The sequence below is a fragment of the Olsenella intestinalis genome, assembly GCF_023276655.1.
Taxonomy (GTDB): Bacteria; Actinomycetota; Coriobacteriia; order Coriobacteriales; family Atopobiaceae; genus Olsenella_J; species Olsenella_J intestinalis.
Genome location: NZ_JALGRK010000001.1, coordinates 267,501 through 498,186, shown reverse-complemented (window position 1 = coordinate 498,186; position 230,686 = coordinate 267,501). Strand labels below are relative to the sequence as shown.

Sequence of the window (230,686 nt, the reverse complement as noted above, 5' to 3'; positions counted from 1 at the left end):
AAGCAGCCCTAGCGGTTGCCCGCCGCGCGCCTCTCCTGGTACTGCTCCGCGAGCTTCTGCTGCACGTCGTGAGGCACCTGCTCGTAGCCGCCCAGCTCGAGCTCGAACTCGCCCGTGCCACGGGACAGCGAGCGCAGCCGCGTCGCGTAGTCGGTGACCTCCGCGTAGGGCACGGTCGCCTCGATCTCCGTCATGCCGAGCCCTGCCATGCCCTGGGCCGCGACCATGCCGTCGACGCGCCCGCGACTCGCCGAGACGTCGCCCATGATCGAGCCCGCGTAGCTGTCAGGCACCACGATCTTGAGGTGCGCCATCGGCTCCAAGAGCACCGGCTCCGCTCCCGCGGCCGCCTTCTGGAACGCGATGCGCGCGGCCGTCTTGAACGCCATCTCGTTGGAGTCCACGGGGTGGTGCGAGCCGTCGTACACGGCGACTCGCACGTCAATCATCGGATAGCCCGCAAGCACGCCGTCGGCCATGGTCTCCTGCACGCCCTTGTCGATCGCAGGGATGTAGTTCTTCGGCACGTGCCCGCCCACAACCTCGTCCACGAACTCGTAGCCGCCGCCTGGGTTGGGCTCGAGCCGCAGCCAGCAGTCACCGTACTGCCCGGCGCCGCCCGTCTGCTTCTTGTGACGCCCCTGCGCGCTCGACGTGCGCCGGATCGTCTCGCGATACGGGATGCGCAGCGCCACCGTGTGCGCCGGCGCGCCCACGGCCGCCTCCAGGCGGTCGAGAAGAACCGACACCTGGGCCTCGCCGATCGCGCAGATGACGGTCTGCCCCGTGTCCTCGTCGCGCGTGACCGAGACCGTGGGGTCGGCCGCGGCCGCGCGCTCCAGGAACTCGAACACTTTGCCCTCGCTCCCGCGCTTCTCCGGCTCGACGGCCACGCGATAGAGCGAGTTGGGGAACCTAAACGCCGCGGCCTCCACCTTGCCCGTGACCGAGAGCGTGTCGCCCGTGAGCGCGTCGAGCTTCGGCACCACGCAGATGTCGCCCGCCGCGACGGACTTCAGCTCGCTCGACTCGCGGCCGCACATCCGGTTGAGGTGCCCCAGCCGCTCGCCCTTGCGCGTCCTCGCGCACGTGAGCTCGAGGCCCGGCTCGAGCGTGCCGGCAAGCACCTTCACGAACGAGAGCTTGCCCATCTGCGCGTCCTGCAGCGACTTGAAGACGAACGCCACGGGGCGGTCGTCGTCGGGCGAGATGTCCAGCTCCTCGCCGTTGACCAGCGGCACGCGGCCAAAGTCGGCCATCGTCGGGAACCACTCCGCCACGGCATTCATGAACGAGATGACGCCCTCCTCACGCACGCACGACCCCGCAAACACCGGAACGAACGAGCGCCCACGAATCGCCTCGGACAGCAGCCCCTCAAGCTCGGCCTGCGTCACCTCCTCGCCCTCGAGGTACTTCATCATGAGCTCGTCGTCGCACTCGACCACCAGCTCCACGAGCTGCGAGCGCGCCTGCACGGCGGCGGCCACGAACTCGTCGGGGATATCGCCCTCCACGGGCGACCCGCCCTCGAGGTGCCGCGCACGCATGTGCACGACGTCGATGATCCCCGCAAACTCCGAGCCCGACCCCATCGGCAGCGTCACGGGCACGAGCCGCGACCCATAGCGCTCGCGGGCGGCGGCCAGCGCCGTCTCCCAGTCGGCGTCCGGACGGTCCAGCCTGTTCACGAACAGCGCGCGGGCAAGGCTCAGCTCCTCGGCCGCGTACCACAGCCGCGTCGTGATCGCGCCGGGCCCCGACGCCGCGTCAACCACGAACAGCGCCGTCTCCGCCGCGGCCAGCGCACCGTACGCGTCGCCCACAAAGTCCGGGTAGCACGGCGCATCGAGCACGTTGATCCGAACGCCGCCCCACTCCACGGGCGCCATAGTCGTCGAGATCGAGAACCCGCGCGCACCCTCCTCGCTGTCATAGTCCAGCGTCGGCTTCGTGCCGGCATGCCCGCCCAGGCGCGTCGTGCGCCCGCTCAGGTGCAGCATCGCCTCGGCAAGCATCGTCTTTCCCACGCCACCCTGCCCAACGAGGGCAACGTTCTTGACCGAACCGCAAGCTCCTGCCATGTGACCTCCTCGAGCCGGGCCGAACCACGTCCGGCGAGGCCGGGCATGGCGGCGCATCACACTGTCCGCGCGGTCGAGAAGAGCCTGCCCCTCACCCCGCGCATGCCCCCACCATGACAGTCTCTGCCCGACCGTCGCCCTCGCTTCGGGAAGCGTCACGCCCTCGCCCGCAGACGCATGAACGCGCACGCCCCGCACGTCGCCGCGCACCCCAGGCGCGCACGAGAAATCGGCGCACCACTTCGTTTCACTAGAAAACGCTCCTTTCGGAAGCTTTCTTCCGTGAATTCTTCCGTGCAAGCGCGGGAATCTCTATCGTGCGCGGCATGCTGAGGCTCGGTGTATCGAGCGTGAGTTATGAGTAATGTGATGCAGAAGTATGTACATCTGCGTTATACTCTCTTACGAGGTGATCATCATGCAGAAGTCAGCAACGCTCAGCCTGCGGGTCGACCCCGCGGTAAAGCAGTCGGCCGAGTCCGTCCTGTCGCAGCTCGGCCTCTCCATGTCCACCGCCGTCGACATGTTCCTACGCCAGGTCTCGCTCACGGGCAGCATACCGTTCAGGGTGGCACTTCCCGAGGCACCGCGGTCTCTCGACGTGGACGCGATGACCAACGAACAGCTCCTCGAGGCGTTGTCGCGCGGCCTTGAGGAGGCGGACGAGGGCAGGGGGGTGGAGGCTGCCGCCGCGTTCACCCGCCTGAGGGAGGAGCTCGTCGGTGCGTAGGTACGAGGTCCGCATGACGCCCTCGGCCATGTCCCAGATCTCGGATGCCGTCAGCTTCGTGCGCGACGACCTCGACATGCCACAGGCCGCCGCCAGGCTGCTCGAGGAGTTCGAGGGGGCAGTGATGGGCCTCGCGAGCATGCCCAGCAGGTTCCATACGGTCGACGCCGAGCCGCTCCTCTCGGCGGGGGTCCGCCGCATGAACGTCCGCAGGTACTCGGTCTTCTACCGGGTGGACGAGGCGAGCCTGGTGGTGGACGTGTTCGCTGTGTTCTACGGGACGCCCTCGGACGAGAGGATCAGGAGGGTCTTTGCCGGCAGCGTGAGGGAAGGCCGATAAACAAGATCACGTGCATACGCCTGGGCGTGAGGGACATGGGGCGCTCGGTCGCCTTCTACCGTGACGGGCTGGGCTTTGGCACCGACTACGCGGAGGAGAGCCCGCGCGTGCGCTTCTTCGACATGCCGGGGACCAAGTTCGAGCTCTACCCGCTGGAAAGGCTGGCGGAGGACATCTGCCCAAGCGACCCGCCCGCCATCGGCGAGGGGTTCGGCGGCATCACGCTGACGTTTGCGTTTCGATGAACTTGAAACTCTACGGACCCACCAACCCAAACAGTCGCCCCATCAATTTTCAGCCATAGCCTGCTTTAGTGCGATAGACTATAGGGAATATGTGCGCACAGACGCCGCGGGCGACACGGGCCCCACGACACCCGCGGCATAGGAAGGACCACCCGCCCCATGCTCGACCCCCACTTCATCAGCGTTTACAACGAGCTGAACATCTTCTGCCTGATCATCCTCGCGATCATCGGACTCGGAACCCGCATCGAGAGCTCCGACAACGCCACAGCGCGCAGCCACACACGCGCGATCCTCGCCACCTGCGCCTTCATCGTGACGGACGCCCTCTGGTTCACCATGAACTCGGGCTACCTCCCCGGTTCAGCCTTCTCGCTCATGACGCTCAAGTCGCTCTACTTCCTCTCGACCACGTTCATGTGCTACTGCTGGTTTATCTGCTTCGAGCGCCGCCAGGGCATCACCGACGAGAAGATCGGGAGCAGCAAGCTCTACGTCCCGTCCCTCGTGGCCATCCACCTCGTGCTGCTCGTCGCCAACGCCTTCTTCGGGTTCTTCTTCCGCTACGACGGCCTCACCTACGTCCGCGGGCCCCTCTTCCTCGGCCAGTACATCCTCTCGTACGGCTACGTCCTGCTCTGCAGCGCCATGGCGCTCAAGCGCGCCATCGCCGACGAGCACTTCTCCGAGCGCGAGCGCCACATAGCCCTCGCGCTCTTCCCCGTGCCGCCCGCCATCTGCGGCGTGATCCAGTACTTCGCGCCCTTCCTGCCGTGCGCGTGCTGCGGCATGACCATCTCCGCCCTGGTCATGTACCTGAACTCGCTCACCCAGCTCGTCTCGCGCGACGCCCTCACCGGCCTCAACAACCGCAGGCAGATGGTGCGCGACATCGAGAACGCACTCTCCCCGCGCCTCGAGCCGGGCACGCTCTGGGTCATCATGGGCGACCTCGACCGCTTCAAGCAGATCAACGACAGGCACGGCCACACCGTCGGCGACCGCGCGCTCGAGATCTGCGGTCGCGCCCTCAAGCGCGCCGTGCGCTGCGCCCCCGGTCGCGCCAGCATCTACCGCTACGGCGGCGACGAGTTCGTCATGCTCGTCCCCAACGCCACCGAGTCCGACATCGAGAACCTCTGCACCGCCATCCGCTCCTGCCTCGACGCCGAGTGCGCGCAGGACGACGGCGACCTCGTGCTCGGCATGAGCCTCGGCTACGCGTGCAACACCCCTGCGTCCACGGCCCGCTCGCTGCTCAAGAGCGCCGACGCGGCAATGTACGTCAACAAGCAGTCCCGCCACGCGCAGGCCTAGCGCGGGCGCGGCGCCAGCAGGCACCCCGAAAGGACGCCATGGGATTCAAGACCTACACCTGCCCGATCGCGCGCGACTGCGGCGGTTGCGAGTGGCTCGCCGTCCCCTACCCCATCCAGCTGCGCCGCAAGCGCGAGTACGTCGACGGGCTCTTCGCCGACATGGCGAGAAGAGACAACGCCACGATCGACGACGTCATCGGGATGGACGAGCCCTGCCGCTATCGACACAAGGCGGCGACGCCCTTCGCGCCCGGCAAGCCCTCGCACTCCCGCAACTCCCGTGGCGCCGGCCACGGCCGCGCCACCATCCGCTCCGGCTTCTATGCCCCGCATAGCCACCGCATCGTGCCCGCCGACGCATGCCTCGTCGAGTGCGACGCCGCCCGACCCATCCTGAACGACGTCGCCCGCGTGGCCGAGCGCCTGGGCATCCGTGCCTACCAGGAGGACCGCGGCCGCGGGACCCTGCGCCACGCCGTCGTGCGCGTCGGCCGCGCCACCGGCGAGGTCCTGCTCACCGTCGTCACCAACGGCCAGCAGCTCCCGCGCGAGGCCGACTTCGTCTCCGAGCTCTGCCGCCTTCACCCCGAGATCACGACCATCGTCCAGAACGTCAACCAGCGTCGCACCAACGCCATCCTCGGCCGCGAGTGCCGCACGCTCTTCGGCCCCGGCCACATCACCGACGAGCTCCTGGGCTGCTCCTTCCAGATCGGCCCCACGAGCTTCTACCAGACCAACCCAACCCAGACCGAGGTCCTCTACCGCCTCGCCATCGAGGGCGCGCGCCTCGCCGACGGCTCCCGCGTGCTCGACGCCTACTGCGGCTGCGGCACCATCGGCATCTGCTGCGCCGCCGCCGCGCGCGACAAGGGCCTCTCCATCAGCGTCCTCGGCGTCGAGCAGGTCCCGGGCGCAGTCCACTCCGCACGCAAGAACGCCCAGGCCAACGGCCTCTCCGACGTCTGCCGCTTCGAGGCCGCGGACGCCACCGAATACATGACAACGCGTGGCCGAGAAGAGCACTTCGACGTCGTGATCATGGACCCGCCGCGCGCGGGCTCCACCCCGCAGTTCCTCTCCGGAGTCCTCGCCCTCGCGCCACGCCGCGTCGTCTACGTGAGCTGCAACGCCACCACCCAGGCCCGCGACCTCGAGCAGCTCCGCGACGGCGGCTACCGCCTCGAGCGCCTCACCCCGGTCGACATGTTCCCCCACACGAAGCACGTCGAGACCGTGGCCACGCTCGTGCGCGACTAGCCGCGACCAGGCTGGACGCCCCCCGCCAACTCGAACAAACCCCGTCCGTTACCCAAACGCTCGGGTTAAGGTTTGCCAATGTCAGGAAGTCTATTCATCTGATAATGCGTTACAAATCGTTTATGCGATTCTCGAGCACGTCCATGAACGCAACGATTTCCTCGAAAGCAGTAACGTCGCCGAAGACCATAGGGCGCATGGATTCATAGTCTGCCTCAAGTTCCGCAAGCCTTTCTGGTTGCGGGGAGAGCTTCAACGTGCCTGGCTTCGCATCAGGAAGCTCCGACCACGGTGTGCGGTAGAACTTTTCCTTGAACGCAACCACCTTGGCCAAAAGCTCAGGTTGCGCAATCGCTCTCTCGACGACGTTGGAATGTCCAAGCTTATACATGTCGAAGTAGTGGCGGGCGTAACGTTTGGGCATTGCTTTGCCCTCAGGCCGGTTCGCCTCCTGGTGCAGGATCGTCGCCTTCTCCCAGAACGTGCGCTCCGGCGCTGCGGTTGCGACCACCGTCGATGGAGAGGCGAACAGTTGCGGATGCAGCTCGGCAAGGTACGACATTATCGAAGCTGGTTGCGAAGGCGTCCAGGCGGCGAGGGGGCCTATCTCGAGCTTTACCACATCGAGGGTCGCCTCACTCGAGAAAAGCCTGGGGTAAGCGAACAGCACCGTCTCCTCGGCATCGCCCATGCGCACATCCGCGTCAATGCCAAGTTCTGCGGACAAGCCGGCTTTCAATGATGGGATGAATGCGTTCGCCAGGTAGTCGTTCGTGCGCTCGATAGTCTCGAGCTTGAACTTGTCCTGCTTGGTGTTCGAGCGCTCCTCCCACGGCTCATTCAAGCCGTAGCCGATGAGGCGCCAGTCCAGAATCAAATCGACATCTTCGGAGAAGCGCTCTATGAGTCCGAAAGCCTTGGACAAGCTTGTGCCGCCCTTGAAGATGATGGAGTCCTTGAATTCGCTGCGGTGGAACAGGTAGTCAAGCAGGTAGCACACCCAGAGGTCCTTTTCCAAGATGGCTTCCGACAACCCGGTCTCAGAGACTCCGAGCTCGATGATGGCGGCTCGCTCCGAGCTTTCCTTGGTCACAACGCTTAGCATCTCTTGGCCTCCTTCACCTTCTTTGCAAATCCAAATACCCAGGCCGTAGAATTGCGGGTCTCATCATAGAGCGCCTCGACCTCCTCATCGCTCAAGCGGGCGGCGATTCTTGCGGCGACATTTTCGTCGGCCGCATCCTTGCCGATTGCCTTGAGGGCCTGTATCACCAGGCACGTGATCGGTGAGCAGTCGAGGAGGTCCCTGTTCGCCCGGTGCTTCATGGCTATCGCGAACTTGCCGTACTGGTAGGTCTTGTACGGCCCGCTGCTCACGTACTCGTAGATCGCGGGCACCTGCGTATCGAGCCCGAGACGGTTGAGGGCAGTGTCACCGGAGGGTGCAATTACCCACTTGTTGTTGCGCGCGATGGCATGCGCGATCGCATCGGGCGTGGGCGGCACATCGACATCGAGCTCCTCGACGCGCTTCGGTTTCGCGTACACCCCGCGCATGGCGCGCATGATGTCTCCGCGCTTCGCCATGCGGGACAGCACGGTGTTCGCGTTGTCCACGCTCGCTATATCATGGAAATCTGACGGCACGAATACCGAACCAGGTTCCGCCTCGGTTATCCGATCTTCGATTTCTGTTGCGATGGACATGGCCATTCCCTTCGATTAATGAGTGTCAGAAAAAGTATATACTATATCTGACATTCTGCAACAGACCTGGTGGACCCGTAATGCAAATAGTGGTTGCCGGTGCCGTTGAAGCACCAATCTAGCGTGAAAGCAACAGAAGATCTTTTTCTGGCGAATTGTATCTATTCTCCGCGGCACTCATACGCTCAACCTCCCATGAGCACGCACGGCCGATTTGACCTCGCGCAACGGCATGCCCCGCGCCGTCAGGCCCATATACTTCTGGCAAGTATGCGACCACCGCAACCACGAGGGCGCAGGTTCAACATGAAACGTACCAGTCGCGCATCCAAGGCGCTTTCCGTCTTCTTCTCGTTCGTCCTTGCAGTCGGGCTCCTACCGACCGGCACGACCACGGCCCAGTCCCTCCCAGAGCGCCCCTCGGTCTCCGACGCGACGGACGAACAAGCCGAGGAGTCCGCCGTCCCCGCGCAGCCCGACGATGACGCCGAGGCCTCCGATACCTCGGCCCCGACCTCGGCGCCCGATCCCGAGCAGCCGACCGACACCGAGGCGAACGCCGAAGCCGGGGCCAACGCCACCCCCTCATCGCTCGACGCCGACGTCCCCTCCCTCACTGACGTCCTCGACGAGCCCGGCATCCAGCCCGCGGCTGCCACGGGCGCCCTCGCCTCCGCGCTCGACCCCACAGCGACCCCCGCACCAATCGCCCCACAGGCCCTTGGAGCAACGCCGGCCGAGGCAGACGCCGACCATCCGGAGGACACCGGCGCCCTCAGCGTCCAGGCAACGGCCCCGATCACAGAGGGCGTGACCGTCACGATCTCGCGCGCGGGCACCGACTCCTGGTCGGCAGCCCCTGGCACCCAGAACACCATCATCCTCGCCGACAACGCCATCTATCGCTTCACGGTCATAGGCGGCCGGGGCGGCGGTAGCGCGGCCGGCGCCGTCTCGGGCGGCTTCGGCGGGACGGCCAAGGCCGTCTCCCCCATGAGCCCCCGCACGCTCTATGGCGTCGCCGGCGGCCAGGGCCAGACCGGCACGGGCGGCGACGGCGCGGTCACGCCCACCGTCGGAGGCGCCAACGGAGGCGGTAGCGGCGGCACGGGCAACTGGCGCAGGGGCCGCCTCTGCACCTCGGGCGGCGCCGGTGGCGGCGCAAGCCACCTCGCCGCGGCCGAGGGATCCACCGCAGACCTCACCGACTCCCAGCTCGCGCTCGTCGCGGGCGGCGGTGGCGGCGCCTGCTGGAACTACAGCGGCGGCGCGGGCGGCGGCGCGTCCGGAGGCAACGGCGCCGCAAACAGCGGCACGGCCCCAGCGGGCGGCACCCAGACCTCCGGCTACAAGCGCGGCGTGGGCATGGACGGCATCGCCGGCACCAACGGCGCGACCAATGGCGCCGAGGGCAAGGGCGGGGGCGGGGGCGGCTACTGGGGCGGCTTCGCGCGCGACTGGGGAGGCGGCCACTCCGACGCATCCGCCGGGGCGGGCTCGGGCTTCCTCGGCGAGGGCTTCTTCCAGGGGCAGAAGGCCGACGCCGGCTCCATCGTCCGCGACGGCATCACCGTGGCCACGACCACGGCCGGCGGCGGGACCGGCGAGGGCCAGGTCACGGTCGAGTACCTCGCCAGCATCATCGCCCTCGACGACCAGGGCGCCGACACCCCGGCAGGCAACTCCACCATCTACGCCGCGCCCAAGACCGACCTCTACTACGACGACTACTACTCCGTCGACGGCCTCGGCATGACAATCGACTCCATCGACGTTCCCACCAAGGCCGGCTGGACCTTCACGGGCTACTTCACCGAGCCCAACGGCCGGGGCACGAAGTGCATCGATCGCGACGGCTCCTTCGTCCCTGGCGCCTACCAGGTCGGCACCACCACCCTCTACGCCTCCTGGAAGCTTGCCGTCACCTTCGACGACAACGGTACCGGCGTCGCCATGCCCGAGACGCAGGAGCTCGACTCGGGCGACCTTGCCGCAAGGCCCGCCGACCCCGTCTCCTCCATCGGCGACTTCCTCGGCTGGTCCACCGACCACTACTCCTTCCGGGCCTTCGACTTCTCGACCCCCATCACGGCCGAGACCACCCTCTACGCCTTCTGGGAGCCCAGCGTCACCTTCGCCATGCAGGGCCACGGAGACCCGGTCGCACCCCAGTTCGTGACCCGCGGCACCCCGGCCACGCGCCCCGAGGACCCCTCCGCCACGGGCTATACCTTCGAGGGATGGTTCGTCTCGGACGACCCCGGCGAGACGCGCCAGTTCGACTTCTCGACCCCCATCGACGCCTCGACGCGCGTCTTCGCGCGCTGGGCCGCCAACCGCTACAACGTCAGGTTCCTCAACGGAGACGAGCAGGTCGGCACCCAGGACTTCGTCTACGGCGACCCCGAGACGCCGCTCACCACTGCGGCGGAGCTCTCCCTCGAGCGCCCCGGCTGGCGCTTCGCCGGATGGCGCGCGCACGATTCGCTCCAGGTCGACTACACCGACGGCCAGGCCGTGCGCAACCTCTCCACCGAGACCGGCTTCGTCGACTTCCACGCCGTTTGGGTTCGCGACCTCACGTTCGTCAGCGGAGAAGAGCCTGCCGCCGACCCCCTTGCCGCCTCTCAGGACCAACCCGCTTCCGGCCGCAGCGTTCAGACCGTGCCGCAGCTCTCCGACGTCATCTCATACGCGTCCGTGACCGCCCCCGACCTCGCCCCTGTCGACGGGTGGGCCGCACTCGGCTGGACGCAGGGTGGCGACGCCGCTGCCGCACCCGAGTTCTCCGCCGGTGACGTCATCGCCCCACAGACCGACGTCACCTTCTACGGCCTCTATGACCGCGACGTCACCCTCTCCTTCGACGGCAACGGCGCGGACGATGGCTTCGTCGACGAGCTCGTGGCCACCCAGCACATGAACGCCTACGGCTCTCTCGAATCCGCGTCGTTCGTCCTGCCCGAAAACGGCTTCTCCCGCATAGGCTGGCGCTTTGCGGGCTGGGATCTCGGTCGCCCGGGCGACACCGTGACCCTCGCCCTCAAGCCGTCCGACTCCGCCAGCCTCACCTGCATGGCGCAATGGTCCGGGCCCTACGAGTACGTGATCGCCTACGATGCGAACGGCGGGTCAGGCGCCATGGGCGTGCAGGTTGTCCCCGAGCACGTCCAGACCCAGCTCTCGCCCAACGGCTTCGCGCGCGACGGTTTCGAGTTCGCCGGCTGGAACACAAAGGCAGATGGCACGGGCACCTCCTTCCAGGACGGCGAGCTTCTCGTCGACCTTGCGGACCCCAACGAAACCGTGACGCTCTTCGCGCAGTGGAGCGCACTCCCGCCCCGTGAGGCACCCGCCGGCAACGATCCCTCTGGGGCGTCGACCACGCCCACGCCCGGAACAGGCGACCCGCTTGCTAGGACGGCGGGAGCATGCACCCTCCTGCTTGCCGCCGCCACAGCGACGCTCGCGTTGGCCGATCGTCGCAAGCGGGCGGGGCGCTAGCGACAGGCCAAGCCAACCAGACAAGACAAGTCCCCCACTACAGACCGAGATGGTCCCCCGGCCGCGTGGATGCGGGGGGCAAATACTGGAATTGCTTGCTGAACAGGGCGCCGAGGCGTCTCCTACGACGCAGGAGCGATGGCGACCGTGCCGTCGTCGCGCACGGAGACGCGGCCCTCGGCAAGGAGCTGGATGGTGTCGGGATAGAGCTCGTGCTCGATGGCGTGGATGTGCTCCTCGAGCTCGTCGACGGACCAGGACTCGTCGATCGCGAGCGCGCGCTGGGCGATGATCGGGCCGCAGTCGTACTTGTCGTCGGCGAAGTGCACCGTGACGCCCGTGACCTTGACGCCGTAGTCGTAGGCGTCCTGGATGGCGTGGGCGCCCTTGAAGCTGGGCAGCAGCGCCGGGTGCAGGTTGACCACGCGGTTCTCGAAGGTACGCAGGATGGGCGCGTGGACCATGCGCATGTAGCCGGCCATGATGACGTAGTCGACGTCGGCGGACCTGAGCGTAGAGGCGATGACCTCGTCGGCCGTGATGGGGTCGGCGTAGATGTCCTTGGAGAGCGTCATTGTCTGGATGCCGGCGGCCTCCGCTCGCTTGAGGCCCAGGGCGCTCGGGCGCGAGGAGATGACGATCGCGACCTCGGCGTCGAGGGTGCCGGCGGCGATGCGGTCGATGATGGCCTGGAGGTTGGTGCCGGAGCCGGAGATCAAGACGCCGAGGCGAAGCGGCCTGTGGTCCTGGTGGCCGCCCTGGGCCGCGGCCGCGCTCTGGGCTGCGCTCATCGGTAGACCACCTTGCCCTCGCCCTCGACGCACTCGCCCATGACGAAGGGCGCGAAGCCCTGGTCGGAGAGCTTCTCGCAGACCTCGTCGAGGTCGTCGGGAGCGCAGATGACGCTCATGCCGACGCCCATGTTGAAGGTCTTGTAGGCCTCGTCGGGCGTGAGGTTCGCGGCGCGGACGCAGTAGTCGATGATGGGCGGCACGTCCCAGGCGGGGCCGTCGGCGCCGCCGCGGTCGACCACGGCGTCGACGTTGGCGGGTAGCGCGCGGTTGAGGTTCTCGGTGATGCCGCCGCCGGTGATGTGGGCCATGGCGTGGATGGGGGCGCCGGCCTTGAGTGCGGCGACGAGGCCGCCGGCGTAGATGGTGGTGGGACGAAGCACGGCGTCGGCGATGGACTCGCCGCCGAGCTCCTCGAGCGGCTCGTTGAGCTCTGCGACGGACTTGCCCTCGATGGCGACCTTGCGCACGAGCGAGTAGCCGTTGGAGTGGATGCCGGAGCTGGGCAGGCCGACGATGACGTCGCCGGGGCGGACCTTGTCGGGACCGATCATCTTGGGGCGGTCGACGACGCCCACGACGAAGCCGGCGAGGTCGTAGTCGTCGGGCGCCATCACGCCAGGATGCTCGGCCATCTCGCCGCCCACGAGCGCGCAGCCGCTCTTCTCGCAACCGCGGGCAATGCCGCCCACGACCTCGGCGACATGCTCGGCGCGGAGCTTGCCGATGGCGACGTAGTCGAGGAAGAAGAGGGGCTCGGCGCCCACGGGGACGACGTCGTCGACGCACATGGCGACGAGGTCCTCGCCCACGGTGTCGTGGCGGTCGAGCAGCTGGGCGATCGCGAGCTTGGTGCCCACGCCGTCGGTGCCGGAGACCAGCACGGGGTCCTCCATGTCCTTGAAGGACTTCATGGAGAAGCAGGAGCCGAAGCCGCCCAGGCCGCCGATCACCTCGGGGCGACTCGTGGCCTTGACGGCGCCCTTGATCGCCTCGACGGCGCGGGCGCCCTCGTCCACGTCGACGCCCGCGTCGGCGTAGGTTACGTGCCTGGCTTGGTCCTTCTGCATGTGCTGCTCTCCTTTGGGTTCGCGCGTCTCGTGTCAGCTGGCCGGCGCGTGCCGGCGTAGATGGTGGTCCTTGTGGGGCGGTAGGCTCTTCTCGCTACTGTGCCTCCTGCGCCGAGGCATCCGCGACGACGTCGGCCGCGGCTGCCGCGGCCTCTGCCGGGGCGGCCTGCTGCTGCGTGGCAGCCGTGCCCGCGGCCTCGTCCTTGGGGATGGCGATGAGCTCAGAGCGGCCGTAGCCGTCGTAGTAGTTGCAGGTCGACATCGTGAGGACGTGCTTGGCGTTGTTGATCGCCTGGTCGACGTCGGCGCGCTTGGAGACGGCGTGCGTCAGGCGCTCGCGGAGGTAGTCGTGGAACTCCTCCTCGGAGGTGAACTGGAAGCGGCGGACCTCCTGGTCCTCGGGGTGCGTGAAGTAGGCCATCAGGGGCTCGAGCTCGTACTCGTGCTCCTCTGTCACGTACCAGATGGTCTTCGTGGCGTCGAACACCTCCTGATCCTTGAGGAGGAACAGCGGGTAGAACATCGAGCCGTCCTTGAGGTGGTGCCCGTAGAGGATGGACTGCTGGTCGACCATGCCGGGCTTGGTGTTCTCGCAGTCGAGGAAGATCTGGCCGCCGACGATCCACTCGCCCGTAGCGCTGTGGCGCAGGTACCACTCGTTGTCGCTACCCTGGTAGACGGGGTAGTTGATGACGGTGCCGGGGACGTAGAGCCAGCCGACGATGTCGGGGTTGATCGCCTTGAGCGCGGCCCAGTCGATCTTGGGGGCGCCGTCGCCGAGCGTGGCGTAGGCGGCGAGCTTCTTGTTCTGGACGTCCTGCTCGTGGTAGCGCCACATGGAGAAGCCCCAGATGCCCGCCGCGACGAGCAGCAGGATGACGCCGACGGCGATCAGGATGTTGGAGACGAGGTTGCCCTTCTTGCGCTTCTTCTTCCCGCCGGGGGCGCCGGAGGCGGGGTCGGCGGCGTGCGCCGCGCCGGACGCGGCGGCCGCGGCCGGGTCGAGCGAGGGCGAGTCGGGAGAGATGACGTCGAAGGGAGACGCGTCCGTTCCCGCGGCGCGGGAAGGCTGGCCTGCGGGAGCGCCGGGCGCAGCGGAGTCGTCGCGCATGTGGCGGTGGTTGGAATTCTCAGCCATTAGAACCCCTCCTTACGAAGAGGCGCGCCTAGGCCTCGGCCATGGCGCGCTTGAACTCGACGACCTTCTCTCGATACTCGGGCATGGTGGCGCCGAGGATCTGCGTTGCGTAGATTGCGGCGTTCTTGGAGCCGCCGATGGCCACGCAGGCCACCGGGACGCCGGAGGGCATCTGGACCATGGAGAGCAGCGAGTCCATCCCGCCGAGGTCCGACGTCTTCATGGGAACGCCGACGATGGGCAGCGGCGTGAACGCAGCGACCACGCCACCGAGGTGCGCGGCCTTGCCGGCGGCAGCGATGATGACCTTGATCCCGCGGTCGGCGGCGCTCGACGCCCACTCGTGCACGCGCTCGGGCGCGCGGTGCGCCGAGGCGATGGTGAGCTCGTAGGGAACGCCGAACTCCTCGAGCTGCTTGGTGCACGCCTCCATGGCGGGGAGGTCTGACTTGGACCCCATGATGATTCCTACCAGTGGTGCGTCTGCCATGCTCGCCCTCCATAGAAGTCATGTCACGTGCGGCGAGAGGGGCGTGGGCTCTTCTCGCCCGCTCCCGCAGCGAGACGTGTCGCGGCGGGAAGGTGCGTCCAGTATAACGTGCCTTACCGGCGAGGCGCCCCTTGCACCCAAGACGTAACGAATCGGGGGCGCGCCGTCTGCCGCGCAGGCCGAAAGGCACGCCGCGCACCGCATTTCGCGCGGTCGGGACGGCGGCGATTGATACGCTGGCCTCAACTGCCTCGTGCCTCGGCGCCCAGGGCTCGCCGAGGCGTGCGCCAAGGAGCATGCCATGGCGTTTGAGAGTCGACACAGGGTGAGCCCTCACGCGAGCGGGTGTGGCGGTGCGCTGCGACGTCGCGCGAGGCGCTTGCGTAGGGTCTGCATGGCCGTCGGCGTCGTGTGCGCCGCGGTGCTCACCCTTGGCTGCGGCTCGTCGGGCGAGACCGTCTCGGGTGCCGCGTTCGCCGCGGCGGGGCGCGTGAGCGAGAGCGCCTTCGATGCGGCGTCGGCCGAGGGCGGGCAGGGCGGCTCGATCGACACGTCCCACGTGAGCGAGGGCTACGTCTCGGCGAGCGCGACGAGCCCGGTGCGCCTCAAGTTCCAGGTGATCATGGGCGAGCAGAGCTACAACTACGACCTGCCGTCCGACGGGACACCCATCGCGTGCCCGCTCAACATGGGCGACGGCGCGTACACCTTCCGCGTCATGCGCAACACCGAAGGCACAAGCTACGTCGAGGTGGCGTCGGCGAGCGCCCAAGTCCAGCTGGCGAGCGAGTTCGAGCCGTTCCTGCACCCCAACGTCTTCTGCGACTACACGGAGGACAGCGCGTGCGTGGCGCGGGCGCGGGAGCTCGTGGCGAGCGCGTCCAACCAGGGCGAGGCGGTCAAGAGCATCTGCACCTTCGTGGTCGACAACGTCACCTATGACACCGACAAGGCCGCGCGGCTCAAGGACGCCACGGGCTACGTGCCCGACCCCGACGACACCCTCGCCTCCCGAACGGGCATCTGCTTTGACTATGCTTCTCTCGGCTGCGCCATGCTCCGCAGCGTCGGGATCCCCTGCAGGCTCGCCTGCGGCTACGTGTCGCCGGGCGACATCTACCACTCCTGGATCCTCGTCTACATCGACGGGACCTGGAAGACCGTCAAGTTCACCGTCGACCCCAACACCTGGAGTCGCGTTGACCTCACGTTTGCCGCGGCGGGCGATGCCGAGCAGTACGTGGGAGACGGCAAGACATATACTGTGCGGTACGTGTACTAGGACGACATGGCGTGTTGTGCGGGGGCGGACGTTGACGGATGGCCCCGCGTGGATGGAAGGACGACCACGATGGCAGAGACCTTGCTTGAGAGCAGCGCCATCAGCGCATTCTGCGGAAGCATGGCGAGCATGCTCTCGGCCGGCATCCAGATGGACGAGGCCGTCCACATGCTGTCGGACAACCAGAGCGACTCGCGCTTCAGGAGCGTCTGCGGCGAGCTCTACGCGACGATCGTCGAGGGCAGCGGCCTGGCGGACGCCATGGCCGAAACGAGCGCCTTCCCCGAGTACGCGGTCGAGATGGTCCGCGCCGGCGAGCGCTCGGGCCGCGTCGAGGGCGTGCTGCGCAGCCTCGAGACCTACTACGACGAGGAGGGCTCGGCCTTCGCCAAGCTGCGCGCGGCCGTGAGCTACCCCGCCGCGCTCCTGTGCATCATGGCGGTCATCCTCGCGTTCACGGTGATCATCATCCTGCCGGTCTTCATCAGCGCGTACGAGCGCATCTCCGGGTCGCTCACGAGCAGCTCGTTCGGGGCCGTGGGCGCCTCTATCGCGATCGGCTGGGTCGCGCTCGTCGTGACCATCGTGCTGGCGATTGCGGTCCTCGCGCTCGCCCTCATGTGCGCGTCCGAGTCCGGCCGCCTGCGCGCGATCAGCTTCTTCGAGAACTTCGGGCCCACGCGTGACGCCCTCTACGAGCTGGCGGTCGCGCGCTTCACCTCGGCGCTCTCCACCTACATCTCCTCCGGCCTCGACACCGAGGCGGCGCTCGAGAGCTCCATGGGGCTCGTGACCAACGCCACGCTGCACGAGCGCCTCGAGGGGGTCCTCGCCGACATGCGCAGCGTGCAGGAGCCGCTCAGCCTTGCGCAGGCGATCGCCAAGCACGACATCTTCGAGCCCGTCTACGCGCGCATGCTGCAGGTGGGCTCCACCACCGGCAGCATCGACCAGATCCTGAGCCGTCTCTCGCACCTCTTCTTCGACGACGCGCTCGAGCAGGTCGACGCCCTCATCTCCCGCGTCGAGCCCCTGCTTGCGGCCTTCCTCACGCTGGCCGTCGGAACGACGCTCGTCTCGGTGATGCTGCCCCTCATCGGCATCATGCACTCGATCGCCTAGGAATGTGAGTCGACCATGTACCACGAGCAGACAACACGGCAGATCAGGGCGCGCCGGCGCAGCCGCATCATCGCGGCCGTCGTCGTTGTCGTGCTTGCCGCGGCGGTCTTCGTCGGCTACGGGATCTTCCAGGCGCGCACGCGCGAGCAGGGCGCGATGGCGCTGAGGGCGACGATCATCGAGACCGCCAACCGATGCTGTGCCGTCGAGGGGTCCTACCCCGCCTCGCTCTCCTACCTCGAGAAGAACTACGGCCTCGTGGTGAACCATCGCGACTACGTGGTGGGCTACGAGTCGTTCGCAGGAAACGTCGTTCCGACCGTGACGGTGGTGGCACGATGAGCGACTGGACGCGCATCGCTGACGACGGCCGCGCAGCCGAGCGCGGCAGCAGGGACGAGCAGGTCCTCGAGGCCCTCGCCTCGAGCGCGCGCATGCGCACGCCCCAAAGGGGCGGCTCCATGGGGGTCTTCCTCATGATCCTCTTCGCGGTCTTCGTGGCCATCGAGCTTCTGGCCGTCGGCATGGCCACCATCAGCTATCGCTCCCTGCATGAGATGCAAGAGAAGAGCGAGCGCTCGTCGCTCGAGCTCGGGCCCGTGGTGAGCGCCCTTCGGGCAGGCGACCAGCGCTCCGCGATCGCGCGGGGGACGGGGCCCGAGGGCGAGTCCCTCGTGATCGTCGACGCGCTCGACCACGGGACCTACGAGAACCGCATCTACCTCTACCAGGGAAAGCTCGTCGAGGAGTACTCCGTGCAGGGCACGCCCTACACGCCCTCCAAGGCGACGTCCCTGGGAGCCACCTCGTCCTTCTCGTTCGCCTACGACGAGGGCCTGCTCACCATCAAGACCGATGACTGCGTCGCCAAGGTGGCGCTGCGCAACGCCCTTGGGGGTGCATAGCATGGCCTCGACGAGACGCGGCACGAACCAGCACGGCGTGGCCTTCCTCGTGGAGGCGCTCGTCCTCATCGTCGTCCTCACCTCGACGCTCGCGGTGTTCGCCAAGCTTGTGGCGACCTCGCAGCGCGACGCCCGCACGAGCGCGCGCACGGCGAGCGCGATCGTGCTCGCCACCAACGTGGCCGAGGACTTCTCGGCGCGCCCGTTCGAGGGCACCCACACCGAGTCCGGCCAGGATGTTGTCGCCACGTGCACGGCGACCTCCGAGCCCACCGGCCCCGGCACCATGTTCCGTGCGACCATCACCGTGGCCGACGCCGAGAGCGAAGCGACGCTCTACACGCTCGAGACCGCCCGCTACGTGGGAGGTGAAGCGTGATGTCCAAGCCGTCCGGAACCGGCAACATGCGCATCGGCCTACTCACCATCCTCACGGTGGTCATCGTCATCGTGCTGGCGGTCCTCTCGGTCCTCGAGGTCACCACCGCCGGCGCCATGCGCGCGCTCACCGCGCGCCAGGCCACCATGACCACCGAGGCGTACCGCGCCGAGACCTGCGGGCAGCAGCTCGTCGCGCGCGTCGACGCCCAGCTCGCACAGAGTAAGGCCAGCGGCGCAGACCGCGCGGCGGCGCTTGACGCCCTCTCGGGCAAGCTCTCCGGCATCTCGAGCGTCGTCTCCACGAGCGACGTGACCGCGATCGCGCGCGTGGACGGCAGCAAGGTGGAGGCCACCATCACGACAACCGGCGGGCGCACGCTCACCGTCACCATCAACGTGACCGACGACCTCGCCTGTGACGTCAGCGCATGGAGGCTCGCGGCCGTGTCGGCCGACGAGAAGGACGCGACGACGCTCTGGGGCGGCCCGGGCACAAACTAGTTTGGAGAAGAACATGGAGCTCGAAGCGACTCTGAGGGACATGATCGACCGCAAGGCGTCCGACATCTTCGTCGTCGCCGGCCTGCCGCTCTCCTACAAGGTCGGCGGGAAGCAGATCCGCTGCGACATGGACAGGCTCATGCCCGCCGACACGGAGTCCTTCGTCCGTGAGATCTACCGCCTCGCCGGCCGCGACTTCTCCCATTTCGAGGACAACTACAACCACGACGAGGACTTTTCGTTCTCCATCGCCGGCCTCGGGCGCTTCCGAGCGAACGCCTTCCGCCAGCGCGGCTCCTTCGGCATGGTCATCCGTGTGATCCCCTTCGGCCTTCCCGACCCCAAGGAGTTCGGCATCCCCGAGGAGGTCCTCTCCCTCGTCAACTTCAAGCGCGGCCTCGTGCTCGTCACGGGCACGGCCGGCGCCGGCAAGTCCACCACGCTCGCCTGCATGGTCGACCGCCTCAACAACGAGCGCGACGGCCACATCGTCACGATGGAGGACCCCATCGAGTACGTGCACCAGCACCGCAGGTGCATCGTCACGCAGCGCGAGGTCCCCACCGACGTCGCGACCTACTCCGAGGCTCTGCGCTCTGCCCTGCGCGAGGCGCCGGACGTCGTCCTTCTCGGCGAGATGCGCGACCGCGACACCATGGCGACCGCCGTCACGGCAGCTGAGATGAGCCAGCTCATCCTCTCGACCATGCACACCTCGAGCGCGTCGACCACGGTCGACCGCATCGTCGACACCTTCCCTGCCACGCAGCAGCGCCAGATCCGCCTGCAGCTCTCGATGGTCCTCCAGGCCGTCGTCAGCGAGCAGCTCGTGCCCACCGTCGACGGCAAGATCGTGCCCGCGTTCGAGATCATGGTCTGCAACCCCGCCATCCGCAACCTCATCCGCGAGGAGAAGACCTACCAGATGGACTCCATCATGGCCTCCGCCTCCAGCGTCGGCATGATCACCATGGACCAGAGCCTGTTCGGCCTTGCCAAGGACGGCATCATCTCCCGTGACACGGCCATCCAGCACGCCATCCACCAGGAGGCGCTCGAGAACCGCTTCGCCGCCGCCGGCATGTAGGCCACGTCCCTCGCCTGCAGCGCAACCCCGTCGAGGGCGCGATTTATTGGGCGGGGCCCTAGTCGTCTGGGTGCAAAAACTTGGTCCCGTGCGAAGATTCGCGACCCGGCCGAGCAAAAACGTGCCTCCGTGCACAACTGCCCCTCCCCCGGCCAAGGGTCCTCACGCGAGCATGCTGCATAGAAGCCGACATTCGCGCAGGTAGGCCGTGAAAGTATTCACGACACCACCGTGAGATAACGCGCGAGCGGCGTACAAGCTTGCCACGGAGGAGCAAAACTGCGCACGCACACTTGAAATCTTTCCACGGAGGATGGGTTTTGCATCAGTGAACGCCCTGCAGCGCAAAAGCGGGTTGGAGGCGCGACCGCCAGAGGGCGTACGCACAAGACCCCGCCCTGGGCGCGAGGTCTTGTGCACCTTCCGCATGAGTCGATTGTTTCCAACGTCGCACAATCGCGCGGCGCCGAGCATGTACGGCGCGAAACGGCTACCCTAGTTCGCACGCATCGGTCCATTAGTCCATGTGAAAGGAAGCAACCATGACTCTTGCGAAGGATCTGTACCTCTACCAGAGGCAGGGGACCTACATTCCCCGCATCGCCGCCGTCCATGACCTGTGCGGGTACGGCAAGTGCTCGCTCGGCGTCGCGATCCCCGTCCTCTCTGCCGCCGGCTGCGACGTGTGCCCCGTGCCCACGTCCCTCTTCTCGGCGCACACCCTCTTCGAGACCTTCTACATGCACGACACCACCTCCATGCTCGAGGGCTACCTCGACGCCTGGGACAAGGAGGGCATCGTGCTCGACGCGGTGTACTCTGGCTTCCTGGGCTCGGCCGAGCAGGTCGCGGCCATCAAGCGCATCTACGACACCCATCCGCGCGCGCTGCGCGTCGTCGATCCCGTCATGGGCGACGGCGGCAGCATGTACCCCACCTACACCGAGGAGATGTGCCGCGCGACGGCCGACCTCGTCGACGGCGCCGACGTCCTTCTGCCCAACCTCACCGAGGCGTCCCTGCTGACCGGCATCGACTATCTCGGTCAGGACGTGGACGAGAAGTACGTGCGTCGCATGCTGGACGCCCTCCTGGAGATGGGCGCCAAGACCGTGGTCCTCAAGGGCATCAACCACGGCGACGGCATGATTCGCAACTACGTGGGTGGCCGCGACGTCGAGACCGTCGAGATCTCGGCTGAGGTCCTGCCGTTCATGCTGCACGGCACCGGCGACCTCTACGCCTCCTCCGTGCTCGCCGCCATCATGGCCGGCAAGTCGCTTTACGACAGCGTCGCCTTCGCCGGCGAGCTCGTGCGCCACGCCATGCTGGTCACGCGCGACCAGCCCGACTACGAGGTTCGCGGCGTGAGCTTCGAGAGCGTCCTGGGCGAGGTCACAAGCCTGATCGCCTAGGCTGGAACACGGCGTTCTCGGCGCCATCAAACCATGAGACGGATGCGTGCGGGGTTCTGCAGGAGCAGGACCCCGCGTCTCGTTTCACGTGGCACAATGGTGCGTGGAGTGAAACGCGCGGCGAGTCCGCGCCGACGAGGGCGGAGGCACCATGGCCACGAGCGACGACGGGCTGTTCAAGAGGTCCAGGGACGACGAGCAGGCGCTCCGCCTGGCGGCCCTCGCGATCGGCTTCTCCAACACCGAGGCGCCCCTCAGCTCTCAGGAGGTGCGCCGCCGCTGGTACCCCGACGCCTCGCTCGACACCTTCACCAAATCGTTCAGCCGCGACCGCGCCCGCCTCGAGCAGTGCGGCATCGTGCTTCGCAGCTCCGGCAAGTCTGGCGACTGGCAGCTCTGGGAGGTCGACCGCGCCGCGAGCTTCGCGAGCGCACCGGCCACGGGTACGCCCCAGGCTCCCGGCGAACTCAGCACCGAGGATGCCATGGCCCTCGAGGTGACGCTCGGACCCCTCGCCTCCGACCCCTCCTTCGCGCAGCGCACCGACCTCATCCTCGCGCTCGCAAAGATCAATCGAAGCTTCGAGATGCTCGTCGTCGAGCGCGAGGGTGACGCGCCCCGCAACGCCCGCCTCGAGACCCTCGGCTCCGCCCTCGCCTCTCGCACGCCCGTGCGCACGACCTACCAGACGGCCTCCGGCGACAAGGGAGAGCGCACGCTCGCGCTGCTCGGCCAGTTCGGCCTGCGCGGCCACACCTACTTCGTGGCGGATCACTTCGACGAGAAGAGCCACGCCCTCGCTGGCACCCCGCACACCTACCGCGACGACCGCTTCCTCAAGGTCAAGCCCCTCGCGGGCGCCAAGTCAGCGGGCGCCTACCAGGTGGACGCCGACTTCGACGCGCGCGACTGGCGCGTGCTCCCCTTCCAGATCGGCGACGCTTCCCTCGAGGCCACCTTCGCCGTCCGCGAGCACCCCACCTCCGAGGCAGCCCGCGCCCTCGCGACGCGCGGCGCGCTCTCAGAGGACGGCCGCACCTGGACGGTCACGGTCGCCGACGAGGACGCCGCGGCGCGCTGGGCCGTCGACGTCGACATGGATCCCCTCTCCCCCGCCAGCCTCGTGCGCACCTGGCACCAGGTCCTCGACGCGGCTCGCTCGTGCACGGCCACAGCGCCCACGCGCGACGTCGCGAGCGCCCTCGAGCGCGCCAGCAAGCCCGCCTCCGCAACTCACGTGACGGGCGCCGGGCGTCCCGGCGGCACCACCAAGGCCCGCCGCCTCGTCGCGCTCATCGGCGCCCTCTCCGAGCAGGGTGACCTCGTCGACGCCGAGGTCGTCGCCGCACGCCTCGACTGCTCCCTCGACGAGGCCCGGGAGATGCTCTCCATGCTCTCGGACGCCTCCGACACCGAGGGCGCGCTGCGTCTCCCGCTCGTCGCGGACGACTCCTTCGAGCACGCCCGCCTCGGCTTCGCCACGACCAAGGGCCGCCCCGTCCGCCTCACGCGCGACGAGACCCTCGCCGTCCTCGCCGCGCTCTCACGCGTCGGCGCCACCCCCGATGACGAGATCGTCAGCCGCCTCATCACCACGCTCGCCGCCCCGAGCGTCAGCGCGGACGAGGTCACCGCCGCCCTCGCGGCCTCGCGCACCAAGCCCACGCCCGGGGAGCGCGCGACCCTCGCCACCTGCTCGCAGGCCCTCGCCGATGCGGCGGACCTTCGCTTCGCCTACACGGATGCGCATGGCGAGAAGAGACTGCGCACGATCACCCCCGACCACCTCTACACCGAGGACGGCTACTGGTACCTGCGCGGGTTCGACCACACCCGCGGCGCGGGACGCACCTTCAGGCTCGATCGCATGGGCGCGGCGGAGAGCGTCTCCCCCGAGCTCTGGCCAGCCGACGACCGCACCGACACACAGCCCACGAACGCCACGCCCGCAGACGCCGCGAACGCGGACGCCTGCATCAGGATCGACGACGACGGTCTCCTTGACCTCTTTGCCTGGCCCCAGGCGCACGTCGTACGCACGCGCACGTCGACATACGTGGTCGCGCACGACTTCGGCGGCGTCTGGCTGCCGCGTCGCCTCGCGGCCTGCGCGGGCAAGGTGACGGTCTTCGATGACGCCCTGGCCGCACGCATCCGCGAGCATGCGGAGTCCCACTTCACGATGGACACGGCGCAGACGAACCAGTAACCCAGGCGAGATCGCCGAGAACCAGGGCACTGGACGCGTAGGGCGATCATCGACGCGCGCGGCGCATCACGAGGCAGTGAAGAGCGCAACGGCGAGCGGGGACGCACGTGCCTCGACCCGGCGACGCACCCGTGGCATCAGGCAGGAACGCACGCCCCTCGATAGGGCGACACGCTCGTGGCGTCAGGCGAGTTCGCGGCGTAGCCGCGCTGTTCGAGCCTGGCGTCACGAGCTGGCGCCGACGCGAAGCCGCGCTGTTCGAGCCCTGACGTCACGAGCTGGCGCCGATTTGAAGCCACGAGCGTTCGTCAGCGAGGGATGTGCTCTTCTCGGCTACTCGTGGGTGCGGCGCCACGACTCGATGTAGCGCCCGACGTGCTCGGCCTCGAGGGCGTCGGCGGTCCCGCGCGGGAGCGAGTTGACGAACTGGCGGCCGTAGCGCTTGGTCGCGAGGCGCGAGTCGGCGAGCACGAGTACGCCGGTGTCGGTCGCGCTGCGGATGAGGCGGCCGGCGGCCTGCTTGACCTCGATGACGGCCTCAGGCAGCGAGTAGCGCCACCACGCGCGGTCCTCGCGCAGCTCGCGCTCGCGCACGAGCGGGTCGTGGGGCGAGGCGAACGGCAGCTTGGGGATCACGACGCAGCGCAGCGTCTCGCCGGTCGCGTCGAAGCCCTCCCAGAACGACTTGAGGGCCAGAAGCGACCCTGTCGTGTTCGACAGGAACTGCTGGCGCAGGCGGCGCGGAGAAGAGCCTCGCTCCTGCTGGGCGAGGTCGAGCCCGATGGAGGCCAGGCGCGGCTGCAGCTCCTCGAAGACGCGCTCCATGTCGCGACGGTTGGTGAAGAGCGTGAGGGTGGAGCCGCCCATGGCCTTGTGCACGTCGAACAGCAGGTCGACAAGGGCCGGCAGGTAGCGCGGGTCGTTGGGCTGGGGCAGGTCGCGCACGACGATGCTCGCCATGTTGGCCTCGTAGTCGAAGCTCGAGCTCAGGCGCACGTCCTTGTGCATCGACTCGTCCAGGCGGTCGAGGCCGACGGCGTGGTCGAAGTGGTCGAAGCTCTTCCCCACCGCCATGGTCGCCGACGCGAACGTGACGCTCATCATCTCGGGCAGCCAGCTGGCGCCAAGGTCGGCGCCGATGTCGAGCTTCTCCGCGACGAGGCGCTCGCTCGCGATGTCGCGGGTGCGGCGCGTGAGCTGTGCCGAGTAGACGTAGGTGGTGTCCTCCCCCAGCACGATGAGCTCCAGGTCGTCGTGGAGCCCCTGCAGGAACATGCCAGCCTCGGACAAGTCGGAGGCAACGTTGGGGTCAGCTTGCGCGAGGCTCTCAACGCACGCGCGCTGGTCCTTGGCGGCCTCGTCGAGCCGCTCGAGCGCGACGTGGGCGACCTCCGAGAGCTGCGCCCACTCCGGCGTCTGACGGACCTCCTCGTCGATCCAGAGCGTCACGCTGTCGTACCCGCCGCCCGCGCGGCTCACGCGCGAGAGGTCGTGCAGCGCCACGAACAGGTCGGCCGTCGAGACCGACGCGCGGGCGCAGGCCGCGGCGAGCTTCGTGAGCAGGCGCGTGTGCAGGGTCGCGTCCTCCATGCGGCTCGCGGCCGCCATCGCGACGCGGATCGCGCCCGTCTTGGTGCCGCCCAGAACCTCGAACCCGTCGCGCACGCGCTGGCCCGAGACCTCGCGCGCCCACTGCCGGCGCGCCTCGCTCTCGAAGCCGTGCGCCTCGTCCACCACCCAGTGGCGGATGGGCGGCAGGATCTTGCCGTCGACGGCGATGTTGCGCAGCAGCAGCGAGTGGTTGGTCACCACCACGTCGCTCTGCGCGGCACGGCGGCGCGCCCCGTGGACCAGGCACTCGCCCGGGTAGTAGGGGCACTTGCTGCGCAGACACTCGGCTGGCGTGGTCGTGAGGAGGCTGCGCGGCACGTAGCGCCAGCGGATGCCGAGCGCGTCCAGGTCGCCCTCGGGCGACTGGCAGCAGAACGCGTAGGTGACGGCGAGCGCGGTGAGCACGTCCGCCTCCACGGCGCCCAGCGAGCGCCCCGGAAAGCGCAGCAGCGCCTCGGGAAGCTCGCCGGCGGCCGCGCGGTCCACGCGGTGCAGGCAGGGGTAGTGGTCGTAGCCCTTGAGGCTCGTGAAGCTCACGCCGCCCTCGAGCGCGCCGTCAAGCGCGGGCAGCTCGTGCGAGACGAGCTGGTCGGTCAGGGCGTTCGTCTTCGTGGCGATGCCCACGGTCACGTTGTTGCGCTTCGCGAAGCGAATCATGGGCAGCAGGTACGCCATCGACTTGCCCACGCCCGTGCCCGCCTCGATCGCGCGGTGGGTCGACGTCTCCAGCGCGTCGCGCACCTCGAGCGCCATCTCCACCTGGTCAGGACGGCTCTCGTACTGCTCGTACATCTGGCCCACGAGCCCCTCCGCCGAGAAGAGCTCGCGCGTCTGCTCGCGACCCTCGACCTCGAGCGGCCCCACCTCGGCCGCGTCCGAGCGGGCGTGGCCCGCGGCCTCGTGCGTGAGGTCGTGTCGCACGGCCTTGAGCGAGAAGCCGGCGCCTGCCGAGGCGGCCTCAAGCGGGTCTTCGCTCTTCTCCTCCACCTCCGCGAGGTGCGCGAATATCGGCCTGAACGCCCAGTCGACCTCCTCGTGCATGGCGGCGAGCTGCGCGAGCAGCCCCGCCGGCAGGTCGGTGAGCCCCAGCAGGATGATGCGCCACATGCCGCAGAGCGCGTCGACGTCGTCCATCGCGCGGTGCGTGACGGAGTCGCACCCAAACGCCCGGGCCATGTCGCCCAGGCGGTGCGTGGAGAGCCGCGGCAGCGCGATCCTGGAGAGCGACAGGGTGTCGATCCACGTGTCGCTCACGTCCCGGCCGCCCGGGACCTTCTCGACGAACGTCCTGTCGAACGTGGCGTTGTGCGCGAGTATGGGCATGCCGCCCACGAAGTCGGCGAGAAGAGCCACGGCCTCGGTCGCGTCCGGTGCGTCGGCCACGTCGAGCTCGCTGATGTTCGTGAGCTCCTGGATCTCCTTCGGGATGGGTCGCGTGGGCCTCACGAAGGTCTGGAAGCGCTCGGTCACCTCGCGCCCGGAGATGCGCGCGGCCGCGATCTCGATCAGCTCGCAGTCGCGAAACGAGAGGCCCGTCGTCTCGGTGTCGAGCACGACGACGTCCTCCTCGAGCACGTCGAACGAGCGGGTCTTTGCCCGCTCGGCAAGGGTGAGGTATCGCTCGGCGACGGAGTCGGGCGTGCCGGGCAGCAGCAGGTCTCGCACGTCCGAGGCGTCCATCTAGTCTTCCGCCCTGTAGTTGTCCTCGAGCGCCCACTCGACGAACTTGCGGCAGAGCTCGGGGAACTCGATGCCCTCGTGGCGGGCCGAGTCGGGCAGCAGGCTGTTGGCGGTCATGCCCGGGATCGTGTTGGTCTCCAGGATGACCGGGGTGCCGTCCGCGCGAACGATGAAGTCGCTGCGGGAGGCGCCGCGGCAGCCGAGCGCGTGGTGCGCACGGACCGCGAGCTCCTGCGCGCGGGCGTAGACGTCCTCGGGCAGGCGCGCGGGAATGACGTGGTGCAGCTCGGAGGGCTCGTACTTCACGGTGCTGTCGTAGAAGTCGGCGCCAGTGACGATCTCGATGATCGGGGTCGCGTGGGCGTCGTCGTTGCCGATGACGGGAACGGAAATCTCGGTGCCCTCGACGCACGACTCGACGAGCACGCGGCAGCCGCCCTCGGCGGCCTTCGCGACGGCGGCGGGCAGCTGGTCGGCCGACTCGACGCGCGAGACGCCGTAGCTGGAGCCGTTGGACGCGGGCTTCACGAAGATGGGCAGCCCGAGGCGCTCCACGAGCTCCGCCGCGCTCTTCTCGTCCAGCTCCGCGTCCGGAGCGAGGTCGACGCCGTCGGGCGTCGGGATGCCCGCGGCGCGGTAGATGGTCTTGGCGACCTCCTTCTCGGTGCCGGCCGCGCTGGCGAGCACGCCGGAGAAGGTGTACGGGATGCGCATGAGCTCGAGCATGCCCTGGACGCAGCCGTCCTCGCCGTAGCGGCCGTGCATCGCGACGAACGCGACGTCGTAGTTGCCGCCCGCCATGCGCGCGAAGAAGTCGGGGTCGGCGACGTCGAGGACGTCCACGCGCGCGAAACCGGCCTCCCTGAGGGCCTCCGCACACGACGAGCCCGACTGCAGCGAGATCTCGCGCTCGTCGGACCATCCACCCGCAAGGACGACGACACTATATTGTGTAACGTCGGTCTTCTCCATCACCGCACTCCTTCTGGCACCCCGAGGGGCGTTAGACTTTTCCTCATACACGTTGAGTTTGACGACGCCCTGCGCAGACGGCGAGCTTCGCCGAATAACGAGCATAACGCACGGCGCGACCCACACAGACGAGGAATGCAATCATGCAAGATGCCAACATTAAGACCACCTCATCCGAGGGCGACGACGCCGAGAAGAGCGCGTCCTCGGCCAAGGCCCAGGCAAGACGCGAGCTTCGCGACCTCTCGCACGGCGAGCTCGTCGAAATCCTCGAGCAACTCGGCCAGCCGAAGTTTCGCGCCAAGCAGATCGAGGACTGGATCTGGGTCAAGAACGCCCAGTCCTTCGACGACATGACCAACCTCCCCAAGTCGCTTCGTGCCTCGCTCGCCGAGCGCTGCGTCCTGGGCGGCACCACGGTCGCCGCGCAGCAGGTCTCGACCGACGGCAGCCGCAAGTACCTGCTCCGCTTCGACGACGGCGTCGCGGTGGAGTGCGTCGGCATGCCCAGCGGCAACAGGCTCGCCGTGTGCGCCTCGACCCAGGCCGGCTGCGGCATGAAGTGCGCCTTCTGCGCCACCGGCGCCAGCGGCCTCACGCGCAACCTCACCGCGAGCGAGATCTACGAGCAGGTCATGCACGTGCGCGACGACTTCAACACGCGCGTCACGAGCGTCGTCCTCATGGGCCAGGGCGAGCCGTTCATGAACTACGACGCCACCCTCGAGGCCTTGCGCCGCCTCAACTCCCCCGAGGGCGCGGGCATTGGCGCCCGTCACCTCACGGTCTCCACGAGCGGCGTCATCCCCATGATCAAGCGATTCGCCAACGAACCCGAGCAGTTCACTCTCGCCGTGTCCCTGCACTCCGCCGTCCAGCGCACGCGCGACATGCTCATGCCGGGCGTCAAGAAGTGGTCGCTGCTCCACCTCTACGACATCATGGGCGAGTACGTCGACAAGACCGGCCGCCGCCCGACCTACGAGTACGCCCTCATCAAGGGCGTCAACGACACCGAGGACGAGCTTGCGGCCCTCTGCGACTTCTGTCGCGACAACCTCGCGCACGTCAACATCATCAAGCTCAACGACGTCAAGGGCTCTCGCTTCCAGCCCTCCTCCGACGCGCGTGCCGGCGAGTTCGTCCGCAGGCTCGCCTCCGTCGGCGTCGAGGCAACCATCAGGAACTCGCGCGGCTCCGACATCGATGCCGCCTGCGGTCAGCTCCGCCAGATCGTCGAGAGGAACCTGAAGGAATAATCAACCTTACCCTATGTTACTAAATTAGTATCATTTAATCCCCCTTCGAGTCCTCGGAGGGGGATTTCTTTGTCTCAAGACACGCATCACTTCGATTGTTTCAAGTGCGCACAAACAATATTGCATTATTTCGACTCACCCTGACCTCAGGCTCCATGAGTCTCTGACCCTCACCCCTCCCCTGCCCCAACCGTCAGCAGTGAAGGTCGACCGATAGCAAAGGGGTGGAGAAGAGACTGGCCCTTCTCCACCCCCATGGCGGATGCGATCTATGTCATGGTCTGGATCAGTATCCGATACGAGCCCAGTCAGCCTCGACGTCACGTCTGTTCTGCTCTGCATCCTCGTCGACGTATGTACCGATGTGATCGTCGGCCATGTCCTTGACCTGGTTGATGGTCGAGCCAACACGCTTCGCAGCTGTGCCAAGCGATGCCCTCGCCTCAGGAGTCAGGAGGATTCTATAAGCGGCGAACCCGGCACCGGCCAGCGCCAGGGCGACAACGAGCTTGTTCCTGAGAGACCTCACGCTACTCCCCCAATTCAACGTTCGTGTTGCTCAGCTGCTCCACGAGCCTCACGAGGTCATCCTCATCCTTGAACTCGATCTCGATCTTGTTCTTGTTGCGAACCGTCTTCACCTTGACGTTGGTGTCAAGCGCAAGGCGAAGCTGACGCTGCGCGCGCTTGAAGCTCTGGGGAGCAGGCATGCGCTTTGGCTTGACCTCGGCGTCGCCTCTGTCAGAAAACAGTGGAGCAAGGTTTTCTGTCTGGCGCACGGTCAGATTCTCATCAACGACCTTGCGCGCCAGCCTGATGCGCCCGTCCTCTCCTGCGACAGCCAGGATAGCTCGTGCGTGGCCAGCGGTGAGCTTCCCCTCCGCCATCATCTCTTGGACCTCGTCCGGGAGGTCGAGGAGGCGAAGCGTGTTGGCAATCGCAGAGCGAGACTTCGAGAGGACCTTTCCAAGTTCCTCCTGTGTGAAGTCATTCTCCTTGATCAGCTTTTGATATCCCTGCGCCTCTTCGATTGGGTTGAGGTCAGACCTCTGGAGGTTCTCGATGAGGGCAAGCTTGAACACGTCCTCATCCGAGATCTCCTTGATGTTGACCGGAATCTCCTTCAGGCCAGCAAGCTTTGCTGCCTGATACCTTCGCTCTCCGGCAACGATCTCGTAGCTAGCGCCCTTCTTGCGAACCAGAATAGGCTGTAGGATTCCGTTCTGCTTGATCGAATCGGCAAGCTCGTCAAGAAGGTCCGGGTCGAAGTTCTTGCGGGGCTGGTTCTTATTGACCTTTATCTTCGAGATGGGGAGTGAGGACTCCGGGGTAATCGCACTAACCTCGGCATCAGCGCCGCCCATAAGCGACTCTAGGCCTTTGCCGAGACCTGCCTTCTTAGCCACGACGCACCACTTCCTTCGCTAGTTTGATATACGCAAGCGAACCCTTATTTGTACGCGAATACATCGTAATCGGAAGACCATGGCTCGGCGCCTCCGAAAGCTTCACGCTTCGGGGAATGACAGTTTTGAAGACTGCTTTCCCGAAATATCCCTCGACTTCCTCGACAACCTGCTTGGAAAGAGTCGTCCTGGAATCGTACATGGTCATCAGAACACCGAAGACTTCGAGCTTCGGGTTTAGACGACCCTTGACCATCTTCATGGATTCGAGCAGCTTTGTAACGCCCTCGAGTGCGTAGAACTCGCACTGAATCGGAATTAGCAGCGAGTCAGCTGCGACGAGTGCGTTAATCGTAAGTAGTCCAAGCGAGGGAGGGCAGTCAATAAAGACGTAATCGAACTCATCCTTAACGGAATCGATGATCCCCTTGAGAATGCTTTCGCGAGCCATCGCAGAAACGAGCTCGATTTCCGCACCTGCAAGCTGGATAGTCGCCGGTACGACGAAAACCTTAGGTTCACAAGTCGGAAGAATCAGGTCCTCAATAGGGTAATTGTTGAGAAGAGCATCGTAGATGTCGTTCTCAAGCCCCTCTTTCTCGATTCCGTACCCGCTGGAGCTGTTTCCCTGGGGGTCGAAGTCGATAACGAGCACCTTCTTGTTGCTCTCTCCGAGTGCAGCAGAGAGATTTACCGAGGTCGTCGACTTTCCGACGCCACCTTTCTGATTGATAATCGCGATAACGCGAGTATCTCGATCGGGAAGGCCGCGCTTTACATCCTTATAACTCAATGTTCCTCCCTGAGTTTGGTCTGTTTTAGCATCATTTCGATAGAGATTGATTTGATGATACACATTATCTGAGACCGGCACGACATGAATTGATGAAACGTATCAATCTCATCGACAAACGCAGGTCTATATGTGTGAACGACACTGTTTCACATGAAACAACGTACAAGATTGGTGTGCCTTTGCCAGCACATATCGTCTCAGTAAGACGCTATCCACCGTTTCACGTGAAACATCAAGGCTCTCGTGTTCTCTCGTCGAAGATGAATGATGCTCAAACACGCACACTGTTTCACGTGGAACACTGCCTGCGATCAAAATACTGCTGACACAGGCCAATGAGTCCAATGCATGGTGCATTCCTTACTGTTTCACGTGAAACAGTGTTCACTTTTCTCGTTCAAACGTTCATCCATAAAGGCTTCCTCGCGTCCCAATTTCGCATCAAGCGAGTTCAAAATAAACAGTTTCCCGAGATATATGGCCTACGTTTTGGGAAACTGTTCAAGCAGCATTGCTCTCTGCAATTTGACTATCAGACAAAGAGTTCTTCTGTCTAAGGCAACGCCCACTGTTTCACGTGAAACAGTGAGCGTCTTAAAAAGTAACCTTATGTTACGGAAGTCCTCTTGTTTGATAGAACCCTAAAGCGGCTTATGCTTAGCCATTCCAGTATTTCGTGGCAGCTTGATCGTGGGCTTACGAACTTTCGCGTAGACATATACCTCTCGGTGGCCGTTTTCGCCGGGAAGCTCAAACTCATCCTTTCTGACGAGTTCGAGTCCGCAGATTTTTGCGGCTCGCTTAGACTCGTCACGCTCCTGGTCACTGATCGAGCCCTTGGAAGCAATTAGTAGCCCGTTCTTCGCGAGAAGCGGCGATGCGTATTCAATAAGAACCCGAAGCTCTGAAACAGCTCGAGCAACAACGATATTGAATGCACCGGCGTTATCGCGAGCAAACTCCTCAGCACGAGCAGATACGGCATTGACGTTATTGAGTGAAAGATCATCAATGAACTCAGAGACGGCCTTGATCTTCTTTCCGACAGAATCAAGAAGGGTCGTGTCGAGACCGGTATAGACAGCAAGAGGTATGCCAGGGAACCCTGCACCGGTTCCGATGTCAATTAGCCGCAAAGAATCGACCTCTTGAGAGCCAAAATAAGCAGGGTTTATCATAGTACTTGGGTCTGAAGTCGACTTTGGGGGCACCATGCCCTTAAAACGGCTCTCAGAGCCTCTCACGATGGATGGTAGAAAAAGGAGCGAATCAAGGATGTGCCTGACGATTGCCTCATCATGTGAGACGATTCTCGTGAGATTCAGAACCTTGTTCTTCTCGATGACCAACTCCAGATGCCTCAGCAACGTCTCGGCATAGCTCTCCGGAAGGTCTATTCCATACTCGAGACAATAGTTTCGAAGGACTTCGACATCCTCTTTGGTTGAATGCATGAAATGACTCCTCAACTGGGGTTTGACAAAACCTTGTGTCTCAAAGGTTTTTGTCAACGTAAAGGTAGATGCGCAGTTAACTAATTCGAGTGATACGAGCTCGCATCACCTCTATGACGTTAGCACGAGAGACAATCGCAGTAGATGAAGCTTCCTCCAGAACACCAAAGAAGGCCATGGAAAGCATCATCCTCAGCCATCCCGGTGCTACAGAAGCGTTCGATATCAGAATCCAAGAGAGCACAGGGGGCGTTTCACAGCCACCAGAATGTAGTTGTGAAAGTAGAAATCAGGGTGAGTTGAGAGGTAAGCCAGGGGCCTTCCAACTCTGTAGAAAGAACTCGATCAGCCCTACATAAGAGAAGGCGACCTAGACTTTCTAGGCCGCCTTTTGCGTGAAACAGTATGTGCGGGCGTTGAAACGCCCGAGAAACTAGCTTCGAACGTAGGTAATGACGACGCGACGATCGGGATCCTCGCCCTCGGAGTGAGTGGTCACCTCGACGTCATCGACGAGTGCGAGGTGCACGAGACGACGCTCGTAGGCGTTCATGGGAGCCAGGGAGACCTGACCCTCCTGACGCTTCGCACGGGCGGCAGCAGAACGCGCGATGCCCATGACCTTCTCCTTGCGACGGCTCTTGTAGCCCTCGATGTCGACCACGATCGGATAGTGGAACTTGAGGGTGTTCGACATAAAAGACGAAAGTATCGTCTGGAGAGCCTCGAGGGTACGGCCGTGACGGCCGATAAGAACTGCAAGGTCGCCACCGGAGACGTCGAGGATCAGCTCGCCCTCGTCTCCGTCGTACTCGTCGACCGAGACCTGGTTCTCGCCGAAGCAGGCAAGGATCGCGCGAATGTAGCCGATGGCGGTGTCGGCAATCTTGTCGACCTCGTCGTCGGAGAGCTCGACGCCCTGCTCGAAGTGCTCGCGAATGGCAGCGAACTCGTCAGCGGAAGCCTCTCCCTCGACAATGGGGGAGCTCTTCTCGGCCACGGCCTCGCCGACCTCCTCGCGAATCTCGTCGTCCACCATCTCTACCTCCTAAAAAAGATGCGCGACACAATACGTGCCGCGCAGAAATAGTATCAGAGTTAGCTCTAGCCCTTCTTGTGGGGGCGGGGCTTCTTCTCCTTGCGGACGACGTCGACCTTGACGGGCTGGTTCGCCAGGCTGGCCTCGGTCTCGCGCTTGACCTTGTCCATCACGCGCTGGGTGACGATCTTCTGCTGGATGACCTGCCAGACGGCGGACGTATCGTAGTAGAGCAGGACAGCGCCGGGCACGGACCAGCCGAACCAGAGCATCATGACCGCCATGACCGCGCCCATGGTGAGGGTGGTCTTCCTCTGGTCCTCGGCGGTGTTGTTGAGGTTCATCATCATGGGGATGAACGTGAGGACGCCGAAGAGCAGGTCGAGGAGGATGTAGACCCAGGAGCCGGCGATGCCGTGCTGGGCGAACATGTCGGCCGCGGAGGTCGAGAGCGACGGGAGGATGCCGAGGAAGTGGGCGTCCGCCGGGACCTGCTTGGCGACCGTGAACAGCGCGAAGAAGACCGGCATCTGGATGATGATCGGCAGGCAGCCGCCGAGGGGGTTGAACTTGTTCTCGGCGTAGAACTTGCGAAGCTCCTCGCTCTGGCGCTCGGGATCGTCGGCGTAACGCTCCTGGATCTCCTTCATCTTGGGCTGAAGCGCCTGCATGCGGGCGCTCGAGGCCGTCGACTTGGTCATGAGCGGCATGACCAGCAGTCGAATGATGACGGTCAGGATGATGATGGCCAGACCCCAGTCGCCCGAGAACTGGGCAAGCGACTGGAGAACGGTCCTGAGCAGATCAACAAACCAATCCCACATGGTTCCTCCGAGCTGTGTGTATGTACAGGCAGCACGCGCTGCCCCTTATGGCGCTAGGGTACGGGGTCGAACCCGCCCTTGTGAAAGGGATGACACCGCAGGATGCGACGGAAGGCAAGCCACGAGCCCTTGGCCGCCCCGTACTTCTCCAATGCCTGGAGGGCATATTCGGAGCACGTGGGCTCGTAGATGCACGAGGGAGGGAATAGGGGAGAGAGGTATTTCTTGTAGGCCCTGACCAGGGCTATAAGAAACGCCTTCATGTCCTGCTACCTCAGGCCCGCCCGAGCTGCGATCGACTCGATGGCCGACGACACCTCGGCGGGGGAGCTCTCATGCGTCAAGCGCGTTGCGAACAGGATGATCTTCGTCCCCGGGAGGGGCAGGCCACACGAGCGCGCGGCCTCACGCAGGATCCTCTTGCAACGGTTGCGATAGACCGCGTTGCCCAAACGCTTAGGCGCAACGAAGGCGACGCTTGCGCAGTCGCCTTCGTCATCACTCAAAACTGTTGCGCGCACGAGTCTATGGTTGACTCTCCTGCCGCTGGAGAAGACCTCCTCAAATTCCTTTTTGGATTTGATGGTCTTCATGGCTCTCCTAGACAGTGAGCCTCTTGCGACCCTTTGCACGGCGACGAGCGAGAACGGCACGGCCACCCTTGGTCGCCATGCGGGCACGGAAGCCGTGGGTCTTGGCACGCTTCCTCTTGTTGGGCTGATACGTACGCTTCATGCTTGTTCCTCCATGAATAGTGAGCGTTGAACTAATAGCGTCAAGCTCCAAGATTGTAGAGGGCATCGCGGCGCGATGTCAATTAAATCCTAGCTAGACCCCACAATCCACGTTTCGTTCGCTTTTCGCCAGGCGAGAAGAGCGTGCCTCCGGGGCAGGAATGAAAGCTCTTCTCGGATGGTGAAATCTGAATGCATCGTGAATGAATTTGCGAAAGATTTCTTTCTAGCTGCGGTTTCATGATGCTGTGATGCTAGTATCATTCATCTCGCGATAGATGCGTCACGGCAGTTATCGACAATGTTTAATCCGTTGTTGAAATCTTTCTTTTGCAATTCATTCGTTTTGAAAGGTTTTCTTCATCCGTTGAACGTTTGTCGAAAAGTAGAGAGATTGGAGGTCCCTCATGTCGCATGTCTTCTATCCGTTCGTAGAAAATGAAGGGGCAGAGCCGACCCCAGCTTCTCCACAAGGAGGCCACGCGAAGCCTATGGCAGACATGAGCGACCAGCCACTCGAGGCGCGCTACCCGGCGCGCATTGCCGTGTATGACGACGCGGCCGCAGCCCCGCGCGTGGTCGTCGTCGAGGCGTCGGACGTGAGGTCGTACCTCGAGGAGGTGACGGCGACGGTCGTGCGCCTCGAGAAGGAGCAGGGCGGGAGCATCCCGTTCACGGTCATCCGCGAGGTCGTCGAGAACTACATCCACGCGTACTTCATCGAGCCGACGATCAGCATCCTGGACGGCGGCCAGACGATCCGCTTCTCCGACCAGGGGCCGGGAATTCCCGAGAAGGACCGCGCCCTGGAGTACGGGACCTCTTCGGCAACCGAGGAGATGAAGCGGTACATCCGCGGCGTCGGGTCGGGTCTGCCGTATGCACAGCAGTTCATGGAGGACCACGGCGGCTCACTCACGATCGAGGACAACATCGGCGGCGGGAGCATCATCACGATCTCGATGCTCGCCCCCGAGGACGAGGGCTATGCGGGCGAGGCCATGCAGGCCTTCCCGCAGGGTGCGTACCCGCAGGCGGGCTACGCGCAGCCGCAGATGGGTGCGGTGCAGATGGCTCCGGCGCAGGGATACCCCGCGCCCCTGCCGGGCTACGCCCCGCAGGGATACCCGCAGCAGCCGGCCTGGCCGGGTGCCTGGCAGGGCGCCCCCATGGGTGCGCCCACGATGGGGCAGGGCTACAGCCAGCCGTGGCCGCAGCAGCAGATGGCCCCCGGCATGCCCGCCGGGATGCCCGGCGCTCAGCAGGCGCCGGTGGCGAACCCGGGCGCGCCGTTCGAGATGGCGCTCTCCCAGCGCGGATGGCAGATCCTGACATACCTGATGACCCACGAGTCCGTTGGCGGCGCCGACCTGGCACGCACCTTCGGCAGCTCGCAGCCCACGTGGTCGCGCGAGCTCAAGGCACTGGAGGACAAGGGTCTCGTCAAGAAGCAGGCGGGCGGACAGCGCCGAGAATTGACGGCGTCCGGCAGGTCGTTCATCCAGCAACACCCACAGGGGTAGGGGCCCAGAGGCTTCTACCTCGGCAGGCATCTCTCGAGCCTGAGACTTTAATCGCAGCAGTATGTAGACATGTCGCGCATGGGGCGGAGTTTTCTCCATTCGCGACGAGCGTCGGCCTGTTTTCATCATATAATGGGTCGACTTTTCAACAATTTCGAGGTTATTGGTGATTATGGACCCCACGACGGACTCAGACGCGAGCATCCTCTGGCAGGATGTTCAGACCCTCTTGGCCGAGCGATCCATCCCCGCGGCCAACCTGGCGATGATCAAGAGCTGCAACGCCGTCTCCTTTGACGGTGACGTGCTCACAATCTCGACCAACATGGGATTTGCCCAGAAGAAGATCAAGCAGCAGGCGCCACTCATCGAGGAGTGCCTCGAGCAGGCGGCGTTCCAGCCGGTCAGGCTCGAGGTCGTGCTTGCCCACGACAAGGCCCCGAGTGCCATCGACACCAACACGGAGATGACGCGCGAGGAGATCAGGCGCATCAACCAGGCCGAGCGCGAGCGCGCACACGCCCGAGCCGCCGAGGCGCGCCCTGCCCCGGAGGCACGCTCCTCTCGCCCTGAGGAGAAGAGCTCCTTCGAGAACGAGGAGGTCTCGACCGCCGACTCGAAGCTCACCTTTGACCGCTTTGTCGCCGGCGACGAGAACATGCTGGCCTACGAGGCGGCCAAGCAGGTCGCCAACGGCGAGAACAAAAGCTATAACCCGCTGTTCATCTACGGCAAGAGCGGCCTGGGCAAGACGCACCTGCTGCGCGCCATCCAGAACTACATCGTCGAGAACGACCCGTCGCGCCTGTGCGTCTACCGCACGTCGACCGAATTCATCAACGACTACGTCGAGGCCATGAAGAACGACCAGGCCTCGGCCGGCGCCGTCCTCGCGCGCGACTACCAGAACGTGGACGTCCTGATCATCGACGACATCCAGAACATGAGCCGCGCGGCGCGAACGATCGAGTTCTTCTTCGACACGTTCAACGCGCTCGCGAGCAAGGACAAGCAGATCGTGCTCGCCGCCGACCGCGCCCCGTCGCAGCTCGGCATGGGCGACAGCAAGTTCGACGAGCGCGAGACGAGCCGCATGGACTCGGGCGTCACCGTGAGCGTCCAGGTTCCCGACTACGAGCTCAAGCTCAAGCTCATCAACAACTTCTACGAGCGCATGAAGCTCGACGCAGAGGCCGAGCACATCAAGGGCCTCTCGGCGAACATCTCCGACGAGATGCGCCGCCTCATGGCGGAGCGCGCGGGCACCAACATCCGCGTGATCGAGGGATTCGTCCAGACCTGCCTCATGACCGCGCACGGCAAGGAGAGCTCCGGCGAGGAGCTCTCGCGCGAGGACGTCATCCGCATCTCACAGGCGAAATGGCCCTCTGGGCAGAAGATCATGACGATCGAGCAGATTCAGAAGGCCGTCGAGACCTACTATGACGTGGCGCACAGCGACCTCGTGGGCTCCAAGCGCAACAAGGAGCTCATGGAGCCGCGCCACGTGGGCATCTGGCTCACGCGCGAGCTTACCGACAACACCCTTGCCGACATCGGCAAGAAGTTTGGCGGCCGCAGCCACGCGACGGTCAAGCACAGCATCTATTGGGTTGAGAAGACCATGAAGGAGGACAGAATCTTCCAGGACAAGGTCCAGACGCTCAAGGACAACATCACCGATTCAAGCTAAAGCCGCAGCTAGGAGGCTTGCTCTTCTCGTCATGTCGAAGGCTGTAAGAAAACGTGTAGCAACGTGTCGAAAAAGGCGCCCTTCGTGTTGACGAAACTTTTCAACAGAACGTTCAGTTGAAAAACCACCCTCCCAAAGAAGACGCGAGCCGGTTGCGGTCGGGTAGGGCTACCAGCAACGATGCGATGTTCTCGACATTTCGACAACGCTTATTATCCCTACTACTAAGTATTTAAATTTAAAGAACTAATAATGAGGAGAGAGACATGAAGTTCACCGTAAGCCAGTCGGCACTTTCCGAAGCCCTCGCCGTCGTCTCCAAGGGCATGGCGTCCAACTCCACCCTCGCCGTCCTCACGGGCATCTACATCAAGGCCTCCGAGGGCACCCTCGAGTTCCAGACGACCAACCTCACGATCTCGATCCGCCACAAGATCGCGGCCAACGTCGAGGAGGAGGGCGAGACCGTGGTCTCCGGCAAGATCCTCTCCAACATCGTCAAGACCCTGCCCGACGCCGCCGTCGAGTTCGAGGGTGGCGACCGTGGTGTGTCCATCCTCTGCGACAAGTCGTCGTTCCGCCTGAACACGCTCGACGCGCGCGACTTCCCGGAGTTCCCGCAGTTCGACCTCGAGCAGACCGTCGAGCTCCCGAGCGCGCTGCTGAGCGACATGGTCGACAAGGTCTACAAGGTCACGAGCAAGGACTCCTCGCGTCCTGTGCTCTCCGGCGTCCTGCTGACCGTCGCCGACAATACCATCCGCCTCGTCGCGACCGACTCGTTCCGCATGGCCGTCGCCGACTCCAACGTTGAGACCTCCTCTCTCGAGGGCACGTTCGAGACGATCGTGGGTGGCAACACCTTCCACGACGCGCTGACGCTCCCCTCGATGACCGAGAACGTCCTGATCGGCACCACCGACAGCCAGGTCGTCTTCGTCTTCGGCAACACCACCTACATCTCGCGCAAGATCGACGGCCAGTTCCCCAACTACAAGCAGCTGCTGCCCGACTCCTGCGCGACCACCGTCGAGATCGACCTGCCGCAGTTCGCCGCCGCGCTCAAGCGCGTGTCGGTCATCGCGCTGTCGAACCCGTCGGTCCGCTTCGACATCGACGCCGAGGGCAAGGTCATGCGCCTGTCCGCGTCCTCTCCCGACCAGGGCGAGTCGACCGAGTCGATCCCCGTCGAGGTCACCGGCGACAGCATGTCGATCGCCCTCAACTACCACTACATCTTCGACTGCGTGAACGCCGCCTCGGGCGAGGGAAAGATCTCGCTCGAGCTCCAGAGCACCATGCAGCCGGGTATCTTCAAGTCCTACTCCAAGGTCAACTACCTGTACCTGCTCATGCCGGTCAGGATGTAGCGTGGGCCTGGTCGTCGAGACGCTCTCGATGCGCAACTGGCGCAACTTCGGGGAGAGGAGCATCGACCTCTCCCCGGGCATGACCGTGCTCTGCGGCCACAACGCGGTGGGCAAGACCAACACCGTGGAGGCGTTGCAGATGCTCACGGCCGGCGCGTCGTTCAGGAAGCCCAAGCCGGCGCAGCTCGTGCGCGAGGAGTGCGACCACGCACGCATCGAGGCGCGCCTCACGGGTGACGGGCGCGTGGTGGACGTGGCGTGCGACGTCGAGAACCAGCGCAAACGTTTCACGAGAAACGGAAAGCGCTGCGTGGCGGCCGACCTCTCCGACTCGCTCATGTCCGTCCTCTTCAACCCGGACGACCTCTCGTTCGTGAAGAGGGGTGCGAGCTACCGCCGAGAGGAGCTTGACGACTTCGGCAGGCAGGCGAACCGTGGGTTCGCCAAGGTGCTTGCCGCCTACGGCCGCTCCATCGAGCAGCGAAACCGCCTGCTCAAGTCCGAGCACGTGGACTTCGCCCTGCTCGACGCCTGGGACGCGTCGGTGGCGCTCGGGGGAGCGACGCTGCTCGTAGCGCGCGTGCGGCTCTTCGAGCGCCTGCGCGCGCACATCAGCCGCATCTACGAGGAGATCTCGGAGGGGGAGCGTCTCGACTGCACCTACGAGTCGAGCCTGGGACAGGACCTCTCGGGCATGTCGCGCGACGAGGTGTGCGACCTGTTCGCGGCAAGGCTCGCCGAGGGCCGCGACGACGACCTGCGTCGACAGCAGACGCTCGTGGGCCCGCACCGCGACGACCTCACGTTCACGATCGACGGGCGCGACGCCCGCGCCTTCGGCTCGCAGGGCCAGCAGCGCGCGGTCGTGCTCGCCTGGAAGATGGCCGAGGTCGAGCTCGCCCAGGAGATCGTGGGGGAGAGGCCGCTGCTCCTTCTCGACGACGTCATGAGCGAGCTGGACGAGAGACGTCGCTCCGCGATGTGCCGCTTTGTGCAGAACGGGATCCAGACGGTCATCACGACGACCAACCTCGGGTACTTCCCGCAGGAGCTGCTGGACGACGCCAAGGTGGTGGAGATTGATGGGTAGGGCCGGATTCGACGGGCGCTTCTCGCGCCGAGCCCACGACCGTCGCGGCGAGGACCCCATCCAGGAGCTCGAGGGCAACCGCGAGAGGAACCAGGAGTCAATAGGCGAGGTGCTCTCACGCGTCGTCGGCGGCGAGATGCGCGGCCGCATGAGCGCGGCCCAGCGCGCGGCCGCCGCCTGGTACGGCGCGAACGGCGACATCGAGCGCGCCCACACCACGGGCGTCTTCCTCAAGAAGCCCAAGCGCGAGGGCGCGGCGCCAATCCTCGGCGTCTACGTCGACTCGCACGCGCGCCTGACCGACTTCACCGTGAACCGCGAGATCTACCTCGCCCGCCTGCACAACGCCGGGCTCGAGCTCTCGGGCATCGAGTTCCGCCTGACGAGAAGAGACCGCGCCGAGGCCCAGGGCCAGGCGGGGGCTGGCACGGCTGCCGGCACGCGTGTCGGCGGGGGAGAGGGGCGCTCCGCGCTTCCCGAGAGGCCACGCCCGCTCGACCTGCCGCAGCTCGACGAGGGCAAGCGCGCGACGATCGAGGTGGCCGTTGCCGACCTCGAGGAGCCGCTGCGCTCGAAGGTCGCGCACGCCATGGAGATGTCAATGAGGCGCCAGGAGTTCGAAGAGGGCGAAGCCCCGGAGAAGTGACGGCTCAGGCGCCAGGCTCCTCTCGGCAATGACAAAAACCCCTCATTTCAGGAAACGCCGCGAATAGCGACCTCTGAGAGCCTCAGGCAAGATTTGGGCAAGACGTTCGGGGCATTTTTCGTTCAGGACGGGGATGTACGTGGCCGCATGAAGTAGAATGGTTTGGGCTCTTTGATTTTGAGATAGAGAGGAAATCCGAGTGGCTGAAAACGATAGCAACTACGGCGGAAACGACATCAAGGTCCTCAAGGGCCTCGAGGCCGTCCGCATGCGACCGGGCATGTACATCGGTACCACCTCGGCCGCGGGTCTTCACCACCTCGTGTGGGAGATCGTCGACAACTCGGTTGACGAGGCCATGGCCGGCTACTGCACCAAGATCTCCGTCACGGTGCACGCCGACAACTCGATCACCGTCGTCGACAACGGTCGTGGCATCCCCATCGACATCAACAAGACCGAGAAGAAGCCGGCCCTCGAGGTCGTCCTCACCATCCTGCACGCGGGCGGCAAGTTCGACAACAACGCCTACAAGGTGTCCGGCGGCCTGCACGGCGTCGGCATCTCCGTCGTCAACGCACTCTCGAAGAGGCTCGTCGCGCAGGTCAAGCGTGACGGCAAGATCGTCGAGATGGAGTTCGCGCGCGGCAAGACCACCAAGAAGATGACCGAGGTCGGCAAGTCGAAGACCACAGGCACCTCCGTCACCTTCTGGCCGGACGACACCATCTTCGAGACCACGGTCTACAACTTCGACACCCTGCACGACCACCTGCAGGAGACCGCGTTCCTCAACAAGAACCTCAAGATCGTCCTCACCGACGAGCGCGAGCTCACCCCGCGCGTGGAGGAGTTCTGCTACGCCGGCGGCATCAACGACTTCGTCAAGTACCTCAACGCCGAGAAGACCATCCTGCCCGGCCTCTCGCGCCCGATCTACATCGAGGGCAAGACCTCGGACGACACCCCGCTCGAGAAGCGCGGCGAGGTCGAGGTCTCCATCCAGTGGAACAGCGGCTACTCGGAGAGGGTCATGTCGTTCGCCAACGACATCTACACCGAGGAGGGCGGCATGCACCTCGAGGGCTTCCGCACGGCCCTCACCAAGGTGGTCAACGAGTACGCCCGCAGCCACAAGCTGCTGAAGGAGAAGGACTCCAACCTCACGGGAGACGACATCCGCGAGGGCCTGACGGCCGTCATCTCCGTCAAGCTGCCCGACCCGCAGTTCGAGGGCCAGACGAAGGCCAAGCTCGGCAGCTCCTACATGCGCACGCTCACCAACAAGGTCGTGACGCAGGGCCTCTCCGAGTACTTCGAGGAGCACCCCAACCAGGCCAAGGAGGTCTTCAAGAAGGCCTCGCAGGCGGCCAAGGGTCGCCTCGCCGCGCAGAAGGCGCGCCAGGCCACGCGCCGCAAGGGCCTGCTCGAGAGCGCGGCGCTGCCCGGCAAGCTCGCCGACTGCTCGGTGAAGGACGCCGAGATGACCGAGCTCTTCATCGTAGAGGGTGACTCCGCAGGCGGCTCCGCCAAGATGGCACGCGACCGTTCCATCCAGGCGGTCCTTCCGCTTCGCGGAAAGATCCTCAACGTCGAGCGCGTCCAGGAGCACCGCGCGCTGTCCTCCGACACCATCACGTCGCTCATCACCGCGATCGGCACCGGCGTCGGCCCCGAGTTCAACATCGAGAAGGCGCGCTACCACAAGATCGTCATCATGACCGATGCCGACGTCGACGGCGCGCACATCCGCATCCTGCTGCTCACGTTCTTCTACCGCTTCATGCGCCCGATGATCGAGGCGGGCTACATCTACGTTGCGCAGCCGCCCCTGTACCAGCTCAAGCCCAAGGGCAAGAAGCGCGGCAAGTACCTCTACACCGACGAGGAGCTCGCGCTCGAGGCGAAGAAGTACGAGGATCCCTCCCGCTACACCGTCCAGCGCTACAAGGGTCTCGGCGAGATGGACCCCGAGCAGCTCTGGGCCACGACCATGGAGCCGAAGAACCGCATCATGCTGAGGGTCACCATCGAGGACGCGATGAGCGCCGAGCGCGCGGTCGCAGACCTGATGGGCACGCAGGTGGAGAAGCGCAAGGACTTCATCCAGACCCACGCCAAGGACGTCCGCTTCCTGGACATCTAAGGACCAAGGACGAAGCTCTTCTCCACGACTAACGAAAGGCTAGCAAGTGGCAGACGATAACAACTTCAACGACGGGCTCGACGAAGAGAACGACGAGCTCGACCTCACCGGCGACGACGCCGAGGAGACTGAGAACGAGGAGGACGTCGACGACCTCGGTGACGACGGCGACGGCGACGACTTCGACGAGGAGTACGGCGACGAGGACGCACCAGCGATGAACCTTGCCGGCGCCGGCCTCTCGCACACGATCTCCGACGAGGCGGGCACCCGTCTCGACCTGACCGACATCCATGGCGGCGCGCTCAAGCCGACGGACCTCTCGACCGAGATGAAGACCTCGTTCCTCGAGTACTCGATGTCGGTCATCGTGGCCCGAGCGCTCCCTGACGTGCGCGACGGCCTCAAGCCGGTCCACAGGCGCATCCTCTACGCCATGAACGAGGCCCACATCGTCCCGTCCCGTCCGCACAAGAAGAGTGCGTGGACGGTCGGCGAGGTCATGGGCAAGTACCACCCGCACGGTGACTCCGCCATCTACGACTCGATGGTCCGCATGGCGCAGGACTTCTCCATGCGCCTGCCCCTGGTCGACGGCCACGGCAACTTCGGCTCCATCGACGGCGATCCCCCTGCGGCCATGCGTTACACCGAGTCGCGCCTGACCTACGCCGCAATGGCGATGCTGCAGGACCTCGACAAGGAGACGGTCGACCTTCAGCCGAACTACGACGAGTCGCTCCAGGAGCCGGCGGTCCTGCCGTCGCGCTTCCCGAACCTGCTCGTCAACGGTTCGTCGGGCATCGCCGTCGGCATGGCCACCAACGTGCCGCCCCACAACCTCAAGGAGGTCGTGGACGCGGTCTGCCTCATGATCGACAACCCCGACGCGACGACCGACGAGCTCATGGGCGTCCTGCCCGGCCCGGACTTCCCGACCGGCGGCATCATCATGGGCACCTCGGGCATCAAGGAGGCCTACGAGACCGGACGCGGCACCATCACGGTCCGCTCGAAGGTACACGTCGAGAACATCGGCAAGGGCGGCCGCCAGCGCCTGGTCGTCACCGAGATCCCCTACGCGGTCAACAAGGGCACCCTGCAGGAGCGCATCGCGCAGCAGGTCAACGAGAAGCACATCGAGGGCATCTCCGACATGCGCGACGAGTCCAACCGCAAGGGCATGCGCATCGTCATCGACCTCAAGAGCGGTGCCGTCCCCCAGGTCGTTCTCAACAACCTCTACAAGCGCACCCAGCTGCAGAGCAACTTCAACGTGATCGACATCGCGCTCGTCGACGGCGTGCCCCGCACGCTCACCCTGCGCGAGATGCTGCGCTACTACATCGACCACCAGGTCGACGTCGTGACCCGCCGCACCAAGTTCGACCTCGACAAGGCACTCAAGCGCGTCCACATCCTCGAAGGCCTGCTCATCGCCGTCGACAACATCGACGAGATCGTCCACATCATCCGCTCCTCGCGCGACGACGCCGAGGCCAAGGGCCGCATGCACGAGCGCTTTGGCATCGACGACGTCCAGGGCGAGGCAATCCTGCAGATGCGCCTGCGTCGCCTCACCGGCCTGGCCCGCGACGAGCTCGTCGCCCAGATCGCCGACCTGCACGAGAAGATCGCCTACTACCGCGACCTGCTCGAGCACCCGGACAAGATGATGCAGGTCATCAAGGAGGAGCTCCAGCAGATCTCCGAGCGCTTCTCGAACAAGCGTCGCACCACGATCTCCGAGCACGCGGTCGAGAACCTCGACGTCGAGGATCTCATCGCCGAGGAGGACATGGTCGTCACCGTCACGCACTCGGGCTACGTCAAGCGCCTCCCGGTCGCGACGTACCGCTCGCAGAAGCGCGGCGGCAAGGGCATCCAGGGCCTCTCGCTCAAGGACAACGACTTCGTCGAGGACCTCTTCGTCGCGTCCACGCACGACTACGTCATGTTCTTCACGAACAAGGGCCGCGTCTACCGCGTCAAGGTGCACGAGCTGCCCATCGGCAGCCGCCACGCCCGCGGCTCGGCGCTCATCAACGTGCTGCCGCTCGACGAGGGCGAGAAGCCCACGGCCGTCATCACGACGCGCGAGTTCCCGTCTGACGAGTACCTCATGTTCGCGACCAAGCGCGGCATGGTGAAGAAGACCGCCATGAGCGACTACGACAAGAGCCGCCGCGACGGCATCATCGCCATCAACCTCAAGGACGACGACGAGCTCGTCAACGTGCGCCGCGTCAAGGCGTCCGAGAAGGTCATCCTCTGCTCCACCGCGGGCAAGGCGATCCTGTTCGACGAGTCTGAGATCCGCCCGACCGGCCGCGCCACCTCGGGCGTCCGTGGCATCACCCTCAAGAACGACGCCGAGATGCTCGGCATGGAGATCACCAACGGCAACGGCGACCTTCTCGTCATGACCGAGAAGGGCTACGGCAAGCGCACGCCGGTCTCTGAGTATCCGGAGCACAAGCGCGGCGGCCAGGGCGTCGCGACGATCGCGATGACCGCCAAGAAGGGCAACCTCGTGGTCTGCCGCGTCGTCGGCCCGCAGCACGAGCTGATGGTCGTCTCCGAGGAGGGCGTCATGATCCGCGTCAAGACCGCGGACATCTCGCGCCTCGGCCGCTCGACCCAGGGCGTCAAGATCATGAACATCGGCGCCAGCGACAAGGTCAGCGCCGCCGCCCGCATGGTCGCGCACAAGAAGAAGGCCGCCAAGGCCGACCCGATGCAGGCCGCCCTTGACCTCTCCGCCGCCGGCGAGGTCGAGCAGAACGACGAGGAGTCGGTCGACATCGGAGGCGACGAGGCCTTCGACGAGTCCATGATCGAGGACGAGTAGCGCCTCGGCCGCATAGGCTCACAAGCAAGGGCTCCACCCTCGGGTGGAGCCCTTTTGCGTTGCATGGTGTTGCGTGGGGGAGGGGGCTACGCTCTTCTCGCCCGCGAGGGTTTGATGGGCGAGAGGGGCGTTGTCTAGAGGTTGGGCTAGACCTGCGTGAAGTCGTCGGGGGAGAGGGACTCCACGAAGTCGTGGAACTCCTCGATCTTGTGGAGCTTCTCGCTGTCCTCGACCTGGCGGAAGTCGGGCATCGAGGCCGCGTCGAGGACGCTCTCCTCGGCGAAGATGGGCGCGTCGCAGCGAAGCGCGAGGGCGAGCGCGTCGGAGGGGCGCGCGTCGAGCAGGCAGCGGGTGCCGTCGGCGCGCTTGAGCTCGAGGCGCGCGAAGAAGGTCTTCTCCTCCACCGAGACGATGGAGACGGCCGTGACCTCGGCGCCGAGCTGGGTGATGACGTCTGCGAGCAGGTCCTGGGTGATGGGTCGGTCGAGCGTGATGCCCTCGGCGCTCAGCGAGATGCCGTGCGCCTCGACCGAGCCGATGCGGATGGGGAGCTGCACGACCGAGCCGCCCTTGTAGGGTGCCTTGGTCTTGAGGATCACGAGGGACGTCAGCGGACCCCCGCTTACGAGAACGCTCTGTATCGTCATTCTGATCATGTGGCACCTCCCTCATGTGATGGTGACATGGTACCCAAGACGCGCCGTCTCGCGCGAACTTGCGTGGAGATTCTTGCAAAAGCGCAGGTTGGATAGTGTATCGCCAAACGGGCGAGCGGCGGGCCGCACGGACGGAAACGCAAAATGGGGAGAAAATGAGAACGAATTTCAATTCTCGGTTGACCCGAGGGGGTGCGTTGCCTAATATTATTCCTCGCGTTGGGCCCGTAGCTCAGTTGGTCAGAGCGTCCGGCTGATAACCGGGAGGTCACAAGTTCGAACCTTGTCGGGCCCACCACTTCTTTTGCGAATAGTCGCCCCAGCGCTAGCCGAGTCGCCGCTGGGGCGATTATTACTCTGGGGCGGCCTTGCCGCACTTGGGGACGTAGCTCAGCTGGGAGAGCGCGGGCTTTGCAAGCCTGAGGTCGTGGGTTCGATCCCCATCGTCTCCACCATGAACGCACGAGGGCCAGGGGCTGATGTCTCTGGCCCTTTTTTCGTTCTGTATCGAGGGATTGCGGTCGTGCCTTTTGCAAGTTTAGGCATTTTTTGCAAGTTTAGGCAATTTTTGCAAGTTTAGGCACTGCAGGTAGATGGGCAAATCTTGCGAGTGAGCATCTGGCGGCGCGAGAGGACACGCGCTCGAGCCTGGCGTGCGGTCGCGGTATCATCGCAGGAAGAAACCAGCGAAGGAGTGACACATGACATCGGCTACCGACAACCGCAGGGACGGCGTGACGCGCGAGCTCGACGAGCTCTCGAGCACGCTCATGGGCGACGCACTGGACATGCTTGCCGAGGGTGCTGACGTCAATGTGCTTCTCGTGGTGGAGGACGCGTTCGGTACCGTGGCGTCCTTCGAGTTTGCAGACGACGGCCCCGAGGCCTGCCTCGAGGGCGCCCGCGCCCGCGTGCGCTCGCTGCACCGCGACGGGGGAGACGAGAAGAGCGGCCTGGCGGCCCCCGAGCGCTACGCGATCTGCTACGAGGCCGCGGTGGCCGACGAGGACGGTGCCTACCGGGACGCCCTCCTGCTCGAGTTCGGCGAGAGGGGCTACAAGTCCTACTCCGCGTACTCGCTCTTCGAGGGCAAGGGCGCCGGCGACGACTTCGCCTGGAGTGAGCCCGCGCCTGCCGGTGAGCTCGAGAGCCTGCTGTAGAGCGTGCCACTGTAGGGCGTGCCACGACGCAGGCCGACGTTGCGCTCGCGGCCGTGTGGCGGCCGAGGGGCAGGCTCTTCTCGGCGTCGTCACATACAAGCAGTTTACGTGGAAGGTTGCTGCGCTCACGCACGTAGGCGCGCCCCTGGTATACAGTTCTGACGTTTAGCGTGAGACACACGAGGGCCTCGGCCCGCAACGTCATGAAGAGGTTTCCATGCTCCAGGAGCACATCCGCAACATCGCAATCATCGCGCACGTCGACCACGGCAAGACCACGCTGGTCGACCAGATGCTGAAGGCCACCAACGCCTTCCGCGAGAACCAGCAGGTCGAGGAGAGGGTCCTCGACTCCAACGACCAGGAGCGCGAGCGCGGCATCACGATCCTCGCGAAGAACATCTCCATCGAGTACCAGGGCATCAAGATCAACGTTATCGACACCCCGGGCCACGCCGACTTTGGCGGCGAGGTCGAGCGCGTGCTCAAGATGGCCGACGGCGCCGTGCTGCTCGTCGACGCCGCCGAGGGCCCCATGCCCCAGACGCGCTTCGTCCTCTCGCACGCCATCGAGGCGAACCTGCAGATCATGATCTGCATCAACAAGATCGACCGCGAGGGCGCCAACCACGAGAAGGCCCTCAACGACTGCCTCGACCTCATGATGGACCTCGGTGCGGACGACGCGCAGCTCGAGTTCGCCATGGAGCACGTCGTGTACGCCTCGGCGGTCAACGGCTTCGCGCGCCTCGACCCCGAGGACGGCAACGACAACATGCTCCCGCTGATGGACATGATCGTGAACGCCCTGCCCGCCCCCGACGTGGACGTCGACGGCGCCCTCGCCATGCAGTGCGTCACCGTCGACCACTCCGACTACGTCGGTCGCATCGGCATCGGCCGCATCTACTCCGGCACCATCCACGCCGGCGACAAGATCCTCGTCGTCAAGAACGACGGCAGCCGCGCCATGAGCCAGGTCAAGCAGCTCTTCACCTTCGACTACCTCGGCCGCAAGGAGTGCACCGAGGCGCAGGCCGGCGACATCGCGGCCGTCGTGGGCGTCGACTCGACCGACATCGGCGACGTCTACACCGACCCCGAGAACCCCGTCGAGCTCGACCCCATCGAGATCGACCCGCCCACCCTGTCGATCATCTTCGAGCCCTCCACGTCGCCGCTCGTCGGCCGCGAGGGCGACATCGTGGGTGGTCGCCAGCTCAAGGAGCGCCTCATGCAGGAGCGCGAGAACAACGTGACCATGCGCATCGAGGAGCTTCCCGACAAGACCGGCACCGAGGTCTCCGGACGTGGCATCCTGCACCTCTCGGTCCTCATGGAGCAGATGCGCCGCGAGGGCTATGAGTTCCAGGTCGGCCGCCCGCGCGTCCTGTTCAAGAAGGACGAGAACGGCCAGGTTGTCGAGCCGATCGAGCAGGCCGTCGTCGAGTGCCCCAACGACTACTCCGGCAAGGTCATCGAGGTCTTCGGCAACGTCGGCGGCACCATGAGCAACATGAGCTCCGGCGTCCAGCAGACCCACCTCGAGTTCCGCATCCCCACCCGCGGCATCATGGGCCTCAAGACCCGCATCCTCAACGTCACCCATGGCGAGGCTGTCTTCTACCACAACTTCCTGGAGTACGGCCCCTACGCCGGTGACATCACCGGACGCCAGAACGGCGCCATGATCTCGATGTCCACCGAGAAGGCCGTGGCCTACGCCCTTGGCACCCTGCAGGAGCGCGGCCAGCTCTTCGTCGGCCCCGGCGACGAGTGCTACGAGGGCATGCTCGTCGGCGAGCGCTCCAAGCCCGGCGACATGGTCGTCAACATCGCCCGCACCAAGTCCCTCGGCAACCAGCGCAGCTCGACCGCCGACATCTCGGTCCAGCTCACGCCGCCCAGGACCTACACCCTCGAGGAGGCCCTCGAGTACATCATGGACGACGAGCTCGTCGAGATCACGCCGCAGAGCATCCGCATGCGCAAGCGCATCCTCAACGAGACCGAGCGCCGCAAGTGGCGCGTCAAGAACGGCCTCGTCAACAAGTAGGCTCGCCCGCACCCAGCGGACGCAGGCAAGGGGCGCACCGACGATCGTCGATGCGCCCCTTTCCCTTACCGAGACATCGAGATGAGCACTTGGTCCAAGCGGCCGGCAGCTACTCCTTCTTGTCGGGGTCGCGCGGGCCGTCCTCCGTGGAGGGCGTGCTCTTCTCGTCGTCCTCCTTCGGGTGCACCTTCTTTGCGTCGTCGTGCACGAGCACGAGCCGGTGGTCGTGCGTGGGACGCTTGGAGCGGCGCTCGATGGCCTTCGACTGGCGCTTGCCCTGCTCCAGCGCCTGGTTGTACATCTGTTGCGCGCCCTCGACTACCTTGGGCGTGAGGTCCATGTCGGCGGGGGAGAGCACGTTGAACCTGAGGGAGATGCGCCTCAGCAGCACCGTTACGAGCACGCAGAGCGCGACGGCCCACGGCCGGTTGATGCACAGCTTGAAGATCGCCACGTAATAGACGACCGAGCCGGCCACCGCGCAGATCGCGTAGAGGTTGCTCCGCTGGAAGATGCGCGGCGTGTCTCCCAGGAAGATGTCGCGCATCATGCCGCCGCCGACGCCCGTCGCCGTGCCCATGAGCACGGCCGCCCACGGGCTCAGGCTGTAGATGACCGCCTTGTCGGTTCCGGCGGCGACGAACAGCCCGACCGAGATGATGTCGACCCACTCCAAGAGGTTCGGCACCTTGCGGAAGATGCCGGGGAACAGGAATCCCACGAGGCCCGCGAGCACCGTGACGGGAATCGCCATCTCGCTCGAGATCATGTAGACGCCGCCACGCTGCATGATGATGTCGCGGATGAGACCGCCGCCCAGGCCGCCGAGCATCGCCAGGACGATGTGGCCCACCAGGTCGAGCTTTCGGTCCTGCGCAACGAGCAGGCCGGAGGCGGAGCCGACCACCACGGCGGCGAGGTCGAGCCAGACGGGTATGGAGACCGCGGACATGTCAGGTCCGGCGGACGAGAAGAGCTCAGGAATCACGCGTCACTCCCACGGCATCGGATGCATTGCCTTGCACGGGGCCTATCTGCGAATCCCGTACGTAGAAGAAGGATAGCAGCGCCTGCGAGCTACGAAGCCACGATCTTCTCGAAGGACTCGACGTCCATGGGCTTGTAGAAGTGGAAGCCCTGCATGCACGAGCAGCCGTGCTCCTGGAGGAAGAGCGCCTGCTGCTCGGTCTCCACGCCCTCGGCGATCAGGTCCATCCGCAGCGACGCGATCATCTGGATGACGTGGCTCACGATGACGTGACCGCGCTGCATGTCGCCCTCGCCCGAAAGGAACCTCAGGTCGAGCTTGATGCGGTCGACGGGCACCTCCTTGAGCATGTTCAGCGAGGAGTAGCCGCTGCCGAAGTCGTCCATCTCGACGCGGAAGCCCAGCTCGCGCAGCTTCGCGGTGGTGCGGATGAGCTCTTCCGCCTTCTCGACGAAGGCGCTCTCCGTGATCTCGATGTGGAGCTGGTCGACGTCAAGGCCATAGGTATCGATGAGATTCGAGAAGAACGACGGGATGTCGACGCCCTCGCGAACGTCGCTGCGCGAAAGGTTGACCGAGATGGCGCGGCGCTGTCCCTGCTCGTTCCAGCGGCGTAGGTCCTGGCAGGCCCTCTCCCAGACGTGGTAGTCGAGCTTGTGGATGAGGTCGTGCCTCTCGAGCGTGGGGATGAACTCGGCGGGGCTCAGCATGCCGAGGCTGGCGTGCTCCCAGCGGCAGAGCGCCTCGGCGCCGACGATCTGCCCGGTGCTGAAGTCGACCTGCGGCTGGTACCAGACCTTGATCTCCCCGCCCTCGAGCGCGGCCGGCAGGTGGGCGACGATCTCGGCGTTGCGCCTGCCGGCGTTCCACTGCTCGGCGTTGTAGAACTCGTAGCCGTCCGCAAAGGTCTCACGCACGCGCTTCTCGGCAACGCGGGCATAGTCGAGCATCTGGTCGACGTTGGGGTTCTCGTAGTCCTCGGGGGACAGCGCGTAGATGCCGCCCGAGATGCGAACGCGGTACTCCTCTCCCTGCGCGACAAAGTAGTTGCGAACGTGCTCGTGAACCGAGCTGTCGATCTTGTACAGGTCGTCATCGTCCGTGGCGACGCGCAGCACGCTCAGGCGGTCGCCGCCCATTCTGCCCAGTGCCTCCTTGTCCGTGAGGTATGCCGCGGTGCGCGTGAACCAGTAGCGCAGGAGGTCGTCGCCGGCCTTCCTGCCAAGGCTGTCGTTGATGTACTTGAAGTCCTTGATGTTCGCGTACGTGAGGAAGTACTGGGTATCGGGGTTCTCCCGAAGGAGCTCGGCGACGCGCGCCTTGAAGCCCATGCTGCTCAGCGCCCCCGTGAGTGTGTCGTTCTCCATGAGGTCGCGGACCTTCTCCTCCTGCTCCCTGCGCTCCTCCCTGCGCTTCTGGACGCCATATGCGACAAGCGAGGCGAACAGCACGACGCACACGACGACCGCCGGCATGTACTGGTAGAGGTAGTCGAAGAAGTCATACTTATAGAGACGCCTCGTCGTGTGGTCGAGCACGACCGCCTGCCTGTTGGTGTCCTGAAGGGTGGCGATGCCCTTGTTCAGCCGCTCGATGGCCGCCCTGCCCTCGGGGGTGTCCACGGCGCCGGCCTTGAAGTCCATGGACAGCATGTTCTGCGGCACCACCACGAGGTCGGAGTATGCCGGCTTCTGCAGCGTGTAGCTCCACACGTAGGAGTTGTTCAGCAGCGCGTCCACGCCGCCCGCGCGCATCGCCCTCACGCCCTCGTCCGTGGTGCCGAAGAACGTAATCTCAATGCCCGGGTAGATCTGCTTGATCGTCTCGCCTACGCCGGCTTGCGAGGAGAGCATGCCCACGCGCAGGCTGCCGAGTTCGGGCATCGAGGACCTTCTGTCGGTGGTGACGAGGGTAAACGGCGTCTGGATGAGGTTATCGGAGATGACGGTCGGAGTTCCTGCCGCGCTCTTGATGGCGCTGCCGAGGGGCATGACGACGTCGTAGGCGTCGCTGTCGAGGGCTTCCTTGAGCGTGGGCTCGCTCAGCGCCTTGACGTCTACCGAGTAGCCCGCCGCCTCGCCGGCCATGCGAACCAGGTCGACCCCTATGCCGTCGATCTCGCCCGTCTGGTCGTTGCGATAGAACATCGGAGGCCTGTCGACGGGAACGCCCACGGCGAGCGTCTCGCCTTCGGCCCATGCCGGTGCGGGAGCGGAGAGGCAGCACATCGCGAGGCAGACCCCCATGAGAATGGGGCCGATACGCCTCATTGATCGCGCTAAGCCGGCCATGCCGCACCGCCCTCGAAAGCGAAGGGTACCTAGGCCGCTATTATCAGCTATGACGACTGCGGCCATGCCGAGAAGAGCCTGTCTGCTGGGCGAAAGGCATCCGCGTGCCCCCAGCCGCGCGACCCCGCAACGCCGGGGCCCTGCGAGCCTTTGCCCCAGGCTGACGTTCGATCTTAGCGTGAGCCCCTGACCCGATTCGCCGATTCCGCAGCCATCGCTACGCCCCGCGCGCCCTCGGATTGGTCCGCGTGGGCGTTTTCCCTGTTGTAGGCTGTATGGAGAGGCGCCGCGATGGCTCCGGGACGCATGCTCCGCCAGCCCGTCGCGGCTCCATCCCAGACTCAACCTGACATGTTTCGATGGGTGCGGGATGTGTTTCGATGAACTTGAAATTCTAGGCGCCTTTGCCCCACGAAATTGTAGAAATAGTGACTGTCGCACGGAGCGGCCAAGTATTGTATACTGGCGCATGCGCTTTTACGGAGAGTTGTCCGAGTGGCCGAAGGAGCACGATTGGAAATCGTGTATACGCCTAAAGCGTATCCTGGGTTCAAATCCCAGACTCTCCGCCAGAACTTCCAGGTGGCGCCCGGCAGGGCGCCACTTTCTATCACCCTTGGAGGGGTGGCAGAGCGGTTGAATGCGGCGGTCTCGAAAACCGTTTACCCCTTCTGGGGGTACGAGGGTTCGAATCCCTCCCCCTCCGCCATGTGAGATCACGGGTCGTCGAGAGACGGCCCGTTTATTTTGCCCAAGTTCTTGGTCTCCCGCACGACACTGGTCTCTCGTGCCTGCGCCATCTCCGCGGCGTCGCCTTCGTGTTACAAAGGGCGCTCGCCCTCGACAAGTCATCTAAACTGATGTGCGTCATCGTGGAGCGCCGCCCGCCGCGCGCTCAAGGTATCGAGAGGATTTTGGACATGGCATCTAACTCTGAGAAGTACTTCTCGCGCTCCTGGGCGCTGCTCACGCGCGACAAGGGCTGGTTCAAGCCCGTCATCCTGCTGGCCCTCGCGCACCTCGTGCCCATCGTGGGTCCGCTGGGCGTTTATGGCTACATTCTCGAGTGGGCGCGCCTCACGGCCTGGGGCGTCGACTCCGCCCCCAAGCAGAAGGGCGTCAACATCGGCGAGTGCATCTCGAGCGGCTGGCGTGGCTTCGTCGCCGTCCTCGGCTGGGGCATCATCTACTACATCATCGCGGGTATCCTGTCCGCCATCAGCCTCTTCGGCCTGCTGAACCTCGCCGTCTTCGTGGCGGGCATCTTCGTGAACGCCATCCTGTCGGTCTGCGCGCTGCGCGCCACCATCTACCAGAAGATCGGCGCCGGCTACCAGGCCAACCGCATCTTCGAAATGGTCAAGTCCGACTTTGCCGGCATCGCCCGCATCTCGGGCCTCAACGTCGTGATCAACCTGATCATCGGCGCCTTCGTCTGCATCATCTCGATGATCATGATGCTCCCCGCGTTCACGCAGATCGCGGCCCTCGCCGCCACCACGAGCGGCACCACCCGCTCGCTGACCGCCGCGCAGGCGGCGCAGGTCCTCGGGATCATCGGCTCGCTGGCGGTCCCGTTCTGCATCATCTTGATTGTCGTGCTCGTGCTCGCGACGATCTCGAACCTCGTCATCACGACTGCCGTCGGTCTCTGGATGAGGAACTTCGACGTTCCGTCCTGGGGCGACAGCGCCGACGAGGTCCCCGGCGTCTCCGCCGCCGCGGCAACGACTTCGGTCCAGCCGCCTGCCGTGCCCGCCGAGACTGCTGCATCTGAGACCGCCGCTCCCGTGGCCGTGCCCGTTCCCAGCGCAGACGAGAAGAGCGAGCAGACCACGATCGTCGAGGAGGTCTCGCTGACGGAGCCCGCCTCCGAGTCCGAGCCTGCTTCCACATCCGACGCCTCCGTCGAGAACATGCAGGATGTCGAGAATTCTGCGCCAGCCGAGGCCCAGCCCGAGGCTAGTGTCGCCGAGGAGGCCGTAACTCCCGCCGAGTCCGACGAAACTGCAGGTGAGGAGAAGTCCGAGTAGACCAATCGTGTAGGTTCTGAGGTGGCGAATCTCACCTCCGGCAACCTTCTCTCGTGACCACATATATATACCTGCGTCTGAACTCTCCCCGTGCAGCCACGTGCCAGCACGGGGAGAGTTTTATGCAAGTCGACCCTGCTACGCTGCGCTCACGAGATGTGGGAGATGTGTGGGAGAGGTCGGGCCGAACCTGGAAATTGCCGAGACCGCTGGTTGGTGTGCTAGTATGCTAGGTCGACCTTTCCTGCTCCGGATGCAACCTTCACTAACCGGAGCCGTTAGCCCAGAGGAGGTGACCACATGAAGGCTTATGAACTGCTGTACTTTGTCGATCCGCAGGCCACTGAGGAGGCTCGCGCCGGCGCCACCAAGCGCATCGACGTCGCCATCACCGAGAACGGTGGCACGATCGACAACGTCGAGGACTGGGGCAAGCACAAGCTCGCCTTTGAGATCGACAAGCTCACCGAGGGTGACTACACCCTGATCGACTTCCACGCTGATCCCACTCAGATCGCCGAGCTCGACCGCGTTCTCCGCATCAACGATGCCGTGAAGCGCCACATGGTCGTGCGTCGTAGCGACAGGGACTAGTTTTGGAAGAGTGGACGTGCGCGTCCATGGATGAGAGGCTGTGAGCAACGTGAGCATCAACAGGGTGAACATTTCCGGTAACCTCACTCGCGATCCCGAGCTGCGCGCGACGAGCGGCGGCACCCAGGTCCTGACCTTCGGTGTCGCGGTCAACGATCGTCGTCGCAACCAGCAGACCGGCGAGTGGGAGGACGTTCCCAACTTCGTGGACTGCGTGGTTTTTGGTAACCGTGCAGATGCGCTTTCGCGCTTCCTCTCCAAGGGCATGAAGGTTGCCATCGAGGGCAAGCTTCGCTGGAGCCAGTGGGAGAAGGACGGCCAGAAGCGCAGCAAGCTCGAGGTTATCGTTGACGAGGTCGAGTTCTTCTCCCAGAGGGGTGGCTCCGACCAGCAGGGCGGCGGCCGCCAGAGCTACTCTGGGTCTGCCTCCGCTACCGCGCCCGCGCAGCAGTCGTCCCGTCCCCCCGTCCAGGCCCCGCCCCAGGCGGAGACCTACGACGAGGACATCCCGTTCTAGCTTAAAGGCGGCCTCGGCCGCCGGTAGAAAGGCAATAAGACATGGCTAAGCAGAGGAAAGTTGAACAGCGCCAGCCGCGTCGCAAGTACTGCCAGTTCTGCAAGGAGGGTGTCGAGTTCATCGACTACAAGGACACCCAGCTCCTCCGCAAGTACATGACCGACCGCGGCAAGATCAAGCCGCGCCGCGTCACTGGCGCCTGCACGCAGCATCAGCACGACATCGCGATCGCCATCAAGCGCGCTCGCGAGATGGCACTCCTGCCGTACACCGTCGCCGTGGTTTCCAGCCGCGGTGGCCGCAACCGCGGCTAGCGGCGTACGCTTCGAGGACTGAGCGCCGTTGGGTAAGGCAGTCGACAGCAAGCGGCCCGTGGCACCTGAGGGCTTCGAGAGAGGCTCGATCGTCCACGCGCCAGTCGATGGCCAGGCGGACGGACGCGAGACGTGGGAGGGAGAGGTCAAGCGCGGCCTCTTCTGGGCGGCATTTGGCGGCATGATCGCCTTCGCCGCCCCCAACATCGGCTCCGTCATTGCCGCGTATGGCATCTGCCTCGCCTGCTTCGAGCGGGAGGGGAGCCTTCTCTGGAAGGCGCTCCTTGCCTGCCTGGGAGCAGGTGCTCTGACGGCGGCCCTTGTGGACCTGACCCAGGTCCCCCTCGTCATCCTGACGTGCGTGGCGACCATCGCCGTCGCACTTCTCGTGATGAGGAACAAGGCCACGAGCGGCTGCCTGTGCGCGCTTGCGCTCGCACTCGCGGCGGCGACCGGCGGGGTGGAGGCGCTGTACGCCTGGATAGGCGGCACGACGCTTCCGCAGGCAATCACGGACCTTCTCACCGTCTCAGGCGAGATGCTGTCCAAGGGAGCCAACATCTCGGCCCAGGTCGGGGTGGATCGCGCGGTCGCACTGGCAAGGACCTACTGGCCGATGGCGTACCTTTCGGGCGCCGCCGTCCGGGTGGCCCTCGCTCTCTTCGGGGCGCGACTCGCTCTTCGCAAGAGGGGCGTCGTCTTCGAGAAGAGCGCGCTCATGGAGTTCGACGCACCGCTCTGGGTGTGCGCGGCCTTCGTCGTCGGCATGGCGGCGAGCATGTCCGCGCCGCTCTTCCCCGAGTGGTCGTACTGGATCAAGTTCTTCGGCGAGAACGTGCTCACCGCAGCGCGCATCGCCCTCTCGATCCAGGGCATCGCAGTCGGACTCTGGTACGCGCGCCAGCGGGGCGTGGGTCCCTTCATGCGAGGGATGCTCGTCGCGCTCATGGTCTGGATCGAAGTGTCATTTGTCGTTATGAGCGTTTTGGGCCTGGTCGACGCCCTTCTCGCCAACTTCCGCTCGCTCGAGCGGAGGCGGTGGGGCTTCGCGACGAGGTCGCACGAATAAGCAAGGAGTCGGCCCAGCCGACCAACAAAAGGAGTTCCCATGAAAGTCATTCTTCTGGGTGAGCTCAGGGGCAAGGGTGGCGAAGGCGACATCGTAGAGGTCGCCCAGGGCTACGCGGAGAACTTCCTGTTCCCGCAGCGCATCGCCCAGCCCGCTACCCCGGGCAACATCAAGCAGCTCGAGGAGCGTCGTCACGTCATCGCGAAGCGCGAGGAGAAGCGCATCGCCGACGCCAACGCCGCCAAGGAGCAGCTCGATGGCAAGAACGTCAAGATCGAGGCCAAGGTCGGCGAGAACAACCAGCTCTTCGGTTCCGTCACCCCCGCCCAGATCGCTGACGCGATCAAGGAGCAGCTCGGCGTCGAGGTCGATCGCAAGCGCATCGTGCGCGGCAACGCGATCAAGACCGCCGGCACCCACAACATCGAGGTCAACTTCTACCGCGACATCAACGCCGTGGTGAGCGTCCTCGTTGGCTCCGACGAGCAGGAGGCCGAGGAGGCCGAGACCGCCGAGGTTTCCGAGGAGACCGCGGAGGAGACCGCCGAGGTCGCCGAGGCTTCCGAGACCGAGGAGGCCGCCGAGTAGTTTCGTTTGTTTACAAGTGCTCTCTACTGAACTGCGGATATCTACAAAACGCGCAGCTTGGTAGAAACGGGCACGCGTAATCACGAGCAATTGGCACCCGTGCTCCCCCAAACCTTCATCGGTTTGGGGGAGCATTTAAATGACCACTGATGTATGAACATGGCAATTTACCTGCGGTTTTACAAGCAGTGACTGGTAAAGTGCCGAATATATCGCCGCGATGCGGCGGTCGTTAATGCATAAGCCGAGAGACACGGGCGATTGTTGAAAACCTCTCGCCAAAAATCTCAAAAAGTTGTTGAAAACGTCGAAAAGTAGAGAAGTACCCGCTCAGCACAAATAGCTATCAACAATGGCCTGTTGATTGGGGATATGGGCAAAAATCGCCCTTGCATTTTGCGCTACCATTCCCACGCACCGTTTTATCTCGAAAGAACCAGGAGCTTCTTCCCATGTCCGATCGCATCTACGAGAACTATTCGCAGGCGCCCTCCGCAAGCGAGGGGACGATGCCCCAGGACATCCAGGCGGAGAAGTCGATCCTGTCTGCCATGATCTTCTCGCCGGAGGTGCTCGAGGAGTGCGTCGTCGCCCTCGACGAGTCCGACTTCTACCTGTACTCTCACAAGGCGATCTTCAGGGCCATCAACGACCTGTTCGACAAGGGCAAGCCCATCGACCCGATCTCCCTTGCCGACCACCTGCGCAGCGAGGGCAACCTCGACAAGGTCGGCGGACCCTCGTACCTCCTCGACCTCGGCTCGGCGAACTTCTCGCTCGCAAGCTGGCAGAACCACGTCGAGATCCTGCACCGCGACGCGACCCTGCGCGCGATCATCGAGGCCTCCTCGAAGATCTGCGCCCTTGCCTTCGACGCACCCGAGGACACCAAGGAGGTCGTCGACTCCGCCGAGAACCTCCTGCACAAGGTCACCAACCGCGAGATCGGCGACAGCTTCTCCGACCTCTCGACCGTCATGGGCGACCTCTTCACCGAGCTCGGCGAGGCCTGCCAGAACCCCGAGAGCAACCTCGGCGTCGCCACCGGCTACAAGATGATCGACACGAGCCTCCAGGGCATGCGCCCCGGCCAGATGATCGTCATCGGTGCCCGACCCGGCGTCGGCAAGACCTCGTTCGCACTCAACCTCGCGACCAACGCGGCCGCCCACGGCGCGTCCGTCGCGTTCTTCTCGCTCGAGATGTCCAAGACCGAGATCGCCCAGCGACTGCTGTCCGCCCAGGCGAGGATCCCCCTCTCCGCGATCCGTGGCGCCAGCATCAAGGACGACCAGTGGAACACGATCATCGACGCGATCAACGACCTCTCCAACCTCGACATCATGATCGACGACACCCCGGGCACGACGGTGACCGAGATCCGCGCGAAGGCGCGCCGCATGCTGAAGGACAAGGAGAACGCCCTCGTCATGGTCGACTACCTCCAGCTCCTCTCGCCTCCCTCGGGCGGCCACCGCGCCGACAGCCGCGCCACCGAGGTCTCCGAGATGTCCCGTGGCATCAAGATCATGGCGAAGGACCTCGAGTGCCCGGTCATCGCGCTGTCTCAGCTGAACCGTAACGTCACTGACCGCAAGGGCCAGCGCCCGCAGCTCTCCGACCTTCGCGAGTCGGGCTCCATCGAGCAGGACGCCGACGTCGTCATCCTGCTTGACCGCTCGATGACCGAGGAGGAGGCCGACCGCCCGGACCGCCCGGACATGAACGTGACGGACTTCATCATCGCCAAGAACCGTTCCGGCCCGCTGAACATCGTTCCGCTGGTCTTCCTGCCCGGATCGACAAAGTTTGTCGAGATGTCACGGGAGAGTGTCTAGCGGACATTCTGCCTGTGGGGCGTCGTATACTGGTGCGCGTGCGAGTCGCGCCGCCGGGCGCGCTCCAAGAGACAACTTCCTTCGAGAGGGGACGCAATGCCGGCATCAGTGCTTGTTGGTACACAGTGGGGCGACGAGGGAAAGGGCAAGGTCACCGATCTCATCTCCGGCGACTTCGACGTCGTCTGTCGCTACGCGGGCGGAGCTAACGCGGGCCACACGGTCATCGCGAACGGCCACAAGCTCGGACTTCACCAGGTTCCCTCCGGCGTCATGTACGAGGGCACCTACCCCGTGATTGGCAACGGCTGCATCGTCGACCCCGAGATCCTCCTCGGTGAGATCGACATGCTCGAGGAGCAGGGCATCTCATGCGACGCGCTCAAGATCTCGGGCAACGCGCACATCGTCATGCCCTACCACAAGGACCTCGACGGCGCGCACGAGAAGCGCCTCGGCAAGAACCTCATCGGCACGACCAAGCGCGGCGTCGGGCCCACCTACATGGACAAGATGAACCGCACGGGCCTTCGCATCCAGGACATGCTCGACGAGAAGATCTTCCGCGAGAAGCTCGAGAGCGCCCTTGCCTACACCAACCCCATCCTCGAGAAGGTCTACGAGATGGAGACCTACACGGTCGACCAGATCTGCGAGACCTACCTGCCGATGGCCGAGCGCATCCGTCCCTACATCGTCGAGAGCTCGCTGTTCCTCAACGAGCAGCTCGAGCAGGGCAAGAACATCCTGCTCGAGGGCGCCCAGGCGACCATGCTCGACATCGACCACGGCACCTACCCGTTCGTCACCTCCTCCAACTGCACCGCCGGCGGCGCCATCACCGGCTCCGGCGTCGGCCCGACCCACGTCGACCGCGTCCTCGGCATCGCCAAGGCCTACCTCACCCGCGTCGGCTCCGGCCCCTTCCCGACCGAGCTCGACGACGAGATCGGCGACCGCCTCGGCGAGGTCGGCCACGAGTACGGCGTCACCACGGGTCGCAAGCGCCGCTGCGGCTGGTACGACGCCGTCGTCGTGAACTACGCCGCCCGCGTTAACGGCCTGACCGACCTCGCGATCACCAAGCTCGACGTCCTCGGCTGCCTCGACGAGATCAAGGTCTGCGTCGCCTACGAGTGCGACGGCAAGACCTACCGCACGGTCCCCGAGCATCAGAGCGTCTTCTACCACGCCAAGCCGGTCTACGAGACCCTGCCCGGCTGGGGCTGCGACATCTCCGGCATCCGCAACTTCTACCAGCTGCCGCGCGAGGCCAAGGACTACATCGACTTCCTCGAGCAGCTCGCCGGGGTGCGCGTGTCGATCATCACCGTCGGCCCCGACCGCGACCAGACCATCGACCGCTACTGGCACTAGGGACGCGCATGGGACCCGAGCCGCGCCCTAACTTCGCGATCGTCTGCGACAGCGCCTGCGACCTTTCCCTCTCGCTGCTCGAGAGGGCGGGCGTGGCGCTGGTCCCGCTCGTCGTGAGGATCGGCGACCGCGCCTACCGCGACTGCATCGACCTCAACGCCGCCGACTACTTCGTCTCGTACTCGACGGCCAAGGGCCAGATCAACACCTTCTCGCCCACGGAGCAGGACTTCGTCAACGTCTACGAGGCGCTCGTCATGCAGGGCTACACCGAGATCGTCTCGGTGCACGTCTCATCGCAGATGCGCGACGCCTACCAGATCGCGGTCAGCGCCGCGCGCAAGGTGGGCGGAGCGCGCATCCAGGTTATGGACACCAAGGGCACGTCGGCCAAGTGCGCGCTCGTGCTGGCCCGCCTCGTGTGCGACCGCGACTTCGGCCGCGACGTCGACGAGGCCGTCGCGCGCGCGGTCAAGGTCGCCGAGTCGGCCCGCATGCTGCTCGTGCCTGCCCACGACGCGAAGCCCGCCCGCGGGGTGGGCCACAACCGCGGCGGCATCCTGGGCTATGCCGGCCAGCTCCAGCGCCGCGCCCTCGGCGTCCGCAGCGTCCTCGAGGTCGGCGCCGACGGCCGGGCCATCGAGCTCTTCCGCTCGCCCGACCTCTCTCGCCTCGCCGGTGGCATGGCCCGCAAGATGAGCGCCTACGCCCACGAGGTCGGCCCGCTCACCTACGTCGAGATCAACGCGGGCGTCCCGCGCTCGCTCGCCATCGTCGAGAAGCCGCTCGTCACCAACGAGTTCGAGTCCACGCGCGCGGCCATCCTCGACACCAACCCCAGCACGACCAACCAGCTCGGCCTCGGCGCCGTGGGCATCGCCTTCGTGGCGAGCAGCCTGCTCTCGCCCGGCGAGGCCGCGGCACACCTCAAGCTCTAGCAAGGCGCCGGCCCCGTCCTGCGCATGCGGGGCGGGAGGCGCGTCCAAACGCATCGCACGGAGGGAACATGGCAGACAACAAGATCGACATCCTTCTTTTGGGGGCCGGCGGCCGCGAGCACGCCATCCTCTGCAAGCTCGCCGCCTCGCCGCGCGCCGGCCGCCTCTACGTGGCCCCGGGCAACGGCGGCATGCTCGCCCTCGCCGAGCGCGCCGACGCCGACCCCGAGTCTCCCGAGGACGTCGCCCGCTTCGCAGCCGAGAAGAGCATCGGTCTCGTCGTGATCGGTCCGGAGGCCCCGCTCGTCGCGGGCGTCGCAGACGCCGTGCGTGCCGCGGGCATTCCCGTCTTCGGCCCCAGCGGCAAGGCGGCCCAGATGGAGGGCTCCAAGCGCTTCGCCAAGGAGGTCATGTCCCGAGCCGGCGTCCCCACGGCCGCCTACGAGGCCTTCACCGACGAGCAGGCCTGCTGTGACTACGTCCGCAAGTTCGGCGGCCCCGTGGTCGTCAAGGCCGACGGCCTCGCCGCGGGCAAGGGCGTCATCGTCGCCTCCACGACCGTGGAGGCCCTCGCCGGCGTGCACGAGTGCTTCACCGCCTTCGGCGACGCCGGCAGCGTGGTCGTCGTCGAGGAGATGCTCGAGGGCCCCGAGTGCTCCCTTCTCGCCCTGACCGACGGCAAGACCGTCGTGCCGCTGGCCACCTCGCAGGACCACAAGCGCGCCCTCGACGGCGACCGCGGCCCCAACACGGGCGGCATGGGCGTCTACAGCCCCGTGCCCATCCTCCTTCCCGGCGAGCTCGAGCAGATGGTCGAGATCGAGGAGAAGGTCGTGGCGCAGCTGGCCGCGGAGGGCAACCCCTACAGCGGCTGCCTCTACGGCGGCTTCATGCTCACCAAGGACGGCCCCAAGGTCCTCGAGTTCAACGCCCGCTTCGGCGACCCCGAGACCCAGGTCGTGCTGCCCCGCATGAAGGCCGACCTCGTGGAGTGCTTCCTCGCGTGCGACGCCGGAACCCTCGACCCCGCCATGGTCTCCTGGGACGACGACTGGGCCGTCTCGGTCGTGCTCGCGAGCGCCGGCTACCCCGGCCCCTACGAGAAGGGCAAGCGCATCGAGGGCATCGCCGACGCAGAGGCCCTCGACGGCGTCACCGTCTACCACGCCGGCACCCGCCTCGACGACAACGGTGATACGCTCACCAACGGCGGCCGCGTCCTCAACGTGACCGCCGTGGCCGACACCTTCGAGGACGCCCGCAACAAGGCCTACCAGGCCTGCGATTGCATCGCCTTCGAGGGCAAGACCTACCGCCACGACATTGGCATCAAGGCAATCAAGGGGCGCGCGAACCTCTAGCGCGGCGAGTGAGGACTACAAATGAGCGACGCGACTGATACCAACCTCCCGACCGATCCCGCCGCCGAGAAGAGCGAGGCCCTTCTCGCCGGCGCCCTGGACAGCATGCGCGACAGCGCCCGGGCGTTCACCTTCGACGGCGACCGCGCCACGCAGGACCACGTCTCCGGCATGCCCGAGAGGCGCGGCCTCGTGCTGGGCGACGACGACCCGCGAGACGCCGCCCTCGCCGAGCACGTGGCGTCAGAGGACGTCGCCTGGAGCGGCCGCATCTTCAACGTCGACCGCCTGGGCGTGAGGCTGCCCGACGGGCGCGAGGCCGTCCGCGACGTGGTGCGCCACCCCGGCGCCGTGGCGATCGTGGCGCTCACCGACGACGGGCGCATCTGCCTCGTGAGGCAGTACCGCACGGCGCTCGGCCGCGTGACGGTGGAGGTCCCCGCCGGCAAGCTCGACCCCGGCGAGGACCCGCTCGACTGCGCCCGCCGCGAGCTGCTCGAGGAGACGGGCATGCGCGCCGAGCGCATGGCCTTCCTCACCACGATCGCGACCTCGGCCGGGTTTGCCGACGAGCTCATCCACATCTACATGGCCACGGGCCTGACCTTCGACGCGTCGAGCCCCGACGCCGACGAGTTCATCAACGTGGACCTCGTGGACCTCTCCGAGCTCGTCGACGGCGTGCTCGACGGCAAGATCGAGGACGCCAAGACCGTGGTCGGGGCACTCATCTGCGACGCGGTCTCGCACCGGCTCGCGCCGGGGGAGGGCGAGCAGCCAAGGCAGTAGCTCTTCTCGGCCGGGCGCTGCCTCTGCCGCCCGTGGCCGACAGAGCCGCCCGCGAACGCTGGCTATGCAAAAGGCGTGCATATGGGCGCAGATTTCGCCGTGGCGTGACAGCCGCGGCGCGCCTTGCCTATACTGAGGAATGCGAAACTATCGTCGCTTCGCCGCGCAGGCCGGCGGCGTCCCCACCATGAGCCAGTAGGGAAGAGACCATATGGCACAGAGGAAAGAGCGCGCCCGCATCCAGAGGGGCGCCCTTACGGCAGAGGAAGCGGAGAAGCTCTTCGCGACCGTCGACGAGACGGGCCACACCAACGAGGAGACCGCGCGCATGCAGCGCAAGCGGCGCAAGGAGGTCGGCCAGGCCGTCGACGTCGACCCGCTCTCCGACGCCGATCCCTCGGGCTCCAACGTCGAGAAGGTCATCACCAAGACCGCCGTCAGCTTCGTTGTCATCTTCCTGGCGATCGTCGTGGTCTCGCAGGTCTCCTGCGGCTTGGCGCGCCGCGCGAGCACGGCCAACCTCGCCGCCGCCACCAACGTCACCAACGTCGCGTCCGCGCTGCGCGGCGGCGTCGAGTGGGGCAACGGCTTCACGCAGTTCCCCGAGGACTTCACGGTCCAGGAGGCCGACGAGAACACCCACCGCGTCGAGGTCACGGTGACCGACACGTCCTCCAAGGACGCGCTCGAGGCCTTCGCCGGCTCGCAGATCCAGGCGACGGCGCTCGCGGTCAACTCGCTGCTCAACCCCAACATCAACACGGTCATCTACCACGTCAACGTGCACGTCGCCAACGACGGCACCTATGAGAACGCCAAGCTCTTCGGCTTCCTCAAGCCCACGAGCGAGGTCAAGACGATCATGACCTTCATCTGGACCAAGACGACCAGCGACCAGGGCGTGCGCTTCAACTGCACGATCACGGGCGTCGACGAGGACATGCAGGAGCGCCTGCGCGAGAACATCACCTCGTCCTTCACCCCCAACGCGATCCTCTCGGCGCTGAGCGGTGACGAGAAGAGCAAGGACTCCAAGGACGGAGCCGCTGCGGGCAGCACCGCCACCGGCGCCGCGACTGCGACCAACGGGACCACGACCGCGTCCGGCGACGCTGCGGCCACCACCGACGCCAACGCGAACGCGAATGGCGATGCGAACGCGAATGGTTCCAACAACGCGAACGGAGCCTCGGGACAGCAGTAATCCCACCTCGCCCAGAACCGAACCAAGAGACGGAAACCCAGCCTCCCACTGAACGTGGGAGGCTGGGTCTTTTGTGCGACTGGGAAGGCGCGGTGCGGGTGGAGGGGCAGGCCCTTCTCGGCAAGCGACCGGAGGTCCTTTGGATTGAGGTGACCGATTACTTAGATTTCGGAAAAGTCACCGCCGATTACTCAGATTTCGGAAAAGTCACCCGAAATTACTGAGATTTCGGATTTGTCACGGTGCGCCGTGGGGTGCGATTTGCAAACGTGCAGGTGAGCTGCTTGCAGCGCGATTCAGAGGTGCGTCGATTCCGTAATCTCGCGAATCGGCGGTGTCAAAACCGAAATCTGAGTAATTAAATGCGTCCTTTCTGAAATCTGAGTAATTTTCTGCGTCGATTCCGTAATCTCGCGAATCGGCGGCGCCGAACGAGCAGTGCGCTCTTCTCGGCAAGCGACAGAGGGCATTGCAGGGTGCACCCACGGCAGCGTCGTGGGTGCATCTTTTTATGACGCGGGTTGGGACTGCCGTCTGCGAGAAATGCAGGACCGCCGCGCGATGGCTCAGGGGAAGGGCACCGCGGACGTAACATAATTAACTTGTATGTTTAGCTCGTTATGGCAGGAGAACGCTATGTCCGACCCCACGAGAGAGCATGCAGGGCAGAACCACAATCGCAGCCCGAAACACACCCCAAAGCACATCAAGCGACCCATGCACCTGCGCGCCCATGACCCCGCGGAGCCCTTGGGCAGACCAGACATCCGCCCCTGGCACGTTGCGCTGAGCGTCGTGCTGACCGCCTCCCTCGTGGTGGCGGGGCTGCACACCGACGCGATCGCCGACGTGCTGGGCCTCTCCGCCACGGCCGAGCCCGAGCAGGTCACCGAGACCGCGCAGCCCGCTGCCGGCGATGCCGGCGCCGCCGCGTCCGAGGCTGCGCCCGCAGCCGGCTCGAGCGAGGAGCTCGCCTCGGCCGAGCGCGAGACCGAGGAGACGGGACGCGCTGCCGCCGAGGAGATCGAGCGCGAGCAGGACGAGGCCGCGGCCCGCGAGGCCGAGCAGTCCGCCGCTGCCGCAGCCGCCGCAAGCGCGAGCGTCGCCGCGGAGCCCACGACGTCCACCCCTGCCACGGACGCCCAGGCTACCGCCGACGCAGAGGCGAAGGCTCAGGCTGAGCTTGAGGCTCAGGCCAAGGCCGAGGAGCAGGCCAAGCGCGACTCCTTCGAGCTCGCCCCCGAGGGCGTCGACGAGGGCATCGCCGCCGACAAGGACTTCTCGAGCCAGCGACTCCTGATCGCCGGCGTCTCCCGCCAGCAGCTGACTCCCGCCACCCGCGTCCTGTCGGAGCACGCGGGCATGTTCCTCACACAGTTCGACTCCGTCGAGAAGGCCAAGAACGCCTACCTCTTCTACAAGGGGAAGCTGGGCGCGGCGATGGTCGAGCCCGACACCACGATCTCGGCCGCCGAGGGGGAGGGCGCCACTGACGCCGTGGCCCCCGGCCAGATGAGCGAGACCGAGAACCCGCTCGCTGAGCTCAACGCCGAGCTGCCCGGCGCGGCCCCCTCGGCCGCTTACACCGTGGCGCTCATCGACACCGGTTACACGGGCGCAGGCGTCGTCGACTCCGCGACCGTGCTCGGCGCGTCCGCGGCCGACGACAACGGCCACGGCACGGCCATGGCCGAGCGCATCCTGCAGGCGCACCAGGGCGCGCGCATCGTCTCGATCAAGGCGCTCGGCGCCGACGGCCGCGGCACGGTGTCGTCGGTCTACGCCGCCATCGAGTACGCGCGCGCCGCCGGCGCGGACGTTATCAACCTCTCGCTCTCCGCATGGCGTCGCGCCGACAACGAGGTCGTCGCCGACGCCATCGACGAGGCCGTGCGCGCCGGCGTGATAGTGGTCGGCGCCGCCGGCAACTCCGGCACCGACGCCTCCTACACGATCCCCGGCGGGGTCGCGTCCGTGCTCGTTATGGGCGCCTGCGACGACTCCGGCGCGCGCATCGCGAGCTCCAACTTCGGCGCGACGGTCGACGCGTATGCCAAGGCGTCCTCCACCTCCGAGGCTGCCGCGGCAATGACCGGCTGGCTCTCGGCTGGCAACGTCCGCGCGTCCGGCCTCTCGGAGGCGCTCGCCTCCGCCCTCGTCGACGGCAGCTTCTCTGACGGCGAGGCCTTTGCCAAGCCGGGCGAGACGCCCGCGCCCGTGCCCGCGCAGACCGAGCCTGCCGCTCAGCCTCAGGAGCAGAAGAAGGCCGTCGCCCCCAAGACCGTCGGCCACAACGTGATCTTCGACGCCAACGGCGGCGAGGGCCACGCCACCGAGCAGTTCGCCGCTGCGACGGCGACCACAACGGTGGCCATGCCCGCCGCCGGCTTCGCGCGCACGGGCTACATCCTCGCGGGCTGGTCCCGCGTGCCGACGGCCACGGTTCCCACCTGGAAGCCCGGTGAGGCCGCGACCATGTCCGACGTCGCGGGCAACGCCCTCGCCTCGATCGCGGACCCCACGGCCGCGGCCGACACCGCGGACGCGCCCAAGGCCACGGCGGGGGAGAAGAGCCTCGATCCGCTCGCCACCTCTCCGCTTTCCGCAGCGGTGACGGACAAGGACGCGCTCTTCTCGGCTGCGTCCGACACGGGCGGAACCACGGCCTCGGCCGAGGGCGAGGAGGACACGACCCTTTTTGCGGTGTGGACCGCGAGCACGGTTACCGTCACGTTCAAGAACGGCTCGGCCACCTTCGACACCAAGACCGAGACCTACGGCAGCAACTGGGTCCTGCCAAGCGGCACGCCCTCGCGCAGCGGATATACCTTCGCCGGTTGGTACACGCAGGACGAGTCCGGCGGCATCGCGATCACGAGCAACGTCAAGGTCAACCTGACCTCCGACGCCACGATCTACGCGCAGTACTCCAAGAACGACACGTACTACGGCATCCGTGAGGACCGCGACGACAACGGCAGCCTCGAGACCCTGCACATCACCAGAGAGAAGCCCGGCGCCAACACGACGTACTACACCATGAGCACCACGACCGACGGCCCCACCTGGAACGTGGCCGAGGTCAAGTCGCAGACGACCAAGATCGTGATCGACCCCACCATGAACGGCGTCCAGCCGCGCTCGATGAACTCCTACTTTGCGGACTTCTCGGCCGCGAAGAGCATCGAGGGCCTCGAGTACCTCGACACCTCGCGCGCCACCGTCTTTAACTACATGTTCGCGAACTGCAGCTCGCTCCCGAACATCGACGTCAAGAGCATCGACGTCACCTGCGCAACCGTCTGCCAGGACATGTTCAAGGGCTGCACCACGCTCAAGAGCGCCGACCTCTCCACGTGGTACGCGCCGAGCCTCACCTCGATTCGCGCGATGTTCTACAAGTGCTCCAACCTCGAGACCTGCAACATGAGCGGCCTGCAGCTGCCGAACGTGAACGCCACCTGCTACACGTTCAGGGAGTGCCGCAAGCTCAAGACGGTCGACATTTCGGGCATCTCGCTCGCGACGGTTACCTCGTCCGCCACGATGTTCCAGGAGGCCAACGCGCTCACGACCGTCTATTGCGCCGCGGGTGCCACGCTGAACACCTCCAAGAACACTGACAACGCGAACACCTTCGGGAACAACACCGCGCTCGTGGGCAAGGGCGGCGGCAAGTCGTATTCCTGGAACTCCACCAAGGTCAACGACAAGACCAACGCCCGCGCGGCGACCTCGAGCCAGACCGGCTACTTCACGCCGATCGACTCCAGCAACTCGTTCAAGGTCACCTATCACTACAACGTGGGCGACACTGACGTGAGCAAGTCCGTCAGCTATATGAAGCACGCCAACTCCGGCGAGTGGACCTCGCTCAGCCTCGCCCCGTGGAACCGCGAGGGCTACACGCCCCTCAGCTGGAACACGGCCGCGGACGGCTCGGGCACCACCTACGGCCTCGGCCAGGTGCTCAGCTCCGACGCACAGGAGAGCACGCTGAACGGCGTCGATCTCTACCTCCAGTGGAGCCAGAACACGTACAGCGTCGCGTATGACGTCAACGGCGGCACCGGCTCGGTCGCGACGCAGACGGGCATCGGCTTCGACTCCGACGTGACGCTCGACTCGGGCTCCGGCCTCAGCCGCGTGGGCTACACCTTCCAGGGTTGGGCCACCACGTCGTCCGCGACGAGCGCGGCCTACTCCGCGGCCCAGGGCAACCTGACCCAGCGCGGCCTGACCACGATCGACGGCCAGACCATCACGCTCTACGCCGTCTGGAAGGCCAACGCGTATCCGGTAACTTTTGATGCCAACACGGCCCACGGCGGCAAGGTGTACACCGCTGCTCCCTCAGGATTTGTTCTTAACGGCGACGGAACGCTCACCAAGGACCAGACCTACAACGGCACCTGGTCTTTCCCGACCGACCCTGGTGCGGTCAACGGTGCGTTTGCCGGTTGGTACACGGCGCCCGAGGGCGGAAAGCGTGTAAGCAACCTCGTGAACGTCGACGTCACAGGGCCGACGACGCTCTATGCCCAGTATGCCAACAAGACTACCTTCTTCGCGTACATGACCGACACCAACGGCGACGGCAGCTACAACAAGCTCACCTTCACGACCGATGCGGCCGCTGCCAAGGCGTCGCCCAAGTACTACGAGTATGACAACCTCTATGGCTTCAGCGAGTCGAACAAGCCGGGCTGGTACGAGCAGCGCGGAACGGTGACCACCATCGAGTTCGACGCTAGCTTCAAGGACGTCCAGATCAGGACCGCACATTCGTTCTTCCGCGAGTTCACCAAGCTCACGACCTTCATCAACCTCGAGTACTTTGATGTGAGCCGCATCACGTCCTTCGACCAAATGTTCTACAACGACGACGCCCTCACGAGCCTCGACCTCTCGTTCTGGGACACCTCCTGCGCGACTTCGGTTTACCGCACCTTTGGCTACATGGACTCGCTCACCAGTCTGAACATCTCGGGCTGGAACATGAACAACGTCACGTCCTTCTCCTATTTTGTGGGCTACTGCCCTAAGCTTGCCGACCTCAACATGACGGGCTGCGTGTGCATTAAGCCGTGGCGTGCCCAGTACATGTTCGACTCGGACAACTCGCTTCCCTACGTCGACCTCTCGGGATTCAACCTGCATGAGATGGACGGCACCGTGCTCTCGATGTTCGGCTCCTGCCGCTCGCTCAAGACGATCCTCTGCCAGCCGAACGACAACTTCGACAAGGTCAGCGACAGCACCAACATGTTCTACGCGAACAACGCGCTCGTGGGCACCTACTATTCCAACTCGGGCACCAAGTACACCACGACCTTCGCGTCCAAGAACTCCGTCGACAACACCTATGGCCGTGCGCGCATGGCGGGCACCGAGGGTTACCTCACGCCCCTTAACGATAACGCTTCATACACTGTCATCTATCACGATGGCTTTGAGGGCGAGCAGCAGAGCGTGATCACCCCGCTCAAGAGCGTCTCGGGTGCATATCCGTCTTTGGCTTCTGCCCTCTGGCAGCGCGAGGGCTACACGGCCACTCAGTGGGTGGACGGCAGCGGCAAGACCTATCAGTTGGGTGAGAAAATTTCTGCCGAGACCGAGCCCGCGGCGGGTGCCACGCTCGACCTCACGCTCCAGTGGAAGAAGAACAGCTACACCCTCGCCTACGACGCGAATGGCGGAACCGGCGAGATCAACGCCCGCACCCTCTCCTACGATGAGAACATCGACAAGCTCGCCGACGCCGAGAGCGGCATGACGCGCACGGGCTACACCCTCGCCGGCTGGGCCCTCACGCCCACGGCGACCTCCGCCAAGTACGCGCCCGGCCAGGAGAACCTCTCCAAGCTCACCGCGATCGACGGTGACACGGTGACGCTCTACGCCGTCTGGTCGCCCATCTCCTACAAGATCACGTTCGACCCGCGCCCGGCCGACGGCGGCGTCGAGTACGGCAACCCCGGCTCCGGCTTCGAGGTCAAGGACGGTAAGGCGACCGCCACGATGGCGTACGACTCCAACTACAAGCTGCCGAGCAATCCCAGCACGCAGAGCGGCTACACCTTCTGCGGCTGGTACACCCAGCCCACCGACGGCGGCGTGCGCATCAATGACACCGATACGGTAAGCGTGACGAAGGACACCACCTACTACGCCCAGTACGTGAAGCCGCAGACCTACTACGTCATCGCCACGGACGAGGACGGTGACGGCAAGAAGGACATGCTGACCTTCTCGGCGACCAAGCCCGTGACTGGCACGCTGGGAACCGATTACTATGCGCCCAGGACAACGGATGTGTGGCCGACGGAGGCTAACGTCCCTTGGACTTCGATCCGCACGAACATCACGAAGGTGGTGTTTGACCCCACATTCCAGAGCATTCGCCCCACCTGCATGGACAATTGGTTCTGTAACTTCGTGAACCTTGCCTCCTTCGAGGGCCTCGGCTACCTCAACACGAGCCGTGTCACGTCGATGATCAACTCGTTCCGCTTCCTGTATAAGTTGACTGATCTCGATCTCTCGACTTTCGATACGTCGAACCTGGTGACCATCCAGGACACCTTCGCAAACTGCACGGGCCTGAAGAACGTCAGCATCTCCGGCTGGGATTGCTCCCAGGTCGTCTCGTTCCGTGCGATCTTCAATGGCTGCACCAACCTCGAGAAGGCCAACCTCTCGGGCGTCAAGGCGCCCAACGTGAAGTGGATGTACTACTTCTTCCAGAACTGCGGAAAGCTGAAGGTCGCCGACTTCACCGGCTTCGACATGACGAAGGTGACGCTTGGCTGCACGATGTTCAGCAACTGCTCGAGCCTCCAGACCATTCTGGTCCGCGACGGCACCGACACGACCGTCCTGGAGGAGTCCAACGACGGCATCCGCGACACCTTCATGAACTGCACGAGCCTTAAGGGCAAGTACTATGCTGCGGGAAGCACCACGCCCCTCAAGACCTTCTCGTTCCAGGGCAACTCCGCTTCGGGCAGCGTGGCAGACCGGGTGGCTGCATATAAGCGCTATGCGGTGGCCTGCACGCCCAAGACGAACGGATACTACACGCCCGTCACGAAGCACAACTCTTACAGGATTTGCTATCACTACAACGCGCCCGACGGAAGCGACATGACCAACGAGGTGCAGTCCCTTCCGAACGCCCTTCTCGGCAGCTACGGATCGATTGCGAAGGCCCTGTGGAGCTTCCCGGGCTACACGCCCACCGAATGGAACACGCAGGCGGATGGTGGCGGCACGAAGTACGAGCCCAACGGGACGCTCTCGGCGCAGACGGAGCCTGCCATGGGTGAGACCTTGGACCTCTACCTGCAGTGGAAGCCCAACTCGTACAACGTGAAGTTTGATGCCAACGGCGGCAAGGGAGAGATCGCTGATAAGACGAACGTCGGTTACCGCGAGGAGTTTGCGGTTCCGGGCGCATCTGACGGCGTCACTCGTGACGGTTACGATCTCGTGGGCTGGGCCCTCTCGCCCAACGCGACCGCGGCCGATGCCGGCAGCTACTATCAGCTCGGAAGCACCGCGACGCAGCTGACTTCCGTCGACGGTGACTCCGTGACGCTGTACGCCGTCTGGAACGGACCAAAGTCCTACAAGGTCACCTTCGATGCAGGCGAGCACGGCACGTTCGCGACGACTCCTTCTGGATTCACCAAGGAGAGCAATGCCGTCGTGTACTCCAGCCAGGCGTATGGGTCTCAATTCAACGTTCCTGCTGACAACGCAGTAACGTGTGCCAACGGGTATACGTTTGCGGGCTGGTATACGGCGAAGGAAGGTGGCTCGCTCATCTCTGGCGCGGACACCATGACCATCGCAGACGACTCGATGAAGCTGTATGCCCAGTATGCTCACGAGGACACGTTCTATGTCGTGTGGGGTGACACGAGCGGCACGAAGAAGAAGGGCAACCTGTTTACCTTCACGGCCGACCCCGCCGCGGTGGCCGGGCTGAACAAGAGCAACAACGAGTACTGGGAGTGCAAGACCACAACCATCTACTCGGATACGAACATGCCCGAGTGGTACATCAAGAATGTGACGGTGGACGCCACCGATGGAAGGACGTCGTCCTTCAACTCGCCCATCACTACGGTGACGTTTGACGTGAGCTTCAAGGACCTCACCCCTCTGAGCCTCGGCTCGTGGTTCCGTCACTTCAAGAACCTGAGCACTATCAACAACCTCAAATACCTCAATACGTCGTACGTCACGAACATCGACCGCATCTTTAGTGACTGCCACTCGCTTACGTCACTCGACCTGTCCACGTTCAACCTCGCCCGCGCTGTCGAGTCGCGTGACACCTTCTCGCGCATGTATGGCCTGAAGAACCTCAACCTCTCCGGCCTCGACCTCACCAATTGCACGAGGATTCAGGCGCTGTGCTACCAGTGCGAGAACCTGGAAACGTGCAACATGACGGGCCTGCGTACCTACGGCACCACCATGTTCAAAAACAACTTCTTCCAGTGCGGGAAGCTGAAGAGCCTCGACCTGTCGGGCGTTGACTTCAGCCGCGTCGGCGAGATGAGGAACTGCTTTTCGGGCTGCACCTCTCTTCAGACGATCATCGTGTCGGACGGCGTTGACGTGTCGAAGAACACTCCGACCGGCGATGGGTTTAACCCGATGTTCAGTGAGTGTACGAGCCTCGTCGGCAAGCGCTACGGTGCGGCCGGCATCGTCAAGTCGAAGGGCTTCGACAGTAATTTCGTTAATAATCAGCTCGCCCGTGCCTGTGGTGTGACGGAGGAGACGCTCGGTTACTTCACTCCGGCCAACCGTTTCAACGCCTTCACGATCAACTATCACTACAACGTTCCGAGCGAGCCCGACCTCACTGAGAGCATCGATACCACCATCAAGGCGGTAACGGGAACCTACTCATATACTTCCAAGTCGCTGTGGGGCCGCATTGGCTATACCGCGCACGACTGGAACACCAAGCCTGACGGCACGGGTACGAACTATGGTGCCGTAGCGCAGTTCACGGCTGCAAACGAGCCCAAGGCTGGCAGCACGCTTGACCTCTACATGCAGTGGACGCAGAACTCCTACCGCGTGCGCTACGACGCAAATGGCGGCACCGGCGGCATCTACGCCGACGACGTCCCGCGCTACTACGACGACAACTTCAGCCTCCCCGTCGAGGACCAGGCAGGCATTTACCGCGCGGGCTACTCGCTCGTGGGGTGGGCGTATTCGCCCACGGGCAGCAAGGCCTTCGAGCCCGGTGCGACGGCGAGTCAGCTCTCCTCCGTCGACAACGACGTCATCACCCTCTACGCGATGTGGCAGAAGGACAGCTTCAACGTCACGGTCGACGGCAACGGGGGCACGCTCTCCTCGTCCGACTTCAACGCGCAGGGCGACGGGACCTACGTGAGCAAGTCCAAGGTCGAGTACCAGAAGACCCTGGGTATCCCGAACCCCACGCGCGAGGGCTACGACTTCGCGGGCTGGCAGCTCGCCCCGACCGACCCGACGAAGAGCGTGGAGGAGGCGTGCACGATCGCCGCCGACGCGAGCGGCACCTCGAGCACGCTCACGCAGGGCTCCGAGGCCTACACGCTCAAGGCGACCTGGACGGTCAAGGCGCCCGAGGCCGTCAGCGGGCTCGTGTTCACCAACAGCGCGCAGGTCGGCGTCACCACCAACTCGGGCGGCGCCTACGTGCTGTCCGACGTGACGCCCACGGGAGCCACGACGGCGACCGACGGCTACGGCGTCTATGCGGATGGTGCCGACGCGGGCAAGGTCTACGTGACGCACGCGGGCACCTACACCGCCAAGGCGACGCTCGCGCACCCCGAGAACTCCACCTGGGCCGACGGGACGACGGCGCCCAAGCTCGTCACCGTCACCGTGAGCCAGCTCAAGATCGCAGACACCACGATCGAGGTCGCGACCGGCTCGACCTACACCGGGTTTGCGCAGGAGCCCGTCGTCACGGTCAGCTACAGCTCGGGTGGTACCAGCTTCACGCTGCGTCCCAACATCGACTACACCGTGGCGTACAGCAACAACGTCGACGCCGCGACGGCCACGGACGCCAACGCGCCGACGGTGAGCGTGAACGCAGTCGTCACCGGCGACTTCTACGATGACACGACCGGCACGGCCACCAAGACCTTCGACATCGCGAAGCGCGACCTCTCTCAGGTGAGCGTGGCCGACATCGCCGACCAGACCTACACCGCAGAGGAGATCAAGCCCGAGCCGACCGTGACGCTCACCACCGACGCCGGCACCTTCACGCTCGCGTCCGGACGCGACTTCGACGTGGCCTACGCCTCCAACACCAACGTGGCGGCCGCGACCGCGACGAGCGGCGCCCCCACGATGACGCTCACCGCCACCGACAAGAAGAACTTCACGGGCACGAAGGCCAAGACCTTCTCGATCGTGGCGGCCACGCTCGAGAACGCGACGGTGACGCTCGACAGCGCCACGAAGACCTATGACTTCGAGGGCACGAGCGTCACGCCGAGCGTGACCAAGGTCGAGCTCGACACCAACGGCGACTCCGCCCTGGACGTGGTGCCTGTCGACTCCTACATCGTCTCGCTCGCCAGGAAGGTGGGCGACGCGTACGAGCCGGTGAGCTCCTTCGACAACGTTGACGGCCCGTGGTACGTCGTCGTCGCGGCCAAGGCGGGCACGAACTACTCGGGCGTCGCCTACGTGCCCGTGACCCTCTCCAACAAGGTGTACGACGTCTCGTTCGACCCGAACAAGGGCGCCATCGCGGGCTCGGCCGCGCCGGCCGGCGTCAAGGAGACCTACTCCGAGGCGCACGTGCTTCCCACGGCGCCGACGCTCGACGGCTTCGAGTTCGCCGGCTGGTTCACGGCAAACGGCGCGACCGAGGCCGACCCCTACGGCGAGGCCGCGGGCGCCAACTGGGGCACCCAGGTGAGCGCCGCCACCACGGTCGGCGCGCTTGCCGCGAACACCACCTACTACGCACGCTGGACGCGCAAGAGCTACACCGTCACGTTCCAGCCGGCCGACCACGGCTCCCAGATCGCGGGCGGAGGCGTGCTCGACGGCCAGGGCAAGGTGAGCGTCGCCTACGACGCCACGGTGCCCGCCGGCGTCAGCGTCACCCTGAGCGACAACGTCACGCTGCAGGGCTGGTCCTACGCGATGGCGATGCCCGACGGCACGACCGCGACGGGCACGGTGGAGGACTACACCACGGTCAAGATCTGTGGCGACACCACGTTCACGGCTCTTCTCGTCGAGCCGGTCTTCATCGCGGCCGCGGCCACCGACGGCTTCGTGGGCGTCAACGAGGTCGCGTCCGACAAGGCGACGGCCTACCGCGAGAAGCTCACGAGCAACGTGGGCCAGAACGTGGCCTTCAAGCCCAAGAACGAGAACTATGAGATCGACTCCGTCACGGTGAGCGACCTTGCCGAAGTCGAGCAGAGCGCGCACACCGCGACGCTGACCAAGACCGGCACCAGCTTCACGCTGGGCGAGAAGAGCTACGGATACGTGTGGACGGCGGGTGCGGCCGACCCGGACGTGGGCGTGATCGAGATCACGAGCTCCGACGACGACCGGATGTCGCTCACGTTCTCCGTCGCGTACAAGCTGAAGAAGGTCAGCTACAAGGTCGAGACCTACGTCCAGCCCGTCAACGGCTCGACTGACCTCGCCACCTACGAGCTCTTTGGCACGCCTGCGACGGTGAGCGACGTGGAGGCGGGCAGCGCCATCGTGCTCAACCCCGCCACCATCGACGGCTTCACCTATTCGAGCGCCGCCTACGACAGCACCTCGCCCGTGCCGGGCGCCGGTGCGACCGCGGTCGCCGCTAACGGCTCGACCGTCGCCAAGCTCTACTACACGCGCAACCCCTACGCCTACACGGTGCACCACATCGACCAGAAGGGCCGCACCGTGGCAGGCGACACGCAGGCCGAGGCGCTCTTCGGCGCCACGGTGGGCCTGACCGGCACCGACGTCACGCTCACGCCGCCCGAGGTGGCCGGCTACAGCACCGCCTCGTGCACGGCCACGCCGATCACGGTCGCCTCCGACGCGTCCGCCAACCAGATCACCATCAAGTACGGTGCGGCGAGCTACCCGCTGACGGTCAACGCCAACGGCGGCACCTGGTCGCACGCGGGCGCCACCGACAAGGGCGACGGCATCTACGAGATCGCCTCCGTCAACTACGAGGAGAACGTCACCCTCGAGACGCCCACGCGCGAAGGCTACGACTTCGACCGCTGGGTCGTCACCGGCGCGAAGAGCACGGTCTCGGGCAGCACCTTCACGCAGGGCACCGAGCCCGCGACCCTGACCGCCGCCTGGAAGGTGGCCGTGCCAAGCGCCGCCAGGCTGACCTATGACGGCTCGGCCCAGACGCTCGTGGCGGCCGGCACCGGCTACACGCTCGCGATCGCGCCCGACGGCTCGTCCACGGCCAAGGCCGACGGCATGTCCGTCGACGGCGGAAGCGCGAAGGCGACCCACGCGGGTACCTACCTCGTGACCGCCACGCTCGACAGCACCGACAACGTGGCCTGGGCCGACGGCACCACCGCGCCCAAGACCATCCCCGCGACCATCGCGCAGGCGACCAACGTGTGGGAGAGCGACCCGACCGTGCCCGACGTCACCTTCGGCGAGGCGCTCGTGCCCGCCGGCCAGGCGAAGTTCTCGGCCACCGGCGAGCCCACCGTCACGTACGCCACGAGCCCCACGGGCGGCTACGCGGCCACGGCGCCCACCGATGCGGGCACGTACTATGCGCGCTTTGCCGTGGCGGGCACCGACGACTACACCGAGCTCCTCTCGACCTGCTCGTTCTCGATCAGGCAGAAGCTCGTCACCGAGGACATGATCGACGCCATCGCCGACCAGGTCTACACGGGTAGCCCCATCGAGCCGGCAGTCACCGTGCGCAACGGCGACGCGACGCTCGCCAAGGGCACCGACTTTACCCTGGCCTTCGAGTCGAACACCTCCAAGGGCACGGCCTACGCGGTCGTGACCGGCACGGGCAACTACGCGGGCACGGCGCGCAAGGCCTTCACCATCGACTACGCCACCGTCGCCGTGCCGGCCAACATGTCGCTCACCTACAACGGTGGCGCGCAGTACTTCGCCGGCCCGACGGCCGCCTACACCTACGAGGTCACCACGACCGCCGCGGTCGACGGCTACGGCGTGAGCGAGAGCCGCGACACCTACGGCTACGCGTACGCGACCCACGCGGCGACCTACACGGTCAAGGTCACGCTCAACGGCAACTACAAGTGGAAGGACGTCGAGGGCGACGCGGCGCTCGCGCCCAAGACGTTCACGGTCACGGTGAGCCCGCTCTCCGTCGCCGACGCGACCTTCAGTGACATCGCCGACCAGACCTACACCGGAGCGGCCATAGAGCCCGCGTTCTCGGTCAGCCTCGACATCGACGGCGACCTCAAGCCCGATCCGCTCTACGAGACGCGCAACTACACCTACGCCTACGCCGACAACGTCAACGCCGGCCAGGCGCGCGTCACCATCACGGGCGTGGGCGACTTCACGGGCACGGCCACCAAGGCGTTCACCATCAAGCCGGCCGACGTCACCATCAGCGTCGCGGTGGCCTCCGGCGCAACCGACACGATAAACTACGGCGACACCTACAACCGCGACAACTACACCTACACGGTGAGCGGCCTGGGCTCGGGCAGCCTCGGCACCATCGCGATCCAGACCGCCCAGCAGCTCGCCGGCTACGCAGCCTCGGGCGGCCGCATCGTCGCGGGCGAGTACCCCGTGGGCGTCACCTACACGGAGAGCCCCAACTACAACGTCACGGTCAGCCCCGCCAAGCTGCTCGTGAAGCCCAAGGAGCTCGCGGCCACGGTGCAGCCCGCGCAGAAGACCTTCGGCGAGGCCGACCCGACCTTCACGGGCGTCACCTGGACCTCGGGCTCGGTCTACTCGGGCGACGAGCTCGGCCTCACGATCTCGCGCACGGGCACCGACGAGAACGCCGGCACCTACGCGGGCGTGCTGACGGCGACCTATGACAACCCCAACTACGCCGTCACGTTCACGCCGGGCACCTTCACGATCAATGCCCGCACCATCGCCGACGCGACGGTGACCATGCCCACCGAGAAGAGCGACGGCGCCTACGTCTACTCGTTCAACGGGGCCGCACTCACCCCGACCCCGAACTCGGCGACCGTGGCCCTGGCCAACCCGGCCGTCCGCGGCGACCTGTTCCAGGACACGGACTTCACGCTGACGTACCTGAACTCCTCCGGCGCGACCGTCTCCAACCTCGCCGCCTCGGGCATCTACACGATGCGCCTCACGGGCATGGGCAACTATCGCAGCAACACCTACGTGGACGTGCCCATCCGCCTCACTCCCGCCGAGCACGCCGTGACCTTCGCGGCCAACGGCGGCTCCTGGGAGGACACCGCCACGAGCAAGCCGACCACGCAGGGCTATGGCGAGACGTACAAGCTTCCCACCGTCAACATGGGCGGCACGCCCACCGTGGCTGATCCCAAGAGGCCCGGCTACACCTTCCAGGGCTGGTACAGCAAGAGCGGCGACGGCGGCGACTGGGGCGACTGCGTCATCGGCGTCGATGGCTCGGGCAAGAGCCTCACGAATGTGACCTGCGTCCTCACCGCCGACGCGACGCTCTTCGCCAAGTGGCAGATCAACCAGTACACCGCGACCTTCGACGCGGGCACGGGCGGAGATCTCGTTGGCGGCGGCGTGCTCGACGCCAACAACAAGGTCAAGGTCGACTTCGCGACCACGGTCCCGGCGGGCGTGAGCGCCAGCCACGTTGGCCTCACCTTCCAGGGCTGGAGCTACGACTACGTGGCCGCCGACGGAGTCCGCCGCGCGGGCGTCGCGGCCGATTACGCCACCCTGCCCATCGAGGGCGACGTCACGCTGACGGCCACCTACGTCGAGCCTACGTTCTTCTCGGCTGCCGCCCAGAACGGAAAGGTCACCCTGGGCTACGACACCGACCCGGCAGCGGCCGCGACCGTCACCGTAGCGTCCGACGCGACCGGCTCGGCGTCCTACACCCGCATGCAGGACGACATGGCGACCTACCCGCACGGCGTGGTGGGAGCCTCGCTCGCCTACGCGCCTGCCAACGAGAACTTCGGCCTCGTGTCCATTGGCGTGCGCGACCTGGCGGGCGATGCCGCCACGCTCGACGCCTCCGCGATCAGCGACACGGGCGCCGGCACGGTCACGCTCAGCGGCGTCACCTACGGCATCACCTGGGTGCGCACGAACGCCAACGCCGGCACGATCAAGGTCAACTCCGCCGCCGGCGCGGCCTCTTCGCTCGCGTTCTCGCTCGTCTACACCACGATCCAGAGCGGCTACGAGGTCGAGCACTGGAAGCAGTCGCCCGACGGCGCGCCGACCTACAACCTGGCCGAGTCCTACAGCTTCGAGGCCGAGTCCGGCGACCCGATCGACTACGAGGCGAAGAGCTATCCCGGCTACCAGGACCCCGAGGTCCGCATCTACTCGAGCGTGGCCGACCCCGACGCCTCGGGTGCGGTGCGCAACGACCGCTCCACGGTGGTCGAGCTCAAGTACGAGCTCGAGAAGTACGACGCCACGTGGCAGTGGCTCGACGTGGCCGGCACCACGCGCACGGGCAGCGTCTACTTTGGCACGACACCCGCCTACCCCGAGGAGGCCGCGCCCACCAAGGCGACCGACCTCAAGTACAGCTACACCTTCGACCACTGGGAGGACGAGAGCGGCAACCGCCTCACGCCCGACTACAAGGCCTACGACGGCGTCACGATGCACGCCCTCTACACCGAGACCCCGGTGCCCTATGACGTCACGCTGCGCCCCAACGGCGGCACCCAGGCCGACGGCCAGGCCGACCACGTGAGCGTGGGCTACTCCACCACGGCCACGCTCAAGGATCCCACGAGCGACAACGGCTGGACCTTCGCCGGCTGGCACGCCGAGAAGAGCAACTCCGCCGCCCCTGGCGAGGTCGGTAGCGTGGTGCGCAACGCCGACGGCACGAGCACCTACACGGGCGGCACGGCCGCCGCGACCCTGAGCGCCACCTGGCGCGTGCCCGTGCCTGCGGGCGCCGCGGGCCTGGCCTACACCGGCGAGGCCGTGCACGGCATCGCCGCCGCGGCCGGCTTCACGCTCTCCGGCGTCACGCCCAAGGCCGGCACCACGGCCAAGGCCGACGGCGCGGGCGTGTCCCAGGGCGACGCGGTCGCCCTGCACGCGGGCACCTACACCGCGACGGCCACCCTCTCCGACGCGGGCGCGCCGGGCACGGACGTGGCTCTTCTCGCCTGGGCGGACGGCACGACCGACGAGCGCACCGTGGAGTTCGAGATCGCCCGCGCCCAGAACAGCTGGAAGGTCGACCCCGCGATGCCCGAGCTGATCGTCTACGGCAGCCCGTACGAGCCGGCGGCCGGCGAGGCCACCTACCAGGCCGCGAGCGGCGAGCCCGTGTTCACGTACGCGAGCTCGGCCGACGGTCCCTTCGGCGCGACCAAGCCGCAGCAGAAGGGCACCTGGTACATGCGGGCGGCCGTGGCGCAGGCGGACGACTACGAGGCGCTCGTGAGCGCGCCCGTGGCCTTCGAGATCAAGCCCGCCACGCTCGACAACGCGAACGTCACGCTGGGCGAGGCGACCTACACGGGCGCCGCGCAGGAGCCCGCCGCCACGGTCCAGATCGGCAGCCAGGCGCCGCTCAACGAGGGCGTCGACTACGTGCGCGAGTACTACCGCGACGAGTCGTGCTCTGAGGCCTCCAAGGTCGAGGCGAGCGACCTCGTGAACGCGGGCACCTACTACGTGAAGGTCATCGGCAAGGGCAACTACGCCGGCTCCTTCACGACCAAGCCCTACACCATCGAGCACGCGCCGCTCACGCTGCGCGCGGGCAGCATCCAGCTTACGGGCCGCGACTACGACGGCACCACCGTGCTCGACCGGTCGCTCGTCGGCACCTCCGGCGTCCAGTTCGACGGCGCCCAGGCAGGCGAGACGCCCACGATCGACGCGAGCGCCCTTGTGGCGACCCTGGCCTCGGCCGACGCGGCGGACGGCGTCGCGGTGGGCGTCACGGGCATCACGCTCGCCAACGACGCGGCCGGCGCCAACGTGAACCGCAACTACACGATCGCCACCGTGGACGGCGGGGCGCTCGGCCAGGTGCAGTACGCGGGCACGGTCGACGTCGCCAAGAGGCCGCTCACCATCTCCGGCGTGCCCGCGGCCGACAAGGTCTACGACGGCACCACCGCCGCGACGCTCGACGTCTCGACACCGAGCATCGCCAACGCCGCGGCGGGCGAGACGCCGACGATCGACGTGAGCGGCGCCGTCGGCACCTTCGCCGACGCCAACGTGGGCGCCGGCAAGGCCGTGAGCGTCACCGGCATCGCGCTCGGGACCGACGCGGTGAACCGCAACTACGTGATCGCCGAGAAGGACGGCGCGCAGATCTCCGTCACCGCGAGCATCACCAAGCGCCCCGTGACCATCGCGTGCACGGCCGCCGAGAAGACCTACGGCGACGCCGACCCGACGCTCACCGGCACGGTCGAGGGCGTGGTTACGGGCGAGAGCCTGAACGTGACCTACGCGCGCACCACCGGCGACGCGGCCGGGACCTACCAGATCAGCGCGAGCTGGGACACCGCCAACGGCAACTACGAGGTGACGCACACGCCGGCCACCTTCACCATCAAGAAGAAGGCCGCCACGGTCACCTGCGACGCCGCGTCGAAGACCTACGGCGAGGCTGACCCGGTGCTGGGCGGCACGGTCACGGGTCTCGCGAACGGCGACACGGCCGACACGATGACGTACGCGCGCACGGCCGGCGAGGACGCGGGCACCTACCAGATCAGCGCAAACTGGACAGCCGGCGACAACTACGACTGGACGATGACGCCCGCGACGTTCACGATCAACAGGCGCGACCTCGCGGTGCTCGCCGACGCCAAGAGCGCCATCTACGGCAAGCTGCCTGAGCTCTCGACGCTCACCTACACGCTGGGCGCGGGGACCTCGGTTGCTTCCGGTGACTCCCTGGCGGTGGCCTTTGCCTATCAGGGCGTGAGCGACACGAGTGACGTGGGCACCTATGCCGACGCCATCACGGCGAGCGCGACGGTCACGCGCGGCGGCACGGACGTGACGGCCGCGAACTACAACGTGACCTGCACGAGTGCCGACTACACCGTGACCAAGGCGGCCATGACCGTGACCGGCAAGAGCTACAGCGGCACCTACGACGCCGAGGCGCACGGCATCACGGTCGAGGTCGTGCCCGACGTGAAGCCGACGATCTACTACTCCGAGACGCTCTCGACCGAGGACGCCTTCCGCGCGGCCATCGAGTCGCACTCCGCGGAGGCGAGCACGACCGCGCCCACGTACAAGGACGCGGGCGAGTACACGGTCCACTACTACGTGGTCCCGTCCGGCAACTACGAGGCGACCGGGGCGCTTGGCTCGGCCACGGTCAGCGTGGCGAAGGCTCCTCTCGCCATCAAGGCGAACGACGCCACGGTCACCTTTGGCGACGCGCCCGTCGATGCCGGCGCGACCTACGACGGCTTCGTGGGCGGCGAGGGCAACGCGAGCGGCCCCGCGCGCGACGGCGTGCTGACGGGCGAGCTGGCGTTCGCGCACGAGTACGCGCGCTACGGCAACGTGGGCAGCTACGCGATCGAGCCCTCCGGCCTCGACGCGGCCAACTACGCCATCAGCTTCGAGCGCGGCACGCTCACGGTCGGCGCCCGCGCGCTGACGCAGGACATGCTCACGGTCGAGCCGACGACGTTCGGCTACGACAGTTCGGCGCACACGCCGGGCGTCAAGGTCGTGATGGCCGCGGGCACGGGCGAGGGTGCGCGCGAGTACGAGCTCACGAATGGCGTGGACTTCAGCCTGGCCGGCGAGACGACCTCGTCGGGCTTCGGCACGCACTTCATCGTCGTGAACGGCTCCGGCAACTTCTCCGGCACGCTGGCGACGAGCTGGCGCAACCTCGGTGACGTCATCACGATCGACAACTACGACATCGGCAAGGGCTCCGGCACGCTGCAGGTCGTGACCGACCTGGGCGGCGTGGACATCGAGGTCGAGGGCCTCACGCGCGAGCTGCTGCGCAAGCTCATGACGGCCGACGAGCTGGCCGAGGTCACCGACGGCGCCGACGGCTTCCTGTACCTGCAGGTGCAGCGCGTGAACGCCTTCGCGCCGGTGGACGAGGACCCGACGGCCTCGCTCCTTGGCGAGCTGGGTGCCACCGCCGCGCTCAAGATGGAGATCACCCTCTGGAAGCAGGTCGGCAGCCACGCGGCGAGCCAGATCACCGACACCGGCGGGGACCAGGTGGGCCTGACCGTCAGTCTCTCTGACGACATGGTCAACAAGAACCCCGAGCTCGCTCGTAGCTTCTGGGGCATCCGCGCACACGAGGGCGATGCGTCGGTGCTCTCCGGCCCGAGCGGCGACTCGAACGTGATCCTCTCGTCGAGCCTCTTCAGCGGGTTCACCGTGGGCTACCGCGACGACGCGGTGCCCGTGGCAGAGGGCGGCCAGGGCGACGGCGCACTGCCGACGCCTACGGCAGACGAGCCGGCCGCGCCGCGCCCGGCGCCCGGCGCGCCCGCGCGCACGGGCGACCCGACGACGGTCATCCCGGTGCTCGCGATCGCGGTGATCGGTGCCGCGGCCGCGGTCTGGGGCCTGCGCCGCCGCCGCGACGCGGAGATGGAGGAGCCGCGCGACCGCGACCCGCACGAGGGCGCGTAGCGAAAGGCGAATCGCACAGGGCGCGAGGGCCTGCCTCCCGATTCTGGGAGGCAGGCCCTTTGCTGTGCGTGGCGCAGGGGAGGAGGGTGGTCGCGCGCCGGTCGTGCGGCGGTTGCTGGTTTGAGTTGCTCGCACGGGTGCGGATGGGGGAGTGAGCCGCGGCGTAAGACGTGCCTGAGAGGCGCTGAGAGGCCGCAGAAGCGCCCGTTGAGCACTCGTGCGAGCAAGAGCCCGAAGATGCGGTTGGCAGGCGTCTGTGGCGCTCTGAGCCGCCGAGGCGGGCGCTGCGGCGCATGGCTTGGGCGGCGGCGAGGGGTGAGCTCTTCTCGGCGTGAAAAAAGCGCGCCCCCGTGGGAGCGCGCCTTGGGCGATGCGATGCCGCGTGCGACTAGAACTTGACCTGCGGGGCCTGGCGCGCGGCGGCGTCGGTGACCTCGAAGCCCTGGCGCGTGCGGAACTTGGAGCCGGCGACGATGTTGCCGGGGAAGGTCTCGATCGCGTTGTTGTAGTCGAGGACGCAGTCGTTGAAGCTCTGGCGGGCGTAGCTGATCTTGTTCTCGGTGTCGGACAGCTCAGCCTGCAGCTCCTGGAAGTTGGTGTTCGCCTTGAGGTCGGGGTAGGACTCGGCGACGGCGAAGAGGGTCTTGAGCGTGCCGGAGAGCTGGTTGGACGCCTCCATCTTCTCCTCGGGGGTGCCCGCCTGGGTGACGGCGGCGCGGGCCTCGGTCACGGCCTGCAGGGTGCCGGACTCGTGCGCCGCGTAGCCCTTGACGGTCTCGACGAGGTTGGGGATGAGGTCGTTGCGGCGCTGCAGCTGGGCGTCGATGGTCTGCCAGGCGTTGTCGCAGCGGTTGTCGCGCGTGACGATGCCGTTGTAGATGGACACGAACCAGATGCCGATGACGACGACAACGGCGACGATCGCGATGATTACCGGAAGCATGGTTCCCCCTTGCGTGATCTGCGCCAGCGCGGCGGGCGCCAGCGAAAGCTGTTTCGGACCGTGCAAATCGATAGGAACAGTATACCCAGCCATGCAATCGTGTGCTATTCGATGCTGCGGCCGTGTTGCGGCCGGGACCACCGCCAGAAATAACGTCGAAACCAGTCAGTGCATTCGAGTGGGAATAGGACCGCTACAACTATCGCCGACTACGGCATCGACGACGTTGACGAGGGCATCCACTTTCTGTCCGCCCGGGGGAGGACTGGAAGCTCCACCCGTCGAGGTCGTAGACGGGCACTATTTCCTCGAGCGCATGACCAGGACATCTTCAACGCAGTCAAGGCGTGGGGCGAGATGCGCAAGAGGCTTGAGGCGGGCGAGATTCCCGAGCTCGAGAACATCACCTGGCGGGACGGCTATACGGCGAAGAGGTTTGTCGAATAGTCATTCTGTTTGGACTACCTCGACATTCTGAATTTGGGGTACCCCCCGTACACACCCTTGACGTAGTTTGCCAGCAAGTCGGAGTCATGACGTGCCTTGTCCTGCTTGCCGAGGCTGATGATTGCCGAGCCCTCCTTGGCGTCCTTCTGACAGATCCACATCTCGTCCCGGCGAAGGGTGTCCTGCTGCATCAGGGCGAGGTCGTGGGTCGTGAAGATGAGCTGGTGACGGCTCGCTTCGCCGCATGACTCGATGAAGCTCTTTACAAGATCGTTCGTCAGGGCGGTGTGGAAGCTCCTACTCATCTCGTCGATTATGTAGACCCGCTCGGCATCATCGGGAGAGGAGGGTTCTGCAGCAAGGTCGAAGAAGAGGGGAAGGAGCTCGATAAGACGCTGCGTGCCACTAGACTCGCTAGAGAGCTCGAAGGTCTCGAACTGCCCGTCGATTCGCTTGTGAAGAAGGCGCACCTTCTGGAACTGGAGGTCGACGCCTGGAGTCATCTCTGAGATGTAAATCTCAGGTCCGCTTGCTCCGGGGTTATCGATGCGTAGCTGGAAGGTGCCGGGATCTCTCAAGGGGGCGCCTCGGAGCAGTCCGTCGAGCACCTGCGGAGGGATGGGGATGGCGTCCCTGCTCACGGGTGTGAGGGAGAGCTCGTCGGCACCCGTGTTGTAGCGATAGAGCCTTTCATTGATGAACTCCTGGAAGTCTTTCCTGAGCAGCATGCCTGAGTATTGCTCGCCGTGAGCATTGATGCCCTCAATACGGAGGCACTTGTCGAACCAGTCGAAGGCTGGCCTGAACTCGTTGGCATTTTGGGCTACGGCATTGTAGAGGAAGAGTTGGTTGGGCCGTGTTCCTTGGGCGATGAAGTTGAAGCGTTCGTCCGTGTATCCCTTTCCGAAGGTTACGCCCGTGGCGTTGCGGTCGAAGATGACGTCATACGTGCGAGTCCTCCTGACAGAGAGCACCTCCCTCTCGACGAACGCTCCTGAGAGGGTGACATCGTAGCGATAGATGAGGTCGCTGCGCAGGAACTCGACAGTGAAGCGAGATGGTTTCCTGAAGAGGGCGGGGTCGAGGCGGTAGCCCTCGACAGGAATCACTTGGTCAACCTGGAGACCAAAGACAACAAGCCTCTTGAGGAGGCTGAGGGCCTCCATGATGGTTGTCTTGCCGGACGCGTTCGCGCCATAGACCGCTGCAACGGGCAGGACCTTGCGCGAGTTGTACATCGGCGGAAGCTTGGCGAGGGTGCCTGAGTCCTTGCGCTCCTTGGTGCTCATCATGGTGAAGAGCGTTTCGTTCTTAAATGACTTCCAGTTCTGGACCGTAAGCGAGACGAGCATGGTGACCTCCGAATGTTTAAAGGCGGGAGGATGAGTTTTGCTTGGATATCATCATCATCAGATGACAGAGTATCGCAAGTCGATATTTATTGGCAGCAATTTGGAGAAAAGTTCACAGAATCACAAACAGTGACCTTGACTCTGTCTGAATCTCTAGGTATGGTGTTCTACGGCTAATGCTCCTGCCGATAGGGATTGGAGGGTAACTGGTTGGGGCGCGTTAAAAAGAAAGATGGCCGCTTCCTGCTGGCACAGGAAGCGGCCTCGGCCATGGATCCGGCAGGGATCATTTCCGTAGGCCTATTCTATGCGGGAGGGCTTCCTCCCGCAAGGGTCGACCTGCTGGCTCCTGGGCCGAAGGACCCGATTCCCTCGCTGCGAGGGGAGAGAGGAGCCATCATGGCCCCACATATTCTTGAGCCGCCACCAGGGGGGCCTGGGGACGGCAGCGCCGGGATATCCCGGCGACGTAAGTCGATGTCAGGCGTCATTGACGATGGGTTCCATCCGGAGCTCGTAGAGGGTGCCGAGTTTGACGGTGCCCTAAAGATCCCTGTAGTTCCCGCGCCGAAGCGCATCATCGTCCCCACTGGTCTCGTGCCGTGGAGCAAGGTACCTTACGCGAAAGACCCGGGCGACTTCGGCTGTTTCTACGAGAAGGACCTGGAGTTCCGCGAGGTGCTTCTCGACATCGACGGCCAGAGGGAGGTTCTGGACTCGCGTCCTGGATGGATCACGCCTGACGCGTCGCTCTACAGGAACATGCCACCTGTTCTTCAGGCGGTGAACGTGTACATGAACCGCGCGGTGGGTTACCGCATGAGCCGCCTTGGTTACTACGTCGTCGTCAATGTCAGATGGGGCGACGAGAGCACGTACACTGATGCGGTCTTTCCTGAGCCTGTCGCCTTCCTTGGCGCTCCAAAGGATAGCATCGTCTCCATTGGCACCTACGGCTGCTCAAAGACCCGCAGGGACAAGTGTTATCTGCGCGAGGGTCTCGAGGCAATGCTCGACTATCTGACACCACAGGTTGTGCTCGTGTACGGTGCCATGCCTGGCTACGTGTTCGATGGCCTCAGGTCACGGACCGAGTTTGTGGGCTACCCCGATTGGACGAAACGCATGAGGGGGAGGGGGTAGCCATGGGCAGCGGAGACTACGGGCCTCGCTCCTATGACCCACCGCGTTCCTTCAAGCAGAACGAGGAGAGGCTCATCAATGAGTTCAAGGTGAACCGCAGGGGTCTCTTCGGCCATGTGGGGGAGAGCAAGAGGGTGCGCCAGATCGACAGCGCAGATCCTCTTGCGACAGCTGAGAGGTTCGCAGAGATTGCGGGCGACGGTGGGCGTATCATTCATGTATTCGCCAATGGCGGCTATGTCAAGGAACTCGCCGATGGCTCTTACGTGACGTTCCGTCCCACGTCGAGAAGCGTCAGCCCCGCCGTGGACCTGCGAATCGTGGACAGCGTCCACGTCGCCTCTCAAAAGATTCACTTTGAGGAGGAGAAGCGATGACTATCGACAAGTCACTCACGGTCGCAGAGATGTCCGATCTGCGCTCGCTGGTCGGGCAAACCATCATTGCGTTCGAGGCAAGCCCTCTTGGTCGCAATACCTACTACGAGAAGGTCAAGATCGAGGCAAGCGATGGGAGTATCGTAATCTCGAACTCGTTTGACATCACTGACGTCGGCTACGAGCGGGGGCGTGGTGAGGAGGAGGTCGGCACGATGCGCGTGAGCCATGGCGGTGGACCTCTTGTACTCAGCGATGTCGTTGCTGGACCTGAGAACGCCGTCGTCCCTGTCGGTTCGAGGGTTATCGGAGTCGAGGTGGCAAACGATACCATCGAGATGCGGCGAGATGGGGTGGTGACCAATTCCTTCAAGTTCACGCAGGCGGTCATCTTCCATCTGGAGGATTGTGACCTCGTCATCGACCGCAACATCTGGTTCGAGGTCTTCGTTGACGCGTTCCTGACTGCCGATGGACGGCGCTCCCTTCGCGATACTGGGGAGGACTGGAGCATTGGGGACGGTGAGGATGGCTACGATGGCGTGGTCATGAGGGAGTTTATTACTATCTAATAGCCATCGCTACCAGCGCAAACGTAGTTGGATGACGTCACGGGTGCGGGAACTGCGCCCGTGACGTCGCTTTGACGTCCGCAGGGGAGGATTGTCAGAACCACGGTGGAGACAGGGGATGCGATGGAGCGTCTCGAACCAACACAATCTGCCGCATCCACGTCTCTCTCTGATTGAGTGGGAATAATAGAAGCCCAGCAAAATACTCGATTCTCCCAGCGCTCTGGAGGTGGTTCCGGGGCGCTTGCGCTGAAGCAACCCGCCAGCAGCTTCGAACAAAAAAGAGCGAGCCGGTTTTGCCGGCCCGCTCGTCTCGTCCAGGTGGAGGGAGAGAGATTCGAACTCTCGGAACGTTATTCACGCTCGACGGTTTTCAAGACCGCTGCAATCAACCACTCTGCCATCCCTCCGTGAGGAGGATACGTGCCGTCGAGATGGAGATGGATGAAGCCTTGGCAGCATCGTCGGGCGACATGCCCCCCTCAACCCTGATTGCGTACTGTTTTGCGCGAGACCTCATCACCCGTCGTCGGTTCATGTAGTTAGAGTGGCCTCGAGTTTTCCTGATTGTTAGTAGTGGAATTTGTAGCATCGTCAGCCGCTCCCGAATGCTCGCTCGAAGCGAATAGCTCCTGTTGTAGAGCAGTTATACAGCCGTTCATTAAAATGATAATATACTGATAGAATTTGCCAGAAGGAGGTCGCCATGCAGATCATGCCAGTGTCGGAACTGCGCAACCACTACGCCGCGGTGGAGGAGGCCGTCGCCACGGGCGGTCCGGTCTTCCTCACCAAGAACGGGTACGGCTCAATGGTCGTGATGAACATGGAGCAGTACGAGAGCCTTACCGGCAACGTCGAGGCGATGCTCGACGCCGCTGACCGCCAGGCGGCGGCGACCACGATGCGCTACTCTCACGACGATGTGTTCGGCGGACTGAGGGAGGAGCTGCGGCGTGGCGAAGCAGTATAGGCTCCAGTACCTGCCGCTCTTCTGGGACGACCTCGAGCGGGCGGTGTTCTACGTTCGTGACGTGCTCAAGAACCCCGCTGCGGCGAAGCGCCTGCTCGACCGCACCGAGGCGGCGATACTCGAGCATGCGAAGACGCCAACCATGGCTCAAGTGTACAGGACGACGCGCACGCGGCCGCAACCCTACTACTGGTTCGCGGTTGGCAACTACATGGTTTTCTATGTGGTCTTCGAAGACGTCATGGAGGTCCGACGCTTCATATACGGCGCTCGTGACCTCACCAAGATGCTTCCCTGACGCTTCCCGCCGTGGCGGTTCCGGGGCGCTTGCGCTGAAGCAACCCGCCAGCAGCTTCGAACAAAAAAGAGCGGGTCGGCGCTGCCGACCCGCTCGGGCTCTCGGGCGGAGGGAGAGAGATTCGAACTCTCGGAACGTTATTCACGCTCGACGGTTTTCAAGACCGCTGCAATCAACCACTCTGCCATCCCTCCGTGAGTGCGTATATCCTAACGCATATGCCAGCCAAGCGAGTGGAAGAGGAGCCATGGCCGACACCTGCCCGGACGCCGAGGCGGACGAGAAGTACATGCGCGTCGCGCTTGAGGAGGCCGCCTTGGCCGCGAGCGAGGACGAGGTGCCCATCGGCGCCGTCGTGGTGTGCGACGGGCGCATCGTGGCGCGCGCCCACAACCGTCGCGAGCTGGACCGCGACCCGTCCGCGCACGCCGAGTTTCGCGCCATGCTCGACGCGGCGCGCGAGCTCGACCAGTGGCGCCTCTCGGGCTGCACGGTCTACGTGACGCTCGAGCCCTGCCTCATGTGCGCCGGGCTCATGGTCAACGCCCGCGTCGACCGCTGCGTGTTCGGGGCGGCAGACCCCAAGGGCGGGGCGCTCGGGACCCTCTTCGACGTCAGCCACGACCCGCGCCTCAACCACGAGTTCGAGGTCACGTCCGGCGTGCTTGAGGACGAGTGCGCCGACGTCCTCAGGCGCTTCTTCAGGGCCAAGCGGGCCGCGCGAAAGGGCCGGCCGGCGCAGAGCGCCTAACAGCAGGAATACGTCGTTTGACCACAACAATTCATCCCGCATGGGTTACATTAGTCTGAACGAAATTCAGGCTGGTCGGTCGCCGTGGTGCGGAGGGGTGCGAATGAAGAAGTGGTTTGATGCCGAGGACGTCCTGGCGGCGCGCGAGCGCATAGCCGGCCACATTCGCCAGACCCCGCTCGAGGAGTCCATCTACCTGAGCGACGACGACCACAAGTACTTCTTCAAGCTCGAGAGCCAGCAGCTCGGCAAGAGCTTCAAGATCCGCGGCGCCCTCAACACGATCTCGCAGCTCTCCGAGTTCGAGATGCAGAACGGCGTCGGCACGGTCTCCACCGGAAACCACGGCGTCGCCGTCGCCATGGCCGCGCACGCCCTCGGCATCCGCGACTGCGCGGTGGTCGTGCCCATGGGCACGCCGCAGGCCAAGACCGACCGCATCCGCTACTACGGCGCGCGCAGCATGAACCTGGGCGCCGACTACGACGAGGCCCTCACCCTCGGCATCAACTACATCGACTGCGCGGGCATGTTCTACCTCGACCCCTTCGAGCACGACCCCCGCGTCTACGCCGGCCAGGGCACGATCGGCCTCGAGGTGATGGAGCAGCTGCCCGAATGCGACACGATCGTCGTGCCCATCGGCGGCGGCGGCCTCGTGACCGGCATCGCGGTCGCGGCCAAGTCCGTCAACCCCGACGTGCGCATCGTGGGCGTGCAGACCGCGGCCTGCCCCGCCATGGTCGCCTCGCTTCGCGACCACACCTGCTACAGCCGCTACCCGACCAAGGGCGAGACCGTCTGCGAGGCGGTCGTCGGCGGCGTCGGCGAGATTGCCGTCGACATGCTGCCCGACCTCATCGACGACATCATCGTCGTCTCCGAGGAGAGCATCCGCTCGGCCTTCAAGTTCATGATCGAGCGCGAGCAGCTCTCGGTCGAGGCCGGCAGCGCCATGGTCGTCGCGGCCGTGCGCGACTTCCCCGAGCAGGTGGGCGGCAGCAACGTCGCGCTCGTGATCAGCGGCGGCAACCTCGACCGCAACCTCCTCTGCGACATCCTGACCTCCGACGAGGAGTAGCCTCGCGGCAGGCACGCGGAAGCTGTTCAAGACGGCGGCCGAGAAGAGCGATCGCTCTTCTCGGCCGCTTTTTCATGGTGCGAGGTGTTGCCGCGGGTGCGGGTGGCGCAGGCGCGGGCTAGATCACCTGGAAGATGAAGAAGTCCAGGTAGTGGGTTTCGGGCACGCCCCAGAGGATGGGGTGGTCGGGGGCCTGCTGGCGCTCCTCGACCTGGCGGAGCTGGACGTTCGCGTCGTGGGCGGCCTCGGCGATGGCGCGGGCCAGCAGGTCGCGCGTCATGAAGTGGCTGCAGCTGCAGGTCGCGAGGTAGCCGCCGCGGGGCAGCAGGCGCAGGGCGTCGCGGTTGATTTCCTTGTAGCCGCGACTGGCGTTGCGCACGGTCTGGCGGCTCTTGGTGAAGGCCGGCGGGTCGAGCACGATGAAGTCGAAGGGGCCGCCCTCGTCGTGCAGGCGCTGGCGGTCGCGGGAGAGCTCGGGGAGGTAGTCGAGGACGTTCGCGCAGGTGAAGCCCATGCGCGGCGTGCCGTCGGGCGCGGCGTCGAGGGCGTTGGCGCGGGCGTTTTCGCGCGCGAGGTCGATGGCCGTCTGGCTCACGTCGACGCAGCGCACGAAGTCGGCGCCGCCGGCCGCGGCGTTCAGGCCGAAGGGTCCGACGTGGCAGAAGCAGTCGAGCACGCGACGACCCGCGGCGAGGTCGCGGACCGCGCGGCGGTTGTACTTCTGGTCGAGGAAGAAGCCGGTCTTCTGGCTGTTCTCGATGTCGAGGTCGAAGAGGATGCCGTTCTCGCGCACGACGACGCGGGGGTCGGCGCCGTGGCTCTTCTCGACCTGCGCGAGGGCGTCGGCGCCGGCCGGCGCGTGGTCGGCTATCCAGGCGCGGGCGGCGGGGTCGATGGCGCCTGGCGCGGAGAAGTCGTAGAAGCCCTTCTCGAGGGGGAGGCCGTCCTTGGCGCGGGCGGGGGAGTCGTTGCGCTCGTAGATCGCGCGGACGGCCTGGCCGTCGGCGGCGAGGATCGCGAGGAGGAGCGGGTAGACGGTCGGGCGCAGGCGCTGCATGCCGACGGTGCCGACCTGGGCGACGAGCACGTCCTCGTAGCGGTCGACGATGAGGCCGCCGAAGGCGTCGGCCTCGGAGAAGAGCAGGCGGCAGCAGTTGGTGTCGGGCTCGCAGCCGGGCAGGGCGCGCGTGCCCATGCAGGCCTTGCGGTGCGCCCAGGCCCACTCGAGCTTGCGGGCCCAGAAGGCCGCGTCGAAGCGGTCGTTGGCGTTGCGGCTGATGACGCGGACGCGAATCTTGCTCTTCTCGGAGATGAGGCCCGTGCCCTGGTAGGTGCCGTTCTCCTCGAGGACGTCGACGACGTCGCCGTTTGCGGGCATGCGGCCGCCCTCGGGCGCGGGCTCGACGGAGCGGACCTCGCCCTCGAAGACCCAGGGGTGGCCGCCCTTGAGGGCGCGCGCCGCCTTCTTGCTGACGACGACCTGCGGATAGGGGCGAAGCTGCTTCATGTGTGTCTCCCGCGGCGCAGGGCGCCGGATCGTGCTGGTAGTGCCTGATGGGTGCGACGGCGTCGCGCGCCGCTAGTAGTGCCTGCCGTAGCGCCCGCCGCTGATGCCGCGGCCGCGCGAGCGCGAGCCGCTGAAGAGGCTGCGCGTGGGCTTGGTCGTGGAGCGCGTCGGGTTGGGCACGATGCGGCCGGAGTCGTAGTCGAAGCCCTCGAGGTCCCAGACGGGGACGAGCTTCTTGGTGAAGTACTCGATCTCGCGCAGGGGGCTGATCTCGTCGGGGGCGACGAAGGTGTAGGCGTGGCCGGTCTGGCCGGCGCGGCCCGTGCGGCCGATGCGGTGGACGTAGTCCTCGGGGTCCATGGGGACGTCGAAGTTGATGACGGCGTCGATGCCGGAGACGTCAATGCCGCGGCTCATGACGTCGGTCGCCACGAGGACCTGGACCTTGCCGTCGCGGAACTTCTCGAGCGCGCGCTCGCGGGCCTTCTGCGGGCGGTCGGCGTGCATGACGTCGACGGCGATGCCGGCGCCCTTGAGGTAGCGGTCGAGGTCGTCCACGCGGTGCTTGGTGCGGCAGAAGACCAGGACGCGCTCGCCCTTCTCGCCCGCGGCGCCGCCACCGCGCAGCAGCTCCTCGAGAAGCTGCGTCTTCTGGCCCTGGGTGACGGGGCAGAGGTGCTCCTCGACGGTGTCGGCCGTCTCGCCCACGCGGGCGATCTCGACCGAGACCGGGTCGTGGAGCATGGCGTCGACGGTGCCCTTAATCGAGGGCGGGATGGTCGCCGAGAAGAGCAGGGTCTGGCGCTCGCGGGGAAGCTCGGAGACGATGCGGCGGACGCTGGGCCAGAAGCCCATGTCGAGCATGCGGTCGGCCTCGTCGAGGACGAAGACCTTGACGTGCTCGAGGGTCACATGGCCGTGCTCCATGAGGTCGAGCAGGCGGCCGGGCGTGGCGACGAGCAGGTCGCAGCCGTCCTCGAGCTCGCGGATCTGGCGCTCGAGCTTGGTGCCGCCCATGACGACGACGGCCTTCTGGTTGGTCTTCTCGCAGACGGCGGAGACGACGTCCTCGATCTGCTGGGCGAGCTCGCGCGTGGGCGTGACCACGAGCGCGAACGGGCCGAACGGGTTCGCGTTGGGGTTGGGCTTGAGCTCCTCGGCGCGATGTCCGCCGTTGCGGGAGCGACCGCCACGGCCGCGACCGCGACCGCCGCGACCACCGTGACCGCCGCGGGAGCCTCGGCCGGAGCCGGACCTGCCGGAGGGCTTGGGGGCGGAGCCGGAGCGCTCGCCGGAGCCGTCGGCTGCGGGAGCCTTCTTGTGGCGGCGACGCCTGCGGCGCTTGGGGCGGGACGCCCCGTCGCCGGCGTCCTGGGAGACCGAGGCGCTGCCGTCGTCTGCGAGGTCCGCGAGGACGTCGGGGCCGCCTGCAGCCTCGTCGGTCGGCTCGGCATCGGCCTCGGCGCCCGTTGCGGCCTCGGCCTCACGCCGCGCGCTCTTCTCGGCCTGCTCGATGCGGGCTGCGCGGGACTCCTCCTCGATGATCTGGAGGATGGGCAGCGCGAAGGCCGCGGTCTTGCCCGTGCCGGTCTGCGCGGACGCGATCACGTCGCGCCCGGCGAGGACGTGTGGGATGGCCTGCGCCTGGACGGGGGTCGGCGTGGTGAAACCGAGGGCGCGGACGCCCTCGAGGATGTGCTCGTTTAGCCCGAGCTCGGCAAATGTCATATCCATGTGCTCCAGTATGGCCTAACGTGGGGATTTGCAAAACGTCCGCAGCTAATGATAGCCGTCTCTCCATAATGTGGGTATCCGGTCGGCGGGCGTCGCGCCTTGCAGCTCAGGCCGTGCGCGACCCCGCGACCCCAGCGGCCATCCGCGCGCCGGCGCGCCCCGCGGTCGCGGGGTCTCGGGCCATTGCGTGTACAATGGTTCACCCAGCGAGTTCATCGCGGCAGCCGCCTGAGGCCGCCGCTTGCGAGCGGCGCGTCGCGCCGAGAGGGGGAGGGGCATGCGGGTCATGCGCGCCATCAAGCGAATGCGGTAGCGCCGCACCGCCGCGTCTGTCGGTGTGGCAAAGGCCCTGCGTCCCGACGCCGGCCCATCAGGCGCACCCCCGCTCACGTTCGATTTGGAGTCACCATGCCCATCAACATCCCCGACGGCCTGCCAGCCAAGAAGGTCCTGCGACAGGAGCGCATCTTCGCGCTCGAGGAGGAGGTCGCGACCCAGCAGCAGATCCGCCCGCTGAACCTCGCCATCCTCAACCTCATGCCCACCAAGATCGAGACCGAGACCCAGATCCTGCGCCTCATCTCCAAGTCGCCGCTCCAGGTCAACTGCGACTTCATGCGCGTCTCGAGCCACGAGTCGACCCACGTCTCGGCCGACCACCTCGTCAAGTTCTACGAGACCTTCGACACCCTCAAGGCCAACAACTACGACGGCCTCATCATCACCGGCGCGCCCGTCGAGCACCTCGCCTTCGCCGACGTCGACTACTGGGACGAGTTCTGTCGCATCGTCGACTGGAGCCAGGAGCACGTCTTCTCGACCATGTACCTGTGCTGGGGCGCGCTGGCCGGCCTCTACCACCTCTACGGCATCCCCAAGCGCCAGCTCGGCGCCAAGCTCTTCGGCGTCTTCCCGCAGCGCCTCTGCGACGAGTACAACTTCCTCACGAACGGCTTCGACGAGGTCCACAACATGCCGCACTCGCGCCACGCCGCGATCGACACCACCGAGCTCGCCAAGCACCCGGAGCTCCACGTCCTCTCCGAGGGCTTCAACTCCGGCCCCGCCCTCATCGCCACGCGCGACTTCCACGAGATCTACGTCACCGGGCACTTCGAGTACGGCCGCGACACCCTCGCCGACGAGTACTGGCGCGACTTCAAGCGCGGCCTGCCGATCCGCGTGCCCGAGAACTACTTCCCCGACGACGACCCCGAGCGCCAGCCGCTCTTCACCTGGCGCGCCCACGCCAACCTGCTCTACCGCAACTGGCTCAACTGGGTCTACCAGATGACGCCCTACGAGCTCGACCAGATACCGCAGACCATCTCGAGCCTGCGCGCCGACTCCGACGGGCGCGTCGACAAGTTCGAGGCCTAGCCGAGAAGAGCCTACCCGCCGCCGCGACGTTTGGAGGGACCCAGCGTGACCATCGTCGACATGCTCAGGCACAACGCAGCCGCCTACCCCACCGAGATCGCCCTCGTCGAGGACAACCCCGAGGTGCGCGAGAGGCGCCACGTCACCTGGCGCGAGTACGACCTCGTCGAGGACACCGCCGACGAGGCCTACCGCCGCGAGATCTCCTGGGTCGTCTTCGACGAGCAGGCCAACCGCTTCGCCAACCTCCTGCTCTCGCGCGGCGTCCACAAGGGCGACAAGGTCGCCATCCTGCTCTACAACAGCATCGCGTGGCTGCCGCTCTACTTCGGCGCGCTCAAGACCGGCGCCACGGTCGTGCCCCTCAACTTCCGCTACTCCTCAGAGGAGATCGAGTACTGCCTCGACAAGTCCGACGCCAACATCCTCGTCTTCGGCCCCGAGTTCATCGGTCGCGTCGAGGCCATCGTCGGCCGCGTCCGGAAGGGCCGCCTGCTCTTCTACGTCGGCGACGACTGCCCCACCTGGGCCGAGAGCTACCGCGAGCTCGCCATGCTCTGCTCGAGCGCCGACCCCCAGATCCCGCTCTCCGAGCACGACGACGCCGCGATCTACTACAGCTCCGGCACCACCGGCTTCCCCAAGGCCATCCTGCACGACCACGAGAGCCTCACCCAGGCCGCCGAGATGGAGGCCAAACACCACCTGACGACCCACGATGACGTCTTCCTCTGCATCCCGCCGCTCTACCACACCGGCGCGATGATGCACTGGCTCGGCTCGCTCTTCGTCGGCGGCCGCGGCGTGCTGCTGCGCGGCGTCAGCCCCAAGACCATCCTCTCCACGGTCTCGAGCGAGGGCTGCACCATCGTGTGGCTGCTCGTCCCCTGGGCGCAGGACATCCTCACCGCAATCGAGCGCGGCGACGTCTCCCTCGCCGACTACGAGCTCGACCAGTGGCGCCTCATGCACATCGGCGCCCAGCCCGTGCCCAAGAGCCTCGTCCGCCGCTGGCGCGAGACCTTCCCCAACCACGACTACGACACCAACTACGGCCTCTCCGAGTCCACGGGCCCCGGCTGCGTGCACCTCGGCATCGAGAACGTCGACCACGTCGGCGCGATCGGCGTCCCCGGCTATCGCTGGGAGTGCAAGATCGTGGACGAGAAGGGCGACCCCGCCGCCCCCGGCGAGGTAGGGGAGCTCTGCGTCAAGGGCCCGGGCCTCATGACCTGCTACTACAAGGACCCCGAGGCCACGGCCGAGACCCTCGTTGACGGCTGGCTCCACACCGGCGACATGGCCCGCCAGGACGACGAGGGCTTCTACTGGCTCGTCGACCGCAAGAAGGACGTCATCATCAGCGGCGGCGAGAACCTCTACCCGGTGCAGATCGAGGACTTCATCTCCGGCCTCGACGCCGTCCAGGACGTCGCCGTGATTGGCCTGCCCGACGAGCGCCTCGGCGAGATCGCGGCCGCCATCGTCGAGCTCAAGCCCGGCCACGAGTCCACCACGGAGGCCGACGTCATGGACTTCTGCCTCGGCCTGCCGCGCTACAAGCGCCCCCGCAAGGTCATCTTCGCCGACGTCCCGCGCAACCCCACCGGCAAGATCGAGAAGCCGCTCCTGCGCGAGCGCTATGGCGCCACGGCCCTCGTCGACAGGGAGAACCGCTCCTAGCCGCGCACGCCCGCGCCACCACTCTGCCGCGCCACCGCCCCGCCACGCAAAACGGCCGCCCCCGAACCCGTCGGAGGCGGCCGCTCGCTTCGCTATGCCCGCGTCGCTACTTCCTGTCCATGAGCCTCAGGATCAGCAGGAACAGGTTGATGATGTCGACGTAGATGTCGGCCGCCGAGCAGATCGCGTTGTTCGCGGTCTTCGGGAACGCCTGCGCCCGCGCCCAGTCGTATCCGATATACAGCGTGAAAATAACCACGCCGCCCCACGTCAGGAGTCCCAGGCTCGTGTGGAAGATGAACGTCGTCACGGCCATCAGGACGATGTCGGCGAGAAGAGCCACGGCCAGTGCCCCGCCCATCTTCAGGAACGTGGCGGGGAACAGGCTCGAGACGATCATCATCGCCACGGTCACCATGCCCGTGATGAGGACGGCCGTCTGGATGTCCTTGACGCTGTAGGTGATCGTCACGAACGAGAGCATGGCGCCCATCGCGGCCGAGAGCACGAGGAAGCCCACCGCGCTTAGGGCCGGCGTCTTCGACTTCGAGATGACGACGCTCGAGCCGATGATCAGCACCAGCCAGATGATGAAGAGGATGCCCGGGTGCATGTTGATGCTCAGGAGCACCGGCGCCATCGTCGAGGTGAGCACCGCCGTCAGCGCGAGCCCGAGCACGAGGGTTACGCCGAGCGTGAGGTTGTAGGCGTTGGCGCTCAGCTGCGTGCCCTCGGTCGCCTGCATGCGCGCCTCGCGGCGCTCCCGTGCGCTGAAGGGGTCGATGGACTTGGCCTTGGCTTCTGCCATGGTGGCCTCCTTTCGTCCGCGCGGGTCGGCTCCGCGCGCCGCGCTGCTCCCGCCAGATGGGTTTCCGTATGGGTACGGGAAATCATATAGTGCGCCCCCGCCGCCGCCCACCGACGAGTCCGCCGACGGATGGTGGGAGCAAATGAACAGCCACAAGTGGTCAACGCCTACACCAAAATGAATACCAGGTAGTGGTCAACAGCCAAAAAATCGGTAAAAAGGCGAATTTATGACAACAATCTAGGTGGCGGAGCCCCCTCGCGCTAATACAATTGAGCAAGTTGCGCCAAGCCCCATGCCGGCCGGACACGCCGGGCGGCACGGTAAGACAAAGGAGAGAACATGTCCGAAGCCCCAAAGACGAAGGCGGAGGCCACCACGGCGAAGAACGCCAACTCCGCCGCCGCCGACGCGCCCGCGATCATCGTCCACAGTGACGAAGAGCTTTCCGACAAGCTCGTTCAGATGCGCGAGGCCCAGAAGAAGTTCGCGACCTACACCCAGGAGCAGGTCGACAAGATCTTCTACGCGGCCGCACTCGCTGCCAACGCGCAGCGCATCCCCCTTGCCAAGATGGCCGTCGAGGAGACGGGCATGGGCATCATGGAGGACAAGGTCATCAAGAACCACTACGCCGCCGAGTTCGTGTACAACAAGTACAAGGACACCCAGACCTGCGGCGTCCTCGAGCAGGACCTCGCCGGCGGCATGACCAAGGTCGCCGAGCCGATCGGCGTCGTGGCCGCCGTCATCCCGACCACCAACCCCACCTCCACCGCCATCTTCAAGGCGCTGCTCTGCCTCAAGACCCGCAACGCCATGATGATCTCGCCGCACCCGCGCGCGAAGGAGTCCACCACCACCGCGGCCCGCATCGTGCTCGAGGCCGCCGTCGCGGCCGGCGCACCCGAGGGCATCATCGGCTGGATCGAGAACCCCTCGCTCGTCGCCACCCAGACCCTCATGGCCGAGGCTGACATCATCCTCGCCACGGGTGGCCCCGGCATGGTCACCGCCGCCTACAGCTCCGGCACCCCCGCCCTCGGCGTCGGCCCGGGCAACAACCCCGCGATCATCGACGACTCCGCCGACATCGTGAACTCCGTCAACTCGATCATGCACTCCAAGACCTTCGACAACGGCATGATCTGCGCGACCGAGCAGAACGTCATCGTCCTCGACGGCGTCTACGACGCGGTCAAGGCTGAGTTCGAGAAGCGCGGCGCCTTCTTCCTCAAGGGCGACGACATCGACAAGGTCGGCAACACCGTCATCGTCAACGGCGGCGTGAACGCCAAGATGGTCGGACAGCCCGCCCCGAAGATCGCCCAGGCCGCCGGCGTCAAGGTTCCCGCCTGGACCAAGGTCCTCATCGGCGAGACCGAGTCCGTCGAGGTCTCCAACCCCTGGGCCCACGAGAAGCTCACCACCATCCTCGGCATGTACCGCGCCAAGGACTTCGACGACGCCCTCGCCAAGGCGACCAAGCTCGTCGCCGACGGCGGCTACGGCCACACCTCCTCGCTGTTCATCGACACGCGCGAGAGCGAGAAGATGCAGGCGCACCGCGACGCGATGAAGACCTGCCGCATCCTCATCAACACCCCCGCCGCGCAGGGTGGCATCGGTGACATCTACAACTTCCAGCTCGCGCCCTCGCTGACGCTGGGCTGCGGTTCCTGGGGAGGCAACTCCTTCGCAGGCAACCTCGACGTTCACCAGCTCCTCAACGTCAAGTCGGTCGCAGAGAGGCGAGAGAATATGCTGTGGTTCCGCACCCCCGAGAAGGTCTACTTCAAGAAGGGCTGCATGCCCGTCGCCCTCCGCGAGCTCGGCGAGGTCTACGGCTGCAAGCGCGCCTTCATCGTCACCGACTCCTTCCTCTACAAGAACGGCAACACCCAGCCGATCGAGCGTGCCCTCGACGAGATGGGCATCGTCCACAGCTCCTTCTGGAATGTCCAGCCGGACCCCACGATCCAGTCCGCGCGTGAGGGCGTCCAGCAGATCCGCAACTTCGAGCCTGACGTGATCATCGCCATGGGCGGCGGCTCCGCCATGGACGCCGGCAAGATCATGTGGACCATGTACGAGCACCCCGAGGAGAAGTTCGACGACATGGCCGTCGACTTCATGGACATCCGCAAGCGCGTCTACCGCTTCAAGAAGATGGGCGACAAGTGCAAGTTCGTCGCCATCCCGACCTCCTCGGGCACCGGCTCCGAGGTGACGCCGTTCGCGATCATCACCGACGCCGACACGGGCATCAAGTGGCCGATCACCGACTACGAGCTCATGCCGACCATGGCCATCGTCGACACCGACAACATGATGACGCAGCCCAAGGGCCTCACCTCCGCCTCCGGCATCGACGTCCTCACCCACGCCATGGAGGCCTACGTCTCGATCATGGCGTCCGACTACACCGACGGCATCGCCCTGCGCGCCGCCAAGCTGGTCTTCGACTACCTGCCGACGGCCTACGACGAGCCGACCAACGTCGAGGCGCGTGACCACATGGCCAACGCCTCCTGCCTCGCCGGCATGGCCTTCTCCAACGCCTTCCTCGGCGTGAACCACTCCATGGCCCACAAGCTCGGCGCCTACCACCACATCCCGCACGGCTGGGCCAACGCCGTCATCCTGACGCGCGTCGCCCGCTACAACGCGGCCGAGCGCCCGACCAAGATGGGCACCTTCTCGCAGTACCAGTACCCGCACGCCAAGGCGCGCTACGCCGAGATGGGTCGCTTCTGCGGCTTCACCGGCAAGGACGACGACGAGGTGTTCGAGAACTTCATGGCCGGCATCGAGAAGCTCAAGGAGCACATCGGCGTCAAGAAGACCATCGCCGACTACGGTGTCGACGAGAAGTACTTCCTCGAGACGCTCGACGAGATGAGCGAGAACGCCTTCAACGACCAGCGCACCGGTGCCAACCCGCGCTACCCGCTGATCGACGAGATCAAGGAGATCTACAAGGACGCGTTCTACGATCGTCCCGCCTCTTCCTACGAGGCCTAGTTTTGACCGTTGGCCCGGTGCGCGGATTCGCGTGCCGGGCCAACGTTTAGTGTTGCTAGCGAGACAAGGGAATCGGTCACGAGAGATTGGGTTCACCATGGATCTACCTAAGAGCAAGAAGGTCATTCGCGAGCGCAACAACAAGGTCGTCTACGACTGCGGCGACACCGTCGTCAAGGTCTTCAACGGCACCAAGCCCGCGGCGGACATCTTCAACGAGGTGCTGAACCTCGCCCGCGCGGAGCAGGCTGGCATCGACGTCCCCGAGCTGGTCGAGGCCAGCAAGTACGAGGGCTCCTGGGCCATCGCGACCAAGAAGGTCGTCGGCAAGACCATGCGCGAGATCGGCGACGAGGACGCGAGCAAGCGCGGCGAGCTCACCGGGCGCTTCGTCGACCTCCAGCTGGACATCCACAAGCACACCAACCCCCTGATCGTCCACCAGAAGGACAAGTACACGCGCATGATCAACGCGGCAGGGGAGATCCTCGACGAGAACGCCCGCTACGACCTCCTCATGCGCCTCGACGGCATGCCCAACAAGCACGAGATCTGCCACGGCGACTTCGTGCCCTCCAATGTCATCGTGCGCGAGGACGGCACCTGCTGCGTCTGCGACTGGACCCACACCACCCAGGGCGACGGTGTGGCCGACTGCGCGGCGTCCTACCTCCACTTCAAGATGCGTGGCGCCGACGAGTTCGCCGAGAACTACGTCAACACCTACTGCGACAAGGCCGGCATCGCGCGCGAGCGCGTGAACCTGTGGCTCCCGATCATCGCCGCCGCCGAGCTCTCGCGCGGCCGCGCGGTCGAGAAGGACTTCCTCCTGGCCCACGTGGACGTCACGGATATCGATTAGGCGAGAAGAGCCCGCGCCTCGCCCCGCGCGCGCATCGGGGGACGGAGGCGCAGCTCGCATGCCACATATGCACGACGCCGCCGGGCGGGTCGACTTCGGTCGCCCCGCCCGGCCTTTGCATACGCAGATGCCTGACCCGCCGCCTGAGGGTTTGCGCAAGGCATTTCCGCCACGGCCCTCCGTGTCGCAAAACCCTCAACCAACGCGCGTGGGGGAGGGTGAACAATCTGCCAAAAGTGTGCAAACGCGCAGGAAAACACTAACCCTCAAGCTATGGTTGAGGCTCTTCTCGGCGACATCACCGGCTACCTCCGGCGCCATGTCACGTATGCAAAATCGTTGTTCCTTCTGAAACACGCTTCGGTGAAAATTGTGATGTGCCGCGCCGAGAGGGGCTCGCGCGCGGGAGAGGAGTTCACATGACCAAGCAGCTGCTTTCGGGCAACGAGGCCATCGCGCAGGGCGCGTGGGAGGCCGGCGTCGCCGTGGGCACGGGATACCCCGGCACCCCCTCGACCGAGACGCTCGAGAACCTGGTGAAGAAGGACGGCGTCTACTGCGAGTGGTCGCCCAACGAGAAGGTCGCCCTCGAGGTGGCCATCGGCGCCGCCATGGGCGGCGTGCGCACGCTTGCCACGATGAAGCACGTGGGCGTCAACGTCGCGGCCGACGCGCTCATGAGCGTGGCCAACACGGGCGTCAACGCCGGCCTCGTGCTGCTGGCCGCCGACGACCCCTCCTGCTACAGCTCGCAGAACGAGCAGGACTCGCGCAACTACGCGGCCTTCGCGCGCATCCCGTGCCTCGACCCGTCCGACTCGCAGGAGGCCTACGACTTCGCCCGCCGCGCGTTCGAGATCTCGGAGCGCTTCGACACCCCGGTCATGCTGCACGAGACCATGCGCATCGCCCACACCAAGGCGATGGCCGACGTCGCCGGCCAGCGCGCCGACGTGGCCCCGCGCGCCTACGAGACCAACATCGGCAAGTACGTCATGATGCCGGCCAACGCCGTGCGCCGCACCGAGGCGACCAACCAGCGCGAGGACGCCCTCGTCGACTTCGCCGAGAAGAGCGACCTCAACCGGGTCGAGATGCGTGACACCCACGTGGGCGTCATCGTGGCCGGCGCGCTCTACAACCACGTGCGCGAGGCGCTGCCCGAGGCGTCGACCCTCAAGCTGGGGCTCACCTGGCCGCTGCCGCCGGCAAAGATCGCCGACTTCGCCGCCGCCGTGGACAAGCTGTATGTCGTCGAGGAGGCCTGCACCTACTTCGAGACGCGCGTGCGCGCGATGGGCGTCGACGTCGCCGAGCCTCCCGCCGGGCGCCTGCCGCGCTCGGGCGAGGTCATGCCCGCCCACATCCGCGCGGCCTTCGGCCTGGCCGAGCCCGCGCACCTCGACGCCGCGACCGACCTGCCGCCGCGCCCGCCCGCGTTCTGCGCGGGTTGCCCGCACCGCCTGGTCTACTGCGAGCTGCGCCGCATGAAGGCGATCGTGACCGGCGACATCGGCTGCTACACGCTCGGCGCCGTCGCGCCGCTCAGCTCGGTCGACTCCGTGATCGACATGGGCGCTTCGCTCTCGATGGCCCACGGCATGGAGCTCGCCGGCGCCCCCGAGCGCTCAGGCCGCCCCGTGGTCGGCGTCATCGGCGACTCGACCTTCGCGCACTCCGGCATCACGAGCCTGCTCGGGACCGTCTACAACGGCGGCACGGGCACCCTGTGCATCCTGGACAACCGCACGACGGCCATGACCGGCACGCAGGGCAACCCCGTCAACGGCGTGCGCCTGGCCGAGCAGATGGCAGGCGTCAGCCCTCTCGACGCGCCCGCCGGCAAGCAGCTCGACCTCGTGCGCCTCTGCGAGGCGCTCGGCGTCGACGAGGTGGAGCAGGTCGACGCCCAGAACCTCAAGGAGGTGCGCCGCGCCCTCAAGGAGGCGACCTCACACGCCGACAGGCTCTCGGTCATCATCTTCAAGTCGCCGTGCCGCCTGATCGACCGCACGCGCCGCCCGACGCCGACCATCAGCGACTGCCGCGCCTGCGGCACCTGCATCAAGATCGGCTGCCCCGCGCTCGGCAAGGACGCCGACGGCCGCGCCGTGATCGACACCAACCAGTGCATCGGCTGCGACCAGTGCGCGCAGTCCTGCCCGTTCGACTGCATCAAGAGGGAGGCCTAGCCATGGCACACGCAACCGCATCCGAGGCGGCGTCCACCGTCACCACGTCGGGCGCCCAGACGACGGTCGAGGGCACCAAGACCATCCTGCTCGTGGGCGTCGGCGGCCAGGGCACGATCCTGGCCGGCAACATCCTGGCGATGTGCGCCGCCGAGGCGGGCCTCGACGTCAAGGTCTCCGAGATCCACGGCATGTCGCAGCGCGGCGGCTCGGTCTCGACCATCATCCGCGTGGGCGAGAAGGTCGACTCCATGGTCTGCGACCCGGGTTGTGCCGACGTCGTGGTGGCCTTCGAGGCCGTGGAGGCCCTGCGCGCCCAGCAGTACCTGGCCGAGGGCGGCCGCATGTTCGTGAACGACGAGCAGATCGTGCCCGTGTCGGTCCACATCGGCGCCTTCGACATGCCCGCCGACGCGGCCGAGCGCCTCGACGCCATGGGCGCCGTGCGCATCCCCGCGGGCCAGATCGCGCGCGAGGCGGGAAGCCCGCGCTCGACCAACGTCGTGCTCGTCGGCGCGCTCTCGACGGCGCTGCCGTTCTCGGTCGAGCAGTGGCGCGACGCCATCGCGCGCCGCGTTCCGCCCAAGACCGTCGAGGCGAACCTCGAGGCCTTCGAGCGCGGCCGCGCGGCCGCGGAGGCCTAGCGCCATGGCTGCGGAGACGGAGCGGACCATGACCTCGATCGAGGACCAGCCGCTGACCGAGGAGCTGCTCGAGCGCCTGCTGGCAAGCTCTTCTCCCGATCAGTACCTGAGCCAGGAGGAGCCGGGCGACTGCGACCTGTCCGAGATGCTGCTGACGCTCGCGCGCGAGAAGGGAATCTCGCGCACGGAGGCGATCAGGGCGACGGGGCTGAGCGCGCCGTACGGCTACCAGATCTTCGCGGGGACGCGCCACCCCAACCGCGACGCGGCGATCATGATGGCGTTCGGGCTCAGGTGCAACCTGATCGAGTGCCAGCGGCTGCTGAAGGCCGCGGGCGTCTCGGAGCTGTGGGTGAAGCGGCGGCGCGACGCGATCATCATCTTCTGCGTGGACCACGGCTACACGCGCGAGCGCTGCGACGACGAGCTGTTCAGGCTGGGGGAGGAGACCCTCCTCAAGGTCGACGCGGGCGAATAGGCATGGAGGACGAGGAGGTCTTCCGGGCACTCGACGCCGACGACGCGTACGAGGTCGTGCGTGAGCTCGGGCGCGGCGCGGGCGGCGTGACGCAGCTCGTGAGACGCGCGGGTGATGGAGGTGGCGGCGACCGCGAGGGCGCTCTTCTTGTCAGGAAGTACCTCCCGGCCGAGGTCGCGAACCGCGACGTGTGGGAGCGCGTGCGCGAGATCGATGACGCGCGCCTGCCGCGGGTGCGCGAGGTCTACGAGCTGCCCGACCGGCTTGCTGTGGTCTGCGACTACGTGGCCGGCACGACCGTGCGTGAGCGGGTGCGCGAGTCGGGGCCCATGGGCGTAGGCGAGGCCGCCGACGTGGCGGCCGAGGTGTGTGCCGCGGCGGGGCTCCTGCACGAGCGCGGGCTGGTGCACCGGGACATCTCGCCGGGAAACGTCGTGCTGGCGGACGACGGCGTGCACCTGCTGGACCTGGGCATCGCGCGCGAGCGAACCGAGGGTGCCTCGCGCGATACAACGCGGCTGGGGACCTGGGGCTACGCGGCTCCCGAGCAGTTTGGGTTCGCGCAGACGGACGCCCGCTCGGACGTGTACTCGATCGGTCGGCTCCTGGGCTTCATGCTGTGCGGCGTTGAGGCCTCCGAGGACTCCTTCGACGCGGCGGTTCGCGGGCTGGACGATGCGCCGCGGCTCGTGGTCGAGCGGGCATGCGCCTTCGAGCCGAGCGCACGCTACCAGAGCGCCGACGAGCTTGCCCGGGCGCTTGGCGAGCTGGGCGAGGACGGCGGTTCGAAGACGGGGCGCAAGCGTGCGCGACGTGGGGCGTGGCGACGCGTCGTCTGCGGCCTTCTCGCGCTGTTTGGCGCACTTTCGACGCTTCTGTTCGTGTGGGTTGCCTTCAGGCTCTGGACGCGGCCAGAGAGGCCCACAGACCCCTATTCGGCCCTGCTTGGGATCGACCTTGTGGTCTTCATCGACGTGGCGGTCGTGTTGCTGCCGGCGCGCTTCCTGCTGCGCCCCGAGGACGACGCGACGACGGGGCGGACCCTCCTCGCCCGGCAGGGCCTCGTGCTGCTGTTCTGCCTCATGGTGTTCGCCGTACTCGCGGTCGCGGCGACCGTCGAGGTGGGCTGAGGGGCCTCTCGGCGCATCGGCGGCCGGACTATGCTCGGAGCATAGGACTTTTCACATGGCGGTTCCTACCATCGGGGCACCGAGGCCGCGCGGCGTGCGCGGCGAGCACCGTGAGAAAGGGAGTCGCCATGAAACTCGCATCGGTCGTTGTCCCCTCTGTCGTTGCCGGCGCGCTTGTGCTGACGCTCGGCGCCTGCGGATCGAAGGCGGCGAGCAGCTCCGGCGACGCCGGGGCGAACTCCAACCAGAGCGCCACTACCGAGACGAAGAAGGCTGAGCCGGCCTCGGACTCGAAGATCGCCGTCACGATCGACGGCATGTCACAGACGACCGACTACAGCGGCAAGCCGTGCATCGTCATCGACTACACGTTCACCAATGTGTCCGCCGAGGATGCGCAGGCCTTCTCGACGTCGACGCGCAGGGACGTTTACCAGGGTGGCGTTGAGTTGGAGACGGCATTCGTGAGCGGCGTCGATTCGTCGGCAAACCTTAACAAGGTCAAGGCCGGCAGCTCGATCGCCGTGCATGACGCGTATGTCCTGAAGGACAGCTCTGACGTCGAGGTGAACGTGTATCCGCTCATCAGCTTCGACGATAAGAAGCCGCTCGCGCAGCAGACGTTCTCGCTCTCGTAGCGTAGGTAGTTGTATAAGGGCGAGAGGGCGCCGGCCGCGTTGGAGCGACCGGCGCCCTCCTTGCGTGCAAAAACACGCTTCCGTGCGTAGTTTTCGAACCGCCACTTGCAAAACCGTGCCTCCGTGGCAAGCTCCGCGAGGCCCCGGGCGGTAGTTGCAGGATTTATCTGAATAGCAAACAACCTAATCGCACGAAAGCGACTATGCATATTCAATAATTTGAAGGCAAACGATTCCCGAGCTCCGTACCGCTTGCCACGGGACCCTACTTCTGCGCACGGCCATCCGAAACCTTTCCACGGAAGGCCGTTTTTGCTCACGAGTCACCCCGGCGAGCCCGTCCGCGCCGCCGGACGCTAGCTCAGCTTCACGCCCAGCAGGCCGATGAGGTCGGGCGCCTGGTCGATGCCCACCTTGGCGCCCCGCAGCTCGCGGAAGGTGTCCGACACGCGCAGCGCAGCGATCTCGCAGCTGGAGAGGTCCACGCCGGCGAGCTTCGTCCCGAAGAGCTCCGCCCTTGTGAGATCGCATCCCTCGAGCCGCAGGCGCTTCGCCCGCACGTTCGAGAGCGTCGCCTCGTGCATGTCGCAGTCACGCAGCGTGACCTGATCGAGCTTGGCGTCTGTCAGGTTCGCGTAGGGCAGGGCACAGCCCTCAAACGTGCTCTGCCGCATGATCGCCTCATGCAGGTCGCACCCCGTGAGGCGGCAGTCGCTCACGGTGCTCATCCGCCAGAAGCTCGTCGAGAGCGTTGCGTTGCTCAGGTCGCACGCGCGCAGCTCGCAGCCCTCGAAGCTCGCTCGGTCGAGCGTGCACCCCGACAGGTCGCAGTCCTCGAAGGTGCACCCCTCGAAGTCGACGTGCCCGAGCCACTCGCCAGCGACCTCCTCGTCCGCGAACGCAAGCCCGCGAACCTCCCCGTCGCCCGCCTCGATGGCGTCCAGGAGCCGCGCCACTAGCCCAGCCTCCTGTGCTCGAAGCGTCCGTCCTCGTACACGCCGAAGCTCGCGGAGCCGTCCTTCGGGATGCCCACGCTGCCGGGGTTGAACACGGTTACGCCCTCGTGCCCGACGACGGCGTCTTCGCCTTCGAGCAGCACCTTCTTATGCGTGTGCCCGTACACGAGCGCGTCGCCCTCGCCCAGCGCCGGCCATGCGTCGACGCTGTTGTGGATCCCCGGCCCGTATACGTGCCCGTGCGTGAGGAAGATGCTGCGCCCGCGCCCGCCGCGTGCGTCCGCGTCAAGCAGCACGTTGTATGTCGCCATGCACGGGAAGTCGAGCACCATCTGGTCGACCTCCGCCTCGCAGTTTCCGCGCACGGCCACGATGCTCTCGGCGATCGAGTTCAGCATCTGGATGACCCGCTTGGGCGCGTAGTCCGCGGGCAGATCGTTGCGTGGCCCGTGGTAGAGCAGGTCGCCGAGAAGAGCGACCCTGTCGGGCTGGATCTCCTCTATGGCTTCCATCAGCTTGGCGCAGCGGTCCGCGGCGCCGTGGATGTCCGAAGCGATGACGAGCCTCATGGCACTCCTTTCGTCCCGTCCATGGTAGCCGACCGTCCGCGCGCATGCCCGCACGCAAAAGAGGGGACGCCGGCCAAGCCGACGTCCCCTCCCTGAGTCCCTTGCGGGTCTTCGAGTCGCTCGGACTAGTCCTCGGCGATCTCGGTGATGGCGCCCACGGGGCAGGCGTCCTGGCAGGCGCCGCAGCCCACGCAGTCGTCGCCGTTGGCGACGGTGGCGACGTCCTCGACCTCGATGACGTCGGCAGGGCAGGCGGAGGCGCAAGCGCCGCAGGCGACGCAGGCGTCGGTGTCAATCACGGGATGAGACATGGTGATTCCTCTCCTAGTGGTCCGTTACGCGGGCGGCCCCCAGCCGCCCGTACTTCCTATGAAGTAGAGACTACCCAACGCCGCGAAAATGGCAAGCCGAATGCGCCATCAAATTCAAGTAATTGTCCAATGGCGGCTCCTATCGGACGCACGCGCCGGCGCACCTCCCGAGCTGCTATCAAACGGAATAAAAAATCTAATGTGAAGAGACTTAGATAATGTATAGAATCAAAACGCATGGGAACAATCACAGTCGTACAGCGACAAGCAATTGCTCCAGTGGGTCAGTCAGCTCTGTCCTCACGAAGGCAGACAGGAAAGGAAACGCACCATGGGTAAGATTCTTGGCATCGACCTTGGCACCACCAACTCGGCCATGGCCGTCCTCGAGGGCGGAGAGCCCACGATCATCGTCAACGCCGAGGGTGACCGCACCACCCCGTCCGTCGTCGGCTTCCGCTCCGACGGCGACCGCATCGTCGGCAAGGCCGCGAAGAACCAGGCGGTCACCAACCCGCAGAACACCGTCTTCTCGATCAAGCGCTTCATGGGCCGTCGCTACGACGAGGTCAGCTCCGAGCTCAAGACCGTCCCCTACACCGTCAAGAGCGGCACCGGATCGCGCGCCGTCGTCGAGATCGAGGGCGAGGACTTCACGCCCGAGCAGGTCTCCGCGATGATCCTCTCCAAGATGAAGGCTGACGCCGAGAAGTACCTCGGCGAGCCCGTCACCGATGCGGTCATCACGGTCCCCGCGTACTTCAACGACGCCCAGCGCCAGGCCACCAAGGACGCCGGCAAGATCGCTGGCCTCAACGTCCAGCGCATCGTCAACGAGCCGACGGCCGCCGCTCTCGCCTACGGCCTCGACAAGAAGGACATCGACCAGAAGGTCCTCGTCTTCGACCTCGGTGGCGGCACCTTCGACGTCTCCCTGCTCGACCTCGCCGACGGCGTCGTCGAGGTCCTTGCGACCAACGGTGACAACCACCTCGGCGGCGACGACTGGGATCAGAAGGTCATCGACTGGCTCGCCGACAAGTTCCAGGCCGACAACGGCATCGACCTCCGCAAGGACCCCATGGCCCTGCAGCGCCTCAAGGAGGCCGCCGAGAACGCCAAGAAGGAGCTCTCCAGCGCCCAGCAGGCCCAGGTCAACCTGCCGTTCATCACGGCTGACGCCACCGGCCCCAAGCACCTCGACTACACGCTGACGCGCGCCGAGTTCGAGAGGATCACGCGTGACCTGCTCGACCGCTGCAAGGAGCCCGTCACCAAGGCCCTGCGCGACGCCAACATCCAGATCTCCGATGTCAACGAGGTCATCCTCGTCGGCGGCTCCTCTCGTATGCCCGCCGTTCAGGAGCTCGTCAAGACCATGACCGGCAAGCAGCCGAACATGTCCGTGAACCCCGACGAGGTCGTTGCCGACGGCGCTGCCGTCCAGGGCGGCGTCCTCACCGGCGACGTCTCCGGCATCCTCCTGCTCGACGTCACGCCCCTCTCGCTCGGCGTCGAGACCATGGGCGGCGTCATGACCAAGATGATCGACCGCAACACCACCATCCCGACGTCCAAGACCGAGATCTACTCCACGGCCGCCGACAACCAGACGTCCGTCGAGATCAACGTCCTCCAGGGCGAGCGCGAGATGGCCGCCAACAACAAGTCGCTCGGCAAGTTCAACCTGACCGGCATCCCCGCCGCCCGCCGCGGCGTGCCCCAGATCGAGGTCACCTTCGACATCGACGCCAACGGCATCGTCAAGGTCACGGCCAAGGACAAGGGCACCGGCAAGCAGCAGCAGATCACCATCTCCGGCTCGACCGCGCTCTCCGACGAGGAAGTCGACCGCATGGTGAAGGACGCCGAGTCCCACGCCGAGGAGGACAAGAAGCAGAAGGACGAGATCGAGATCCGCAACCAGGCCGACTCGCTCTGCTACTCCACCGAGCAGACCCTCAAGGACCTCGGCGACAAGGTTCCCGCGGACATGAAGTCCGAGGTCGAGACCGCCGTTGCCGACGCCAAGAAGGCCCTCGACGGCAACGACATCGAGGCCGTCAAGGCTGCCTCCGACAAGCTCCAGGAGGTCGGCCACAAGCTCGCCGAGATCGTCTACACCGACACGCAGGCGCAGACCGCCGAGGGCGCCCAGCCCACCGGTGACACCGACGACGTGGTCGACGCCGACTATGAGGTCGTCGACGACGACAAGCAGGAGTAGCCGAGGGCGACTCCCGCAACAGACGCGAACCATGAGGGGCGGCCCGCGTGGCCGCCCCGTCAGAATCGAAGGAGGGTGATGTGAAGGTGCCAATCGAAGACGCGGAGAAGAAGGACGCCGCCGCCGAGGTCGAGGACCAGGACGTCGCCATGGACGAGATGGATCCCGAGGAGGAGGCCGCGCGCGTCGAGGCCGCCAAGCGTGCCGGCGAGGCAGCCGCCGAGGAGGACTTCAAGGCCCAGGCCGAGAAGGCCGAGAGCGAGATGGCTGGGCTCGCCGAGCAGGTCGAGGCCGCCCAGCAGGAGGCCGAGGCCGCCAAGAAGCGCGCCGACGAGGCGAGCGAGCGACTCGTGCGCCTGCAGGCCGACTGGGAGAACTACCGCCGCCGCACGGCGCAGGAGCGACTCGACGAGCGCCAGCGTGCCGCCGAGAAGCTTGTGCTCAACCTGCTGCCGGTCCTCGACGACATGGAGCGCGCCGCGGAGCACGCGAGCAAGAACCATGCCGACGACGAGAACGTCATGCAGTTCGTCGACGGCGTCAACGCCGTGCACGACAAGATGCTCTCCGTCCTCGAGAAGGAGGGCGTCGAGGTCATCGACCCGGCCGGCGAGGCCTTTGACCCGCTGAACCACCAGGCCGTCGGTCGCGTCGAGAACAAGGACGTCTTCGACGAGACGGTCGACCAGGTCTACCAGAAGGGCTACTCCATGGGCGGTAAGACGATCCGCGCCGCCATGGTGACGGTCGCCTTCGGCGGACCCAAGCGCCCCGCGCCCGAGGAGGGCGCAGACGCGTCCGACGAGAAGGACGCGCCCGAGGGCGAGCAGGCAGAGTAGCAAACTGCGCCCGGGCATCGACCCGGGCGCATCCATCATCGGAAGGAGGCGTTGGCTTCAATGGCAGACAAGAGGAACTACTACGACATCCTGGGCGTGAAGCGTAACGCCACGGACGACGAGATCAAGCGCTCCTTCCGCAAGCTCGCGGCGAAGTACCATCCCGACGCCGGCGGAGACGAGCAGAAGTTCAAGGAGGTCTCCGAGGCCTACACCGTGCTGTCCGACGCACAGAAGCGCAAGGAGTACGACCAGATGCTCATGTTCGGCGGCATCCCCGGTGCGGACTTCGGCGGCTCGGGCGGGCGCAACCGGACCTACACCTACACCGGTGGATCCGACTGGTCCGAGATCTTTGACAACATCCGCTCGGGCGAGGGTGCCTTCGGCGGCTTCGACTTCTCGTCGATCTTCGGCGGCCAGCCCGGCGGCCGCGGCGGCTCGCGACCCGCAAAGGGAAGCGACCTCACGCTCTCGATCGACATCACGGCCGAGGAGGCCTTCACCGGCGCGCAGCGCAAGGTGAGCTACACGATCCCCTCCACGGGCGAGAAGCAGACCCTCAACGTGAAGGTGCCCGCGGGCGCGGTCGACGGCGGCAAGCTGCGCTACCGCAACCGCGGCGAGTACGGCGCCAACGGCGGTGCCCGCGGCGACCTCGTGGTCACCACCAAGGTGAAGGAGCACCCGCTCTTCAAGCGCGACGGCGCCGACGTCCGCATGGAGCTCCCGATCAGCGTCTTCGAGGCCGCCCTCGGCGCGACGGTCGACGTTCCCACGCCCGACGGGACCGAGGTCCGCCTCAAGGTCCCCGCCGGCACGCAGGACGGCAAGACCTTCCGCTTCCGCGAGCTCGGCGCTCCCGACGTCAAGCACAAGGGCGCGCGCGGCGCACTGTACGTGAGCGTCAAGGTCCAGGTGCCCACGCGCCTCTCCGCAAAGGAGCGCGAGTCGCTCGAGGCCCTGAAGGCAGGCGACAAGCGAAACTATAGGAAGGATGTTGAGCGCTATGGCTCGTAGCGAGGACGACCCCAAGGACAAGCCGCTCTACATGATCAGCGTCGCGGCCGAGCTGACGGGCATGCACCCGCAGACCCTTCGCGTCTACGAGCAGAAGGGCCTCGTCACCCCCGGCCGCTCGCGCGGCAACACGCGCCTCTACTCGCAGGGCGACATCGAGCGCCTCAACCTCGTCAGCAAGCTGACCGACGAGGGCATCAACCTCGCCGGCGTCGTGCGCATCCTCGACATGCGCGAGCGCCAGCTCGAGAAGGACCGCGAGATCGACAAGCTTCGCGAGCGCGTCCGCGAACTCGAGGATGAGGTGCACGAGTTCAAGATGCGCGAGCGCATCACGGCCCTGGCGCGCTACGACGGCGCCGGCCCCGAGCAGGTGATGCGCGGGCTGCTCGCATCCGGCCCCGTCGACGAAGAGAAGTAGCGACCCCACACACCCAAGCAGCCGAGAAGAGCGTGGCGCCATCGCCGCGCTCTTCTCTTATATAGAGAAGCCGCCTCCCTATATAGAGGCCATCTATATATAGGAAGAAGCCTTCTATATAGAGAGCGGCGGAGGGGTGTATGGAGAGGCGGAGGGGACGGCTTCGAGCGCCCTGCCGTAACGCCCACGCGCCTGTATCGACCGCTCGCCGACCGCCGCGCCCTTCACGCCGTGCGTACCTGCGGTGCGTCGTCGTCACGCGAGCGTCTCGCTACGCAAATGGACTGGGTGAGAGTATCATTACAAGACCATTAGTCTGAGTCGCGCTGTCCCCAGCGCGTGTGGGAAGAGGAACTCGAGCATGCGGGCAACCACGAACAACGGTCGCTTCTCGGTGCGCCGCGCGGTCGCACTGGTGCTCGCTACCGTTGTCGCGTGCAACCTCTTCTTCCCCTCGTTCGCGCAGGCCATGGTCCGCGTGGATGACGTCGAGCTCAACCAGGGCGTCAACGAGGTCGGCGGCGGCACCGCCACCCTGACCGACTCCAACCTCGAGATGGAGGGCGTCACCGCCGCGGAGTTCTACACCGACGAGGACCTCACCATTGACTACGCGGGCGGCAACGCCATCGACGAGACAACCGTCGCGGGCGACGCCGAGGTCGAGATGAACTTCTCCGGCGAGAACGACGTCACGAACGTCGCCGTCACGGATGACGCAAGCCTGACCATCAACGCCAACGAGCACAACACCTTCGATGAGGTGCTCGCCACGGACAACTCCAACCTCAACCTCAACGTCGACGGCACGGCCAAGATCGGTTCCGTCGATGCGTCGGGTGCTGCCAACGTGGCCGTGCGCGGGGCGCAGCAGGGCGCGACCATTGACCTTGGTGCGGGGAGGGACATCTCGTTCCTCGACACCGAGAGCGGCAACCTCTCCGTCGAGAACGTCCGCGTCAACCTGAACGCGAAGGAGGCGATCCTCGGCTCCGCCCTCGGCGGCATGGTCACGATCGACTCTTCGTCTCTCGTCGCGGGCGAGGACAACGGATTCGTGTTCCTCGGCACCTGCGGCACGATGCTCATCAAGGACTCCTCCATGGAGTTCGGCGGCATGGTCTACTCGACCGGCCAGATGACGATCGACAACTCCAACATGAGGATCACGAAGCCCACCGCCTTCGGCACGGACTCGTGGCCGCACCGCGTCAGTTCGCGCACGGGCATCGACCTTCGCAACGAGCTGAACGGGATCGTGATGTCGGGCATGCAGGAGGGCAAGCCCATCTTCTTCCTCGACACGAACGAGAACTTCGGCCGCGTGGTCGAGCTCTGGGCTGGCGCCCGTCCCGCGGACCCCACGCCCGCTGCCGACGAGACGCCCGCTCAGTCTGCCCCCATCGCGCACGTCGCATCCAAGGCGCTGCCGCGCACGGCCGACCCCTCGGTCGCACTGCTGCCGCTCCTCGCTGCCGGCGTCCTTCTCGTCATTGGCGCCTTCCTTGCGGGAAGGCTCGAGCTCGCACCCGTTCGCGCGAATGGGTGGGTCGCGCATGCCCATGACTCCCGCCGCGCGCCGCGTCGCGCACAGCGCGTCTTTGATGCGCTCGGCTCCCGACGGCGGAGATGATTCCACAGGCCTCTTTGTTCCCCGATAGAAGGACTCTCGGGTCCGCGTGATGCGGATGCGAGAGGTGTCCGAGGGCGGCCTGCGGGCCGCCCTCGTCGTTTGTGCCAAGGCTCGTCGCGCATGCCGTTGGCCGAGCGCAAGCCGCACGAGCGCGTCGCGGCGCGCATTACACGGTTGAATATGACCATGTGTAATGAGACGTAGCACAACCGTGAGAACCAAAGGAGGAACCATGAAGAAGACGAAGCTGGTCGCACTCGCATGCACCCTTGCCGTCCCGATGGCCCTGTTCCTTGCCGGCTGCGGCGCCAAGCCTGCGCAGAGCACCGACGCCAACGCGAACAAGGAGTCGACGCAGCAGACGCAGACGACCGACAACAAGTCGCAGACCAACACGCAGTCCACCACGCAGACCCAGATGCAGACGCCGGCCCAGACGACGCCTGCCCAGCCGACCTACATCGGCGAGGAGGCCGCCAAGAAGGCCGCCCTCGGCCACGCCGGCTTCGACGAGTCCGCCGTCACCGACCTCAAGGTCGAGCTCGACACCGACGACGGCACGGTCCACTACGACGTCGACTTCAAGCAGGGCGGCATGGAGTACGACTACGACATCAACGCGACGACGGGCGAGATCATGAAGTCCAAGTCCGAAGTGGATGACTAGCGATGCGCGCGCCTAATATCACGTTCGCTAAGCCCCGTCGCATCGGCGCGCTTGCGCTCGCCGCAGCCCTTGCCGGCAACCTCCTCTTCCCCTCGCTCGCGCTCGCGGTCGTCCGCGTGGACGAGACCGAGCTTGCGCAGGGGGCCAACGAGGTCGGCGGTGGCACCGCGACGCTCTCTGGCTCCTCGCTCGAGATGACGGGCGTCACCGCCGGCGACTTCTACACCGACGAGGACCTCGACATCAGCTTCGCCGGAGGCAACGACATATCGACGGCCTACGTCGAGGACGCGACGGTGGGCATGAGCTTCACGGGCGAGAACGACGTGGAGGACATCTATGCCCTCGGCGACGCGAACGTGACCGTCAACGCCGACGGCCACAACGAGTTCGAGGAGATCAACGCCTACGACTCCTCCTCGGTGACGGTCAAGGTCACGGGTGAGAACGACTTCGAGTCCATGTCGGCGTCCGACGACGCGACGATCGCCGTCCGCGGCACCAGCTGCCAGAAGAAGGACATCATCAACCTCGGCGACGGCGAGTCGCTCTCCTACATCGCCAGCGACCGTGGAGACATCACCCTCGACCACGTGACCGTCAACGTCAAGGCCGACGAGGCCATCATCGGCTCGATCGACGGCGGCGCGCTCACGGTCGACACCTCAAAGGTCGCCTGTGACGACGACGGCTATGTCCTTCTCGCCGGCGGCAAGACGTCGCGCATCCGCGAGTCGGTCATCGACATCGCGGGCACGATCGTGGGCTACGGCAAGCTCGTCATCGACCGCTCCGACGTCAAGGTCGTCGAGCCCGCGCCCGAGCACTTCGACGCCTTCGACTACCGCATCATCGGCAAGGATGGCATCGAGCTCCTGAACCAGAAGAACGGCACGGTGCTTGCCGGCTCCTCCGAGGGCGAGGACCTCTTCTTCGTCGACACCGACGGCAACCAGGGTCGCTCGGTCGACCTCAAGGCCGACGGCAAGCCCGCTTATTACAAGTGCGGCGACAAGGACGAGTCTGACGAGAAGAGCACGGACGTGCCCGCGACCAGTCCGGCCGCCAAGGCGCTACCGCGCACGGGCGACGCCACCGCGCCGCTCGCCCCGGTGGCCGCGGCCGCGGTGCTCGTCGGCATCGCCGGCTTCGCCGCTCGCAGGCGCCAGCAGGACTAGCGCCCTCGGCCCGAATCCGCGCGCGAGAGCGCGCGCCCATATGAGTGACGCACCCCGCGTCGTCGGAGCACCCTCTCCGGCGGCGCGGGGTCATCTTGTGGCGCGATGCCGGCGTGATGCCTGCCGAGGGCGTGTGCTCCTCTCGGCGGAAATCTAATATGGACAGACTTAGATTTGTATATGCGGACGCCCGAGCGGGAATAACTACCTCGATACACGACGAGGGCGGCGGTTTGTGGTCGTGACCTGTGGTTTCGACGCGCCTGCCGCGAGGAGAGGTGATTCGCATGAGATTCGACAAGTGGGCAACCACGGCGCAGGAGGCGCTGCAGACGGCCGTCACGATCGCGGCTGACGCGCAGGCCGGGCAGGTTCAGCCGATTCACCTGCTGAAGGCGCTGCTGGAGAGCGGCGAGCAGAACCTGAGCGCGATCATCGAGCGCGTGGGGGCGGACCCGGCGCGCATCGCCGCGCAGGTCGAGGACGCGCTGTCGCGTGCGCCGCGCACGACGGGCGACATGAGCCAGATGGGCGTCTCGAGCGAGCTTACGCGCGTGGGCGACGCCGCCGAGAAGCTCGCCTCGAAGCTGGGCGACAGCTACGTGACGACCGAGCACCTGCTGTGCGCGCTGGCCGACGAGAAGGGCGAGGCCGGAAGCGCGCTGCGCGCGGAGGGCGTCACGGGCAAGCGCGTGCAGGAGGCCTACGCCGACCTGCGCGGGGACGAGCGCGTCACGTCGCAGGAGTCGAAGGCGCAGTTCAAGGCGCTCGAGCAGTACGGTCGCAACGTGACCGACCTCGCGCGCCAGGGCAAGCTCGACCCCGTCATCGGCCGCGTGGAGGAGATCCGCCGCACGATCCAGGTGCTGAGCCGCCGCACCAAGAACAACCCCGTGCTCATCGGCGAGCCCGGCGTGGGCAAGACCGCCATCGTCGAGGGGCTGGCCGAGCGCATCGTGGCCGGCGACGTGCCCTCCACGATCCGCGACAAGGACCTCGTCGAGCTTGACATGAGCGCGCTCGTCGCGGGCGCGAAGTACCGCGGCGAGTTCGAGGAGCGCCTGAAGAGCGTGCTCAAGGAGGTCGAGAAGAGCGACGGCCGGATCATCCTGTTCATCGACGAGCTGCACACCGTGGTGGGCGCCGGCGCGACCGAGGGCTCGATGGACGCGGGCAACATCCTGAAGCCCGCGCTCGCCCGCGGCCAGCTGCACGCCATCGGCGCGACCACGCTCGACGAGTACCGCAAGTACATCGAGAAGGACCAGGCGCTGGCCCGCCGCTTCCAGACGGTGCTCGTCTCGGAGCCGACCGTGGAGGACACCATCTCGATCCTGCGCGGGCTCAAGGAGAAGTACGAGCAGCACCATAGGGTGCGGATCACGGACGCCGCGCTCGTCTCGGCTGCCGACCTGTCGAACCGCTACATCTCGGAGCGCTTCCTGCCCGACAAGGCGATCGACCTCGTGGACGAGGCGGCGAGCCGCCTGCGCATGGAGCTCGACTCGATGCCGGCCGAGATCGACGCCGTCGACCGCCAGCTCACGCAGATGCAGATCGAGGAGCAGGCCCTCATGAAGGAGGAGGACGACGCGAGCCGCGAGCGCCTGGAGGCGCTGCGCAAGGAGATCGCGACCGTCCGCGAGAAGCTCGATGGCATGAAGGCGAGCTGGGAGAACGAGAAGGGCGCGATCGACCGCGTGCAGGACCTCAAGGGCAAGATCGAGGAGACGCGCGGCCAAATCGAGCTGGCGACGCGTGCCGGCGACCTCGCGCGCGCGTCCGAGCTGAGCTACGGCACGATGCCCGAGCTCGAGCGCGAGTTCAAGGAGGCCGAGGCTGCGCTCGCCGCCAAGCAGGACGCGGGCGGCGTGCTCAAGGAGGAGGTCACGACCGAGGAGATCGCCGAGGTCGTGTCCGCGTGGACCGGCGTGCCCGTGAGCAAGATGATGCAGGGCGAGATCGAGAAGCTCAAGAACCTCGAGGGCGAGCTCCACGAGCGCGTGGTGGGGCAGAACGAGGCCGTGAGCGCCGTGGCCGCCGCCGTGCGCCGCAGCCGCGCCGGGCTCTCGGACCCCAACCGCCCGCTGGGCAGCTTCTTCTTCCTGGGGCCCACCGGCGTCGGCAAGACCGAGCTCGCCAAGGCCCTGGCCGTGAGCCTCTTCGACGACGAGCGCGCGCTCGTGCGCATCGACATGAGCGAGTACATGGAGAAGTTCAGCGTACAGCGGCTGATCGGCGCGCCCCCGGGATACGTGGGCTACGACGAGGGCGGCCAGCTGACCGAGGCCGTGCGGCGCCATCCCTACTGCGTGATCCTGCTCGACGAGATGGAGAAGGCACACCCTGACGTCTTTAACATCCTGCTGCAGGTGCTCGACGACGGTCGGCTCACCGACGGACAGGGTCGCGTCGTCAGCTTCAAGAACGCGATCGTGATCATGACGAGCAACGTGGGCAGCCAGTTTATCGCGGGCGCCACGGCCACGAGCGACCCCGACACGGTGCAGCAGCAGGTCAACGACGCCCTGCGCGCGACGTTCAAGCCGGAGTTCCTCAACCGCATCGACGACGTGGTGGTCTTCCACGCGCTGGGTCTCGACGACATCGAGAAGATCGTGGACATCCAGCTGAGGGACGTCCGCGAGCGGCTGGCGCGCGAGCGCATCACGCTCGAGCTCACGCCGGCGGCCATCCAGTCGCTGTCGCTCGACGGGCTCGACCCCGTCTTCGGCGCGCGTCCGCTGAAGCGCCTCATCCAGCGGCAGGTGGTCGACAACGTGGCGACCCTGATCATCGACGGGCAGCTGCACGAGGGCGACACCGTGCGGATCGACGTGGGTGCGGACGACCGCATGGTTGCCGAGCGCGTGGCGTAGCTCTTCTCGGCGGCGTCGTCGTGCAACATATATATAGAGTGCGATACGGGCCTGCGTCCTGCGATTGCGGGGCGCGGGCCCCAGGGCATAATGGGTCCGAGAGAAAGGGGTGTGACGCGATGAAGTCACCAGAGAAATCGGACGCCCGCGCGAAGGGCGCTGCGCGCGAGGACGGACGCTCGCCGGAGCCGGGAGTGGACAGCGCGTTTTTGCGTGCGGAGAACGAGGACGACGACGGCTACGACCCGTACTCGGACCGCCGACCCGAGCCCGAGCCACTCTTCGAGCGAGACCCTTGGTCGTAGGGGGCTGCGGCCGAGAGGTACCTATCGCACAAGAAAGAGGGACGTCCCTGTGGGGGCGTCCCTCTTGCGTTTGCGTTTGCGTGTGGGTCGGGCCTAGCGCGTCATCAGGCTTACGATGAAGATCACGATCAGCGCGAGCACGAGTACGATCGCGCCGAGCGCGAGGATCGACTTGCGCCTGCGGGCGCGCTCGCGCGACTCGAAGAGGGAGCGGCGGCCCTTGGGCACCTCGAGGTACTGGCCGTATTGGCCGCCCTGGATGGTGGACTTGTTGTTGCGCGCCTTGCGGTAGGCGCGACCGCCGGAGAACGCGCCGCCGCTCACGGCGACGTTGGAGTCATGTGCGTAGCGGCCGCCGGCGCCTGCCTCGTTGGCGAGGTCGTCGATCGCCTCGACAGTCTTGCGTGGCGCGCGCTGGCGCACGTAGGGCGGACGGTCGCTGGGGCCGCCGTAGATGCCAGCGTCGGCAACCTCGCCCGAGGGGCGCGTGGCCCACGGCAGGTCTGTGTCAGCGTGCGGAGGAGCGGCCTGGGGCATCGGGGCACCCTGGTCGAGGTCGTTGGGGGAGGGGGTGTGCTGCGGCGCGCCGGCGCCGGCATCAAAGTTTTCGTTACCCGTCATGCGTTCCTCCGCGGTGCACGTTAATCGGTCCTTACAATGATAAAACACTCCGTCGCACGCGCCTGCAAGAAACAGGCGGAGGCTGTGAGAGGCAGCAAATCTGATATCGTCACGCTTAGATTTAATGAGTATGTGAAGCGCAGAAAAAGTTCGTGAGTCGCGAATACATCTCGCCAGCACGGGAATAGATATCACAACCAATCAAGGGCGCCCACAAGCCGGCGTCCGAACGAGGGAGTGATCATCATGACGAGCATCATGCCGTACGGAAACCTTGACAGGGCTCTGCGCAGGACCTGGCCGCTCGACGCGTTCGACGACTTCTTCTCTCCGCTTGCCTCCGTCTCGCCCGAGAACGTCTTCAAGATGGACGTCGAGGACGCAGGCGAGAAGTACGTGATCTCGGCCGAGCTGGCCGGCGTGTCGCGTGACGAGATCGACGTCGAGCTCAACGAGGGTCGCCTCTCCATCTCCGTCAACAAGCAGGAGAGCGAGGAGGACAAGTCGAAGACCTACCTCCACAAGGAGACGAGCTCCTGGAGCGCCACGCGTGGCATCTACCTGAAGGACGCCTCGACCTCCGGCCTCACCGCCAAGCTCGAGGGCGGCATCCTCACCGTCAAGGTCCCCAAGCAGACGGAGAAGGAGAACGTCACCAAGATCCAGATCGACTAGGGTGGCGGCACGCCTGTCTCGGCAAGCCTAGCGTTGAGCCCCGACCGCAGTTCCAAGAGCGGCCGGGGCTCTTCTCGTCTGGCGTACATGACGTGGCTTTTTGATGGTAGTTGCGCCGCAGTTGGCGCGTTTGAGGTCGGTGCGCTAGAGTTAGAGTCCGTAAGTGCGCTCGGTGGGTTCGGGCGACGTCACACCTCGAACCTGGTCAGGGCCGGGAGGCAGCAGCCATAAGGGGTCACTGGCGGGCGCCCGTTCCCACCGAACGCACTTCTCGCCCCGTCCATGCGAAAGCTGGCATGGGGCTTTTTTGTGAGCCGGGCTGTGCCATGGCCCCGAAAAGAATGGATGTGCCGTGCCGTTCATCAACGCCATCGCGGAGCTGCTCCGCGACCCCCGTACCGCCATCGCCGGCTGGATCGCCGCCGGTCCCCTCGTTGCCTACGGGTTCATCTTCCTCATCATCTTCGTGGAGACGGGCGTGGTGTTCTTCCCGTTCCTCCCCGGCGACTCGCTGCTGTTCGCGTCCGGCTTCTTCGCATCGACCGGCGAGTTCAACATCTTCGCCCTTCTCGGCGTGGCGTGGGCCGCTGCCATCCTGGGCGACCAGTGCAACTTCATGATCGGCCACTTCTTTGGCAGCAAGATCATCGCGTCCGGCAAGGTCAAGGCGATGACGCCCGAGCGCATGGCCAAGAGCGAGGCGTTCTTGGACAAGTGGGGCAAGCTGGCGATCTTCCTGGGTCGCTTCTTCCCGTTCATCCGCACCTTCGTCCCGTTCATCGCGGGCATGGGCGGAATGAAGTGGCACCACTTCGTAGCGTTTAACATCTTGGGTGGTATCACCTGGTCCACGATCTTCACGCTGCTGGGCTACTTCTTCGGCGGGATACCCGCCGTGCAGGAGCACTTCGAGCTCGTGATCGTGGGCATCATTCTCGTCTCGGTCATTCCGGCCGCCGTGGGTGCCATCAAGGCCAAGTTCGGCAAGAAGGAGCAGGCGGCCGAGTAGGGAGGGCGCCGTGCGACATGAGGGCATCGTCTCCAAGCTGAGTCTCTGGCAGAAGTGTGCCCTGCTGTCCGGCGGCACCGCGTTCGGCACGAGGGCCGTCGCGTCCGTGGGGCTGCCCGCGCTGCAGTTCGCCGACGGGCCGCACGGCCTGCGCCATCAGGACGAGGGATCCAACCACATGGGGCTGGGCGAGAGTCTGCCCGCCACCTGCTTTCCCACCGCCGTCACCCTTGCTGACACCTGGGACAAGGAGCTCGTGAGGCGCGTGGGCGCAGCCCTTGGGCGCGAGGCCGCCTCGCAGCGCGTGGGGGTCCTGCTGGGGCCCGGGATCAACATCAAGAGGAACCCGCTGTGCGGGCGGAACTTCGAGTACTTCTCGGAGGACCCGTGCCTTGCCGGCGAGATGGCCGCGGCCTACGTTTCCGGCGTGCAGTCGGCGGGCGTGGGCGCGTGCGTGAAGCACTTTGCCGTGAACAGCCAGGAGACGCGCCGACAGGCGTCGGACTCGGAGCTGGACGAGCGGACGCTGCGCGAGATCTACCTTGCCGCGTTTGAGCGCTGCGTGCGAAAGGCGCGGCCCGCGGCGATCATGAGCAGCTACAACCGCGTGAACGGCACCTACGCCAATGAGAACGAGCACCTGCTTGCCGAGATCCTGCGCGGCGAGTGGGGCTTCGAGGGTGCCGTGGTGACCGACTGGGGCGCGTCGAACGACCACGTTGCCGGCGTGCGCGCGGGGTCGACCCTGGAGATGCCCGCGTGCGGGCTGGACTCGGCACGTGAGCTGGAGCGTGCCGTGGAGGCCGGGGTGCTCGACGAGGCCGTGGTTGATGAGCGGGTGGACGAGCTCGTGGAGCTGGTGCTGTCGACGCGCGAGGCCGTGGAGGAGGCGCCCGGTTATGACGAGCTGGAGCACCACCAGCTTGCGCGCGAGGCCGCGGCCGCCGGCATCGTGCTGCTGAAGAACGAGGCGCCCGCCGGCGGCGAGCCGCTGCTGCCGCTTGCGCCAGGCACGAGCGTGGCGCTCGTGGGAGACTTTGCGGCGAACCCGCGCTACCAGGGCGCGGGGTCGTCGCTGGTCAACTGCACGCAGCTCGACACGCTCGAGGGCGCCATCTCGATGTCGGGGCTGCGGCTCGTCGGGTTCGAGCCGGGCTTCGACCGCGCGGGCGCGACGAGCGACGACTCGCTCGCGGCCGCGGAGGTGCTGGCGTCGAGGGCGGACGTGGTGTTGTGCTGCCTCGGGCTCTCGGAGGCCGCGGAGAGCGAGGGGCTCGACCGAGGGAGCCTCGCCCTCGACGAGGGGCAGCTCGCTCTTCTCGCCTGCGTGGCGAAGGCGAATGCGAACGTGGTGGTGCTCTTGAGCTCCGGCGGCGTGGTCGAGTGCGACTGGGAGGACCAGGCGCGCGCGATCCTGTACCAAGGGCTGGGCGGCCAGGCCGGCGCGATGGCCGCGCTCGACGTGCTGCTGGGGCGGACCAACCCCTCGGGGCGCCTGGCGGAGACGTGGCCGCGGCGGCTGGAGGACGTGCCGTGCGCCGACGACTTCCCGGCCGACGGCGCGGTTGCGGCGTATCGCGAGGGCGTCTACGTCGGGTATCGCTACTACCAGACGGCCGGCGTCGAGGTGGCATGGCCGTTTGGGTTCGGGCTCAGCTATACGGAGTTTGACTACGAGGGGCTTGAGGTCGCGTTGGACGCGACGTCGGTGACGCTCACGGTCACTAACGTGGGGCCGCGTGATGGTGCCGAGGTCGTGCAGGTCTACGTGCACAAGGAGGGCGGCGAGGTGTTCGCGCCCGCGCGCGAGCTCAGGGGGTTCGCGAAGGTCGCCCTTGCCGCCGGCGAGTCGCGGCGCGTGACGATTGATTTGGGCGAGCGTCCGCTTGCGTACTACAACGTGCGGGCCGGCGGCTGGGAGGTCGAGGGCGGCGCGTACGAGGTCGGCGTCGGCCCCTCGAGCGCGGAGGTGCTCCTCTCGGCGACGGTCGAGGTCGAGGGGACGGATGCGCCGAACCCGTACGAGGGCCTCGAGATCGAGAGCTACCGCACGGGGCAGGTGCGCCACGTGGGGGACGACGAGTTCGAGCGGCTGCTGGGGCGTTCGCTTCCCGACGGGAGCGTGCGCCTGGACCGCAACCTCTGCCTGCGCGATGCGCGACGTGGGCTGAGCCCGCTGTTCTGGGTCGTGTCTGCCGCGTTGGGGCGCGCGTCGAGGAGGCTCGGCGCGGACGGACGCCCCAGCCTGGGGCCGCTGTTCATCTACAACATGCCGCTCAGGGCGATCGCCAAGAGCGCGGGCGGGCTCGTCTCGATGGGGATGGTGGACGCGCTCGTGCGCGAGGTGCGCGGTTGGGGCCTTGCCGGCGTCGCCGCGGCCGTCGCGGTGTGGCTGGCGATGGGGCGCGCACCGGGGCTTGCCGGCGTGCTCGCGCTCGCGTGGCTTGCGTGGTTCCTGCTGCCGCTTTTGGGCGCGTTCGCGGTCAACGCGGTGCGGAACGCCCGCGGTGAGGCGCGGCTTGCCCGCGATGGCGGGGAGACGCGCTCGGCCTTCGCGCTGTGGTGTGAGCGTCACCAGGGGCTCTGGGAGTTCATCAAGTTCAACGTGCTCAGCAACATCTCGACGGCGACGCGCTTCGTGTGCACGTGGGCGGGCACCGCCGTCTTCGTGGGCGCGCTCGGCATGACGCAGCCGTTCTCGTTCTTGTTCTTCGACTACACGGCCGCGAGCTCCGGTGGGCTCGGGGCCTTCGTCACGTTCCTGATCGCCGAGGTCGCTGCGCAGGTGGTGAACTTCTTCGTGCAGATGAAGTGGGTCTTCAAGTCCACGGCCGACTTCGGTCGTGCGGCGCCGAAGTTCGCCCTGCTCGCCGTGCTGATCGTCGTGGTGAACCTCGTGCTTCCGGGGCACGTCTCCAACTTCTGCCAGACGACCTTCGGCATGGAGGCCGGCCTCTCGAACACGATCGCCTCGGCCGTCAACACGCTGCTCGCCGTCATCGTGAGCTTCCCGGTGCTGAAGTTCTGGATCACGCCCGACACGCCGTCCGATGGCGGCGGTGCGGACACGGGTGGCGACGGCGAGGCGTAGCGCCCCGACGCGCGACCGCACAACGCCCCGAGGCGGCTTTTCGCCGCGCGAATTCCTGGAGTTTACAAGGGGCCGCCGGGCGACGGGGGCTGTTTCCTGCGGGTATGTGCAGTTGATTTCGGCTCGCAAAATATGGTGGAAATAGACGAGCGCGGGCACTACATTTTGTATTACTGTGTCTCTGTGCGTGTCTGCCGCGCCGCCCTCCGAAGGGAAGGCGAAGCGTCCGGCGCGCATCCGCGCTCTTCTCGCAGGGCGGGGCACAAAAAGACAGTGGCGCGTTTCGGCTTCATCGGATGTTGAGGAGTGTGCGGCATGCAACAGGCTTGGGACGGTTTTGTCGGCGGCAACTGGGAGCGCGAGATCGACGTTCGCGACTTCATTCAGCGCAACTACACCCCCTACGAGGGCGACGAGTCGTTCCTCGCTGGCCCGACCGAGGCGACCAACAAGCTGTGGGGCGAGGTGATGGACCTCTTCGCGCAGGAGGCGGCCGCCGGCGGCGTGCTGGACATGGATACCAAGGTCGTCTCGACGATCACGTCGCACGGGGCGGGCTACATCGACAAGCCCCTCGAGAAGATCGTGGGCCTGCAGACCGAGCGCCCCCTCAAGCGCGCGCTGATGCCCAACGGCGGCATCCGCATGGCCGTGCAGGCGTGCCGCGACAACGGCTACGAGGTCGACCCCGAGGTCGTCGACTTCTACACCAACTACCGCAAGACCCACAACGCCGGCGTGTTCGACGCCTACACCGACGAGATGCGCGCCTGCCGCCACTCGCACATCATCACGGGCCTGCCCGACGCCTACGGCCGCGGCCGCATCATCGGCGACTACCGCCGCGTCGCGCTCTACGGCGTCGACCACCTCATCGAGCAGAAGCTCCACGAGAAGGACGACACGCACAAGATCATGGACGAGGCGACGATCCGTCACCGCGAGGAGCTGGCCGAGCAGGCCCGTGCCCTTGCGGAGCTGAGGAAGCTCGGCGAGATCTACGGGCTCGAGCTGAACCGTCCCGCGAGCAACTTCCAGGAGGCCGTGCAGTGGCTCTACATGGGCTACCTGGCCGCCGTGAAGGAGCAGAACGGCGCCGCCATGTCCATCGGGCGCAACACCACGTTCCTCGACATCTATGCCGAGCGCGACCTCGCGCGCGGCACGTTCACCGAGAGCGAGATCCAGGAGATCGTCGACCATCTGGTGATGAAGCTCCGCATGGTGAAGTTCGCGCGCACGCCCGAGTACAACTCGATCTTCGCCGGCGACCCGCAGTGGGTCACCGAGTCGATCGGCGGCATGGGCGTCGACGGCCGCACCATGGTCACCAAGTCGAGCTTCCGCTGGCTGCACACCCTCGAGAACATGGGCACGAGCCCCGAGCCGAACCTGACGGTCCTGTGGTCGACGCGCCTGCCCGAGGCATTCAAGCGCTACTGCGCCAAGATCTCGATCGCCACGAGCTCGATTCAGTACGAGAACGACGACCTCATGCGCGTCTACCACGGCGACGACTACGGCATCGCGTGCTGCGTGAGCTCCATGCGCATCGGTAAGGAGATGCAGTTCTTCGGTGCCCGCGCCAACCTCGCCAAGTGCCTGCTCTACGCCATCAACGGCGGCCGCGACGAGGTCACGGGCGCACAGGTCGCCCCGCGCTTCCGTCCCGTCGAGGGCGAGTACCTCGACTACGACGACGTCATCGTCAAGTACCGCGACATGATGGAGTGGCTCGCCGGCGTCTACGTGAACGCGCTCAACATCATCCACTACATGCACGACAAGTACTGCTACGAGCGCATCGAGATGGCCCTGCACGACGAGCACGTGCACCGCTGGTTCGCCACGGGCATCGCCGGGCTCTCGGTCGTGGCCGACTCGCTCTCCGCCATCAAGTACGCCAAGGTCAAGGTCGTTCGCGACGAGACCGGCCTCGTGACCGACTATGTGGTTGAGGGCGACTTCCCCAAGTACGGAAACGACGACGACCGCGTCGACGCGATCGCCCACGACGTCGTCGAGCGCTTCATGAAGTACGTCCGCGAGGTCCCCACCTACCGCGGTGCGGTCCCCACGACGTCGATCCTGACCATCACCTCCAACGTCGTCTACGGCAAGAAGACCGGCAACACCCCCGACGGCCGCCGCGCCGGCGAGCCCTTCGCCCCGGGCGCGAACCCCATGCACCGTCGCGACACCCACGGCGCCGTGGCGTCGCTCGCCTCGGTCGCGAAGCTTCCGTTCAAGGACGCGCAGGACGGCATCTCCAACACGTTCTCGATCGTGCCCAACGCCCTCGGCAAGGGGGAGGACGTCATGTTCTCCGGCGCCGAGCTCGACCTCGGCTCGGTCGACTTCAAGGTCGCCGACTTCACCCTCGAGAACGCCGTCGACTGCGCGTGCGAGGCCGACGCCTCCGCGCGCGAGGACGCCCTGGACCGTCGATAACGAGCGCCCCGTGGCGCGGAAAGGAACTCACATGACCACAGCAGACGTCGCCCCCTCCCAGGTTGACAACCTCGTGAGCCTCATCGACGGGTACGCCGAGAAGGGCGGCCACCACCTGAACGTCAACGTCTTCACCAAGGAGACGCTCCTCGACGCCCAGGAGCACCCCGAGAAGTACCCGCAGCTCACGATCCGCGTCTCCGGCTACGCGGTCAAGTTCAACTCGCTCACGCGCGAGCAGCAGAACGACGTCATCTCGCGCACCTTCCACGAGTCGATGTAGAAGCGCGCGTGACCGCCGAGAAGAGCATGGCACCTGGCAGCGACCCTCTCGCAATTTGCGGGAGGGTCCATTCCGTCGAGACCTTCGGCACGGTCGACGGCCCCGGCACGCGCCTGGTCGTCTTCCTCCAGGGCTGCCCGATGCGCTGCGCCTTCTGCCACAACCCCGACACGTGGGGGTTCGGGCGTGCGGGCGCCGGCGACGCCGGCGGGCCCGGCCGCGACATGAGCGTGGCCGAGGTGCTCGAGGCCTTCGAGCGTAACCGCCCCTTCTACCGCACGGGCGGCATCACGCTCACGGGCGGTGAGCCGTTGGCCCAGCCCGACTTCGTCGGCGCCCTGTTCGAGGCCGCGCACGCCTCACCCGCGGGCCGCATCCACACCTGCCTCGACACCTCCGGCGCGACCTTCGACCCCGCGCGGCCCGAGCGCTTCGAGCGCGCCCTTGCGAACACGGACCTGGCTCTTCTCGACATCAAGCATTCCGACCCGGCGGGCCACGTCGAGCTCTGCGGCATGGAAGGCGAGCGCACCCTCGCGCTCGCAGTCGAGCTCTGCCGCAGGCGCATTCCCGTGATCGTCCGCCACGTCGTCGTGCCCGGCATCACCGACGCGCGCGAGGAGCTCGAGGGCGTCGGTCGCCTCATTGCGCGCTGGGACAACGTGGTCGGCCTCGACGTGCTGCCGTACCACACGATGGGCGTCGCCAAGTACGAGCGCCTGGGCATCCCGTACCCCCTGGCCGGCGTCGAGCCCATGGACGCCTCCCGCGCCCGCGAGCTCCGTTCGACGATCCTCGCCGCGCGCGAGCGTGCGCGTGCCGCCCGCGGCTAGCCTGCCCTCCCGTGCTCGGTCCGGGCTGCTATATCGCAGGACACGAAGAGCGAAGGTCGCCTGCTGACATGCGGGTGGCCTTCGCTACTCCTGAAAGCATGATGGGGAAATCCGAAAATACTGATGGGGAAATCTGAAATACACGCTGGGAACTTTTGAAAAATGAGGCAAGCTCCGGTTCGGTTGCCTGAATGGCCCTGCCCCCTTTCTCATCACCCAAAAGGGTAAAGCGACGGTATCCCAGTTGTCCTATTCGACTGAATAGTATAGTATTTTCAGTAAATTCGTACCCTAAAGATGCGAGGTGACATGCAAGCCATCATAGACCTGGCCAAGGCAAACGGCGGGCTGGTGACGACTTCCCAGGTGGTCGGCGCCGGCATTCCCCGCGCCCGCATCTCGGACATGGTAAGGGCGGGCGAGCTCGAGCGCGTCCAGCGCGGCGTCTACTGCCTGGCGGACGCCTGGGAGGACGAGTTCCTCGCAACGCAGCTGCGCTTCCCCAAGGGCATCTTCTCAGACGGCACGGCGCTCTTCCTGCACGGCTACACCGACCGCACACCCTTATACCTCACGATGACCTTTCCGCGCTCGTACCGTGCGACCAAGGTACGCGAGAGCGGCGTCGAGGTGAGGACGTGCGCCGACGAGGTGCTCGACCTCGGCCTCGCCACCGTCAGGACGAGCTACGGCAACGAGGTGCGCGCATACGACCTGGAGCGCACCCTCTGCGACGTCGTGCGCGGGCGGCGCGTCGTGGACGTGCAGGTGGTAAACCCGGCCATGCGGCAATACGTCCGCAACAGCGCCCGGGACGTCCAGAAGCTGCTCGGCTACGCACGGGCGCTCGGGGTGGAGAAGAAGATACGCAACTACCTGGAGGTGCTGCTGTGAGGACGAGGAACGCCATGCAGCTCAAGGCCTACATACGCAACCGGGCGAGAGCCGAGGGCGTCCCGCCCCAGCTTTTGATGCAGCATTACCTTATCGAGCGATTGCTGGAGCGCATCTCGCTCTCACGCTGGCGCGACGATGTCGTCGTCAAGGGCGGCATGCTCATCAGCTCGCTGGTAGGCGTGGACAGGCGCAGCACGAAGGACTTGGACACGACCGTACGAGGCTTCCCGCTCACCCACGAGAATGCCGAGCGGGCCTTCCGGGAGATCGCGGCAGTGGAGGCCGACGACGACTTCTCCTTCGAGTTCGTCCGCACCGAGGACATACGCGAGACCGACGACTACCAGGGCATCCGCGTGCACCTGCTCGCCAACTACGAGAAGATGAGCTCTCCCGTCACCGTGGACGTGACCACGGGCGACAGGATCACACCAGAGGCAATCGAATTCCGCTACCCGCTGCTGTTCGACGACCGCACCATCACCATAATGTCGTACCCGCTCGCCACCACGCTGGCGGAGAAGCTGGAGACCGTCATAAGCCGCAGCGTGGCCAACACGCGCCCGCGCGACTACTACGACCTGCGCATGCTGTGGCTCACGAGGGGCGACGAGGTTGACCTGGGAGTACTCAGAGAGGCCCTTACGGCCACCGCCGAGAAGCGTGGGTCGCTCGCTGCGATGGGCAACTACCGCACGGTGATGGTCCAGGTGGCTACCGATGCCGGGATGCTCGGACACTGGGCCGCCTACGTACGCGGGCACCCATACGTCGGAGACATGACGCTTGAGGAGACGTGCGACACGATCGTGGAGATCATGGAAGCCATCGGCTGGTAGGGTGTCTTGCGGCGCGACTGGCGCCTTTTGCCTTGCCGTCCCCGTTAGCCAGCCGTCCTGGCGAGCTCGACCTCGTCGTCGTAGACGGCCCCCGTGACCGCGAACCCCTTCTTCTCGTAGAGGCTCAGCGCAACGGCGTTGTCCTTGTGGCAGGTGAGGGCGACGCGGGGCGAGTCTCCGAACGGCCTGGTCCGTATGTAGGCGATAACCTGGTCGAGGGCATCGCTTCCGTACCCGCGCCCCTGCTCCGCCTCGTCTATCACCATGTGCCAGATGTCATACTCGGGGATGTCCCAGTCGTAGACGACCATGACGTAGCCGACCATCCTCCCGTCGGCGTAGATCCCGAACGGCTGGCACTGGTCTCGGTAGACGTAGGCCTGCGCGAGGCTGCGTATGGGGTGGGAGACCCACTCCTCCTGCCCCGGCGCGAGGTTGAGGTTGAACGCGTCGACGAAGTTGTCCTCGGTTATGGGCTTGAGTTCGACCAATGGGTTCCTCCGCAAGCGTCTTCGACGTCCGATGCTCGACGTCAGGGCCTTCAGGGCTATGCCGCCACAAATGGTGCCACAGACGGTCCCCGAAAAGGAGCGCTGTTTTCTGTGAAAGAGTAGTGTGCCGAAAACCTCGACACACCACTATTTACCTGCGGAGACGATGCGTTTCGAGTCAAATAGTGAGAGACTGTCTTGCCCTTCGTTTTAATCCCACACGATTGTGCATGAGCGATTTACCCAAACGAATTTCACCGAAATCTATTTCGGTGAAATTGATTTAGGTAATCGCAACACCAGCAGACGACCCATGTTGCTGCGAACTGCACCTGTTCGGGCCGTGGCGCCCGCATTCCTCGCGCACCCCGCCGAGCCGCCCTGCGCACCCCCGCCGCCGCGGGTATACTTGTCAGTCATACGACCAGTTACCACGGGGGCAAGATGGAATCGCTTTACAGGAAGTACCGTCCGCAGACGTTTTCCGACGTCGTGGGCCAGCAGCACGTCGTCTCGACGCTCGAGCACGCCGTCCTCGAGGGGCGCACGAGCCACGCCTACCTCTTCTGCGGGCCGCGCGGCACGGGCAAGACCACGATGGCGCGCATCCTCGCGAAGGCGCTCATGTGCGAGAAGGCCCCCGGCCAGCTGCCCGACGGCACGTGCGAGCAGTGCAAGCTGATCGCCGCCGGCGAGCACCCCGACGTCTACGAGCTCGACGCCGCGTCGCGCACCGGCGTCGACAACGTGCGCGAGGAGATCATCAACCGCGTCAGCTACGCCCCCGTGCGCGGCAGCTACAAGTTCTACATCATCGACGAGGTCCACATGCTCACGACGCAGGCGTTCAACGCGCTGCTCAAGACCCTCGAGGAGCCGCCCGAGCACGTCGTCTTCGTCCTCTGCACCACCGACCCGCAGAAGATCCCCGAGACCATCCTCTCGCGCGTCCAGCGCTTCGACTTCCGCGCGATCGGCAACGCCGACATCGAGGCGCACCTCGAGGACGTCTGCATGCAGGAGGGCTTCACCTTCGACAAGGCCGCGCTCGACCTCGTCGTCCGCCACGCCCGCGGCGGCATGCGCGACGCCCTCTCCACCCTCGAGAAGCTCTCCGTCTTCGGCGACGGCACCATCTCGATCGACTCCGCCCAGGACCTCCTCGGCGAGGTCTCCGGCTCCATGCTCGTGAGCGTTGCCTGCGCAATTGCCGAGAGGAACGTGGCCTCGCTTTTCGGCGCAGTCGGGGAGCTCGTCTCCTCTGGCCGCGACCTGCTCCAGTTCACGCACGAGCTCTCGGGTCACCTGCGCGATGTCTACGTCGTGTCTGCCGTGGGCCCCAAGCCCGGCGTCGTGGACGTCTCCGAGGAGGAGCTCCAGAACCTGAAGGACGAGGCGCTCGCCTTCGGCTCCGTTGACCGCATCTCCCGCGCGCTCGCCGTCCTGGGCGACGCCGCCAACGAGATGCGCACGGCCACCAACCAGCGCCTCGTGCTCGAGATCGCGCTCACGCGCCTCGCGCGCCCCAAGAGCGACCTCACGATCGACTCGCTCGCCGACCGCGTGAGCCAGCTCGAGCGCCGCATCTCCGAGCTCGCCGCCAACGGCGTGCCCGCAGCCCCCGCGGCTGCTCCCGCTCCCGCCGCCGCCCCCGCCGCCGCCCCTGCGCCCGCACCGGCCCCGGCTCCCGCGCCTGCTCCCGCTCCCGCTGCGGCACCTGCGCCCGCACCGGCCCCCGCGCCCAAGCCGGCACCCACTCCGGCCCCGGCTCCCGCTCCGGCACCCAAGCCCGCTCCGGCTCCGAAGCCCTCGCCCGCGCCCAAGGCGGCTCCTGCCCCGGAGGCGGCCGCCCCTGCGCCGAGCACCCCTGCCGTGACCGACGGTGGAGAGCTCCAACGCAAGTGGAAGCAGGTCATTGATGGCCTCATGCGCAAGGACCGCGCGCGTGGCGCTCTCATCACGAACTCCACGGCCATGTCTGACGACGGCGAGTCGCTCACCATCAACCTCCCCAACGGGTCGCTCTTCTCCGTTAAGATGCTCGAGCGCGCGGACGTCCGTGCGATCATCGACCCGGTCGTCGCGTCCGTCTTCGGTCGCAGGGGACTGACCTTTGTCGAGTCGAGCCTGCAGGCGGCGAACATCGCACACAGGCCGGCGGCACCTGCCCCGGCTCCGGCACCCGCACCCGCGCCTGCCCCGGCACCTGCGCCGGCTCCCGCGCCCGCGCCTGCCCCTGCGGCCGCGCCGAGCGGCGAGGCCATGCCGTGGGACGACGTGCCTCCCTACGAGGAGGTCCCGTATGACGACGCGGCGGCTGCGCCCTATGCGGAGGAGGAGCCCTCGGCTCCCGCGCCTGAGCCCGCACCTGCCCCTGCTCCCAAGCCGGAGCCCACGCCCGAGCCTGCGCCTGCTCCGGCTCCCAAGCCCGAGGCGGCCCCGGCACCCAAGCCCGAGGCGGCCCCGGCACCCAAGCCCGAGGCGGCCCCGAAGCCCGCGCCCGCTGCGAAGCCGGCCGCGCCGGCCCCGTCGACCCCGGCTCCCGCCGAGGCCCAGGAGATCCTGGACATGCTCTCCAACGTCTTCGGCGGAGAGGTCACCATGAGCGTCGAGCACAAGGGGGACGCAGAGTAGCGAGCCCGTCCGACGGCGCCTTGGCAGGTTTGCTGGTTTGTCGCCGACGGCCGCGATTCGGCACGTAAGAGCCGTATCATGAGATGTTGTACGTGGCCGCCCCGGCGGCCTGGAACGTAAGGAATCACTCCCGTAAGGAGCGCCCGCATGAACATGCAGCAGATGATGAAGCAGGCCCAGAAGATGCAGAAGCAGCTTGCCGAGGCCCAGGACAAGCTCGGCGACATCGAGGTCTCCGCCTCCGCCGGCGGCGGCATGGTCAAGGTCACCGGCACCGCCGACATGAACATCACCTCGATCACCATCGACCCCGAGGCCCTTGACCCCGAGGACGTCGACATCCTCCAGGACACCATCCTCGCGGCCGTCAACGAGTGCCTCTCGAGCGCCCAGGAGGCTGCCAACCAGCAGCTCGGTGCCGTCACCGGCGGCATGAACATCCCGGGCCTCTTCTAGGAAGGGCCATCTCGATGGGGGAGTTCAGGGACGGACGGGCGCTCCAGCGCCTTCTCGACGAGCTGGGCAGGCTTCCGGGCATCGGCCCGAAGTCCGCTCAGCGCATCGCTTACTACCTCCTGGCCGCCGACGTCGAGACGGCGCGTCGCCTCGCCGACGCGATCCTCGACGTCAAGCAGCAGGTTCACTTCTGCCCCATCTGCTTCAACTACGCCACGCGCGAGCACTGCGACGTGTGCGACGACGCATCCCGCGACCGCAGCTCGATCTGCGTCGTGTCGGAGCCGAGGGACGTCACCGCGATCGAGAGGACGGGCTCCTATCACGGCCTGTACCACGTGCTCGGAGGCGTCATTTCTCCGATGGACAAGATCGGCCCCGAGCAGCTCCACGTCAAGGAGCTGCTCGGCAGGCTTTCGGACGATTCCATCAAGGAAGTTATACTTGCAACGAACCCAGACGTGGAGGGCGAGACGACGGCGACGTACCTGTCTCGCACCATCCGCCCCCTGGGCGTCGAGGTGACGAGGCTGGCGAGCGGTTTGCCTGTCGGTGGCGACCTCGAGTATGCTGACGAGGTGACGCTCGGTCGCGCGATAGAGGCGCGACGGGCGCTGTAGCCTAAACGCACCAGCTGCCAGACGAGGAGGTCTGACATGAGTCAGAACACGAGAGGCGACGATCTCACACCGCGTCACGGCCGCCATGCCGCGCACGACGGCAGCCCTCGTGCCCCCAGGCGCGCCGCGGGCGCGCGGCCGGGTTCGCACTTCGCAGGCGCGACCACGTCGAACTACCAGCACTACGCTCGCACCAACACCTTCGAGTCTGACGAGATAGGGGAGCAGGACGCGCCCCGCCCCGTCCTCGACCCGGCAGCCACCGGCTCGTTCCAGCGCATCGAGGCGGGCATGGGCGCGACGGTCGAGAACCGCAGCAACGTCAGCAGGATCTCGCCGAGCTCGACCGCCTCGTGGTCGAACATGGGCGGCGCGGCCGGCAACCGCCTGCAGGGACGAAACCGCCCCCAGGTCGAGAGCAGGGCCCCCAAGGCCAAGACCAACGTCAAGGTGTTCGCCGTCATCGGCGTGGGTGCCGCGATCGTGGTGGCCGTCGTCCTTCTCGTCGCGGGAACCCTCCTGAAGCCGAGTGACAAGTCGCAGGGCTCGACCGTCGTCGAGCAGACCCAGACCGACGCGAGCCAGGCCATCAGCTACCGCGGCATCTCCTACAAGCTCGAGGCGCAGCAGGACGGCAAGTACGCGCTCGTGGGCTACGCCGACGGCGCGAAGGACGGCACCGTCTACTTCACCTTCGAGGGCACGCCGGTGCAGCTCGTGCTCTACAACGGCGCGCTGATCATCCCCGAGAACCTGAGCGACTCCTGGGACGTCCTGGGCTACACCATGGGCGCAGGCGCCCTGCCCACGCAGGTCGTCAACGCCGAGGGCGAGGCGATCACGGGCAAGGGCAAGATCGCCCACGTGGAGCTGGCCAGCCCGAACCTCATCATCACCGACGAGGCAGGCGCCAAGGTCACGGTGCCTTTGAGCTAGCTTGTGGGAGAGCGGCCTCGCGCGAAGTTGTGCGCAACTAGTGGAGACGGAAATTCTTCCGATTTCGCTAGACAAGAGAGGCCTCGGGCGTGTATATTAACTCCCGCACTGATGCACGGGGTATTAGCTCAGCTGGTTAGAGCGCCGGCCTGTCACGTCGGAGGTCGCGGGTTCAAGTCCCGCATATCCCGCCATGAATGCTCAGCCACGGCTTCGGCCGTGGCTTTTTTTGTGCCGTGATTCTGCCTTCCAACAGGGTGGTTTCGCGTCTATTACGAAGCGCTAACGCGAGACGCTTAGTCACCTTGATATGTGACCGCTGCTGTATAATTCATCGCGGCCGACCGAGCGGTCGGCGCATCACTTGGAAGTCCCGGATGCGAGTCCGGCGAAGGCGGAAGGGGGCCCATGAACCTGGCTGACGAGTACAGCGAGCAGAATCGCGCTCGCCTTGCCGTGTTCGACTTTGACGGCACCCTCATCTCGGGACAGTCGGGCTTCCTGCTCTTCCGCTACCTGCTCTCCCGCGGCTTCCTGACGGCCACGCAGGCCTCGCGCCTGAGCTGGTGGGGCATCCGCTATGCGACGCACCTGCCCAAGCGCCAGGAGGAGCCGCGCGAGATCATCTTCTCCGCGCTGGCGGGACGCACCCCCGAGGAGGTCGGCCGGATCATGGACGACTTCTACGAGACCGTGCTCAAGGAGCGCTACCGCGCCCTGGGCAAGGCGGAGGTGGAGCGCAGGCGCCGCGAGGGTTGCGTCACGCTGCTCGTCTCGGCGACGTTCGCGGACATCGCGCAGCGCGCGGCGCGCGACATGCACTTCGACGGCGTTGTCGCCACCGACATGCGCCGCGACGAGAGTGGCCTCTACACCGGCGAGGTCGAGGGCGAGGTCGTCGCGGGTCCGCAGAAGCGCGTGGTCGTGGAGAAGTGGGCCGACGAGCACATCGGCGAGGGCAAGTGGACGATCGCGTACGCGTATGGCGATCACTATACGGACCTCGCTCTTCTCGGCAAGGCCGAGAAGCCCTTCGCGGTGAGCCCGGGCCGCACCCTGAGGAGGGCCGCCCGCAGGCTGGACTGGCCTATCGTGGACTGGCGGTAGCTGCTGGCCGCACGACTGTCGTTTGATCGTTTGAGTTTGGAGAAAGGTTTTAGCAGTGGATATCTCGCGCAAGACAGACTACTCGCTGAGGATGCTTTCCGAGCTCGTCAAGAGCGACGGTGGCATCGTTTCCGTTCGCACCGCCGCCGAGAAGAACGGCATTCCCTACTCGTTCGCGCGCTCGATCCAGCATGACCTGGTTCGCGCCGGGATCGTCGAGAGCATGCGCGGCTCGCACGGCGGCATGCGCCTGGCTGTGGACCCCAAGAAGGTCACCATCAAGACGATCATCGAGGCCGTTCAGGGCCCCGTGTACGTGGCGACGTGCTCGGAGTGCGGCGAGGACGGCGGCCCGTGCCCGTTCCGCCCCGAGTGCCACTTCAACCCGATCTGGTGCGAGGCCGAGCGCATCCTCGAGGTGTACTTCAACTCGGCGACCCTGTACGACGTCGTGGTGGACTTCAAGCACCCGGTGCTCGAGCGCGGCAACGAGTTCGTGCTCGTGGGGCCGGAGTCGAAGCGCCCCGACGTGCCGAGCGCCCGCTAGGGGAGCCGTGGCCAAGAACGTGATGTGCCCGCCCGACGGGGCGGACCTGGAGCGCCTGCGTGCGACGGTTCTCGCGCGCGGGCGCGAGCTCTATCGCGACCTGCCGTGGCGGCGAACGCGCGACCCGTACGCGATCTGGGTCTCCGAGGTCATGCTGCAGCAGACGCAGGTGGCGCGCGTGGACGGGCGCTGGCAGCGCTGGCTCGAGCGGTTCCCGACCGTGGACGCGCTGGCCGCGGCCGACGCGGCCGACGTGCTGGAGGAGTGGCAGGGCATGGGCTACAACCGCCGTGCGCTCGCGCTGAGGTCGGCGGCCGAGGCGGTCTCGGCCGCGGGCGGCGTGATGCCGCGTGACGCCGAGGGCCTCGTGGCGCTGCCGGGGATAGGTCCCGCGACGGCCGCGGGCATCCGGGCGTTCGCCTACAACGAGCATGCCGTATACCTCGAGACCAACGTGCGCTCCGTGCTGATCCACGAGCTGTTCCCCGGTGTCGACGGGGTCTCTGACAAGGAGCTCGTGCCCATCGTGGACGCCACCTGCCCCGCAGACGACTCAGACCCCACGGACGACCCGCGAACGTGGTACTACGCTCTTCTCGACTACGGGAGCCACCTGAAGCGGACGGTGGGCAACCCCTCCAGGCGCTCGAAGTCGCACGTGCGGCAGTCGCGCTTCGAGGGGTCGCACCGCCAGAAGCGCGCGGAGCTCGTGAGGATCCTGCTCGACCGGCGGGCGATGGGCGACGCGACCGTGGCAGAGCTGGCGCGCGACCTGAGCGACGTGGAGCGCTCGGCGGGGCGCGACGCGCTTTCCGAGGGCGACGTCGCCGCGATTCTGGAGGAGCTCGAGCGCGAGGGGTTCTGTCGCCGAAATAATGGTGCCTGGCGCGCCTAGGGCGGGTACCATGGTGACATGTATCCGCGCGGCGAGAAGGCGCCGCGCCATGAGAGAGGGGTTAGCATGGCAGTTGACTTTGAGAGCTCCCAGACGAAGAAGAACCTCGAGGCCGCGTTCGCGGGCGAGAGCCAGGCGACCAACAAGTACGCCTACTACGCCAGCAAGGCCAAGAAGGAGGGCTACGTCCAGATCTCCAACATCTTCAGCGAGACCTCGGGCAACGAGCGCGAGCACGCCAAGATGTGGTTCAAGTACCTCCACGACGGCGCCGTGCCCGACACCCTGACCAACCTCAAGGACGCCGCCTCCGGCGAGAACGACGAGTGGACCGACATGTACCCCGGCTTCGCCGCCACCGCCGAGGAGGAGGGCTTCACCGAGATCGCCGCCAAGTTCCGCATGGTCGGCGAGGTCGAGAAGCACCACGAGGAGCGCTACCTCAAGCTCGTCGAGCGCGTCGAGAAGGGCGAGGTCTTCGAGCGCGAGGGCGTCAAGGTCTGGAAGTGCCTGAACTGCGGCCACCTGCACGTCGGCCCCAAGGCGCCGGAGCTGTGCCCGGTCTGCCTGCACCCCAAGTCCTACTTCGAGCAGCAGGCGGTCAACTACTAAGGGCGACCGCGACAGAGATCGCATGTGGGGCGGGTCCGGAGAGTCCGGGCCCGCCCCTCTCATGTCGCGCGCATGCGAACGCTCGCGCACCCGCCGGCCGCACAGACCGAGTGCAACCTAGGCGTCGGCCTTCCTGTTCAGGTTCACGAAGCGGGCGAAGCCCTCGACCGACCAGTCGTTCCAACCCTCGGTGTCGCCCACGTTCTTGAAGATGCAGGTGGGCACCTCGCCGAGGGCAAGGTTCTTGCGGATGCAGCCGTCGCAGCCGAAGCCGGGCTTGTCGGCGTTCTTCGGGTTGTTGGGGTTGTGCGGGCACGCAAGGTCCCCGCAGGTGCAGAAGTGGCTCTTCTCGTCAGCCATGCTCTTCTCCCATTCTCATCGCTTGGCCTTGGGCTTGAACCATCGGTTGGGACGTCCGGCCGACGGGCAGATGTCGGCCAGCGGGCAGGCGTCACACGTGGGCCTCTGCGCGGTGCAGGTCTCGCGGCCGAAGTGGATCCACTCCTCGTTGACGTTCTCCCACAGGTTGCGGTCGATCACGTCCAGCAGGTCGCGCTCGGCGGCGTGCGGCGTGGGCGCGCTCGTGAGGCGCAGCCGCGTCGCGATCCGGTAGACGTGCGTGTCCACGGCGATACCGTCGACGATCCCGAATGCCTTGTTGAGCACGATGTTCGCCGTCTTGCGCCCGACGCCGGGCAGCCTCGTGAGCTCCTCCATCGTGCGCGGGACCTCGCCGCCATAGTCGGCGACGATCATCTGTGCGGTCTCGACGCAGTGCTGGGCCTTGGCGCGCCAGAACCCGATCGTGCGAATGACCTCGCCGACTTCCGCAACGTCGGCCGCGGCCATCGCCTCGGGCGTCGGCCAGCGCCGGAAGAGCTCGGGCGTGACCTTGTTCACCGCGGCGTCGGTCGTCTGCGCCGACAGCAGCACGCAGATCACGAGCGAGAACGCGTCGGTATAGTCCAGCGCGCTCTGGGCGCCGCCGTAGAGCTCGCCCATGCGCCGGCAGACCTCGCGGGCCCGCTCGCGCTTCGCGCGCTTCGACTCCCTGGCCATGGCGACCTCCCTCAGGACGCGGGGGAGAAGAGCCTGCCCCCATGCTCGATGCCGCTAAGGATAGCGCACGCGCCCGCTCGCCCGATGCGTCCGCGACCTTCTGTCGGCGGCCGCGAGGCACGTCCCTCGCGCCTGACGTGTCCGCTTGCGCGTGCACCGCGAGCCGCACGCGCAATTGGTCGAACCTGTAACCAAACATGAGTCTCCACGGCACGACGGATGCAATAGAATGGAGACTACGTGGTGATGCATGCCACAAATTTCATTACCAACGGGCCACAGATGTCGGGGGAAGATCTATGGGCAATCGCATTGCTGATCTGACGCTAACCAATGAAGACCTTTATATGTTCGCGGGCGGCAACTGGTACCGCAGCTACGAGAAGATGGGTGCCCACCCGGCCGTCGATGGTGGCACCAAGGGATACGAGTTCGCGGTCTGGGCTCCCGACGTCAAGAGCGTCCGCGTCATCGGCGAGTTCAACGGCTGGGACTCCGAGGCCAACTACCTCACGTGCACCAAGGACGGTGGCGTCTGGCACGGCTTCATCCCCGGCGTCGTCGAGGGTCAGCTCTACAAGTACCTCATCGAGACCAAGATGGGCGACCTCCTCTACAAGGCCGACCCCTACGCCTTCTACGCGGAGTGCCCGCCGGGCACCGCGTCGCGCACGGCCGACATCTCCGGCTACAAGTGGAGCGACAAGAAGTACATGACGCAGCGCTCCAAGACCGACTTCATGAAGCAGCCGCTCAACATCTTCGAGGTGCACCTCGGCAGCTGGAAGCGCCACGACGACGGCCTGGCCGGCAACGGCGACCCTGACTCCGACGAGCACAGCGGCTCCTACCTCACCTACGACGAGCTCTCCGAGGAGCTCGTGAGCTACGTCAAGCGCATGGGCTACTCCCACATCGAGCTGATGCCCGTCATGGAGCACCCCTTCGACGGCTCCTGGGGCTACCAGGTGACGGGCTACTTCGCCCCCACCTCGCGCTACGGCAACCCCAAGCAGTTCAAGCACTTCGTCGACGCCTGCCACAAGGAGGGCATCGGCGTCATCCTCGACTGGGTCCCCGGCGGCTTCTGCCGTGACGAGCACGGCCTCGTCCACTTCAACGGCGAGAAGCTCTTCGAGAAGGAGGAGCACCCCAACTGGGGCACCTTCAAGTTCGACCTCGGCCGCGGCGAGGTCCAGAGCTTCCTGATCTCCAACCTCCTCTACTGGATTGACGAGTACCACGCAGACGGCATCCGCGTCGACGGCGTCACCTCGATGCTCTACCTCAACTTCGGCATCGATGACCCCCGCCTCAAGAAGTTCAACGAGAAGGGCGGCGAGGAGGACTTCGTCTCGATCAAGTTCGTCCAGCGCTGCAACGAGATCGTCGGCACCTACAACCACGACGTCATGATGATCGCCGAGGAGTCCACGGCATGGCCGCTGGTCACCTATCCCATCGACGACGGCGGCCTCGGCTTCCACTTCAAGTGGGACATGGGCTGGATGAACGACACCCTCCACTACATGCAGACGGACTTCCCGTACCGTCCCGGCAACCACAAGCTGCTGACGTTCTCGACCATGTACCAGTTCAACGAGAACTTCGTGCTGCCGCTCTCGCATGACGAGGTCGTGCACGGCAAGTGCTCGCTCATCACACGCCAGCCGGGCGACTACTGGCGCCAGTTCGCGGGCATGCGCTCGCTCGCGCTCTACCAGATGACCCACGCCGGCGCGAAGCTCAACTTCATGGGCAACGAGATCGCCCAGTTCATCGAGTGGCGCTACTACGAGGGCATCCAGTACTTCCTCGCCAACGACTACGAGAACCACCGCTACCAGCAGGCCTTCGTCGCGGCGCTCAACAAGTTCTACAACGAGAACCCCGCGCTCTGGCAGAGGGCCTACACCTCCGACGGCTTCGAGTGGATCGACGCCGACAACGAGGACCAGTGCATCATCTCGTTCGTCCGTCACGGCGACGATCCCGCCGACGACGTGGCGGTCATCCTCAACTTCGAGGTCAACCCCCACGAGGAGTTCCGCATCGGCCTGCCCAAGGCCGGCCGCTGGGTCGAGGGCTTCAACTCCGACGCCATCGAGTTCGGCGGCTCCGGAGTCACCAACGAGGGCGTCACCTTCGAGACTGAGGACGTGCCCTGGAACATGCGCGACCAGTCCTTCAAGCTGAGGGTCCCGCCCCTTGGCGGCGTCGTCCTGAAGTACGCCGGCCCGCTGCCCAAGAAGGCCGCCAAGAAGACGACCGCCAAGAAGACGACGACCAAGAAGGCCGCCACCAAGAAGACGACCACGAAGAAGGTCGCCGCCAAGACGACCACCAAGGCATCGACCAAGAAGGCGACGACCAAGGCGACGACCAAGGCAGCCGAGAAGAGCACGGCCTCGGCGAAGAAGACGGCCACCAAGAAGACGGCCGCCAAGGCTGCGGCAAAGCCAGCCGCCAAGCCGGCCGCCAAGAAGGCGACCACCAAGGCAGCCGCCAAGCCGGCTGCCAAGAAGACGGCGACCAAGACGACCGCCAAGGCTGCGACCAAGAAGGGCAAGGCATCCCAGAAGTAGCGTCCGCGTAATCTCGGCCGCGGGCCACGCTCGGGCCACTACACGAAGGAACAGCATGCAGAAGAAAGCTCAGCTCTTTACCAGCAAGGAAGACTTCATCAACCAGTACCGCGAGGAGTGCGAGAGCCTTCTCTCCAAGAAGTACGACGAGCTTCAGCCCCAGGAGCGCTACTACGTCCTGGCCAGCCTCATCGCAAGCAAGGCCAAGAACTTCAAGGTCGACGCCAAGAAGGGCGACAAGTCCGTCTACTACTTCTCGCTCGAGTTCCTCATCGGGCCCCTGCTCGACAACTACCTGCTGAACTTCGGCATCCGCGACATCGTCAAGGAGGGCTGCGCGGAGCTGGGCACCACGCTTGACGACCTGATCGCCTGCGAGGCCGACCCTGGCCTCGGCAACGGCGGCCTCGGTCGTCTCGCCGCCTGCTTCCTCGACTCGATGGCGGCTCTCGGCATCAGCGGCCACGGCAACGGCATGCGCTATCGCTACGGCCTCTTCAAGCAGGAGATCGAGGGCGGCCGCCAGGTCGAGAAGATGGACAACTGGCTCGAGCACGGCTTCCCCTGGGAGACGCGCAAGAACGAGAGCTCCGTCCTCGTCACCTTCGGCGGCCAGGTCGTCCGTCACCAGGACGGCGAGCGCTTCTGGTTCACCCAGGAGGGCGGCGAGGTTATCAAGGCCGTCCCCTACGACGTGCCCATCATCGGCTACGAAGGCAAGACCGTGAACAACCTGCGCCTGTGGAGCGCCGAGCCCGCCGAGGAGAACTTCGACCTCGACGCCTTCAACGCCGGCGACTACGCCAAGGCCATGAAGTTCCGCTCCGACGTCGAGGCCATCTCTCAGATCCTCTATCCCAACGACGCCGGCGAGCACGGCAGGATCCTGCGACTCAAGCAGGAGTACCTGTTCGTCTCCGCGGGCCTTCAGACGATCCTGCGCTCGTTCGAGAAGAACTACGGCGAGAAGTACGGCGACAAGCTCTGGGAGCATCTCTCTGACCACGTGTGCATCCACACGAACGACACCCACCCCGCGATGTGCGGCCCCGAGCTCATGCGCATCCTCGTTGACGAGAAGGACGTCGACTTCGACCTCGCATTCAAGATCGCCCGCGCGACCATCTCCTATACGAACCACACCGTCATGCCCGAGGCGCTCGAGAAGTGGCCGATCAACACCTTCCGCGAGCTGCTCCCCCGCCTCTACATGTTCATCGAGGAGATCGACCGCCGCTACCGCGACACCTTCCCGCACGACCGCGACAACTGGCAGGAGGAGCTCTCTCAGACCGCCATCCTCTGGGACGGCCAGGTCCGCATGGCGAACCTCTCGGTCATCTTCTCGCACTCGGTCAACGGCGTCTCCGCGCTGCACACCGGCATCCTCGAGGCGAGCACGCTGCGCAGCTTCTACGAGCTCAGCCCCGAGCTGTTCAACAACAAGACGAACGGCATCTCGCACCGCCGCTTCCTCGGCAACGCGAACCCCAAGTACGCTCGCCTGATCTGCGACACCATTGGCGACGGCTGGCTCTCCGATGCCACGCAGCTCGAGAAGCTCGAGAAGTACGAGGAGGACCCCTCCTTCGTCGAGGAGTTCCACAAGGCCAAGGCCTGGGACAAGCAGCGCCTCGCCGACTACATCAAGGAGACGACCGGCACCGCGCTCGATACCAACATGGTGTTCGACGTCCAGGTCAAGCGCTTCCACGCCTACAAGCGCCAGCTGCTCAACGTCTTCAAGATCCTCGACCTCTACAACAGGATGCTTGCCGACTCCTCCTTCCAGCCCCGTCCCACGGCGTTCATCTTCTCCGGCAAGGCCGCCCAGAGCTATGACTTCGCCAAGGAGGTCATCCGCCTCATCAACTCCGTCGCGGATGTCGTGAACAACGACGCCCGCGTCAACCAGACGCTCCGCGTCGCCTTCGTGCCCAACTTCGCGGTCTCGAGCGCTCAGCTCGTCTACCCCGCGGCCGAGATCTCCGAGCAGATCTCCTGGGCCGGCTCCGAGGCGTCCGGCACCTCCAACATGAAGCTCATGATGAATGGCGCAATCACGCTCGGCACCTACGATGGCGCCAACGTCGAGATCTGCGACCTCGTGGGCGAGGAGAACATCAAGATCTTCGGCCTGCGCACCGAGGAGGTCGACGCCCTCAGGGCCGGCGGCAACTACTGGGCGCGCGACCTCTATGATCGCGACCGCCAGCGCCTGGGCCGCATCGTCGACGAGCTCGTCGACGGTACGCTCGCGCACCTTTCAGGCAACTTCAACAGCATCATGGACGAGCTCCACGTCAACAACGACCACGACCTCGTCCTCAAGGACTTCTACTCCTACGTCGACGCGTGGGAGGAGCTCACTGAGTTCTACGGCGACCGCGACGCATGGGCGAAGGCCGCAATCCATAACACGGCATGTTCGGGTTACTTCTCCAGTGACCGAACCATCCGCGAGTACGCTCGTGATATTTGGCATATTGATGCCTAGGGGATAAGAGAAGCTAAGGGGGATTTTCATGGGCAAGAAAGAATGCATCGCGATGCTTCTTGCCGGCGGCCAGGGCAGCAGGCTCGGCGTTCTGACGAAGAACGTCGCCAAGCCCGCAGTCTCGTTCGGCGGCAAGTACCGCATCATCGACTTTGCGCTTTCCAACTGCGCAAACTCGGGAATCAACACGGTGGGCGTGCTCACCCAGTATCGCCCGTACCTGCTTCACTCGTATCTGGGCACCGGTGGTGCCTGGAACCTCGACGAGACCGATGGCGGCGGCGTCGCCATCCTCCCGCCGTACGCCACGCAGACCGGCGGCGCCTGGTACGCCGGAACGGCTGACGCCGTGACGCAGAACATCGGCTTCATCGAGACGCATGATCCCGACTACGTCCTCATCCTCTCCGGCGACCAGCTCTACAGCATGGACTACCAGAAGATGCTCGAGAGCCACAAGCGCCACAACGCCGACCTCACGGTCGCCGTCATGCCCGTCCCCTGGGAGGAGGCCTCCCGCTTCGGCATCATCACGCAGGACGAGGACGAGCGCATCGTCAAGTTCACCGAGAAGCCGGACAAGCCCGACTCCAACCTCGCCTCGATGGGCATCTACATCTTCAGCACCAAGCTGCTCGTGGAGACCCTCAAGGAGGACGCCATCGACCAGCAGTCGGAGCACGACTTCGGCAACGACATCATCCCGAAGCTCCTCGCCGACGGCAAGCGCCTCTACACCTACGAGTACAACGGCTTCTGGCGTGACGTCGGCACCATCTCCAGCTATCACGAGACGAGCATGGACCTGCTCGGCTCCAACCCTGACTTCGACCTCTACGCGACCGACGACGCCCCCATCATGAGCAACGCCGGCACCAAGCCGCCCGCCTACATCGGCCCCAACGGCGAGATCGACGACTGCCTGGTCGGCAACGGCTCAAGCATCTACGGCCGCGCCACGCACTCCATCATCTCGACCTCGGCCTACATCGGCGAGCGCGCCGTCGTGGAGGACTCCGTCCTTCTGCCCGGCGCCGTCGTCAAGGACGGGGCCCACATCGTCCGCGCCATCCTCGGCGAGCGCTCGGTCATCGAGGAGGACGTCGTCCTCGGCAGCGTCGACGAGACGAAGGACACCGTGGTCATTGGTAATGACGTTGTTGTTGGAAAGGGGGAGGAGTAGGAATGGAGAAGTACCTCGGCTTCATTACGGCAAATTACTCCACCAAGTATCCGAGTGCCATCACCGAGTCGCGTCCGGTCGCTTCCGCGCCGTTCCTCGGCCGCTATCGCGTGGTCGACTTCGCCCTCTCCAACATGGTGAACTGCGGCATTCGCACCGTGGGCATGGTCATGCCCTACAACTACCGCTCGCTCATCGACCACGTCGGGTCCGGTCGTGACTGGGGCCTCAACCTCAAGAAGGGCGGCCTCTTCATCCTGCCCGGCTCCGCGTTCGGCACCTCTCGCACCGGTTCGCGCTTCCTGCTTCGCGACCTCGAGCACAACAAGGTGTTTCTCGAGCGCGGCAACTCAGAGCTCGTGATCCTGTCGTCGGCGAGCTTCGTCTACAACATGGACTACAACGACCTCGCCGACGCGCACCTCGCCTCCGGGGCCGACATCACCGTCCTCACCAAGACGGCCACCAGGAAGGACGCCGACGTCACCGCCTTCAAGCTCGAGGACGGCCGCGTCAAGGGCGTGCACCACGGCGTCGAGCCCGGCGACACCGCCTTCCTCGACTGCTTCGTGATGAGCCGCACGTTCCTGCTGCAGCTCCTCGACTGGTACGAGCAGACCGACTACCTCGACCTCTTCGAGGCCATGGCAGCCGACTTCGAGCGCGTGAACGTCCGCACGTTCGACTTTGCGGGCTACGCCGCGCCGATCTTCAACAAGGACGTCTACTTCAAGGCCAACATGGACCTTCTCGACCCCAAGATCTCGGCGGAGCTCTTCCCCGAGGGTCGCGAGATCAAGACCAAGGCCCACGACAACGCGCCCGCCAAGCTCGAGCTCGGCTCGCACGTGCGCAACTCGCGCATCTCCGGCAGCTGCCGCATCTATGGCACGGTCACCAACTCCATCCTCGGCCGCAACGTCCTGGTCGAGCCTGGCGCCGTGGTGAACAACGCCATCGTCATGCAGTCCTGCATCGTGCGAAGCGGCGCCCACATCGAGTACGCCGTCGTCGACCGCAACAACGAGGTGCCCGCCGACATCGAGGTCAAGGGCACTCCCGAGGCGCTGTTCATCAAGGAGAAGGCCGCAGAGTAGGGAAGAGCTATGGCTAACCAAGGCAGAAAGATCAAGGTACTCTTCGCGTCGTCAGAGGCCGTGCCCTTCGTCAAGACGGGCGGCCTGGCGGACGTCGCCGGATCGCTTCCGCGCGCGCTCAACCAGAAGGGCGCCGAGGTGTCGGTCATCATGCCCAAGTACTCCGCCATCCCCCAGGAGTACCAAGACCAGATGAAGCACATCGCCGAGTTCTACGTCCCCCTGGCGTGGCGCAGCGTCTACTGCGGCATCGAGAAGCTCACCTATCAGGGCGTGAACTTCTACTTCGTCGACAACGAGGCGTACTTCAAGCGCGACGGCATCTACGGCTACTTCGACGACGGCGAGCGCTTCGCCTTCTTCTCGAAGGCCATCTGCGAGGCCATCCAGTACCTGCCCGAGCTGCAGGTCGACGTGCTCCAGTGCAACGACTGGCAGTGCGCCATGGCCTCGGTCTTCCTGCGCGAGTTCTACCAGTCCATCGAGGCCTGCCGCCACGTGAAGACGATCTTCACCGTCCACAACGTGAAGTTCCAGGGCCAGTTCGGCGACGACGTCCTGTCGGACATCCTCGGTCTCGCCGACAACCCCACCGCGGCAGGCCAGCTCTACTGCGACCGCGTGTCGGTCAACTACATGCAGGGCGCGCTCCTCTACTCTGACATGATCACCACGGTCAGTCCGAGCTACGCCAACGAGCTGCAGATGCCCTTCTACGGCGAGGGGATGGACGGCATCTTCCGCCGTCGCTCCGACTCGCTGCGCGGCATCCTCAACGGTATCGACGTCGACCTCTGGAACCCCAAGACCGACAAGATGATCGAGTACAACTACTCGGCCGGCAAGATGGCCAACAAGGCCAAGTGCAAGGCGGCGCTCCAGCGCGAGTTCGGCCTGGCCGAGGACCCCGAGCGCCCGCTCGTGGTCATGATCGGCCGCCTGACCACGCAGAAGGGCCTGGGACTCGTCCGCTACGCCATGAACCGCCTGATGGAGCGTGGCGTCCAGGTGGCCGTGCTCGGCACCGGCGACAAGGACCAGGAGGACGCGTTCAAGTACTTCGACTGGACCTACGGCGACCAGATGTGCGCGCGCATCGCCTTCGACAACGCGCTGTCGCACCGCATGTACGCCGGCGGCGACATCCTGCTCATGCCGTCGGAGTTCGAGCCGTGTGGCCTGTCGCAGATGATCGCCATGCGCTACGGCACGCTTCCCGTCGTGCGCGAGACCGGCGGCCTGCAGGACAGCGTCGTGGCGTACAACAAGTACACCGGCGAGGGCACGGGCTTCCGCTTCGCGAACATGAACGCCGACGAGATGGCCAACACGCTGCTCGAGGCCTGCGAGGTCTTCTGGACCGAGAAGGACGTCTGGAAGCAACTGCGCAAGCAGGCCATGGAGACCGACTTCAGCTGGGGTCGCGCCGCCGACGAGTACCTGGACATCTACTATGGTCTCCACCCGGAGATCGAGCGCTAGACCTAAGGATCGGAGAGGGATTACGTGAGGGCAAAACACGTTACCTCGGACCGTCAGTACAGAGATCCCTTCGGCGCCGTCCCTGTGGGCGGCGTCGTCGTACTGTGCATCGACGTCTGGGACGAGCCCGAGGCCCAGGCCAAGCTTCGCCTGTGGGTCGACGAGGGCGGCGAGAAGATCGTCGACATGGAGCCGGTCGAGGACTTCGACTGGGACGAGACGCAGGGGCCGCGGCCGCTGCGCTTCTCGGCCACCTTCGAGCCGGCCGAGCCCGAGGTCGTCTGGTACAGCTTCCAGGTGATCGCAGCCGACGGCGCCGTGTGGCGCTACGGCGCCGACTCGTCGCACGCCTGCGGCGAGGGAGCCTTCGCCTACGGCGACCCGCCGTCGTTCCAGATCACGGTGTACGAGCAGCGGCGCGAGGTCATGCCCGACTGGTACAAGGAGGGCATCGTCTACCAGATCTTCCCGGACCGCTTCGCGCGCGGCGCGGACTGGAGGGAGCGCACCGAGGCCGCCCTCGCCGAGAAGAGAAACGGCCCCGGCCGCCGCCTCGTCGAGGACTGGGACACCTATCCCCACTACGACCGCACCCCCGAGGGCAGAATCGCCAACTGGGACTTCTACGGCGGCACCCTCGAGGGCATCCGCGAGAAGCTGCCGTACCTCAAGTCGCTCGGCGTGACGGCCATCTACCTCAACCCGATCTTCGAGGCGGCCTCCAACCACCGCTACGACACGGGCGACTACCTCAAGATCGACGCCATGCTCGGTGATGAGAAGAGCTTCCGCGCCCTCTGCGACGACGCGCGCGACCACGGCATCTCGATCATCCTCGACGGCGTCTTCAACCACGTGGGCGTCGACTCCCTCTACTTCAACAAGTACGGCAACTACGGCGAGGGCGGCGCCGCCCGCGACGAGCACTCGCCGTACCGCGGCTGGTTCGGCTTCCGCGACGACGGCACCTACGCAAGCTGGTGGGGCATCGACGACCTCCCCGAGATCGACGACGCCAGCCCCGACTTCCGCGACCTCGTCTGCGGCCACCGCGGCGTCGTGCGCAAGTGGCTCGCCCTGGGCGCGCGCGGCTGGCGCCTCGACGTCGCCGACGAGCTCTCCGACGACTTCATCGCCGACATCAAGAGCGCCGCCCTCGCCGAGCGCGAGGACGCCCTTCTCATTGGCGAGGTCTGGGAGGACGCGTCGAACAAGCGCGCCTACGGCAAGCTCCGCAAGTACTTCTGGGGAGAAGAGCTTGACGCCACGATGAACTATCCCATGCGCCATGCGCTCCAGTTCTACCTGACGGGGCGCATCACGGCGGCCGACCTCGCGGCCGAGCTCGAGTCGCTGCACGAGAACTACCCGCGCGAGAACTTCTACAGCGCGCTCAACCTCCTGGGCAGCCACGACCGCATGCGCCTGTTCACGGTGCTCGGCGGCGCGCCCATGCCTGACGACATGACCGACGAGCAGTGCTACAACTACCGCCTCGACGAGTCGCACCGCGGGCTTGCCATCAGCAGGCTGTGGGTGGCCGCGCTCGTGCAGATGACGCTGCCGGGCGTGCCGTGCATTTACTACGGCGACGAGGTCGGGCTCGAGGGCTACTCCGACCCGTACTGCCGCGGCACCTACCCCTGGGGCCACGAGAGCCGCGACTGCTTCGACACGTACCGCAACGCCATCGCGGTCCGCAAGTCGCTGCCGGTCTTCGTCGACGGCGACTTCGAGCCCTTCGCCGTCAACGACGACGTCTTCGGCTTCTGGCGCCGCAACGACGAGTGCAGCGTCTGCGTGCTCGTGAACGCGAGCCTCGCGAACTCCCACACCGTGCGCATCCCCTGCGAAGGGGCGGCCGTCGACGACATCGTGACCGGCCGCGTGCCGAACGTGGCCGAGCGCGACGACGGCTCGCGCGAGGCCGAGGTCTTCATGTGGCCGCTCGGCACGTCGATCCTCTACTTCCACGAGCAGCAGCGCCTGCAGGCCCCCATGGAGCGCGGCATGGGCGTGCTCGCCCACATCACGTCGCTTCCCAACCTGACGCGCCCCGGCAAGCCCGGCACCCTGGGCGAGCCCTGCCGCCGCTTCATCGACTACCTTCACGACGCCGGCCAGAGCTACTGGCAGGTGCTTCCCGTGAACCCCACCGACGGCTTCGGCTCCCCGTATGCGGGCCTCTCGGCCTTCGCCGGGAACACGAGCCTCATGTGGGGCCTCGACGAGGAGGGCGCGATCCTCTCGGCTGACTTCGAGAGCACCCCTGAGTACCGCCGCTTCGTCGAGAAGAACGAGGACTGGCTGCTGCCGTATGCCACCTTCCGCACGATCAAGACGCGCGTCGACGACGAGCCGTGGCAGGAGTGGCCCGAGAAGTACCGCCGCTACACTCCCGCGCTCGTCCATGCGCGCGAGCTCGCCACGGGCGTCAAGCGCGAGTGCGAGCGCCAGTTCATGTTCATGCAGCAGTGGGAGGCGCTGCTCGACTACGCGCACGAGCGCGGCGTCAAGATCATCGGCGACATGCCCATGTACGTCTCGGCGGACTCGTCCGACGTGTGGGCGAACCCCGAGATGTTCTGCCTGAACGAGGACGGCTACCCGGCCCAGCAGGCGGGCACCCCGCCCGACGCCTTCGCCGTGGACGGCCAGCTCTGGGGCAACCCCACCTACGACTGGGCGCGCATGCGCGCGGACGGCTACGACTGGTGGCTGCGCCGCCTCGAGCGCTCCTTCGAGCTCTACGACTACGTCCGCCTCGACCACTTCCTGGGATTCTCGTCCTACTACACCGTGCCCGAGGGCAAGGGTGCCAAGGACGGCTCCTGGAACTTCGCGCCCGGCCTCGAGCTGTTCTGCCGCGCGTACGAGAAGTTCGGCCCGCTGCCCGTGGTCGCCGAGGACCTCGGCACGGTCACGCCCGCGGTGCGCGCGCTCGTCTCGGCGACGGGGTTCGCCGGCATGGACGTCGTGCAGTTCTATGACGGCGACGTGCGCGAGGGCTACGCGCCCGCGCCCGGCAAGCTGGTCTACACGTCGACGCACGACACGCAGACGCTTTTGGGCTGGACGCGCGAGCGCTTTGGCCTGCGCGCCGATGACGACGACACGTGCGCCCGCGCCGCCCAGCAGGCCGCCGACATCATGGACGCGTGCCTCGCGACCCCGGCCGACGTGGTCATGGTCCCCCTGCAGGACGTGCTCATGCTCGACGACACCGCGCGCATGAACGTGCCGGGCGTCGCCGCGGGCAACTGGACGTGGCAGGCCGAGCACGACCAGGTCGTGGCGTCCGTCGACACGCTCAAGGACCTCGCCGAGAAGAGCGACCGCGCGCGGTAGGGGCCCGTCCGCGCTGCCGGACGCCGTCCGTGTGCTGCGCGTGGTGCGCCCCGCGCCCCGCGCGGCACCGTATGACGTCTGGGTACAATGTGCTCATGTTCATCAACAGGGTCTCAAAGCAGCTCCTCTCCGCCCCGGAGCTGGCGCCTCTGCTCTCGAGCCTGAGGCAGGGCGAGGACGCGACGCTCGGCATCGCCCAGAGCGCTCGTCCGCTCATGGTCGCCGCCCTCTGGGCCGAGGATCCGCGCCCGTGCCTTCTGGTCGTCTCCGGGGAGGAGGCCGCCGACCGCACGGCGCGGGCGCTTTCCGCATGGCTTGGCGCCGACGTCGTCTGCCGCTACCCCGAGCGCCGCGACTGGCCGTGGGCCGCCACCGCGCCGGACGACGCCGTCGTCGGCGCGCGCGTGCGGGCCATCGCGCGGCTCGCGGCCGGCGAGCGCTGCCTCGTCGTCGCGAGCGCCCGGTCGCTCCTGCGCCGCGTGCCGCCCGTGGGGAGCGGCTACTGGGACAGCGCGACCTTCTCGGTGGGCGACGAGGTCGAGTTCGCCGACGTGGGGCGCATCCTCGTGGGCATGGGCTACACCGACCGCGGCGACGTGGGCGAGGTGGACGAGCCCGGCGCCTTCTGCCTGCACGGCGACGCCGTGGACGTCTTCCCCGCACAGGCGACCTCGCCCGTGCGCATCGAGTTCTTCGGCGACGAGGTCGACCGCGTCCGCCGCATGCTGCCCTCGACCGGACAGACCATCGGCGAGCTCGAGAGCGTCACGGTCGCGCCGTGCCGCGAGATCGCCCTGACCGACGAGACCGTCGCCCGCGCGAGCCGCGCCCTCTACAAGCGCGCGCAGGACTCGACCAAGGTCGCCGCCGACCTCGAGCTCATCGAGGCGCGCGCCGCCGACCCCACGCTCGACCGCTACCTCGTCGAGCTCTACGGCTCGAGCGCGAGCCCCATCGAGCACATCAGCCAGGACACGCTCGTCGTCCTGTCCGAGCCGCGCGCCCTCTTCGACGACTGCCTGCGCGCCGGCGACGACATCGCCCAGATGTCGAGAAACGCGGGCGTGCCGAGCGACGGCCTCTTCACGTCGGCGCGCACGCTCGACTTCGGCAGCCAGCAGCGCCTGCAGCTCTCGTCGATCCAGCGTGCGGGCTCGGGCGCGACCTGCCAGCTCGAGGTCCGCCAGCCTGGCATCGCCGGCTCCGACTCGAAGCTGCTCGGCCGCATGCGCCAGCTCACGCGCGACCGCGACGTGGTGCTGTTCGCCGTGCCCGACCGCGCCGCCCGCGAGGCCCTCGAGCTCAACTTCTCCGACGAGAACATCCCCTTCGTCGAGTCGCTCGCCTCCGCCGCCGAGAATAGCGTGCCTGTGTGCCCGCCGGCTGCTGCGGGGACCGCGGCCGCAGGCGGGACCGCGGCCGCGACGAAGGACGTGGCTCCTCTCGCCCGCGGCATGGTGACCTTCTTCGACGCGCCCGTGCCCGCCGGCATCGTGGTGCCCTCGGCGCGCCTCGCGGTCTTCTCGGTGTCCGACCTCACCGCGCGCATGGCGAAGAGCCGCCACCGCGCGCGACGGATCGACCCGACCACGGTGACGTTCCCGTTCAAGCCCGGCGACTACGTGGTCCACGCCACGCACGGCATCGCGCTCTTCTCGCAGATCGTGCGCCAGGAGGTCGGCGGGCGCGAGCGTGACTACTTCCTTCTGGAGTACGCCGGCTCCGACAAGCTGTTCGTGCCGCTCGAGCAGGTCGACCGCCTCACGCGCTACGTGGGTCCGGACGGCTCGAGCCCGCGCCTGACGCGGCTCAACACGGCCGACTGGTCGCGCGCGACGGGCAAGGCCCGCAAGAGCGCCAAGAAGCTCGCGTTCGACCTCGTGGACCTCTACACGAGGCGCTCGGCCGTGCACGGGTTTTCGTTCTCGCCGGACACGCCCGCGCAGCTCGACATGGAGTCGAGCTTCTCGTTCGACCTGACGCCCGACCAGGCGAGCGCCACGCAGGACATCAAGGGCGACATGGAGGCCCCGCGCCCGATGGACCGCCTGCTCTGCGGCGACGTCGGCTTCGGCAAGACCGAGGTCGCCCTGCGCGCGGCCTTCAAGTGCTGCCAGGACGCCAAGCAGGTCATGGTGCTCTGCCCCACGACGATCCTCGCGCAGCAGCACTTCGAGACGTTCTTCGCGCGCTTCGCACCGTTCGACCTGACGGTTCGCGTGCTGTCCCGCTTCGTGACGCCCGCCCAGCAGAGGCGCGCGCTCGAGGGCTTTGCGGCCGGCGACGTGGACGTACTTATCGGCACCCATCGCCTGCTGTCCGCCGACGTCAACCCGCACGACCTCGGGCTCGTGATCATCGACGAGGAGCAGCGCTTCGGCGTGCAGCACAAGGAGCAGCTCAAGAACATGCGCGAGCAGGTCGACGTGCTGACGCTGTCGGCCACGCCCATCCCGCGCACCATGCAGATGGCCATGAGCGGCGTGCGCGACATGAGCCTCATCCTCACGCCGCCGCCCGGGCGCCTGCCGGTCAAGGTCACGGTCTGCGAGTGGGACCCCGACGTGGTGAGCGACGCGATCCGCACGGAGCTCGCGCGCGAGGGTCAGGTCTACTACGTGAGCAACCGCGTGACGACCATCGAGGACGCCGTCGAGCGCGTGCGCGAGGCCGCGCCCGAGGCGCGTGTGGGCATCGCGCACGGCAAGATGACCGCCGCGCAGGTCGAGGATGTCATGCTGCAGTTCCAGGAGGGCGAGATCGACGTGCTCGTGGCGACCACCATCGTCGAGAGCGGCATCGACAACCCGCACTCCAACACGCTGATCATCGAGGACTCGCAGCGCCTCGGCCTGGCCCAGCTCTACCAGCTCAAGGGTCGCGTGGGCCGCGGTCGCCTGCAGGCCTATGCCTACTTCATGTTCCCGCCCGAGCTGCCGCTCACCCAGGAGGCGACCGACCGCCTGACGGCGATCAACGAGTACCAGGACCTCGGCAGCGGCATGCGCATCGCGATGCGCGACCTCGAGATCCGCGGCGCTGGTTCGCTCGTCGGCGCCGAGCAGCACGGCAACCTCTCGGGCGTCGGCTTCGACCTCTTCACGCAGATGCTCGGCCAGGCCGTGGCCGAGGCGCGCGGCGAGGCGGGGGAGACCGAGCCCAGTGAGGTCACCATCAACCTGCCGGCCGACTTCTACCTGGCCGAGGAGTACCTGCCCGACGTGGACCGTCGCGTGCTCGCGTACCGCCGCCTCGCGGTGGCCGCAGAGCTCGCCGACATCGACGCGCTCCAGCGCGAGCTGGAGGACTCCTACGGCGCACTGCCGCTTGCCGGGCGCAACCTCTTCGACCGTGCGCGCATCCGCATCCGCGCGCAGCGCCTGGGCGTGACGTCGGTCTCGCTCGCGAACGGCCGTCTGCACTATGCCAACATCGAGGTCCCGCGCGCCGTCGCCCTCAAGCTCAAGGAGCGCCGCGCGATCGTGTACCCGAAGACTAGGAAGATGAACTACCCGTTCCACACGGGTAAGGAGGAGGTGCTGCCCGCCGCCCTCGGCGTGCTCGAGGAGGTCGGCGGCGACGACGAGGAGGACTAGCGCCCGGACTCGCGGCCGCCGAGCGGCCAAGGACAAGGCTCTTCTCGCTCGGCTATGATTGCACCTACGTCTAGGTGAGGGGTTAACTCATGAGTCAGGACAAGCACAGGCTGCGGGAGATCTTCTCGGCGCGCAACCGCGACGACGGGCACGTGGACATGGCGCCCTACATCCGCGGCGCCGTGAGGCTGGTCCGTCTGAGCGACGGGCTCGTGCAGCCGCAGCGCTTCTACGAGAAGCAGCTCGAGACGCTTGCACAGAAGGGGCGCGGGCGGCGCGCGATGTCGACGGCGGGCGTGGCGATCGACTTCGTCACGACCGGCGACCACATTGCCTTCGACTGCAAGATCACGCGTCACCTCGATGCGGGACACAGGATCTACCGCGCCGTCGTGGAGCGCACGGGCGCGCTCGGCACCGCCGAGGACGGCGTGGTCGACGGCATCGACATCGTGGTGGCGGGGCAGAAGTCGTTCACCACGATGGTTCGCGACGGCCGCATCGAGCATGACTTCCCCAACCCCGACCACGTGCCCCTCGAGGTCATGATCTACCTGCCGACGATCATGAGCGTCGCGGTGGGCAACCTCGAGACCAACGGCACGCTCGCGCCGGCGGACGGCAGGCCATACCTGCTGGCGCTCGGCGACTCGATCACGCAGGGCTTCGTCGTGGGCAGCCCGTCTCTGGCCTGGCCGGCCGTCGTTGCGGCGCGCATGGGCCTCGACGTCGTGAACCAGGGCGTCGCCGGCTACACCTTTGACCGCGCGTCGCTGCGCGGGCTCTCGGCCATGCGCGGGGCGCCCCCGGCGGCGATCACGGTCGCCTACGGCACCAACGACTGGTCGCGCAAGCCCACGGCGCGCGCGATCCGCCAGGACGCCCAGCGCTACCTCGACAAGCTGGCGTGGTACTTCCCGAGCACGCCCATCTACGTGGTGTCGCCGCTGTGGCGCGCCGACGTCGAGTCGGGGGCGCCGAGTGGCGTGGAGCTGACCTGGGTCGGCTCGATGCTGCGCTCGTGCTGCGACGCTCACACCAACATGTACTACGTCGAGGGCTACGACGCCATTCCCGAGAACCCCGTCATGCTCGCCGACGGCTACCTGCACCCCGGCCCCGTTGCGGCCGGCCTCGTTGCCGAGCGCGTGATGTCGGTCGTCTCGCAGACGTTCGTCCCGCTGTCGGCCGCGGCCGCGGGGCTTTTGGGCGACGCGGCTGCCGGCGATGAGGCCGCGCCTGGTGCGGCCGCGGACGGCTCGGCGGACGCGACCGCGCCGATCGCGGGGACGGCGCTCGCGCGGGTCCCGTCGGGCGTGCCGCGATCGGGACGCGCCGTGGCCGAACCTGCCGGCGAGATCGTGCTCGCCTCTGACGACGTGCTCGACGCGGACGAGTCGCCGCTCGAGATCGAGCTCGGGCCCATCGAGCGCGTGGACGACGAGACGCGCGCCCGCGTCGGAGCGCCGCGCACCCACACGGAGTTCGACCGTCTCGTTCGCACGATCTGGAGGCTGCGCCAGCCCGACGGCTGCGCGTGGGACCAGGCGCAGACGCACGAGTCGATCACGCGCAACATGATCGAGGAGGCCTACGAGGCCGTCGACACCATTGCCGAGGGCGACGCCGACCACTTGCGAGAAGAGCTTGGCGACGTGCTCGAGCAGGTCCTGCTGCACTCCCAGATCGCCTCTGACGAGGGCGAGTTCGACGTCGACGACGTGTGCCGCGAGCTCAACGAGAAGCTCGTGCGCCGCCACCCCCACGTGTTCGGCGACCTCTTCGGTGAGGGCGAGTCTTCGGACAAGTCCGCCAAGAGCGAGGGAGACGTGCTTGAGATCTGGGACGAGGTGAAGCGCCGCGAGCGCGCGGGCCGCGAGGCCGCGGGAGCGCAGGAGGGACTTCTCGACTCGGTTCCGCGCTCGCTGCCGGCGCTCCTGCAGTGCCAGAAGATCTCGAAGCGCGCCGCCAAGGCCGGCTTCGAGTGGTCGAGCGTCGACGAGGTCTGGGACCAGGTCGTCTCGGAGCGCAGGGAGTTCGAGGACGAGGAGCGCGGGAGCCAGGAGGCGCTCGAGGAGTTCGGCGACATCCTGTTCGCGCTCGTGAACGTCGCGCGCCACGAGGGGATCGACGCCGAGGAGGCGCTCGCTGCCAGCAACCGCAAGTTCCGCCGGCGCTGGGCGCGCATGGAGGCGCTCGCGCGCGAGATGGACGCGGACCTCTCGAGCCTCGACACGGGTGCCCTCAACGAGCTGTGGGGCTACGTGAAGGACGAGGAGCGAGGCATCCTCGACGAGTCCGACGACTAGCCGCCCGACAAAAGATGTGAAGTGAAGGGCCTGTGCCGAGAGCGGCGCAGGCTCTTCTCGCAAGCCGTCTACCAGCGTAAGCTGTCCGCCCGCGCTTGATTCGTGGATGTCGGGCGCTTCTGGGCGCCGCGCGTGGCGCGCTTTGGTATAAATAAGGAAGCGTTTTATAGCCGGCAAACAAACCTAAATCGAAGCGACGGCATGGGATACGACTACTCCGCACAACCTGGCATTGCCATCGACCCGCGCGCTGCGCGCTGGGGCGAGCGTGAGCGCGCGACGCGTTCGCGCACGGCCACGCGTACCACGGGCAGGCGCCCCTCCGAGGGGAGGGCGGCCGCTCGCTCTGCCGCCGGCCGTCGCGGTGACGTGCGCTCTGCCGATGCGCGCCGTCGCGCCTCGCGTGAGGCCGCCGCGCCCGAGGGCGTCGTCGATCGCGCCCGCGCCGCGGGTGGCGCCGCCGCAGGTGCCGGTCAGTCCGTCGTCGCGTTCTTCGCACGCCATCGCATCCTGACGGCGACCCTCGTTGTGGGCGTGGCCGTCGTCGTCATGCTGTTCGGGCCGATCCGCGACTGCTACGTCGCTACGCGCACCAATGAGGACCTGCGCACGCGCTACGAGGCGCTGCAGGGCCAGAACAGCGAGTTCACCAACGACATCTCCAGGCTGCAGACCCGCGAGGGCATCGAGGACCTGGCGCGCGAGCGCGGGTTCGTCGGCGCGGACGAGACGAGCGTCACCGTGCAGGGTCTGCCTGAGGAGAAGAAGAGCGGCGCGGCGGGCAAGCCGACCTACGTCGACAACCGCGACTTCACGCAGCGCACGCTCGACGGGATCTTCGGCTACGACCCGGCCGAGGCCTACGAGTGACGCGAGCCGCCTGCATAGACATCGGGACGGTCACCGCGCGCCTGGCCGTGGCGGACGTCGCGCAGGGGCGCGTGGAGCGCATGCTCAAGCAATCGACCATCTGCAACCTCGGCGAGGGGCTCGAGGCGACGGGGCGCATCTGCGACGGTGCGCTCGAGCGCGTGACGACGTGCGTCGACGGCTACCTCGCGATGGCGCGGCAGGCCGGCGTGCGCCTTGCGTGCTGCACGCTGACGTCAGCCGCGCGCGACGCCTCCAACTCCGACGAGCTGCTCGCCGCCCTCGCGCGACGCGGGCTTTCCCCCGAGGTCATCTCCGGCGTGACGGAGGGTTCGCTCACGTTCCTCGGCGTGGCCCAGGGCTTCGGCGGCCGCCGCGTCCTCGTGGCGGACAGTGGCGGCGGTTCGACCGAGCTCGCGGTGGGGCGCATCTCCTCTGGCGAGCTCTCGCTCGAGCGCGTGCACTCCGTCGACGTCGGCGCCCGTCGCGCGACCGAGCGCTTTGGCCTCTCGGGGGAGGGCGGGCCCACCGATCCCTCCCGCGTCGCCGACGCCCGCACGTGGGCGCGTGAGCTCATCGGCGAGGCGCTTGCGGCGGAGAGGATCATGGAGCTCGCGCCGGAGCTTCTCGTGGCCTGCGGCGGCACTGTGACGACGCTCGTCGCCATGGAGGCCGAGCTTGATCCCTATGACTCGCGCTTCGTCCACCTGCACGAGCTCTCGCGAGACGCCGTCGAGCGTCAGGTCGAGCGCCTGTGCGCCCTCGACGTGGAGGGGCGTGCCGCCCTCAAGGGGCTGCAGCCCAAGCGCGCCGGCGTGATCCTCGGCGGCGCAGCCGTGATCGCGTCGCTTCTGGAGGCGACAGGGCTCGACTCCCTGACGGTGAGCGAGAGCGATTTGCTCTTCGGCCTTACCATCTGCGCGGGCGCGGCCGCGGACGGAGCCATCGCCCCGTTCGGCTGGAGGCCCCAGCTCGCCGTGATACAGTAGGAACTCCGGCGGCCGTGACCTCGCGACCGACCCTTTGGGGGTATGGCGGAACTGGCAGACGCAGCGGACTTAAAATCCGTCGACTTCGGTCGTGTGGGTTCGAGCCCCACTACCCCTACCATCGACTGCGCGCGACTCGCACCCGACGGGTGCGGGTCGCTTTTGCATGGCGCATCCGAACGCGCGTCCCCGGGGAGCCGTGATGCTCTGGCCGCACGGAGTCAACGCGCGCAAAAGCACCCCTCCGTGCAAAGATTTTCGATGAGCTCATGCAGTTTCACGGAGCGATTCGCGAGATTACGAAACGGACGCAGAAAATTACTCGAATTTCAGAATGGACGCAGAAAATTACTCGGATTACGGATTTGTCACGCCGGATTACTCGAATTACGGAAAAGTCACCTGAAATTACCGAGATTACGGATTTGACACCGGAGCGCCGAGGGCCTTGTCAAGATACGCGCAGCTAGGCGAACTGTCACAAAATCGTACGCGGCGCCGAAGTGCGTCGAATCTGAAATCTGGGTAATTGGCCGTGTCGATTCTGAAATCTCGGTAATTATCTGCGTCCATTCTGAAATCCGAGTAATCGACGACCCTGGCATCCCCGCCCTCTCGCGCAAACGGTGTAGATTGCCTCACTCATGGTCCCGGCGCCCTCGCGTGTCACCTTGCCGCGCTATAGTATCGCCTGTACACAATCTGTCCTGTATGCGAGTTGTACACGTCGAGCGCTTGGTTCGCCTGTGCCGCGTGTGCTCGCCGTCATATCCGATGGGATGAGACATGCCCCCCATACCCCATGAGTTTCCCACGCCGCATGAGCCCGTGGCGTCCCCTGACGAATCGACCCGCAGCGTCTCGCGGCTCTCAGCCGATTCGCCCACGCCGCTGCACGTGCAGCTCGCCGACGCCATGCGCGCCAAGATCTCCACGCTCGAGTGGCGCCGCGGCGGCTACATTCCCTCCGAGGCCGACCTCATGGCCGAGTTCGGCGTGAGTCGCGGCACCGTGCGACGCGCCATTGGCACGCTCGCGAGCGAGGGGTTGCTCGTATCCCGCAAGGGGAGCGGCACCATGGTTGCGTCTGGCGGCATCGTGCGCCCCGACGGCGCGCGCTCGTTCTCGTTCGCGGCGTCGCTGCGCGAGAGCGGCGTGCGCTACGTCACGCGCGTGCTCCAGAAGGAGGTGCTCGAGGCCCCCGAGAGCGTGGCCGCGGCGCTGCACGTCGATGCCGGCTCGCCCGTCCTGTTCATGCGTCGCGTGCGCAGCGTGAGCGACCACCCGGTCGTCTGCCAGGAGAGCTGGTCCAACCTGCGCGCGTGTCCGGGGCTCGACGAGGCCGACTTCGAGCAGGAGTCGCTCTTCGACGCCGTCGAGCGCTGCTCGGGCGGACGCATCGCGCTCTCGCACATGCACTACCTCCCGCGCCTCGCGGGGGAGGAGCACGGCGGCTACCTCGGCTGCTCGCCGAGTGAGCCGGTCATCGTGCTCGAGCAGACCATCGAGCTCGAGGGCGCCACGCCCATCGAGTGGAGCCACACCTGGATCGGCCCCAATCAGTCCATCGTCGGCGTCTCGCGCCAGGCCGACGGCCTGCCCGGCCCGCTCGACCTCGAGGGCTTCGCCGCGCCCGCGGCAGTCGGCGCCCGCGAGGGCGACGCCGAGCGCGCGCTGCGCCGTCGCCTCGAGCTCGCGGCCCTCGACGTCCGCCGCGGCGTGGTCGAGTGGGGCCACCGCTACGAGGGCAGCGCCTTCCACTTCGGCGGCGCGCTCTCCATGGCCGAGATCGTCGCCGTGCTGTTCGGCGAGGTCATGTGCTGCGGCCGCGACGCCGGCCGCGCCGTCAGCTGGGAGGAGCGCGACCGCCTCGTCGTGAGCAAGGCCCACGCGTCGATCGCCCTCTACCCGGCCATGCTCTCCCGCGGCCTCATCTCGCAGGACGACGTCGACCGCGGCCTCTTCGGCCCGGACGCCACGATCTTCAAGCACCCGAGGCGCGACCCTGCGCGCGGCCTCGAGACCGCCGGAGGCAGCCTCGGCATGGGGCTCGGCTACGCGGCCGGCCTCGCGCTCGCGCTGCGCCGCAAGCAGCTGCCGTCGCGCGTCTTCTGCATCGTGGGCGACGGCGAGTGCGACGAGGGCAACGTGTGGGAGAGCGCGGCCTTCGCGGGCCACGCGCGCCTTTCGAACCTGACCGTGATCGTCGACGCCAACGGCATGCAGCTCGACGGCCCCACGTCCGACATCCTCGACAATGGCCCCATCAACCGCAAGTTCGCCGCGTTCGGCTTCGACGTCGTCGAGGTCGACGGCCACGACGTGCTCGCGCTCGCCCGTGCCCTCGCGCGCACCGGCGACCGCCCGCGCGCGGTGGTGGCCCGCACCGTCAAGGGCCGCGGCCTCTCCTTCGCCGAGATGTGCGCCGAGTGGCACGACAAGGCCCTGACCGAGGAGCTCTACCAGCAGGCCGTGCGCGAGCTCGACGCCCGAGAGGAGGCGATCGCCGGTGAGTAGCACCAAGGTGAGCCCCGCACTCGTCTCCGCGGACGAGGCCACGCTCTTCTCCGCCATGAACCACAAGCAGACCTTCGGCCACGTCATGGGCGAGCTGGCCGAGAAGAGCGACGACCTCGCCGTCGTCGTGTCCGACTACGGGCGGCGCCTCTCGCTCGACGGCCTGCGCGCGTCGCGCCCGGAGGCCTACGTGCAGTGCGGCATCGCGGAGCAGAACCAGATCGAGGTCGCATCCGCGCTGGCCAACGAGGGGTTCCATACGTTCGCGCCGTGCTACGCCACGTTCATTACGTCGCGCGTGCTCGACCAGGTGCGCGTCAACCTCGGCATGATGCGCTCGCCGGTGGCGCTCGTGGGCGTGAGCTGCGGCTGCGAGGCCGCCATGCTCGGCGCGAGCCACATGTCGCTCGAGGACCTCGCCATCATGCGCATGATCCCGAACCTCGAGGTCATCGCGCCGGCCGACACCGTGGAGCTCGCGAGCGTCCTGCGCGACCTCGCGGCGCGGCCGCGCCCGGCCTACGTGCGCGCCAACGAGCTCGACGGCGCCTGCCTGCACGCGTCCGGCGCGAGCTACGCGCCCGGCGCGGCGCAGCACCTCTATGTCCCGGCGGGTGTCGCGCCCGAGGTCGCCATCGTCTCCACGGGAACCATCTCGTCGCGCGCCGTCGACGCGGCCCGCATCCTCGGCGAGCGCGGCATCGCGGCCGAGGCGATCGAGCTCGCGAGCGTCAAGCCGCTCGACACCGCCGCGCTCGACGCGCTCTGCGCCGCAGGGGTCCGGCTCGTCGTGACCCTCGAGGAGCACTCGCGCGTGGGCGGCCTTGGCGGCGCCGTGGCCGAGCACCTCGCCGAGCGCGCCTCGACGCCCGACGCGCCCACGCCTCGGCTCCTGCGCCTCGGCATGCCCGACGCCTACCTCGAGGCCGACTCGCAGCAGGCCCTGCTCGAGCGCGCGGGGCTCTCGACCGAGGCCATCGCGCGCGTCGTCGCCGAGCGCCTGTAGCGCCGCCCGGCCCGCGCGCCCGGCCCCGGGCGCCTAGCCCGAGATGTAGACGATGGCTGCCGCCGCGTAGATCGCGGCAATCACGAGGTAGACCTGCAGGATCATGCGCCACTGCGCGACCAGCAGCCCGGCGAACTCGCGCAGGAACGCGTTCGGCCAGAAGTACGCGCGCGTGCGGCTGCCCACGCCCTCGACGCGCATGCCGGCCTCGTGGGCGCAGACGTAGCCGCGGAACACGTGGTAGTTCGTGGTCGAGAAGAGCACGCTCCTCTCCTCCACGCTCACGCCCGCGTGCGCCTCGATGGCCTCGCGCGAGAAGGCCATGTTCTCGCGGGTCGTGGTCGAGCGGCCCTCGAGCACGATGCGTTCGTCGGGGATGCCGTGCTCGCGCAGGTAGGCCGCCATGCTCTCCGCCTCGCTCATGGGCTCGTCGGGGCCCTGGCCGCCGCTCGGCACGAACGTCACGGGCGCGTCGCCGGCCTTTTGGCGCTCGGCGTCGAGGGCCAGTGCCGCGTCGATGCGCCCGGCCAGCAGGGGGCAGGGGGTGCCGTCGGCGCGCAGGCCGCAGCCCAAGATCACGAGGTAGTCGCCGCCGCGCCTGGGCCTGTGCCGCGCGGCGAGCCACGCGCAGACCACGGTCGCGAAGAGCAGGCACTCGCCGTAGGCCACGGCCACGGCCTCGCAGGTGCGGAACACCCAGATGAACTCGAAGGACGCGCGCAGCTCGTACAGGGCGTCATGTGCGAAGGTCAGCACGAGCAGTGTTAGGCCCCAGACCACGCTCACGGCCACGCCCAGCATGTTGACCGGGCGCAGTCCCTCGCGCGCGATCAGCCAGACGTTGCTCAGCGACACGAGCAGCGCCAGCACGGTCACCGGCATGATGGTCGCCGCCACGAACCAGTCGGCCGTCTGCGTGAGCGTCGCCACGAGGTCCGCCAGGCTCGTGATGCCGCCGTCGAACGCGAGGAACACGAAGAACGCGAGCTGGAACGAGAAGAACAGCAGGCCGCCTGCGCACGAGACCATGGTGTAGCCGAACCACGCCTCGCGCCTCAGACGCACGAGCGCCGACAGGAACAGCGCCGCCACGGCCCCCATGAAGACGCAGAGGCTCACGTGCAGCGACTCCCACCCGGCGAACCCGTGGCCCTCGCAGGTGATGACGCCGTCGATGACGCGCACCCGCCGCGGCGCAGGCCCCAGGGTCGTGTCGCCCTCCCGACGCGTCACGTTGACGGTCGCCTCGCCGTCGCCCAGCGCGCGCAGCTCGATGCGCGCGTGGTCCCCGTCAGGCGTGAGCCGCGCCGAGGTCACCTCGATGACCCCCGTGCGGTCGAGCGTCACGTTCGCAGGCGAGAAGGACGCGGCGTCCGTGGTCGACTCGCCCCCGGCAAGATCGGGCAGCGTGCCCCTGATCGAGTAGGTCGACCCGTTCGCGTGCACGTAGACCCAGCATGTGACGGCCAGCGCGACCACGAGGGGCACCAGCAGCAGGAACCGCTTCCAGATGCCCCTGCTCGGGTCGTCCTTGATGCGCGCGGTCCTCGCTGCTGCGGCCATGCTCTTCTCCCCAATGTCGTCAGATGCGCCCGCCCCATCGCGCGACGGGGCGGGCAACGTGTCATATGTCACCACGCGCGCCGCGCAAGCCGCGAGCATGCCGCGCAACGCCGCGCTACGCCTGGCTCCTGATGTTGTTCGCGACCCAGAACATGAGCGCCGACGCGATCATGCCGATCGCCGCCATGAGCAGGTCGCCCTGCTGCGACGCGGTGATGGCCAGGTTGGCGATGCCAAGCACGAGCCCCGCGAACGAGACGGCCCAGACGGGCATGATCCGCGTGGCGTCGCGTGCCGCGCGAAGCCCCAGCGCGCCCTCGACGAGCGCGAACAGCCCGGCGAGAAGAGCCAGCACCCCCAGTATGGAGTACGCCTGTCCTGCGATGCTGACCTCGAGCGCGGCCGCCGCCTCCGTGGCGATGCGTCCCGAGCCGACGCCCAGGAACGTGCCGCCCGAGAGCGCCACGACGCCGGCCACGATGGACAGGACGCCGAGCGCGACGTCAAGCACTGAGAGGACCCTCAGGTACTTCTGGGAGGCGGGACGATCCATGGCGCGACCTGCCAATCCGTCATGAAAACGATGGCTGAATCGTAGCATGGGCAACGTCGCGCGCCGTCGCCGCGTCGACGAGCGGGCGCAGGTCAGCGGCCAGGCCACGCGCCCGTCGGCGTGTCCCGCCCCTAGCCGGCCTGCCGCGTCGCATAGATCTCGTTCATCACCTGCGACAGGTTGTCCAGGTCGTAGAAGCTCGAGTAGTCGTGCAGCTCGGTCTCGACGCGCTTGCCGCCGAACTCCGCCACGCGCCGCTCCTTCCTGGAGCCGGCACGCTCGAGCAGGTCGACGTCGACCGGCACGCCGTCGTCGATCTCCTCTCCCGCGTCGTTCACGAGCCTGGAGATCCACGACGAGTGGCTGTAGACGAGCCCCTCCCCGGTCAGGTCCCTCTGCACGCTGCAGCTGCCGCCGCCAGAGCGCTCGCCGATGATCGGGACGCCGGCGTCTTTCATGAGGCAGGGCAGCTGGTTGCCGCACGAGTAGCTGTAGCCGCTCGTGAGCACCGCGAAGTTGAGGTCGGAGTAGTCCACCGCGTCGTCCGCCTCGTCGAAGCGCCCGTCCAGGTTGCGGTCGACGTCGAAGCGCTCGGTTATGGTCTGCCCCGTGATCGTGTTCTGGAAGCGCTCGCGCTCGCGGCGTGCGACCAGGCTCGTGATGAACATGACGACGTCGTCCGACCCTCCGTCGTTCTTCGAGACGTCGAGCACCACGTTCCTGACCTCGGGGTCTGCCTTCGCCTTGTCGAGGGCGTCGAGAAAGAGCGCGATCGAGTCCACGTTGCCCTTGGAGGTGGATGACTCGTCGGCGATCGGCTCGCTGCCCGATGGGCGCGGCCCCGTGCCCGCAAGGAAGGCCCTCCAGCCCTTGATGTCCACGTCGTCGACCGAGTCGAGCACAATCACGGCCGTGTCGCCCTTCTTGACGTAGGTCTGGTCGCCAAACGCCTTGTGCGCGAGCTCCTTGCACGTCAGCTGGATGGTGTCGATCGGCGCCATCTCCTCGGCATGCGCCTTGATGAGCCTGTTGATCGGGTCACTCTCGTCCCTCCCGAGCTTCTGGTAGCGCTCGTACAGCCCCTTGTGCGCCTCGCTCTCGCTGAGTCCGGAGGTCTGGACGACGTCGATCATCGTGTGCCCGTCCTTGTTGAGCGTGCTGCTCAGCCCGTCGCACCCATGCAGGTACATGGCATAGTCCTTGGCGAGAAGAGCCTCCCTCACGGCCCTGCCTCCCTCGCCCAGGGCGTCGAGGTGCGCCTCGAGCCCCTGCGTCTTGAGCGCCTCGCTCGCGCAGGCGGGCCTGCCGTAGAAGACGTCGAACGCGAGGCGCAGCTGGGCGTAGTCGAAGGCGACCATGTCGTCCGGACGCTCTTCTCCGTAGTAGAAGCCCGTGGCAAAGTCCTCGTCGCGCTCGGTGAGCGGCCGCAGGTCGTTCTCGTCGTTCACGTAGAGCTTCTTCCCGTTGAACAGGACGTAGTCGTAGTGCAGGTTCGTGAAGAAGGTCGACAGCGTGTGCACGGGCATCCACAGGCCGTCGTCGCCGTCGCGCACGGCGATCCCGTAGGTCGAAAGGTCGATCACCGCGGGCGCGGCCTCGCGGTCGTAGTCGGCGCCCGCCACGCGCACGAGCCCCATGCCGTCGAGGTAGAGGTTGTCCATGCCGAGCTGCCTGCGCGACATCGTGTTCGCGAAGGCGGAGAAGTCCGCCGAGAAGAGCGTGCCCCTGGCGGGGTCCACCACGGCCGTCCCGCCAAGCCCGTGCTCCATCGCGGCGTCAGGGCTCGCGCCCGTGTGGGTCTCGACGCGCCAGGTGCCGTCGTCCTGCCTGGTCGCGTCCATCTGGCCCTGCGGCATCAGGAGCCGGTAGTAGTCGCAGACGTTGATGTAGGCGACGTTGGGCATGTCGTCGTAGAACCGAAGCGTCGCGTGCTCGTCGGTGGGCCCCTCGCGGAACACCTCGACCTGCCTGGTCGTGTGGTCGCCCTCGTGCGTGCCGCCTGCCCGCGGGTCGACGGCCTGTGCCGCCCCCGGCGCGGCCGCCTCCTTCGGTGCGGTCGCGCAGCCGCAGCCCAAAAGGCAGGCGAGCACGAGCGCGGCCGTCGCCGCGCGCCAGGGGTGACGTCTCGTCGTGGTGCTCATGCGGTGTCCCTTCGGGCTCGCCGGCACAGTCGCCGCAGTCGCCGCCGGGCGGCCCTCCGCTGCGGTCGGCGCGCCTGCGCGGGCGCGCCCTCGTGATGCCACGTTACTAGGAGCGGCCCGCCTTGTCATGCGTCGGCCGCGGCAAATCCGCGAGTCGCCCTCCCCGCGCACTCGTGTGCCATGCTCTTCTCGCACGAAAATGGGCGGGCCGACGCCGCCTGCGCCAGCCCGCCCGTCATGTCAGTGGTGCCCCCAGCGGGAATCGAACCCGCCTCTGCACCTTGAAAGGGTGCCGTCCTAGCCGATAGACGATGGGGACCTGTGCCGCGCGCCGCCATGTGCGCGCAGACAAGCAGTATATCAGAGGGACCCGCAGCTACGTGTCACTACCAGTCAAAGCCCGATTTCTGCGCAAACGCCTGCGCCGACTCGAGCATGCCCGGCTGGGCCTCGGCCCACGCCGGCAGGTCCGGCGTGTCGACCACGATGGGGTCGGCCTCGTGCACGGCGAGCACGGCCTCCTTGAAGCTATACGGGCTGCACTGCGGGCGGTCGGGGGCGTAGGGCTCCACGAGGACGGGCCTCAGCAGCGCGTACATGCCGCCCTCGCACAGGCTGTCGAACCCCTTCAGCGCGCGCCTCGCCGCGCTCATGCGGTCGAGCTTGAACAGCAGGATCACGCGGGCAAGGTGGCTCCACGAGTCGCCGTGGCGTCCGTGCATCGCGTCGAGCTTGTCGAACCCGGCCTCGTCCTCGAGCCTCGCGAGCGCCAGCGCGCACGTGTGTCGCGCGCCCAGGACGTCGCTCGCCGAGATGGCAAGCAGGCGCTGTCCCGTCGAGCACGCCAGCCCGTAGCGTGCGGTCTCCAGGCAGGTGCGCGCAATCGCGTCCTGGACGCGAAGGTACGGCCTGCTGAACACGTCATCCCACGCGTCGATGGCCTCCGGGCGACCCTCGCTCGCGTAGCCCACGCCCTCGCGCTCGATGTCGTGCCCCAGGTTGATCAGGCGGTCGAGAAGAGCGTCCGGTTCGTCGTCCTTGGCAATCTCAAGCAGGAGTCGTGCATCCTCGCAGGTGGGGTCCTTCGCGAGCGCGGCCGTGCAGTCGCTCGCGAGCTTCGCGAGCCTGCGCGCACGCTCGGCCATGAACTCGTCGTCGCCGAGCATCTCGTCGCCGCGCTGCGACTCCTCGTAGCGGTCGAGCGCCTTGGCGACGCAGAGGAAGGCCTCCTCGTGCTCGTCGTCGACGAACTTCTCGGGGTCCTTGCGCACGGCGAGCACGAGCTCGGCGTAGCCGTTCTTGGAGAGGCCGAGCTTCTTGCTGCGCTTCTCGGCGAGGCGGAGGACGAGCTCCTCATGGGCGTCCATCAGTCGTTCCTCCTTCCGCTGCCGCGGGTGTAGAAGTCCGCGGCGGAGGGGTCGAGCTCGCGCGCGCACCGGATCGCCCAGGCTCCCAGCGAGCCGTGGCCCTCGCGGTCAACGCCCTCCTGGAAGAGGACCGTGCACTCCGAGACCGCCATGATGAGCTCGTCCTCGCTGAACGGCTCGACGTACAGGCGTGCGAACACGCCGTCGGGCAGCTCGTGCATCGCTATGAGCGTCAGCGCCGCGTTCGGGTAGACCTTGATGATGTGCTTGAGGACGGTGCGCGCGGCCGTGAGGTCGCGCTGCTTGTAGGCGATCGCCATGCGGGAGATGAGCACCCATGCGTCGTCCTCGTCGTGGGGTCGGCCGACGCCGAGCGCGCGGGAGTCGCGCGCCAGCTGCTCGAGACCCTCCTCGTCCTCGAGCTTGGAGTAGGCGATGGCCGCCGTGAAGCGGATGTCGCCCTCGTCGAGGGGGTCGAGCTCGAGCGCACGCTTGTACCACTTGATCGCCTCGCGGTTGTGCCCGCAGATGACGGCCTTGCTCGCGAGCGTGGCGAGCAGCCTGACGGCGGGGCGCAGCGCGATCCTGGCAACGAGGTTGCCGATCTCGCCGCCCATCTCCTTGACGGCCGTCTTTGCCTCTGCGAGGCAGGCGTCGCAGGTGGCGTCACAGGCCTGCTTCAGGAGGACGTAGTGCGCCTCGAAGGTGGGCGCCGTGGCGGCGGCCTTCATGCGGCGCGCGTCGAAGCAGTTGGGGTCGAGGGCAAGGGCCTCGTCCAGCAGATTGCTTGCCTGCTTGACGAGCTGGTCGGCCGTGTCGTCGTCGGCGAAGGGCAGCTCGTAGTCGATGATGCTCGTCGCGGTTGCGACGAGGTGGAAGGCGCGCTCCACGTCGGTCTGGGGCAGCGAGTCGCGCTCCTGGGCATATCGCCTGCCGAAGCTCGCGACCTCCTGCTCGATATCGAGGTCGTCGACGTTGCGGTCCCTGAGGTCCTCCATGAATCGGACGACCATCCTGTCGTAGTCCTCGCGGTCGGGGTTGAACGCCATCGCCACACCTCCTTTCGTGGTCGCGTTGGGGTCGTTGCGATTAGCGTGACCTAGTGTCGCACAAATGCGCGCCAGCGGCCGCCCCGACATGACCAGACACCTCTGGTCATTCATTCGAGTCAACTAAAAAGGGCCCATGAATGTGCGAGTGGGAAGATAAATAGGTATGCGGAAAGTGGGGTCCCGAGGCGTCGCCCGAGAGTATGCTTTGCCTTGGTGTGACGCGACATTTACACCTTCTGAGCTGGTAATAGAGGGTCATACCCTCTTGTCATGGCCGCCCGAGCTGGCGGCCCGAAGGGAAGTGTTTTTGCATGGGACGTTTTACCAATCCGCGTGACCTGTACTTCGGAGAGGGCGCTCGCCACGAGGTGAAGAACTTCGAGGGCAAGCGTGCCGTCATCGTCTGTGGCGGCGGCTCCATGAAGCGTGGCGGCTTCCTCCAGGATGTCCAGGCCGACCTCGAGTCCGCCGGCATGGAGGTCAAGCTCATCGAGGGCGTCGAGTCCGACCCCTCCGTCGAGACCGTCATGAAGGGCGCCGCGGTCATGCAGGAGTTCCAGCCTGACTGGATCGTCGCCATCGGCGGCGGCTCGCCCATCGACGCGGCAAAGGCCATGTGGATCAAGTACGAGTACCCCGAGACGACCTTCGAGGACATGTGCAAGGTCTTCGGCCTGCCGAAGCTTCGCACCAAGGCGCACTTCTGCGCCATCTCCTCCACCTCCGGCACCGCGACCGAGGTGACGGCCTTCTCGATCATCACCGACTACTCCAAGGGCATCAAGTTCCCGATCGCCGACTTCGAGATCACCCCGGACGTCGCCATCGTCGACCCCGAGCTGACCTACACCATGCCCGCCAAGCTCTGCGCCCACACCGGCATGGACGCCCTGACCCACGCCATCGAGGCCTACGTCTCCACCGCCGCCTCCATGTACACCGACGCCAACGCCCTCCACGCCATCCGCGAGATCGTCGAGTGGCTGCCCAAGTCCTACAAGGGCGACAAGGAGGCCCGCAAGCACATGCACGACGCCCAGTGCATCGCCGGCATCGCCTTCTCCTCGGGCCTGCTCGGCATCGTGCACTCCATGGCACACAAGACCGGCGCCGCCTTCACCGGCGACCACATCATCCACGGCTGCGCCAACGCCATGTACCTCGGCAAGGTCATCCAGTTCAACGCCAAGGACGCCCGTGCCAAGAGCCGCTACGCCTACATCGCCAAGGAGGTCCTGCACCTCGCCGGCTCCACCGAGGACGAGCTCGTCGAGGCCCTCGTCCAGAAGATCCGCGACATCAACGACGAGATCGACATCCCGCAGGGCATCAAGAACTACGGCGCCAAGGGCGTGAAGGCCGACACCTCGATCATCGACCACGACGAGTTCGAGGCCAAGAAGCACGACGTCGCGGCCAACGCTCTTCTCGACGCCTGCACCGGCTCCAACCCGCGCCAGCCGACGCAGGAGGAGATGGAGAAGCTGCTCGACTGCGTCTACAACGACACGCCGGTCAACTTCTAGTCCGAGCGCATCGCGGAAGCGACGGGGCCTGCCGACTTCGGTCGGCAGGCCCCGTTCTCGCGCGAATTGAGCGGCGCTCGAGGCGCCTCGCGTGCGACTCGGCTACGCCTTGAGCGAGAGCAGCGTGCGCATCGCCTGGCAGAAGCCGTCGGTGGAGTCGGACGCAGAGACGAAGGCGTTACCCGCCCCCGCGAGCGCCGCCTGCGTCTTGGGGTTGTTCGCGCCGTTGCGCATGAGCAGGAAGGTGCCCACGTGCGGCGCCATGGCACAGTCGGCCGGCGAGTCGCCGCAGGCGATGACCTCGTCGGGATTCCAGCCCATGAGCTCGATGTAGCGCTTGGTGGCCGAGCCCTTGTCGAGTCCGCGCGGCGTGATGTGGTAGGTGTGGACGTCGGTGACCTTGCCGTCCTCGAAGGTCGGCAGGATCGTGGGGCCGGTGATGCGACTCACGAAGCCGTTGTCCGCGAGGTAGAGGGGCAGTCCCGTCTCGTCGAGCATGGCCTGGGCCTCGTCCTCGATCACGGCGCCGCGCAGCGCCACCGTGACCTCGCGGTACTGGTAGCCGATGTTGTTGTCGTTGTAGGTCTCGAGGCAGTCGTACCAGCGCTCGAGCAGGCGGTCGACCACGCCCGTCTCCCAGATGACGTCGTGCGGGGTCTTGCCGCACGACTCGTCGAAGGGCATGTCCGCGGTGAAGTAGCGCCAGTCGGAGTCGGCGCCCTCGTGCAGGCACAGCACGCCGCCCATCTCGCCGATCCACCCCGAGAGCCCCAGCAGGCGCACGTCCTCGCGGATCATGGCGCGGTTGCGGCCCGTGCACGGCACGACGTCGACGCCGGCGCGCGTCAGGTCGATGAGTGTCTGGGCGAGCTCGACGGAGGGCGTGCCATCGGTCGAGCAGAGCGCGCGGCCGTGGCTGACCATCGTGTTGTCGGTGTCGGTGATGACGTGCCTGACGCGCGAGAGCCTCTCGGCCATGTCGGCGGGAAGGCGGTCGGCGTCGAGCGGGAAGGTCGGGAGCGAGAGCGCGGGCATGTGGGTCCTTTCGTCGTTGCGCGGGCGATCGCGCCCGCAGGACCGGGGCCGCGTGCGGCTAGCCCCGGGAGACGTCCTTGTCGTAGCGTGCGATCGACGTGGTCAGAAGGTCGATGTCGAGCGGGTAGGGGACGAGCTTGCCGCCCTCGTGCATGAGGCCCTGGGTGGCGCGGCCCACCAGGCAGATGACGCACTCGCCGTCGTGCTCGTAGGCCAGGTCGACGGCGCGGTCGATTGCCTCGACGCGGTCGAGCACGACCTCGGTGGCGCAGCCCTCGGGCGTGGCGGCGACCATGGCGGCGCAGATGTCCTCCGTGCGCTCGAAGCCGGGGTCGTCCTTGGTGAAGATCATCAGGTCCGAGAAGGGCGCGGCCTCCGCGGGAAGCTCTTCTCGGCGCTCGAGGCCCTTGTCGCCCGTGGCTCCGAACACGGAGATGACGTGCGCGCTCGGGAACTCGCGGCGCACCGCGGGGAAGAAGTTCGCGAACGACATCTTGTTGTGTGCGAAGTCGACGATGCCGGTGACCTTGTGGTCTGGCGTCGTGACGAGCTCCATGCGACCCGGCACCGCGGCGCGTGCGAGGCCTGCCGCGACCTGCTCGTGGCCCAGGCCCAGCGCACACGCGACCGCGATCGCGACGAGCGCGTTGTCCACGTTGAAGCGGCCGGGCATCGGCAGCGTGACGGGGCCCTCCCAGTCGGGGGTGCGCACGCGGAAGGTCTGCCTGCCGTGGGCGCTCGCGAGGTCGGTCGCCCACACGTCGGCGCGCTGCTCGTCGGCCGCCTCCGACGAGCACGTGAGCAGGCGCTCGCAGCGCCCGGCTCGAGCGAGGACCTCGTCGAGGTGGTCGCTCCTCAGGTTCACCACGGCGACGCGCGCCTGGTCGAAGATGCGCAGCTTGCTCTCGAAGTAGTCCTCCCACGTGGGGTGCTCGAGCGGCGAGATGTGGTCGGTCCCGATGTTGAGGAAGGCGGCCACGTCGAGGCCGAGCCCCAGCACGCGGTCGTACTTGAGCGCCTGGCTCGAGACCTCCATCACCATGCGCGTAAGGCCGCTTCCGGCTGCGTTGGCGAGGTGACGCCAGAGGTCTGGCGACTCGGGCGTGGTGTTGACGCTCTCCATGCGCTCGACGCCGTCGAACGTCTCGATGGAGCCGAGAAGAGCGGTCTTCGAGGCGGGCAGCGCGCCGCCATCTGCGGCCGCGTCCAGGATCGAGCGCAGCATGTATGCCGTGGACGACTTGCCCTTGGTGCCCGTGAGGCCGATGACCTCGAGTCGCTCGTCGGGGTGGCCCCACGCCGCGGCCGAGACGTACGCCATGGCGCGGCGCACGTCGCTGCAGGCGAGGCACGGCACCTGCGGATGGGCGGGCGCCAGCTCGTCGGCCAGGCTCTTCTCGGCGAGGTACGCCACGCACCCGGCCTCGAGCGCGAGGTCGAGGTAGTCGGCCTTGAACGCGGCGCCCTTGCACACGAAGACGTGGCCGGGCGCGGCCTTGCGCGAGTCGCAGTCGCAGCCGCAGACGGCCGCGTCGCCCGCGCCGTCGAGGCCCGTCGCGCGCACGAGGAGCCCCTCGCCCTCAAGCAGGGCGCAGATCTGGTTCAGTGTGATATCCATGTCGCCCAGTATACAGGTCCCGCACGCCGCCGAGCGCCCGGCGCTGTCCCGCCACGGTACGAACAGGCGCCGTCCAGGTGTCGCGGCGCCGCGCGCGCCCCGCCTCGCGGGTACGATGTGGGGACGGTCAGCCCCATCCCACGGAGGCCCTCATGGCGAGAAGAGCATGGTTTCGCGTCCTGACGCTTGCGGCGGCGCTCGGCGTCGCCTCGCTGGCGCTCTGGGGCTGCACGTCGTTCCCTTGGGCGTCCGGCGCCACGCCGGGGCAGGGGAGTTCGCCCGCGCCCGGCTCCGCCGCGGGCCCGGCCGGCGCCGCGACGTCGACGACGTCTGGCGCGACGACCTCGGCCGACGCCCTCGACTTCTTCGACCCCGCGGGCGACTACCGGCTCGAGCAGGTCGTCGTGCTGAGCCGTCACAACATCCGCGCGCCGCTCTCCACCAACGGCTCGGCGCTCGCCAAGGCCACGCCGCACCGTTGGATCGACTGGACCGCGCAGGGCAGCGAGCTCACCTCGCGCGGCGCCGCCCTCGAGACCATGAGCGGCGCGTACTTCCGCGCGTGGCTCGAGCACGAGGGGCTGGCCGACCACAACTGGCGCCCCGACCCCGGCGCCGTGCGCGTCTACGCCAACGCCAAGGAGCGCACGATCGCCACGGCGCGGGCGTTTGCGGCCGGCGCCCTGCCCGCCGCGCCGGTCGAGGTCGAGACCCACGTCGCGTTCGACACGATGGACCCCACCTTCACGCCCCAGACGACCTACCTCACCGACGCCTACGCCGACGCCGCCCGCACCCAGGTCGCCGACCGCTTCGGCGCCGGCCAGATGTCCGCCGTCGCCTCGGACCTCTCCGACTCCTTTGCGCTCATCGCGGACGTCTGCGACCTCGCGGACTCCGAGGGCTACAAGTCCGGCGAGATCGGCGCCCTCGACACCACCGACACCGGCGTCGCCTACGAGCTCAACAAGGAGCCCGCCATGACCGGCTCGCTCAAGCTCGCCTGCCAGCTCTCCGACGCCCTCGTCCTCCAGTACTACGAGTCCACGGACGAGAGGGGCGCGGCCTTCGGCGAAAGCCTCTCCCAGGAGCAGTGGTCCCTCATCTCCCGGGCGAAGGACCGCTACAATGACGTGCTCTTCTCGGCACCGCTCGTCGCTGTGAACGTGGCGCACCCGCTGCTCGGCGAGATCGGCCGCGAGCTCGACGCCGACGGCCGCCAGTTCAGCTTCCTGTGCGGCCACGACTCCAACATCGTGAGCGTGCTCGGCGCGATGGGCGTGCGCGCCTACGACCTGCCGGGCTCCGTCGAAGCCGGCACGCCCATCGGCTCCAAGCTCGTGTTCGAGCGCTGGTCGAGCGCCGACGGCCGCCAGTTCGGCCGCGTTCGTCTCGTCTACCAGGACGCCTCCCAGCTGCGCTCCGGCAGCATGCTCTCGGGTTACGAGTCGCCGAAGAGCGTCACGCTCGACTTCGACGGTGTCGAGAAGAGCGCCGACGGACTCGTCGACTATGCCCATCTTCGCGAGAGGATTGCCAGCGCGTACGCGGCCTACGACGCGCTGCCCGAAACGTACGGCGAGCAGGGCGAGCCGCTCGCTCCCGCGGCCTAGGCCGAACGCTCTCGAGGCCCACCTGCGCACGCGGCCATCCGTCCTGCGTGCCGCCCGAAACGCGGACGCAAGCGGCTTGGACCCTGCCGTTCATGTGGGCAATTCTTGCTGCCCAGGTGGGCTGTGATACACTCTCTGCGCTCGGGCGGTTGGCGCAGCGGCTAGCGCAGGTGCCTTACAAGCACAAGATCGGGGGTTCGAATCCCTCACCGCCCACCATGAGACTGCAGGCCAGACGCGACGAGCGCCTGGCCTTTTTTGTGGCGCCGCGCCGCTTGCCCGACGACCTGACCTCCTCGTCCGATACGCGCGCTGAGCAGGCCGGCCCGCCCCCCGGGGCAGCGCGATAATTGGAACCGCGCGCTCAGCGCCCCGCGTCGTCCCCAAGGCAAGGGCTGGTCCCCATATGATGAACCTGCTGGAAGAGGCCGTCGTCTACGCGACCATCATGCACCAGGGAAGGGTCCGCAAGTTCGGCGGCCGTCCGTACATCCTGCACCCGATGGAGGTCGCCCAGATCCTCTCGACCATGACCGACGACATGGAGGTCATCGCGGCGGGCATCCTGCACGACGTCGTGGAGGACACCGACGGCACCCTCGACGAGATCGAGAAGCGCTTCGGTGGGCGCGTCGCGTCCTTGGTCGCCTCGGAGTCCGAGGACGAGTATCCGGGGGAGGACCGCAGCGCCACCTGGCAGCGGCGCAAGGAGGGGTCGCTGCTCGCCCTGAGGAAGACACGCGACGTCGGCGTCAAGATGCTGTGGCTCGCCGACAAGCTCGCGAACCTGCGCTCGCTCTCGCAGACCTACGCCGAGCAGGGCGAGGCCATGTGGGCCGGGCTGAACCAGGAAGACCCCGAGCGCCAGCTCTGGTACTACAAGAGCGTCGCCGAGGCGCTCGAGCTCTCGCTCAACCGGACGGGCGCCTTCAAGGAGCTCGTCAAGCACATCAACTTCATGTGGCCCGGCACCTTCGACTCCGAGAAGGGCGGCTACAAGGAGTATCGACAGCTCTCCGTGGACGGCTGCGAGCTCATCGGCCGCGGCGCCAAGGGCGAGGTCTACCGCTACGACGACGAGCTCGTGGTCAAGGTCTTCAACCAGAACAACCTCTTCCAGGACGTCGAGCGCGAGACCAACCTCGCCCGCCGGGCCTTCGTCCTCGGCGTTCCCACCGCCATCTCGTTCGGCATCGTGGCCGTGGGGGAACGCTATGGCGCGATGTACGAGCTGGTCGACTCCGAGACGCTCTCGACCTACATCGCCCGCGAGCCCGACCGCGTCGACGAGTACGCGGACCTCATGGCGGCGCTCGCGCACGAGATCCACTCGATCGAGGTCGACGAGGACGACGTCTTCCCCGACGCCCTCGAGCGCGTGCAGGAGTACATCCGCGGCGGCGTCGCCTACGAGGACGAGCGCCTCGCGAAGCGCTGCATGGGCCTCGTCGGCGCTCTGCCCGCGCGCTCCACCCTGGTCCACGGCGACTTCCACACCAACAACGTCTTCATGATGCGCGGCGAGCCGCTCCTCATCGACATGGACCGCGTCTCCCGCGGCCACCCCATCATCGAGCTCGCCGACCTCTACTACTTCTACGTCGTCCTGGGCGAGGACCACCCCTCCGTCGTCTCCGACTTCATGGGCTTCTCGTACGAGACGGCCGGCCGCTTCTTCGACCGCTTCCTCAGGTCCTACCTCCAGACGGATGACGAGAAGAGAATCCGCGACGTCGAGGACAAGGCCATGCTCCTGTGCTGCACGCGCCTGATCCGCAAGGTGCGCAGGAGCGGGGCGCGCACGGCGGAGGCGAGGGCGGTCATCGATCGCTGCCTGCAGCGGATCGAAGAGCTCACGGGCCGGCTCGACACGCTCGACTTCTAGGCGTGCCGGCGCGCGTGCTCCGTAAGCACGTGGTTCATAAACGCGCACGCGATCAGGACGTAGCTCACGACGAACAGCCAGAAGAGGAACAGCGCCACCGTCGCGATGCTGCCGTAGAGCGCGTCGAAGTTGCAGAAGTTGTCGACGTAGATGCGAAAGCCAAAGGTGATGGCCGCGCATGCCGCGAAGGCGAGAAGAGCGCCCGGCAGCTGCTGGACGAAGCGCCTGGAGCCCGAGGGCAGGTGCGTGTAGCAGCCGCAGATCGCGACGACGGCGAGCGCCATCGCGATCGCGACGCCAATCGCGTCGAGCATGCCCTCGTGCGGGACGAACCCGGGGAGCACGGCGGTCAGCGTGCGCGTCGCGAGCCCGCCGAACACCAGGTAGACGGCCGCGGCCAAAAGCAGCACGAGCACGGCGGACGCCGCGATCGAGAGCACGAACAGGAGGACGGGGCTTCTCTTCTCGTCCACGCGGTACGCCGCGTTGAGCGCCGCAAGGAGCGCCCGCACCCCCTGCGACGCGGTCATGAGCAGCGTGACGGTCGAGAGCGACAGTGCGACGCCGGACTGGCTGAACGCGTCGTGGATGAGGGGTCGGACGAAGCCGTCGAAGGCACCCGGGACCAGGGCGCACAGGAAGCCGGCCACCTCGCGTTCGCCGAGGCCAAGCATCGTGGTGAGCGAGATGCTCAGGGTGACGAGCGGGATGAGCGACAGGAACATGAAGTAGGCGATGCTCGACGCGTGCGTGCCGGGCGCCAGCCCTCCGAACTCCTCGAAGACGGCTAGCGGCGTCCTCGTCCACTCTGGCAGCCTGATCCTCACCACGGCCTCACCGCATCCGCTCGGTCGACGATTCGTGTGAAGCATTATAGTTCGCTGCCGCCGCCCGTCTGGGTCCGTCGACCCCGCCGTCCGCCTGACGTATCGGTCGACTCGGCCGGTGCGGACCGCGCGCGTCGCGGACGGCCGAACGGCCGGTGCCATACTGAGAAGAGCACGCATCGCCGCAGGTGACGACATCCGCAAGTGCATCTCACCCGCGCGCGACGCCACGGACGCAGGACCGCAAGTGACAAGGAGGACGCATGGAGATTACCGCATTCAACCCGCTCATCCTCAGTCCGAACGCAGGCGAGGTCGTCGAGGTGCTCGAGGCGCTCGGCTTCGAGCGCGCCCACACCAAGACCGGCATCAGCCACAGCGACGTGACCTCGATCGACCTCAAGTACGGTGAGGACTTCCGCGTGGACGTCGCGACGGTCGACAAGTTCCCGCAGGACATGACCGTGATCCGCATGAACGTGCGCGACTTCGACGAGGCGTACGACTTCCTCGTCTCGAAGGGGTTCAAGAACGCTGCGGGCGACGAGGTCACCGAGACGCCCTCGTCCAGAAGCGCGCTGATGGTCTCGCCCTCGGGCTTCGCGATCAGCCTGTCCTACCACATTCGCAAGTAGCGAGCCGAAGGAGTCCCATGAAGTTCACGTCATTCAACCCACTCATCGTCACCAAGGACGCGGCGCCGGTGATCGAGCTCTTCGAGTCGCTCGGCTTCGAGCGCAGGCACACCCTCGAGGCGCAGGTCTCCGACGAGATCGACTCCCTCAATGTCCGCATGAAGAACGCGGAGGGCTTCTACGTCGACGTCTCCCAGGTCGAGAACGTCCCCCGCGACATGACGCTCATCCGCATGAACGTGCCCGACTTCGATGAGGCCTACGACTTCCTCATCTCGAAGGGCTTCACGCACCAGAGCGGCCGCGTCGTCGAGACGGCGACCAACAAGTCGGCGATGCTCGTCTCGCCCACGGGCTTCGCCTTCGACCTCTGCCACCACAAGCGCTCGTAGGGCATCGCCTGCGCAAGGCCACGCACAAGAAGGGGTACGCCATGCAGATCACCACGTTCAACCCGCAGATTGTCACGCAGGACGCCGAGGCGGCCGCGGCCTTCTTCGAGGAGCTCGGCTTCGAGCGTCGCCACGACAGGGAAGAGGTCGGCGAACTCGGCGTCCGCGGCATCCGCATGAAGAACGCGGACGGCTTCTACCTCGACATCTCGCAGCCGCCCGGGCTCGACCTCCCCGACATGGTCGCGATCCGCATCAACGTGCGCGACTTCGACGAGGCCTTCGAGCTGCTGCGCGCACGCGGCTTCGAGAACGTCTACGGCGACGGCCGCGTCGAGACCGAGTCCTCGCGCTCGGCCTTCCTGATCTCGCCGACGGGCTTCGGCGTCAACCTCATCGAGCACATCAGGAGGTAGGCGAGAGGAGCCTCGGCCATGGTCGCCCCCCCTCTGCGTGGCATGGTGACAACGACGCCCCCGGCGCGGTGCCGGGGGCGTCACTCGTCTGGTTCATCTCGCGCCAGCCGCGCCCGTGCTAGCCGCGGGCGCGTCCCCTGGCACCGCGCGAGGCGACAAGTGCGGCGCCGGCCACGGCTGCCAGCAGGGCGCACATGCCGCCAAGGTCCGCGTCGCCGGTCTTGGGGGTGCCCTTCGACGTGGAGGTCGCTGCTGCCTTGGGGGCGCCTTGGGCCGCGGCCTTCGTCCACTGCGCGTAGAGCGTCAGGTCCTCGGCGACCTCCACCTCGGCAAGGTCAGCGTAGACGGTGCCGGTGCCATCGGCCTTGGTGTTCCAGCCGGCAAAGGTGTAGCTGTCGCGCGTGAAGGCGTTGGCGGTGAGCTTCACGGTCTCGCCGACGGTGACGGGAAGCGCATCCATGGTGCCCGTGCCGCCGTTGGCGTCGAAGGTCACCGTCGCCTGGGTGGGGGTCACGGGGTCGTCGGGCGCGTAGGTGTAGGTGAAGGTCGTGTCCGCGCCAATCGGCAGCGTGGTGGTCGGCGTCACGTCCCAGGAGCCCGCGACAAAGCCGGCGTCCGGATTGCCGCCAACCGCCGGAATCTGGTCTGCGGTCAGCCAGAGCATGGTGCTGGTCATTGGCATCAGGTCCGCGGTCGGCTCGAGCACGCCGCCCTCGTGGCCGGTGAGGGTCACGACCTTCTCGTCGCGCGTTCCGTCTGCCCACGTGCCGTTGACGACCCTGAACTTCACGACGTGCGAGAGGAACGAGCGAACCGTCAGCGGCAGGTTCTCGGATGCCAGCACGGTCCCGGCTGGCTTTGTGCGCACCAGGTACGTGCCGGACCCAAGGCCCGTGACCACGCTTCCGTCACCCGAGGTCCAGGCGTCCGCATCGGACGCCTTGTACTGCATGTCGCCGGTCACGCCGATGAGCGCGCCGTCGTCGTTCGCGAGCGTGGTGCAGTCGGCCGCGGAGGGCGTGGTGGGCTTGGCGGCCCGCGTTACGTCGATCCTTTGGATGTCGCTGTCGACGGTGGTCACGCCGTCGCCGCGCTCGATAACCTCGATGGTGCAGGGGGAGAGGCCCGTCAGGTCGATGGCGCCACCGCTCGGGGCGTCGATCCAATCGCCGCCGTCGATGCGGTATTGCTGACCCTCCTTCATGTTGCCCAGCGTTCCCTTGTCATAGTCCGTTGCGGTGAACGTCGCCTCGGGATTCGGCTTCTTCTGGGCCAGGTTCCACTTCGCGTAGATCGTACCCGTCCCGGCCGTCTCCCAGGCGGCGTCCGTGGGCGTTCCGTCGGGGTTCAGGTACTGCGTGCCAGCGCCGTTCGGCTCGCTGAAATAGCCGGCAAACAGGTAGTCGGTCTTGGTTGGCAAGTTGCCCGCGATGCTCGGGAGCGGGCTCTCGTAGGTTGCGGTGACGCTCGTGGCGCCCGGGGTGGTCGCGTCCTGGTTGTCGAGGGTCACGGTGTAGGTGTTCGGCACGGCGTTCGGAATTTCGATGCTTGCGTTGTACGTTGGAGTGCCCGATACCTCGACGGTCGTCTCAGAAGTCCTCGTCGCGGTGATGTCGTTGTTGACAATGTCTGCAAACGTGTCGAAGTGATAGCCGGTTCCCGCGGTGTACGTCACCTTGGTCATGGCGTCCTTGCCGCCAATGAGTCCGTTCTGCGTGGTGTTGCCACCACTGGCGGTCGCGTTGGCACCACCCGTGAGGGCAACCGTGTATGCAGGGCTGTCTTTCAGGGCCTCCTGGATCTCGGTGACGTCCTTGGACACGTCGATTGTGGGTCTGGTGTCTGTGTCAAAGGGTGTAGTGGATAGGGCGTATCCACCTCCGAGCCGCCAAGTGTCACCGATGTAGAGGACCTTGCTATTTTCGGCAACGGCGCAAATCACGCCATACGCAGCATGGTTGCCGTTGACCTTCAGCTCGAAGATGGGGATGTTGTCTGTAGAAGCTAGCCCGTAGTTGTCTTTGACGTACGCGACGATGAACGGCAGCTGGGCGGGGACGGATGCGGGGCGATCGCTGCTCACGTCACTGTGGTCCTTGTACAGTCCAAAGTATGTCAGGCTCCAGGTGCCTGAGTAGTCTTCGGCATGCGTTCCCCAGCTAATCAAGGGTTTATCGAAGCTGAATACGGTGCATGAGCCACCCGTCGTCGGATAGGCTGGATCCCTCTGGCAGTCATACGCATAGTCGAACGAGTACGTCGTCGGCTCGTCTGCCCTGGCGTTCGTCGCCAGGCCCACGAAGAGCCCCAGTGCCAGCACAAGGCTGAGCAGAAAACCAAGTGCCCTTGGCCGTCCCATCATTGGTGTCTCCCTCGGTTCGAAAGCGTACGCACCCCTGTGTGCCACGCGCGGTCCGTTTGATCCTCGTTTTGCTCGAGCCATCCCGACGGGCTCTCGGGCTCGCCAGGACCTTCCCTTATCGGCGCAGATATATGCGACAATTTTACTTTCAAATCAAACGGTCCGCGATATCTCGCCGCGCCCTCGTCGGCAAACGTCACAGAAACCGTCGCATTCGTGGCGCCGCCCGCCCGCAAAGACTGCCCGGGCGCCCCATCGCATGCGTATCACGCGTGTAACCGCATCGCGCCGGCGGATGGCGCACGGCTGCAATACGGCCGGGCGCCCCTCGCCGTACAATGCGGCCATGAGAGCGAACGCAACGAGGGAGGCACCATGGGCATCGAGGCCTGGGACGGTCAGGACGCAGGCGAGAAGAGCGTGGGCATCGTGTTCACGGACGTGGACGGGACGCTCGTCGACGCCGACCACCACCCGATCGCGAGCACGGCTCCCGTGATGGCCGAGGTGGCCGCGCGCGTGCCGGTCTGCCTTGTTTCGGCCCGCTCGCCCGAGGGGCTCTATCCCATCCACGAGGCGCTCGGCTTCACGGGGCCCATCGCCTGCTTCTCCGGAGGGCTCGTCCTTGCCGCAGACGGCTCCGAGATCTTCAGCAGGACCTTCCCGACAGACGTCGCCCGCGACGCCAAGGACCTGATCGGCCGCGAGCTGCCGCAGCTCGCCGTGGGCACCTACGGCTACCACGAGTGGATCGTGGACGACCGCTCCAACCCGCTCGTCGCGCGCGAGGAGTACTTCGTGCAGGCCAGCGCCCGCGAGTCCGGTGACATCGAGGGGACCTTTGGCGAGCGCGGCGTGCACAAGCTGCTCGTCATGGGTGAGCCGGAGCCGATCCTCGCGGCCGAGGCGCTGCTGTCCGAGCGCTACCCGCGGCTTTCCGTCGTGCGCTCGAACGCCAACCTTTGCGAGGTCATGGTGCGCGGCGTGAGCAAGAGCCAGGCCGTGCGTCTCATCTGCGAGCACGAGGGGATCGACGCCGCCGGCGCCGTCGCGTTCGGCGATGCCCCCAACGACCTCGACATGATGGGCGCTGTCGAGCGCTCGTTCGCGATGGCCAACGCCGAGGACGCCGTGAAGGAGGCTGCGTCGGCGGTGCTTCCCTGGTCCAACGTGGAGGGTGGCGTCGCGCGCGCCCTCGAGCGGCTCGTCCTCGGCCGCGCATAGCGAGCGCCCCAGGCGACGCGCCCGGCGAGGCGCCGCGCTTCTCTCGGCGGCGCGTGCATGCGAGGCCGGCGCGGGCCGGGCTAGATCCTGCTCTCCTCGCGCATGCGCCACTCGCGCGGCGTGTAGCCGGTCATCTGCTTGAACACGGTCTGCAGGTGGCTCTGCGACGAGAAGCCCGTCTCGTAGGCGATGTGCGCCACCTCGTGGTCGGTCGTGTCGAGCAGGCGTCGCGCGCGCTCGACACGCAGGCGGCGCACGTAGGAGGCGAAGGTCTCGCCGGTCTCCTTCTTGAAGCGCGTGCAGAGGGTCTTTCGGCTCACGCCGCAGGCCTCGGCCACCGAGTCGCCGTCGAGCGCCTCGCTCAGGTGGCTTCGCGCGTAGGTGATTGCGTGGTGCGAGAGCGGGTGCGCGTAGGCGCGGCCCTCGGTGCCGACGGCCTTGGTGAGCTCGAGCATCATCGGCAGCATGAGGAAGTGCACGAGCTCCTCGTTGATGGAGTCGTTCGCGAGGCGCATGTAGTCCTGCGTGATGCTGAAGCAGCGGGCCACCGGCAGGCCACCGCTGTGCGCCGCGTTCGAGCAGTAGTTCGCGAGGAAGGCGATGGACGCGCGCCCCTGCAGCAGCGGGTCCTCCGAGGTGTGCAGCTCCATGAGGGGCATGTTGGTCCTGATGAAGCCGAGCAGGCCCTCGGCGTCGCCCATCGAGATGAAGGAGGAGAACGCCTCGTACTGCTCCGCGATCTCTCGGGACGTCACGTGGGTGTTCACCGCGACGAAGTACATGTGCTTCGAGTAGGCGACGCCCTGCGAGACGGTGCTGCCGTCGTCGTCACCCTGGTTCACGTAACTGATTGCATCGATGATTTCCTGGGTGGTGAGCAACGTGGACATCTCTGCCTCGCGTGCAACTTCCTCGAGCTCGAAGTCCTCCATAATTCGCTCCCATTCGCTTCACATTTGGAAAAGCAGTTCGCTCAAATGTGTAAACAAATCCCGCCTGTCGCGCGTAAAACGCCTGTTCAGGGGATAGTGCATGTGACGTGTTTTCAGACTGTAACCCAAACTTACTCAGATTTGCAATAAATCGTTACGCAACTGGTATCACGAAAAATGCACCGAATCAATAATACTTACGCGTCATGGGTGACGGGCAGGCAGGGGGCCGAGCTCTTCTCGGCAGTCACGCCAATCTCGTCTCAATGCAGCCTTGATGGAGCCAAGAGAGGTGAAGGGAGGTTAGACCATATGAGGTACGTGCTTTTGGTGAGCCACGGCACGATGGCCCCCGGCGTCCACAGCGTCACGAAGATGCTTCTGGGCGACAGGGAGGACGTGATCAGCTACTCCATGGAGGACGGCGTCTCCGCAGACGCCTATATGGAGGGGCTGCGCGCCGCCATTGAGCCCATTGGGGCAGACGACTCCGTCGTCGTGCTCGGCGACATCGTGGGTGGATCGCCGCTTACCAATGCGCTCAACGTCCTTACCGAGAAGGGGCTCATCGCCAACACGATCGCCCTGGGGGGCCTGAGCCTGCCGATGGCCATCAGTGCGCTGATGGCAGTCGACGACGGCGCGGACGACGCCACGCTCGTTGAGTCCGTTATGAGCGAGGCGCGCGAAGGCGTTCGCCAGGTCGTTCTCGAGCTCGAGGGCGACGAGGACGAAGAACTTTAAAGGGGATTTGGGGAAGTAGGAGGAACAACCATGATTTCGTTTGTGCGTATCGACGACCGCATGATCCACGGCCAGACCGTGACCCGCTGGAGTCTCGAGTATCCCTGCGACGGCATCATCGCCGTCAACGACGTTGCCGCGAGCAACCCCGTGCTCAAGGCCGCGTACAAGGGTGCCGCGTCCGACAAGAAGATCTTCGTCTGGACCATGGATCACTTCAAGGAGAACGCGCAGAAGGTTCTTGACAGCAAGACGCAGTACTTCCTGATCACCAAGAACCCGCTCGACATGCGCGAGATCCTCGTTGACTTTGGCTTCAAGCCGTCCGACGTGGATCGAGTGATCGTCGGGCCGTGCAACGACCGCCCCGACACGGTCAAGCTCGGGAACAACCAGTCCATTACCGCGGAAGAGGCTCAGGCCTTCGAGGACATCACGAAGGCCGGCTACACGGTGGAGTTCGCCCTCATCAAGGAGGCCTCCATCGGCGAGTGGCCCAAGTTCCGCGGACAGTTCGACGTCAAGTAAGGAGGAGCAATGGGAATCAACATTGTTCAGGCAGTCCTTCTCGGACTCTTTGCCTGCCTGGCATCCCTGCCCGGCATGGGCGGCACCACCATCGGTAACTACACGCTCGGTCGACCCCTCGTGGGTGGTCTCGTCGTCGGCCTCATCATGGGCGACATCCAGACCGGCATCATCGTTGGTGCCTCGATCCAGCTCGTCTACATCGCGCTGGTGACCCCCGGCGGAACCGTCTCCGCCGACGTTCGTGCCGTTACCTACATCGGCATCCCTCTCGCCATCCTGGCGATTCGCGCCCAGGGCCTCGACCCCTCTTCCGAGGCGGCCTCCGGCCTCGCGGCCTCCCTCGGTGCCGCCGTCGGCACCCTCGGCACCGTTCTCTTCTATGGCACCGCCACGATGAACCTCGTTTGGCAGGGCATCGGCTGGAAGGCCATGGACGGTGGCAACTGGAAGACGATCAAGAAGACCATTCCCCTGGTCGACTTCGTCCTTCCCTGGATCAGCCACATCGCGTTCTCGTTCATCCCGACCGTCGTCATCTGCCTCGCCGGTGAGTCCATGGTCGGCCTCATGAAGGACTACCTGCCCATGGACGGCGTCGCCATGAAGACGCTCTTCACCGTTGGCTCGCTCCTTCCCGCCGTCGGTGTCGCCATCCTGTGCAAGCAGGTCATCCAGAAGCCGCTTGACTGGGTCACCTTCGGCCTCGGCTTCACCCTCGCGGCCGTCATGGGCTGCAACCTCATCGCCTCCGCCCTCATCGCCGTGTTCTTCGCGCTGATCAACTACAAGGTGGAGCAGCTCAAGACCGCCCGTCCGGCGCTCGCCGCAGACGCTGCCGCAACGCTCGATGACGAGGAAGAGGAGGACATCTAATGGCAGACCTCAAGAAAGTCTCCGCGAAGGCCCGCAAGAGTGCCTTCCGCAACTGGATCTACGGTAACCTCACCTGCTTCTCGCAGGAGCACATGCAGACGTTCGGCTACCTGGCCGCCATGCTGCCCGTCGTGGACGAGCTCTACGACAACGACGAGGACAAGGTGAAGTCCATCTCCACCTACCGCACCTTCTTCAACACCGAGCCCCAGATCGGCACCATGGTCGTGGGCCTCACCGTCGGCCTCGAGGAGGCGCGCGCCAACGGCGAGCCGCTCGACGACGACACCATCAACGGCATCCGCGCCGGCCTCATGGGCCCGCTTGCCGGCCTCGGTGACTCCATCATCGTCGGCACCTTCATCCCCATCCTGCTCGGCATCGCCCTCGGCCTCTCGACCGGCGGCAGCGTGCTCGGCCCCCTGTTCTACGTCCTGGTGTGGAACCTTGCCATGTACTTCGGCATGAAGTTCGCCTTCAACCAGGGCTATGAGCTCGGCGGCTCCGCCGTCGAGGCCCTCGTCGGCCCGCAGTCCGCGGCCCTTCGCTCCTCGATCGTCATGGTCGGCACCATGGTCATCGGCTCCGTCGCCGCGACCTGGATCAACATCACGACGGCCCTCGAGGTGCCCTTCTCCGCTGACAGCTCGCTCGTGCTGCAGGACACCCTCGACTCGATCTTCCCGAAGCTGCTGAACTTCTTCTTCGTGTGGCTTTGCTGGTGGCTCATGACCAAGCGCAAGATGTCCCCGACTCTTGTGATGGGCCTGCTCGTCGTGGTCGCCCTCGTCGGCGTCCTCGTGGGCTTCTTCAACCCGGGCCTCTCCTACTAGTAGGCTGCCCGCGGGCCCGGCGCCAGTCGCCGGGCCCCCTGTCGGCCCCTGTGCCGACGGGACGAATCCTTTTGGTGTCGTCGCAAGGATGATGAGATGTTTGGAATTGACCTTGAGGAGAAGATCCACCGCCGCAAGTGGGCCGAGACCGATAACCCGCTGGTGATCGAGGCTCGCGCCCAGACCCTCGCGCTTCAGAGGCTGCAGGTTTGGCTCAGGCTCGGCTACGCGGTCCTCGCCGCGGGCGTTCTCCTGGCAATCTGGGGCTTCGTCGAGGGCGGCGGTATCGTCGCCGGCGTCGTGGGGGCCGTCCTCAGTGCTCTGACCCTTGCCTTTGTCATCGTCTTGCGAGTCGGCATATCACACGGCAGGCAGAACGTGAACGCGATGCTTGAGGACATCAGCGCGCACGCTGCCTCGAAGTAGTGTGTCCCTGCATCCAGCAGATTCGCCTAAAGTTTGACCTCCTCTTCCTCTTGCCCCGTGCGGTCCCACGCCGTGCGGGGCGATTTTTGTCTCTCGAGCGAGGGTGGAGGTGGGCCTTGGGGCGCGACGGGCTTTGAGGGCAGCCTGGGGTTGCGCTACCAGATCGTGAGGGGCTCGGTCTGGCTGGCGGCGACGATGCTCACGCGTCCGTCCGGGGTGCGCGCCTCGACGCCGGAGCCCATGACCTCGGCGTCGAGCGCCGCGGCAAGCGTGCGGATGCAGACGGAGGGGCGGTTGTTCTTCTCGGAGAGGTGAAGGGCGACCACGGTCTCGGTGTCCGGGCCCACGAGCAGAGGCAGGGCCTCCGCGCACTGGTCGTTGGAGAGGTGACCGTGCTCGCCGGCCACGCGGCGCTTGAGGAAGGCGGGGTAGGGGCCGTGGGCGAGCATCTCGCTGTCGTGGTTGCTCTCGATGCCGAGGATGCGCACGCCGCGCAGGGCGCCCAGCGCCTCGGCCGTGAGGTATCCCGTGTCCGTGCACCAGCCGACGGAGTCGACGACCTCGCCCTCGTCGTCTGCGACCGAGAAGAGCAGGCCGATGGGGTCGGCGACGTCGTGCGAGGTGGGAAATGCGCTCACGACCATGCCCGCGATCTCGAGGGTCTCGTCGTGTGAGATGAGGGAGAAGGGCAGGGCAAGAAGGTCGGAGCGCGCCGAGGCCGTGCCCGTGGTCGCGATGAGCTCGCCGTCGCAGTTGTTGGACAGCACGCGCAGGCCGCTCGTGTGGTCGGCGTGCTCGTGCGTGACGAGGACGGCCTCGAGGTCGTCGACGTTGGCTCCGAGCTCGTCGGCGCGACGCCTCAGCTCGCGCAGGGAGAGTCCGCAGTCGATGAGGACGGAGCCGGCGGGGCCCTCCACTACGGCGGCGTTCCCCTTCGAGCCGCTGGCCAGAACGTGCAGGTGAATCTTGGGCTCCATGGTCCTCCCTCGCCGACGCCGGGCGCTGTTGTGCGTCCTGCGCCCATGTCGTTACACCGCAACTCTAGCAGGTGCGCTGCCGTAGAATGGGGCACGAAACTTTTCGCGGGCCGCCGCGATGCGCAAGAGAAGGAAGGACCCGTCGTGCCAAGCGTCAGTCGCAGATACGCCTCGCCCGAGCAGCGTTTCGCCCATCCGTCGGGCGTCACGTCCGACGAGCTGCGGGCGCCCGTGGTGCTCATGGTGTCGGGCGGCGCCGACTCGACGGCGCTGCTCGTGCTCGCCGCGACCGAGGCGCTCGACGTCGAGGACGGTCGCGGTTGCGCGCGCATCGCCCGCGAGCGCCTGCACGTGCTGCACATCAATCACCAGCTGCGCGGCATCGACGCCGAGGAGGACGAGGAGTTCGTCCGCGAGCTCTCGGCGCGCTTCGGCATCCCCTGTACCATCCGCCGCGTGGACGTGGCGGCGCTTGCGCGCGAGGGCGGGCGCGGCGCGGCCGGGTCGGACTCGAACGTGGAGAACGTGGGGCGCGAGGTGCGCTACGCCGAGGCGTCGAAGCTCGCCAACGAGCTGTCCGCCGAGATGGGCACGCCCCGCTCGGCCGCGCGCATCCTCACGGCGCACACGGCCAACGACCGCAGCGAGACCTTCTTCATGAACGCGATCAGGGGCACGGGCACCGCGGGCCTCTCGTCGATCCCGCGCCGCCGCAACCGCATCGTGCGGCCGCTCCTGGGCCGCACGCACGAGGAGCTCTGCGACATCCTGCGCATGCGCGGCATCGTGTGGCGCGAGGATGACACGAACTCCGACACGCACTACCTGCGCGCCTACGTGCGCCACGAGGTCATGCCCAAGGTGCTGGCGAGAAACCCGCGCGCCATGGCCAGCATCTCGACCTGCTGCGACATCCTCTCGGACGAGGACAGCTACCTCAACCAGGTGGCGTCGCGCACCTACCGCGACCTGACGAGGCGCACCTCCGAGACGATGGTCGCGCTCGACGCGCGCCGCCTCGCCGCCTGCGAGGTGGCGATCGCGAGGCGCGTGGTGCGCAAGGCGATCCTGGACGTCTGCCCCGAGGCCAGGCTCGAGGCGCGCCACGTCGCGCGCGTGCTCGAGCTCGTGGCGCGCGGACGCGGGTCGGCGAGCGTGCCGATGGCCTGCGACGTCCGCGTCGAGTACGGGATGCTCTTCGTCCGCGCGCACGGCGAGGGCGACCAGACGCTGGCGAGCTGGATCGAGGTGCCGGGGAGGCTCGAGCTCGGCGACGGCCGTGCTCTTCTCGCCCGCCTCACCGAGGTCCCGGCGGGGTCTCGGGCGCCCGAGCTGGCGCGTGCGCACGCGCTCGAGTTCGAGGGCATGTCGGTGCTGCTCGACGCGGGGGCCTGCGGGCTCGACCGCGCGCAGGTGGGCAGGCTCTGGGTGGACTGCGCGCAGCCCGGCGACGTGATGTGCCCGCTGGGCATGCACGGGCAGTCGAAGAAGCTGTCTGACCTGCTGAACGAGGCGCAGGTGCCCGCGGCCGACCGCCACCTCGTGCCGGTCGTGAGGACGCGGCCCAGCGGCAGCGTGGTGTGGGTTGCGGGAATTCGTCCCGATGAGCGCGTTCGCTCTACGCCGGACACGAGGCTGCTGCTAGAATTGGTGCTTACGAGCGAGTAGTGCCCCACGCTCAGGGCGCGGGACGCATGAGACGAGGAGAAGAGCATGGCCGAGCTGCATCACGACATCGAGAAGGTTCTCATCAGCGAGGAGGAGATCCAGAGCGTCATCGAGCGGCTCGGCAGCGAGATCTCTCGCGACTACGAGGGCAAGAACCCGCTCGTCGTCGCCGTCCTGCGCGGCGCCTTCGTCTTCACCGCGGACCTCATGCGCTCCATCACGGTGCCGTGCGCGGTGGACTTCATGGCCGTGTCGAGCTACGGCTCCGGCGTGAAGAGCTCCGGCGTCGTGCGCATCGTTAAGGACCTCGACACCCAGATCGAGGGTCGCGACGTGCTGATCGCCGAGGACATCCTCGACTCGGGCCTCACGCTCAGCTACCTGATTGACCTCCTCAAGGGCCGTGGCGCGAAGTCGATCAAGATCTGCGCCTTCGCGGTCAAGGACATCCCGAACCACACCGCGGCCGTCACCCCCGACTACGTCGGCACCCACGTGCCCGACGAGTTCATCGTGGGCTACGGCCTCGACTATGCGGAGCGTTACCGCAACCTGCCCTACGTGGGCGTCCTCAAGCACGAGGTGTACGAGTAGGAATGTGATTCGCGGCCGCCACGGGCGGCCGCGTCGCCATCGCCCCGAGCGCGGCGAAGGCGCCCCTCGTTGCACCATGTGAAGTCGCGTGCGCGTCAGCGCAGCTAGGAGCCATACAAACGTGTCTGAAAAGAACAAGAACGAGCTCGACCCGCGCAACCTTGGCACACCCGGTCCCATGAGGCCGCGTCAGAATCTCATCAGCCTACTCATCCTCGTTGCGACAATCGGCTTCGTGCTCTTCAACTACGTGCTGCCCAACTCGCAGGCGCCCCAGCCCGACGACCTGTCGACCAACGACTTCGTGTCGGCCGTGCGCGAGGACCGCGTCGAGTCGGTCACGTTCAAGACCGAGGACGCGAGCCTGGCGGGCAAGTACTGGCGCGACAGCGCCTCGCGCGGCGACTCGTCGAAGGCGGTCGCGTTCAAGAGCTTCTACGTGGGCACCGACTCGCTGCAGGACCTCATGGGCCAGCACACCGGCACCAAGTTCTCCATCGACACGTCGAGCAACGAGATCTGGGAGACCGTGGCGATCTCGGTCATCCCGACGCTGGTGGTCGTGGCCGCGCTCGTCTACTTCATGGGCCAGATGAACAACGCCAACGGCAAGCAGATGGGATTCGGCCGCGCCAAGGGCGCGCGCACCTCGGAGGAGACGCGTCCCAAGGTCAAGTTCTCCGACGTCGCCGGCATCGACGAGGCCGTCGAGGAGCTGAAGGAGGTCCGCGACTTCCTGAAGGAGCCCGAGCGCTACCTCAAGATGGGCGCCAAGATCCCGCACGGCGTGCTGCTCGTCGGCCCTCCGGGAACCGGCAAGACGCTGCTCGCCAAGGCCGTCGCCGGCGAGGCGGGCGTGCCGTTCTTCTCGATCTCGGGCTCCGACTTCGTCGAGATGTTCGTCGGCGTCGGCGCGAGCCGCGTCCGCGACCTGTTCAAGCAGGCCAAGGAGTCCGCGCCCTCCATCGTGTTCATCGACGAGATCGACGCCGTGGGACGCCAGCGTGGCGCCGGCCTCGGCGGCGGCCACGACGAGCGCGAGCAGACCCTGAACCAGCTGCTCGTCGAGATGGACGGCTTCGCCGACACCTCGGCGGTCATCCTGATCGCGGCGACCAACCGCCCCGACATCCTGGACCCGGCGCTGCTGCGCCCCGGCCGCTTCGACCGCCAGGTCACCGTCGACCGCCCCGACGTGAAGGGCCGCGAGAGGATCCTCTCCGTCCACGCGCAGAACAAGCCGCTCGACGACGAGGTCAGCTTCGACAAGATCGCGAAGCTCACGCCCGGCTTCACGGGCGCCGACCTCTCCAACCTCATGAACGAGAGCGCCCTTCTCGCCGCGCGCCGTCGCCAGGAGCGCATCACGATGGAGGACGTGGAGGAGGCCATGGAGCGCGTCATCGCCGGCCCCGAGAAGAAGGGGAGGGTGATGACGGAGCGCGAGCGCGTGACCATCGCCTACCACGAGAGCGGACACGCGCTGGTGGGCCACGTGCTCGAGAACAGCGACCCCGTGCACAAGATCTCGATCATCAGCCGCGGTCGTGCCCTCGGCTACACCCTGCAACTTCCCGAGGAGGACCACTTCCTCGAGACCCGCGACGGCATGCTCGACCAGATCGCCGTCCTTCTCGGCGGGCGCACCGCGGAGGAGATCTTCTGCGAGGACATCACCACCGGCGCCTCGAACGACCTCGAGCGCGCGACCAAGATCGCCCGCGAGATGGTCACCCGCTTCGGTATGAGCGACGATTTGGGCGCGCAGGTCTTCGGCGAGGCGCAGCACGAGGTCTTCCTCGGCCGAGACTACGCCAACCACAGCGACCTGTCCGCCGAGACCTCCAAGCGCATTGACGACGAGGTCGAGCGCATCATGCGCGAGGCCCATGACCGTGCGCGCAAGGTGCTCTCCGAGCGCCGCGACCAGATGGAGACCATGGCGAAGGTCCTTCTCGCCCGCGAGACCGTCGAGGGCGACATCGTTGACGCGCTGCTCGACGGCCGCTGGGACGCCTACGTGGCCGAGCACCCCGAGGCCGACCCCGCGAACGTGCCCGAGGCTGATGCCGACGCCGCGGCTGACGCCGAGCCCACCGCACCCGAAGCCGACGCCGCCGAGAAGAGCGACACCGTCGCCGACGACGCCTCCGCCGACGACGCGCCCCCCGAGGCTGCGACCGCGGATACCGACGACGGCGAGACCGACTAGCACCGAGCGCGAAAGAGGAGAGCATGTCCATCAACGAGGCCAGCTACGCCTTCGGCGCGGCGAAGTCATCCATCCGAGAGATCGCGGCCTACGGCGCCGCGCGCAAGGCCGAGATCGGGGCCGGCAACGTCTTCGACTTCTCGCTCGGCAACCCCTCGATCCCGGCGCCCGCCGCCGTGCGCGCCTCGATCGAGCGAAACGCCGCCCTGCCGCCGACCGTGCTGCACAGCTACACGCCGGCCGCGGGCCTGCCCGAGGCCCGCGCCGCGGTGAGCTCCTCGCTCAACCGCCGGTTCAACACGTCCTACGAGCCGGGTGACGTCTACCTCACCTGCGGCGCCGCCGCGTCGATCTCGATCACGCTCCACGCGCTCGTCAACCCCGGCGACGAGGTCATCGTGATCGCCCCGTACTTCCCGGAGTACCGCGTCTGGATCGAGACCGCGGGCGCCACCTGCGTCGAGGTCATGGCCGACCCCGAGACCTTCCAGGTCGACGTCGCCGCCGTGGCCGCCGCGACCACTGCCAAGACCAAGGCCGTCATGATCGACTCGCCCAACAACCCCGTGGGCGCCGTCTACTCCGCCGAGAACCTCTCGGCCCTCGCCGACGCCCTGCGCGAGCGCTCCGACGCCTTCGGCCACGAGATCTACCTCATCTCCGACGAGCCCTATCGCGAGATCGCCTACGGCTGCGAGGTGCCCTGGGTGCCCGCCATCTACGAGCGCACCATCGTGTGCTACTCGTACTCCAAGTCGCTCAGCCTGCCCGGCGAGCGCATCGGCTGGGTCCTCGTGCCCAACACGAACCCCGACCACGACGAGCTCGTCTTCGCGATCGCCGGCGCCGGCCGCAAGCTCGGCTTCGTCTGCGCGCCCGCGCTCTTCCAGCGCGTGCTGATCGACTGCGTCGACGAGCCCACGAACATCGAGGCCTACGCCGCCAACCGCGAGGCCCTCACGAGCGGGCTCTCGCGCCTCGGCTACCACTACATCGAGCCGCAGGGCGCCTTCTACCTGTGGGTCAAGTCGCTCGAGCCCGACGCCGAGGCGTTCTTCCAGCGCGCCCGCGACCTCGAGCTCCTCCCGGTTCCGTCCAACAGCTTCGGCTGCGAGGGCTGGGTCCGCCTCGGTTACTGCGTCAGCCGCGAGACCATCGACGGCTCGATGCCCGCCTGGGAGCGCCTCGCCGCCCTCTACGAGTAGCAACCACCGCGCAACCACCGCCAGCGTCGCAAAGGAGATTTGCATGGCACGTCGCCCATGCTGCAAGGACTGCATCTTCATGACCAGCCGCCCCGGCCTCGTCACGACCAAGCTCGTGTGCACGGCGCCGGGACGCAGCGGCAGGCGCGTCCGCGAGGGCGACCCCGCCTGCTCCGAGTTCAAGCGTCCCTTTGCCACGCCGGGCCTCGGCTTGGTCGCCGCGCTCAAGCGCGGTCTCTCCGCCGAGAAGAGCACGCCCGCGCCCGTCGCGCGCTCTCGTGCCGCCCGCGACGCGCGCCCCGCAGACGCGCGTGACCCCCGACCGGTGCCCAACGCCGACCGTGACCTCGACCTCGAGGCGCTCGAGGCCCGCGCCGAGGCCGCCGAGGCCCGAGCTGCCGCGCTCGAGGCGCGTGCCGCCGCGGCAGAGGCCCGTGCGCGCCACGCGCGCCCCCGCCCGCGAGAGGACTAGCCGTGCTGCACATTGCCTGCGACGTACACACGCACACGATCGCCTCGCGTCACGCGTACTCGACGATCGAGGAGAACGTCCGCGCCGCCGCGGAGCAGCGCATCGAGCTCGTTGGCTCGACCGACCACTTCTCGCGCATGGTCGCGACGCCCGTCGACGGTGCGTACGACCTGCGCGACTACCAGCACTTCATCAACTGCGACTGCTGGCCGCGCACGTGGTGCGGCCTGCGCGTCCTGCACGGCTGCGAGGCCGACATAGTCGACCTCGACGGCAACCTCTTCGGCCACGACCAGAAGCTGGTCGAGGCAATCGACGGCACGCCCTACAAGACGCCGCGAACGCTCGCCGACCGCGTGCTGTCATCGTGCGACTACGCCATCGCGAGCGTGCACGCGAGCGAGTTCGCCAATGGCGCCACGCCCGCGCAGGTGAGCCGCATGTACGTACGTGCGCTCGACAACCCGCGCGTGCTCGCACTCGGCCACATCGTGCGCTCGGGGCTCGAGTTCGACCTCGACGAGGTCCTTCTCGCTGCACGCGAGCGCGGCAAGCTCATCGAGATCAACGAGTCGACCCTGCGCGACACGCCGCGCGCCGCCGCCGGCTGCGAGAGGCTCGCGCGCCGCTGCGCCGAGCTGGGCGTCATGGTCTCGACCGGGACCGACGCGCACGTGTCGGCCGCGGTCGGGGCGTTTTCGCGCACGCGCGAGCTGCTCGAGTCGGTGTCGTTCCCGCAGGCGCTCGTCGCGACCGCCGACGCGGACGTCTTCCTCGACGTCATGCGTCGCGCCGTGGGATAGGGGATTAGGAGAAGAGCCCGCCCAGGTCCTTGAGGAGGACTGCTTGGTCGCGTGCCTTCACCTGGCACTCGTCGTCGAAGCCCGACTTCGAGAACAGGGCGAGGCGCGCGGACGCGCCATCCTGCAGTAGGGACGCGCGACGGCGCAGCACGCCGATGACGCTGGCGTCGACCGGCGTGGTGTTCCATTTGCATTCGCCGACGAGCAGGCTTCCGTCGACGTCCTGCACGACGAGGTCGATCTCCTCCTCATGCCGCTCGATGGGGTTGGTTCCCCACCACGTTCCGGCCGTCTGCGGGAGCATGTCGAGCTCGCCCGAAGCCGCCTTGCGCAGCACCCACTGGCGACAGACGTCCTCGAACGTGGCGCCCAGGTACGTGGAAAGCTCTTCTCGGACGATTCGCCGCGCGACGGCGTCGGACATGCCTGCCTCGATGGGCGTCGAGTACTTGATGGCGAAGGTGTGGTGGAAGCGGAAGAGGTTGTCGCAAATCACGTAGCGAACCTGGCGGCGCTTCTTCGAGGTGGCCGGCGTTATGCGCTTGACGATGGACAGCTCCTCGAGGCGTGCGAGGTATTGCTGGACGAGGCCGGCGCTCACCCCGATCGCATCGGCGATCTCCTGGGGCCTCACGCGACCGCGCGCGATGGACGTGAGGACCGCGTTGTACCGTGCCGGCGCGCGCAGCTCCTGCATCATGAAGTTCTCGGGCTCGGCGATGAGGAAGGCTCCCGTCTTGAGGACCCTGTTCGCGATGTTCCACTCGACGCTTTTGCTGGCATCGAGCTGCTCGAGGTAGAGGGGGACGCCCCCGACGATTCCGTACAGTTCGACGGCCTTCTGGGGATCGGGGTCGCCAAGCATCTGCGCGGCCTCGAACACGTCGAAGGGCTGGAGCTTGATTTGGGCGGTGCGTCGTCCGTAGAGGGGGCTCTTCTCGCCCAGCACCTGATGCTCCATGAAGCCCATCGACGAGCCGCAGAGGACGAGCATCAGCCTGCTGTCGGTCTTGTGCTGGTCGATGAGGGTCTGGAGCAGGGAGGAGATCCCCGGCTCGCTTTCGGCCAGGTACGGGTATTCGTCAATCACGAGCACGTGACGCTCGACAGACGCCGACTCGAACGCGTGGGACAGGGCCGCAGAGAAGGTGCGGTACGTCAGGTCGCTGGTTGGGGCGACCGCGCGCGACGCCTCGCCGTTCCGGTCCATCGCGGCCACGGCGTCGCTGAGGCGCTCGAGGTTCTCCTGGGCCACGGTCTGCTGGGCGGTGAGCAGGGCGGCGTGGGGCTTGTCGGATATGAACTTGTTGAGCAGCGCGGTCTTTCCCACGCGGCGTCGGCCGTAGACGACGACCATTTCGAACTTGTCCGAACGGTAGGCCGATTCCAGCAGCTCCAGCTCGCGCTTGCGTCCAATGAACATGGGACTCCTCCTTCGAGCGAAGGTCATGCGGTACGAAGAAGTCATATCGTAACTAAGTATATCGTAACTAAGTATATCGTAACTAAGTATATCGTAACTTAATTAGAAAGTCGCAGCATGACAGCCCTGTCTCCTCGGAAGTGGGGACAGGCAGGCGCCAGACGTTGCGCGCCTGAGGTCTGTTTGGTCGCGGGTGCTCCTATAGCTCGATCTCGAGCCCGACGGGGCAGTGGTCGGAGCCGAACACGTCGGCGTGGATCGTCGCGTCGACCACGCGATCGGCGATGCGGTCGCTCACCAGGAAGTAGTCGATGCGCCAGCCGGCGTTGTTCTTGCGCGCGTTGAAGCGGTAGCTCCACCAGCTGTAGGCGCCCTCGAGCGTGGGGTTGAGTGCGCGGAACGTGTCGGTGAACCCGGCGTCGAGCAGGTTGGAGAAGCCGTCGCGCTCCTGGTCCGAGAAGCCTGCGTTGCCGCGGTTGGGACCGGGGTTCTTGAGGTCGATCTCGTTGTGCGCGACGTTGAAGTCGCCGCAGGTGATGACCGGCTTGTCCTGGTCGAGCTCCTGCAAGAACGCGCGGTAGCGCTCGTCCCACGCCATGCGCTCGTCGATGCGCAGGAGCCCCTGCTTGGCGTTGGGCGTGTAGACGTCGACGAACCAGAAGTCGTCGAACTCGAGGGCGCACACGCGGCCCTCGTCGTCGGCCGCCTCGCAGCCGATCGTGCGCACGACCTGCAGAGGCTCCCAGCGCGAGAACACGGCCGTGCCGGAGTAGCCCTTGCGCTCGGCGTAGCTCCAGGTCTGGTGGTAGCCGGGCGTGTCGAGCTCGACCTGGCCGGCCTGCAGCTTCGTCTCCTGCACGGCGAAGACGTCCGCGTCGAGCGCGGCCATCACGTCGGTGAAGCTCGGGTCCTTCTTGAGCGTGGCGCGAAGCCCGTTGACGTTCCATGAGACGAGCTTGATGCGGCCGTCGCCGCCGCTTTTCTCGGCTGGCTTGCTATCGGCCATCGGTGCCTCCAAACGCGAAGTCGCAGATGCGGTCGATCTCGCGCTCGGCGAGCGCGTGGCCCATCTTGTAGGCCTGCTCGAGCTCGAGCGTGTCGGTCGTCGTGCTCGAGACGGGCATGGGGTCGGGCGCGAGCCAGAGCAGCCGCCCCTCGCGCTCCATACCGGCAAGGCGGTCGAGCTCGGCGTTGTAGCGCTCCGCGCGGGTGAGAAGAGCGTTCCTGAGGTAGGGGTTGCTCGCTCCCAGGCGCATGATCACGTCGCGCTCGTGCTTGGTGGGCGTGGTCTTGCGGTAGCCGCGCGGGCGGGTCCCGACGAAGAGGAAGCGCTCGAAGCCGGCGTCCTCGGCGAGCGTGACGGGGATGCCGGCGCCCCTGCCCAGGCCGCCGTCGAGGTAGACGGTCTCGTCGATGGGCTCGGGCGGCATCATGACCGGCAGCGTTGAGCTCGCGCGCACGCGGGTGAGCAGGTCCCAGACGTCGTTCATGTCGTCCTTGGTGAAGGTGACGCTGAGGCCGGTGTCGCGCTCGAAGGCCTGGATGGCGATGCGCGCGGGGTTGGCGCGAAACGCGTCGAAGTCGAAGGGCAGGCGGCCGTCTCGCACGCAGCCGGCGTAGAGGTAGTCGGCGTTGAAGTAGCCCCGTCCGCGCAGGAAGGTGACGAAGTTGCCGATCTGCGCCGGGTCGGCGCGCGCCATGAAGGCCTCCTTCACGCGCGTGTGGTCGCGGCTCACGTAGTTGACGGTGTGGCTCGCGCCTGCCGAGATCCCGCAGACGAAGTCGAAGTAGACCTCGTGCTCGAGCAGGGCGTTCGCGATGCCTGCCGTGTAGGCGCCGCGAAAGCCCCCGCCCTCGAACACGAGGGCGCAGTCGAAGACGTTGTTCTGCGGGGTCGCGGCCTGCGGGGTCGCAGCCTGGGACGCGGCCTGGGTCTCGGTCTTGGTCGCAGCCTCTGGCGCCATGCTCTTCTCGCCCATGTCGTCTGCCCTTCTGCTGTGTTGACATGCGTGCGCCGCAGGGGCGCCCTTCCTACCCTAGTGGATGCGCGGTGGCTTGCGGCGAGGTGTCGGTAAAGTGTTACCGTGTGTTCGAGAAGAGCGGTTCGCGGTCGGAGTGGCCGCGTGGGCGAGGGAGGTCGGATGGGTCGCATCATCACGGATGCAATCGAGGCGCGCGACGCGCTGAGGGGTGCCGTCGAGGCCGCGGGGAGCGTCGTGTTCTTTGGCGGCGCGGGCGTGTCGACGGCGAGCGGCATTCCCGACTTCCGCAGCGAGAACGGGCTGTACAACCAGAACTTCTCGAGCATCTACTCGCCCGAGGAGCTGCTGAGCCACCACCTGTGGGAGCAGGACCCCGAGGCCTTCTACGACTTCTACCGCACGATGATGTGCGCGCCCGAGGCGCGGCCCAACCGCGCACACCTGAAGCTGGCCGAGCTCGAGGGGCAGGGCAAGCTCGACGCGGTCATCACGCAGAACATTGACGGGCTGCACCAGATGGCGGGCTCGAAGCGGGTGCTCGAGCTGCACGGCTCGACGCATCGCAACCGGTGCGTGCGCTGCGGGAGGAGCTACTCGCAGGAGTGGATGCTCGAGACCGAGGGCGTGCCGACCTGCGAGTGCGGCGGCGTGGTCAAGCCGGACGTCGTGCTCTACGAGGAGTCGCTCGACGAGCGCGTGCTCGAGGAGAGCGTGCGCGCGATCTCGAGCTGCGACATGCTGATCATCGGCGGGACGTCGCTCGTGGTCTACCCGGCGGCGGGGCTCGTCAACTACTTCCAGGGCAGCACGCTCGCGATCGTGAACCTGCAGCCGACGTCGCGTGACGCGGCCGCCGACCTCGTGTGCGCGTGCGACATAGCACAGGCCTTCGACTGGTAGGGCAGGCTCTTCTCGCCTGCACGCTGCCGTAGAAGTCGTAGAGCTTCGCCGCGAGCTTTGGCCGCGTCGCGCTGGACTCGCTACAATCGTGTAGAACACTCGGGGACGCCTGCGAGCAGGTCGGCCGCCATAGGGGCCGAGTGAGCGCCGCCGCCGGGCCCGGTCCCGAGGGCGGCGGGCGTCCCTTCGACCTTGGAGGGCTTCGAGCCATGCTTCGAGAAGACTATTCCGTTTGGCGCTGCGGCAGGCACGAGCTGTCGCTTGCCCGCCCGCGCGTCATGGGCATCCTCAACGTGACGCCCGACTCCTTCTCCGACGGGGGCAACCTCGACGACGGGGAGGGCGTGCTCGACGTGGAGCGCGCCGTGCGTCGCGGCCTCGAGATGCTCGACGAGGGAGCGGACATCATCGACGTCGGGGGAGAGTCCACCCGCCCCGGGGCCACGCCCGTCTCGCCCAAGGTCGAGGCCGAGCGCGTCGTTCCTGTGGTGCGCGGCATCCTGGCAGAGGCGCCGTCGGCGATCATCTCGGTCGACACGCGCCACGCCGAGGTGGCCCGCCTGTGCGCGCGGCTCGGCGTCTCGATCCTCAACGACGTCAGCGGGTTCACTGACCCGGCCATGGTGCAGCTTGCGACCGAGACCGGCCTCGGCTGCCTCGTCATGCACTGGAACCGCCTGAACGGCGCGAGCACGCGACGCTCGGTCACGCTCGACTCCGCGCACCCCGCGCGCAACGTCCCCACGAGCACGAGGCGCTTCACCCTCCCGGAGGAGGCGCCCATCATGCGCGAGATCATGGGCTTTCTGGGCGACCAGGCGCGCGTGCTCATGCGCGCAGGCGTGCCGCACGAGTGCATCTGCGTCGACCCCGGCCCGGGTTTCGACAAGGACGCCGACCAGGACGTGGTCATCCAGCGCGCGACCAAGAAGCTCACCTCGATGGGCTACCCCGTCGCCTGCGCCGTCTCGCGCAAGCGCTTCGTGGGCGCCATCAGCGGCGTCAAGGATGCGGCCGCGCGCGACGCCGCGACCGGTGGCGTGATCCTCTCGGCCGTCGAGTCGGGCGCGCGCGTGCTGCGCGTCCACGACGTCGCGGGCGCCACGCAGGCCCTCAACTCGTACTGGGCCGTCGCGAAGAACGACCCGCGCCAGGGCTTCATTTCCCTCGGCTCCAACGTGGGCGACCGCGTGGGCAACCTCTCGCGCGCCGTCCGCCTCATCAACGAGATTCCGCTCACCTGTGTCGTGCAGGCGAGCCACGCCTACGAGACCGAGCCCGCCTACGGCATCGCGACGCCCGTCGCCAACGCCGTCGTCGAGATCCGCACCGAGCTCCACCCGATCGTGCTCGTGGACGCGCTGATGGACGTCGAGTCCAAGCTCAAGCGCGTGCGCGACCCGAAGCTTGCCGGCCACGGCCCGCGCACGATCGACTGCGACCTCTGCTGGATCGAGGACGAGTGCCACGCGGGCGCCAAGCTCACGCTGCCCCACCCGCACCTCGGCGAGCGCGACTACGTGCTCGTGCCGATGGAGGACCTCATGCACGACCCGGCACGCTTCCTCATGCACGCCGGCGTGCCCGTGTTCGCCCCGCACGACCGCGTGGGTCACGTGGTGTCCGAGCTCGGCGAGCTGGATTGGAAGTAGCATGGCCGAGGACTCCGCCACGGGCCTCACCCGGCGCCTGCGCCCCGAGGTCCCGATGCACCTGCTCACTTGCGTGCCCGCCGTCTGCGCGCTCGGCATCTGCCGGGGCCTGCGCGAGGCCGGCGACGCCGACGCATGCGTGCGCTGGCCGTCCGACGTGGTCCTGGGCGACGGCTCGCTGATCCGCCTGGGCTCGCACGCGGGCTACGAGGAGGGCATGTACGTCGACCTCGCGCTGTCGCTCGAGGGGGAGGGGGCGGACCCAGATCTCCTGGAGCGCGCGGGCGCCTGGGCGCTCGAATCCTGCGACCAGTGGGAGGCGCGCCTTCGTGCGACCGGCACCGTCGCCGGCCCGCTCGCGCCCGTCCTCGAGGACTACTTCGACGCGCTCGAGGGGTCCAACCAGGAGGTCGACGTCGTCTACCCCAACGGCCGCGTCGCCGCGAGTGGCGTTCTCGCAGGCGTCGACGTCTGGGGTCGCGTCACCGTACGCTGCGACGACGGGCGCGAGATGGACCTCGCTCCCGAGATGGGTCGCGTGCGCCCGCGCGCCTAGCGCGACTGACGCAAGCCCTAGATCGAGCGCGAGCCGCGACGCGCGCGCTTCTCGGCGCGATGGCGCCAGATCTGGTAGATGCCGCGCACGGTGAGGTTCGAGTCGAGCGTGTCGAAGACGTCGGTCACGTCGGCCACGATGTCCGAGAAGCCACCCGTTCCCACAACGGTGAGCTGGCCCTCGCCGAGCCCAGTCTCCGTCTCGCCGAGCTCCTCCATGATGCGATGCACGAGGCCCTCGGCCTGCGCCGCCGCGCCGACGACGATGCCCGACTGGACCGCCGACTCCGTCGTGTCGCCCAGGGTGCGCTCGGGCGGCACGAGCGGGACGCTCGAGAGCTTCGCCGCACGCGAGAAGAGCGACTGCGCCGACAGCAGCAGGCCCGGCATGATGGCGCCGCCGCGGAAGTTGCCCGCGCGGTCGACGACGTCGATGTTGGTCGCGGTGCCGAAGTCGACCACGATCACGGGCGCGCCGTAGGTCTCCTTCGCGGCCAGCGCGTTGGCGATGCGGTCCGCACCGACCTGCCGCGGGTCGGGGAGGTCGACGCCGATCCCGCAGTCGCGGGACGCGTCGACGACGAGGATGTCCTCGGCCTTGAGGACCTTCTTCATCATGTGCTGCCACTCCTGCGTGAGGATGGGCACGACGCTCGCGATGGCGGCATCGGTCACGCACGAGAGCTCGAGGTCGAACATCCTGAAGTAGCCGAACAGGCGCGCGTGCAGCTCGTCGGAGGTGTCGCTGGGGTCGGTGGCCATGCGCCACTGCCGCAGCAGCGTCCCGTCCTCGTCGAAGAGGCCAAGCGTGGTCTGGGTGTTGCCTACGTCAACGGTGAGAAGCACGGCATCCTCCTGGTTGCATTCGTCGTCCCGCAGCATGTTCTTAAATCAGTATATATGCCGCTCAATTGCGCACAAACACCCTTTGCGTCCTGGGTGACTTCTTCGCTCAGGGCCGGCGACGCCCGGGGTGGGAGCGGATTTGCGAGATTGCAGAAAGGACGTCGTCGATTACTCAGATTTCAGAATGGACGCACGTAATTCGCGAGATTACGGAAAGGACGCACAGAATTACTCAGATTACGGATTTGACACCGCCGATTACTCAGATTACGGAAAGGACGCAAGTCATCGCGATGCTCAGAGAGGCGACGGCTCGTCTACCTGCAACTCTAGAGAAGATGCTTTCGGAGGGGCGGTGTCAAATCCGTAATCCGGGTAATTTCAGGTGACTTTTCTGAAATCTCAGTAATCGGCGGTGTCAAATCCGTAATCCGGATAATTTCAGGTGACTTTTCTGAAATCTCAGTAATTGGTCAAACCGCCTCCGTCGTCTCTCGAGGGGACCACGCCGCGCTCACCTGCACTTGTTCTTCACATGCGGGAGCGTCACTGGTGCAACGCCTGGGATTTCTGCTAATCTAGCAAAGCTTGTGTCCAGGTCGGAACCTGGGCAATACCATCCCGCCTGGTCGGAAACCAGGCCAAACGAAGGAGTCCTGAAATGAAGCAAGGCATCCATCCTGACTACGTCGAGTGCACCGTTCGCTGCACCTGCGGCAACACGTGGACCACTCGCTCCACCAAGAGCGAGATGACCGTCGACCTCTGCGACAAGTGCCACCCGTTCTACACCGGCACCCAGAAGCTCGTCGACACCGGTGGTCGCGTCCAGCGCTTCTCCAACAAGTTCGGTGGCGCCGCTGCCGCCCAGCTCAAGAAGGCCGAGGAGGCCAAGGCTGCTCGCGCCGCCAAGGCTGCCGAGGAGGCCGCTGCCAAGAAGGCCGCCAAGGAGGCCAAGGCTGCCGAGAAGGCCAAGCGTGCCGCTGAGTTCGAGAAGAAGGCTGCCGCCGAGGCCGCCAAGAAGGCCGAGCAGGAGGCCGTTGAGGCTGAGGCTGCTGCCGAGACCGTCGAGGAGGCCGCCGAGGCCCCCGTCGAGGAGAACGCCGCCGAGTAGGCCCGCACTCCCATAGAGACGCCTGGAGGGGAGGTCGACGAACGTCGGCCTCCCCTCCTTCTTGCGTCGGGATATGTGAAGGGCGCGTAGGCGCCGGCGCGCTAGACGAGGTGAAGACCGGGACCCTCGCCCTCGTCCTCCTCGGCTGCCTCTTTGGCGCTCTGCTCGAAGGCGCTGCGGACCTCGCGGATCTTGGCCATGCGCTCCTTGGCCTCCTCGGTGGTCTCGTGGTGGTAGGTGCAGGACGACTCCGCGACGACGATGCTCGCCGCCTTGGACCTGACGGCCGCCTCGTGGACGTCGTCGAGCTGCCTCGTGGCGCGCGCCCGGTTCAGGAACTCCTGGGCATCCTCGGGGGCGACGCCGAGGTACATCGGGATCTCCTCCTCGCTGACCTGGACCTTGCGCTCGCTGGCAATCGCGCTGAGGGCGGCCTGCTGACGGGCCGTCATGTCCGCCTGCTCCTCGATCATCGCGTCGAACTCCGCCGCCGTCTGGTGCGCCTGCCTCAGGAACTCGTCGCGGGTGACGCCGCCCTGGGCGAAGCGCTGCTCGTAGGTGAGCTCGATGCCGCGCCTGCACTGCTCGCGCATCTCCGGAAGGGGCTGCTGGAGCAGGCGGTCGGCCATCTCGGCGAGGCAGAGCTGCATCTTCTGCTCCTCCGCGATGCGGCTGTTGGTGCCAGTGACGAACTTGTTGACGAGCTCGTAGAGCTCGTCGGGCGTGGAGACCTGGAAGTGCTCCTTCAGCCAGGCGGCGTCGGAGAGCTTGTCGCGCGAGCCGCCCTCGCCCTCGAGGAGCGTGTCGAGCGCGAACTCGAGGTCGTCGCCCGTCACGGTGGCGACCATCACCTCGACCTCAGCGGGCTCGTAGGAGCTGAGCGTGTAGTGGGGCTTGCCGTCGACCATGAGCGGCAGGGGCTTGTCGTTTGCCATCGTTCCTCCCGGATGGGCTCGTTCTAGAAAAGACCAACACAGTTTCTCACAACGTGCCGGCGCCCGGCCCGCCTCGCCCCCAAGTGGCGGGTGTGTCGGCTGGCCGCGCGCTGGCACGTGCCTGGCCCCGTTCCGTCGTTTGGGGAATCTCTTCTCGCATGCGCCTCAAATAAGCGCCCTGTCTGGCCCGCATCTGGCACGTCCCATCATGTGCAGGGCGTGTAAGCTGCGTGTTTGCATGAATGAAGGGCGGGGTGGGGTGGTATCCTCTCTACGCTAAACCAATTGCCGGCGCACGCGCGCCGAGGCACGTTGAGGAGAACACCATGCGCGACAAGCTAGAGAAGCTCATCGACGCGTACGTCGAGCTCGAGAAGAAGATGGTCGACCCGGCCGTCGTCTCGGACCCCAAGGAGTACGCGCGCATCGCCAAGGAGCACGCCAGCCAGTCCGAGCTCGTCGAGAAGGCCCGCGAGTACGTCCAGGCCCTCGACGACATCGAGGCCGCCAAGGAGATGCTCCACGAGGCCGACGCAGACGAGAAGGAAATGCTCCAGGAGGACATCTCCGCCAACGAGGCGAAGCTCCCCGAGCTCGAGGACGAGATCAAGGTCATGCTCATCCCCGGCGACCCCAACGACGAGAAGGACACCATCGTCGAGATCCGCGCGGGCGTCGGCGGCGACGAGGCCGCCATCTTCGCGGGCGACCTCTTCAGCATGTACGAGCGTTTCGCGAGCTCCCGCAAGTGGAAGGTCGAGGTCCTCTCGTCGAGCCCCAGCGAGGCCGGCGGCTTCAAGACCATCGAGTTCAAGGTCTCGGGCGACAAGGTCTACTCCGTCATGAAGTACGAGAGCGGCGTCCACCGCGTCCAGCGCGTCCCCAAGACCGAGAGCCAGGGCCGCATCCAGACCTCCACGGCCACCGTCGCCGTCCTCCCCGAGGCCGACGACATCGACATCCAGATCAACCAGGAGGACCTGCGCATCGACACCTACTGCGCCTCCGGCCCCGGCGGCCAGGGCGTCAACACGACCTACTCGGCCGTGCGCATCACGCACCTCCCGACCAACACCGTGGTCCAGTCGCAGGACCAGCGCTCCCAGATCCAGAACCGCGAGGTCTGCATGCAGATGCTGCGTGCCCGCCTCTACGAGATGGAGCTCGAGCGCCAGCAGGCCGAGCAGGGCGCCGCGCGCCTCTCGCAGATCGGCCACGGCAACCGCTCCGAGAAGATCCGCACCTACAACCAGCCGCAGGACCGCGTGACCGACCACCGCATCGGCTTCAACGGCACCTACAACGGCGTCCTCCTCGGCGACACCCTCGCCTCCGTGATCGACGCCCTCGCGGCCGCCGAGCGCGCGGAGAAGCTCGCGCAGGCGGTGTAGCCGGCGCATCGCACGAACGTCTCGGCGTCGGCCTCGGCCGGCGCCGATTTTGTATGGGACCCCGCGCATGCGGGGAGGCCCGACGGTTCGGGCCCAACGACGGTGGGGGAGGATGACATGGCGGACGAGACGTGGACCGTGGGGCGCGTGCTCGACTGGACGTGCGGCTATCTCGAGCGCAAGGGAGAAGAGCGACCGCGCCACTCGGCGGAGCTCCTCCTCTGCGCGGTCACCGGGCTCTCGCGCGTCGAGATCTACACGAGCTTCGACCGCCCGCTGAGCGCCGACGAGCTCTCCCGCATGCACGACGGCGTCGTGCGTCGCGGCAAGGGCGAGCCGCTGCAGTACGTCTACGGCGAGATGCCCTTCCGCCACATCGTGCTCCGCTGCGAGGAGGGCGTCCTCATCCCCAGGCCTGAGACCGAGATCCTCGTCGACGCGGCCCTCGAGCGCGTCGACGCCGCCCGCGCCTGCGGCCGCGCCGCGCGCGTGCTCGAGGTGGGCTGCGGCACGGGCTGCATCTCGCTCTCCATTGCGTCCGAGCGCCCCGGCACCAAGGTCGTCGCGACCGACGTGTCGAGCGCCGCCGTCTCGCTCGCCGGTCGCAACCGCGATGCCCTCGCGCTCGACGGCGAGGTCGAGATCGTCGAGTGCGACCTCGCCTCCGGCGTCGACGAGGCGCTCATGGGGGCCTTCGACGTGCTCGTCTCGAACCCTCCCTACATTCCCTCCGACGTCGTGCCGACGCTCCCGCTCGAGGTCCGCGGCTTCGAGCCGCACCTCGCGCTCGACGGCGGCCCCGACGGGCTTGACGTCTTCAGGCGTCTGCTCGAGCTCGCGCCCACGGCGCTCAGGCCCGGTGGTGCGCTTGCGGTCGAGCTCGCCGAGACCAATGTCGAGGCCGCGGCCGAGCTCTGCCGCGAGCAGGGCGGCTGGGCCACGGTCGAGGTCCGCAACGACCTCACGCGAAGGCCGCGCGTCCTTCTCGCCGCGCGCGAGGGCGACCTCGCCTCCGACCTCGCCGACGGTCGCGAGCGCGAGCTCGACCTGCGCGAGAAGGTCGTCTCCGTCGACCAGGACCGACCCGATGAGGCGGCCGTCCGCCGCGGCGTGCGCGTGCTCGAGAGGGGAGGGGTCGTCATCGTCCCCACCGACTCGGTCTACGGGATCGGCTGCGCGGCCATGCCCTACAACGCCGGCCTCGGCCGCACGTTCCAGATCAAGCGCCGCGAGCTGTCGCAGACCCTGCCGTGGCTCATCGCCGACGCCTCCGACCTCGACCGCTTCGGCGCCGACGTCCCCGCGTGGGCGCGCCCGCTCGCGGAGCGCCTGTGGCCCGGCGCCCTCACGCTCGTCGTCCGCGCGAGCGAGGCCGTGCCCGCGGAGTACGTGCGCTCGGGCGACCACACGATCGCGCTGCGCCTTCCCGACTCCAACCTCGTGCGCGCGCTCGCGCGCGGCGTGGGCTGCCCGCTCGCCATCACGAGCGCCAACGTCCACGGTCAGGAGGCCGCCACGAGCGCGACCGACCTCGACGGGCGCCTGCTTGCGAGCGCCGACCTCGTCTTCGACGCGGGCGCCGCCCCCATCGCCGTAAACTCCACGATCGTCGACTGCACGGGCGCAGAGCCCCGCATCCTGCGCGAGGGCGCGATCACGTGCGCCGACGTGCTCGACGCCGTCCGAGGCGCATAGGAGAAGAGCCGCCGCCTCGCCCCGCCCGCGGTCGGCGAGCGGCATGGTTCCCTTCGATATGAAGTCCTTCACGTAGCCTGCCCATGCGTGCGGTAGGCTAGGTTCAGTCCATAGCGGGGCGAGGGCCCCGCACCCGAGAGGAAGTGTTGCATGAAGATCGCCATCGCATCCGACCACGCCGGCTTCGACCAGAAGCCCGCCATGATCGAGTACCTGCAGGGCCTCGGCCACGAGGTCGTCGACCTCGGTCCGGCAAGCGCCGACCGCTGCGACTACCCCGACTTCGCCGACAAGGTCGCCCGCACCGTCGCCGCCGGCGAGGCCGAGCGCGGCGTGCTCATCTGCGGCACCGGCATCGGCATGGCGCTCACGGCTGACAAGGTCGCGGGCATCCGCGCGGCGGTCATCCAGACCCCCGAGTTCTCGCACCTCTTCCGCGAGCACAACGACGGCAACGTCGTCTGCATCTCGGGCCGCTTCACGCCGCTCGAGACCAACAAGAAGATCGTCGACGAGTTCCTCACCACCGAGTTCGGCGGCGGCCGCCACGCCGGTCGCGTCGAGAAGATCATGCGCGAGGACGACCCGACCTTCTCCGGCGTCGAGCGCTAGCCACGCCCCAGGCCCGCGTTCGGGGCAGCACCCCGGCGCGGACCGACGCCCCACCTTCATCTGCACGCGAGCCCGGGCGCGCGTCGCCCCGGGCGAGACCGATGGGAGACACATGCGCTTTCAGTACCTGAGGGACGCCGACCCCGAGATCGCATCCATGATCGACGACGAGCTGGCCCGCCAGCGCGACTCCATCGAGCTCATCGCATCCGAGAACTTCGTGTCGCCCGCCGTGCTCGAGGCCGTCGGCTCGCCGCTCACCAACAAGTACGCCGAGGGCCTGCCCGGAAAGCGCTACTACGGCGGCTGCTGGGCGGTCGACCGCGTCGAGGACCTCGCCCGCGAGCGCGCGAAGAGGCTCTTCTCGGCCGCCTTCGCCAACGTCCAGCCCCACTCCGGCGCGCAGGCCAACTACGCCGTCGAGACCGCCTTCGCCCAGCCCGGCGACACCATCGTGGGAATGGACCTCTCCAACGGCGGCCACCTCACGCACGGCGCGGCGGCCAACTACTCCGGCAAGCTCTTCAACGTCGTCTCCTACGGGCTCGACCCCGAGACGGAGCGCATCGACTACGACGACGTCGCCGAGAAGGTCGCGCGCTTCAAGCCCCGCATCGTCATCGCGGGTGCGAGCGCCTACCCGCGCCTGATCGACTTCGAGCGCTTCGCGCGGATCGCGCACGATGGCGGCGCCATCCTGATGGTCGACATGGCCCACATTGCCGGCCTCGTCGCCGCGGGCGTCCACCCCAGCCCCGTGCCCTTCGCCGACGTGGTCACCTCGACCACGCACAAGACCCTGCGCGGCACCCGCGGCGGCCTCATCCTCTGGAACGACGAGGCCTACACCAAGCGCCTCAACTCCGCCGTGTTCCCCGGCGCCCAGGGCGGCCCCCTCGAGCACGCCATCGCCGGCAAGGCGGTCGCCTTCGGCGAGGCGCTCAAGCCCGAGTTCGCGGACTACGCACGCGCCGTCTGCGCGAACGCCACCGCCCTCGGCCGCGGCATGAGCTCCGGCGGCCTGCGCCTCGTCACGGGTGGCACCGACAACCACCTCTTGCTCGTCGACCTCACGGCCGCCGAGAACGTCACGGGCCGCGATGCCGAGCAGGCGCTCGAGCGCGTGGGCATCACGGTCAACAAGAACACGATCCCCGGCGAGAGGCGCTCGCCCTTCGTCACGAGCGGCATTCGCGTCGGCTCGGCGGCCGTCACCACGCGCGGCTTCACCGAGGCCGAGTGCGAGCGCGTGGGCGAGCTCATCGCGACCACGGTCTTCGCGCTCGACGAGGGGCGCGACGAGAAGATCGAGGCCGTATCTGCAGAGGTGAGGGAGATGCTGGCCAAACACCCCCTCTACCCCGAGCTCGACTAGGGCCTGCTGTACAATTGCGCACGAACTTGCGAAGGTTATGCCGCGACGAGCTGTCGTGGCTGGAAACAAATTGAAAGGATCGCCATGGAGTTCGACGAGAAGCGCGTAACCGTCATCGACCATCCCCTCGTTCAGCACAAGCTGCACATTCTGCGCGACAAGCGCACGACCACCAAGGACTTCCGCCAGCTCGTGACCGAGCTCGCCGTCTTCGAGGGCTACGAGGCCATGCGCGACCTTCCCCTGGAGGACGTCGAGGTCGAGACCCCGCTCGAGACGGCGACCTGCAAGCGCATCGCGGGCAAGAAGATCGCCATCATCCCCATCCTTCGTGCGGGCCTCGGCATGGTCGACGGCATCCTCGAGCTCGTCCCCTCCGCGCGCGTCGGTCACGTCGGCATGTACCGCGACCCCGAGACCCACGAGCCCGTGCAGTACTACTGCAAGTTCCCGGCCTCCATCGCGGAGCGCACCTGCCTGATCGTCGACCCCATGCTGGCCACCGGCGGCTCGCTCACCGCGGCCATCCAGTTCCTGCGCGAGGCGGGCGTGAAGGACATCCGCTGCCTCACGCTGGTCTCCGCCCCCGAGGGCGTCAAGGCCGTCCTCGACTTTGACCCCGACGTCAGGCTCTACACGGCCGCCATCGACCGCGAGCTGAGCGAGACGGCCTACATCCTGCCGGGCCTCGGCGACGCCGGCGACAGGATCTACGGCACGAAGTAAGCGCCACTCGGCAGATTAAAATCAAGCGCCCCAAGCCTCTGAGCTGGGGCGCTTTTGCAAATGTGTCGTCATGTATGAAGTTTCGAAACCCGTTGTGGACAATTGAGGGATACACTACTAGAGTTGCTGTGCTTCGCAATTCGGGGCGTTTCAAACCCGTCTTGCGGGCCATCCGGAGGTGCGCTTCTTGAACCTGTCTGTGGCCATAGCCCTCGGCGTCGTCTCGGGACTCGCCGGCGCCATGCCATCGGCGTATCTGTTCGAGGTCGCGCTGAGGGGGGAGCCGAGCCGTGCGGCGAGCGTCGCCCGCGGCCTGGTGAGCACCATGGCCTCGTTCGCGATGCTCTCGCTGGCGATGCTTGCCGTGCACCTGCTCGCCCCCGAGGCCACGCTCGCCTTCGGTTGTGCAACATGTGCAACATTCCTCGCGGTTTGGGGTATTGAATCAGTTCGGGGCCTGCGCGCGATGCGCGCGCACGGCAACGTCGAGGGGAAGGACGAATAGTGGACGCGCTTTCTAAGTTGCCTGAAGAGATGGACCATCTCGTCAACAGCTTCCTTTCACAGGCAATCGTGGGAGACACCACCGTCGGTTTCACCCAGTACATCTTCTGGATGTTCGTGGCGATCGCGCTTCTGTGTGTGGTCATCTTCGTGTTCAAGAAGAAGCAGGCCGCCTCTCTTGCGCCGAAGGGCCTCTTCGTCAACGGTGTCGAGTACGTGATCGAGTTCGCCCGCGACGACATGTGCAAGTCCATCCTGGGCGACACGTGGAAGAAGCACTTCCCCTTCATCGCCTCGCTCTTCTTCTTCATCCTCTTCAACAACATCGTGGGCGTCATCCCCGGCTGCCACCCCGGCACCGGCACCATGGGCGTCACGACCGCCCTCGCGCTCGTCTCGTTCGTCTACTTCATCGTCGTGGGCGTCAAGCGCATGGGCCCGATCGGCTACCTCAAGAGCCTCGCGCCCGAGGGCATCGCGTTCCCCGCGAGCGTCCCCCTGTGGCTCATCGAGCTCTTCTCGACCTTCCTGCGCCTCATCACCCTGGCCGTCCGACTCTTCTGCAACATGTTCGCCGGCCACGTCGTCATGGGCGCCTTCGCGATTCTCGCGTCGCTCTTCGTCGAGCCGCTCCTGCAGAGCTTCACCGTCGCCGCGCTTCCCGGCGCCGCCACGTCGATCTTCTGGATGCTCATCCTGATCGTCATCTACGCGGTCGAGCTCATGGTCGCGGCCATCCAGGCCTACGTCTTCACGCTTCTCTCGGCCGTCTACATCCAGCTCGTCGAGAACGAGTAGAGCGTGCGGTCCCGCTCGGGGCCACCTACTGTGCAACCACGCGGGCATGACTTCTACCCGCTGGCGATAGATACGTTGTCAGAAACTCGCCACGTTACGGCGAATGACAAAGGAGGAATTGTGGGAGTCATCGGTTATGGTCTTGGCGTCATCGGCGCTGGCATTGGCATCGGTCTCGCTGCGTTCGGCGCCACGAGCTCTATGGCGCGTCAGCCTGAAATGCAGAGCCGTCTGTTCACGGTCTTCATCCTCGGCTCCGCTTTCGTCGAGGCACTCGCCCTCATCGGCTTCGTCGTCAGCCTTATCGTCAAGTAGACGCCGGCAACGACACACGCTGAGTTGGAGGAACGTATGAACAGCAACACGAAGGGACTTGCGCGCGCCGCATGCGCCGCCTTGGCAGCCTTCGCCACCCCGGCGATCGCCCTTGCCGAGACGCCGAGCGGTCCGGACATTCTGCTCCCGAAGCCCGCGGAGTTCATCCCCGCCCTCATCGCCTTCCTTGTCATCTGGGTCGTCCTGGCCAAGTTCGCCTGGCCCTCGATCCTCTCGATGATGGAGCAGCGTCAGCAGAAGATCCAGGACGACCTCGACAGCGCCGCCGAGTCCAAGGCTCAGGCCGCCCGCGAGGTCAATGACCTCGAGGCTCGCATCGCCGAGTCTCACAAGGAGGCTGAGGTCATCGTCGCCAAGGCCAAGAGGGAGGCCGAGGAGGAGCGCTCTCGCATCCTCGCCAAGGCCCAGCGCGAGGCGGCCGACATCGTGGCCAAGTCCCGCGGTGCGGTCGAGTCCGAGCGCAAGAAGGCCATGATCGAGCTCTCGAGCTCCGTCGTCGACCTCTCCGTCGAGATCGCCAGCAAGATCATCGGCAACGAGCTGAGCGAGGAGTCCCAGCGCAAGCTCGCCGAGAAGTACCTCGCCGAGGTTGGTGCCTCTGATGAGCGCTAAGCGGGGCGACGAGGAGAAGGTCGAGGCCTACAGCCGGGCCCTCATCGACGCTGCCCGTTCCGAGGGCAGGGCCAACGCCGACCTCGTGCAGTGGCTGCACGCGCGCAAGTTCTCGCCCGAGGTCCTCGAGACCATCGCGGCGATGCGTGATGCCGATGACCTCGACCTCGTCGAGAAGGTTGCAAAGCAGTACAAGGAGATCCTCGATTCCGAGGACGAGACCGTCTCGGTCACGGTGACCACGGCCGTCCCCATGGACGACGACCTTCGCCAGAAAGTCCGCACCAAGGCCGAGAAGTACCTGAACGCACCGATCTACCTCGTTGAGCGCGTCGAGCCCGAGATCCTGGGCGGCATCGTTCTCGAGGCGAAGGGCAATCGCTACGATGCGTCCGTCAAGGCGCAGCTTGCGAACATCAGGAAGACGCTCGCCTCGACCTTCATCGGAAGTGATGAGCAATGACAGATAAGATCAGTTCCGCGAAGATCATGGACACGCTGCGCGAGCAGCTGTCCCAGATCAACGCGACCGTCGACATGCAGGAGGCCTCGGTCGTCACCGAGGTCGGCGATGGTATCGCCCATGTGAGCGGCCTGAAGACGGCCATGGCCGGCGAGCTCCTCCAGTTCACGAGCTCCGCCACCGGCCGCAGCGTCTATGGCCTCGCGCAGAACCTCGACGTCGACGAGGTCGGCGCCGTCCTCTTCGGCGACGTCGACTCCATCAAGGAGGGCGACGAGTGCCGCACCACCGGCCGCGTCATGGACATCCCCGTGGGACGCGCCATGCTCGGCCGCGTCGTGAACCCGCTCGGCCAGCCCATCGACGGCCTGGGCGCCATCGACGCGACCCACCGTCGCCCCATCGAGTTCAAGGCCCCTGGCATCATGGAGCGCCAGCCGGTGTGCGAGCCCGTCCAGACCGGACTTCTCGCCATCGACGCAATGGTGCCCATCGGCCGCGGCCAGCGTGAGCTCATCATCGGCGACCGTAAGACGGGCAAGACGGCCATCGCCATCGACGCCATCGTCAACCAGCGCGAGACCGACATGATCTGCATCTACGTCGCGATCGGCCAGAAGGCCTCCACGGTCGCGGCGATTAGGGAGACGCTCGCCCAGCGCGGCGTCCTCGACAAGACGATCATCGTCGCCGCCACTGCCGCGGACTCCGCGCCGCTGCAGTACATCGCGCCCATGGCCGGCGCCGCCATCGGCGAGTTCTTCATGTACAACGACAAGGACGGCAACCCCGCCGATGCCGAGCACCCCGGCGGTCACGTCCTCGTCGTTTACGACGACCTCTCCAAGCAGGCCGTCGCCTATCGTCAGATGTCGCTTACGCTTCACCGTCCGCCCGGACGCGAGGCCTACCCCGGTGACATCTTCTACCTGCACTCTCGCCTGCTCGAGCGTGCCTGCAAGCTCTCTGACGCCAACGGCGCCGGCTCGCTCACGGCACTCCCGATCATCGAGACGCAGGAGGGCGACGTCTCCGCGTACATCCCGACCAACGTGATCTCGATTACCGACGGCCAGATCTACCTGCAGTCGAACCTGTTCTTCCAGGGACAGCGCCCGGCTGTCGACGTCGGCATCTCCGTCTCGCGCGTCGGTGGCGCGGCCCAGCTCGCCGCCATGAAGCAGGTCGCCGGCACGCTTCGACTCGACCTCGCGAGCTACCGTGAGAAGCAGGCCTTCTCGCAGTTCGGCTCCGACCTCGACGAGGCGACCCAGTACCAGCTCAACCACGGTGCACACATGACCGAGATGCTCAAGCAGCCGCGCTACGCGGCCCTCGACGTCTCCGACCAGGTCATCGCCATCTTCGCCGCCAAGGAGGACTTCCTCGACGACATCGACCTCGACCACGTCACGCTCTTCCGCAACGAGCTTGCCAAGAGCATGGCCGAGCGTCACCCGAAGCTTCGTCAGGAGCTTCGCAACGGCAAGATCGACGACGCCATGTCGGAGCGCCTCAAGCGCCACATCGCCAACTTCAAGGAGCGCTTCCTCAAGGAGCACCCCAACAAGTCCACGATGGTCGACGTCGCCAAGGCTGCCGAGGAGACGGGCACGCTCGATCCCACGAGCGACGATTCGGAGCAGGAGCGCTAGCGCATGGCGAACCTTCGCGAAATTTCGAGGCGCATGAGCTCCATCAAGAGCACCATGCAGATCACGCGAACCATGGAGATGATCTCCACGGCGCGCATCCAGAAGGCGCTTACCCGCGCCCAGGAGGCGCTGCCGTACAAGGACGCGATCACCAACATGCTCGCAAACGTCGCAGGCGCCAGCCTCGACGAGTCGCAGCCCCTGCTCCAGGGGCGCGACGAGGAGAAGCATGTGCTCTTCATCATCGTCGCGTCCGACCGCGGCCTTGCCGGGGGATTCAACATCCTCCAGCAGCGCCAGGTCGAGCGTGAGATCGAGGAGCTCAAGGCGCGCGGCATCGAGGCGTCCGTCATCACCTGCGGGCGCAAGCCGACCGAGTACTTCACGTACCGCAAGATCGAGCCGGTCCTCTCCTTCGTCGGGATCTCCTCCGACCCCAACATGGACGAGGCCGACCGCATCGCGTCCTACGTGATGGACGGCTACGCCAACGGCACGATCGATCGCGTCGAGCTGCTCTACTGGCATGCGAAGAACCGCGTCGACCAGATCCAGGTCACCGAGAAGATCCTGCCCATCTCTCGCGAGGCGCTCATGATGCCCAACCCGCCGCGTGACCCCGAGGCAGTCTCGATGGTCGACCGCAAGGCGTACTCCGACTATTCCTTCGAGCCCTCCGCCTCGGAGGTGCTCGGATACCTCATGCCGGCCTACATCAGGACGGTCATCTATCACGCACTGCTCGACTCGGCGGCTGCCGAGCATGGGGCGCGCCGCCGCGCCATGCAGTCGGCTACCGACAACGCCAGCGAGGTGCTCTCGACGCTCTCGCACACCTATAACCGCGAGCGTCAGGGTGCCATCACCACTGAGCTCAACGAGATCATTGGCGGCGCTTCCGCATTGGAGGACAACTAATGGCAAGCACTACTGAACAGACGCGCACTCCCCTCGAGGAGGCCGCCTACCAACAGATGAACAGGAGCGTCGGCACGGGCACCGTCGTCCGTATCGTCGGCCCTGTCGTGGACGTCAAGTTCGACGGCCAGGTGCCGGGCATCTACACCGCCCTCACCGTCAAGGCCTCTGACGACGCCGAGGAGACGATCCTCGAGGTCGAGTCCCAGCTACCGCATGGCGTCGTCCGCACGGTCGCCATGTCCTCGACCGACGGCCTGCGTCGCGGCCTCACGGTCAAGGACACCGGTCGCCCCATGATGATGCCCGTCGGCCCCTCCATCCTGGGCCGCGTCTGGAACGTCACGGGTCGCCCCGTCGACGGCGGCGAGATCCCCGACGACGTCCAGTACTACCCGATTCATCACCCGGCTCCCTCCTTCGAGGAGCTGACGACCCAGACCGAGATCTTCGAGACCGGCATCAAGGCCATCGACCTTCTCGAGCCCTACGTCCGCGGCGGCAAGACCGGCCTCTTCGGCGGCGCCGGCGTCGGCAAGACGGTCCTCATCCAGGAGCTCATCAACAACCTCGCCCAGGAGCACGGCGGCACCTCCGTGTTCACCGGCGTCGGCGAGCGCACCCGTGAGGGCACCGACCTCTACCTCGAGATGACCGAGTCTGGCGTCATCGAGAAGACCTGCCTGGTCTACGGCCAGATGAACGAGCCGCCCGGAGCCCGTCTTCGCGTCGGCCTCGCCGGCCTGACCACCGCCGAGTACTTCCGCGACCAGGGTCAGGACGTCCTTCTCTTCATCGACAACATCTTCCGCTTCTCGCAGGCCGGCTCCGAGGTCTCCGCTCTTCTCGGCCGCATGCCGTCCGCCGTCGGCTACCAGCCGACGCTGGCAACCGAGATGGGCGACCTCCAGGAGCGCATCACCTCCACCAAGGAGGGCTCGATCACCTCGGTCCAGGCCGTCTACGTCCCCGCAGACGACCTCACCGACCCGGCCCCCGCGACCACGTTCACGCACCTCGACGCCACGACGGTCCTGTCGCGCTCCATCACCGAGCTCGGCATCTACCCGGCCGTCGACCCGCTGGCGAGCTCGAGCTCCGCGCTCGATCCCAGCGTCGTCGGCGAGGAGCACTACCGCGTGGCCATGGCGGTCCAGGAGATCCTCCAGGAGTACTCCGACCTCCAGGACATCATCGCCATCCTCGGTATGGACGAGCTGTCCGAGGAGCAGCAGCTTGTGGTCGCCCGCGCCCGCAAGATCCAGCAGTTCCTCTCCCAGTCGTTCCACGTTGCCGAGAAGTTCACGGGCAACCCCGGCGACTACTGCACGGTCGAGGACACCGTCCGCTCCTTCGCCGCCATCATCGACGGCAAGTGCGACGACATCCCCGAGCAGGCGTTTCGTTACGCCGGTACCATCGATGACGTGCGCGAGCGCGCCAGCAAGATGGCGGAGACCGAGAACGAGTAGGGAAGTTTTCCATGGCTGAGCTTACCTGTCAGTTCGTGCGCCCGGACAGGCTCCTCTACGAGGGGCCTGTCTCGAGCCTCATCCTCGTCTCCCACTCGGGCGAGCTCGGCGTGTGGCCCGGCCACGCCGCCGAGATCTGCTCGCTGGGCGACGGCATCGTTCGACTGCATCAGACGCCCGAGGATGGTGGCGGCGAGAAGCACGTCATCATCTCGGGCGGCTATGCCGAGATCAATCCCGAGGGCGTGATCATCCTCGCGGACCATGCGCGCGACGTCGACGACATCGACCCCGACACCGTGCGTCGCACCCGCCAGAAGGCGTTCGACCTCAGAGACCAGCTTGAGGAGGGCGACCACCGTCGCGCGTACTACGACAACAAGATCAAGTGGTGTAATCTCCTGCTCAAGCAGGCAACGGAGGCCGGAAGCGCCTCGTAGACGGAGGAAATAGTGGAAGTCATTCAGGTCGAAGGCGGACGTCCCTTTGGCGGCGAGGTTACCGTCGAGGGAGCAAAGAACTCCGCCCTCAAGCTCATGGCGGCGACCATCCTCGCGCCGGGCGTCTCCCGCCTCACCAACGTGCCCAACATCTCGGACGTTCACGTCATGGGCAAGGTGCTCAAGTACCTGGGCGCCAAGGTCGAGGTGAAGGGCCTTCACGAGCTCGAGATCGACACCTCCGACATTGACCGCTTCGAGACGCCGTACCACCTCGTCGCCAAGATGCGCGCCTCCACGGCGGTCCTCGGGCCGCTGCTGTCGCGCTTCGGCGAGGCGATCGTCGCCATGCCTGGCGGCTGCAACATCGGCGCCCGCAAGATCGACATGCACATCCTCGGACTCGAGGCGCTCGGCGTCGCGTTCGAGGTCAACCACGGCAACATCCACGCCACGACGCCCAAGGGGCTTACGGGGACGACCGTCACGCTCGACTTCGCGAGCGTCGGCGCGACCGAGAACCTCATGATGGCGTCGGTGCGCGCCAAGGGCACCACCACGATCGACAACGCGGCCCGCGAGCCCGAGATCGTCGATCTGGCGAACTTCCTCAACGAGATGGGCGCCAAGGTCAGCGGCGCCGGCTCGCCGGTCATCGAGATCGAGGGCGTCAGCGAGCTGCACCCCGCCGAGCACAAGGTGGTCGGCGACCGCATCGAGGCGGGCACGTTCCTCGCGATGGCCGGCCTCGGCAAGACGCCGGTCACCGTCAAGGGCTTCGAGCCCCGCCACCTCGGCCTCGTGCTCAAGAAGTACGAGCTGATGGGCCTCAAGGTCGAGCGCGGCAACGGCGAGTGCACCGTGAGCCGAGAGGGCGCCATCCGCCCGGTCGACATCCAGACGCTGCCGTTCCCCGGCTTCCCGACCGACATGCAGGCCCAGACGATGGCTCTTCTCGCCCTGTGCGAGGGCAGCTGCATCGTGACCGAGAACGTGTTCGAGAACCGCTTCATGCTCGCGAGCGAGCTTCAGCGCATGGGCGCCGACATCCGCATCGAGGGGCACCACGCGATCGTCCACGGCGTGGACGGCTACTCGGGCGCCCAGGTGAAGTCGCCCGACCTGCGCGGCGGCGCGGCGCTCGTGATGGCCGGCCTCGTGGCCGACGGCACGACCACCGTCTCGGACATCTACCACATCGACCGCGGCTACGAGTGCTTCGTCGAGAAGCTCCAGGGCCTCGGCGCCGCCGTGAGCCGCGTCGAGGTGCCCGACCAGGACACGCTCTAGGGCGCATCCCGGTTGGCGTATCCTAGGGGTACGTCGCGCGGCAGACGTCGCGCGAGCCCCGCGCCCACGATGGGAGGGACCATGGACTCCACCAACAGCGATCGCGCCAAGGCGAACGCACCCCGCGCCGCCCGCTCCTTTGACGAGGGCAAGCGCCTCTCTATGGCAAACGAGGACTACCTCGAGTCGATCTACCGCATCATGGTCGAGTCGGGTGCGACCGACGGCATCCGCTCCGTCGACGTGGCCGAGCAGCTCGAGGTCTCGAAGGCGAGCGTCAACAAGGCGCTCGCGACCCTGAAGGACGCCGGCTACGTCGAGCAGAACCGCTACGGTCGCGTGCAGCTGACCGCGGCCGGCCGCGAGTACGCCTCGCACGTGTGGCGCTGCCACCGGATGCTGCGCGCCTTCCTCGAGCAGGAGCTGGGCGTCGACCCCGAGACTGCCGACAACGAGGCCTGCCTCATGGAGCACGCGCTGTCGATCGACACGCAGTCGCGCTGGCTTCACCACCTGGAAGAAGAAGGCATCACCCTTGACTGACGAGAAGAGCATGGGCCTTGGCCCCAACGGCGCCCCCGATGAGGGCGACCTCGAGGCCGCGCTCGCGATGGCCGAGCTGAGGCCCTCCGACGACGCGCGTGACATGATCTCGAGCGAGCTCGCGCACGTGCTCTCGCGCGAGTCCGACGTGGCGCTCGTGCTCTCGGGCGACATGTCGCGCGCCCTGGCCGAGCTGCCGTTCGCGGACGGCGTGCCCGAGGCCGCGTGGTGCGTGAGCGACGCGACCGCACTCGCCCAGATCCACCAGCTGTTCCGCCTGGGAGGCGCCGCCGGCGCCGTGACCAACACGGCCGGCTGCACCGACGTCGAGCTCGCGGCCGCGGGCCTCGCGCACTGCGAGGACGCCGCCGTCGAGGGCGCGACCCGCGCCGCGCTGTCGTGCTCGCCGCGCTACGTGCTTGGCCGCGTGCGCGGCTTCGCGGCCGAGGCCGGCGCTGCGGTCGACGCCGCAACCGACGTGCGTGCGGCGCTTGCGCGCGAGGCCTCCCGCCTCGAGGAGGCGGGCGTCCACGGCTTTGTCGCCGAGGGCGGACGCGCCAAGGACGTGGCCGTGGCGCTGCGTGCGGTCCGCGACGTCAGCGGGCGCCCCGTGGTCGCGACCTTGCCCGTCGCGGGGTCGGACGCCGAGCGGATGAGCGCCCCCGAGGGCGACGCCGAGGTCGAGTCGCGCCTCCGCGCGGCGCTTGCCGAGCTCGTCGATGCCGGGGCCACGGCGCTCGGGGCCGAGGTTGGCCTCTCGCACCTGGCGGAGGTCCTGCCGAGGCTGTCGCTCCTCTCGGAAGGGGAGGGCCTCGCCCTCTGCGTGACCCTCGTGGCGGACGGGTCTGCCGACGCGGACGCCGACGCGGACGCCGATGCCGCCCCTGTGCGCACGGGCTCGCGCCGCGCACGAGCCATGGACCTCGCACGCGCCCGCGAGCTCGAGGCCGCCGCGGCCGCGCTCACGGCGGCCGGCGTGCGCACGGTATCGCTCGGACGCGGCTTCGCCCCGGGCGACACCGCCCGGCTGGTCCAGTCGCTCAGACCCCACTTTGCGACCCTGGGCTGGAGATTCGTCGCTTAGCGATTGTGTTCGATCTGCCGTTTGTAGGCTCGCGACCAAACCCAACCAGCGCAAGCGTTATGCTTTTGCAGATGAGGCGCCCTCGGGCGCGCACCAAAACGAAAGGACTGTTCCCGATGAAGGCAATCATTCCCGCCGCCGGCCTCGGCACGCGCTTCCTCCCCTCCACCAAGGGCACTCCCAAGGAGCTCCTGCCGGTCCTCAACAAGCCGGTCATCCAGTACGTGGTCGAGGAGGCCCTCGAGCCTGCGGGCGTGGACGGCGTCGTGATCGTGAACTCGCGCGAGAAGCCGCAGATCGAGAGCTACTTCCACGTGGACGACGAGTTCGAGTCGATGCTGCGCGGCCGCGGCAAGGCCAAGGAGGCCGACCTCGTGCACGCCGCCGGCGCCATGCCCGTCTCCTTCGTCTACCAGGACGACCCCAAGGGCCTGGGCCACGCCGTGTACTGCGCCGCCGATGCGGTCGACGACGAGCCGTTCTTCGTTCTTCTCGGCGACTACTTCGTGCCCGACCGCCAGATGTGCGTGAAGATGGCCGAGGTCTCCCGCGCCCACAACAACGCGTCGGTCATCGCCGTCGCGCCCGTGCCCGCCGACCAGGTGAGCCGCTACGGCATCATCGCCGGCGAGTGCGTTGGCTCCCTCGACGGCTCCGAGGTCGCCGAGGAGGACGAGGGCGCCGTCTGGAAGGTCACGGGCCTCGTCGAGAAGCCCGCGCCTGAGGAGGCCCCGTCCCACCTGTTCATCGTCGGCCGCTACCTGCTGTCGCCGCGCATCATGGATCTGCTCGCCGACCAGGGCGTCGGCGCCGGCGGCGAGATCCAGCTGACCGACGCCATGGAGCGCCTGCTCTCCGAGGAGGAGATGTACGCCGTGGTCGTCGACCCCGAGGAGGGCTGCGACACCGGCACGCCCGCCGCCTGGGCCGCCACCAACGCGCGCCTCGCGCTCGCCGACGACGCCCAGCGCGCCGCGTTCATGGAGGCGCTCGGGAGCGAGGCTGCAAGCAAGCTCGCGTAGACCACGGCCATGGGCGTCATTCACTTCGGCACATCAGGCTGGCGTGCCCGCACAGACGAGGGCTTTGACGAGAAGAGCGTAGGCAGCGTGGCCTCGGCGCTCGGCCTCGTGTGGGGAGCCGCTGCCGACCCCGGCGCAAACGCCATCTACGTCGGCTACGACACCCGCCGCGACTCCGAGCGCCTGGCGCTACTCGTGGCAGGCACGCTCTCGACCTTCGGACTCGCCGTCCACGTGTCGGACGCACCCTGCCCGACGCCTGCCCTCGGTCGCGCGGTCGCCCTCGACGACTCCGCGATCGGCGCGGTGTCGGTCACGGCGTGCGACCTGCCGGGCGAGTACGGCGGCATCATCGTGCGCGGCGCCGACGGCGGGACGGTCTCGTCCTCGTTCGCCGAGCGCGTCGACGAGTACGCGACCACCACCAACGCCGGCGACATGGGCGCGTTCGACCGCGTCGACCTCGTCGGCCCCTACCTCGACCACCTCGCGTCCATGGTCGACGCCGAGGCCATCGGCCGCGCCGGCCTGCGTGTGGCAGTCGATCCCATGCACGGCTGTGGCCGGGGCATCGTGGCGGCTCTTCTCGGCCGCCTCGGCCTCGACGTGGTCGAGCTGCACGGCGAGTCGTCCGACGACTTCTGCGGCCTGCACCCGCGCCCGGTCGAGCCCTGGGTCGACGACTGCGAGCAGCGCGTGAGCGCCAACAACTGCGACCTCGGCGTCGTGCTCGACGGCGACTGCGCCCGCGCGGCGTTCGTGAGCGAGCGCGGCCGGCTGATCGGCCCGCACAAGACGGCGCCGCTTCTCATGGAGCACCTCGTCGAGCGTCACGGCGCCGACGGCCGCGTCGTCATGACGCTGCCGTGCTCGGCGCGCACGATGCGCCAGGCCGAGCGCCTCGACCTCGAGCTCACGGCCGTGCCCGTCGGCTTCGCGCGCCTGCACAGCGAGGTCCGCGAGGGCGACGTCCTGCTTGCGTGCGACGAGTACGGCGGCATCTGCTTCCCCGACCACCTGCCCGAGCGCGACGGCATCCTCTGCGCGCTCTACATGATCGAGATGGTCGCGCTCGGTGGCCGCTCGCTCAGCGCCGCGGTCGATGACCTCGCCGAGAAGATCGGCCACATGTACTACGCGCACAAGGACGTGCGGCTCGACTCCGCCGCGCTCCAGGCGTTCAGCAACCTCCTGCCCGGGCTCAACCCACGCCAGCTCGCCGGCCGCGTGCCGGTGCAGGTCGGCCACGCCGACGGCATGAAGGTCACCTTCGAGAACGACGCCTGGGTGATGCTGAGGCCCTCGCGCTCGCTTCCCGTCGTGCGCGCCTACGCCGAGGCGGAGTCCGTCGCCGACCGCGACGACCTGCTCGCCGCGGCATGCGATCTCGCGCGCGGCAACGTGAGCGAGTCCGTCGCCACCTAGCGCACGCGTCGCGCCCCCGAGTCGAACCGCTGGCGCCCCCTCTATATAGCCGCGCGAGAAAGGTCCTTCCCCCGTGGGAGGGACCTTTTATTGCATAGCGGCTTTCCTTTAAAGAGAGGGGCTCTGCGGGCGTCCGATACCGCGCAAGCGACGGCGAGATTCATCTATGAACGCTTCCTTCATATAGAGAAGGGGGGCGTAGCACGTTCGCATCGTCTTGAGCCACGAATCCCGTGGACGGATATCCGCAGCTTGTGGGCCTTTAACACATTACCTTTTGAATGAGAAGAGCCAGCACTACCGCTTGCGGGAATAAACGTGCCGCCCGCCGACTGTGTAAGGGTTGTGAAGGCGCCAATTGACACTCCCCAGGGGGCGGGCAAGCGCGTATAGTTCTTTCTCGCGCCGCAGCGGGCCACGCGGTCCGAGAGCGACGCGGCGAACCTTGAAAACCGGATACTGCGATCGAAAGATCGACGAAAGACAGCGAAGCGAAGTGTGAATTAACTAACAAGTCAATTCAAACCAAGCGAATCCAGATCAGCGGATCCAGAGATACGGAACGTCGCTCCGAACACCAAAAGAGAAGCGGACATCGTCCGCTCGCCTTTTTTGAACGGAGAGTTCGATCCTGGCTCAGGATGAACGCTGGCGGCGCGCCTAACACATGCAAGTCGAACGGTTAAAGCACCTTCGGGTGTGTATAAAGTGGCGAACGGCTGAGTAACACGTGGGCAACCTGCCCCTCGCACCGGGATAGCCTCGGGAAACCGTGGTTAATACCGGATACTCCGCGACCCCCGCATGGGGGACGCGGGAAAGCCCAGACGGCGAGGGATGGGCCCGCGGCCTGTTAGCTTGTTGGCGGGGTAGTGGCCCACCAAGGCGATTATGGGTAGCCGGGTTGAGAGACCGACCGGCCAGATTGGGACTGAGACACGGCCCAGACTCCTACGGGAGGCAGCAGTGGGGAATCTTGCACAATGGGCGAAAGCCTGATGCAGCGACGCCGCGTGCGGGACGAAGGCCTTCGGGTTGTAAACCGCTTTCAGCAGGGACGAGGCCGCAAGGTGACGGTACCTGCAGAAGAAGCCCCGGCTAACTACGTGCCAGCAGCCGCGGTAATACGTAGGGGGCAAGCGTTATCCGGATTCATTGGGCGTAAAGCGCGCGTAGGCGGCCTGTTAGGTCGGGAGTTAAATCCGGGGGCTCAACCCCCGCCCGCTCCCGATACCGGCAGGCTTGAGTCTGGTAGGGGAAGGCGGAATTCCAAGTGTAGCGGTGGAATGCGCAGATATTTGGAAGAACACCGGTGGCGAAGGCGGCCTTCTGGGCCACGACTGACGCTGAGGCGCGAAAGCTAGGGGAGCGAACAGGATTAGATACCCTGGTAGTCCTAGCCGTAAACGATGGACACTAGGTGTGGGGGGACGTGCCCTCCGTGCCGCAGCTAACGCATTAAGTGTCCCGCCTGGGGAGTACGGCCGCAAGGCTAAAACTCAAAGGAATTGACGGGGGCCCGCACAAGCAGCGGAGCATGTGGCTTAATTCGAAGCAACGCGAAGAACCTTACCAGGGCTTGACATCTAGGTGAAGCGGCGGAAACGCCGTGGCCGAGAGGAGCCTAGACAGGTGGTGCATGGCTGTCGTCAGCTCGTGTCGTGAGATGTTGGGTTAAGTCCCGCAACGAGCGCAACCCTCGTCGCATGTTGCCAGCGGTTCGGCCGGGCACCCATGCGAGACCGCCGGCGTCAAGCCGGAGGAAGGTGGGGACGACGTCAAGTCATCATGCCCCTTATGTCCTGGGCTGCACACGTGCTACAATGGCCGGCACAATGGGTTGCCACTGCGCGAGCAGGAGCGAATCCCCAAAGCCGGCCCCAGTTCGGATTGGAGGCTGCAACCCGCCTCCATGAAGTTGGAGTTGCTAGTAATCGCGGATCAGCACGCCGCGGTGAATGCGTTCCCGGGCCTTGTACACACCGCCCGTCACACCACCCGAGTCGTCTGCACCCGAAGTCGTCGGCCCAACCCGCAAGGGAGGGAGGCGCCGAAGGTGTGGAGGGTAAGGGGGGTGAAGTCGTAACAAGGTATCCGTACGAGAACGTGCGGATGGATCACCTCCTTTCTAGGGAGAATAACCTCTCGAGAGAGAACAAGAACCTTATCTGAGGGCGGCGTCCCGTCGGATCAGCTGGCAGTCTTTCGCCGCGCGCAAGCGCGCAGTGTCCGGTCTCGAGGGCTCGCCCTCGCCGTACCTTGAGAGCTGCATAGCGTGACAAAGACGAAATTTTCTTTTTCAAGAAGATCGCATCTGACCGCACCCCTCGCTCTGGCGGGGGCGTGCGTATAGTGTATGTACCTGACCATCGAAGAGAAGATGGTAAGGGCACACGGTGGATGCCTTGGCACAGGAAGCCGACGAAGGACGTGACAAGCTGCGATAAGCCACGGTTAGGAGCACATATCCGCTTGACCCGTGGATTTCCGAATGGGCGAACCCGGCGGGGGTCATTCCCCGCCGCCCCATGCTGAACACATAGGCATGGTGGAGGCAACCCGGGGAACTGAAACATCTAAGTACCCGGAGGAAGAGAAATCAAACGAGATTCCCCTAGTAGTGGCGAGCGAACGGGGACCTAGGGCAAACCGGCGGCCGCTTCGGCGCCGCCGGGGTTGTAGGACCACTCATCGTGCAGTTACAAAACCGCGAGGAAGCGGAACGGCCTGGGAAGGCCGGCGAGACAGGGTTAGAGCCCCGTACGCGAATCCGCGCGGACTGCCGAGTGGCACCTGAGTACTGCCGGACACGTGAAACCCGGTGGGAACCTGGGGGGACCACCCTCCAACCCTAAATACTCTCCTGTGACCGATAGTGGACAAGTACCGTGAGGGAAAGGTGAAAAGCACCCCGGGAGGGGAGTGAAATAGTACCTGAAACCGTGTGCCTACAAGCAGTCGGAGCAGTGCTTGCACTGTGACGGCGTGCCTTTTGTAGAATGAGCCAGCGAGTTACGGCGTGTGGCGAGGTTAAGCTAGTAAGCGAGCCGCAGCGACAGCGAGTCTGAACAGGGCGTTCAGTCGCGCGCCGTAGACGCGAAGCCGGGTGAGCTATCCATGGGCAGGCTGAAGCGGGGGTAAGACCCCGTGGAGGGCCGAACCCACCTAGGTTGAAAACTGGGGGGATGACCTGTGGATAGGAGTGAAAGGCCTATCAAACCCGGAGATATCTCGTTCTCCCCGAAATAGCTTTAGGGCTAGCCTCGGACGTTTACCTGCGGAGGTAGAGCACTGAATGATTGCGGGGGCCTCACCGCCTACCAAGATCAATCAAACTCCGAATGCCGTAGGTCCAGAGTCCGGGAGTCAGAACATGTGGGCTAAGCTGTGTGTTCGAAAGGGAAACAGCCCAGACCGCCCGCTAAGGTCCCGAAATCCATGCTAAGTGGCAAAGGATGTGCGTTTGCTCAGACAACCAGGATGTTGGCTTAGAAGCAGCCATTCATTTAAAGAGTGCGTAACAGCTCACTGGTCGAGTGGACATGCGCCGACAATATACGGGGCTAAGCATG

181 protein-coding genes, 10 tRNA genes, 2 rRNA genes, 1 other RNA gene and 1 pseudogene (1 of these 195 running past the window's edge) are annotated in these 230,686 nt (G+C 66.5%); 143 read left to right on the top strand and 52 right to left on the bottom strand.

What is annotated here, in order from left to right:
• Nucleotides 1–8: 8 nt before the first annotated feature.
• Nucleotides 9–2,084 (bottom strand): elongation factor G, encoded by a 2,076-nt coding sequence (locus tag M5D76_RS01995; protein ID WP_248921720.1) that lies wholly within the window; start codon nt 2,082–2,084, stop codon nt 9–11.
• 418 nt (nt 2,085–2,502) lie between these two features.
• Here M5D76_RS01995 and M5D76_RS01990 point away from each other — a divergent pair, with 418 nt between their 5' ends.
• From M5D76_RS01990 to rlmD, 5 genes are all read left to right on the top strand, one after another.
• The gene (locus tag M5D76_RS01990) at nt 2,503–2,814 is read left to right on the top strand and encodes a type II toxin-antitoxin system RelB/DinJ family antitoxin (RefSeq protein WP_248921719.1); all 312 of its coding nucleotides are present in this window, start codon (nt 2,503–2,505) and stop codon (nt 2,812–2,814) included.
• Nucleotides 2,807–3,154: a type II toxin-antitoxin system RelE/ParE family toxin gene (locus M5D76_RS01985; protein WP_248921718.1), complete on the top strand. Its 348-nt coding sequence runs from the start codon at nt 2,807–2,809 to the stop codon at nt 3,152–3,154. The genes M5D76_RS01990 and M5D76_RS01985 overlap by 8 nt, the downstream gene beginning before the upstream one ends.
• On the top strand, nt 3,151–3,399 hold the full coding sequence (locus M5D76_RS01980; protein WP_346348398.1) for a VOC family protein: 249 nt from the start codon (nt 3,151–3,153) through the stop codon (nt 3,397–3,399). The genes M5D76_RS01985 and M5D76_RS01980 overlap by 4 nt, the downstream gene beginning before the upstream one ends.
• 159 nt (nt 3,400–3,558) lie before the next feature.
• Nucleotides 3,559–4,716, top strand: a complete 1,158-nt coding sequence (locus tag M5D76_RS01975; protein ID WP_248921716.1) for a GGDEF domain-containing protein — start codon at nt 3,559–3,561, stop codon at nt 4,714–4,716.
• A gap of 38 nt (nt 4,717–4,754) precedes the next feature.
• The gene (gene rlmD / locus M5D76_RS01970; protein WP_248921715.1) at nt 4,755–5,978 is read left to right on the top strand and encodes a 23S rRNA (uracil(1939)-C(5))-methyltransferase RlmD; all 1,224 of its coding nucleotides are present in this window, start codon (nt 4,755–4,757) and stop codon (nt 5,976–5,978) included.
• A gap of 109 nt (nt 5,979–6,087) precedes the next feature.
• Here rlmD and M5D76_RS01965 read toward each other — a convergent pair whose 3' ends face one another.
• On the bottom strand, nt 6,088–7,083 hold the full coding sequence (locus M5D76_RS01965; protein WP_248921714.1) for a nucleotidyl transferase AbiEii/AbiGii toxin family protein: 996 nt from the start codon (nt 7,081–7,083) through the stop codon (nt 6,088–6,090).
• Complete coding sequence (locus tag M5D76_RS01960; protein WP_248921713.1) at nt 7,077–7,685, bottom strand: DUF6088 family protein; 609 nt, start codon at nt 7,683–7,685, stop codon at nt 7,077–7,079. Before M5D76_RS01960 ends, M5D76_RS01965 begins: the two co-directional genes overlap by 7 nt.
• Before the next feature lie 306 nt (nt 7,686–7,991).
• Between M5D76_RS01960 and M5D76_RS01955 the strand changes: the two genes are divergently transcribed.
• Nucleotides 7,992–11,189 carry an InlB B-repeat-containing protein gene (locus tag M5D76_RS01955; protein WP_248921712.1) on the top strand — a complete coding sequence of 1,066 codons (3,198 nt, stop codon included), beginning with the start codon at nt 7,992–7,994 and terminating at the stop codon, nt 11,187–11,189.
• Nucleotides 11,190–11,311: 122 nt separating this feature from the next.
• On the opposite strand, the gene purN is transcribed toward M5D76_RS01955, so the two are convergent.
• The 4 genes from purN to purE form a co-directional block, all read right to left on the bottom strand.
• Nucleotides 11,312–11,980, bottom strand: coding sequence for a phosphoribosylglycinamide formyltransferase (gene purN, locus M5D76_RS01950; RefSeq protein ID WP_248921711.1), 669 nt, complete (start codon nt 11,978–11,980; stop codon nt 11,312–11,314).
• Nucleotides 11,977–13,050 carry a phosphoribosylformylglycinamidine cyclo-ligase gene (gene purM / locus M5D76_RS01945; protein WP_248921710.1) on the bottom strand — a complete coding sequence of 358 codons (1,074 nt, stop codon included), beginning with the start codon at nt 13,048–13,050 and terminating at the stop codon, nt 11,977–11,979. The genes purN and purM overlap by 4 nt, the downstream gene beginning before the upstream one ends.
• Before the next feature lie 94 nt (nt 13,051–13,144).
• The gene (locus M5D76_RS01940; protein WP_248921709.1) at nt 13,145–14,188 is read right to left on the bottom strand and encodes a class B sortase; all 1,044 of its coding nucleotides are present in this window, start codon (nt 14,186–14,188) and stop codon (nt 13,145–13,147) included.
• A gap of 28 nt (nt 14,189–14,216) precedes the next feature.
• The gene (gene purE, locus M5D76_RS01935; protein WP_248921708.1) at nt 14,217–14,678 is read right to left on the bottom strand and encodes a 5-(carboxyamino)imidazole ribonucleotide mutase; all 462 of its coding nucleotides are present in this window, start codon (nt 14,676–14,678) and stop codon (nt 14,217–14,219) included.
• A 394-nt stretch (nt 14,679–15,072) separates the two neighbouring features.
• On the opposite strand from purE, the gene M5D76_RS01930 reads away from it, so the two are divergent.
• The 9 genes from M5D76_RS01930 (at nt 15,073) to M5D76_RS01890 (ending at nt 23,580) form a co-directional block, all read left to right on the top strand.
• Nucleotides 15,073–15,960: a transglutaminase-like domain-containing protein gene (locus M5D76_RS01930; RefSeq protein ID WP_248921707.1), complete on the top strand. Its 888-nt coding sequence runs from the start codon at nt 15,073–15,075 to the stop codon at nt 15,958–15,960.
• A gap of 69 nt (nt 15,961–16,029) precedes the next feature.
• Nucleotides 16,030–17,082 carry a type II secretion system F family protein gene (locus M5D76_RS01925; RefSeq protein WP_248921706.1) on the top strand — a complete coding sequence of 351 codons (1,053 nt, stop codon included), beginning with the start codon at nt 16,030–16,032 and terminating at the stop codon, nt 17,080–17,082.
• A gap of 15 nt (nt 17,083–17,097) precedes the next feature.
• A complete protein-coding gene (locus M5D76_RS01920) occupies nt 17,098–17,424 on the top strand; it encodes a hypothetical protein (protein WP_248921705.1) in 327 nt (108 codons plus the stop codon).
• Complete coding sequence (locus M5D76_RS01915; RefSeq protein WP_248921704.1) at nt 17,421–17,987, top strand: DUF4860 domain-containing protein; 567 nt, start codon at nt 17,421–17,423, stop codon at nt 17,985–17,987. The genes M5D76_RS01920 and M5D76_RS01915 overlap by 4 nt, the downstream gene beginning before the upstream one ends.
• Nucleotide 17,988: 1 nt before the next feature.
• Complete coding sequence (locus tag M5D76_RS01910) at nt 17,989–18,366, top strand: type IV pilus modification PilV family protein (protein ID WP_248921703.1); 378 nt, start codon at nt 17,989–17,991, stop codon at nt 18,364–18,366.
• Nucleotides 18,366–18,869 carry a hypothetical protein gene (locus M5D76_RS01905; RefSeq protein WP_248921702.1) on the top strand — a complete coding sequence of 168 codons (504 nt, stop codon included), beginning with the start codon at nt 18,366–18,368 and terminating at the stop codon, nt 18,867–18,869. Before M5D76_RS01910 ends, M5D76_RS01905 begins: the two co-directional genes overlap by 1 nt.
• Before the next feature lie 13 nt (nt 18,870–18,882).
• Nucleotides 18,883–19,956, top strand: coding sequence for a type IV pilus twitching motility protein PilT (locus M5D76_RS01900; RefSeq protein WP_248921701.1), 1,074 nt, complete (start codon nt 18,883–18,885; stop codon nt 19,954–19,956).
• Nucleotides 19,957–20,498: 542 nt separating this feature from the next.
• Complete coding sequence (locus tag M5D76_RS01895) at nt 20,499–21,371, top strand: PfkB family carbohydrate kinase (protein ID WP_248921700.1); 873 nt, start codon at nt 20,499–20,501, stop codon at nt 21,369–21,371.
• 151 nt (nt 21,372–21,522) lie between these two features.
• On the top strand, nt 21,523–23,580 hold the full coding sequence (locus tag M5D76_RS01890) for a helix-turn-helix transcriptional regulator (protein WP_248921699.1): 2,058 nt from the start codon (nt 21,523–21,525) through the stop codon (nt 23,578–23,580).
• Between the two features lie 333 nt (nt 23,581–23,913).
• On the opposite strand, the gene M5D76_RS01885 is transcribed toward M5D76_RS01890, so the two are convergent.
• Nucleotides 23,914–26,871, bottom strand: coding sequence for a helicase C-terminal domain-containing protein (locus M5D76_RS01885; protein ID WP_248921698.1), 2,958 nt, complete (start codon nt 26,869–26,871; stop codon nt 23,914–23,916).
• On the bottom strand, nt 26,872–27,843 hold the full coding sequence (locus tag M5D76_RS01880) for a D-alanine--D-alanine ligase family protein (RefSeq protein WP_248921697.1): 972 nt from the start codon (nt 27,841–27,843) through the stop codon (nt 26,872–26,874).
• A gap of 143 nt (nt 27,844–27,986) precedes the next feature.
• Here M5D76_RS01880 and rlmN point away from each other — a divergent pair, with 143 nt between their 5' ends.
• Nucleotides 27,987–29,102: a dual-specificity RNA methyltransferase RlmN gene (gene rlmN, locus M5D76_RS01875; RefSeq protein WP_248921696.1), complete on the top strand. Its 1,116-nt coding sequence runs from the start codon at nt 27,987–27,989 to the stop codon at nt 29,100–29,102.
• Nucleotides 29,103–29,388: 286 nt separating this feature from the next.
• Here rlmN and M5D76_RS01870 read toward each other — a convergent pair whose 3' ends face one another.
• The 9 genes from M5D76_RS01870 to rpmH all read right to left on the bottom strand — a co-directional run bounded on the left by M5D76_RS01870 (nt 29,389) and on the right by rpmH (nt 35,356).
• Nucleotides 29,389–29,631 carry a hypothetical protein gene (locus M5D76_RS01870; protein ID WP_248921695.1) on the bottom strand — a complete coding sequence of 81 codons (243 nt, stop codon included), beginning with the start codon at nt 29,629–29,631 and terminating at the stop codon, nt 29,389–29,391.
• A gap of 1 nt (nt 29,632) precedes the next feature.
• Complete coding sequence (locus tag M5D76_RS01865; protein ID WP_248921694.1) at nt 29,633–30,508, bottom strand: ParB/RepB/Spo0J family partition protein; 876 nt, start codon at nt 30,506–30,508, stop codon at nt 29,633–29,635.
• Nucleotides 30,501–31,301 carry a ParA family protein gene (locus M5D76_RS01860; protein WP_248921693.1) on the bottom strand — a complete coding sequence of 267 codons (801 nt, stop codon included), beginning with the start codon at nt 31,299–31,301 and terminating at the stop codon, nt 30,501–30,503. Before M5D76_RS01860 ends, M5D76_RS01865 begins: the two co-directional genes overlap by 8 nt.
• Nucleotides 31,302–31,945: 644 nt before the next feature.
• Nucleotides 31,946–32,758 carry a 16S rRNA (guanine(527)-N(7))-methyltransferase RsmG gene (gene rsmG, locus M5D76_RS01855; RefSeq protein WP_248921692.1) on the bottom strand — a complete coding sequence of 271 codons (813 nt, stop codon included), beginning with the start codon at nt 32,756–32,758 and terminating at the stop codon, nt 31,946–31,948.
• A 433-nt stretch (nt 32,759–33,191) separates the two neighbouring features.
• Complete coding sequence (locus tag M5D76_RS01850; RefSeq protein WP_248921691.1) at nt 33,192–33,797, bottom strand: Jag family protein; 606 nt, start codon at nt 33,795–33,797, stop codon at nt 33,192–33,194.
• A 65-nt stretch (nt 33,798–33,862) separates the two neighbouring features.
• Nucleotides 33,863–34,621, bottom strand: coding sequence for a YidC/Oxa1 family membrane protein insertase (locus M5D76_RS01845; protein ID WP_248921690.1), 759 nt, complete (start codon nt 34,619–34,621; stop codon nt 33,863–33,865).
• Between the two features lie 53 nt (nt 34,622–34,674).
• Nucleotides 34,675–34,884 (bottom strand): membrane protein insertion efficiency factor YidD, encoded by a 210-nt coding sequence (gene yidD, locus M5D76_RS01840; RefSeq protein ID WP_248921689.1) that lies wholly within the window; start codon nt 34,882–34,884, stop codon nt 34,675–34,677.
• A 6-nt stretch (nt 34,885–34,890) separates the two neighbouring features.
• Nucleotides 34,891–35,214, bottom strand: a complete 324-nt coding sequence (gene rnpA / locus M5D76_RS01835; RefSeq protein WP_248921688.1) for a ribonuclease P protein component — start codon at nt 35,212–35,214, stop codon at nt 34,891–34,893.
• 7 nt (nt 35,215–35,221) lie between these two features.
• Complete coding sequence (gene rpmH / locus M5D76_RS01830) at nt 35,222–35,356, bottom strand: 50S ribosomal protein L34 (protein ID WP_019127408.1); 135 nt, start codon at nt 35,354–35,356, stop codon at nt 35,222–35,224.
• A gap of 490 nt (nt 35,357–35,846) precedes the next feature.
• On the opposite strand from rpmH, the gene M5D76_RS01825 reads away from it, so the two are divergent.
• The 7 genes from M5D76_RS01825 to gyrA all read left to right on the top strand — a co-directional run bounded on the left by M5D76_RS01825 (nt 35,847) and on the right by gyrA (nt 46,674).
• Nucleotides 35,847–36,878 (top strand): ATP-binding protein, encoded by a 1,032-nt coding sequence (locus M5D76_RS01825; protein ID WP_248921687.1) that lies wholly within the window; start codon nt 35,847–35,849, stop codon nt 36,876–36,878.
• A gap of 172 nt (nt 36,879–37,050) precedes the next feature.
• The gene (gene dnaA, locus M5D76_RS01820; RefSeq protein ID WP_248921686.1) at nt 37,051–38,571 is read left to right on the top strand and encodes a chromosomal replication initiator protein DnaA; all 1,521 of its coding nucleotides are present in this window, start codon (nt 37,051–37,053) and stop codon (nt 38,569–38,571) included.
• 266 nt (nt 38,572–38,837) lie between these two features.
• Nucleotides 38,838–39,941 (top strand): DNA polymerase III subunit beta, encoded by a 1,104-nt coding sequence (gene dnaN / locus M5D76_RS01815; protein WP_248921685.1) that lies wholly within the window; start codon nt 38,838–38,840, stop codon nt 39,939–39,941.
• Between the two features lies 1 nt (nt 39,942).
• Nucleotides 39,943–41,031, top strand: a complete 1,089-nt coding sequence (recF, locus tag M5D76_RS01810) for a DNA replication/repair protein RecF (protein ID WP_248921684.1) — start codon at nt 39,943–39,945, stop codon at nt 41,029–41,031.
• Complete coding sequence (locus tag M5D76_RS01805; RefSeq protein WP_248921683.1) at nt 41,024–41,677, top strand: hypothetical protein; 654 nt, start codon at nt 41,024–41,026, stop codon at nt 41,675–41,677. The genes recF and M5D76_RS01805 overlap by 8 nt, the downstream gene beginning before the upstream one ends.
• Nucleotides 41,678–41,876: 199 nt before the next feature.
• A complete protein-coding gene (gene gyrB, locus M5D76_RS01800) occupies nt 41,877–43,823 on the top strand; it encodes a DNA topoisomerase (ATP-hydrolyzing) subunit B (protein ID WP_248921682.1) in 1,947 nt (648 codons plus the stop codon).
• A gap of 46 nt (nt 43,824–43,869) precedes the next feature.
• Nucleotides 43,870–46,674, top strand: coding sequence for a DNA gyrase subunit A (gyrA, locus tag M5D76_RS01795; RefSeq protein ID WP_248921681.1), 2,805 nt, complete (start codon nt 43,870–43,872; stop codon nt 46,672–46,674).
• Between the two features lie 146 nt (nt 46,675–46,820).
• Here the strand turns inward: gyrA and M5D76_RS01790 are convergent, their stop codons facing one another.
• Nucleotides 46,821–47,330, bottom strand: coding sequence for a bifunctional nuclease family protein (locus M5D76_RS01790; protein WP_248921680.1), 510 nt, complete (start codon nt 47,328–47,330; stop codon nt 46,821–46,823).
• Between the two features lie 221 nt (nt 47,331–47,551).
• Between M5D76_RS01790 and M5D76_RS01785 the strand changes: the two genes are divergently transcribed.
• The 4 genes from M5D76_RS01785 to typA all read left to right on the top strand — a co-directional run bounded on the left by M5D76_RS01785 (nt 47,552) and on the right by typA (nt 50,546).
• Nucleotides 47,552–47,628: transfer RNA gene (locus M5D76_RS01785), tRNA-Ile, on the top strand.
• Between the two features lie 81 nt (nt 47,629–47,709).
• A tRNA-Ala gene (locus M5D76_RS01780) sits at nt 47,710–47,785 on the top strand.
• A gap of 246 nt (nt 47,786–48,031) precedes the next feature.
• Complete coding sequence (locus M5D76_RS01775; protein ID WP_248921679.1) at nt 48,032–48,490, top strand: hypothetical protein; 459 nt, start codon at nt 48,032–48,034, stop codon at nt 48,488–48,490.
• Nucleotides 48,491–48,707: 217 nt separating this feature from the next.
• A complete protein-coding gene (gene typA, locus M5D76_RS01770) occupies nt 48,708–50,546 on the top strand; it encodes a translational GTPase TypA (protein ID WP_248921678.1) in 1,839 nt (612 codons plus the stop codon).
• Nucleotides 50,547–50,655: 109 nt separating this feature from the next.
• Here typA and M5D76_RS01765 read toward each other — a convergent pair whose 3' ends face one another.
• Together M5D76_RS01765 and M5D76_RS01760 are read right to left on the bottom strand one after the other, a co-directional pair.
• On the bottom strand, nt 50,656–51,534 hold the full coding sequence (locus M5D76_RS01765) for a trimeric intracellular cation channel family protein (protein ID WP_248921677.1): 879 nt from the start codon (nt 51,532–51,534) through the stop codon (nt 50,656–50,658).
• Nucleotides 51,535–51,623: 89 nt separating this feature from the next.
• On the bottom strand, nt 51,624–53,804 hold the full coding sequence (locus M5D76_RS01760) for an EAL domain-containing protein (protein WP_248921676.1): 2,181 nt from the start codon (nt 53,802–53,804) through the stop codon (nt 51,624–51,626).
• 502 nt (nt 53,805–54,306) lie between these two features.
• Between M5D76_RS01760 and M5D76_RS01755 the strand changes: the two genes are divergently transcribed.
• From M5D76_RS01755 to M5D76_RS01685, 15 genes are all read left to right on the top strand, one after another.
• Nucleotides 54,307–54,397: transfer RNA gene (locus M5D76_RS01755), tRNA-Ser, on the top strand.
• Between the two features lie 46 nt (nt 54,398–54,443).
• A tRNA-Ser gene (locus M5D76_RS01750) sits at nt 54,444–54,534 on the top strand.
• Between the two features lie 211 nt (nt 54,535–54,745).
• Nucleotides 54,746–55,858 carry a DUF4013 domain-containing protein gene (locus M5D76_RS01745; protein ID WP_248921675.1) on the top strand — a complete coding sequence of 371 codons (1,113 nt, stop codon included), beginning with the start codon at nt 54,746–54,748 and terminating at the stop codon, nt 55,856–55,858.
• A 300-nt stretch (nt 55,859–56,158) separates the two neighbouring features.
• Entirely contained in the window at nt 56,159–56,452 is a 294-nt protein-coding gene (gene rpsF / locus M5D76_RS01740; RefSeq protein ID WP_248921674.1) for a 30S ribosomal protein S6, read from the top strand.
• 49 nt (nt 56,453–56,501) lie between these two features.
• On the top strand, nt 56,502–56,969 hold the full coding sequence (locus M5D76_RS01735) for a single-stranded DNA-binding protein (RefSeq protein WP_248921673.1): 468 nt from the start codon (nt 56,502–56,504) through the stop codon (nt 56,967–56,969).
• Nucleotides 56,970–57,010: 41 nt separating this feature from the next.
• Nucleotides 57,011–57,283 carry a 30S ribosomal protein S18 gene (gene rpsR, locus M5D76_RS01730; RefSeq protein ID WP_248921672.1) on the top strand — a complete coding sequence of 91 codons (273 nt, stop codon included), beginning with the start codon at nt 57,011–57,013 and terminating at the stop codon, nt 57,281–57,283.
• A gap of 28 nt (nt 57,284–57,311) precedes the next feature.
• Nucleotides 57,312–58,352 (top strand): DUF2232 domain-containing protein, encoded by a 1,041-nt coding sequence (locus tag M5D76_RS01725; RefSeq protein WP_248921671.1) that lies wholly within the window; start codon nt 57,312–57,314, stop codon nt 58,350–58,352.
• Between the two features lie 39 nt (nt 58,353–58,391).
• Nucleotides 58,392–58,940, top strand: a complete 549-nt coding sequence (gene rplI, locus M5D76_RS01720; RefSeq protein ID WP_248921670.1) for a 50S ribosomal protein L9 — start codon at nt 58,392–58,394, stop codon at nt 58,938–58,940.
• 452 nt (nt 58,941–59,392) lie between these two features.
• Nucleotides 59,393–60,778 (top strand): replicative DNA helicase, encoded by a 1,386-nt coding sequence (gene dnaB, locus M5D76_RS01715; protein ID WP_248921669.1) that lies wholly within the window; start codon nt 59,393–59,395, stop codon nt 60,776–60,778.
• A gap of 96 nt (nt 60,779–60,874) precedes the next feature.
• Nucleotides 60,875–62,155: an adenylosuccinate synthase gene (locus M5D76_RS01710; RefSeq protein WP_248921668.1), complete on the top strand. Its 1,281-nt coding sequence runs from the start codon at nt 60,875–60,877 to the stop codon at nt 62,153–62,155.
• Nucleotides 62,156–62,163: 8 nt separating this feature from the next.
• Nucleotides 62,164–63,093 (top strand): DegV family protein, encoded by a 930-nt coding sequence (locus tag M5D76_RS01705; RefSeq protein WP_248921667.1) that lies wholly within the window; start codon nt 62,164–62,166, stop codon nt 63,091–63,093.
• 68 nt (nt 63,094–63,161) lie between these two features.
• Nucleotides 63,162–64,454 (top strand): phosphoribosylamine--glycine ligase, encoded by a 1,293-nt coding sequence (purD, locus tag M5D76_RS01700; RefSeq protein WP_248921666.1) that lies wholly within the window; start codon nt 63,162–63,164, stop codon nt 64,452–64,454.
• A gap of 105 nt (nt 64,455–64,559) precedes the next feature.
• Nucleotides 64,560–65,243: an NUDIX domain-containing protein gene (locus tag M5D76_RS01695; protein ID WP_428847224.1), complete on the top strand. Its 684-nt coding sequence runs from the start codon at nt 64,560–64,562 to the stop codon at nt 65,241–65,243.
• Between the two features lie 211 nt (nt 65,244–65,454).
• On the top strand, nt 65,455–66,447 hold the full coding sequence (locus M5D76_RS01690; RefSeq protein ID WP_248921665.1) for a hypothetical protein: 993 nt from the start codon (nt 65,455–65,457) through the stop codon (nt 66,445–66,447).
• 750 nt (nt 66,448–67,197) lie between these two features.
• Nucleotides 67,198–86,310, top strand: a complete 19,113-nt coding sequence (locus tag M5D76_RS01685; RefSeq protein ID WP_248921664.1) for an InlB B-repeat-containing protein — start codon at nt 67,198–67,200, stop codon at nt 86,308–86,310.
• A 388-nt stretch (nt 86,311–86,698) separates the two neighbouring features.
• Here M5D76_RS01685 and M5D76_RS01680 read toward each other — a convergent pair whose 3' ends face one another.
• Complete coding sequence (locus tag M5D76_RS01680; protein ID WP_248921663.1) at nt 86,699–87,253, bottom strand: LemA family protein; 555 nt, start codon at nt 87,251–87,253, stop codon at nt 86,699–86,701.
• A 461-nt stretch (nt 87,254–87,714) separates the two neighbouring features.
• Nucleotides 87,715–89,052 carry an AAA family ATPase gene (locus M5D76_RS01675; protein ID WP_248921662.1) on the bottom strand — a complete coding sequence of 446 codons (1,338 nt, stop codon included), beginning with the start codon at nt 89,050–89,052 and terminating at the stop codon, nt 87,715–87,717.
• A gap of 399 nt (nt 89,053–89,451) precedes the next feature.
• Between M5D76_RS01675 and M5D76_RS01670 the strand changes: the two genes are divergently transcribed.
• The 3 genes from M5D76_RS01670 to M5D76_RS01660 are packed head-to-tail and all read left to right on the top strand — an operon-like array spanning nt 89,452 to nt 91,144.
• Nucleotides 89,452–90,195, top strand: coding sequence for a DUF4417 domain-containing protein (locus M5D76_RS01670; protein WP_248921661.1), 744 nt, complete (start codon nt 89,452–89,454; stop codon nt 90,193–90,195).
• A gap of 2 nt (nt 90,196–90,197) precedes the next feature.
• Nucleotides 90,198–90,572, top strand: a complete 375-nt coding sequence (locus M5D76_RS01665; RefSeq protein ID WP_248921660.1) for a hypothetical protein — start codon at nt 90,198–90,200, stop codon at nt 90,570–90,572.
• Complete coding sequence (locus M5D76_RS01660) at nt 90,569–91,144, top strand: hypothetical protein (protein ID WP_248921659.1); 576 nt, start codon at nt 90,569–90,571, stop codon at nt 91,142–91,144. The genes M5D76_RS01665 and M5D76_RS01660 overlap by 4 nt, the downstream gene beginning before the upstream one ends.
• Before the next feature lie 322 nt (nt 91,145–91,466).
• Here M5D76_RS01660 and M5D76_RS01655 read toward each other — a convergent pair.
• Nucleotides 91,467–91,554 (bottom strand) — tRNA-Ser (locus tag M5D76_RS01655).
• Between the two features lie 296 nt (nt 91,555–91,850).
• Here M5D76_RS01655 and M5D76_RS01650 point away from each other — a divergent pair.
• Nucleotides 91,851–92,117, top strand: coding sequence for a type II toxin-antitoxin system Phd/YefM family antitoxin (locus M5D76_RS01650; protein ID WP_248921658.1), 267 nt, complete (start codon nt 91,851–91,853; stop codon nt 92,115–92,117).
• Nucleotides 92,101–92,415 (top strand): type II toxin-antitoxin system RelE/ParE family toxin, encoded by a 315-nt coding sequence (locus M5D76_RS01645; RefSeq protein WP_248921657.1) that lies wholly within the window; start codon nt 92,101–92,103, stop codon nt 92,413–92,415. Before M5D76_RS01650 ends, M5D76_RS01645 begins: the two co-directional genes overlap by 17 nt.
• Nucleotides 92,416–92,521: 106 nt before the next feature.
• On the opposite strand, the gene M5D76_RS01640 is transcribed toward M5D76_RS01645, so the two are convergent.
• Nucleotides 92,522–92,609, bottom strand: a tRNA-Ser gene (locus tag M5D76_RS01640).
• A gap of 53 nt (nt 92,610–92,662) precedes the next feature.
• On the opposite strand from M5D76_RS01640, the gene tadA reads away from it, so the two are divergent.
• Together tadA and M5D76_RS01630 are read left to right on the top strand one after the other, a co-directional pair.
• A complete protein-coding gene (tadA, locus tag M5D76_RS01635) occupies nt 92,663–93,166 on the top strand; it encodes a tRNA adenosine(34) deaminase TadA (RefSeq protein ID WP_248921656.1) in 504 nt (167 codons plus the stop codon).
• A gap of 103 nt (nt 93,167–93,269) precedes the next feature.
• On the top strand, nt 93,270–94,247 hold the full coding sequence (locus M5D76_RS01630; protein WP_248921655.1) for a threonine ammonia-lyase: 978 nt from the start codon (nt 93,270–93,272) through the stop codon (nt 94,245–94,247).
• A 118-nt stretch (nt 94,248–94,365) separates the two neighbouring features.
• Here the strand turns inward: M5D76_RS01630 and M5D76_RS01625 are convergent, their stop codons facing one another.
• Nucleotides 94,366–95,754, bottom strand: coding sequence for a class I SAM-dependent rRNA methyltransferase (locus M5D76_RS01625; RefSeq protein ID WP_248921654.1), 1,389 nt, complete (start codon nt 95,752–95,754; stop codon nt 94,366–94,368).
• A gap of 72 nt (nt 95,755–95,826) precedes the next feature.
• Complete coding sequence (locus tag M5D76_RS01620) at nt 95,827–97,488, bottom strand: DEAD/DEAH box helicase (protein WP_248921653.1); 1,662 nt, start codon at nt 97,486–97,488, stop codon at nt 95,827–95,829.
• A 408-nt stretch (nt 97,489–97,896) separates the two neighbouring features.
• On the opposite strand from M5D76_RS01620, the gene M5D76_RS01615 reads away from it, so the two are divergent.
• Complete coding sequence (locus tag M5D76_RS01615) at nt 97,897–98,868, top strand: homoserine O-succinyltransferase (RefSeq protein ID WP_248921652.1); 972 nt, start codon at nt 97,897–97,899, stop codon at nt 98,866–98,868.
• Nucleotides 98,869–98,913: 45 nt separating this feature from the next.
• Nucleotides 98,914–100,551, top strand: a complete 1,638-nt coding sequence (locus M5D76_RS01610) for a class I adenylate-forming enzyme family protein (protein WP_248921651.1) — start codon at nt 98,914–98,916, stop codon at nt 100,549–100,551.
• 106 nt (nt 100,552–100,657) lie between these two features.
• Here M5D76_RS01610 and M5D76_RS01605 read toward each other — a convergent pair whose 3' ends face one another.
• Nucleotides 100,658–101,359 (bottom strand): Bax inhibitor-1 family protein, encoded by a 702-nt coding sequence (locus M5D76_RS01605; protein WP_248921650.1) that lies wholly within the window; start codon nt 101,357–101,359, stop codon nt 100,658–100,660.
• Nucleotides 101,360–101,701: 342 nt separating this feature from the next.
• On the opposite strand from M5D76_RS01605, the gene adhE reads away from it, so the two are divergent.
• From adhE to M5D76_RS01570, 7 genes are all read left to right on the top strand, one after another.
• Complete coding sequence (gene adhE, locus M5D76_RS01600; RefSeq protein WP_283102005.1) at nt 101,702–104,383, top strand: bifunctional acetaldehyde-CoA/alcohol dehydrogenase; 2,682 nt, start codon at nt 101,702–101,704, stop codon at nt 104,381–104,383.
• 97 nt (nt 104,384–104,480) lie between these two features.
• Nucleotides 104,481–105,245, top strand: coding sequence for a phosphotransferase family protein (locus tag M5D76_RS01595; RefSeq protein ID WP_248921649.1), 765 nt, complete (start codon nt 104,481–104,483; stop codon nt 105,243–105,245).
• A 419-nt stretch (nt 105,246–105,664) separates the two neighbouring features.
• A complete protein-coding gene (locus tag M5D76_RS01590) occupies nt 105,665–107,437 on the top strand; it encodes a thiamine pyrophosphate-dependent enzyme (RefSeq protein WP_248921648.1) in 1,773 nt (590 codons plus the stop codon).
• A 2-nt stretch (nt 107,438–107,439) separates the two neighbouring features.
• Nucleotides 107,440–108,081, top strand: a complete 642-nt coding sequence (locus M5D76_RS01585) for an indolepyruvate oxidoreductase subunit beta (RefSeq protein WP_248921647.1) — start codon at nt 107,440–107,442, stop codon at nt 108,079–108,081.
• 4 nt (nt 108,082–108,085) lie between these two features.
• Nucleotides 108,086–108,559, top strand: a complete 474-nt coding sequence (locus M5D76_RS01580) for an XRE family transcriptional regulator (RefSeq protein ID WP_248921646.1) — start codon at nt 108,086–108,088, stop codon at nt 108,557–108,559.
• 2 nt (nt 108,560–108,561) lie between these two features.
• A complete protein-coding gene (locus M5D76_RS01575; RefSeq protein WP_248921645.1) occupies nt 108,562–109,689 on the top strand; it encodes a serine/threonine-protein kinase in 1,128 nt (375 codons plus the stop codon).
• 128 nt (nt 109,690–109,817) lie between these two features.
• The gene (locus M5D76_RS01570) at nt 109,818–110,327 is read left to right on the top strand and encodes a DUF5067 domain-containing protein (protein ID WP_248921644.1); all 510 of its coding nucleotides are present in this window, start codon (nt 109,818–109,820) and stop codon (nt 110,325–110,327) included.
• 356 nt (nt 110,328–110,683) lie between these two features.
• Here the strand turns inward: M5D76_RS01570 and M5D76_RS01565 are convergent, their stop codons facing one another.
• The 3 genes from M5D76_RS01565 to M5D76_RS01555 all read right to left on the bottom strand — a co-directional run bounded on the left by M5D76_RS01565 (nt 110,684) and on the right by M5D76_RS01555 (nt 112,163).
• Nucleotides 110,684–111,283: a pentapeptide repeat-containing protein gene (locus M5D76_RS01565; protein ID WP_248921643.1), complete on the bottom strand. Its 600-nt coding sequence runs from the start codon at nt 111,281–111,283 to the stop codon at nt 110,684–110,686.
• Nucleotides 111,283–111,852 (bottom strand): phosphodiesterase, encoded by a 570-nt coding sequence (gene yfcE, locus M5D76_RS01560; RefSeq protein WP_248921642.1) that lies wholly within the window; start codon nt 111,850–111,852, stop codon nt 111,283–111,285. Before yfcE ends, M5D76_RS01565 begins: the two co-directional genes overlap by 1 nt.
• A 125-nt stretch (nt 111,853–111,977) precedes the next feature.
• Nucleotides 111,978–112,163: a DUF362 domain-containing protein gene (locus M5D76_RS01555; protein ID WP_248921641.1), complete on the bottom strand. Its 186-nt coding sequence runs from the start codon at nt 112,161–112,163 to the stop codon at nt 111,978–111,980.
• A gap of 331 nt (nt 112,164–112,494) precedes the next feature.
• Here M5D76_RS01555 and dnaK point away from each other — a divergent pair, with 331 nt between their 5' ends.
• From dnaK to M5D76_RS01510, 9 genes are all read left to right on the top strand, one after another.
• Nucleotides 112,495–114,390, top strand: coding sequence for a molecular chaperone DnaK (gene dnaK, locus M5D76_RS01550; RefSeq protein WP_248921640.1), 1,896 nt, complete (start codon nt 112,495–112,497; stop codon nt 114,388–114,390).
• 80 nt (nt 114,391–114,470) lie between these two features.
• Nucleotides 114,471–115,229, top strand: coding sequence for a nucleotide exchange factor GrpE (locus M5D76_RS01545; protein WP_248921639.1), 759 nt, complete (start codon nt 114,471–114,473; stop codon nt 115,227–115,229).
• A gap of 60 nt (nt 115,230–115,289) precedes the next feature.
• Nucleotides 115,290–116,249, top strand: a complete 960-nt coding sequence (locus M5D76_RS01540) for a DnaJ C-terminal domain-containing protein (protein WP_248921638.1) — start codon at nt 115,290–115,292, stop codon at nt 116,247–116,249.
• Nucleotides 116,239–116,670, top strand: a complete 432-nt coding sequence (locus tag M5D76_RS01535) for a heat shock protein transcriptional repressor HspR (RefSeq protein ID WP_248921637.1) — start codon at nt 116,239–116,241, stop codon at nt 116,668–116,670. The genes M5D76_RS01540 and M5D76_RS01535 overlap by 11 nt, the downstream gene beginning before the upstream one ends.
• Nucleotides 116,671–117,031: 361 nt before the next feature.
• Complete coding sequence (locus tag M5D76_RS01530) at nt 117,032–118,303, top strand: hypothetical protein (RefSeq protein ID WP_248921636.1); 1,272 nt, start codon at nt 117,032–117,034, stop codon at nt 118,301–118,303.
• A 232-nt stretch (nt 118,304–118,535) separates the two neighbouring features.
• Nucleotides 118,536–118,970, top strand: a complete 435-nt coding sequence (locus M5D76_RS01525) for a PepSY domain-containing protein (RefSeq protein ID WP_248921635.1) — start codon at nt 118,536–118,538, stop codon at nt 118,968–118,970.
• Between the two features lie 2 nt (nt 118,971–118,972).
• Nucleotides 118,973–120,148: an LPXTG cell wall anchor domain-containing protein gene (locus M5D76_RS01520; protein WP_248921634.1), complete on the top strand. Its 1,176-nt coding sequence runs from the start codon at nt 118,973–118,975 to the stop codon at nt 120,146–120,148.
• A gap of 287 nt (nt 120,149–120,435) precedes the next feature.
• Complete coding sequence (clpB, locus tag M5D76_RS01515) at nt 120,436–123,027, top strand: ATP-dependent chaperone ClpB (RefSeq protein ID WP_248921633.1); 2,592 nt, start codon at nt 120,436–120,438, stop codon at nt 123,025–123,027.
• Between the two features lie 119 nt (nt 123,028–123,146).
• Nucleotides 123,147–123,332 (top strand): hypothetical protein, encoded by a 186-nt coding sequence (locus M5D76_RS01510; protein WP_248921632.1) that lies wholly within the window; start codon nt 123,147–123,149, stop codon nt 123,330–123,332.
• Nucleotides 123,333–123,425: 93 nt separating this feature from the next.
• Here M5D76_RS01510 and M5D76_RS01505 read toward each other — a convergent pair whose 3' ends face one another.
• Nucleotides 123,426–123,953 carry a hypothetical protein gene (locus M5D76_RS01505; protein ID WP_248921631.1) on the bottom strand — a complete coding sequence of 176 codons (528 nt, stop codon included), beginning with the start codon at nt 123,951–123,953 and terminating at the stop codon, nt 123,426–123,428.
• Between the two features lie 246 nt (nt 123,954–124,199).
• Between M5D76_RS01505 and M5D76_RS01500 the strand changes: the two genes are divergently transcribed.
• The 9 genes from M5D76_RS01500 (at nt 124,200) to M5D76_RS01460 (ending at nt 134,031) form a co-directional block, all read left to right on the top strand.
• The gene (locus M5D76_RS01500; protein WP_248921630.1) at nt 124,200–124,628 is read left to right on the top strand and encodes an Hsp20/alpha crystallin family protein; all 429 of its coding nucleotides are present in this window, start codon (nt 124,200–124,202) and stop codon (nt 124,626–124,628) included.
• Between the two features lie 169 nt (nt 124,629–124,797).
• An RNA gene (gene ffs, locus M5D76_RS01495) (signal recognition particle sRNA small type) lies at nt 124,798–124,893 on the top strand.
• An 87-nt stretch (nt 124,894–124,980) separates the two neighbouring features.
• The gene (locus tag M5D76_RS01490; RefSeq protein ID WP_248921629.1) at nt 124,981–125,637 is read left to right on the top strand and encodes a VTT domain-containing protein; all 657 of its coding nucleotides are present in this window, start codon (nt 124,981–124,983) and stop codon (nt 125,635–125,637) included.
• Between the two features lie 10 nt (nt 125,638–125,647).
• Entirely contained in the window at nt 125,648–128,728 is a 3,081-nt protein-coding gene (locus tag M5D76_RS01485) for a glycoside hydrolase family 3 C-terminal domain-containing protein (protein WP_248921628.1), read from the top strand.
• 315 nt (nt 128,729–129,043) lie between these two features.
• Entirely contained in the window at nt 129,044–131,179 is a 2,136-nt protein-coding gene (gene pflB, locus M5D76_RS01480) for a formate C-acetyltransferase (protein WP_248921627.1), read from the top strand.
• A 31-nt stretch (nt 131,180–131,210) separates the two neighbouring features.
• Entirely contained in the window at nt 131,211–131,462 is a 252-nt protein-coding gene (gene grcA3, locus M5D76_RS01475; protein WP_283102004.1) for an autonomous glycyl radical cofactor GrcA3, read from the top strand.
• A 26-nt stretch (nt 131,463–131,488) separates the two neighbouring features.
• Nucleotides 131,489–132,295, top strand: a complete 807-nt coding sequence (gene pflA / locus M5D76_RS01470) for a pyruvate formate-lyase-activating protein (RefSeq protein ID WP_248922343.1) — start codon at nt 131,489–131,491, stop codon at nt 132,293–132,295.
• Between the two features lie 309 nt (nt 132,296–132,604).
• Nucleotides 132,605–133,189, top strand: a complete 585-nt coding sequence (locus tag M5D76_RS01465) for a type IV toxin-antitoxin system AbiEi family antitoxin domain-containing protein (RefSeq protein WP_248921626.1) — start codon at nt 132,605–132,607, stop codon at nt 133,187–133,189.
• Complete coding sequence (locus M5D76_RS01460; RefSeq protein WP_248921625.1) at nt 133,186–134,031, top strand: nucleotidyl transferase AbiEii/AbiGii toxin family protein; 846 nt, start codon at nt 133,186–133,188, stop codon at nt 134,029–134,031. Before M5D76_RS01465 ends, M5D76_RS01460 begins: the two co-directional genes overlap by 4 nt.
• Nucleotides 134,032–134,075: 44 nt before the next feature.
• Here M5D76_RS01460 and M5D76_RS01455 read toward each other — a convergent pair whose 3' ends face one another.
• Nucleotides 134,076–134,522 carry a GNAT family N-acetyltransferase gene (locus tag M5D76_RS01455; RefSeq protein ID WP_248921624.1) on the bottom strand — a complete coding sequence of 149 codons (447 nt, stop codon included), beginning with the start codon at nt 134,520–134,522 and terminating at the stop codon, nt 134,076–134,078.
• A 444-nt stretch (nt 134,523–134,966) separates the two neighbouring features.
• Between M5D76_RS01455 and dnaX the strand changes: the two genes are divergently transcribed.
• From dnaX to rbr, 9 genes are all read left to right on the top strand, one after another.
• Nucleotides 134,967–137,156, top strand: coding sequence for a DNA polymerase III subunit gamma/tau (gene dnaX / locus M5D76_RS01450; protein WP_248921623.1), 2,190 nt, complete (start codon nt 134,967–134,969; stop codon nt 137,154–137,156).
• 147 nt (nt 137,157–137,303) lie between these two features.
• Nucleotides 137,304–137,612: a YbaB/EbfC family nucleoid-associated protein gene (locus M5D76_RS01445; protein WP_248921622.1), complete on the top strand. Its 309-nt coding sequence runs from the start codon at nt 137,304–137,306 to the stop codon at nt 137,610–137,612.
• Between the two features lie 14 nt (nt 137,613–137,626).
• Nucleotides 137,627–138,232 (top strand): recombination mediator RecR, encoded by a 606-nt coding sequence (gene recR / locus M5D76_RS01440; RefSeq protein ID WP_248921621.1) that lies wholly within the window; start codon nt 137,627–137,629, stop codon nt 138,230–138,232.
• A gap of 36 nt (nt 138,233–138,268) precedes the next feature.
• The gene (locus M5D76_RS01435; RefSeq protein WP_248921620.1) at nt 138,269–139,168 is read left to right on the top strand and encodes a hypothetical protein; all 900 of its coding nucleotides are present in this window, start codon (nt 138,269–138,271) and stop codon (nt 139,166–139,168) included.
• 117 nt (nt 139,169–139,285) lie between these two features.
• Nucleotides 139,286–139,362, top strand: a tRNA-Asp gene (locus tag M5D76_RS01430).
• A 214-nt stretch (nt 139,363–139,576) separates the two neighbouring features.
• A complete protein-coding gene (locus M5D76_RS01425) occupies nt 139,577–140,275 on the top strand; it encodes an HAD family hydrolase (RefSeq protein ID WP_248921619.1) in 699 nt (232 codons plus the stop codon).
• Between the two features lie 55 nt (nt 140,276–140,330).
• Nucleotides 140,331–140,822 (top strand): RrF2 family transcriptional regulator, encoded by a 492-nt coding sequence (locus M5D76_RS01420; protein WP_248921618.1) that lies wholly within the window; start codon nt 140,331–140,333, stop codon nt 140,820–140,822.
• Nucleotides 140,823–140,844: 22 nt separating this feature from the next.
• Nucleotides 140,845–141,717 (top strand): HhH-GPD family protein, encoded by an 873-nt coding sequence (locus tag M5D76_RS01415; RefSeq protein ID WP_248922342.1) that lies wholly within the window; start codon nt 140,845–140,847, stop codon nt 141,715–141,717.
• A gap of 66 nt (nt 141,718–141,783) precedes the next feature.
• Nucleotides 141,784–142,329, top strand: coding sequence for a rubrerythrin (gene rbr, locus M5D76_RS01410; RefSeq protein ID WP_248921617.1), 546 nt, complete (start codon nt 141,784–141,786; stop codon nt 142,327–142,329).
• 117 nt (nt 142,330–142,446) lie between these two features.
• On the opposite strand, the gene M5D76_RS01405 is transcribed toward rbr, so the two are convergent.
• Entirely contained in the window at nt 142,447–142,689 is a 243-nt protein-coding gene (locus tag M5D76_RS01405; protein WP_248921616.1) for a DUF6485 family protein, read from the bottom strand.
• A 15-nt stretch (nt 142,690–142,704) separates the two neighbouring features.
• Nucleotides 142,705–143,388 (bottom strand): endonuclease III, encoded by a 684-nt coding sequence (nth, locus tag M5D76_RS01400; RefSeq protein WP_248921615.1) that lies wholly within the window; start codon nt 143,386–143,388, stop codon nt 142,705–142,707.
• 299 nt (nt 143,389–143,687) lie between these two features.
• Between nth and glgB the strand changes: the two genes are divergently transcribed.
• The 14 genes and pseudogenes from glgB to M5D76_RS01325 all read left to right on the top strand — a co-directional run bounded on the left by glgB (nt 143,688) and on the right by M5D76_RS01325 (nt 166,867).
• Nucleotides 143,688–145,973, top strand: coding sequence for a 1,4-alpha-glucan branching protein GlgB (gene glgB / locus M5D76_RS01395; protein WP_248921614.1), 2,286 nt, complete (start codon nt 143,688–143,690; stop codon nt 145,971–145,973).
• Nucleotides 145,974–146,028: 55 nt separating this feature from the next.
• Nucleotides 146,029–148,470, top strand: coding sequence for a glycogen/starch/alpha-glucan phosphorylase (locus M5D76_RS01390; protein WP_248921613.1), 2,442 nt, complete (start codon nt 146,029–146,031; stop codon nt 148,468–148,470).
• A gap of 28 nt (nt 148,471–148,498) precedes the next feature.
• The gene (locus M5D76_RS01385; protein WP_248921612.1) at nt 148,499–149,653 is read left to right on the top strand and encodes a glucose-1-phosphate adenylyltransferase; all 1,155 of its coding nucleotides are present in this window, start codon (nt 148,499–148,501) and stop codon (nt 149,651–149,653) included.
• Between the two features lie 2 nt (nt 149,654–149,655).
• Complete coding sequence (gene glgD / locus M5D76_RS01380) at nt 149,656–150,750, top strand: glucose-1-phosphate adenylyltransferase subunit GlgD (RefSeq protein ID WP_248921611.1); 1,095 nt, start codon at nt 149,656–149,658, stop codon at nt 150,748–150,750.
• 9 nt (nt 150,751–150,759) lie between these two features.
• Nucleotides 150,760–152,232: a glycogen synthase GlgA gene (gene glgA / locus M5D76_RS01375; protein WP_248921610.1), complete on the top strand. Its 1,473-nt coding sequence runs from the start codon at nt 150,760–150,762 to the stop codon at nt 152,230–152,232.
• A gap of 24 nt (nt 152,233–152,256) precedes the next feature.
• Entirely contained in the window at nt 152,257–155,580 is a 3,324-nt protein-coding gene (locus tag M5D76_RS01370; protein ID WP_248921609.1) for a 4-alpha-glucanotransferase, read from the top strand.
• Between the two features lie 95 nt (nt 155,581–155,675).
• Entirely contained in the window at nt 155,676–159,176 is a 3,501-nt protein-coding gene (gene mfd, locus M5D76_RS01365) for a transcription-repair coupling factor (protein ID WP_248921608.1), read from the top strand.
• A gap of 89 nt (nt 159,177–159,265) precedes the next feature.
• Nucleotides 159,266–160,285, top strand: a pseudogene (locus M5D76_RS09240) (SGNH/GDSL hydrolase family protein); the annotation flags it as partial.
• A gap of 315 nt (nt 160,286–160,600) precedes the next feature.
• Entirely contained in the window at nt 160,601–161,485 is an 885-nt protein-coding gene (gene mazG, locus M5D76_RS01355) for a nucleoside triphosphate pyrophosphohydrolase (protein ID WP_428847223.1), read from the top strand.
• A gap of 201 nt (nt 161,486–161,686) precedes the next feature.
• Nucleotides 161,687–162,355 carry a hypothetical protein gene (locus M5D76_RS01350; RefSeq protein ID WP_248921607.1) on the top strand — a complete coding sequence of 223 codons (669 nt, stop codon included), beginning with the start codon at nt 161,687–161,689 and terminating at the stop codon, nt 162,353–162,355.
• Nucleotides 162,352–163,344 carry a Ppx/GppA phosphatase family protein gene (locus M5D76_RS01345; RefSeq protein ID WP_248921606.1) on the top strand — a complete coding sequence of 331 codons (993 nt, stop codon included), beginning with the start codon at nt 162,352–162,354 and terminating at the stop codon, nt 163,342–163,344. The genes M5D76_RS01350 and M5D76_RS01345 overlap by 4 nt, the downstream gene beginning before the upstream one ends.
• A gap of 36 nt (nt 163,345–163,380) precedes the next feature.
• A tRNA-Leu gene (locus M5D76_RS01340) sits at nt 163,381–163,465 on the top strand.
• A 665-nt stretch (nt 163,466–164,130) separates the two neighbouring features.
• A complete protein-coding gene (locus M5D76_RS01330) occupies nt 164,131–165,861 on the top strand; it encodes a UTRA domain-containing protein (RefSeq protein ID WP_283102003.1) in 1,731 nt (576 codons plus the stop codon).
• The gene (locus M5D76_RS01325; protein WP_248921605.1) at nt 165,854–166,867 is read left to right on the top strand and encodes a transketolase family protein; all 1,014 of its coding nucleotides are present in this window, start codon (nt 165,854–165,856) and stop codon (nt 166,865–166,867) included. The genes M5D76_RS01330 and M5D76_RS01325 overlap by 8 nt, the downstream gene beginning before the upstream one ends.
• Before the next feature lie 33 nt (nt 166,868–166,900).
• Here M5D76_RS01325 and M5D76_RS01320 read toward each other — a convergent pair whose 3' ends face one another.
• From M5D76_RS01320 to M5D76_RS01295, 6 genes are all read right to left on the bottom strand, one after another.
• Nucleotides 166,901–168,430: a YdcF family protein gene (locus M5D76_RS01320; RefSeq protein ID WP_248921604.1), complete on the bottom strand. Its 1,530-nt coding sequence runs from the start codon at nt 168,428–168,430 to the stop codon at nt 166,901–166,903.
• A 115-nt stretch (nt 168,431–168,545) separates the two neighbouring features.
• Entirely contained in the window at nt 168,546–168,983 is a 438-nt protein-coding gene (locus tag M5D76_RS01315) for a hypothetical protein (protein ID WP_248921603.1), read from the bottom strand.
• 131 nt (nt 168,984–169,114) lie between these two features.
• Nucleotides 169,115–171,124 (bottom strand): S41 family peptidase, encoded by a 2,010-nt coding sequence (locus tag M5D76_RS01310; RefSeq protein WP_248921602.1) that lies wholly within the window; start codon nt 171,122–171,124, stop codon nt 169,115–169,117.
• A 244-nt stretch (nt 171,125–171,368) separates the two neighbouring features.
• Nucleotides 171,369–171,443 (bottom strand) — tRNA-Glu (locus tag M5D76_RS01305).
• A gap of 67 nt (nt 171,444–171,510) precedes the next feature.
• Nucleotides 171,511–172,491, bottom strand: coding sequence for a hypothetical protein (locus M5D76_RS01300; RefSeq protein WP_248921601.1), 981 nt, complete (start codon nt 172,489–172,491; stop codon nt 171,511–171,513).
• Entirely contained in the window at nt 172,491–173,540 is a 1,050-nt protein-coding gene (locus M5D76_RS01295; protein ID WP_248921600.1) for a tetratricopeptide repeat protein, read from the bottom strand. Before M5D76_RS01295 ends, M5D76_RS01300 begins: the two co-directional genes overlap by 1 nt.
• Nucleotides 173,541–173,854: 314 nt before the next feature.
• Here M5D76_RS01295 and M5D76_RS01290 point away from each other — a divergent pair, with 314 nt between their 5' ends.
• Complete coding sequence (locus M5D76_RS01290; protein ID WP_248921599.1) at nt 173,855–175,069, top strand: iron-containing alcohol dehydrogenase; 1,215 nt, start codon at nt 173,855–173,857, stop codon at nt 175,067–175,069.
• Between the two features lie 102 nt (nt 175,070–175,171).
• Here the strand turns inward: M5D76_RS01290 and M5D76_RS01285 are convergent, their stop codons facing one another.
• Together M5D76_RS01285 and M5D76_RS01280 are read right to left on the bottom strand one after the other, a co-directional pair.
• Nucleotides 175,172–176,104, bottom strand: a complete 933-nt coding sequence (locus M5D76_RS01285; RefSeq protein ID WP_248921598.1) for an HAD hydrolase family protein — start codon at nt 176,102–176,104, stop codon at nt 175,172–175,174.
• 58 nt (nt 176,105–176,162) lie between these two features.
• Nucleotides 176,163–177,722: a Mur ligase family protein gene (locus M5D76_RS01280; RefSeq protein ID WP_248921597.1), complete on the bottom strand. Its 1,560-nt coding sequence runs from the start codon at nt 177,720–177,722 to the stop codon at nt 176,163–176,165.
• A gap of 152 nt (nt 177,723–177,874) precedes the next feature.
• Here M5D76_RS01280 and M5D76_RS01275 point away from each other — a divergent pair, with 152 nt between their 5' ends.
• The 3 genes from M5D76_RS01275 (at nt 177,875) to M5D76_RS01265 (ending at nt 181,220) form a co-directional block, all read left to right on the top strand.
• Nucleotides 177,875–179,335: a histidine-type phosphatase gene (locus M5D76_RS01275; protein WP_248921596.1), complete on the top strand. Its 1,461-nt coding sequence runs from the start codon at nt 177,875–177,877 to the stop codon at nt 179,333–179,335.
• A 143-nt stretch (nt 179,336–179,478) separates the two neighbouring features.
• A tRNA-Val gene (locus M5D76_RS01270) sits at nt 179,479–179,554 on the top strand.
• Between the two features lie 190 nt (nt 179,555–179,744).
• Nucleotides 179,745–181,220, top strand: a complete 1,476-nt coding sequence (locus tag M5D76_RS01265; RefSeq protein WP_248921595.1) for an HD domain-containing protein — start codon at nt 179,745–179,747, stop codon at nt 181,218–181,220.
• On the opposite strand, the gene M5D76_RS01260 is transcribed toward M5D76_RS01265, so the two are convergent.
• Nucleotides 181,217–182,047, bottom strand: a complete 831-nt coding sequence (locus M5D76_RS01260; protein WP_248921594.1) for a YihY/virulence factor BrkB family protein — start codon at nt 182,045–182,047, stop codon at nt 181,217–181,219. The two genes, M5D76_RS01265 and M5D76_RS01260, sit on opposite strands and share 4 nt — an antisense overlap.
• A 263-nt stretch (nt 182,048–182,310) precedes the next feature.
• On the opposite strand from M5D76_RS01260, the gene M5D76_RS01255 reads away from it, so the two are divergent.
• Genes M5D76_RS01255 through M5D76_RS01245 form a run of 3 tightly spaced genes read left to right on the top strand, consistent with a single transcriptional unit; the run spans nt 182,311 to nt 183,490 of the window.
• Nucleotides 182,311–182,682: a hypothetical protein gene (locus M5D76_RS01255; RefSeq protein WP_248921593.1), complete on the top strand. Its 372-nt coding sequence runs from the start codon at nt 182,311–182,313 to the stop codon at nt 182,680–182,682.
• 17 nt (nt 182,683–182,699) lie between these two features.
• On the top strand, nt 182,700–183,074 hold the full coding sequence (locus M5D76_RS01250) for a hypothetical protein (RefSeq protein ID WP_248921592.1): 375 nt from the start codon (nt 182,700–182,702) through the stop codon (nt 183,072–183,074).
• Nucleotides 183,075–183,115: 41 nt separating this feature from the next.
• Nucleotides 183,116–183,490, top strand: coding sequence for a VOC family protein (locus M5D76_RS01245; RefSeq protein ID WP_248921591.1), 375 nt, complete (start codon nt 183,116–183,118; stop codon nt 183,488–183,490).
• 118 nt (nt 183,491–183,608) lie between these two features.
• On the opposite strand, the gene M5D76_RS09235 is transcribed toward M5D76_RS01245, so the two are convergent.
• A complete protein-coding gene (locus tag M5D76_RS09235) occupies nt 183,609–185,573 on the bottom strand; it encodes an InlB B-repeat-containing protein (protein ID WP_248921590.1) in 1,965 nt (654 codons plus the stop codon).
• A 654-nt stretch (nt 185,574–186,227) separates the two neighbouring features.
• On the opposite strand from M5D76_RS09235, the gene M5D76_RS01235 reads away from it, so the two are divergent.
• On the top strand, nt 186,228–187,076 hold the full coding sequence (locus tag M5D76_RS01235; protein WP_248921589.1) for an HAD-IIB family hydrolase: 849 nt from the start codon (nt 186,228–186,230) through the stop codon (nt 187,074–187,076).
• 80 nt (nt 187,077–187,156) lie between these two features.
• Here the strand turns inward: M5D76_RS01235 and M5D76_RS01230 are convergent, their stop codons facing one another.
• On the bottom strand, nt 187,157–188,008 hold the full coding sequence (locus M5D76_RS01230; RefSeq protein WP_248921588.1) for a helix-turn-helix transcriptional regulator: 852 nt from the start codon (nt 188,006–188,008) through the stop codon (nt 187,157–187,159).
• A 312-nt stretch (nt 188,009–188,320) separates the two neighbouring features.
• On the opposite strand from M5D76_RS01230, the gene M5D76_RS01225 reads away from it, so the two are divergent.
• The 5 genes from M5D76_RS01225 to M5D76_RS01205 all read left to right on the top strand — a co-directional run bounded on the left by M5D76_RS01225 (nt 188,321) and on the right by M5D76_RS01205 (nt 191,415).
• A complete protein-coding gene (locus tag M5D76_RS01225) occupies nt 188,321–188,752 on the top strand; it encodes a PTS sugar transporter subunit IIA (protein ID WP_248921587.1) in 432 nt (143 codons plus the stop codon).
• A gap of 30 nt (nt 188,753–188,782) precedes the next feature.
• On the top strand, nt 188,783–189,280 hold the full coding sequence (locus tag M5D76_RS01220) for a PTS sugar transporter subunit IIB (protein ID WP_248921586.1): 498 nt from the start codon (nt 188,783–188,785) through the stop codon (nt 189,278–189,280).
• Nucleotides 189,281–189,289: 9 nt separating this feature from the next.
• Nucleotides 189,290–190,156, top strand: coding sequence for a PTS mannose/fructose/sorbose/N-acetylgalactosamine transporter subunit IIC (locus M5D76_RS01215; protein WP_248921585.1), 867 nt, complete (start codon nt 189,290–189,292; stop codon nt 190,154–190,156).
• Nucleotides 190,156–190,989, top strand: a complete 834-nt coding sequence (locus tag M5D76_RS01210; protein WP_248921584.1) for a PTS system mannose/fructose/sorbose family transporter subunit IID — start codon at nt 190,156–190,158, stop codon at nt 190,987–190,989. Before M5D76_RS01215 ends, M5D76_RS01210 begins: the two co-directional genes overlap by 1 nt.
• Nucleotides 190,990–191,085: 96 nt before the next feature.
• Complete coding sequence (locus M5D76_RS01205; protein WP_248921583.1) at nt 191,086–191,415, top strand: hypothetical protein; 330 nt, start codon at nt 191,086–191,088, stop codon at nt 191,413–191,415.
• A 155-nt stretch (nt 191,416–191,570) separates the two neighbouring features.
• On the opposite strand, the gene M5D76_RS01200 is transcribed toward M5D76_RS01205, so the two are convergent.
• Entirely contained in the window at nt 191,571–192,392 is an 822-nt protein-coding gene (locus M5D76_RS01200; protein WP_248921582.1) for an MBL fold metallo-hydrolase, read from the bottom strand.
• A gap of 144 nt (nt 192,393–192,536) precedes the next feature.
• Between M5D76_RS01200 and tilS the strand changes: the two genes are divergently transcribed.
• From tilS to M5D76_RS01170, 6 genes are all read left to right on the top strand, one after another.
• Complete coding sequence (gene tilS / locus M5D76_RS01195) at nt 192,537–194,060, top strand: tRNA lysidine(34) synthetase TilS (RefSeq protein ID WP_248921581.1); 1,524 nt, start codon at nt 192,537–192,539, stop codon at nt 194,058–194,060.
• Nucleotides 194,061–194,105: 45 nt separating this feature from the next.
• Complete coding sequence (gene hpt / locus M5D76_RS01190; protein WP_248921580.1) at nt 194,106–194,654, top strand: hypoxanthine phosphoribosyltransferase; 549 nt, start codon at nt 194,106–194,108, stop codon at nt 194,652–194,654.
• Between the two features lie 178 nt (nt 194,655–194,832).
• A complete protein-coding gene (gene ftsH, locus M5D76_RS01185) occupies nt 194,833–196,866 on the top strand; it encodes an ATP-dependent zinc metalloprotease FtsH (protein WP_248922339.1) in 2,034 nt (677 codons plus the stop codon).
• A 23-nt stretch (nt 196,867–196,889) separates the two neighbouring features.
• Nucleotides 196,890–198,071, top strand: coding sequence for a pyridoxal phosphate-dependent aminotransferase (locus tag M5D76_RS01180; RefSeq protein ID WP_248921579.1), 1,182 nt, complete (start codon nt 196,890–196,892; stop codon nt 198,069–198,071).
• A 43-nt stretch (nt 198,072–198,114) separates the two neighbouring features.
• Nucleotides 198,115–198,543, top strand: coding sequence for a hypothetical protein (locus M5D76_RS01175; protein WP_248921578.1), 429 nt, complete (start codon nt 198,115–198,117; stop codon nt 198,541–198,543).
• 2 nt (nt 198,544–198,545) lie between these two features.
• On the top strand, nt 198,546–199,346 hold the full coding sequence (locus tag M5D76_RS01170) for a phosphatase (protein ID WP_248921577.1): 801 nt from the start codon (nt 198,546–198,548) through the stop codon (nt 199,344–199,346).
• 4 nt (nt 199,347–199,350) lie between these two features.
• On the opposite strand, the gene M5D76_RS01165 is transcribed toward M5D76_RS01170, so the two are convergent.
• The 3 genes from M5D76_RS01165 to M5D76_RS01155 all read right to left on the bottom strand — a co-directional run bounded on the left by M5D76_RS01165 (nt 199,351) and on the right by M5D76_RS01155 (nt 202,748).
• Complete coding sequence (locus M5D76_RS01165; RefSeq protein ID WP_248921576.1) at nt 199,351–200,769, bottom strand: ATP-binding protein; 1,419 nt, start codon at nt 200,767–200,769, stop codon at nt 199,351–199,353.
• A gap of 199 nt (nt 200,770–200,968) precedes the next feature.
• Nucleotides 200,969–201,775 (bottom strand): exodeoxyribonuclease III, encoded by an 807-nt coding sequence (locus M5D76_RS01160; RefSeq protein ID WP_248921575.1) that lies wholly within the window; start codon nt 201,773–201,775, stop codon nt 200,969–200,971.
• Nucleotides 201,765–202,748 carry a patatin-like phospholipase family protein gene (locus tag M5D76_RS01155; RefSeq protein ID WP_248921574.1) on the bottom strand — a complete coding sequence of 328 codons (984 nt, stop codon included), beginning with the start codon at nt 202,746–202,748 and terminating at the stop codon, nt 201,765–201,767. Before M5D76_RS01155 ends, M5D76_RS01160 begins: the two co-directional genes overlap by 11 nt.
• A 162-nt stretch (nt 202,749–202,910) precedes the next feature.
• On the opposite strand from M5D76_RS01155, the gene M5D76_RS01150 reads away from it, so the two are divergent.
• The 3 genes from M5D76_RS01150 (at nt 202,911) to M5D76_RS01140 (ending at nt 205,859) form a co-directional block, all read left to right on the top strand.
• Nucleotides 202,911–203,651, top strand: a complete 741-nt coding sequence (locus M5D76_RS01150) for an NAD-dependent protein deacylase (protein ID WP_248921573.1) — start codon at nt 202,911–202,913, stop codon at nt 203,649–203,651.
• Nucleotides 203,652–203,860: 209 nt separating this feature from the next.
• Nucleotides 203,861–205,303, top strand: coding sequence for a dihydropteroate synthase (gene folP / locus M5D76_RS01145; protein ID WP_248921572.1), 1,443 nt, complete (start codon nt 203,861–203,863; stop codon nt 205,301–205,303).
• 1 nt (nt 205,304) lies between these two features.
• Nucleotides 205,305–205,859: a hypothetical protein gene (locus M5D76_RS01140; protein ID WP_248921571.1), complete on the top strand. Its 555-nt coding sequence runs from the start codon at nt 205,305–205,307 to the stop codon at nt 205,857–205,859.
• Between the two features lie 17 nt (nt 205,860–205,876).
• On the opposite strand, the gene M5D76_RS01135 is transcribed toward M5D76_RS01140, so the two are convergent.
• Nucleotides 205,877–206,704 carry a type III pantothenate kinase gene (locus M5D76_RS01135; RefSeq protein WP_248921570.1) on the bottom strand — a complete coding sequence of 276 codons (828 nt, stop codon included), beginning with the start codon at nt 206,702–206,704 and terminating at the stop codon, nt 205,877–205,879.
• Between the two features lie 661 nt (nt 206,705–207,365).
• Here M5D76_RS01135 and rpmE point away from each other — a divergent pair.
• Nucleotides 207,366–207,818, top strand: a complete 453-nt coding sequence (rpmE, locus tag M5D76_RS01130; protein WP_248921569.1) for a 50S ribosomal protein L31 — start codon at nt 207,366–207,368, stop codon at nt 207,816–207,818.
• Between the two features lie 101 nt (nt 207,819–207,919).
• On the opposite strand, the gene M5D76_RS01125 is transcribed toward rpmE, so the two are convergent.
• Nucleotides 207,920–208,753, bottom strand: coding sequence for a SurA N-terminal domain-containing protein (locus M5D76_RS01125; RefSeq protein ID WP_248921568.1), 834 nt, complete (start codon nt 208,751–208,753; stop codon nt 207,920–207,922).
• Between the two features lie 326 nt (nt 208,754–209,079).
• Here M5D76_RS01125 and prfA point away from each other — a divergent pair, with 326 nt between their 5' ends.
• From prfA to M5D76_RS01015, 21 genes are all read left to right on the top strand, one after another.
• The gene (gene prfA / locus M5D76_RS01120) at nt 209,080–210,144 is read left to right on the top strand and encodes a peptide chain release factor 1 (protein WP_248921567.1); all 1,065 of its coding nucleotides are present in this window, start codon (nt 209,080–209,082) and stop codon (nt 210,142–210,144) included.
• 117 nt (nt 210,145–210,261) lie between these two features.
• On the top strand, nt 210,262–211,839 hold the full coding sequence (gene prmC / locus M5D76_RS09230) for a peptide chain release factor N(5)-glutamine methyltransferase (RefSeq protein ID WP_346348392.1): 1,578 nt from the start codon (nt 210,262–210,264) through the stop codon (nt 211,837–211,839).
• A 150-nt stretch (nt 211,840–211,989) separates the two neighbouring features.
• Nucleotides 211,990–212,451, top strand: coding sequence for a ribose 5-phosphate isomerase B (rpiB, locus tag M5D76_RS01105; RefSeq protein WP_248921566.1), 462 nt, complete (start codon nt 211,990–211,992; stop codon nt 212,449–212,451).
• A gap of 112 nt (nt 212,452–212,563) precedes the next feature.
• Nucleotides 212,564–213,826, top strand: coding sequence for a serine hydroxymethyltransferase (glyA, locus tag M5D76_RS01100; protein ID WP_248921565.1), 1,263 nt, complete (start codon nt 212,564–212,566; stop codon nt 213,824–213,826).
• A gap of 84 nt (nt 213,827–213,910) precedes the next feature.
• Nucleotides 213,911–214,552, top strand: a complete 642-nt coding sequence (upp, locus tag M5D76_RS01095) for a uracil phosphoribosyltransferase (protein WP_248921564.1) — start codon at nt 213,911–213,913, stop codon at nt 214,550–214,552.
• 187 nt (nt 214,553–214,739) lie between these two features.
• Nucleotides 214,740–215,057 carry a hypothetical protein gene (locus M5D76_RS01090; protein ID WP_248921563.1) on the top strand — a complete coding sequence of 106 codons (318 nt, stop codon included), beginning with the start codon at nt 214,740–214,742 and terminating at the stop codon, nt 215,055–215,057.
• Nucleotides 215,057–215,854, top strand: a complete 798-nt coding sequence (atpB, locus tag M5D76_RS01085; protein WP_248921562.1) for a F0F1 ATP synthase subunit A — start codon at nt 215,057–215,059, stop codon at nt 215,852–215,854. Before M5D76_RS01090 ends, atpB begins: the two co-directional genes overlap by 1 nt.
• Nucleotides 215,855–215,974: 120 nt before the next feature.
• Entirely contained in the window at nt 215,975–216,169 is a 195-nt protein-coding gene (atpE, locus tag M5D76_RS01080) for an ATP synthase F0 subunit C (protein WP_248921561.1), read from the top strand.
• A 36-nt stretch (nt 216,170–216,205) separates the two neighbouring features.
• Nucleotides 216,206–216,802, top strand: coding sequence for a F0F1 ATP synthase subunit B (atpF, locus tag M5D76_RS01075; RefSeq protein WP_248921560.1), 597 nt, complete (start codon nt 216,206–216,208; stop codon nt 216,800–216,802).
• Nucleotides 216,792–217,265: a F0F1 ATP synthase subunit delta gene (locus M5D76_RS01070; protein ID WP_248921559.1), complete on the top strand. Its 474-nt coding sequence runs from the start codon at nt 216,792–216,794 to the stop codon at nt 217,263–217,265. The genes atpF and M5D76_RS01070 overlap by 11 nt, the downstream gene beginning before the upstream one ends.
• Entirely contained in the window at nt 217,262–218,920 is a 1,659-nt protein-coding gene (gene atpA / locus M5D76_RS01065; protein ID WP_248921558.1) for a F0F1 ATP synthase subunit alpha, read from the top strand. The genes M5D76_RS01070 and atpA overlap by 4 nt, the downstream gene beginning before the upstream one ends.
• Nucleotides 218,921–218,923: 3 nt before the next feature.
• Entirely contained in the window at nt 218,924–219,838 is a 915-nt protein-coding gene (gene atpG, locus M5D76_RS01060) for an ATP synthase F1 subunit gamma (protein WP_248921557.1), read from the top strand.
• The gene (gene atpD / locus M5D76_RS01055) at nt 219,838–221,310 is read left to right on the top strand and encodes a F0F1 ATP synthase subunit beta (protein ID WP_346348391.1); all 1,473 of its coding nucleotides are present in this window, start codon (nt 219,838–219,840) and stop codon (nt 221,308–221,310) included. The genes atpG and atpD overlap by 1 nt, the downstream gene beginning before the upstream one ends.
• 11 nt (nt 221,311–221,321) lie before the next feature.
• On the top strand, nt 221,322–221,750 hold the full coding sequence (gene atpC / locus M5D76_RS01050; RefSeq protein WP_248921556.1) for an ATP synthase F1 subunit epsilon: 429 nt from the start codon (nt 221,322–221,324) through the stop codon (nt 221,748–221,750).
• Between the two features lie 12 nt (nt 221,751–221,762).
• A complete protein-coding gene (gene murA / locus M5D76_RS01045) occupies nt 221,763–223,040 on the top strand; it encodes a UDP-N-acetylglucosamine 1-carboxyvinyltransferase (RefSeq protein WP_248921555.1) in 1,278 nt (425 codons plus the stop codon).
• A gap of 162 nt (nt 223,041–223,202) precedes the next feature.
• Nucleotides 223,203–223,583, top strand: a complete 381-nt coding sequence (locus tag M5D76_RS01040) for a metal-dependent transcriptional regulator (protein ID WP_248922336.1) — start codon at nt 223,203–223,205, stop codon at nt 223,581–223,583.
• Complete coding sequence (locus M5D76_RS01035; protein ID WP_248921554.1) at nt 223,576–224,667, top strand: hypothetical protein; 1,092 nt, start codon at nt 223,576–223,578, stop codon at nt 224,665–224,667. The genes M5D76_RS01040 and M5D76_RS01035 overlap by 8 nt, the downstream gene beginning before the upstream one ends.
• A 116-nt stretch (nt 224,668–224,783) precedes the next feature.
• Nucleotides 224,784–225,689: a UTP--glucose-1-phosphate uridylyltransferase gene (locus M5D76_RS01030; protein ID WP_248921553.1), complete on the top strand. Its 906-nt coding sequence runs from the start codon at nt 224,784–224,786 to the stop codon at nt 225,687–225,689.
• 9 nt (nt 225,690–225,698) lie between these two features.
• Entirely contained in the window at nt 225,699–227,114 is a 1,416-nt protein-coding gene (locus M5D76_RS01025) for a phosphohexomutase domain-containing protein (RefSeq protein WP_248921552.1), read from the top strand.
• 613 nt (nt 227,115–227,727) lie between these two features.
• Nucleotides 227,728–229,242, top strand: a 16S ribosomal RNA gene (locus M5D76_RS01020).
• 245 nt (nt 229,243–229,487) lie between these two features.
• Nucleotides 229,488–230,686: ribosomal RNA gene (locus M5D76_RS01015) — 23S ribosomal RNA — on the top strand (it continues 1,737 nt past the right edge of the window).
• The 16S and 23S rRNA genes sit together here, the layout of an rRNA operon.

Excerpts from the sequence above, each read along its gene's own strand:
- dnaA (WP_248921686.1), top strand. The coding sequence starts at position 37,051 with ATGGACCCCACGACGGACTCAGACGCGAGCATCCTCTGGCAGGATGTT.
- M5D76_RS01465 (WP_248921626.1), top strand. The coding sequence starts at position 132,605 with ATGCAAGCCATCATAGACCTGGCCAAGGCAAACGGCGGGCTGGTGACG.
- ftsH (WP_248922339.1), top strand. The coding sequence starts at position 194,833 with ATGAGGCCGCGTCAGAATCTCATCAGCCTACTCATCCTCGTTGCGACA.
- dnaB (WP_248921669.1), top strand. The coding sequence starts at position 59,393 with ATGTCCGATCGCATCTACGAGAACTATTCGCAGGCGCCCTCCGCAAGC.
- glgB (WP_248921614.1), top strand. The coding sequence starts at position 143,688 with ATGGGCAATCGCATTGCTGATCTGACGCTAACCAATGAAGACCTTTAT.
- M5D76_RS01575 (WP_248921645.1), top strand. The coding sequence starts at position 108,562 with ATGGAGGACGAGGAGGTCTTCCGGGCACTCGACGCCGACGACGCGTAC.
- M5D76_RS01590 (WP_248921648.1), top strand. The coding sequence starts at position 105,665 with ATGACCAAGCAGCTGCTTTCGGGCAACGAGGCCATCGCGCAGGGCGCG.
- M5D76_RS01275 (WP_248921596.1), top strand. The coding sequence starts at position 177,875 with ATGGCGAGAAGAGCATGGTTTCGCGTCCTGACGCTTGCGGCGGCGCTC.
- M5D76_RS01570 (WP_248921644.1), top strand. The coding sequence starts at position 109,818 with ATGAAACTCGCATCGGTCGTTGTCCCCTCTGTCGTTGCCGGCGCGCTT.
- M5D76_RS01965 (WP_248921714.1), bottom strand. The coding sequence starts at position 7,083 with ATGCTAAGCGTTGTGACCAAGGAAAGCTCGGAGCGAGCCGCCATCATC.
- M5D76_RS01300 (WP_248921601.1), bottom strand. The coding sequence starts at position 172,491 with ATGGACGCCCATGAGGAGCTCGTCCTCCGCCTCGCCGAGAAGCGCAGC.
- glgA (WP_248921610.1), top strand. The coding sequence starts at position 150,760 with ATGGCTAACCAAGGCAGAAAGATCAAGGTACTCTTCGCGTCGTCAGAG.
- glgD (WP_248921611.1), top strand. The coding sequence starts at position 149,656 with ATGGAGAAGTACCTCGGCTTCATTACGGCAAATTACTCCACCAAGTAT.
- purE (WP_248921708.1), bottom strand. The coding sequence starts at position 14,678 with ATGGCAGACGCACCACTGGTAGGAATCATCATGGGGTCCAAGTCAGAC.
- yfcE (WP_248921642.1), bottom strand. The coding sequence starts at position 111,852 with ATGAGGCTCGTCATCGCTTCGGACATCCACGGCGCCGCGGACCGCTGC.
- M5D76_RS01825 (WP_248921687.1), top strand. The coding sequence starts at position 35,847 with ATGGCAGACATGAGCGACCAGCCACTCGAGGCGCGCTACCCGGCGCGC.
- M5D76_RS01415 (WP_248922342.1), top strand. The coding sequence starts at position 140,845 with ATGTGCCCGCCCGACGGGGCGGACCTGGAGCGCCTGCGTGCGACGGTT.
- rpsF (WP_248921674.1), top strand. The coding sequence starts at position 56,159 with ATGAAGGCTTATGAACTGCTGTACTTTGTCGATCCGCAGGCCACTGAG.
- M5D76_RS01150 (WP_248921573.1), top strand. The coding sequence starts at position 202,911 with ATGGGTCGCATCATCACGGATGCAATCGAGGCGCGCGACGCGCTGAGG.
- M5D76_RS01220 (WP_248921586.1), top strand. The coding sequence starts at position 188,783 with ATGATTTCGTTTGTGCGTATCGACGACCGCATGATCCACGGCCAGACC.
- M5D76_RS01425 (WP_248921619.1), top strand. The coding sequence starts at position 139,577 with ATGAACCTGGCTGACGAGTACAGCGAGCAGAATCGCGCTCGCCTTGCC.
- M5D76_RS01180 (WP_248921579.1), top strand. The coding sequence starts at position 196,890 with ATGTCCATCAACGAGGCCAGCTACGCCTTCGGCGCGGCGAAGTCATCC.
- M5D76_RS01510 (WP_248921632.1), top strand. The coding sequence starts at position 123,147 with ATGAAGTCACCAGAGAAATCGGACGCCCGCGCGAAGGGCGCTGCGCGC.
- M5D76_RS01125 (WP_248921568.1), bottom strand. The coding sequence starts at position 208,753 with ATGGCAAACGACAAGCCCCTGCCGCTCATGGTCGACGGCAAGCCCCAC.
- M5D76_RS01900 (WP_248921701.1), top strand. The coding sequence starts at position 18,883 with ATGGAGCTCGAAGCGACTCTGAGGGACATGATCGACCGCAAGGCGTCC.
- M5D76_RS01880 (WP_248921697.1), bottom strand. The coding sequence starts at position 27,843 with ATGGAGAAGACCGACGTTACACAATATAGTGTCGTCGTCCTTGCGGGT.
- dnaK (WP_248921640.1), top strand. The coding sequence starts at position 112,495 with ATGGGTAAGATTCTTGGCATCGACCTTGGCACCACCAACTCGGCCATG.
- M5D76_RS01845 (WP_248921690.1), bottom strand. The coding sequence starts at position 34,621 with ATGTGGGATTGGTTTGTTGATCTGCTCAGGACCGTTCTCCAGTCGCTT.
- prmC (WP_346348392.1), top strand. The coding sequence starts at position 210,262 with ATGGCGGACGAGACGTGGACCGTGGGGCGCGTGCTCGACTGGACGTGC.
- M5D76_RS01975 (WP_248921716.1), top strand. The coding sequence starts at position 3,559 with ATGCTCGACCCCCACTTCATCAGCGTTTACAACGAGCTGAACATCTTC.
- rsmG (WP_248921692.1), bottom strand. The coding sequence starts at position 32,758 with ATGCATTCAACCAAAGAGGATGTCGAAGTCCTTCGAAACTATTGTCTC.
- M5D76_RS01320 (WP_248921604.1), bottom strand. The coding sequence starts at position 168,430 with ATGGCCGCAGCAGCGAGGACCGCGCGCATCAAGGACGACCCGAGCAGG.
- upp (WP_248921564.1), top strand. The coding sequence starts at position 213,911 with ATGGAGTTCGACGAGAAGCGCGTAACCGTCATCGACCATCCCCTCGTT.
- rlmN (WP_248921696.1), top strand. The coding sequence starts at position 27,987 with ATGCAAGATGCCAACATTAAGACCACCTCATCCGAGGGCGACGACGCC.
- rplI (WP_248921670.1), top strand. The coding sequence starts at position 58,392 with ATGAAAGTCATTCTTCTGGGTGAGCTCAGGGGCAAGGGTGGCGAAGGC.
- M5D76_RS01030 (WP_248921553.1), top strand. The coding sequence starts at position 224,784 with ATGAAGGCAATCATTCCCGCCGCCGGCCTCGGCACGCGCTTCCTCCCC.
- M5D76_RS01165 (WP_248921576.1), bottom strand. The coding sequence starts at position 200,769 with ATGTTCATTGGACGCAAGCGCGAGCTGGAGCTGCTGGAATCGGCCTAC.
- M5D76_RS01520 (WP_248921634.1), top strand. The coding sequence starts at position 118,973 with ATGCGCGCGCCTAATATCACGTTCGCTAAGCCCCGTCGCATCGGCGCG.
- atpG (WP_248921557.1), top strand. The coding sequence starts at position 218,924 with ATGGCGAACCTTCGCGAAATTTCGAGGCGCATGAGCTCCATCAAGAGC.
- mfd (WP_248921608.1), top strand. The coding sequence starts at position 155,676 with ATGTTCATCAACAGGGTCTCAAAGCAGCTCCTCTCCGCCCCGGAGCTG.
- M5D76_RS01230 (WP_248921588.1), bottom strand. The coding sequence starts at position 188,008 with ATGGAGGACTTCGAGCTCGAGGAAGTTGCACGCGAGGCAGAGATGTCC.
- M5D76_RS01940 (WP_248921709.1), bottom strand. The coding sequence starts at position 14,188 with ATGGCTGAGAATTCCAACCACCGCCACATGCGCGACGACTCCGCTGCG.
- M5D76_RS01140 (WP_248921571.1), top strand. The coding sequence starts at position 205,305 with ATGGCCGAGGACTCCGCCACGGGCCTCACCCGGCGCCTGCGCCCCGAG.
- M5D76_RS01530 (WP_248921636.1), top strand. The coding sequence starts at position 117,032 with ATGCGGGCAACCACGAACAACGGTCGCTTCTCGGTGCGCCGCGCGGTC.
- M5D76_RS01525 (WP_248921635.1), top strand. The coding sequence starts at position 118,536 with ATGAAGAAGACGAAGCTGGTCGCACTCGCATGCACCCTTGCCGTCCCG.
- M5D76_RS01910 (WP_248921703.1), top strand. The coding sequence starts at position 17,989 with ATGGCCTCGACGAGACGCGGCACGAACCAGCACGGCGTGGCCTTCCTC.
- dnaN (WP_248921685.1), top strand. The coding sequence starts at position 38,838 with ATGAAGTTCACCGTAAGCCAGTCGGCACTTTCCGAAGCCCTCGCCGTC.
- M5D76_RS01745 (WP_248921675.1), top strand. The coding sequence starts at position 54,746 with ATGGCATCTAACTCTGAGAAGTACTTCTCGCGCTCCTGGGCGCTGCTC.
- grcA3 (WP_283102004.1), top strand. The coding sequence starts at position 131,211 with ATGACCACAGCAGACGTCGCCCCCTCCCAGGTTGACAACCTCGTGAGC.
- atpD (WP_346348391.1), top strand. The coding sequence starts at position 219,838 with ATGGCAAGCACTACTGAACAGACGCGCACTCCCCTCGAGGAGGCCGCC.
- M5D76_RS01555 (WP_248921641.1), bottom strand. The coding sequence starts at position 112,163 with ATGTCTCATCCCGTGATTGACACCGACGCCTGCGTCGCCTGCGGCGCT.
- M5D76_RS01920 (WP_248921705.1), top strand. The coding sequence starts at position 17,098 with ATGTACCACGAGCAGACAACACGGCAGATCAGGGCGCGCCGGCGCAGC.
- M5D76_RS01265 (WP_248921595.1), top strand. The coding sequence starts at position 179,745 with ATGAACCTGCTGGAAGAGGCCGTCGTCTACGCGACCATCATGCACCAG.
- recR (WP_248921621.1), top strand. The coding sequence starts at position 137,627 with ATGGGGGAGTTCAGGGACGGACGGGCGCTCCAGCGCCTTCTCGACGAG.
- M5D76_RS01385 (WP_248921612.1), top strand. The coding sequence starts at position 148,499 with ATGGGCAAGAAAGAATGCATCGCGATGCTTCTTGCCGGCGGCCAGGGC.
- M5D76_RS01680 (WP_248921663.1), bottom strand. The coding sequence starts at position 87,253 with ATGCTTCCGGTAATCATCGCGATCGTCGCCGTTGTCGTCGTCATCGGC.
- M5D76_RS01070 (WP_248921559.1), top strand. The coding sequence starts at position 216,792 with ATGAGCGCTAAGCGGGGCGACGAGGAGAAGGTCGAGGCCTACAGCCGG.
- M5D76_RS01435 (WP_248921620.1), top strand. The coding sequence starts at position 138,269 with ATGAGTCAGAACACGAGAGGCGACGATCTCACACCGCGTCACGGCCGC.
- clpB (WP_248921633.1), top strand. The coding sequence starts at position 120,436 with ATGAGATTCGACAAGTGGGCAACCACGGCGCAGGAGGCGCTGCAGACG.
- M5D76_RS01215 (WP_248921585.1), top strand. The coding sequence starts at position 189,290 with ATGGGAATCAACATTGTTCAGGCAGTCCTTCTCGGACTCTTTGCCTGC.
- M5D76_RS01675 (WP_248921662.1), bottom strand. The coding sequence starts at position 89,052 with ATGCTCGTCTCGCTTACGGTCCAGAACTGGAAGTCATTTAAGAACGAA.
- M5D76_RS01665 (WP_248921660.1), top strand. The coding sequence starts at position 90,198 with ATGGGCAGCGGAGACTACGGGCCTCGCTCCTATGACCCACCGCGTTCC.
- M5D76_RS01760 (WP_248921676.1), bottom strand. The coding sequence starts at position 53,804 with ATGAGGCGTATCGGCCCCATTCTCATGGGGGTCTGCCTCGCGATGTGC.
- M5D76_RS01330 (WP_283102003.1), top strand. The coding sequence starts at position 164,131 with ATGCCCCCCATACCCCATGAGTTTCCCACGCCGCATGAGCCCGTGGCG.
- rpmH (WP_019127408.1), bottom strand. The coding sequence starts at position 35,356 with ATGAAGCGTACGTATCAGCCCAACAAGAGGAAGCGTGCCAAGACCCAC.
- M5D76_RS01925 (WP_248921706.1), top strand. The coding sequence starts at position 16,030 with ATGGCAGAGACCTTGCTTGAGAGCAGCGCCATCAGCGCATTCTGCGGA.
- M5D76_RS01850 (WP_248921691.1), bottom strand. The coding sequence starts at position 33,797 with ATGGTGGACGACGAGATTCGCGAGGAGGTCGGCGAGGCCGTGGCCGAG.
- M5D76_RS01210 (WP_248921584.1), top strand. The coding sequence starts at position 190,156 with ATGGCAGACCTCAAGAAAGTCTCCGCGAAGGCCCGCAAGAGTGCCTTC.
- M5D76_RS01280 (WP_248921597.1), bottom strand. The coding sequence starts at position 177,722 with ATGGATATCACACTGAACCAGATCTGCGCCCTGCTTGAGGGCGAGGGG.
- prfA (WP_248921567.1), top strand. The coding sequence starts at position 209,080 with ATGCGCGACAAGCTAGAGAAGCTCATCGACGCGTACGTCGAGCTCGAG.
- M5D76_RS01915 (WP_248921704.1), top strand. The coding sequence starts at position 17,421 with ATGAGCGACTGGACGCGCATCGCTGACGACGGCCGCGCAGCCGAGCGC.
- M5D76_RS01710 (WP_248921668.1), top strand. The coding sequence starts at position 60,875 with ATGCCGGCATCAGTGCTTGTTGGTACACAGTGGGGCGACGAGGGAAAG.
- M5D76_RS01310 (WP_248921602.1), bottom strand. The coding sequence starts at position 171,124 with ATGAGCACCACGACGAGACGTCACCCCTGGCGCGCGGCGACGGCCGCG.
- M5D76_RS01695 (WP_428847224.1), top strand. The coding sequence starts at position 64,560 with ATGCGCGACAGCGCCCGGGCGTTCACCTTCGACGGCGACCGCGCCACG.
- M5D76_RS01885 (WP_248921698.1), bottom strand. The coding sequence starts at position 26,871 with ATGGACGCCTCGGACGTGCGAGACCTGCTGCTGCCCGGCACGCCCGAC.
- M5D76_RS01235 (WP_248921589.1), top strand. The coding sequence starts at position 186,228 with ATGGGCATCGAGGCCTGGGACGGTCAGGACGCAGGCGAGAAGAGCGTG.
- typA (WP_248921678.1), top strand. The coding sequence starts at position 48,708 with ATGCTCCAGGAGCACATCCGCAACATCGCAATCATCGCGCACGTCGAC.
- M5D76_RS01155 (WP_248921574.1), bottom strand. The coding sequence starts at position 202,748 with ATGGGCGAGAAGAGCATGGCGCCAGAGGCTGCGACCAAGACCGAGACC.
- M5D76_RS01990 (WP_248921719.1), top strand. The coding sequence starts at position 2,503 with ATGCAGAAGTCAGCAACGCTCAGCCTGCGGGTCGACCCCGCGGTAAAG.
- M5D76_RS01405 (WP_248921616.1), bottom strand. The coding sequence starts at position 142,689 with ATGGCTGACGAGAAGAGCCACTTCTGCACCTGCGGGGACCTTGCGTGC.
- glyA (WP_248921565.1), top strand. The coding sequence starts at position 212,564 with ATGCGCTTTCAGTACCTGAGGGACGCCGACCCCGAGATCGCATCCATG.
- rbr (WP_248921617.1), top strand. The coding sequence starts at position 141,784 with ATGGCAGTTGACTTTGAGAGCTCCCAGACGAAGAAGAACCTCGAGGCC.
- M5D76_RS01025 (WP_248921552.1), top strand. The coding sequence starts at position 225,699 with ATGGGCGTCATTCACTTCGGCACATCAGGCTGGCGTGCCCGCACAGAC.
- M5D76_RS01160 (WP_248921575.1), bottom strand. The coding sequence starts at position 201,775 with ATGGCCGATAGCAAGCCAGCCGAGAAAAGCGGCGGCGACGGCCGCATC.
- hpt (WP_248921580.1), top strand. The coding sequence starts at position 194,106 with ATGGCCGAGCTGCATCACGACATCGAGAAGGTTCTCATCAGCGAGGAG.
- M5D76_RS01805 (WP_248921683.1), top strand. The coding sequence starts at position 41,024 with ATGGGTAGGGCCGGATTCGACGGGCGCTTCTCGCGCCGAGCCCACGAC.
- M5D76_RS01040 (WP_248922336.1), top strand. The coding sequence starts at position 223,203 with ATGGCAAACGAGGACTACCTCGAGTCGATCTACCGCATCATGGTCGAG.
- M5D76_RS01705 (WP_248921667.1), top strand. The coding sequence starts at position 62,164 with ATGGGACCCGAGCCGCGCCCTAACTTCGCGATCGTCTGCGACAGCGCC.
- M5D76_RS01960 (WP_248921713.1), bottom strand. The coding sequence starts at position 7,685 with ATGTCCATCGCAACAGAAATCGAAGATCGGATAACCGAGGCGGAACCT.
- M5D76_RS01390 (WP_248921613.1), top strand. The coding sequence starts at position 146,029 with ATGCAGAAGAAAGCTCAGCTCTTTACCAGCAAGGAAGACTTCATCAAC.
- adhE (WP_283102005.1), top strand. The coding sequence starts at position 101,702 with ATGTCCGAAGCCCCAAAGACGAAGGCGGAGGCCACCACGGCGAAGAAC.
- M5D76_RS01540 (WP_248921638.1), top strand. The coding sequence starts at position 115,290 with ATGGCAGACAAGAGGAACTACTACGACATCCTGGGCGTGAAGCGTAAC.
- M5D76_RS01995 (WP_248921720.1), bottom strand. The coding sequence starts at position 2,084 with ATGGCAGGAGCTTGCGGTTCGGTCAAGAACGTTGCCCTCGTTGGGCAG.
- M5D76_RS01225 (WP_248921587.1), top strand. The coding sequence starts at position 188,321 with ATGAGGTACGTGCTTTTGGTGAGCCACGGCACGATGGCCCCCGGCGTC.
- M5D76_RS01690 (WP_248921665.1), top strand. The coding sequence starts at position 65,455 with ATGGCACAGAGGAAAGAGCGCGCCCGCATCCAGAGGGGCGCCCTTACG.
- M5D76_RS01500 (WP_248921630.1), top strand. The coding sequence starts at position 124,200 with ATGACGAGCATCATGCCGTACGGAAACCTTGACAGGGCTCTGCGCAGG.
- rpsR (WP_248921672.1), top strand. The coding sequence starts at position 57,011 with ATGGCTAAGCAGAGGAAAGTTGAACAGCGCCAGCCGCGTCGCAAGTAC.
- folP (WP_248921572.1), top strand. The coding sequence starts at position 203,861 with ATGCTTCGAGAAGACTATTCCGTTTGGCGCTGCGGCAGGCACGAGCTG.
- M5D76_RS01660 (WP_248921659.1), top strand. The coding sequence starts at position 90,569 with ATGACTATCGACAAGTCACTCACGGTCGCAGAGATGTCCGATCTGCGC.
- M5D76_RS01585 (WP_248921647.1), top strand. The coding sequence starts at position 107,440 with ATGGCACACGCAACCGCATCCGAGGCGGCGTCCACCGTCACCACGTCG.
- rlmD (WP_248921715.1), top strand. The coding sequence starts at position 4,755 with ATGGGATTCAAGACCTACACCTGCCCGATCGCGCGCGACTGCGGCGGT.
- M5D76_RS01625 (WP_248921654.1), bottom strand. The coding sequence starts at position 95,754 with ATGAAGCAGCTTCGCCCCTATCCGCAGGTCGTCGTCAGCAAGAAGGCG.
- atpC (WP_248921556.1), top strand. The coding sequence starts at position 221,322 with ATGGCTGAGCTTACCTGTCAGTTCGTGCGCCCGGACAGGCTCCTCTAC.
- M5D76_RS01775 (WP_248921679.1), top strand. The coding sequence starts at position 48,032 with ATGACATCGGCTACCGACAACCGCAGGGACGGCGTGACGCGCGAGCTC.
- tadA (WP_248921656.1), top strand. The coding sequence starts at position 92,663 with ATGGCCGACACCTGCCCGGACGCCGAGGCGGACGAGAAGTACATGCGC.
- M5D76_RS01580 (WP_248921646.1), top strand. The coding sequence starts at position 108,086 with ATGGCTGCGGAGACGGAGCGGACCATGACCTCGATCGAGGACCAGCCG.
- purD (WP_248921666.1), top strand. The coding sequence starts at position 63,162 with ATGGCAGACAACAAGATCGACATCCTTCTTTTGGGGGCCGGCGGCCGC.
- M5D76_RS01295 (WP_248921600.1), bottom strand. The coding sequence starts at position 173,540 with ATGGCGTTCAACCCCGACCGCGAGGACTACGACAGGATGGTCGTCCGA.
- M5D76_RS01255 (WP_248921593.1), top strand. The coding sequence starts at position 182,311 with ATGGAGATTACCGCATTCAACCCGCTCATCCTCAGTCCGAACGCAGGC.
- M5D76_RS01650 (WP_248921658.1), top strand. The coding sequence starts at position 91,851 with ATGCAGATCATGCCAGTGTCGGAACTGCGCAACCACTACGCCGCGGTG.
- M5D76_RS01905 (WP_248921702.1), top strand. The coding sequence starts at position 18,366 with ATGTCCAAGCCGTCCGGAACCGGCAACATGCGCATCGGCCTACTCACC.
- M5D76_RS01895 (WP_248921700.1), top strand. The coding sequence starts at position 20,499 with ATGACTCTTGCGAAGGATCTGTACCTCTACCAGAGGCAGGGGACCTAC.
- M5D76_RS01630 (WP_248921655.1), top strand. The coding sequence starts at position 93,270 with ATGAAGAAGTGGTTTGATGCCGAGGACGTCCTGGCGGCGCGCGAGCGC.
- M5D76_RS01290 (WP_248921599.1), top strand. The coding sequence starts at position 173,855 with ATGGGACGTTTTACCAATCCGCGTGACCTGTACTTCGGAGAGGGCGCT.
- M5D76_RS01790 (WP_248921680.1), bottom strand. The coding sequence starts at position 47,330 with ATGATCAGAATGACGATACAGAGCGTTCTCGTAAGCGGGGGTCCGCTG.
- rnpA (WP_248921688.1), bottom strand. The coding sequence starts at position 35,214 with ATGAAGACCATCAAATCCAAAAAGGAATTTGAGGAGGTCTTCTCCAGC.
- M5D76_RS01445 (WP_248921622.1), top strand. The coding sequence starts at position 137,304 with ATGAACATGCAGCAGATGATGAAGCAGGCCCAGAAGATGCAGAAGCAG.
- M5D76_RS01605 (WP_248921650.1), bottom strand. The coding sequence starts at position 101,359 with ATGGCAGAAGCCAAGGCCAAGTCCATCGACCCCTTCAGCGCACGGGAG.
- M5D76_RS01930 (WP_248921707.1), top strand. The coding sequence starts at position 15,073 with ATGGCCGTCGGCGTCGTGTGCGCCGCGGTGCTCACCCTTGGCTGCGGC.
- M5D76_RS01595 (WP_248921649.1), top strand. The coding sequence starts at position 104,481 with ATGGATCTACCTAAGAGCAAGAAGGTCATTCGCGAGCGCAACAACAAG.
- M5D76_RS01175 (WP_248921578.1), top strand. The coding sequence starts at position 198,115 with ATGGCACGTCGCCCATGCTGCAAGGACTGCATCTTCATGACCAGCCGC.
- atpF (WP_248921560.1), top strand. The coding sequence starts at position 216,206 with ATGAACAGCAACACGAAGGGACTTGCGCGCGCCGCATGCGCCGCCTTG.
- M5D76_RS01285 (WP_248921598.1), bottom strand. The coding sequence starts at position 176,104 with ATGCCCGCGCTCTCGCTCCCGACCTTCCCGCTCGACGCCGACCGCCTT.
- M5D76_RS01505 (WP_248921631.1), bottom strand. The coding sequence starts at position 123,953 with ATGACGGGTAACGAAAACTTTGATGCCGGCGCCGGCGCGCCGCAGCAC.
- M5D76_RS01200 (WP_248921582.1), bottom strand. The coding sequence starts at position 192,392 with ATGGAGCCCAAGATTCACCTGCACGTTCTGGCCAGCGGCTCGAAGGGG.
- nth (WP_248921615.1), bottom strand. The coding sequence starts at position 143,388 with ATGGCCAGGGAGTCGAAGCGCGCGAAGCGCGAGCGGGCCCGCGAGGTC.
- rpiB (WP_248921566.1), top strand. The coding sequence starts at position 211,990 with ATGAAGATCGCCATCGCATCCGACCACGCCGGCTTCGACCAGAAGCCC.
- rpmE (WP_248921569.1), top strand. The coding sequence starts at position 207,366 with ATGAAGCAAGGCATCCATCCTGACTACGTCGAGTGCACCGTTCGCTGC.
- purN (WP_248921711.1), bottom strand. The coding sequence starts at position 11,980 with ATGAGCGCAGCCCAGAGCGCGGCCGCGGCCCAGGGCGGCCACCAGGAC.
- M5D76_RS01250 (WP_248921592.1), top strand. The coding sequence starts at position 182,700 with ATGAAGTTCACGTCATTCAACCCACTCATCGTCACCAAGGACGCGGCG.
- M5D76_RS01670 (WP_248921661.1), top strand. The coding sequence starts at position 89,452 with ATGGCCCCACATATTCTTGAGCCGCCACCAGGGGGGCCTGGGGACGGC.
- M5D76_RS01620 (WP_248921653.1), bottom strand. The coding sequence starts at position 97,488 with ATGGATATGACATTTGCCGAGCTCGGGCTAAACGAGCACATCCTCGAG.
- dnaX (WP_248921623.1), top strand. The coding sequence starts at position 134,967 with ATGGAATCGCTTTACAGGAAGTACCGTCCGCAGACGTTTTCCGACGTC.
- M5D76_RS01955 (WP_248921712.1), top strand. The coding sequence starts at position 7,992 with ATGAAACGTACCAGTCGCGCATCCAAGGCGCTTTCCGTCTTCTTCTCG.
- M5D76_RS01350 (WP_248921607.1), top strand. The coding sequence starts at position 161,687 with ATGGGATACGACTACTCCGCACAACCTGGCATTGCCATCGACCCGCGC.
- pflA (WP_248922343.1), top strand. The coding sequence starts at position 131,489 with ATGGCACCTGGCAGCGACCCTCTCGCAATTTGCGGGAGGGTCCATTCC.
- M5D76_RS01245 (WP_248921591.1), top strand. The coding sequence starts at position 183,116 with ATGCAGATCACCACGTTCAACCCGCAGATTGTCACGCAGGACGCCGAG.
- M5D76_RS01205 (WP_248921583.1), top strand. The coding sequence starts at position 191,086 with ATGTTTGGAATTGACCTTGAGGAGAAGATCCACCGCCGCAAGTGGGCC.
- M5D76_RS01890 (WP_248921699.1), top strand. The coding sequence starts at position 21,523 with ATGGCCACGAGCGACGACGGGCTGTTCAAGAGGTCCAGGGACGACGAG.
- atpA (WP_248921558.1), top strand. The coding sequence starts at position 217,262 with ATGACAGATAAGATCAGTTCCGCGAAGATCATGGACACGCTGCGCGAG.
- purM (WP_248921710.1), bottom strand. The coding sequence starts at position 13,050 with ATGCAGAAGGACCAAGCCAGGCACGTAACCTACGCCGACGCGGGCGTC.
- M5D76_RS01535 (WP_248921637.1), top strand. The coding sequence starts at position 116,239 with ATGGCTCGTAGCGAGGACGACCCCAAGGACAAGCCGCTCTACATGATC.
- pflB (WP_248921627.1), top strand. The coding sequence starts at position 129,044 with ATGCAACAGGCTTGGGACGGTTTTGTCGGCGGCAACTGGGAGCGCGAG.
- M5D76_RS01615 (WP_248921652.1), top strand. The coding sequence starts at position 97,897 with ATGCCCATCAACATCCCCGACGGCCTGCCAGCCAAGAAGGTCCTGCGA.
- M5D76_RS01315 (WP_248921603.1), bottom strand. The coding sequence starts at position 168,983 with ATGGATCGTCCCGCCTCCCAGAAGTACCTGAGGGTCCTCTCAGTGCTT.
- yidD (WP_248921689.1), bottom strand. The coding sequence starts at position 34,884 with ATGAAGGCGTTTCTTATAGCCCTGGTCAGGGCCTACAAGAAATACCTC.